Raw genomic sequence first — 224882 nt, forward strand, 5'->3', positions numbered from 1 at the left:
CTCGGAGACGACCGACTCGGTGAACCCGACGATCGCGTGCTTCGCCCCGCAGTACGCGGCCTGCAGCGGGATGCCCCGGAAGCCGAGCGCCGAACCGACCTGGATGACGTGACCGCGGTCGCGGGGGACCATGCGGGTCAGCGCGGCGCGGGTGCCGTTCACGAAGCCGAGGTAGGTCACGTCCAGGGCCCGCTCGAAGTCCTCGGGCGCGGTGTCGAGGAAGCGGCCGAAGACGCCCACCATGACCCCGTTGACCCACAGGTCGATCGGGCCGAGTTCGGCTTCGACGCGGTCGGCTGCACGCTCGACCGCCTCGCGGTCCGCCACGTCCACCGAGAGCGCGAGTCCGCGCTGCCCGGCGGCCACCACCTCGGCGGCCGCGGCGTCGACGCCCTCCTGGCCGCGGGCGATCACGGCCACGTCCCACCCCTTGGCGGCGAGTTCCCGCACCGTCGCTCGTCCGAGTCCTGCCGAACCACCGGTCACCACTGCCACACGTGTCATGACTCCAGTTGTACGCACGCCCGGGCGCCGTCACTCAGCGATGTCCCCCGGGCGCGCTCTCGTCAGCGACCGGCGCCGAACCGCGTCGTCACGCCGGGGGAGTACAGCACCGAGTCCGGCGCCAGCGACGTCAGCGCGAGCGGCAGTCCCGCAGCGCCGATCAGGTCGTCCCGCAGCGTCGCGACCGTCCCGCGGTGCAGCGCCCACGGCTCGTGCTCGTTCGGCCAGTAGCGCGTCGCCCCGGCTCGCCGCACGTGCATGCCCCAGCGCGCCGTCAGGAACGTCTCGAGCGTGCTCGGCTCCGCGATCGCCTCGCCCACCTCGACCTCCACCAGGGAGCGCAGGTGCGATCCGTGCCGCCGCATCGCGTACCCGACGCGGCCGTGGCCGGAGCGGTGCTCGGCGTTCGCCCACCAGTACGGCAGGCCCGTGGCCACGCGGGCCCCGATCGTCGGCAGGAGCTTCCCCGCGTCGAGCGACAGGAACACCACCCCGTGCTGCCCGCGCTCGTCCACGGTGTAGACGCGCACGTTGACCTCGACGAAGTCGCCGACGGAGCCCGTCCGACCCAGCGGTCCGAGTGGCGGGAAGCGGGTGTCCTCGAACCGGAACCCGATGAGGCCCACCCAGGTGGTCACGCCGTCGTCCACCCCGTCGACGCTCATCGTGTCGGGGCGGGTCCCGGCGGGCAACAGGGGCGCGACGGCGGAGACGTCGACGCGCCAGTGCACGAAGACGACGTCGAGCCAGTCCTGTGAGATCCAGGGACGGCCCGTCAGGCCGGGGGCTGCGGACTGGAGGCTCGGCTCGGCCCCCACGGGTCGGGTGGCGGTCACGGGGTGCTCGGGTCGTCACGGAGGTGGGTCACGGGAGCATCGTCCCACCCGGTCTGCGGCGTCGCACAGGTGCCTCGGAACACGTACTGCGACAGACGCTTCCGTTCGTTCGACACCCAGTCGATCGCGGGGCGCCGACGCTCGGGCGGCAGGTACCCGATCCGGTACACGGCCATCAGCTCGAGCTCCGGCGGGACCTCGAGCAGCTGTTCGACCTCGGTCCACGACTCCTCGATCTCCATCGGGAACGAGACGAACTGGATACCGAGGCCGAGCTCGGTCGTCGCGAGCCAGATGTTCTCCATCGCCGCTCCCATGCTGAACACCGAGTAGAACGCGTTCCGCGCCTCCTTCCGGTACTCGTCCCGGTCGAGCATCACGCCGAGCAGCAGCGGCGACCCGGCCACGAGCTTCCGGTTCTCCTCGCCGAGCGTCTGCGGCACCCGGAGCGTGTTCATCAGGAATTGTCCGCGCTTGGTGAACACCTGCCCGGTGAACGGCCGGAGCGGCTTCGGGAGCTTGTCGAAGAGCATGCCGTCACGGCGCTCGTCCATCTCCGCCTGGCTGAACCGGAAGTACGGCTTGTAGCGCTCGAAGAAGGTTCCCTCGGACATCGTGCGGGTCATCGCGCGCCCGCTGATCGCCGCGACCTGGTCGATCGTCGACCGTTCCTCGACCAGGACGAAGCGCCACGGTTGGCTGTTGAGCTGCGACGGAGCCCGGCCGGCCAGCTCGACGAGGAGCCGCTGGTGCTCCTCGGACACGGGGTCCGGCAGGAACGCACCGTTCGTCGTCCGTCGGCGTCGGATGGCCTCGATGAGCTCCACTGCTGTCCTCCCTGGCGTCAGCGTCGCCCGGCGAGCACCGCCCCCAGGTAGGACGGCGCGGCGGCGACCGCGACTTGCCAGTGTGCTCCGGAGCGGGGGTCGGTCCGTGGAGCAACGGACAGTGGGACGAGTGTCGGCAGCAGGAACAGGGCCGCGCGTGACCGGGTCCAGAGCGGTGTCGTGGCGGCCACGCCCGTCAGGGTCGCGGTCACCACGAACAGCCCGTGGTGCACGACCCGCAGGCGCTTCGTGCGGATGAGCCGGACGGCCACGGCGGTGCCCCACGCACAGTTCGCGACGTAGGCGAGCGCCGCTGCCGTGACCAGCCGCCGGGCCGGAATCCGGCCTGCCGGAGCTGCTCCGAGCCTCCTGGCCGTGCGGGACGCGGGGACCACGAGGCGGGCTACGCGGACTCGCGCGAGACCAGGCGGGACAGCACGATCGCGGATCGCGTGTGGTCGACCTGCGGTGCCAGCCGGACGCGGTCGAGCGCTTCCTCGAGTGCCGGCAGGTCCTTCGAGCGCATGTGCACCACGGCGTCGGCGCTGCCGGTGACGGTGCCGGCGTCGACGACCTCGGGCACGGAGTCGAGCAGCGTGCGGAGCTCGTCGGGGGAGACCGTGCCGCGGCAGTAGAGCTCCACCCAGGCCTCGGTGCCACGGTCCTCGACCGCGGGGTCGACCTTGATCGTGAACCCGCGGATGACCCCGTCGGCGACCAGACGGTCCACGCGGCGCTTGACGGCCGATGCCGAGAGCCCGACGACCGACCCGATGTCGCCGTATCCGGCGCGGGCGTTCTCCCGGAGCTGATCCAGGATGCGGTGGTCGAGCGAGTCCATCGGCGACCATCGTACGCGCAGTCGTTGCGAGGACGTCGGGGTGGACGCACGAAACGTGCGCGATCCGTGCTGTGGCGACGGACCCGCACTCCCTAGACTGATGCTCGGCGTCGACCTGGTCCGCCGCGGTACCGGCGAGTGAGCCTGCATCTCGCCGAGGTTGGTCCAGTGGTGGTTCCTGGCAGGCTCGGGCCCGAAGTCCCAGGAGGACTCCAGTGTCGAACCCCGAAACCAGCACCGTCTCCGCGCCCGCTCCGGTCCGCACCGCGACGAAGCGCACGATCCTCATGTGCAAGCCCGACTTCTACACGGTCAGCTACCGGATCAACCCGTGGATGCACCCCGAGGACCCGACCGACACCGCCAAGGCCGTCGCCCAGTGGCAGGAGCTGTACGACGTCTACCAGGGGCTCGGCTTCGAGATCCACCTGATCGACCCGATCGACGGCCTGCCGGACATGGTCTACGCGGCCAACGGCGGCTTCGTGCTCGACGGCGTGGCGTACGGCGCCAAGTTCCAGTACCCGGAGCGTCAGCCCGAGGGCCCGGCGTACATGGACTGGTTCCGCTCCGCCGGCCTGCAGGTCGCCGAGCCCGTCGAGACGAACGAGGGCGAGGGCGACTTCCTGCTCGTCGGCGACGTCATCCTCGCCGGCACCGGCTTCCGCTCGGACAGCACCTCGCACGAGGAGATCGCGCGGGTCTACGGGCGCGACGTCATCACCCTGAAGCTCATCAACCCGAGCTTCTACCACCTCGACACCGCCATCGCCGTGCTCGACCCGGAGCCCACCGCCGACGGCACCTCGAACATCGCGTACCTCGAGTCCGCGTTCGACGAGCCCTCGCTGGCGATCCTCCGCGAGCGCTTCCCGGACGCCATCATCGCGACCGAGGAGGACGCCGCCATCCTCGGCCTGAACTCCTACTCCGACGGCCACAACATCGTGATCGCCGCTCGTGCGACCACGTTCGCCGAGCAGCTGCGCGAGAAGGGCTACAACCCGATCGGCGTCGACCTGTCCGAGCTCCTCCTCGGCGGCGGCGGCGTCAAGTGCTGCACGCTCGACCTGCACCCGGTCCGCACCGGCAACTCCGTCGCGCGGTCCTGATGGACTCCGCACCGGACACCGCACCGGGCACCGCGACCGGCACCAACACCGCCGCGGCGCTCGCCGTCGAGGACCGGGCCCTCGCGCACAACTACAGCCCGCTGCCGGTCGTCATCGCCTCCGGTGACGGCGCCTGGGTCACGGACGTCGACGGCAAGCGCTACCTGGACGGCCTGGCCGCGTACTCGGCCGTGAACTTCGGGCACGGCAACCCGCGGCTGCTCGACGCAGCACGGGCGCAGCTCGACCGGGTCACCCTGACGAGCCGGGCGTTCGTGAACGACCGGCTCGGACCGTTCGCCGAGTCCCTCGCCGCGCTCACCGGCACCGACATGGTCCTGCCGATGAACACCGGTGCCGAGGCCGTCGAGTCCGCGATCAAGGTGTCGCGGGCCTGGGGCTACCGGGTGAAGGGCGTGCCGCAGGGGCAGGCCACGATCATCGTCGCCGGTGGGAACTTCCACGGCCGCACGACGACGATCATCTCGTTCTCCGACGACCCCGACGCCCGGAACGACTTCGGGCCGTACACGCCGGGGTTCCGCACCGTGCCGTACGGGGACGCCGCTGCGCTCCGCGAGGCCATGGACGAGACCGTCGTCGCCGTGCTGCTCGAGCCGATCCAGGGCGAGGGTGGCGTGGTCATCCCGCCCGCCGACTACCTGCCGGCCGTCCGCGAGGTCTGCGACGAGTTCGGCGCGCTGTTCATCGCCGACGAGATCCAGTCCGGCCTCGGTCGCACCGGGCACACCCTCGCGGTATCGCGCGTCGGCGTCCGACCCGACCTCATCACGCTCGGCAAGGCCCTGGGCGGCGGCATCGTCCCGGTGTCCGCGGTCGTCGGGTCGCGCGAGGTGCTCGGCGTCCTGCGTCCGGGCGAGCACGGCTCCACATTCGGCGGCAACCCGCTCGCCGCTGCCGTGGGTGCCGAGGTCGTCGCGATGCTCGACGAGGGGACGTTCCAGCAGCGGGCCCTCGCGGGCGAACCGGTCCTGCGCGGCCTGCTCGACGACCTCGTCGGCCACGGCGTCGTGTCGCACCGCGTCGCCGGGCTCTGGGCGGGCATCGACATCGACCCCGCCATCGGCACCGGCAAGGAGATCGCGAAGGCCATGGCCGCCCGCGGGGTCCTCGTGAAGGACACCCACGGGTCGACGATCCGCTTCGCCCCGCCGCTCGTCGTCACTGACGACGAGGTCGCCACGGCGATCGGCGCCCTGGCCGCGGTCCTGCGCGACCGCAGCTGACGCACCGGCCCTGCGCCGAGCCTCCCGGCTGGCCTGCTGGCTCGCAAGACACCGGTGTTCGTGGTCCGCGCCGCGATCTTCCGCGGCGTGACCCCGGAACACCGGTGTTTTGCAGCCAGCCCTGACCGGACGCAACCAGCCCTCGGCCAGCCCGCGTCAGACCGCCCAGCGCTCCGCGAGCTGGTCCATCAGCGCGTCGAGCCGCTCGTCGACGACCTGCTCCTCCGGGTGCGCCTCGTACCAGGCGAGCACCTCGCGCGCGCCCTGCCGGTAGGTCGTCCGCGGTCGGTACCACGGCACCAGCGACCGGATCTTGCTGTTGTCGAACACGGAGCTGTTGGCCTTGTCGCCGAGCAGCGCCGCGCCCCAGTCCTCGTCGACGGCCGCGACGGCGTCCGCGGGGACGTGCACGATCTTCAGGTCGTCGACCCCGGCTGCGGCCGCGAGCTCGGCCGCGATCGCGTTCCAGGTCGGGGCCTCGTCACTCGTGATGGTGAAGGCCTCGCCGATCGCCGAGGCGTTGTCGAGCAGCCCGGTGAAGCCCACCGCGAAGTCGCGGCTGTGCGTGAGGGTCCAGAGCGAGGTGCCGTCACCCGTGATGACGACCGGCTTGCCGGCGCGCATCCGCGCGATCGCGGTCCACCCGCCGGTCAGCGGGAGCTTCGTCTCGTCGTAGGTGTGCGACGGCCGGACGATCGTGACCGGGAAGTCCTGCTCCCGGTAGGCCTCCATGAGCAGCTCCTCGCACGCGATCTTGTCGCGCGAGTACTGCCAGAACGGGTTCTTCAGCGGTGTCGACTCCGTGATCGGCAGGTGCGTCGCCGGCGTCTGGTACGCCGAGGCCGAGCTGATGAACACGTACTGCCGGGTCCGCCCCGCGAAGAACTCCACGTCCGCCTGCACCTGGTCCGGCGTGAAGGCGATCCAGTTGACGACCGTGTCGAAGTGGCGGTCGCCCAGCACCTCCGCCAGGGCGGTGCGGTCCGACACGTCGGCCTGGAGGCGCGTCACGCTGTCCGGGATCGGCCTGCCTCCGGTGGTCCCACGGTTCAGGACCGTGACGTCGTACCCCTGCTGGGTGGCCTCCGTGACGCACGCGGCGCTGATGACGCCGCTCCCGCCGATGAACAGGACGCTCGCTCCGGTCATTGATGACTCCTTCGTCGTGGTGGTCGTGCGACTTCTCGCTCGAGACGCTAGTCCGGCCCGGCCGTCGGGGTACCCGGGTGGAGCGGACTACCGTCGGGGCGGACGCCGCGACGACGCGGCACGGGAGGAAACTGCACATGGAGTACCGCTACCTCGGCAACTCGGGCCTCAAGGTCTCCGAGATCACCTACGGCAACTGGCTGACCCACGCGTCCCAGGTCGAGAACGACGCCGCCATCGCCTGCGTCCGTGCCGCGCTCGACGTCGGCATCTCGACGTTCGACACCGCCGACGTCTACGCCAACACCGGCGCCGAGACCGTCCTCGGCGAAGCACTCAAGGGGGAGCGTCGCCAGTCGCTCGAGATCGCGACGAAGGTCTTCGGCCCGACCGGCCCGAAGCAGCACAACGACACCGGGCTGTCGCGCAAGCACATCCTCGAGTCGATCGACGGCTCGCTCGGCCGTCTGCAGACGGACTACGTCGACCTGTACCAGGCGCACCGCTACGACCACGAGACCCCCCTCGAAGAGACGATGCAGGCGTTCGCCGACATCGTCCGTCAGGGCAAGGTCCTCTACGTCGGCGTCTCCGAGTGGACCGCCGACCAGCTCCGTGCCGGTGCCGCACTGGCGAAGGAGCTCGGCTTCCAGCTCATCTCGAACCAGCCGCAGTACTCGGCGCTGTACCGGGTGATCGAGGCCGAGGTCGTCCCGACGTCGAAGGAACTCGGCATCTCGCAGATCGTCTGGTCGCCCATCGCCCAGGGCGTGCTCACCGGCAAGTACAAGCCGGGTCAGCCGCTGCCCGAGGGGTCCCGCGCGACCGACGACAAGGGCGGCGCGGACATGATCAAGCGCTTCATGCGCGACGAGGTCCTGTCGTCCGTGCAGGAGCTCGAGCCCGTCGCGAAGGAGCTGGACCTGTCGATGGCGCAGCTCGCCGTGGCGTGGGTGCTGCAGAACGAGAACGTCGCCTCGGCGATCATCGGCGCGTCGCGACCGGAGCAGGTGCACGACAACGCCGGCGCCGCTGGTGTGACGATCCCGGCCGAGCTGATGTCCCGCATCGACGACGCACTCAGTGGCGTCGTGGAGAGCGACCCGGCGAAGACGAACGACAGCAGCCCGAAGACCCGCGAGGCCTGAGGCTCGTCAGCCCGATCGGCGTGGTGCCGATCGGCGCCGAAGAACAGGAATCGGCTCGCACCACGGACTTCCGCGGTGCGAGCCGATTCGTGTTGTGCGAGTGCGATCCGCGCCACCGCGCACGATCCACCCCGGAACGAAGAAGAGCCCCTCGCTTCCGCGAGGGGCTCTTCACCATGTGGCTGGACGCGGCGTCGATCCGCGGACCTTTCGATTTTCAGTCGAACGCTCTACCAACTGAGCTACCCAGCCGTGGCGACCCTGACGGGACTTGAACCCGCGACCTCCGCCGTGACAGGGCGGCACGCTAACCAGCTGCGCTACAGGGCCATGTGGAATTACTTGATCGTACAGTCTTGCCTGGTGGTGCTGTCTTGCTCGGTGTTGCTTCGCACTACGTTACTTGCTCACTCCGGAGAGTGACCCCAACGGGATTCGAACCCGTGCTGCCGCCGTGAAAGGGCGGTGTCCTAGGCCACTAAACGATAGGGCCGCAAGCAGTGCATCGCGCTACCGATGGACAAGCATACGGATGCCTCGCCCCGATGCCAAATCGAACCCGTCCGCGCCGGTCCTCCCGGCGTGTCGCACTGTCGGGGTGGCTCCGCCGGTCTTCACTCACCGTGGAGCAATGCCTCCGATTCTGCGCTGTCGATGGTCGAGTGCGACCATCGTCGTCGGCCCCTGCCCCTCCTCCGAGGGGCTGCATCGGGCCGGCACCTGTTGTTACTGTTGCGTCTGTTAACAGTGTTACGTGCGTGAGCCTTGCCGCGCTGTTACGAAATCGAGATACATGTCGACCTCATTCCCGCAGTCCCGCCGCTTCCGCCGCCGCCTCGTCGCCGCCGCGTTCGCTGTCGTGCTCACCGCAGGGACGATCGCGGTGGTCGGACCCGTCGGGGCCGCGTCCGCCGTGTCGTACCCGAGCTGGGACGACGTGCAGTCCGCCAAGGCCTCGGCCTCCGCGCAGCAGGACAAGGTGACCGAGATCCGCGGGCTCATCGCGGGCCTGAAGTCCGACGCCTCGGCGAAGCAGAGGTCCGCCGCCGATGCCGGTACGGCGTACCAGACGGCGCAGACGGCCTTCGACGAGGCCACGCTCCAGCAGCAGAAGCTCCAGGGCCAGGCGGACGCCGCCGAGAAGACCGCTGCCCAGTCCGAGGAGCAGGCCGGTCAGCTGGCCGCCCAGCTCGGCCGCGCCAGCTCGAGCAACGTGACGACCGACCTGTTCACGCACCCGACGAAGTCCGGCGACCTGCTCTACGAACTCGGCGCGATGTCGAAGCTCAGCGAGCAGGCGGACGGCATCTACTCCCAGGCGTCGCAGGACCGCGGGACCGCCCAGGCCCTCGCCGACAAGTCCGAGGTCGCCAAGAAGGCCCTCGGCGAGCTGGCCGCCGCCGCGCAGCAGAAGATGCAGGCAGCGCAGTCCGCCGCCGAGTCCGCTCAGCGCGCCGTCGACGCCCAGAGCGCCAACCAGGAGCGGCTCGAGTCCCAGCTCACCCTGCTGACCAGCAACGCCAGCGACGTCGAGGCCAAGTACAAGAAGGGCGTGCAGGTCGAGAAGGCCCGTCAGGCTGCCCTCGCGAAGCAGCGGGCGCAGGCGGCAGCAGCCGCGGCCGCCGCGGCTGCGTCCGCAGCGCGCTCCGCCGGCACGCCCGTCGTCGTCGCCGGGGGCACGGCGAACTCGTCCGGGTGGGTCCGGCCCTCCGCCGGGTACCAGACGAGTCCGTTCGGCTACCGCGTCGACCCGTACACGCACGCGCACGCCCTGCACGCCGGCGTCGACCTGGCCCCGGCCTGCTACTCCCCGATCTACGCCGCGGCGTCCGGCACCGTGGTGTTCGCGGGCAACGGCGGCGGCTACGGCAACGAGGTCGTGCTCGACAACGGCGGCGGGATCTCCACCGCCTACGGGCACGTCGTCAACGGCGGCATCATGGTCGCGAGCGGCCAGCACGTCGAGGCAGGCCAGCAGATCGCCCAGGTCGGTTCGACCGGGTGGTCGACCGGCTGCCACCTCCACTTCGAGACCCGCGTCAACGGTGCTGCCGTCGACCCGGTCCCCTTCATGGCTGCGCGGGGGATCTCGGTATGACCGTGTGCGCGCCCGAGAGGCCCTGAGACCACATGAAGAAGCCTGCGCGTTCCCTCGCCTGCGGCATCGCCACCGTCACCCTGATCGGCATCGGGCTGTCGGTGTCGGTCGCCGGACCGGCCGAGGCGGCACCTTCGGCCCCGTCGTGGGCGGACGTGCAGGCAGCGAAGGCCGACCAGGCCGACACGCAGCAGACGGTCGACGAGCTCGCGTCGCGGCTGTCCTCGTTGCAGGACGCCGCGGACGCCGCCGGCGCCGTGGTGCAGCAGGCCGGCCAGACGTACTCGGCCGCCGCGTCCCGGCAGCAGGAGGCGCAGTCGACGCTCGACGACCTCAGCGCGCAGTCGAAGCGGGCGAAGGCGAAGGCCGACGACTCGGCGGCGCAGGTCGCTGCGCTCGTCGTCGAACTGTCCCGCTCGGGTGGCGGAGACCTCTCGACGAGCCTCCTCCTGGACGACGGCGACGCGAAGGACCTGCTCTACCAGGTCGGCACGATGTCGCACCTGTCCGAGCGGTCCGCGATGGTCCTCGCCCGCGCCGAGGCGGACCAGAACACCGTCGACGCCCTCGCCGCGCAGAAGTCGAAGGCCACAACGGCACTCGCTGCGGCCACCGAGACCACGAAGTCCGCGCTCGCCGACGCGAACGATGCGGCCGCCACGGCGAACGGGCGCCTCGAGAAGAGCCAGGCGCAGCAGGGTGAGGTGCTCGAGCAGCTCGCGTTCCTCAAGGGCACCACGGCCGCCGCCGAGAGCGCCTACGCCACGCAGCAGCGGGCGGAGCGGGCCGAGGCGCAGCTCGCCGCGCAGACGACGACGACCGGCAGCGGGTCCACCACGACGACCACGTCGTCCGGTGCGACGAGCACGGGCGGCAGCAAGCCGACCGGCAGCAAGCCGACCGGCAGCACGGCCGGGAACACGACCGGCACCACGTCCGGCGGCAACAAGCCCACCGGCACCACGTCCGGCGGCAGCAAGCCCTCCGGCAGCGGCTCCGTCGCCGCGCCCGCTCCGGCAGCGCCGGCGCCCGCCCCGGCCCCCGCTCCCGCGCCTGCCCCCAAGCCGGCTCCCGCTCCCGCCCCGAAGCCCGCTCCGGCACCGGCCCCCGCACCGAGCTCCCCGTCCAGGGCCGCCGGGGCCATCGGGTACGCCCGGGCCCAGATCGGCAAGCCGTACCAGTTCGGCGGCGAGGGCCCTGCCGCGTACGACTGCTCCGGCCTCGTGAAGATGGCCTACTCGAGCCAGGGCGTCGCCACGGGTGCCCACAACGTCGTCTCGCAGTACTACTACTTCCAGAGCGTCGGCCGGCTCGTCCCGATGTCGCAGCGCCAGCCGGGCGACATCTTGTTCTACTCGAACAACGGTGCCCCGTCCGGCGGCTACCACGACGCGATCTACACCGGCGGCGGCATCATGGTCGAGGCGGCGAACGTCCGTGTCGGCGTCGTCGAACGGGCGATCTGGTCGCCCGGCCAGCTCCTGCCCTACGTCGGCCGCCCGAGCGGCTCCCTGTAGGCCGTCCGTCTCGCCGGACACCCGCGCAGACGCGCCCCAGCGGCAACGCAGAACGGCCCGGCCCCACGAGGGGACCGGGCCGTTCCGTGTCAGCAGACGAGCGTCAGTGACCGGCGGGCACGTACGCGGCCTGGCCGGCCGTGACGATGGCCTCGGCCTCGGCGGCGTCGCCCCAGCCCTCCGCCTTGACCCACTTGTTCGGCTCGAGGTCCTTGTAGCGCTCGAAGAAGTGCGCGATCTCGGCCTTCGTCTGCTCGTCGACGTCCGAGATGTCCTGGATGTGCGCCCAGCGCGGGTCCTTCGCGGGGACCACGAGGACCTTGGCGTCGATGCCGGCCTCGTCGCTCATCTTGAAGACGCCGACGGGGCGGACCTTGACGCCCACGCCCGGGAAGGTCGGGTACTCGAGCAGCAGCAGGGCGTCCACGGGGTCACCGTCGTCCGCCAGGGTCTGCTCGAAGAAGCCGTAGTCCGTCGGGTAGACGAACGACGTGAACAGCACGCGGTCGAGGTAGACGCGACCGGTCTCGTGGTCCACCTCGTACTTGTTGCGGCTGCCCTTGGGGATCTCGACGACGACGTCGTACGCGGCCATTGGTTGCTCCTGGTCTGTCGGTTGCACGGGAAAGCGCGGCTAACGTTACCGGGTGAACTCTCCGCGTCCCCGGTTGGATCCCGCAGTCGCCGGCACACGCCGCGCGGTGCGCGAGCTCCTCGCCCGGGCGCGCACCGAGGGGATCGTCCGTGACGGCGACCTGGTCCTCGTCGCCCTGAGCGGCGGACCGGACTCCCTCGCCCTCGCCGCGGCCACCGCGTTCGAGGCCCCGAAGCAGGACCTCCGCGCCGGCGCGGTCATCGTCGACCACGCGCTCCAGGCGGGCTCCGAGGCGGTGGCGAGCCGAGCCTCCAGGCAGGCCGCCGAGCTGGGACTGGCACCGGTCACGGTCCGCAGGGTCACCGTCGGCTCCGACGGTGGTCCGGAGGGCGCCGCCCGGGAGGCCCGCCACGCGTCGATCGCCGAGGTCGCCACCGCCACCGGGTCACCCCTGGTGCTGTTCGGGCACACCCTGGACGACCAGGCCGAGACGGTGCTGCTCGGCCTGCTGCGCGGCAGCGGGCCGGACAGCCTGTCCGGCATGCCGCCGCTGGCGCGACGGACGGAGGGGCCGGCGTACGGCCGACCGCTCCTGGCCGTCCGACGGCCCACGACGCGGCAGGCCTGCGCCGCCGCCGGCCTGGCACCCTGGGACGACCCGCAGAACGACGACCCGGCGTACACGCGGGTGCGGGTCCGCACGACGCTGCTGCCCGCGCTCGAGCGGGAGCTGGGCGCCGACGTCGCCGAGGCACTCGCCCGCACGGCCGATCAGCTGCGGGAGGACTCCGCCGCGCTCGACCACTTCGCCGAGGAGATGGCCGAGGACCTCGCCGAGCACTCCGAGGCCGGCATCTCGCTGTCCGTGCGGGAGCTCGCGGCCAACCCGCCGGCGCTCCGGCAGCGGCTGGTGCGTCTCGCGGTCGAGAGCGAGTTCGGGGTGACGCTGTCCCGTGTCCAGACGCTCGAGGTGTGCCGACTCGTGACCGACTGGAGCGGGCAGGGGCCGATCGACCTGCCGGGGGTCCGCGCATCCCGCGACGGCGACCGCCTGTCCTTCAGCGCCGGGCACTGAGTCGCCCGGCACTGCGCAGCCGGGCCGTTAGGCTTGGCGCGTGGAACTCTCCGACGTGCAGGACGACCTCTCCGAAGTGCTCTTCACCCCCGAGCAGATCGACGACAAGATCGCCGAGCTGGCCGCGGCGGTCGACCGCGACTACGCCGGCCGGGACCCGTTGCTCGTCGGCGTCCTCAAGGGCGCGGTCATGGTGATGGCGGACTTCTCGCGCCACCTGACCCTGCAGGCGAAGATGGACTGGATGGCCGTGTCGTCGTACGGCTCCGGCACGAAGTCCTCCGGTGTCGTGCGGATCCTCAAGGACCTCGACACCGACCTGCACGGCCGCGACGTCATCATCGTCGAGGACATCATCGACTCCGGCCTGACGCTCTCCTGGCTCCAGCAGAACCTCGCGTCCCGCGGGGCGGCGAGCGTCGAGATCGTCGCCCTGCTGCGCAAGCCCGAGGCCGCCAAGGTCGAGGTCGACGTCCGCTACGTCGGCTTCGACATCCCGGACGCCTTCGTCGTCGGCTTCGGCCTGGACTACGACGAGCGCTACCGCAACCTGCGCGGCATCGGGGTCCTCGCCCCGCACGTCTACTCCTGACCGACGGTCCGGTCCCTCTGGCGAACCGTCCAGTTCGCCCGCAGAGGACACCCATTCTCGCCACAGAGTCGCAGCCGTATGCTGACCTGCACGCAACTTCGGCAGAGAAAGGTGTCGGGCACTCTGCCCGGATCACATGGACTTCAAGCGCATCTTCCGCGGACCGTACGTCTGGGTACTGCTCGCGCTCGTGGGGATCATCGTCGGGTGGCAGCTCCTGTCGTCGACCGGTACCTCCCAGATCGACACGCAGAAGGGGCTCGAGCAGATCGCTGACGGCAAGGTCTCCTCTGCCGTCGTGAACTCGACCGACCAGCGCGTCGACCTCATCCTCAAGGACGGCGGTGCCACGGAGCAGTTCTACTACTCCGAGCCGCGTGGGCCGGAGGTCGTCGACGCGATCGCGCAGGCCGACCTGCCGAAGGGCTACAACGACACCGTCCAGCAGTCGAACTGGTTCGTCACGCTCCTCGTGACGCTCCTGCCGTTCCTGCTCATCGGTGCGGTGTTCTGGTTCCTCCTCGCCAACGCCCAGGGCGGTGGCTCGAAGGTGATGCAGTTCGGCAAGTCCAAGGCGAAGATGAACAACAAGGAGAACCCGCAGGTCTCCTTCTCCGACGTCGCCGGCGCGGACGAGGCCATCGAGGAGCTCCACGAGATCAAGGAGTTCCTCAAGGAGCCCGCCAAGTTCCAGGCCGTCGGCGCCAAGATCCCGAAGGGCGTGCTGCTGTACGGCCCTCCCGGCACCGGCAAGACCCTGCTCGCACGTGCCGTCGCCGGCGAAGCGGGCGTGCCGTTCTACTCGATCTCCGGCTCGGACTTCGTCGAGATGTTCGTCGGTGTCGGTGCGAGCCGCGTCCGTGACCTCTTCGACCAGGCCAAGCAGAACTCCCCGGCCATCGTCTTCATCGACGAGATCGACGCCGTGGGTCGTCACCGCGGCGCCGGCATCGGTGGCGGCAACGACGAGCGCGAGCAGACGCTGAACCAGCTCCTCGTCGAGATGGACGGCTTCGACGGCAAGACGAACGTCATCCTGATCGCCGCGACGAACCGTCCCGACGTCCTCGACCCCGCACTCCTGCGTCCGGGCCGCTTCGACCGCCAGATCGGCGTCGACGCACCGGGCCTGCAGGGCCGCAAGCAGATCCTCGAGGTCCACGCGAAGGGCAAGCCCCTCGCCGCCGGTGTCGACCTCGAGCTGCTCGCCCGCAAGACGCCGGGCTTCACCGGTGCCGACCTGGCGAACGTGCTCAACGAGGCCGCGCTGCTGACCGCCCGGTCGAACGCGCAGCTCATCGACAACCGTGCCCTGGACGAGGCCGTCGACCGCGTGATGGCCGGCCCGCAGCGCCGCACGCGCATCATGTCCGACCAGGAACGCCTCATCACCGCGTACCACGAGGGCGGCCACGCCCTCGCGGCAGCGGCGATGCGCCACACCGACCCGGTCACGAAGATCACGATCCTGCCGCGCGGCCGTGCCCTGGGCTACACGATGGTGCTCCCGCTCGAGGACAAGTACTCCGTCACCCGCAACGAACTGCTCGACCAGCTCACGTACGCCATGGGTGGCCGCGTCGCCGAGGAGATCGTCTTCCACGACCCGACCACGGGAGCGTCGAACGACATCGAGAAGGCCACCGGCACCGCCCGCAAGATGGTCACCGAGTACGGCATGAGCCGTGCCGTCGGGTCGGTCAAGCTCGGCGCCGGGTCGAGCGAGCCGTTCGTCGGCCGCGACATGAGCGGTGGGACCGGGCGCGACTACTCGGAGAACATCGCCGAGACCGTCGACGCCGAGACCCGCGCGCTGCTCGAGGCCGCGCACGACGAGGCCTACCAGGTGCTCAACGACAACCGCGACCTGCTCGACCGCCTGGCCGGTGAGCTCCTCGAGAAGGAGACGCTGGACGCGCCGGAGCTCGTCGAGCTGTTCAAGGACGTCCGCAAGATCCCCGAGCGCCCGCAGTGGCTCTCGAGCGAGAAGCGTCCGGTCAGCGACCTGCCCGCCATCGCGGTCCCCGGCAAGGCAGCGAACACCGCCGCCGAGCAGGAGACCGAGGCGTCGAAGGCCCGTCGGGCCCGTCCGTTCGGCAACCCGGGCATCGCACCCGCGTAGCCGGCATGACCGACCTGCCGACGAGACGGGGTCGCCGCCCAGGTGGCCGTCCGTCCGTCGGAGGACGAACCCGCGTGATGGGGATCCTCAACGTCACGCCGGACTCGTTCTCCGACGGCGGGCTGCACCAGGCGTACGACAGTGCCCTCGCGCACGCCCGTGAGCTCGTCGCCACCGGCGCCGACATCGTCGACGTCGGCGGGGAGTCCACCCGGCCGGGGGCCGAGCGGGTCCCCGTGGACGTCGAACAGGAGCGGGTGCTCCCCGTCGTCCGGCAGCTCGTCGCCGAGGGCGTCCCGGTCAGCATCGACACGATGAACGCCAGCACCGCCGAACGTGCGGTCGAGCTCGGCGCCGTGATCGTGAACGACGTCTCCGGCGGCCTCGCCGACCCGGACATGGCCCGCGTGGTCGCCGCGACGGGCACCGGGTTCGTGGTGATGCACTGGCGCGGCCACAGCGACCGGATGTACCGCGACGCCGTCTACGCGCACGCGGTGGACGAGGTCCGTCGCGAGGTCGAGATGCGCGTCGCCGAGCTCATCGTGCTCGGCGTCCGTCAGGAGCAGGTCGTCATCGACCCGGGCCTCGGCTTCGCCAAGCAGGGCGCGCAGAACTGGGAGATCCTCGCCGGGTACGAGCGCTTCGCCTCGATCGGGCTGCCCGTGCTCGTCGCCGCCTCGCGGAAGCGCTTCCTCGAGGGCGTCGGCAGCGCCGAGGGTGCTCCGCCGAAGGACCGTGACCTCGCCACGGCGGCCATCAGCCTGTTGGCCGCCGAACGAGGCGCCTGGGGCGTGCGTGTGCACGACCCCGCACCGACCCGCGCCGTCCTGGACGTGTGGGAAGCCTGGAGGGCAGCTCGATCGTGAACGACACCATCCGCCTCACCGGGGTCCGTGCCCGTGGCAACCACGGCGTGTTCGACCACGAGCGCGCCGACGGCCAGGAGTTCGTCGTCGACGTCGCGGTCGAGGTCGACGCCCGGGCCGCCGCCGGCACCGACGACCTCGACCGCACCGTGCACTACGGGGTCCTCGCCGAGCAGGTCGTCGCCGAGATCGAGCGCGACCCGGTCGACCTCATCGAGACCCTCGCCGAGCGGATCGCCGCCGCCGTGCTCACCCACCGCGCCGCCCTGGCGACGGAGGTCACCGTCCACAAGCCGCAGGCACCGATCACCGTGCCGTTCACCGACGTGTCGATCACGATCCGCCGCGAGCGGACCGTCGAGCACGATGCCGCAGTGCACTCCGGCGCAGCCGGGTCCGGAGCCCGCGCGTGAGTCGTGCCGTCATCGCCCTCGGCGCCAACCTCGGCGACCGGGGCAGCACGCTCCGCGCCGCAGCGGCCGCCGTCGCCGCGGTCCCCGGCGTCCGACCGGTGGCGTCCAGCCACGAGGTCGAGTCCGTCGCCGTGACCCTCGACGGCCCGGACACGGCGAAGCCCCGGTACCGCAACGCCGTCGTCGTCGTGGACACCGACCTGGGGCCGCAGGAGCTCCTCGACGCCCTGCACGCCATCGAGGACGCCCACGGCCGCACCCGCGAGGTCCGGTGGGGCGACCGCACGCTCGACCTCGACGTCGTCGCGCTGCAGGACGACGACGGCACGGACGTCCTCGTCGACACCGCGACCCTGACCGTGCCGCACCCCCGCGCACACGAGCGCGCGTTCGTGCTCGCGCCGTGGCACGACGCCGACCCATCGGCCGTGCTGCCCGGTGCCGGGCCGGTGGCGGACCTGCTCGCCGCGGTCGGCGACGACACCGAGCGCGTCGACGAGCCGCGCCTCTTCGACGAGCCGACCCGAGCCTCCCGTCCGACCGACGCGACCGTCGCGACGGACGTGGCCGACGCGACCGCTGCGACGCCACCCGGAGCGGTCTCGTGAAGCCGACCCGCGCCTCCACCCTCGTCAGCGTCGCGGTCGTCGCGGCCGTGGCCGGCTTCGCCCTCGACGCCGCGCTCGCCTCGCGCCAGGTCCCGACGCTCATCCTCTCCGCCCCGCTCGGCCTGACGCTCGCGTTCATCGGCATCGCGCTGGTGGTCATGGCGCTGCCGATCCGGCGCCAGGTCCGCGGGCGGGCCGAGCGCCGTGTCGACCCGCACTACGCGACCCGCGTGGTGGTGCTCGCGAAGGCCTCGAGCATCTGCGGTGCCTTCTTCGGCGCGCTGGCGCTCGGACTGGTCGTGTACCTCCTGACCCGCTCGGTCCTGCCTTCGCTAGGCTCGACCCTGCCGAACGCCGTGGCCGTCGGTGGCGGGATCGTGCTCACCGTGTGCGCCCTCGTCGCCGAACGGATGTGCGTCGTCCCCCCGGACGACGACGACCACGACGACCCGCGCGGCGGCACGGCGGTGCACTGACCGACTGCCGTTCGACCACCGCGCGACGGCCGACCCACGCCACACCACAGGAGGCCGCGATGCCGCGCGAACGACTCGACGAGCCCGGCCTCGGCCTGACCGGTGTGGACTGGACCCGGGTGTCCTCGAAGCTCGTCTGGACCGAGCTCATCACGACCGTGCTGGCTGGGGTCGTCGTCACCGTCGGCTGCGTGCTCATCGGGGTCGTGAGCGGTGGACCGGGCGAGACGGCCGGCCTCGTGTGGACGCTGATCGGCGTCGCGATCGGGATCATCACGCTGGTCACGGCCGTGCTCACGCCGCGTCGGGTCCGTGCGATCGGGTACGCCCTCCGTGACGACGACTTCGTGCTCCGCAAGGGCCTGATGTGGCAGCGCTTCACCGCGGTGCCGTACGGCCGCCTGCAGCTCGTCGACGTGAACCGCGGACCGCTCGACCGGGTGCTCGGCATGAGCGAGCTGAAGTTCGTGACCGCTGCGGCGTCGACGAACGTGCGGATCCCGGGCATCCCCGCCGACCGCGCGGACGAGCTCCGCGACCGACTCGTCGAGCTCGCCGAGTCCCGTCGCGCCGGGCTGTAGGGGCCGACGTGACCTTCCGACCCGGGCCGCCGCCGCCCGCACCGCCCGCCCCGAACCGCCGGGGGAACGCCGCGGCCGCCGCGCCCCTGACCGACGGGGAGTGGCATCGACTGCACCCCCTCACACCGCTGCTGCGCGGCGGGATCTTCCTCGTCGTCGTGCTCGGCATCGTCGTGAACAACCTCCGCGACACCCTCTTCGAGACCTTCATCCCGGGCGGCGGGTCACGCGAGCAGGGCGACCCCGTCCGCTACGTCTGGGAGCACGGGGCGTTCGGCTGGGTGCTGCTCGGGATCGCGGTGTTCCTGGTCGTGCTGATCGGTCTGTTCTACCTGTCCTGGCGCATGCACGAGTTCCGCGTCACCGGCGAGATCGTCGAGGTGCGCTCCGGCGTGATGTTCCGCAACCACCGCAAGGCCCGGCTCGACCGGATCCAGGGCATCAACATCACCCGCCCGCTGATCCCGCGGCTGTTCGGCACGGCGAAGCTCGAGATCGCGCAGGCCGGCAACGACGCCAACGTGCAGCTCGCGTACCTCGGGGCGAAGGCCTCCGACGACCTGCGGCAGCGCATCCTGGTGCTCGCCTCCGGCGCCCGCGACGAGCCCGAGGAAGCGACACCCGGCCGTCAGTACAGCTCGGACGGGGTCGTCTCCGACCGCGTGTACGAGTTCCTGTCGCCCGAGCTCGACGCCGACGCGGTGCACGCCACCCGCATCGTGAAGGTCAAGCCCGGGCGCCTCATCGCCTCGATGCTGCTCTCCGGCACGACCGTGGTGATCCTGGCGCTGGTCGCCGCGATCATCGTCAGCATCGCGCTGACGGGGGAGTACTTCCTGCTCGTCACGCTGTTCCCCGCCGTCATCGGCAGTGGCGGGTACTACGTCCGCAAGTTCTCGAAGTCGCTGCAGTACACCATCGCCGACACCCGCGACGGCATCCGGATCGGCTTCGGCCTGGTCTCGACGACGAACGAGACCCTGCCGCCCGGCCGCATCCACGCGGTCAGCGTCGCGCAGCCCCTGCTCTGGCGTCCGTTCGGCTGGTGGGACGTCCGCATCAACCGTGCGACCAACGCCGGCAACGGGGCGTCGAGCAACCAGCAGGTGTCGTCCATCGTCCTCCCCGTGGGGACCGCGGCCGACGTCCGACAGGTGCTCGAGATCATCCTGCCGGCACTGGTCGGATCCGCGGTCGTCGGGCCCGAGGCCTCGAAGGACCGCCTCCGCGAGGGCTCCGCCGAAGCCGTCAGCGTGGTCGACGACAGCCTCACCACCACCGGGGACGCCGGTGGCTTCGTGCACTCGCCGCGTCGGGGCCGCTGGCTCCGCCCGCTCTCCGCACGCCGCAACGGCTACCGCTTCGTCGAGGGCGCCGTGCTCGTCCGCCTCGGGGCCGTCTGGCGGTCGCTCGTCGTCGTCCCGCTGCCCCGCGTGCAGAGCGTGCGCGTCGAGCAGGGACCGCTGGAGCGGCTGCTCCGCCTGGCCTCGGTGCACGTCCACACCGTCTCCGGTCCGGTCGCCGCGCGCGTCGGGGCGCTCGACGCCAGGGACGCCCAGCGCCTGTGGTCCGGCACCGCGGAGCGCGCCGTCGAGGCAGCGGCCACCGACACCTCCCACCGCTGGCGGTCCCGTGGACCAGCAGCAGCCGACGGCCAGGAGGCTCGCACCACCCCCGACCCGCACCCTGCGGTCCCGCAGGCGGCCCGCTCGGCGCTTGACGTGCCTCCCGGCTGGCAGGACGTCCCCGGGACGGGAGCCGTCCGATGAGGGCGGGACGGCTGGGCGTGGGCGTCGTCGGCGCCGGACGGGTCGGTCCGGTCCTCGGGGCGGCGCTGGCGAACGCGGAGCACGCGGTCGTCGGCATCACCGCGGTCTCGGCGTCGAGCGTCGACCGTGCCGAGGCCCTGCTGCCCGGCGTCCCCGTCCTCGCGACCCCGGAGCTGGTGGAGCGCAGTGAACTCGTGCTGCTCGCGGTGCCGGACGACCAGCTCGCGGAGCTCGTGCAGGGTCTGGCGGACGCCGGCATCTGGCAGCCGGGGCAGCTCGTCGTGCACACCAGTCCTGACCACGGCGTCGGCGTCCTGGCGCCCGCGATGGCCGCCGGGGCGATCCCGCTCGCGATCCACCCGGCGATGGCGTTCACCGGGACCAGCGTCGACCTGTCGCGGTTGCGCGATGCCTACTGCGCCGTGACCGCACCCGGCCCCGTGCTCCCCATCGCCCAGGCGCTCGTCGTCGAGATGGGGGCAGAGCCCTTCGTCGTCGCCGAGCAGGACCGGCCCGCGTACGCCGATGCCGTGCGCGCCGCCGTGAGCTTCTCGACGGCCATCGTGGACCAGTCCGCCGGCACGCTGTCCTCGATCGGGGTGGAGCGTCCTGGCCGGGTCCTCGGGGCGCTCGTGCGCTCGGCGGTCGACAACGCGCTGGCGGCCGCGGACGGGCAGTCGGCGCTGTGACGGACGGCCCGTTCCGCATCACCACGGCCCAGGCCAAGGTCGGGTACGTCGTGGCGGCGAGCGTCATCGGGATCCTGCTCACGCTGCTGCTCTTCGCGTTCGGGCTCCCGGACGTCGTCGTGCCCTTGGTCGCCGCGATCGGGTTCGTCCTGATGGTCGGCATCGGCGTGCGGGTGTTCCGCGGGGACGACGAACCCGTCGCGCCGCCGCGTGCGTGGTGGCGGATGACCGCGAGGCCGTTCGCCGGGTTCCTGCTGGCCGCGTACTTCGTCGCCGACGGACTGCTCGCGCGGCCGAGTGTCTCGAGCGGGTTCGACGTTGCCGGCACCGTCGTGATGCTCCTCGTCGCGGCGGCGTACGCCGGGTCGTCGGTGACCCTGCTCGTGCTGCGGGCGCAGGGCCGCGCGCCCGCAGGGGCCTTCGCCGCGGGCGGGACGCCGTCCCGCGGGTGACGGGCGGCGGGGCGCTGGCCGGTAGCATCGACGCGATCCCCCACGACCTCCGGAGCCGCACCCCATGACCGACGAGTCCGCCACCACCGACACCGCGATCGCCGACGCCGCCGCCCTGGCCGAACAGGAGACGAACGAGCAGCGTCAGGTCCGGCTCGACAAGCGCGCGCGGCTGCTCGAGGCCGGGATCGAGGCCTACCCCGCCGAGCTCCCGATCACCACGACGATCCCCGCGGTCCGGGCGCAGTACGCGCACCTCGAGACCGGCGAGGAGACCCAGGACGTCGTCGGGATCGCCGGCCGCATCGTGTTCTCGCGGAACACCGGCAAGCTCTGCTTCGCGTCCCTGCAGTCGGGCGACGGCCAGCGCATCCAGGCGATGGTGTCCCTGGCCGAGGTGGGCGAGGAATCCCTGGCGCGGTGGAAGGAGTACGTCGACCTCGGCGACCACGTGTTCGTGCACGGTCGCGTGATCTCGTCGCGTCGTGGCGAGCTGAGCATCATGGTCGACGACTGGGCGATCGCGGCGAAGGCGATCCTGCCGCTGCCGAACCTGCACAACGAGCTCAACGAGGAGACCCGGGTCCGTCAGCGGTACCTCGACCTCATCGTGCGCGACCAGGCCCGCGCGACCGTCCGTGCCCGTGCCGCCGTGATGGCGTCGCTCCGCCAGACGTTCACCGGCCACGAGTACCTCGAGGTCGAGACCCCGATGCTGCAGACCCAGCACGGTGGTGCCTCGGCCCGGCCCTTCGTCACGCACTCGAACGCCTTCGACACCGAGCTCTACCTGCGCATCGCGCCGGAGCTCTTCCTGAAGCGGGCCGTCGTCGGCGGGATCGACCGCGTGTTCGAGATCAACCGCAACTTCAGGAACGAGGGCGCCGACTCGTCGCACTCGCCCGAGTTCGCGATGGTCGAGGCCTACCAGGCGTACGGCAACTACGAGCAGATGGCCGACCTCACCCAGGAGCTCGTGCAGAACGCGACCCGCGCGGTCACCGGCGGGTCGCTCGAGGTCACGCTGCCCGACGGCACCGCGTACGACCTCGGTGGCGAGTGGCCCCGCATCGACATGTACGGCTCCCTGTCCGAGGCCGCCGGGCGCACGATCACGCCGGAGACCCCGCTCGCCGAGCTCCAGGAGCTCGCGGCCGCCGAGGGCGTCGAGGTCGCCCACGCCACGCACGGCAAGTACGTCGAGGAGCTCTGGGAGCACTTCGTCATCGACTCGCTCGACCGCCCGACGTTCGTGATGAACTTCCCGGTCGACACGTCACCGCTGACGCGCGAGCACCGCACCCGCCCGGGCATCGTCGAGAAGTGGGACCTGTACATCCGCGGGTTCGAGCTCGCGACGGCCTACTCGGAGCTCGTCGACCCCGTCGTCCAGCGTGAGCGCTTCGTCGAGCAGGCGAAGCTCGCCGCGGGCGGCGACCCCGAGGCGATGCGCGTCGACGAGGAGTTCCTGCGGGCCCTCGAGCACGCCATGCCGCCGTCCGGCGGCATGGGCATGGGCGTCGACCGCCTGCTCATGGCGATCACCGGTCTCGGCATCCGCGAGACGATCCTGTTCCCGCTCGTCAAGTGAGCCAGCCAGGAGGCTCGGTGCGCGTCCGACGCACACCGAGCCTCCCGACAGGGCGAGGTACGATGACCGCGTGCCGCATGGAGTCGTGACCGGGATCATCTTCGCGCTGACGCCGACCGTCGTGGTCGGCCTCGTGTTCTGGTTCGTCATGCGCGCGATCATGCGGGCGGACCGCAACGAACGGTCCGCGTACGCCAGGGTCGAGGCCGAGGAGCGCGCCCGCTTCGAGCGCGTCCACGGCACCGCTGCGCCCACGTCGACGCCCTCGGAGTAGTCCGACACGTCCCGGCCGTCCGGCGTTCACGCGGCCGTTGCCGGCCGGTGTGAGCATCATCCGCATGTCCATCATGCAGATGTTCCGTTCTCGCAGCCTCGTCGGCGACATCGAGAGCGAGTACGACGAGTACGACCGTGACGCCGACCTCGAGGTGTCGAAGCGCCGAGCGGGGTGGCTCGAGCCGTCCTGGTGACCCTCACGCACCTGCTCTTCGGGGTACGGCGGCCGGATCGCATCGATCCGGACCGACGTACCCCTTTTCGTTGTCCGGGAAGCGCTGTGCCCCGGGGTACACCCGCCGAAACGCGCCCGACACATGCCGACATCGGCGGAAACACGGCCTGATCCGCGCACTTCCGCGGAAGTCGAGGCGAAATGCTGTCGGCATCGTGTACCCCTCCCCATGGGGTACCGATGGTGAAGCACGGAGAACCCTGGGAATCGATCCGACGGGTTTGTGGGGTACACCTCCGGACCGCTTTACTCGGTCTCACCCGACGAGGGCCAACACCGTCGAATGCAGGGAGAGTCACATGACGATCGCAACGGCAACGCCGAGCACCACCTCACGCCGCACCAAGAAGGCAACCGCCAAGACCGACTCCGCCAAGGTCGAGAGCACGACGCTCGACGCCGCACCCGAGGTCGAGGCAGACGAGCAGCTCGCCGGTGTCCGTGGCGCATCCGTCGACCAGGTCGGTGACTACCTGCGCCACATCGGGCGTCTGGCACTCCTCACTGCCGAGGAAGAAGCCGACATCGCCCGCCGCATCGAGGTCGGCCTGTTCGCCGGTGAGAAGCTCGCGACCGAGCAGAACCTGCCCAAGGCGCTGCAGCGTGAGCTCAAGTGGCTCGTCCGCGACGGTGAGCGCGCCAAGGAGCGGATGATCACCTCGAACCTCCGCCTCGTCGTCAGCATCGCGAAGCGCTACTCCCAGCGCGGCCTGCCGTTCATGGACGTCATCCAGGAGGGCAACCTCGGGCTCGTCCGCGCGGTCGAGAAGTTCGACTTCACGCAGGGCTACAAGTTCTCCACGTACGCCACCTGGTGGATCCGTCAGGCGATCTCCCGCGGCCTCGCTGACAAGGCCCGCACGATCCGCATCCCGGTCCACACCGTCGAGCTGATCAACAAGATCTCGCGCACCGAGCGTGACCTCACCGTCGACCTCGGCCGCGCGCCGATGCCCGACGAGGTCGCCGCCGAGCTGAGCATGAGCGTCGAGGAACTCGTCGACCTCAAGGGCCGCTCGCACGAGCCGGTCTCGATCCACACCGTCGTCGGTGACTCGGACGACAGCGAGCTGGGCGACTTCATCGAGGACGAGGACGCTGCGTCCCCGAACGAGCTCACCGAGACGACGCTCCTGCACCGCGACATCCGCTCGATCGTCGCCGAGCTGCCGAGCGACGAGGCGAACGTGATCCGCATGCGCTACGGCCTCGACGACGACAAGCCGATGACGCTCGACGAGATCTCGAAGATCGTGCACACGACCCGCCAGGCGGTCAGCCGTGTGGAGTCCCGCGCCAAGCTCCGCCTGTTCGCCAAGGCGGTCTCGCAGGACATGCAGCTGTACCTGACCGAGTAGGTCGGGCAAGGACTTCGGCCGGTGCCACGAACGGTGCCGGTCGGGGGGAACCGGGTCGTTCCGTGGGAAGGCGATCCGGTGGGGTGACGGGAACGGCCCGTCCGAGCGATGCTCGGGCGGGCCTCTCGTGTGTCCGGCCTCCACGGCCAGTGCAGCCAGCATGTGATGTACGGTGTTCTGCATCGTCCCGAGGAGTCCCCGTGTCTGCTGCATCACCATCCGTCGCCCCGACGAGCACCGAACGGGTGCATGACGTCGACGGCACCTTCAACCTCCGCGACCTCGGCGGACTGTCGACCGTCGACGGACGGGCCATCGCACCCGGACGGTTCCTGCGCTCGGGCAGCCTCGCCGGCCTGACCAGTCGGGGTCGCGCGGAGCTGGACCGCCTCGGTGTCGTGCGGGTCGTCGATCTCCGGACGATCGTGGAACGCTCCGCTGCGCCCGACGCCCTGATCGGGTCGGCTGCTCGGTGCACGGCGGTCCCGCTGCTCACCGGGGCGCTGTCGTCGATGGCGTCCGTCCCCACACTCGGTGACCTCTACCTCGGCCTGCTCGACGACGAGGGCACGGGCATCGTCACGGCCGTGCAGGTCCTCCTCGAGCAGCCGGACACCGGCGGGGTGCTCGTCCACTGCTCCGCCGGCAAGGACCGGACAGGAGTGCTGGTCGCGCTGGTCCTGCTCGTGGTCGGGGTCGGTCGGGACGCCGTGCTCGACGACTACGCCCTGACCGAGCAGCTCCTGCCGACGTCGTTCGGTCCAGCGGCGCTCGCGATGGCCGAACAGGTCCGGGCGAGCGGCATGACCGTCGACGACGACGCGGTGCTGGCGCTCGCGACCCGGTCGCCACGTGCGGCCCTGGACGCAGCGATCGAGCACGTGGTCGACCAGTGGGGCTCAGCCGCCGGGTACCTGTGGGCGCACGGCCTGCCCGACGACGGCATCGACGCGCTCCGGGCACGCCTGCTCGTCTGAGTCGCGGCGGGCGTCAGTCCTCGACCTCGCGCCGGAGCTTCTGGCGCAGGTCGCTCGGGATGAGCTCCACGAGCTGGTCCGGGCGGACGGGGAGGTCGAGCAGGCTGAGCTTCACCCGGCCGGTCCGCCCGTGTCGCTCGGCGTCGAGCCGCACCACGCTGCCGGCGTCCTTCCGCAGGCGCATGTCGATCTGGGCACCGGTGGCCACCTCGCCCACGACGAGCCCGTCGACCTCGAGCGCCGCGCTCCTGGTGCCCTCGGCGATGTCGAAGCGGTAGCGCTCCCGCGCTGCCAGGACCACGGCGCGGTCGATGCCCGCCATCGGGGCGACCGGGGTCACGACGGACCCGGAGAGCGCGGGGGAGAGCACCGGCCCACCCGCTGCGTAGTTGTAGGCCGTCGACCCGGCGGGCGTCGCCGCGACGATGGCGTCGGCTCGGTAGTACCCGTAGCCGAGGCCGCCCACGCTGAGGTCGGCCGAGACCTGCCCGGAGCCCGGGCGTCGCACGATCGTCAGGTCGTTGAACGCCAGGTAGTCCGTCCGGGCGCCGCTCCAGGCCAGCCGGGCTTCGAGGGCGTGGTGCGGTTCGAGCTGGTACTCGCCGGCGGACAGCCGCTCCAGGGCCGCCTCGAGCTCGGGCGGCTCGATCTCCACGAGGAAACCGACGTTGCCGTAGTTGACGCCGAGCACGGGCACGGGCCGCTTCGCCACGAGCCGCATGGCGCCGAGCATGGTGCCGTCGCCGCCCAGGGCCACGACGAGGTCGACGGTGGCGGTGAAGTCGTCGTCCTCGACCACCTCGATCGTGTCGCCGATCCGGGCGGCGTCGATGCGTCGGGCGACCAGGCGCCCGAGGCCGGAGGAGTTCCAGCGCCGCAGGGTCGTGACGGACTCCTGCACGTTCTTGGTCGGGTGGACGACGAGGCCGACGACGGGCTGCTCCATGGCCGGATGCTACCGGGCGGACCTGCACCGAGCGGTGGACTCGAGCTGAACGGCTTCCATACACACACGAAACGCGATATTCTGTATGGATGCAGACTGCTGCGCTCTCCGTCGCCGTGCCCACCCTCCGCCACGGCCGCGAGATCGTGCTCCTCGCCGAACACGAGTCGCAGGACTCGGGCTTCGGCTTCGTCGACGCGGAGCACCTCCTCGTCGCGGCGGTCGTCCTGTGCGCCGGCATCCCGCGGCTGGCCTCGGTGCTCGACGCACACGGGGTCACGCCGGCGCGGGTGCGGGAGTCCATCCGGGTCTTCGTCGGCGCGGGCTCCGTCCCCTACCCCTCCGAGCCGGACCGGATCGTGTGCACGCCGGCCGGTGCGCGGGTGCTGGCGCGGGCGGCGCAGATCGCCGGTCCGGACGAGCGGGTCCGGCCGCACCACGTGGTCCTCGCCGTGCTCGACGGCATCGACGACCCGCTGATGGGCGCCGCCAACGACGTGCTCGAGCGTCTCGGGGTCGAACCCCGTCGCTTCCGCCGTGCGATCCGACGGGCAGCGCGCCGTTCCTGACGTCCGACAGTCGGTCCGTCACCGCTGAACGCACCCAGCCAACCCAGGTCACGCCCACGGCGAACAGGGGCAGCCCCGGGGCGGAGCGCTGGTTACTCTCGAAGTACTTGGCCGGACTCACACGAGACCGGCACAGCTGTCGGCTCCGATCGCAGGGGCCAAGGGAGAGCACATGTTCGAGAGATTCACCGACCGGGCCCGTCGTGTTGTCGTCCTCGCTCAAGAAGAAGCGAAGATGCTCAACCACAACTACATCGGGACCGAGCACATCCTCCTCGGCCTGATCCACGAGGGCGAGGGTGTCGCTGCCAAGGCGCTCGAGTCGCTCGGCATCTCGCTCGATGCCGTCCGTGAGCAGGTCCAGGACATCATCGGCCAGGGCCAGCAGCAGCCGACCGGGCACATCCCGTTCACGCCGCGCGCCAAGAAGGTGCTCGAGCTGTCCCTGCGCGAGGCGCTGCAGCTCGGCCACAACTACATCGGCACGGAGCACATCCTGCTCGGCCTGATCCGCGAGGGCGAGGGTGTCGCAGCCCAGGTCCTCGTGAAGCTCGGCGCCGACCTGAACCGGGTGCGCCAGCAGGTCATCCAGCTCCTGTCCGGCTACCAGGGCAAGGAAGCGGTCGCCGTCGGCGGCGAGCAGCAGCAGAACGCCCAGCAGGGTTCGCAGGTCCTCGACCAGTTCGGTCGGAACCTCACCCAGGCCGCGCGCGACGGCAAGCTCGACCCCGTCATCGGGCGCGAGAAGGAGATGGAGCGGGTCATGCAGATCCTCTCCCGCCGCTCCAAGAACAACCCCGTCCTGATCGGTGAGCCCGGCGTCGGCAAGACCGCCGTCGTCGAGGGCCTCGCCCAGGCGATCGTCAAGGGCGACGTGCCCGAGACGCTGAAGGACAAGCAGCTCTACTCGCTCGACCTCGGTTCGCTCATCGCCGGGTCCCGCTACCGCGGTGACTTCGAGGAGCGCCTGAAGAAGGTCACGAAGGAGATCCGCACCCGCGGCGACATCATCGTCTTCATCGACGAGATCCACACGCTCGTCGGTGCCGGTGCAGCCGAGGGCGCGATCGACGCGGCGTCGATCCTCAAGCCGCTCCTCGCTCGTGGCGAGCTCCAGACCATCGGTGCCACCACGCTCGACGAGTACCGCAAGCACTTCGAGAAGGACGCAGCACTCGAGCGTCGCTTCCAGTCCGTGCAGGTCAACGAGCCGTCGCTGCCCCACACGATCAACATCCTCAAGGGCCTCCGCGACAAGTACGAGGCGTTCCACAAGGTGTCCATCACCGACGGGGCGATCGTCTCCGCGGCGAACCTGGCGGACCGCTACGTGCAGGACCGCTTCCTGCCCGACAAGGCCATCGACCTGATCGACGAGGCCGGCGCCCGCCTGCGTCTGTCGATCCTGTCGGCGCCCCCGGAGCTCCGCGAGTTCGACGAGAAGATCTCGACGGTCCGCGGGTCGAAGGAAGCCGCCATCGAGGAGCAGGACTTCGAGAAGGCCGCATCGCTCCGTGACGAGGAGAAGAAGCTCCTCGGCGAGCGTCTCCGCCTCGAGAAGCAGTGGCGCGCCGGTGACGTGGCCGCATCCGGCACCGTCGACGAGGGCATCATCGCCGAGGTCCTGGCGCAGGCCACGGGCATCCCGGTGTTCAAGCTCACGGAAGAGGAGACCTCGCGTCTCGTCTTCATGGAGAAGGCCCTGCACCAGCGCGTCATCGGTCAGGAGGAGGCCATCTCGGCCCTGTCCAAGACCATCCGGCGCACGCGTGCCGGCCTCAAGGACCCGAACCGCCCCTCGGGCTCGTTCATCTTCGCCGGCCCCACGGGCGTCGGCAAGACCGAGCTCGCCAAGGCGCTCGCGGAGTTCCTGTTCGACGACGAGGGCGCACTGATCTCCCTCGACATGTCGGAGTTCGGCGAGAAGCACACCGTCTCGCGCCTGTTCGGTGCCCCTCCCGGGTTCGTCGGGTTCGAGGAGGGCGGCCAGCTCACCGAGAAGGTGCGCCGCAAGCCGTTCTCCGTGGTCCTCTTCGACGAGATCGAGAAGGCCCACCCGGACATCTTCAACTCGCTGCTGCAGGTCCTCGAAGAGGGTCGTCTGACCGATGGTCAGGGCCGCGTGGTCGACTTCAAGAACACCGTCATCATCATGACCACGAACCTCGGTTCGCAGGGCATCGCCGGTGGCCCGGTGGGCTTCCAGGTCGAGGGTGACTCGGGCGTCGGCTACGACCGCATGCGCTCGAAGGTGAACGAGGAGCTGAAGAAGCACTTCAAGCCGGAGTTCCTGAACCGCGTCGACGACACGATCGTGTTCCCGCAGCTGTCGCAGCCCGAGCTGCTGCAGATCGTGGACCTGTTCGTGAAGCGCCTGTCGGACCGCATGCTGGACCGCGACATGACCGTCGAGCTGACGGTCCCCGCCAAGGAGCAGCTCATCAAGGTCGGGTTCGACCCCGCCCTCGGTGCTCGCCCCCTGCGTCGCGCCATGCAGCACGAGGTCGAGGACCAGCTGTCCGAGCACATCCTGCAGGGTGAGCTCACCGCTGGTGACCACGTGAAGGTCGACTTCCGCGAGGGCAAGTTCGAATTCGAGACCGGGCGTCAGCCGGGCCGCGAAGAGGTCCTCGCCGGTGCGGCGGCCGTCGAGGCCGGCACCGACGCGCCCCAGGGCGAGATCGAGTCCTAGGAGTCACATCAGACAGACGGGAGGCCCGGTGCCAGCTGGCACCGGGCCTCCCGTCTGTCTGCGCTCACGTCATGCGACGTGAGCCGGCCTGATCAGGCCTGGACGTCGCCGCGCCAGCCGTCGGCCGTGGGGGCCGCTTCGACGCGCTCCTTGTAGTTCTGCAGGTCCTTCTTGACGGCGTGGCCGCCGACGCCGACCGCGGAGCCGAGCTTCTCGAGGATGCCCGAGGGCTGCCAGTCGATCTGCACGGTGACACGGGTCTCGGCGTCACCCAGCTTGTGGAACGTGACGACGCCGGCGTGGTCGGTCTCGCCGTCCTTCACGGTCCAGGCGACACGCTCGTCCGGGTGCTGCTCGGTGATGACCGCGCGGAACTGACGCTCCTGGCCCGCGACCTTGACGGTCCAGTCGGTGGTGGTGTCGTCGACCTGGACGATCTTCTCCACCTCGTCGAGGAAGGTGGGGAACTCCTCGAAGCGAGTCCACTGGTCGTAGGCGGCGCGAACGGGGACGTTGACGTCGACGGTCTCGATGATCTGGGGCATTGGAACTCCTTGAGCTTCTTGTCTCGTCGTCTTGCCCTGCCGAACGTAGGCCGATGCCCTGGACGCGGGCCTCGACGCTGTCCCCCGGGCGCACCCGCGGGCTGGTCGGAGGGGCCTCGTTGCTGTCCGCCCGGCCTGCCGCCCCGCCGTAGGGTGGTGTGGATGACTCACCACGGGAAGCACGCGTTCGACGAGCGAGACGACCACGGCATCCTGGTGCGGCCCGCGCTCGCGTCGGACGTGCCGCACATCCAGCGGCTCATCGCCCCCTACGTGGACCGCCGGATCCTGCTCGGCAAGGAGAACGTCGCCCTGTACGGCTCGATCCAGCAGTTCCGGATCGCCGAGGCCCCCGACGGGACGCCCATCGGGTGTGGCGCTCTCGCCGTGTTCTGGGACGACATCGCCGAGGTCCGGACGCTCGCCCTCGACGGGGACTGGATCCACAAGCGCGTGGGGCACCGGATGCTCGAGGCGCTCGAGCACGACGCGCGCGAGCTGGGCGTCGCACGCATCTTCTGCCTGACGTTCGAGGTCGAGTTCTTCGCGAAGCACGGGTACCTCGAGATCGGGGAGCAGGTCGTCGACCCCGATGTGTACGCCGAGCTCGTGCGGTCGTCGGACGAGGGCGTCGCGGAGTTCCTCGACCTGGCCCGGGTGAAGCCGAACACGCTCGGCAACACCCGCATGCTGAAGATCCTCTGACGGGTTCTCCCGGTGCGCGGCGGGGTTCCGCCGTGGGGTGCGTGCGGTTGTCTAGCCTGTGCGCATGTCGTCGCTCCGTCACCCCGTCGGCCCCGAGAAGCCGGTCGTCTACTGGCGCCGTCGTCTGGCGGTCATCGCTGCGATCGTGATCGTGGTGGTCGTCATCGTGCTCATCGTCGTGGGGCGCGGGACCGGGGCTCCGGCGGCTGGTCCGTCGGCGTCTGCCTCGTCGTCCGCGGACGCGGCCGCTTCGTCGGACGCGGGTTCTGGGTCTGGTGCTTCCGGGTCTGGTTCGTCTGGGGCCGGCGCTGCCGAGACCCCTGCGCCGTCCGCCAGCGCCGCTGCTGACGGTGCCGCGTGCGCCGACGACCAGATCACGCTGACGCCGGTCCTCGACAAGAGCACCTACGGGCCGACCGAGGACCCGAAGATCGCGATGTCGATCGAGAACACGGGCTCGAACGCGTGCAGCATGGACCTCGGGTCAGCCCAGCAGGTCCTGACGATCAGCTCCGGGCAGGAGCAGTACTGGTCGTCGAAGGACTGCCAGACCGGCGGGACGAACCAGGACGTCACCATCACGGCCGGGCAGACGCTGACCACGCCAGCCATCGCGTGGGACCGCACCCGGTCCGCGAAGGACACCTGCGACGCCGCACGCCCGGCCGTGACCGCGGGGGGCGCCAGCTACCACCTGGAGGTCGCGGTGGGGGAGCTGCAGGCGAAGGCGTCGAAGCAGTTCATCCTCAACTGAGGGATGGGCGCGGGGCGCGGGGGTGGGGCTACCCGAACGCCGGGGTCTGGACGCGGCACCGCACCGGCTTGCCCGCGGAACCGTGCTCCTCGGCGATGACCTTCTGGCCGTCGAGCAGGATGCGGCAGGTGGCGCTCCGGCCTGCCGGGGGCGTCGCCCGGACAGCGGCCGGGTCCTTCGCGAGGACGATGGACTCGTGGGTCCAGGTGGCCGTACCGCCGTTGCCAGCGCCGGGGCGGGTGGCGGCCTTCGCGATCGTGCGCATGGTCGCTGCGTCGCCGCGCTGCTCGGCACCGAGGTAGCGGACGTCGTTCAGGGTACTGGCGTTCGGGGCGTCAACGCTGACTTCGTAGGTGACCGCCCAGGCGTCGCCGACCTGCTGGTGGAGCTGCGCGCAGCCCGTCAGTGTGAGGGTGACCGCGGCGAGGGCGGCGACTGCTGCAAGAGTTTTGTGCATGAAAACACAATCGCGGCCGGCCGATCGAACTTCGTCATGACGAAGTATCGATCGAGTCCGACCGCGGTCGTGTTCGAGGTCAGCCGACCGGATGACGGTCAGCGTTCCTCAGGGGTTCAGCCGATGACGGTGATGTTCTCCGCCTGCGGGCCCTTGCGGCCCTCGGTGATCTCGAACTCCACCTTCTGGTTCTCCTCGAGGCCGCGGTAGCCGCTGCCCGAGATCGCCGAGAAGTGCGCGAAGACGTCGGCGCTCTGGTCGTCCGGGGCGATGAACCCGAAGCCCTTTTCGTTGTTAAACCACTTGACGGTTCCAGTTGCCATGATGGCGTTTCCTTAACTGTTCTTGCTTTCCATCGCGGTATGACACGCAGACGGAGCCTCGTCGTATGTCGACGAGGGTGATGCGCCACGCGGGCAGGTGCCGGCGGGACGGGTTCGGGGTCAGACCCGGAGGCCAGTGACCCGTGAGTCCGGTTGAGGGGCATTGCACCTCGTCCAGACGTTGGGCGCCGCCGAAGCGGTTCCACCAACCTAGCGCGTCTGGAGCGCCAGGACCAGACGAAGTCGCCGGGATCGAACAAAATCTGGTGAACTTGGTGGTGATGGCAGACAAGGAACAGCGCTTCCGGAGCGAACAGCTCGAGGAGGCCCTCGCACAGCAGGACGTCGCCGCGGTTGCGTTCGCACTGCGGAACGACATCGTGATCGTCCCCAGGCTCGTCACCGGCAAGAAGGACATGCAGGTGCGGGTCTTCGGCCGGGAAGGCTCCGAGAAGCGCATCCTGCTGCTGTTCTCGTCGGCCGACGCCTACACCGCGATGGTCCCGGACGAGAAGGTCCGGCAGGTCATGGTCTACGACGCCGAGCGGCTCGAGGAGTTCCTCGCCGCCCATCTCGACTCACTCGAGGGCGTCTTCTTCGACATCGCCGGCCCGAACACGATGCAGTCGGACCCCGCCGACCTGCTGGCCGCATTGCGCGCCTGACGGTCGTGCTCGCCTGGTCGCACCGGCGGACACCGAGGACGCAGGATCGCTAGCGTCGCTTCATGGAGTCCATCCGACCGGGGATCATCGCGTTCGTCGTCGGCGCGTTCCTCGCGGTCGCGGCGCTGGTCCCGTTCGCCGCGTACGAGTACCGGCGGCACGGTCGCCTCGGGTTCCGTCGCAGCGTGCTGGCCTTCGCCACGCTGGTCTACGCCCTCGCGCTCGTGACCTACACGCTCCTGCCGCTGCCCGAGAGTGCTGCTGCTGCCTGTCGTGTGTCGGGTCCGCCGCAGTTGCAGGCCTTCGCGTTCCTCGGGGACATCCAGCGCGAAGGCGGCGTCTCGGGACCCCGCTCCCTGCTCACGAACCCTGCCGCGGTGCAGGTTGCCTTCAACGTCCTGCTCTTCATCCCCCTCGGGGCGCTCGTGCGGCACGCGGTCCTGCGGCACCGGGTGGTCAGCGGACTCCTCGTCGGAGCCGCCGCCGGCGTCGTCGTCTCGCTGGTCATCGAGCTCACGCAGCTGACCGGTGACTGGTTCCTCTACCCGTGCTCGTACCGGCTGTTCGACGTCGACGACCTGATCGCGAACACCGCCGGCGCCGCGCTGGGCACGTTCGCCGCACCACTCCTCGCCCTGATCGTCGGCTCGGACCGCCGCTCAGATGCCGACGCCCCGCGTCGGGTCACCGCCCTGCGGCGGTTCTTCGGGATGCTGGCCGACGTCCTCGCGATCACCTTCACGACCGGGGTGCTGACCGTGGGGACCGCACTCGTCCTGACGATCCTCGGCGTCGACGACCGCTCCAAGCTGACTGCGGTCCTGCTCGCCGCGGTCGCGTTCGTGGCACCCGCTGTGCAGCTCGTCATCGTGCTCGCCTCCGGACGGACCCTCGGGGAGCACGTCACCCGGGTCCGTCCGCTGCCCTCGCCGAACGTCGGACAGCGGTTCGTGCGCTGGGGGCTCGGTTCCGGCGGGTGGGCGGCGCTGTCGGCGAGTTCGCTGCCGTTCTCGGACGTCCTGGCGTTCCTGCTCGCCGTGGCAGCCGTCGTCGGCGTGTGGGCGACGCGAGACCGCCGCGGCTTCGCCTCGGCGGTGGCGCGGCTCGGCATCGTGGACGACCGCCAGCCGCCCGGTGTCGCTGCTGACGGCCTGGAGGCTCGGCACGACTGACGGGGCTCGTCACCGATGCGGGTGGTCGGTCCGCAGGGCTCCCGTGGTTCAGAAGGCGGCGTCGAGCTCGCGTTCGCGCACGGACTTCGTCATCGAGAACGCGACGCGGAGTGCTTCACGCAGGTGTTCGGCGTCCGCGCCGAGGACGGTCGTGAAACCCAGACGTCGGGCTTCGCTGGCACGCTGCTTCGCTCCGGTGGCCTGACGGATCTCGCCGGCGAGGCTGATCTCGCCGATCGCCGCGAGGGTGTGCGGGTAGGGGCGGTCCCGCGCAGCACTGGCGAGCGCGAGCACGATGGCCAGGTCGGCGCCGGGCTCGGTGATCTTGATGCCGCCGACGGTGGAGACGTACACGTCGGCGTCCGAGAGCTTGATCCCAGCGCGGCGTTCGAGGACTGCGAGCAGCATCGCCACGCGGGACGAGTCCACCCCGTTCACGACCCGGCGGGGCTGCGGCGCCGAACTGGGGACGACGAGGGCCTGGATCTCGACGGGGAGCGCACGACGGCCCTCCATCGCGACCGTGATGCACGTGCCCGACACGGGAGCACCGTTGCGGGACATGAACAGGCCGCTCGGGTCGGGGACCTCGTGGATGCCGTCGCCGGCCATGTCGAAGCAGCCGACCTCGTCCGTGGGGCCGAAGCGGTTCTTCAGGGCCCGGACGAAGCGGAGGGCGGTCTGGCGGTCGCCCTCGAAGTGGCAGACGACGTCGACCAGGTGCTCGAGCAGGCGGGGGCCCGCGATGCTGCCGTCCTTGGTGACGTGGCCGACGATGAGCACCGGCAGGTTGCGCTGCTTGGCTTCGCGGATCAGCGTCGAGGCGACTTCGCGCACCTGCGAGGTGCCACCCGCGATGCCGTCGATCGAGGCCGACGAGATCGTCTGCACCGAGTCCGCGATGAGCAGGTCGGGTTGTACTTGGTCGATCTGCCCGAGGATGACGCCGAGGTCGACTTCGCTCGCCAGGTAGAGGTCGTCGTGCATCGCCCCGGTGCGCTCGGCGCGGAGCCGGACCTGGTCGACCGATTCCTCAGCGCTGACGTAGAGGACGCGCTTGCCCATCGCCGCCGCACGCGAGGCGACCTCGAGCAGGAGCGTCGACTTGCCCACGCCCGGCTCGCCGCTCAGCAGGACGGCCGCGCCGGGGACGATCCCGCCGCCGAGCACGCGGTCGAACTCGCCGATGCCGGTCTGCCACCGGGGGACGGACCCGACGCGGGCCTGGGTGATCGGCTGTGCGATGCGGGTCCCGGTGACCGCGATGGCGTTCGTGCCGCGGGCACTGGCGGTGGTGGCGGAGGTGTCCTCAACCGTTCCCCACGACTGGCACTCACCGCAGCGACCGACCCACTTGATCGTGGTCCACCCGCACTCGGAGCAGCGGAACGTGGACTGGGGGCGGGCCATGCGACGAGGTTAGGCCCGGCCGCCGACATCACCCGACTGCTCCGACGGGGCGTCGGGGGCGTCGGCGTCAGTCTGTTCGGAAGCGCTGCCGGCCGGTTCGTCGGGCTCCTGCTGCGCGGGGACCGACCCCGTCATCCGCTGCCGGAGGCGCTCGACAGGGCCAGCCTGGCGGGTGTGGTCGAGGTCGTCAGCTCCATCGGTGTCCTGCTCCGCGCGGGCGTTCGCCACGGCGCCGGCTTCACGCCCGAGCTCCTCGGCTTCGCGTGCGGAGAGGTAGTGCCGGATCGCGGCGACGGTGTCCACACGGGCGTCGATCGCCGGCTCGAAGGCGCTGGCCCAGACCTCGTACCCGCGGTCGTTCGGGTGGAACAGGTCGCCGTAGGTGTTGAAGAACGTGCGACGGATCCCCACGCGCTTGGTGATCGCGTGCAGCGGTGCGACGGTCAGGCCGAGTTCGTCGGCGACGCGGTGGATGATCTCGTTCGCGACTGCGACCTTGCGCTCGCGGTCCGGCGAGAACATGCACGGCAGCTCGGCCACCACCGCGTGGGACGGGACGGCACCGTAGATCGCCCGGATGTTGCGCTCGAACTTGTCCGGGTGGAAGTCGGCGATGTCGTTCGCGCCGATCGACACCGTGCAGACGTCCGGGGTGAAGTGCTGCAGCTTCGGGAGCTGGTCCCGCTTCGCACCCCACGTCGTGGCCCCGGACACGCTGAGGTTGACGACCCGGACCGTCATGCGTGAGCGGTGTCGGACCCGTCGAGCGAGCAGGCCGACGTACCCGCGGGACGGGACCGTCGCGCCGACGCCCTGCGCCGCGGAGTCGCCGATCGCCAGGTACGTGATCTGCCCCTCGTGGTGGAGTCGTTCGCGCCACCAGTCCGCGTGGATGGGCAGCATCTCGACCACCCGTTGTGAGGCCGCCTTCTGGCCCTTGACCCCGGCCCGGGCGCCCATGGCGGCGCCACCGGCGACCACGAGGCCGCCGCCGACGGAGGAGATCAGTGCGATGAGGGTGCGCGTCTTCATGTCGAGGACGCTACGCCCGCGGGACTCGTCGGATCAGCGGGGACGCTGGGTGTGTGGACAGACCGTGCAGCCAGCCGCCTGTGGAGGGTGAGCCGACCTGCGGTGTCGCGGGGGGCCTCCGGGATCGTGTAAACTCTTTCCCGGTACCGTGTCCGAGCGGCCGAAGGATCATGTCTCGAAAACATGTGTGGGGGCAACTCCACCGTGGGTTCAAATCCCACCGGTACCGCCACAACTCGAAGCCCCGGATCCCCGTCAATACAGGGATTCGGGGCTTCTTTTGTTTGCAATCGTGCACGCGCCAGTAACCGAGCGGTAACGGGCCAACCGCGAGGTTCTGTGAGCAACTGCCGGACTCGGCTGCCGATCGGTCGATTCGTCGGGCACGGCGCCAGCCACGAACCATGAGTCTGCTGTGGTGTGACCTAGGGGCCCGATTCGGCGGCTTTGCCTTCGCGCGCCTCCCCGTGCCGCGCTGTCTCCCCGCCTGCGCCCGGTGCAGCGGTATCGTCTGAGATACCCCGTCTATTCAGTTGTGCCGCGCTTCAACGCGCGAAGGAGACTCCACCCGCATGGCTAAATCACTACTCGAGCAACTGCCCAGCATCGTCGCTGCCGGCAAGCGACAGGCTGCACAGATTCTCGAGCTACTGTGACCTCCGCGGCAGATCCGCGCGGGTCCGTGTGGCGGCGCTGGGATCCTCACATCCACGCGCCAGGGACGGCGCTTAACAATCACTTCAGTCCTGACGACTGGGATGAGTACCTGAAGCTCATTGAGCAATCCGAGCCTCGTATTGAGGCGCTCGGCGTTACGGACTACTACGACATTTCCGACTATGAGAAAGTCGTCGCATACAAAGCGGATGGCCGCCTTCCCGACGTTGGGGTCGTTTTCGCGAACGTCGAAATGCGATTGCCGACGGCTACCGCGACTAACCCGGTCAACATTCATCTCCTCATCTCGCCGGAGGACCCGGATCACGTCGAGGAGGCGAAGCGGTTCCTGAATACGCTCAGCTTCCAGTTCGGCGGCGAGATATATGCATGTAACCCGGCGGATCTATCCCGCCTAGGGAAAAAGTCCAACGCAAAGATTGTCGATCAGGGGGCGGCGCGTACCGCGGGTGCGAATCTCTTCAAGGTCACGATGGAGAACCTGAAAAAGTCCTTCTCCGAGAGCGCGTGGGCGCAACAGCACGTCATTGTCGCAGTCGCTGGCAGTTCTACCGATGGCACCGCCGGTATTCGCGATGAGAGCGCTTCACTCGCCGCCGTCCGAACAGAGATTGAACGCGTCGCGCGGGTCATCTTCGCGAGCTCCCCAAAGCAGCGGACGTTCTGGATCGGCGACGGGGCCGATTCGGTTGAAACGCTGAACGAAAAGTACGATGGCGTCAAAGTGTGTCTCCATGGCAGCGACGCTCATAGCCTGACCGCGGTCGGCAAGCCCGCTGAGAACCGGTACTCGTGGGTCAAGGGTGATGCGACCTTCGAATCGCTCCGTCAAGCATGCCTGGAGCCACGGGAACGGGCGATCGTCGCAGACACGCCTCCGTCCGGGGCGCTGCCGCACCGTGTCATCGAGACGATCTCAATGAGCGGCGCGCCGTGGTTCAGCAACGGAAACGTCCCGCTTTCGCCCGGCCTGGTTGCGATCATCGGCGCGCGCGGCTCGGGGAAGACCGCCCTGGCCGATCTGATCGCGGCCGGCGCAGGAGCGGCGAGCGACGATACGACCGACAAGACCTTCCTCCAACGTGCCAAGCGCCATGTTAAGGGTGCCGACGTCGAGCTGACGTGGGCCGACGGTCGCACGACCGGCGCGGAGCTTCCTCCAGTGATGGACCCGGATGCGACGCCTGCAGTGCAGTACTTGTCGCAGCAATTCGTCGAGCGGCTCTGCTCGTCTGAGGGCATAACGGATGAACTGCTCGACGAGATAGAGCGGGTCATCTTCGAAGCTCATCCGTACGAGGAACGTCTCGGCGCGTCGACCTTCCGAGAGCTTCTCGATATTCGAGCGAGTCACGGGCGAGGACTTCGCAATTACGCGAAACAGGAGATTGATGAACTCTCCGACGAGATCGATACCGAGCGTGCAGCCCTTGACCAACATCCCACCTTCAAGGCCGAGCAAGCCCAGCTGGCGAAGGTCTTGGCAGAAGACAAGGGTGCGCGCAGCAAACTCGTGATCGTTGGAGGCGAGGAGCGGTCGCACAGGCTTGATCAAATCAACGCGGAGCTCGCGAGCCGACAGGCTACGATCGATGGGCTTCGTCGACGCGAACAGGCGCTAGGGGAACTGCGCGCCGCGACCCTTGACCTAAAGGACCGTCGCCTGCCCAGTGTCACCGCAGGTCTCCGACGCACGCATGAAGCTGCGGGCCTCAGCGCGGACGAATGGAACACCTTCCAGCTTGCGTTCGTTGGCGATCCCATTGCAATCGTCGACTCGAGGCTGGCCACAGTCAGGAGAGCGATCGCAGGGCTCAGCGGCGAGATGCCGGCGCGTCCCGACGTACCCCCGGTCGATATCCCCTCGTTTATCAGCGACGAATCAGATCTGGCGAAAGAGACGCTGAGTGCGCTTCGAGCTGAGGCCTGGCGCTTGGGACAGCTCACTGGTCTGGACAGCGGGAAACAGAAGCAACTTGAGGCGCTAAATACTCGAATTTCTCGGAACGAGTCCCTCCTCACCGCGGTGGAGAAGAAGATCGCGAATGTTTCGGGCGCGAGCGACCGGATGAAGGCGCTGCAACTTAGGCGGAAGCAGGCGTACTCGTCGCTATTCGACGGTTTTGCCTCCGAGCAGGCCCAGCTAACGGAGATGTACTCGCCGCTCAGAAAGATGCTTGAGACGGAGCTTGGCACGCTCGGCAAGCTGAGCTTCAGCGTGCGACGCCTCGTCGACCTTGAAGCCTGGGCTTCGCGCGGCGAAACCCTACTCGACCTTCGAACTGGAGAGTTCCGCGGACATGGCGAATTGCTCCGTGTCGCGAGGGACACGTTGCTGGCGGCTTGGGAGAACGGCGCGAGCGCTGCAGTCGCGGAGGCGATGAACACCTTCCGATCCGACCATGACCAGCACATCATCGCACAAGCAAAGGCGCCTCGCTCAGACATAAAGGGCTTCCGGGCCTGGGGCAAGGAGGTTTCCGCATGGCTGAACAGTACAGATCACATCACGGTGAGCTACGGGGTGCAGTACGACGGTGTCGACATCGAGCAGCTCTCTCCAGGTACGCGCGGCATTGTTCTGTTGCTGCTCTACTTGGCAGTCGATAAGTCCGACGATCGGCCTCTTATTATTGACCAGCCGGAAGAGAACCTCGACCCCAAGTCGATCTTCGATGAACTTGTCGGACGGTTCGTCGCGACGCGTCGCCGTCGGCAAATCATCATCGTTACCCACAACGCGAACCTAGTTGTAAACACGGATGCGGATCAGGTCATCATTGCGAACGCGGGCGCTCATGTGTCGGGTGGTCTCCCGACGTTGGCATACGTGAGCGGTGGACTTGAGAATCCGCTTGTTCGCTACGAGGTGTGCGAGATACTCGAGGGCGGGAAACCAGCCTTCGAGGAGCGAGCGAGGCGGCTACGCATTCGTCTGGCATGATCCGCGACCGGGCGGTCTGTGCGGTACCGGGCGTGATTGTTCAAGCCCGTCCCACGATCTGTTCGACGCCTACGTCGCGATCGACGAAGGCGAGATCCCGCCCGGCAGGTCCGAACGGCAGATCGCCGGCGCGCTCAGCGCCACCCCTCGGACTGCCCGATGACGCCGATGCCGGACCGGCGGAGCGAGAGCTGACGGTGACGATCGGTTTTCCAGTGCTGGCGGGGGAGCCACTGGCGCCCCAAACAGGTACCGAGACCACGACGCGGCCGAGCTGGCTCCGACGGCCGTTCGGGCGCGACTGAGAAGGAGAGTGACTGATGACGACGTACACACCGCGGGAGCTGTCAGCCGAGCTCGGGTACACGAACGAGTCCCGACCGGGGCAGGCGGTGCGGGTCTACCTGCGCGGGAAGTACCCGGAGCACCCGAAGCACGGTCGCTGGGTACTCGACGAGGCACAAGCCGACGACGTGCGAGCGAACGTGCAGCGGTCGTCGTGACGAGCGTCAGGCTCCGAGGAGCCTGGTGATCCGTTCCCGGATGCGGGTGTCGAGGTCCTCGAACTCGTCGAGTACGTCCATCGCGGCGTACGCGCGGCCGCGGACTCGCTCGGTGACGGCTTCGACGACGCCGGCCTCCTCGAGGGCCTGCACGCCGCGGTAGACGCTTCGCTCCGGGACGTCGCTGAGCGCTTCGACGAGCTGCTCGATGGTGAACACCGGCAGCGACAGGAGGACCGGCAGGATGCGGTCGGCGGCGCTGCCTGCGCGCGGGCCGGCTTGCTCGCGCCAGGCGGCTTCGTACTGCGCGAAGGCTCGGGCCGTGCCGCGAGCCTCTCTGGCCGCCGTCTCGACGCAGAGCGCCAGGTCGGTTACGAGCGGCGAGGCGTCACCGGTGCGGTACGCGGTGAGGAGCGAGAAGTAGTGGCCCGTGTCCGCGGCGAGGGCGCTGGCGACCGGCAGCACCGTGTGCGGCGTGACGCCCCGGCGGCGCAGGATCGCACCGATGAGCGCTCGGCCGATGCGGCCGTTGCCGTCGGTGAACGGGTGGATGCTCTCGAACTGGGCGTGCGCGATCGCGGCCTGGGTGACCGGCTCGACGTCATCCCGGTTGGAGAACTCGATCAGGTCGTTCAGGAGCGCCGGGACCTCCTCCGGCGGTGGCGGGACGTAGAGCGCGCCGCGGGGCGAGTGCTGGGACCCGCCGATCCAGTTCTGCACGTCGCGGATGCGGCCGGCGTACGAGCGCTCGGTGACGTCCGGGTCGTCCTGCATGAGCGCCTTGTGCGCGGCGAGGATCTCGTCGAGCGTGATCGTCGTGCTCGAGGCGTCGATGAGCTTCGTGATCGCCGTGCCGGCGGCCACCATCGACATCGCGGAGGCGTTCTCCTTTAGCCCGCCGATGGCGCGTGCGAACGCGACCGGCGTCGCTTCGACGTGCTCGATGCGGCTGGAGGCGACCGACTCCATGCGGATGAGGAAGCGCGCGAGGGGGCTGAGCACGCCGTCTGCGACGCGCTCGAGGTCGGCGGCCTCGTAGCGGGCCCGGAAGAGCTCGCGCTCGGGGATGACGGGAACGTGGGTTCCGGCGATCATCGGGGGAATGGACACGGTCACTTCGGTGAGCATTCGGTCCTCGCGGGTGCCGCGTCGGCTCGTGCTCGTCCACGGGACGACGCGCGTCGTGTGTGCTGGCCAGTTCGTCATCGCACGTCCTCCCGTCAATAGCTAAGTTGATTATGTCACTTATTTGACAGAAGCGGCAATAGCGGCGTGGATTCCGCCACGGAAGACCCGCGAAATCCGCGCGCCCTATGGCAGTCGGGCAGCTCGCGCGACGGCTGGCGCCAAAGCGCTTCGCACGGTCGCCTCCGACGATGAGCTTCTCCGTGCGGGCATGGACCGGGCCACGCTCGACCTGAAGTCGCGGCCGCTTGTCGTGCTTGTGCTTGGGGTCGACGACCCAGACCCGGCTCGGGTGGTCGCGATGCGGTCGTTGTTCGCTCGGGGAGCGGGAGCGGGAGCGAGAGCGGCACGTGCGGCTGCTGGCGTTCCGCTCTCACGTCCGCGGAGGTACCGGTTGTACCAGTACCGGACCGCATGCCGTTGTTGTGTGGCTCAGCGATCTAGCGGAAGAACGTGCACGGTTGTGTGTGCTTGGGTGGCTCTCCCGATGGGATCGCCGCGCGCCCGCACTTTGAGGACTTGAGTGTCGTCGCGAGGTTGTGCACGAGCGAGGAGGCAGGCGTAGTCGCTACTGGTGTAGCGCCAGCCATCGCGCTCTCCTCTGGCCGTGCACAACCTCGCGACCGAGTTGTGTGCACGGGTGCATTGACGAGGCTGGTCTCGGCGCAGCGGTCGTACTCGTGCGTCATCGTGGTACGCACTCGTCGGATCGGAACGCAGCGTTTGACGGCATCAGCGGCACCCGCAACCGGGCCGCTCCGCACTGTCGGAACGGCCCGGTTGCTCGGACCTGCCTTGCGATCTATTGCCGCGGTTCTTCAACGGAGTGCGGATGCGCAACGATTCCGTGGCTGCGTCGCTTGCGCGCTTGTCAAGCTCGCTCTGCATCCTTCTGTTCGAACTGACGTACCTGCTTCGCGAAGTTCCCGCGGACGTTGAGGCTTCGATAGGCCCCGGTTTTCCAGGCGAACAGATTGTGGCCACGCCATCGGCGCACGACGTATAGCCGGAAGTAGCCCCTGGCGTGATATTGCTCGCGCGAGCTCACGCCTTCGGGACGCCGCGACGGAACCCCCTTCGTGTCGGGCAAGAGATGGGTAAATAACTCACAGAACGTCGGTCCTTTTCCGTGTGCGTCCGTGTACTCCGCGATGAAGAGTGCGGCTGCAAGCGCCCACTCTCGCGAACGGTCGGGAGCGAGAAAGTCTTCAACGACATACGCCCAGCTCGCTGGCGGAGGGGTCGTCCGGTTGGGCCACCACCCCGCTCGGCGCCTACTCAACGTTGGCCTGCACTCCCGCCAGATGCAGCGCCGGACCGTACGCCTCGATCTGCGCGATGAACACGAGCTCGACCCAGCCCGTGATGTTGCTTCGTTCCTCACGGCTGAGGTTCTCCCAAGTCCTGTAGCCGGAGGAAGGTGACTCGCTCAATCGATTGGCGACGATGCGCGCGGTCTCGCGGTGCAGGATTTGACGGAAGGCGTCTGCTTCGATCGTCGGATCGGATCCCGTGCCGGTGTCTTCGCTCACGATCCATTTCCTTTGCTGACGAGGGCGATCGCTGGCGCTGCGTCGCACGTGGTTTGCGGCGCGGCGTTGATTGGGTCCTGAGACTCTCTTGGTGGGTTCACCGTCAGGAGACTAGGGCCCGGCGCGCATAGGTTCGTGACCGGCCTAAGCGATTTTTGTCAAATCTGCTCGTCTATCAATCGAATCGAATCTTGGCCTTCTTCGGCTTTCTCTGACGGGTCGGGCGCGTCGCTGCGCCTTCGTTGACTAGCGGCGACCGCTGGCCGCGCTCGCGTCGGTGAGGAGCCGATGCCCCTGTTGCAGTCCGTGGTCGCTTACCGGCTGCAGTCGCAATCGTTCCGGAAGTCGGGACAAGCCGAGCCGAAGTCGCTGTGATCAGCTACGAGCTGGTGGACGTTCGTCGTACCAGTGCACTCGCTGCTGTGCTGAAGGCTTTGGTCCAGCACTTCATCGCGCTGGGGCTTGGAGCGCTCACGGAATCTTGGAGATTTCTGGGTCTGTGATCACGAAACTCGTTGATGCCGTTGCGTACGGCACCAACGGCGCACCGGTGCCGGTAGCGGCGCCGGACCGCATCCCCCCTTGCAGTTCGGCGTCGCTGCTGGCGACGAGATCGTTGCGGGCGCATGGCGTCCGCGATCGGTAGCGTCGAATTCCCCCAACGAAGAAAGACCTAATGCGTATCGGATCGAGCATCGCTCTTGTCGTGATCGGCGCGATCGTCGCGTTCGCGGTCGACTTGAAGTAGCTGGTCTCAACCTCAACTTGATCGGCTACATCCTGATGGCAGCTGGTGCCGTCCTGCTCATCATCAGTGTCGCGGTCGCGTTCGGTGGCCGGCGCACGACGACCATGACTCGTGCCGGCATCGATCCGGTTTCTGGGGAACAGATCACGCGGCAGGATCGCGGCGACGGCACCTACTGATCGAAGTCGACGCGATCTGGCTCTCTCTCGATACCATTCACGGCACTACAAGCTCCTCGGTCGAGATCGAAAGAGTTACACTCCCGTGATGTGGCGGCTTATGAGGCTCTGTCGGTCCGGTCAGCATCCGATTGACTCCCTCCAGTGGTAGGGGGAGCAAATGTCTCGTTCAGGCGTCTGCAGCAGACGGTCGCCTCGACCTTTCCGGTGGCCGACTTGTCTTTCCCGTCTTCGCTGCACTGGCTGAGTTGGAGCGGGGCTCTCCGAGAGGGCACTCACGCCCGCCTAGCGCCCCCTCGTGCAAGGGCCGACCGCTGGCAGGCCTCCGCGCTACCGTGAGGGTATCGACCGCACCCCGTCATTTGCTATCTGATTCGTTGCCACCAGCCCGGCTGATCGACGGACGGGAAGCTCGGCGCTGGCGGACACCGAGCCTCCGGTGGCGTTAGGCCGCCATCGCGCCGAGCCGCTTGTGCCCCTTCACGTCGAACCGGTCGAGCATCATGACCTTGTGCCACACGCGGACGAAGTCGGCGACGAAACGCTGCTGGCCGTCGCTGCCTGCGTAGGCGTCGACGACCGCCCGCAGTTGCGCGTTCGATCCGAACACCAGATCGCTGCGGGTGGCGGTCCACCGGTGCGCACCGGTCACTTGCTCCGTCCCTGTGAAGGTCATCTCGGAGTCGTCGGTTTTCGTCCAGATGAGCGTCGTGTCCGTCAGGTGCACGAAGAAGTCGTTGGTCAGCACTCCGACGCGGTTCGTGAACACGCCGGTGTCAGAGCTGTCCCAATTCGCGCCGAGCACACGCAGGCCGCCGGTCAGCGCGGTCCACTCCGGAGCCGTCAGTGTCAGCAGGTTCGCCTTGTCCAGGAACACCTGCTCGGGTGCGACGCCGGGGGCGAAGTCGGCGAAACGGTCGGACGTGTAGTTCCGGAAGCCGTCGGCCACCGGGCGGAGCCACTCGAACATCTCGATGTCGGTGAGCTCCTGCGTGGTGTCGACGCGTCCGGGCGTGAACGGCACGGACATCTCCGAGCCCGCCGCGCGCGCTGCCTGCTCGACGCCGACGCAACCGGCCAGCACGACGAGGTCCGCGAGGGAGACCCGCTTGCCGCCTGATGTTCGAGCGAAGTCGGCTTGCACGCCGCGCAGGGCCTGGACCACGGGGACGGTCCGCCGGTTGACGGCCCAGTCCTTCTGCGGCGAGAGCGCGATCCGTCCGCCGTTCGCGCCGCCACGCTTGTCGCTGTCGCGGAAGGTTGACGCAGCGGAGAATGCTGTAAACACCAGGTCGGACACGGATTGCCCGGTCGCCAGGACCGCCTGCTTGAGCGTGGTGACGTCCGCGTCGTCCAGGGATGCACCGTCGGAGTCGGGTAGCGGGTCCTGCCAGAGCAGGTCGTCGGAGATGGTCACCTCCGGACCCAGGTACCGGTGCTTCGGTCCCATGTCACGGTGGGTCAGCTTGTACCAGGCCTTCGAGAACGCGGTGGTGAACAGGTCGAAGTCGGCCAGGAACCGCTCGCAGACCTCTCGGTACGCGGGGTCGACCTTGAGGGCGATGTCCGACGTCATCATCATGAGCGGGTTCATCTGCCCGGGCACGTGCGCGTCCGGCGTCTTCGGCGCATCGGGGTCCGTCGGCGTCCACTGCAGTGCGCCCGCGGGACTCTTCGTCTGCTCGAAGTCGTACGCGAACAGGTTCTCGAGGTAGGCGTTATCCCATGTGGTCGGATTCGGCGTCCAGCTGCCCTCGATGCCGTTCGTGGACGTGTACTCGCCATTGCCGGTTCCGACGGGGTTGTGCCAGCCGAGGCCCATCGACTCGATCGGCGCGGTCTCCGGAGATGGACCGATGTCCGAGGCTGGGACCTGTCCGTGGCTCTTGCCGAACGCGTGACCACCGGCGATCAGCGCGACGGTCTCCTCGTCGTTCATCGCCATCCGTGAGAACGTGATCCGGATGTCGCGCGCCGAGCCCATCGGGTCGCCGTTCGCGTACGGGCCTTCGGGGTTGACGTAGATGAGCGCCTGGTGCGACGCGGCGAGCGGGCTCTGCAAGTCGTAGTCCGCGTCACCGTTCTTCCCCTGCCACCGCTCGTCGCGCGTGACCATGTCGTCGCCCTGGTGCGCCTGGTGCGGGTTCCACACCTCGGGTCCCCACCAGGTGCCGTCGTCAGGCTCCCAGGCGTCGAGCCGACCTCCACCGAACCCGTACGTCGGCAATCCCATCAGCTCCAGCGAGCAGTTACCGGTCAGGACCATCAGATCAGCCCAGCTGAGTGCGTTGCCGTACTTGTGCTTGATCGGCTGCAGCAGACGGCGGGACTTGTCGGTGTTGCCGTTGTCCCACCAGCTCCCGATCGGCGCGAATCGCTGCATCGCGGTCCCAGCGCCACCGCGCCCGTCGGCGATGCGATAGGTGCCAGCTGCGTGCCAGGCCATCCGGATCATCTGCGGGCCGTAGTTGCCGTAGTCGGCGGGCCACCAGTTGACCGAGGTGGTCAGCAGGTGTTTGATGTCGGCCTTCAGCCCGTCGAGGTCGATCGTTGCGAAGGCGGCCGCGTAGTCGAAGTCTGCGCCGAGCGGATCCGCGTCGATCCCGTTCCGGTGCAGCAGCTCCACACGGAGTCGCTGCGGGTACCAGCCGGACAGGGTCGGGGACTGCCCGAACGTGCCGCCCTGGTGGTCACCGCCCGCGGGCAGTGCACCCCCCATGTGGAAGCTGCAGGTGTTCGTCCCGTCCGGGTCGGTCGTGGCACCGGGGGAGCCTCCGGTGGAGGTCCCGTCGGTCTCGGCGGTGCGGTGATTGGTCACGGCTGCTCCTCGTCGTGCGGCGTGGACGCGTCAGGCGCCCCGGGGCGACGCATCCGGGCCTCACGCTTCGCCGTTGCCCTGGGAGATACGAGCCGGGAATGCGTATCGAGACTCGAATGCTCGAATGAAGTCGTCACTCATCATTCGTCACTCGTCACTCGACGGCGACGTCGCGGCGCACGTCTCCTCGTCCTCCGATAGGACGACCGACCGAGCGCCGGGAGTCGCCCACACCGTTCCGTCCGCGCCGAACGCGAGCACGTCGATGCCGGTGTCGCTCGTGAGCCGTCGGAGGTCGTCCGCGTCGCCCGCGATGATCGCGGTGGCGAGCACATCGGCGGTGACGATGTCGTCGGCGATGACGGACGCCTGGACGAAGGTCGGATCGGCACGTCGCCAAATGTGCTCGCCGCGCTCGGCTGTTCCAGAGGTCGCGACCGCCCGACGGGGAACGTCGAGCCGGACGACGCCGACGACAGTGTCACGGCGGGCCGGGTCGACGATCCCGACGCTCCATGGGTCGTCTTCCCCGTGGTTCCCGCGGACCAGTACGTCGCCGCCTGCGCTGACCATCCAGTTTCCGGTCGGGCCGCCAGCGGTAGCGGCACCGTCTGCCGTGGCTCCGACGTCGAGCACTGCTCCCGCGTCACGGACTGCGAGCCCCTTGACGATGCCGGAGAGGTCGATGACGCCGTCCGGCCGGTGCGGGGTGAACGCTCCTCCAGTCCGGTCCCGCCACTCGAGCGCGAGCGCGTACGCGTCACGCACCTCAGTTGGCGTGTCAGCGAGCCGGAGCGATCCAGCGGCGACTCGGCTCATGACGGATGTGGGGTCGTAGAGGCTGTAACAGCAGTCGTAGCTCGCGAACACGGCGCGGACCGCAGCCGCGTCCGCCGCGGTCGCACCACGAACGCTCACGACGGTGCCCATTGTCTCGAACGTGAGGACTCGACTCACAGTCCAGCCTTGTCGATGGCTGACTGCAGGGAAGTCGTGTAGCCCTCGCTGGTGAAGGTCGCACCACTGACCGACTGGATCTGTGCAGACTGCGCCTGGAGAGCCTCCTGGCGGAGAATCGGGGCGGCCTCCTGACTGATCTGCACCGACCGGCCTCCCTGATCGGTGAGCTGGAGTGCGGTGACGTCGGCGATCTTCCCGTTGGCGACGGTGACCTGCACCTGCACGGGGCCGTACTGGGTCTGGGTCGTGTCGCCGGCGAACGTGCCGGATACCCCGGTCCCTCCGCTGGAGCTCGTCCCAGCACCAGTGCTGCTGGTGCCGCCACCAGTCGTGCCGCTACCGGTGCCGGTGCCGCCGGTTGCCCCGGTGCCCGATGTCGTGCTCTGCTGCACTGGGGCGGTGGCCGCTGGCTCGCCACCGAGTTGCCACCCGATGACGAGGACCGCGACCGACGAGACGACTCCGCCGGCGATTGCGCGTGCTCTCATGACTCAAACCGTTCTTGATGGATCTGGTGCTCGGGGATACCGGCAAGCCGTGCTTCGTGGACGACCAGGTCAGACCAGGCCTTCGGACCGCACACGTACAGGTCGGACTCGAGCAGTTGTGGGAACACTGACCGAAGAGTCACCCCTCGTCGGACGTCCTCCTCTGTCATCCAGCTCTCGCGGGACCAGGCGCGGGGTCCGACCATCGTGTACAGCCGGCTGTCGGTGGCCTGGGCAAGCTCCGCCGTCTCGTCCCAGAGGTACTGCTGGTCGGTGTCGGTTCCGCGAAGGAGCACGGTGGCTTCGGCTGGGCGGAGGTCGGTGTCCTCAAGTAGCGATCGGACGGGTGTGATTCCGATTCCGGATGCGACGAGAGCCAGGTACGGGGCCGTGCGTGCCCGGCTCGTGAAGAGCCCGTACGGTCCCTCAAGGGAGACGAAGGCTCCCGGAGTGATGCGTCCAAGTCGCGCGGATCCGGCGCCGAGGTCGCGAACTGTGATCCGAGCATGATTCTGTCCCGGTATTGCGGAGAACGACACCGGGTGGGCGTGCCACCAGGTTCGCGTGGTCCAGAAGCGCCATATCCCGTACTGGCCACCCTGGGCGCCGAGTCGGTCGAGGTCACGTCCGGCGAGGTGGATCGACACCACGCCAGGCGCGATGCTCTGGACGTCGACGACGCGAATGCGGTGCCGGAGCGTCACCACGACCGGCACCGCGAACCGGTACACGGCTATGAGTCCGAGTGACACGACGTACAGCGCGATCCAGTAGACGCGCTGCCAGGTGCCGTACGCGAGCACACTGCCGACGCTGAGCATGTGCGGCAGCGCAACGAGCACCGCGGCGTAGCTGAGCAGGTGGATGACATGCCATGCCTCGTACGGCAGCCGCCGCCGAACGGCGATCAGCGACGAGACAACCACCGCGACGAACAGCCCGAGCGCGAGGTACGCGAGGGGCATGTCTGGCGTTGAGAACAGCGCGATCGTCTCGGCGATCGGCCCGGTTCCCGCGGATGCGCCGTAGCCCAGGGTGAGCAGCGCACCATGTGCAAGCAGCAGGTACAGGACCGGCTTGCCGAGTGAGCGGTGGACTGCGATGGCGGTGTCCTGACCGAAGGTGCGGTCGATGAGCGGCACCCGTGCCGCGAGGATCAGCATGACGAGGACGAGGTCCGTCGCGATGAGCCCCGCGACGATCCCAGCATCGGTGAGCCATCCGCCGATTCCGATGACCGTGTGCGAGCTGGACGACGCGAGCCAGAGAGTGACGGCAAATGCGGCCGAGAACCAAGCGAGGATCCCGAGCAGATCGGTCGTCGCTCGGCGGCGGCGGCCGGCTCGACGCCGACGGCGGGCCGCGACGTCCAGGGTCTCGGCTGGCGGCACGGTGCCGCGCAAGCGGCCTTGACCGCGGTGGCTCGGAAGCGGGCGGGCGGGGCGAGCGGTGTCGATCATGACTCGTTCCTCTCCAGCATGTGATCGGGTGACTCACAGCATCGGATTCGGCCCTATGGAGGGGCCTGGAACTGTGCGTGCGTATCGCTCGAGACTTCGAGTGATCAAGGACATCTGCGCAGTGGTCAGATCGGCGGGACGACGACGGTGGCGATCGCGCCGCCATGCTCGCCATTCCTCAGCGACGCTGTCCCGCCGGCCCGCTCAGCAATTCCGCGAACGAGGGCGAGACCGAGCCCGCTCCCACCGAGGGTCGCTCGCCGGGCGCTGTCGGCGCGGGCGAACCGTTCGAACGCTTTTGGAAGGAACTCGTGCGGGACGCCGTCACCGTCATCCGCGACCTGCAGTTCGAGAACACGCGAGGTGTCCTGCTCGAGCGTCACGCTGATCACTCCACCGTCGTCCCCGGCTGCGACGGCGTTCGCGACGAGGTTGTCCACGATCCGGGCGAACGCGACGGGTTCGAGCGCGTATCGCTCGTCCGGGGCATCGAGCGTCACAGTGAAGTCGATGTCTCGCGCCCCGGCGCCGCTGATCGCGCGAGCCCGGTCGATCGCATCCATCAGCTCGGTCACCAACTCGGAACCGGCGGTGGAGAGCGCCGGACTCGCCTCATCTAGCCGGTTGAGTTCGAGCAGCGTATTCGCGAGCGCGACGAGACGCGCAGCATCACCTTCAGCGGCCCGCAGCTCGCGTTCGAGCGCCTCGGCATCGCCGGCGGACCGGTGTGCGAGCTCGAGCCTGGCGGTCAGCGCAGCGAGTGGTGTCCGCAGTTCGTGACTGGCATCGGAAACCATCCGCCGTTCCCGCTCGGCGTTCTCGCGCTGCCGGTCGATGAAGGCGTTGAGTGTCCGAGCGAGCGCGGCGAGTTCATCATCCGACTGTCCGACGGGCAGGTGCCCGGCAACCGTCCCTGCGCTGAGCTCCTCCGCGGTCCGCCGCATCCGGGCGACCGGCCGAAGCGCGAGGGTCGAAAGCAGCCAGGCCGTGGCTGCGAAAGCGAGAAGCGCTAGGGCAGCCCCGACGACGAGGGAGCGGTCGACACGGGCGACGGTCTCCTCACCCGCGCGGGCGTCTTGGGCCGCCCAGACGACGTCTGAGTTGGCATCGTTCGTGACGGGGATCCCGACAACCGTGACGCGTCGGTGCCCAGCGTGCAGGCGGAGTGTGACGTCATCGTCGGGTACTGCGGAGGGTAACGATGCACGAACGTTGCGGGGGAGCGAGTCCAGAACCCACTTCCCTGTCGAAGACCGGATCCCGACCATGACGCCCTCGGCGGGGCGGTCCGAGGCCTCGTCCGGGTTGTGCCGGAGGTCGGACACGAACGGTGCAGCATCAGCGGAGGCGAGTGACTCGTCCGTCGCGCGAGTGGCTTGCTCGATCTGGACGTGCAACCCGACCGCGACCCCGGAGAGTGCCACCGCCCCCACGGCCAGGCTCCCGAGGGTGATGCGGGCACGGATGGAGAGGTGGCGCAGGATCCTCATGCCGACGGCACGACCTGCAGGGCATACCCGACGCCCCGCACAGTCCGGATCACCACGTCAGCCTCGGCGGCGTGCAGCTTCTTCCGGACGTAGCTGACGTACTGGTCGACGATCGTCGGGTCGAAGTGCTCGGCGCTGCCCCAGACCTCCGCGAGCACCTCACTCCGGGTACGCGGTGTGGGCGAACCTTGGATGAGGAACCGCAGCAACGAGAACTCCTTGACGCTGAGTGGCAGGTTGCGGCCGCGCACGGAGGCTCGAACGGCGACGGTGTCGAGTCGAACTGTCCCAGCTTCGATGATCGTGGTGGCCCCTGCCGCCCGACGTCGCAGGTGTGCACGAATTCGCGCGTTGAGCTCGGCGATGGCGAAGGGTTTTGTCAGGTAGTCGTCGGCACCCGAGTCCAGACCGAACACGCGGTCGTCGACCGCGTCGCGTGCTGTGACGAGGATGACCGGAAAATCCTGACCCATTTCGCGGAGCCGTCGGCACACCTCGAAACCGGTCATCTCGGGGAGCATGACGTCGATCGCGGCTGCGTCGAACGCCTGCGTGTTCGCCTGGACCAGCGCGGCAACACCGTCGGTGACAACGGTCACCGCGTGGCCCTCGCCACTGAGTCCCCGTTCGACGAGCTCCCCCATCTGCGGGTCGTCCTCGACCACCAGGATGTTGGCCACGTCACACCACCCCGCTCGTACCGAGGAGGGACCCGATTGCGAATGTCGCTGCGAGGGCGAGTGCACCCCCTACGACGACGCGGATGGTTGCTCTCTGAGTTGAATCGCCGCCAATCCGCGCACTGGTCGCTCCAGTCACCGCAAGGGCGACCAGCACAACGACAAAGGTCACCGGGACACGGAGCGACTGGGGCGGCAGCAGGATCGCGAGCAACGGCAGGATCGCTCCAATCGCGAACGCAGCCGCCGAGGCGAACGCAGCGTGCCATGGGCTGACGACCTCATCCTCGTCGATCCCCAGTTCCGTGGTGAGATGCGCTCGGAGGGCGTTCCGTTCCGTCAGCTCGGACGCGACCGACTCCGCGGTCGCCCGCCGTAGCCCGCGTTCCTCCCACAGCTGCGTGAGTTCCTCCAGCTCGGCCGCTGGGTCGTCTTGAAGTTCGCGGCGTTCCTTCTCGATCAGTGCTTGCTGACTGTCCTTCTGGCTGCTCACCGAGACGTACTCCCCAAGTGCCATCGAGATCGCGCCGCCGACGAGCGCGGCAAGGCCAGCGGTCGCGATGGCGGGCACCGAGGTCGATGCCCCAGCGACACCGACGACAATCGAGGCAGTGGACACGATGCCATCATTCGCGCCGAGCACCCCGGCGCGTAACCAGTTCAGACGAGCGGCGAGGCCACCGTTATGGGCTTCGCCGGGGTGAGGCTCAGGAGTGGTCATGTGCCCAGCGAACCAGGTGACGGCTGCCCCGTTCGTAGGAGATTTCGAGTACTTTCCTGACGCGGCACGCGGATGACAACCGTGACGTGGGAGACGGCATCCTGTTGTCTGAGCTGACTGCGTAGGCGCTGATCTGCGCACAAACAGGAAAGGCCAACATGGACTGGCAGTTCGGTGGGATTCCACTGCACCCTCTCTTCATCCACCTCACCTCCGTCGCGGTCCCGATTGCGGCTCTCACCGCGATCGTCGTCGCCGTGTGGCCAGCAGCACGGCGATGGCTCGCCGTTGGTGCGCCAGTCATCGGTCTGGTCGCGCTGGTATCTGTCCCGCTGGCCACCTCGTCGGGTGAGTGGCTGGAACACCGTGAGAAGGAGACCGCCCTGCTTGAGCGGCACACGGAGCTCGCCGATGGCATGCTCCCGTGGTCGATCGCCGTGTTCGTGCTCCTTGTGCTTTGGTGGGGGTGGCACCGTTTCGGTACCGCCCGCGTGGTGAATCACGGTGCGGTGCGCGCCATCAGCATCGTTGGCTCAGTACTGCTCATCGCAGTGGCCGTCGTCTCGATCATCGAGGTCGTCATCATCGGCCATGCGGGAGCCGAATCTGTCTGGAAGGGCTAGCCAGACAGCTCCGAGTCTCGCGTCTCTGGTTGACAGCGTGCGCTCCTCCTGGTGCTGGGGGGCCTTGAAGTTCTTCGTCGTTTCTTGGACGGCACTCGCTGAGGTCATGGGGTGTCCTCCGATCATCCGTATGACCACCCGTCGATCTTCACTCGCCCGGCCGCCCCTCGACGTATTTACGAGCGTGCCGGTGTCTCAATCGTGCTGCTCCTCTTGGCGGGGCTGTTGTTGCGGTTCCACCCCGTGGATCGAGAGCTCGCGTCAGCGTTGAACTCCTGGCACGTGGGCACGGTCGGGGTGCTTGGTGATGTGGTCTATGTCCTCTTCGAACCGGTGACGGCGATCGCGCTGACCGTCGTCGTCACAGCCGTGGTCTGGCTGGGAATGAGGCAATGGTCGGTCGCGGTGGCGTTCGCCGGGGTCGTGGCGTTGACGTGGATCCCCTCGGATGTGGTGAAGCTCATCGTGCACCGGCCCCGACCTGATGGTGCATGGCTCTCACACCCGTTCTCGCCGGCGCAGGTCGACCCCTCCTTCCCGAGCGGGCACATGGTGTTCGTCACGTCGTTGGTACTGGGGCTGCTGATGGTTCTTCGCGGTACCCGATGGCGGTACCTGGTGGCGGCGGCTGGCCTGATCGTCGTCGCCGTCGTTGCGTTCGCCTTGTGTGTCGATGCGGTGCACTGGCCGAGTGATGTCGCAGCATCGATTCTCTGGTCGGTAGCGGTTGCACCGGCGGCTCGCATCATCTGGGTCGACGTCGTTCTCGGACGGGTCCTCCGGCGGGTGGAGCACACTAGGCGGCATCGTGTAGCCGACGGAGAGGACCTGTTGTGAAGCGGTGGGTGTCCGCAAGTGTGGCGGCGGTCCGCGGCCTTCGTGACCGTGATCCCGATCGTCGCGCGTACCGGCGATCGGCTGTGCGAATCGGGCTTCGCGTGGCGTTCGTCTCCGCAGCACTGGTGTTCTCAGTGATAGTGCTCGTGGTGGCGTACCTGGTGTGGCAGTTGACACCGGCACAGCAGCACGAACCGCACGGGCCGGAGGACATCCACGTGTACCTCGACACGGTTGACCTCCTCATCGCCGTCATCGGAGTCGGCGTCATCGCGGTGCTGATGGCTGGCGCTGCTACATGGGTCATCGCCCGACGGGCGGTGCGGCCACTCGCCGAGGCGTACCGGCTGCAGCGCACGTTCGTTGCTGACGCAAGCCACGAACTGCGGACGCCGCTGACGGTGTTGAGCGCCCGGGTGCAGGAGCTCCAGTCGCTGCTCCCGCCCGGTACCGGGCCGCGCGTGGTGGCCGATGAGCTGCGGACGGACACGAAAGCCTTGGTCGACGTGGTAGACGATCTTCTCGCGACCGCTGCTGGCCGACTGGACGAGCATGCCGTCGCGTCGCTTGAGGATGCGTTGCACGGGGCGGCGGCCGACCTGCAGGTCTTGGCGCAGGAGCGCGACGTTCAACTGTTCGTCGCTCCAGGAACGGCGCTCGTGCACGTGACTCCGACGCAATTGCGTCGGTGCTTGGTTGCGCTGATTGACAACGCCATCGGGCACAGCCGAACCGGTGGTGCGGTCTGGGTGGAGAACGAGCGCAGCGGCGACGACGTTGACAGGGGCACCCTCATCATCGAGGGCGGCAACCTCCTCGCCGCGAGCCCCGATGAACTCACCCAGATCGGCTTCCTAACCCCAGAAAGAACCGTCGCCGACGTTGCCCCAGGAGTCGACCTGCACCTACCAGTCGGCTTTACCACAGTCGCCGAAATCGGCATGGTCACGATCGACGCCTTCGCGCACGCAACCGAACCACCCCTTCCCGACGGAGCCTGGACCGATGTCGTCGACGTCACATTCGACGTTGACGGCATCGACTCCGGGCTCACCGTTGTCAGCCTCTTCGACGGCCCCGACTTCGACACGCCCCCACTCACCCCAGCCCCGGGCCTCTACCGCCTCCGCATCATCGGTCGCGGCCGCGAACGCGTCTGGATCGACACGGTTCACGAGCAGTACCGCTTCGACGCCTGGCCGATCGCCGCCCCCATATCTCCCACGATCCATCGCGCACACAACAACCCAGCCTGACTCTCGCATCGAGGATCTCGACCGCGATGACCGGCATCGACATGGACGGTTACGCGAACTCAACGCCCTGTGCCCCGGCCGGCTGCCAGCTATGACAGCGGAGCCGCACCGCTGAAGCAACCGGTCTCGAGCGTGTTGGCCGCACGGTATCTCGGTAGGCGATGGCCTACCGGGCGCGGTTCAGCTCACTGGTGAGTTTCGAACGTGGACCGTTCGGAGGGCTTGTAGTGCCTCTTCTCGCCAGGCTCTGGCGGAGGCCATGACTTTCGTGAAGGCGCTGGAGCCGTGGATGTGCCCGAGTTGTAGGGAGAACGTGGCGGGCACTCCGGCGCCGGTGAGGCGTTCGGCGTAGCGTGCGCCGTCGTCGGCGATGGGGTCGTATTCCGCGGACATGATGTGCGCGGGTGGCAAGTCGCTGAGGTTCTCGGCAAGCAGCGGTGATGCGTAGGGGTTTGTTGCATCTGTTTCTGACCTGAGGTACAGGCGTCGGCACGAGTGCAAGGTCTGCTCGGTGAGTCCGTAGCCGGTGCCCTTCGAGCGGATGGATGGGCTGCTGAAGGTGAAGTCGAGCGCGGGGATTTCCAGCAGCTGGAAGGCGATTGCGGGGCCGTTGTCGTCTCGGGCTTTCAAGCAGAGAGCGGCGGCGAGATTGGCGCCCGCCGATCCTCCGCCGACGGTGATCACGTCGGCGCGGGCGCCGAGGGCCTGGACATTCTCGGCGACCCAGAGCAGCGCGGCGTAGCCGTCGTTGAGGGCGGCGGGGAAAGGGTGTTCGGGAGCTTTGCGGTACTCGACGGCGACGACGATGCAGTCAGCTCCGGCGGCGCGTTCCTGGCACAGGACGTCGATGAGGGCCGAGTGGATGGTGCCGCCGATCCATCCGCCGCCGTGGAAGTAGAGGTGCACGGGGTGGGGGCCGTGGCTGTCGGGGTGAAAGACATTGAGGGTGATGACCCCGTCGTGGACGGGGATGGTTACGGTTCGCTTGCTGCGGACGGGTGGGGCCGGCTCGAGCAGCTGCTGGGCGAGGGCGGCGGCGCCTGCGTTCTCCTGCGCGCGGAAGAGGGCGATGTCCTCGATCTCGGCGGGGACGGTTGGCAGGGTCTCGAGCAGTGGAACGAGGAACGGGTCGAGCGGCATCGGGTCTTCTCCTTCGAAGAAAAGGTGAGGTGTCAGAGGCTGTCGCGCAGTGCGCGGCAGAGCGCTTCGGCGCGGTCGTCGGGGTAGCCGCCGGGGCGGATGGTGGTGTATCCGAAGGAGACACCGGATTCGGGGTGCGCGAACCCGAGCTGGCCGCCGGCTCCGTCGTGGCCGAAGCTGCCGGGGCCGGCCATGCGTCGGGGGATGGAGTCGAGCATGAATCCTGTGCCCCAGCGCAGACCCGCGTCGGGGCCGAAGAACGGTGCGCCGACCGATTGAGGGAGGCGGGCGTTTCGGGTGGTGTCGGGCTCGAGCAAGCGGATCCCGTCGACCTCGCCGATGGTCGCTGCGTAGAGGCGGGCGATGTCGTGGGCGGTGCCGACGATGTTCGCGGCGGGAATCTCGAAGCCGAGGAGGTCGGGGGTGTTCGCGGAGGCGAACAGGTTGAGGCCGTCGATGGCTCCGTTCATCCCCATCACGCGTGCCATCATGTCCAGGTTCGGGCTCTTCCACGGCGGTGCGGCGGTGTCCGGGAGTGGCTGCTCCTGCAGCGCGAAGTTCGAGTCGGTGTCGGGGTCGGTCCCGAAGGTGAGTCCGAGGCCGAGCGGGCCGGCTATGTGCTCGTGGAGCCAGTCCGCGGGGCGCAGTCCGGTGGCGCGGCGGAGGACCTCGCCGGCGAGCCAGCCGAAGGTGAGCGCATGGTACGAGTGCGCGGTCCCAGGTTCCCAGAGCGGGCTTTGCGAGGCGAGGGCATCGGTGACCGGATGCCACGCGCGCAGGTCCTCCACGGTGAGGGGCTCGTCGGGGGCGATGAGTCCGGCGCGGTGGGCGAGGAGCTGCCGGACGGTCAATGCGCTCTTGCCGCGGTCGGCGAACGCCGGCCAGTAGGTGGCGACGGGCTCGTCGAGGGCGAGATGGCCGGCTTCGACGGCCATGAGCAGGCAGATGGTGGTGACACCCTTGCTGACCGAGAAGAGGATGCTGCGGGTGTCGGCCGTCCACGAGCCATTGCGGAAGTCGCCGCCGTGGAGGTCGACGACGGGGACGCCGTGGAGGTAGACGGTGCAGGCGGCCCCGGTGTCGCCACGTTCGGCGAAGTTCTGCGTGAACGCGTCGGCGACGCGTTGGAATCCGGGCTCGACGTGTCCGTCGATGGTGGGGGCGAGGATGCTCATGGCTGGTGTGGAGGCTTTCTGGGTGGAGGCGGTCACGATGCTGAGGACGCGGTGGTGGCGGTGATGTCGATGCTTTCGGTCTCGTGGTGGAACTCGTTGATGAGGCGTCCGCTGCGGACCCCCCACCAGCCGACGGCGATCCCGGCAGCGGCGAGGACGGAGAGCGCGATCAGGAAGCCGTTGATCGAGTTCGCGAGAAGGACCGGCACCGGGGCCAGGAGCAGTGCAGGCACCAGGCGGGCGATGGCGAAGATGACGCCTTGACCGGTGGAGCGGAGCATGGTCGGGAACGCTTCGTTCACCCAGACGCGGAAGATGGGCTCTCCGCAGAAGACGGTGCCCATGCCGGATACGAGCACCGTGGTGACGAGTGTGGCGAGGTTCATCCCGAAGACGACAGGAACGAGGTACGCCGTGACGTACAGGATTCCACCGAGGATGAAGAAGGTGAGGCGGAAGCGGGTGTCGACCGCCCGCATGAAGATGACCTGCACGATGATCGCGAGCGGTACGAGGAACAGCACGAACACCGAGAATTTGGACACGGGCGTGCCGGTGAAGTTCGCTCCGATGTAGGCCGCGTAGGAGCCGAACACCGTGATCGGGATGCTCACCAGGGTGAAGAACCCAACGAGGATGAGGAACGGGAAGCGCAGCGGCGGCGTGATCAGGTCTCGCAGCTTCGAGCGGTCAGCGCGCACGGTGTGCACACCCTGTGTCTGTTCCAGCCGGGCAGCGCGCCAGCTCGTGGACTCGGGGATCGTGAGCCGCAGCGCAAGCACAATGACCGCGACGACGGCGATGAGGCCGAAGATCGCCTGCGCGGCGAAGATCCCGGTTCCGCCGGTGAGGGTGGCGACGAGAACGACTGCGCCGATGCCGACTCCAGCGAGGAGGTTGGACATCACGAGGATCTTGCCGCGGTTCTGATCGGTCGCCGCTTCTGAGATCGTCGCGAGGGAGACGGGAATGTCGGCCCCGATCGCTACACCGAGCACACCCAGACCCAGCAGCAGCAGCAGGAACCCGGTGGCGAAGATCGAGACCGATGCGCCGAGGGCGATGAAGACCATCGTGACCACAAACACCCGCCGTCGCCCGAACCGGTCGCCGAGGCGACCGCCGACCAGAGCGCCGACCGCCACCCCGAAGGTGAGCGCGCTGGTGAGCACCCCGATCTGGCCGGGGGTGAGCCCGATCGTCTGCTGGAGGATCACCAACGCGAAACCGACACCGTTCAAGGCTGCTCCATCCACGAAGGACGCCATGCCGGCCACGGTCCCCACCCACCAGGCGTTCACCGTGCGAGGGGGCACCGGATTCGCTTCGGTCATGACCTTCTCCTTCGAAGACGTCGAGGCCCGGCCTCGTCGTGGGTGCCGGCGGACCCGGCTGCGGCCGACAGTAGGTCAAACTTGTCCACCATGGCAAGGATTCGCAGAGAAAACCTTCGGATTGGCAAAAATTCGTGCGAAGATGAGGTGTCAGGCGTGGGGATCGAAGGAGAGCCGATGACGGTGGAGACGACGGAGCAGCAAGCGTCGGTAAAGCGGCGTGGTCGGTACGCGAACGGTCGGCAGCGGCGAGACGAATTCATCGACCGCGCGTTCGAGATCTTCGCGACGCACGGCTTCCAGCGCCTGTCGTTGCGGAAGATCGCGGAGGAGCTCGGGGTCAGCCACGCCGCCCTCAGCTACCACTTCCCCTCGAAGGAGGATCTGTTGCAGGCCGTCTTCGATCGCCAGGCGGAGCAGGATCGACCCCTACTGGAGCAGTCGCTCTCCGAGCGGGGGTTGCTGGCAGCACTCCCTGAGCTTGTACGACAGAACGAGGTTTTCCCGGGGCTGGTCCAACTCGACGCCACGATGCAGGCGGAGGCAATTCGCAAGGACCATCCGGGGCACGAGTTCACCCACCGCCGGATCGATCTGTTCAATGCCGACGTTCGTCGGGAGCTCGAGCGCGAGCAGGAAAAGGGTCGTCTGCGCGCAGACCTGGACCTCGACCTCACCGCGCGTCAACTCACTGCCATGGCGCGAGGGCTTCAGATGCAGTGGCTCTACGACCCTACGGTCGACGTCGCCGCGCACCTCGATGGATTCCTGGAATTCCTGCGCGCCTGAGCGAGCGATCGGCCCGAGGGCGGGGCGAGCTGTCATCAGTCCGATGAATGGCTGCTTCGCCTGACCGCGTCGACGGCGCCAGAGAGGGCATCGTGAATGAGTACCAGGGTCTCTTCGTCCTCGCGGTGTGATCCGAACAGCAGCTCAACGCGCACGACGATCCCCGCGACGATGCCCAGCGCGATCTGCACCCCCGGGTGATCCGGCGGGATGTCGAGGTCTTCCGCGATCGCGTCCGCCGCGATGGCGAGGAGGGGAGGGGAGTCCTCCGGTCCGGACCCCTGCAGCACCGGATTCCGCTCGAGCATCGCAGCTCTCAGTCGCCACTCCTCCTCGGGAACGAAAGCCGGTTCTTCGCGGAGCCACTGCACGACCCGATCGACGACCGACTCACCCTCGTCGCGTGAGCGCAACGCGAGGATCAGGCGATCAGCCGCAGCGGACGAGGATGCCGTGGCGATGTGGAGTTTCGTCGGGAAGTACGCCGAGACGGAGCGGGTCGACACCTCCGCCTCCTCAGCGATCTGCGCCACTGTCGTCACGTCATAGCCCTGTTCGGCGAACAGCCGCATGCCAGCGAGGAGAACGGCTCGGTACCGGCGCTCCTTTGAGCGCTCTCGAAGCGAAGTTGCTGCCATACAGCAAGCTTACCTCTTCTGCATGTCTGCGTCGCAGTGTATTGTTGCAGTCAACCGCAACTTTGGAGGACTCATGGTCGACCCGACCCCCACCCGATTCGAACGCCCACGATGGACGCGCTGGGCGCTGCTCGTCGTCGGTCTCTACGTGCTCCTCGTTGCCTGGGCCGAGCCGTTCTTCGTGCGCTACCCCGCGGCGGGATCCTTCCTGCTCGTGGGCCTGCTCGCCGCAGGCGTGGCCTGGCGCCGCCCGCGGGGTAGTAAGGCGGCGTGGGTGACGATCCTCTCGGTGATCATCAGCGCCGGCGCGCAGCTCGCGTGGCTCGTGACCGCTTGGTACCCCGCGTGGGCGCTGGCCCTGGGGTTTGCACTGGTGGTTGCCTTCTCCTGCTTCGCCGGTTTCTGGACGCTGAGCAGGACGCGTCGCCGCGTCCTGAGGCAGGAGCATTTGACTTCGTCTGGCCGACCGCCCCTTCTCAGCATCCTGCGGAGCGTCGCGAACAGCCTCCTCGTCGTCATCGCCGTGGTGACCTCCGCTGTCGTGCTCCTGGTCGCCGCGGTCCCCGCGGCGGTGGCCATCCCGATCCAAGCCGCCGCCGGTCAGACACCGTCATTCCAGCCCCGAGGACCCGAGGGAGCTGTCAAAGTGACAGCGAACGGCGATCGGCTCACGAGCGACGTCCGATACGGGGACAAGTACCCCAGCAGCTATCTCGACATCTACATTGCCGATGACGACGCATCGGTCACCCGACCCACCTACATCTACATCCACGGTGGAGGCTGGATCGGCGGGACCAAATCCGATGGTGATCCGAACGCACCCGGCGGGGGTTTCGCCGTCACCACAGACCCGGTCCTGGACGGTGGATTCAACTTTGTCAGTCTCGACTACGGCCTCGCCCCGACCGTCAAGTACCCCACGCAGGTGAGACAAGTCTCGCAGGCAGTCTCCTTCCTTCGGCAGAATGCCAAGCAGTACGGCCTCGACATGTCCGACGTCGTCATCGCAGGAGGAAGCGCCGGCGGACAGCTCGCCGGCCAGTTCGCCAACATCCAGACCAACCCGACTTACGCGGCGCAGATCGGAGTGAAACCGGTCATAGGTGACGCTCTGCGAGCAGTCGTGCTCGACAGCCCTGCGCTCGAGCTGGAGAAGACCGGCGAGACGCAGTCGCCGCAAGCGCTCAAGGACCTCATCTTCGGACTGTCTGCACGCAGCTACGTCGGCACCTCCGTGGCCCTAAACAAGGAGGCATCCGTCACCAACCACGTGACCGCAGATTTCCCGGCAACGTTCGTCGCGGACGGGAACACCGGCACGTTCCCGGATCAGGCCGAGAGCCTGCACAAACGCCTCGACCAGCTCGGAGTGACGAACGCCGTCGACGTCCCGCCCGCGAGCTCCGCTATCCTGGGCCACGGGTATATGGCGATGCCGGGCACATGAACCGACGCCTACAACGAGAAGAAGCTCGCGTTCTTGTCAGCACTCGGCCTTTGACCACTCACCCCGCACCGTCGTGCACCAGAATGCGCCCATGTGGGATACCCCGGTCCGATGACCAGGGCTTCCCACATGGGGGTCCGTCATTGCGGAGTCACGATGCCGGAGTTCCGCCAGCATCCGAGCTCGCTCCAGGCGCGCGGTCAGACCTGGCCTGAAACTCATGCACCAGCACGAAGACAGCGGCCGGGATGATGATCCACAACGCCAAGCCGACGAACGCACTTGCGACGCCATCATTTTCGAAGTACGCACCACCGCGCAGTGCGCGCACCGCGATGCCAACGGGCAGCACATGGGTGAACGGCTCGAGCCAATCCGGCAAGAACTGTGCCGGCAGGACACCTGTGCTCGTAGCGTTACCCAAAGCCAGCAGGGCGATCGACGCCACGAATGTTCCGGCGCCGCCGAACACCCGCAGCAGTGTGGCGGTCGACACCGCAATCGCGAGTCCGAGCATGGCGATGATGCTGGCCGCCAGCAGGAACGGCGCGGGAAGGGCGCCGAAAACGGTGTCCACCAACCACGCCACGACGAGCCCGGCAAGCACCGCGAACGCCACCGCACTCGCTGCGCGCCAGGCGTGGGGCAGTTCGCGGCCGACGCCCATGATCGTCAACCCGAATAGGAACGCACCTAGCACGATACCGAATGCAGCGTAGAAGACCGACAGGCCCCGGGTGTCGCCGGCGGGTAGCGGCTTCAGGTCTGTCGTTGAGAGTTCGGTGTGCAGCGCCGTCGCCACGGGGGTGAGCGCGCCGACCAAGGTCTGCGTTACCGCGGGGCCGTTTGCACCGGCGACGAACAGGTGCGCCCGTCCATCGTCAACGATGAGTGCACCGTCGACGGTGTGATCGGTGACCCCGTCGCGTGCATCGCGCTCGGTGGGGAACGTCGTGACCGCGAATACGTCGCCATGATCAGCGGAGTGCTGCTCGATTGAAGTGACCACCTGCTCAGGCGCGACCACGCCGATCGGCAAGTGGTGCGGAACCGGTGCATGGAACGCAGCGAGGTACAGCGCGACGAAGACCGGACCGATTACCAGACCGACCACCAGCGGAATGAAGGCCCCGGGGAGATGACGCCGGTGCCCCCGACGGGGTAGTTGCTGCGGGACGTGGCGGCCATGGTGGCGCTCGCGTGGTGTCTGCTCGCCCGATGTGGCGGACGAGTCGGGTACGCTGCTCAAATCATCCTCAATCTGTGATCATGTCAGGTGACTGATAAAATGTACCATGAGCTTCCCGACCCGACCGGTCGTTTCGGCTACCTGCTGTGGCAGGCGGCGCACCTTGTGGGGCGCGTGATGGTCGAGGCACTGCAGCCCGTCGAGTTGACGGTCGCGCAGCTCGGCGTACTGTCGTACACCGCCCAGGAACCCGGTATCTCCTCCGCGGAACTCGCCCGGCGGCTGTTCATCACACCGCAGTCGGTGCACACCGCGGTGAAGCCCCTGGTAGAACGCGCGCTACTGGAGCGCCGCCCCCATCCGGTGAACAGAAAGGTCATCGGCGTTTTCCTCACCCCTGACGGCATTGACGTCGCGGATCAAGCGACCGAGTTGCTCGACATTGCCAACAAACAGCTGCTCGCAGACTTCACGCCCGATGCCGCGGCGGACCTCCGGCAGGCGCTTCGCCGCGTGATGGTCACGGCGAACCCGACTGCGCTCGACCGCAGCTCCGTGCGTTCCGTGCCCGCGGCGCCGATCGAACGCTGAACCCCAATTCGAGTGAAGCCGCCCCGCGGTCAGTATGGGGATCGGCGAACGGACTCACCGAAGCGTGTGCCGAGCACGCAGCTAACGACGATCGTCGCAGCAGGAGTTTGGGCGCGATGGCGCGAACAGAAGGTACCGAATTCGTTCCAAGCGCCTTACGCTCATGCCGACGGAGGGCGAACACCATGACGAAGCTGGCTGATTGGGAAGCCGAGGGCGCTCGGGCGCGACCCAGCACACCAAGGGACCACATGCAAGCACCGCTCACGCTCCGTGTAGCGACCTGGGTTGGCACGGTCCTGCTCGTCGCCGCAGCCATCGTGTTGATGAGCACGACGATGATCAGTCAACACCCCGACGAATCGGCAACGCACGCCCTACTGCGCGCCCTGATCCTGGTCGTGATCGGCGCCGCCATCGCGGTCATTGGTGCGGTCACCCTCATGCTCCGTTTCATCGCGAACACACTGTTCCCGAGCTCCTAACGCCCGGATCAAACGCCCTACGCGTTTGAGTTCGTTTCGATAGCCGATCCCTCACCGAGACACGGGCGCTGACCCCGGTCCGCAAATCGGTGGGTCGGTGGTTCAGTTCACGTTGGGAGTGCGCCGGCGGTCTGAGTTGCGACGTCGTAGTACTCGGCCTGGTAGTCGATGATGCGGACGTTCTTGAGGACAGCACTGGCGGCTTCGAGGAAGCGCTCGTCGGTCATGTGCGCGTCGATGGCATCTTGGTCACGCCAGCCCTCGGTGAGGTGGATGGTGTTTGGGTCGGTGAGGTCTTCGGCGAAGACGTAGTAGGTGCATCCGTCTTGCTGCGCGGTGGTGCTCAGGTGAGGGATCACGGCGTCGTTGAACGTCTGGCGGTCCTCCGGATGGACCGTGTAGTACGCGCTGATGACCTTGCTGGTGGGGGTGTGCTTGGTGTGCGGAATCATGTCGTTTCCTTCTCGGGTGATGGTCTGTTCCTGTGGGAGCGAAGATGCAACGGATAGGTGCGTCCAGCAGTAACCGAGCAGTAACAGAGAAGCTGCGGAGAGGTGTGAGCAGGTGCGAGGAACCGCATCGTAGATCTGTTCAAATCCGGGGCGGTCCGCCGCGAAGTACTGGTCGTGCCGCGACGCAGGTGGGTTCAAATCCCACCGGTACCGCCATGGAAAACCCCCGTTGACGCGGGGGTTTTCTTCTTTCTGCGAGTTCGTCTGCGTCGGTGCTCCCGGCACCGTCGTCCAGCCAACGCGGAGTCGGCGCGTCGCGAAGCGCGAGTGGAGAGCCGTCTTATGATGCGCTTGACCCGGGGAGGGGCCATGGACAGAGCGTCGCTCCACACCGACATCCCGACCCTCCGTGCACCCGACATGCGCTCCGTCGTCCTGACGCGCGGGCCCCGGGGCGCGCTCGTGTCGAAGGGGAACGACCAGCTCGCAGCGCGGCTCGGCGCGGGCGACACCCTGCTCGAGGCTGCCCGTCAGGCCGTCCGGTCCGGAACGTTCGCCGTGCAGTCCGCCGGGACGCAGCCGTCGTGCCGGACGATCTCCGAGGTCCTGCCGGAGATCGCGCCAGACGGCGTCACCACCACGACGGGAGTCGCTGCATGAAGAAGACAGGCATCCTCAACGCGGAGCTCAATGCCGGGCTCAGCCGACTCGGGCACGGCGACCTCGTGGTCGTCGCTGACTGTGGACTGCCGATCCCGCCCGGGGTCCAGGTCGTCGACCTCGCGCTCGTGCACGGGGTTCCGCGGTTCGTCGACGTGCTCGATGCCCTGCTCGGCGACGCAGTGTTCCAGGAGTGCGTCGTCGCGACCGAGGCGGATGGCACCGACGCCGGTGCGTGGCTCGCGGAGCGGTTCCCCGAGCGACGTGCCGTGTCGCACGAGGCACTCAAGGCGATGTCCGCCGACGCCCGGCTGTTCGTGCGGACGGGAGAAGCGACGGCCTTCGCCAACGCGGTGTTGGTGTGCGGCGTGCCGTTCTGAGGGGTCAGCGGCGGGAGCTTGCCGTCGCGGGATGACCATGCCCGAGCCTCCGCCGGCGACGAGCCGTGCATGGGTACCCGGCGGCTGGTGCCTTCCACATCGCCGACGATGGCCTGAAGGAGGAGCCGACTGGACGGGAAGTCCGGTGGGAGCACGGATGCCTGAGATCGTCAGCTCCCACCAAGCTCGATGACCGAGCTGGCATCCGGAGGCTCCCGAACGAACGGCCCCCAGTGTCACTGCGAACGCTTCCCATCGCCGACGTCCAGTTGATCGAGCAGGCGGAGGGTGCGTACTTCCGCCGCTTCCTCGCCGGAGCATCGGCGCCGGACCGTGAGGTGCTCGGCATCCGCACGACGACGTTCGGCGGCGGCATGGCCGCAGCGATGGCCGACGACCCGTCGGGCTACTGGAGCAAGAGCCTCGGCGTCGGTTTCGACGTCCCGCTCGACCGCGCCGGTGTGGGCGAGGTGGTCTCGTTCTTCCGCGCGTCCGGTGTGGAGTCCGCGCTCATCGCGGTCGCGCCCCAGGTGATCCCGGACGACTGGGACGCCATCTGCGCGGACGACGGTCTGACGGCGACCTCGGCGTGGGCGAAGTTCGCGTGTCCCGTCGACGACTTCGTGTCGGGCGGGACGGACCTCGACGTGCGGGAGCTGACGGAGCGGGACACGTCGGCGTGGGCGCGGATCATCCGGGAGGCCTTCGGGATGACGGAGCCCGATCTCACGCCGATGCTCCGTGGGGTGTTCGACGACCCGGAGGCACGGGTGTTCGGTGCGTGGGACGGAGACGAGCTCGTGGGGGCCGGCGCCGTGCACGTCGTCGGCGAGGTCGCTTCGATCAACACCGGCGGCACGCTGCCGTCCCACCGGAACCGCGGCGTGCAGTCCGCGATCCTCACTGCTCGCCACGAGGCCGCCGCGAGCGCCGGATGTCGTCTCCTGACCGCGGAGACCGGTCTGTCCACCAGCAGCCCGTCGTACCGCAACCTCGTCCGTGCCGGCTTCGCACACCACTACGACCGGGTCAACTGGCTCTGGACGGCATGACCGCCCGGCCCCGTGGAGGGCCGGGCGGTCAGCCGCGCACCAGGCGGACGTGCCGACCGTGCGTCAGCGGTCCGCGGTCGCCGCACGGCCACGAGCAGGCGTGGCCGAGCGCAGGCTGAGCACGACGAGGGTGGCAGTGCCGAGCAGCGCGATGACCGCGGCGAGCTGGAAGTCGACGGCGATGCCGGAAGCGGCCACGGCGATGCCGCCGATGCTGGAGCCGATGGCGAGGGCGACCTGGATCGTGGTGACGAACATCGCCAGTCCCGCCTCGGCACCCTGTGGTGTCGCCTGCACCATCCAGGTCTGCAGGCCGAGCGGGAGCCCGCCCCACACGAGCCCCCACACGACCAGGAGCACGAAGACGGCCACGGGGAGGTGTGCGACCAGCGGCAGCAGGGCCACGGCGGCGGCGAGGGCGACGCCGAGGGCCGTGAGGGTGCCGAGGACGGACCGGTCGAGGGCCGCGCTCGTGGCGAAGTTCCCGATGATGCCGGAGACGCCGAACACCAGCAGCGCGACCGAGACGACGTCCGGGCTGACCTTCGCGACGTCCTGCAGGAACGGACTGACGTAGGTGTAGGCGGCGAACTGCGCGGCGAAGAGGAACGCGGCGACGAGCAGCCCGATGCGGGCACGTGGCACGCGGAACAGGCCCATGAGCTCGGTCGGACGCACTCGCTGCTGTGCGGGGATCGCGGGGAGGGTGAGCAGTTGCAGGACGAGGGCGACGGCGCCGATCACCGCGCCGATGACGAATGCGAGCCGCCATGTCGAGGTCGCTGCGACGAACGCTCCGAGGGGGAGGCTGACGACCGTCGCGATCGAGATCCCGGCAGTGATCAGTGAGGTCGCGCGGATCGCCTGGGACTCCTCGACGAGGCGGCCTGCGATGCCGGCACCGATTGCCCAGAACCCGCCGAGCGCGACGCCGAGGAGGAGCCGCGCGACCAGGAGCACCGCGAACGCGGCTGCGGTGGCGGCGACGACGTCCGAGACGACGAGGACGGCGCTGAGGCCGATGAGGACGACCCGCCGGTCGAGTCGGGAGGTCGCGACGGTGACCGCGGGTGCCGCGACCGCGGCTGCGAGCCCGGTGACGACGACCATGAGACCGGCGGTCGCGACCCGGACGCCGAGGTCCGAGGAGATCGACGGGAGGAGCCCGATGGGGAGGAACTCCGAGAGGACGGTTCCGAACGACCCGACCGCGACGGCCGAGACGCTGAGCCAACCGTTGTGTTGCAAGCGTGACATGGTCTTCCACTTCTCTCTCTTGCGATGGCGGCGAGGGCCCCGTCGTCGATGTGTGCGCGGAGTCGGCAGGCCGCACTGCCGCCGTTGTCGGCGAGCAGCGCGACCTGACGCTCAGCTCAGCCGTCCACCACCGTCGACGTGGAGGGTGGTGCCGGTGATGAAGGTGTTGTCGACGGCGAGGAGCACCGCCCCGACGACGTCGGCCGGGGTGCCGACGCGCCGTGCGGGGTTCGCGGCGGCCGTCGACGAGAAGAAGTCGCGCTTGCCGTCCTCGCCCATGAAGTCCCACAGGCCGGAGTCGATGATGCCGGGCGACACCGCGACCGCTCGGACCGGGGCGAGCTCCACCGCGAGGGCCTCCGCCATGAACGACACGGCGCCGTTGACGGTCGCCATCACGCTCATGCTCGGGGCGGGCTTCCACGCGGCGACGCCGGAGAAGAACACGAACGCTCCGCCGGGACGCATCGAGGCCGCGAGGTGCTTCGCGAGCAGCATCGGACCGATCACCTTGGCGTCGAACGCGGCGTGGATCACCGCCCGGTCGAACTCGGCTGCCGGCCCGTTCGCCGAGGCAGCGGCGAGCGAGACGACCGCGTCGAAGGGCCCCGACGCCGTGAGCGCCCCGATGGTGCCCTCGTCGGCGAGGTCTGCGTGGAGCACCGGCACGTCGCGGAGCGGTGCCGGGAGGGTCGACACCGTGCGCTCCGGGTCGCGTGCACCGATGACGGGCTGGTCGCCGCGTTCGAGCAGGGCCGAAGCGATGGCCTGGCCGATGCCGGAGCCGCCACCGATGAGGAGGATGCGCTTCATGATGAGTTCCCTTCGTGGGCGTCGGTGCTCAGACGAGCGTGCTGCCGCCGTCGACGGCGAGTTCGCTGCCGGTCATGCCCGAGCTCTCGTCCGAGACCAGGAACAGCACGGCCGCGGCGACCTCCTCGGGGAGCAGGACGCGGCCGAAGGGGAGCTTGCTGGCGATCGCGGCCAGGAGCGCGTCCGGGTCATGCGGCGCGAGGCCCTTGAGCCCGGGGGTCTCGGTGGGGCCGGGCACGACGGTGTTGATCCGGATGCCCCGCGGCGCGAGTTCGGCCGCCCAGGTCCGGGTGAGGGTGGCGACGGCGGCCTTCGAGGCGCCGTACAGGCCGAACGCCGGTTCGGTCCCGGACGCCGACGACGAGCCCGTCACGACGATCGCCGACCCCGTGCCGAGGAACGGCAGCGCGCCCTGGACCGTCAGGGTGGTGGCGCGGACGTTCGTGCCGAAGGTCTCGTCGATGTCCTCTGCCGTGACCTCGGCGAGCGGCTTGAACTCGCCGATGCCCGCGTTGACGTGCACCGCGTCCAGGCCGGCACCGCGCGCTGCGACGGCCCTGAACACGGTCTCGATGCCCGCGGGCTCCGTCGCGTCGGCCTGCACCGGCGTGACGTCGTCGCCGAACTCCTCGCGGAGGGCGTCGAGTGCCTGCTGGCGTCGTCCGGTGACGAAGACGTGCGCTCCCTCGGCGACGAACCGACGGACGACCGCGAGACCGATCCCCGAGGTGCCGCCCGAGACGAGTGCGGTCTTGCCGTTCAATGTTCCGACCATGATGTGCTTCCGTTTCCTCGTTGTTGACTGCTTGGTCCAGAACGGTAGGGCATAATGGACACTTCAGTCAAGAACCGGTTCGAGGAGGATCGCGAATGCCACGACCACGCATGTTCGACGAGGCAGAGGTCATCGACCGCGCACGGCGCACCTTCGCCGAGACAGGCTTCGCCGGCACGTCCCTCGACGACCTGCTCGAAGCGACGGGCCTCGCACGCCAGAGCCTCTACAACGCCTTCGGCGGCAAGAAGGAGCTCTTCATGCGCGCCTTCCTCAGCGACACCACCGAGGCCGTGGACGCGGTCAGGGCGAGCCTGCAGAGCGCGGAACACCCGATCGTCCGCATCCGGACGGTGCTGGTGTCCGCCGCGGTCGAGCACGGCGCGGGCCAGGCACCGCCCTCCCTGTTCCTGCGTGCGGCGGTCGAGCTCTCCAGCCGCGAGGTCGAGGTCGCCGCGGCCGTCGCGAGCGCGTTCGACGCCATCCGGGCCGACTACGTCGCGTGCATCGTCGACGCGCAGGCCGCGGGCGAGATCGAGGCCGACGCCGATGCCGAGGCCCTGGGGATCTACTTCTGCGCGGTCATCGAGGGCATGTCCACGCTCGGCCGCGTCGGCGTCTCACGTGCGACGCTGCTCCAGATCGGCCTCACCAGTCTCGCGACGGTCCCGATCACGACCGTCGGACGTGAGCACCTGGGTACCGACGACGGCGACTGGACCTGACCGTCGGCTCGCCGACGGACAGCACCGCTGACAGCCGGAACCGCTGACGGACGGGAGGCGCGGGGCGGGCCCGCACCGCGCCTCCCGTCCGTCACCCCCTCGGTTCAGACTCGGGTCCTCGGCTCAGAGGAGTCCGAGATGCTCGAGCTCGGGGTACGCCTGTCCGAGCGGCAGCGCCAGCGTCTGCCGGACCGTGTGACTGCGTTCGTCGGCGAGCACCTCGAGTGCGCCCGCTTCGATCTGGTCGTACGCCGACCGGACCACGTCGACGGCCTCGCCCATCGGCGGCATCGGGACGTCGTACTTCGTGAGCATCGGCGTGCGGGTGAACCCGAGGTGCAACCCGACCACGCGGACGCCGCTCGGCGCGAGTTCCAGACGCAGGACGTTCGTCGCCGCCCAGAGCGCGGCCTTCGACACGCTGTACGCCCCCAGCCGGTGCGCCCAGCTCGCCGCCGACAGCACGTTGACGAGTGTGCCGCCGCCGTTCGTCGCCATCACCGGTGCGAATGCCCGCGCGACGCCGAGGGCACCCCACAGGTTGGTCTCGACGACCCGGCGCAGCACGTCGACGTCCCCCGTCGCCAGGGGTTCCAGGGAAGCGATCCCCGCGTTGTTCACGGTGATCGTGACGTCGTGCGCCACGTCGGCGGCTCGTTCGACGGCCCGGGGGTCGTCGACGTCGAGCTCGATCGGCACGACACGGTCGTCGTCCCAGTCACGGTGCGTGCGTGTGGTCGCGTAGACCCGCTCCGCACCGCGCGCGAGCGCCTGGTCGACGAACTCGACCCCGAGTCCGCCGTTTGCTCCGGTCACCAGGATCCGGGAGCCGTCGATGCGAGGCAGGTCCATCGGTCTTCCTCTCCGGCGCTCCACCACCGGAGTGCCTTCCGAGGGCATCGTCGCGCGCCCGCTCCGGCTGGGCATCGGTGGTCACACGGGTCGTCGGTGTGTGTCGAACTCGGTGAGAGCACGGAGGTGACACCGGCAACCGACCGCGCACACTGTCACCGTCCTCACCCCGACCACGGACTGGAGCCTCCTGTGCCCGCATCCCCAGCTGCCGTCACGAGCCTCGACCTCGGCGGCATCACCCTCACGTACGTCCCGGACGGCGAGTTCCGTGCCGAACCCGCGCTCGCCTACCCCCGTGGGCACGACGCCGTGCTGTCCGACGGCCTCGACGTGCTCGACGACGACGGGATGCTCGTCCTGAGCGTCGGCGCGATCCTCATCTCGACGCAGGGACGGAGCATCCTCGTCGACGCGGGCATCGGCAGGCGGACCATCCCGCTCGTCCGACCCGGGACGACGCGCGACGCCTTCATGCGCGGCGGCCAGCTCCTCGACAACCTCCGCACGATCGGCGTCGAACCCGGCGACGTCGACACGGTCCTGCTGACGCACCTGCACGCCGACCACGTCGGGTGGATCGGGGACGAGGACGTCGACGGGGTCCACACCTTCCCAGAGGCGGAGTACTGGCTCGACGACGCCGAGTGGGCGTTCTGGAACCGACCTGAGCACCGCTCCGACGCAGTCGCCCCGCGACCGAACGAGCTGGCCCTGATCGACGAGCGTCGGCACCGCCTCACCGAGGGCGCCCGACCTGTCGAGGGCGTCACCGCCGTCGCGACGGCCGGGCACACCCCGGGCCATCACGCGTTCGCCGTGCAGGGGAGCCGCTCGAGCGCCTTCATCGTCGGCGATGCGGTGCACTGCCCGGGAGAGGTGCTGCACCCCGACCTGGTCTGGGTCGGCGACCACGACGCCGAGGAAGCCGTCCGGACGCGCCGGGCCATCGCGCGTCGTGTCGGCGACCAGGACGTGGTCCTCGTCGGCCCGCACTTCCCGGACGCGGTGTTCCGCCGGTTCGACCCGGACGCCGCACGACCGGTCACCGACGCGCTGCGGTAGCGGACGGGGCGGGGCCGGTGTCCGGCCACGGTCACGGTGCGTTCGCGCGCGGTCGTCGAGCGCTGCGACCAGCGAACGGCCCCCTCCGCGTCGGCGGAAGCCGTCCGTGACGGGCGATGCCGAGGGGCTGCGACCGGTGGCGCTGTGTCACGGGGACTCCGTTCGGTCGTCATGCCGACCGGTGTCCCGGTTCCGCCCCGGGGCGGAACCGGAGCCGGAGCCAGGGCCTCGGCCACGACCAGGGTCGTCCTGGCCGAGGTCGTTCAGGGCGAGTGCGAGCTGGGTGCGCGTGCGGACGCCCATCTTGCGGTAGGCGTTGCCGAGGTGCGTCTCGACCGTCCTGACGCTCACGAACAGCTGGGCTGCGATCTCACGGTTCGTCCGTCCGGCGGCCGCCGACTGCGCGACCCGGGTCTCGGCGGCTGTCAGCAGCGCTCGACCATCGACGGTGTCAGCCGCCTCGGTCAGACGCAGGGTCCGGGCCGCGATCCGCGGGTCGTCGGCGTGGATCCGGCTCGCCGCGACGTCGGCGAGCACCTGCCGTGCCCGTCCGCTGCGGCCGGCGTCCAGGAGGAGCTGCGCGCGGTCGAGTTGTGCGCGCGCCGCCTCGGGTGCGAAGCCGCCGCGGCGGAGTTCCTCCACGGCGTCCTCGGCGAGCCGGAGCGACTCCTCCTGCTGGCCCCGCTGCATCGCGACCATCGCCCTGATCCTGAGCGACTGGCCGTGGGCATGGGGTCGCCGGTGCGACTCGTCGAGTGCGGCGAGTCGCCGGGCGAGGTGTTCGGCGCCGTCGAGGTCGCCGAGGTGGACACGCGCACGGGCGAGCTCGATGTCGATCCACAGCCGTCGTCCCGGCTCGACGATGCCCTTCGCCTCGGCCAGCTCCAGGGCCAGCTCGAGCTCGGTCCGCGCCTCCGTCCAGTTCTCGGACCAGGCCGCGTCGATCCCGGCGAGTCCGTGGACGAGCAGGCTGCCGCGGATCGTCGCCGCCGGACTCGACCAACCGGTCAGGATCTCCTCGAGCGTCTCGCGGTCGTTCCGGGTGAGTGCGAAGAGGCCGCGGGCGCGGGTGAGCGGAGCCGGCGGGTCGACCAGGCGGAGCGCGTGCTGTTCGGCCTCGTGGAGGAGCGACGCCGCCTGGACGACGCGTCCGGCGAGGACCTCGACGATGGCCGCGTGCGCGAGTGCACGGGTGGTGGTGGGGTGCGCACCGAGCAGTTCCGCGGTCCGGACGAAGGCGGTGAGTGCGGGACGCGAACGCCCGAGGTCGTCTGCCTGGTAGGCGCCCGTCGCCTCGATGGAGGCCGCGCTCAAGGTCAGGTCCAGCGTGCCGCTGGCAGACTCGACGGCCCGTGACCTCGCGATGATCTCCGACGAGAGCCCTTCACCCGCGTCGAGGAGCCGGAACGCGAGGTCCTCCAGCGCTGCTCGCAACGTGTTCGGAGCGACCTCGGGCGGGAGTTCGGCGGCGCGGTCTTCGAGCTCCCGCGCGACGTCGCTCGCCCCACCGGAGGACCAGAGGATCCGGAGCACGTCGATGATCGACGCGCGCACGTCTGCCGACTCGAACGACCGTCTCGCGTTCGCGAGGCGACGGTCGAGTGCATCGACGCCGAGGTCCTGCGCGATCGCCTCGGCGCTGACGACGGCGATCCGGTCGAACTGCTCCGGCGCCAGGACGGCGGGGTCGAGGGTCGCCGACAACCGCCTGACGAGCGCGGCATCGCCGTGCGCTCCCGCGAGTTCCGCGGCGTGCAGGACGCGGTCCACGTGCGCGTCGGAGCGTCCGTCGGAGCGCGCCACCGAGCGCATCGCCAGACGAAGCGCGTTCGAGGTCGTCCCGATCCGGCGGGCGCGGCCCGAGGCGGCCCGCAGCTCCTCCGCGAGGTCCGGTCGCGGCCCCGGCAGGACGGCATCGTCGCGGTGCTCGAGTCGCCGTTCAGCGGGCAGGGGGGACTCGGCGAGCCCGGCGTGCAGCGTTCGCCGCTCCTGGGCGGACAGCATCGCGGACATCGCGGCACGCAGGAGCGGCGTCCGCACCGCGACCTCGTGCCCCTTGACGCTGAGGACGCCGAGGGCGACGCCCTCGGCGAGTGCGTCCTCAGCGTGACCGACCACGTGGAAGAGCGCCTCGACGGTGCCCCCACGCATCAACGCCGTGACCGCGAGGACTTCTCGGACGGCCGGGGGGAGTCGCTCGATCCGACGGATCGTCGACGCGACGGCACGTGACGCCGACGCGGCCGTCCGGTCGTCCCCGGAGAGCCGCGTGATCGCCAGGTCGATCGCCCACGACGGGTTGCCGCCGCTCTCCGTCGCGATCTCGTTGAGGTCCGTCGCGGAGAGGCCCCCGAGCTCGGAGTCCTTCAGGACGCCGGCGACCGCGGCGGGGCTGAGGGGCGCCAGGAAGGCGAGCTGCGACGCCGTGAACACGACCTTCCACGAGGTGATCGGGCCACCGGCGTCCAGCTCCCGCGCGACGATCAGGACCGTCCCGGCGGCCTCGTGCGGCGGCCGGAACATCGGAGCCATCAGGTCGACGGACTCCCGGTCCGCCAGGTGCGCGTCGTCCAGGATCAGCACCGTGTGCGCCGCAGCGAGGACGTTGCAGAGGTACCGCAACGCCGCTTCGAGCATCCGGTGGTCGGCGAACCCGGGGGGAGCGGTCTGGAGCACCTGCTCCAGAACCGCCCGGTAGCCGACGGGCAGGGTGCGGAAGACGCGGTCGGGAACGAGTCGCAGGAGGGCCCTGACGGCCGCGTACGGGCCCGTCGTCCCCTCGTCGAAGCGCAGCATCAGCACGATGCGGTCCTGGGCCAGGCGACCGGCGAGCGCCTCGAGCATGGTGGTCTTCCCAACGCCGGGTTCCCCGACGACGGCCAGGCGGCCGCCGCGTTCGCCGGCGACGCGGACCATGCGCTCCAAGAGGTCTCGACGCTCGAGCGGGATGCGGTTGTGCGACGGCTGCTCCTCGCGTTGTCGGGGCATCAGGAGCGACCCCCGAACAGTGCGTCGGTGTGGGCGAGCGCCGACTTGGTCGGCGAGAGCGCCGTGTGCCGCGCGCCGACGGCGACGTCGCGGACCGTCCGCGCGAGCGGGTGCCCGGTGTGCAGTGCCGCCGCTCCGGTCCCGCTCACGAGGAGTGGAAGCGCATGCTCGGCCGCGGCGAGTGCCTGGACGGCGAGGTCGGCCGAGGTGGCACGTGCCACGGCGGACAGCGCGTCCACCTCGTCGCGGGTCCCGAGGGCGGCCGATGCAGCGGCGTGCAGACCCGCTGCACGGGCCACTTCCCGGGCGGCCGCACCGACCGCTGCCCGCACGTCGGGCCGGGCGGACCGTTCCCCGTGGCCCCCGACGTCGTCGAGGACCCGGTCGAGCGCGGACTCGACGGCGCCGATCAACGGGGATGCGAAGAAGATCGTGGCGAAGAACGTCAGCGGAGCCGCCGACGGCGCCGGAGCGAGGGTCCGGGTCCTCCGAGCGGGCACGACGACGTCGTCGAGGTGCGCGGTGTCACCACCGGAGCCCTGCAGACCCGTGGCGTCCCAGGTCGTCTCCACGCGGACGTCCGCCACGGGGACGAGGACCCGCACCAGCGCCCCGGAGTCGACGTCGCGGACGGTCGCCATGACCCAGTCCGCCCAGGGCAGCCCGCTCGCCGGTGTCGAGACCGCGCGCACGTGGAACGCGCCGTCGGTCCAGGTGCCGGTGCCCTGTGGGGCGAGGGTGCCGGCCACGAGCGTGTCGCCGTCCGGCCCCCAGACCTCGAGCAGCGTCTCGCCGGGGAACTCCGCCACCGCGAGGTTCGTCACCGCGGCGACGGCGCCGATCCACCCGAGGTCGGCGTCCGCCGCGCCGAGGTGGCGCAGGCGATCGGCGATGTCGGCGACGGTCCACGGGGCCGGACGCCCGCGGTCAGGGCGCCAGGCGTCGAGCACCCCCGAGCGCGCGAGGTGCTCGCGGACCGCGTCGCGGTCGTGCTGGTCGGTCGGCTTCGAGATGGAGGGGGACATGGGCATCGGGCATCCTCAGGGCGATCGGTCGGTGCGGACGGCTCGCGGGGAGCCGGCACCGGGGGTTCATCATCGGTCGGCGGTGTCGACGTCGTGTCGACGTCGCGTCACCGGACGGGTCAGGAGCACCAGGTCCGCCTGCCTCGGGGTCTGACGACCGGTACTGGACCGATCGGTCTCGAACTGTACGCTTCGTGGATCGAACGGTCAATAATCGTGGCCAGAGGGTGCTCGATCTGGGCGGATCCTCAGGGCGGCCACTGGTCGGGATGGCCGGGAGATGCCTACTCTACATAGGTCGATCAAATCCCCCGAGCGGCCGACCAGTCCGTCGCGGCCGCTCCGGAGGTCGGCGTCCCGCGCAGGGCCATCGGGCTCGGGATGACCACGATCGCTGCCTTCCACCGCTCCGCCCACCCCCGACCAGGAGGTTCGATGAACCCGTCCCGTCCCGCGCTCGCTCGCTCCGCCCGGCTCCTCATCGCTGCCGCCGTCCTGTCCGTCGTCGCAGCGTCCGTCCTCGACCAGACGGTGTTCTTCGTCGTGTCCAGCACCGCGCAGCACCGCGTGGGCGAGGCGTTCGACGTCGTCCTCGGCTTCCTCGTCCCGCTGGCCCTGGTGCTCGTCGCACTGTCCCGCGTGACCACGAGCCGCCGACGGTGGGCCGCGGCCGCGGTCACGGCAGCCGGTGGCTCCTGCGCGGTCGCGGTCGGCCTGGTCCTCGGTGGAGCGGTCTGGTCCGTCGCCGCGAGCATCGGGTTCGCCGCTCTGCTGGCCGCGTGGTTCCTCGCGAACGCCGTGCGGCCTCGCGCCTGGTTCCTCGTCGTGTCGCCGGCCGTGGTGCTCGTCGGCATCGGCCTGGCCGCCGTCGTCGCTCGTGCCGCAGTCGACGCGTCGACGTCGACCCGCCCGGTGCTGTGGCAGGTGGAGGGCGTGGTCACGCTCGCGGCTCCGCTCGCCGTCTCCGTCGTCGTCGCCGTGCTGCTGCCGCTCCGGACCGTCGACCGCACCGTCGGACGGCAGACGACCGCCTGACGCGACCGCGCACCCGCGCCACGACATCGCGGTCCTGCCCGGCGAACGCGGCCCGACACGCTGCTGTTCGAGGACGACTGGGACGCCATCTGCGCGGACGACGGTCTGACGCCGCTCGTGCGGTCGTCAGGCCACGCGCTCCCGCACCGGCTGCCGTCGCGCGAACGCGCGGACCAGGGCGAAGAAGCCGTACCGCCCGCCGGGCTCGGCGACGATCAGGTGCGCGTCGAGCAGGTCCTCGACCACCGCCCGCGTCGACTTCGTGTCGCGGCGGAGCGCCCGTGCCGCCTCCTCCACGGAGAACGGCCCTCCCGGCAGGTGCGACAGCCGGTGGAAGGCATCGCGCTGGTCCTCGCGCAGCCCGGCGGACGCACGTCGGAACGGCGCGTCGACGATCCGGCAGTCGGCGTGCATCACGACCGGCTGGTCGAGGTCGTCGTAGAGCTGCTGCTCGATCTCCGCGACGGTCCAGGTCGGCCGGTCCGCCAGACGGGCAGCCGCGACGCGGACGGCGAGGGGTTGGTGGGAGCAGGCAGCCGCGAGCCGGGCCGTCGGGCCCGGCTCGGCCGCGAGCCGCTCGTGACCGACCAGTCGACCCATCAGGTCCGTCGACTCCTCCGGCGCGAGGGGGAGCAGGGTCGTCCACCGCGTACCCGGCAGGTCGACGAACCGTCGGACCGACGTCAGGAGGGTCAGCGAGCCCGGCCCGGACGGCAGCAGCGGACGCACCTGGGCGCTGCTCGCCGCGTCGTCGAGGACGAGCAGCACCCGACGGTCGGCGACCAGGGACCGCCACGTCGTGGAGCGTTCCTCCACACCGTCCGGGATCGTCGACCGTGGCACGCCGGCGCTCCGGAGCAGCACCAGCAGGGCGTCCGAGGCGGTCAGCGGGTGCCCGCCGCCGGCGCGGAGGTCGACGAAGAACTGCCCGTCCGGGAAGGCCGTGCGTACCCGGTGGGCCGCGTGCACCGCGAACGCCGTCTTGCCCATGCCGCCGAGTCCGGTGATCCCGAGGACGCCGCCGGACGAGTCCTCGGCGACGACGCGTCGGACGCGCTGGAGCTCGTCGGCACGGCCGACGAAGTCGGCGAGGTCCGGGGGCAGCTGAGCAGGTGCCGCGGCTGCGGGCGGTCGGACCGGCGGGCCGGGAGGCACGGTGACGGACGCTGGGGGCGCCTCCAGTCCGACGGTCGGTTCCGTGACGTCGTCCTGCAGCAACCGTTGGTGCACCTGCCGCAGCGCGCTGCCGGGGGAGACCCCGAGCTGGTCGGCGAGCCGGTGCCGGAAGTCGTCGTACGTGCCGAGCGCCTCGTTGCGGAGGCCGAGCGCGAGGAGCGTCTCGAGCAGGAGCGCCGCGACGCGCTCGTCGAGCGGACGGTCCTCGGCCACACGTCGGAGCTCCGGCAGGGCTTCCTCGTACCGACCGAGCCGGACCTCGAGCGTCGCGCGCCCGAGAGCCACCTCGTCGTGGAGCTCGCCGAGCCGGAAGCGCTGGGCATCGGCCCACGAGCCGGGCAGCCCTCCCAGTGCGGTCCCGGTCCAGCGGGCGGCTGCGGCCGCGAGCTCGTCGGCGGCTCCGGCGACGTCGCCGGTACGGACCAGCTCGCGGGCGCGACGCCGGGCCGTCTCGACGACCGCGACGTCGAACTCGGCCGAGCCACGGTCGAGGTGGTACGCCCCGCCGTCCGTCCCGATCGCCAGCCCGGTGGCCTCCGCATGGGGCGCGAGGACCCGCCGCAGGCGGTACACGTACGTGCGCAGGACGCTGGCGGCGCTCCGGGGTGGGGTGTCGCCCCAGATCCGGTCCACGACCGTGTCGACGTCCACCGGGTGTCCCTCGGCCAGCAGCAGCATCGCCAGCACGGCTCGCTGCTGTGGCGACCCGATGTCGAGGTCGACGCCGTGCGCGACGGCGGTGACCGGCCCGAGGACGGCGAACCGGACGATGGGGGGCGCGGATGGGCGCATGGGCATGCTTCCTGTGCAGTTCGGTCCCGTTGACCGGGACACGAGCGCCCGCGTCAGGACGACGTGAGCGCGGTGGTGGTGGCGGAGCACCCGGTCGGCAGCACCGTGAGCGTCACGATCGCGATGGTCGGCGGGAAGAGCCGTGCACGGGCAGCCGTCATCGTCTCAGCGTGCGACTCCTGGAGGGTCCGGGCCACGGCTGTCAGGATGACCCGCATCACCCTGGAGGATGACTGTTCCGGGTCGGTACCACCGGACCGGACGAGGTCGGTGGTTGTACGGATGCAGGCGCGCCCGGTCGCGACGACCCTTGCCCCATGCCGGAACCCGAAGTCATGGCCGCTCGCCCCACGACCCGTCAGTGGATCAGCGGTGCCCGGCCGCGCACGCTGCCGCTGAGCATCGTCTCGGTGCTGCTCGGGACGGGCGTCGCCGTCGCCGGCACGGACGGCGGCGCGGCAGCGTGGGCCGGTCACGGTCCGCACGTCGGCATCGCAGTGCTCTGCCTCGTCGTCGCCCTCAGCCTGCAGATCGGTGTCAACTACAGCAACGACTACTCGGACGGTGTGCGCGGTACGGACCGCTTCCGCCGTGGTCCGGCGCGGCTGACCGGCGCCGGCACCGCGACGCCACGGGCCGTCCTCCGCGTCGGTCTGACGTTCTTCGGGATCGCGGCGGTGGCCGGACTGGTCATCGTGCTGCTCACCGGACTCTGGTGGATGCTCGTCGTCGGGGCGGTGACGATCGTCGCCGCCTGGTACTACACGGGCGGCAGACGACCGTACGGGTACCGGGCGCTCGGCGAGGTCTCGGTGTTCGTGTTCTTCGGGCTCGTCGCCGTCCTCGGCACCCAGGTCGCGCAACTCGGGCACGTCACCGGGCAGGGGTGGGCAGCGGGCACCGCCGCCGGGCTGTTCGCCTGCGGCGTCCTCATGGTCAACAACATCCGTGACCTGGAGGTCGACCGGCTCGCAGAGAAGCGCACCCTCGCGGTCGTCGTCGGCGAGCGGGGCGCGCGCTCGCTGTACGCGCTCTTCATGCTCGCGCCCTTCCTCGTCCTGCTGGTCTTCGTCGTCGCCGCTCCGCTGACCCTCGTCGCGGCTGCGGCGCTCGCCCTGGCCCTCCCGGCGTTGGCCATCGGCTCCCGGCCGGCGGAGGCGCCCCGGCTCATCGCGGCGCTCCAGCTGTCGTCGTTCGCCTCGTTGGCGTTCGGCGTGCTCCTCACGGCGGCGCTGGTCGCCAGCGCCGCCTGAACGACGCCCCCACTCTCGTAGTCCCACCCAGACGGAGGTCCACCATGCGCATCGCCTTCACCGCCAACCCGCTCCCGGGGCACATCGTGCCGATGGTCCCGCTGATGCGTGCCGCCCTCGCGGCCGGCCACCGCGTCGCCGTCGTCACCGGTGCCGACGCGGCGGACTTCGTGCGCGCACAGGGCAGCCCCGACATCGAGGTCCTGCCCGCCGGCCCGCCCACCCTCGTCGCGATGGCCGAGATGCAGCGGGAGACCGGGACCAGCCCGGCGACCGCGCCGCGGCCCGACACCGTCGCCGAGTACTTCGCCGTCCGACGGGTCGCAGCGGCGGTCGACGACGCCGTCGAGGCGGCACGGGCCTGGCACCCGGACGTCGTCATCAGCGAGAGCCTCGACCACGTCGGGCCGTACGTCGCCGCGGCGCTGGACGTGCCGTTCCTCCGGCACGGCTTCGGCCCGGAGCGCCCGGAGCCCGTCCTCTCCGCGATGACCGCTGCGTCCGCGCGCTCCGCCGGGGCGCGCGGTGTCCAGCTGCCGCCGGTGGCGGCGTGGATCGACGTCTACCCGGCGTTCCTCGAGGCCGCCGGGACGGTCCGCGAGGGTCGTCGCATCGCCCTGCGCCCGTCGGCGCACGGAGCCGTCGGTGCGTCGGACGCCCCGGTGCCGGCACCGCCTCGGACCCGTCCGCGGGTGCTCGTGACGATGGGCACCGTGTTCACCGACCAGGCGCTCCTGGACCGCGCTGTGACATCGACGGAGCGGGAGGGACTCGCGGTCGACCTCGTCACGACCGCCGTCAACGGCGTGCAGGCCCGTGTGGGTTCTCCCGACTCCTCCGTGCGGGTCGTCAACGTCCCGTTCCGTCCGCTCGCCGAGCTGCTCGCCGACGTCGACGCGGTCGTCACCGTCGGTGGTGCCGGTACCGTGCTCGGGGCGCTCGTCGCCGGGGTCCCGCTCGTGGTGATGCCCCTGGGTGCCGACCACTCCGTGAACGCCCTGCGAGCGACGGCAGCCGGTGCCGCCGTGACCGTCGACTCCCCGGAGGCCGTCGGTCCGGCACTCCGCCGCGTCCTCGAGGACGCGGACCTACGGCGATCGGCCAGGGACGTCGCAGACCGGGTCCGTGCGTTGCCGTCGGTGGAGTCCGCGCTCGCCGAGGTCGAGCAGGTCGTGGCGGCGGCGACCCGGGAGCGCGTGTGACCGCCGACCAGCCGGTCGCGGACGGTCGGGCTCCCGCGTTGGTGCCGATGCCCGCGCTGACCCTCGCCGTGACCTCCGGCAGGAGCGCCGGGTTCCGCCCGGCCGCGACGCACCGACGTGCCGACGAACTCCTCGGGGACCTCGTCTCGGAGCTCGCCGACCAGGGCGTCAGCAGCACGGGCTGTGCGTCGATGACGGTCGTCGCGGCGGACGACGCCGGGATCGGCATCGAGGTCGGTGTGGTCGTGCACGGGCCCGTCGTCCCGACCGAGACGATCCGGGTCGTCGAGCGTCCGAGCCACGAGGCCGTGACCATCCTGGTCCCGGGGGACCAGACCGACCGTGACTGGGGCCGGTTGCGGGTGTTCCTCGCCGAACTCGACGTCGTGGCGCACCGACGGTCCTACGTCTCGTTCCACCACCCACCAGGCGCCGACCGGGCATCGCGCTCCACGCTGCTCGTGCAACCGGTCGTGCCCCGCCACGACTGACCCAGCGGCACGCTGCCGGACGGGCGTCGACGGCGCGTCGACCCGACGTCGACGCTGCACTGGTGTGCTCGATCCCGACCAGCCCCGTGCGGGGCATGACCCCTCCTGGAGGACCCCGTGTCCCAGACCATCCCAGACGACACCATCGACCACGGCGCGCACGCCGCGTTCCGCGAGGCAGTGGAGACACTCGACGCGACCCTCGACGGTGCCGCGCTCACCCCGGAGGACGCCGGCTACCCGGCCGCGTGCGCCGGGTACAACCTCGCCGGCCAGCGACACCCGGACGTCGTGGTGACCGCGCACAGCGCGAGCGACGTCGTCGAGGCAGTGTCCTTCGCCGCCGCGCACGGCCTGCCCGTCGCCGTCGTCGCGACCGGCCACCACGGCACACGCCCGCTCCGGGGCGGACTGCTCGTCGCGACCGCGGCGATGAACGAGGTGCACGTCGACGCTGCCGCTCGACGAGCCGTGGTCGCCGCCGGCGCACGGTGGAGCGACGTCGTGTCCCGCACTGCGGCGCACCACCTCGCGCCGGTCCACGGCTCGTCCGGGCAGGTGGGCGCGGTCGGCTTCACGTTGGGCGGCGGGCTGAGCCCCGTGCTGGGGCGCAAGTACGGGTGGGGGTCCGACCACGTCGTCTCGCTCGACGTCGTGACGGCCTCGGGCGAGCTGGTGCGCGCGTCTGCCGAGGACGACGCGGACCTGTTCTGGGCCCTGCGCGGTGGACGGAGCAACCTCGGCATCGTCACGTCGATGGAGATCGAGCTGTTCCCGGTCGAGCGGTTCATCGGCGGCGGCCTCTTCTACGACGGCGAGCACGCCGCTGCGGTCCTGGACGCCTTCGCCACGGCGACGGCGACCGCCCCGGACGACCTCACACTGTCGCTCGCGTTCCTCCGCCTGCCTCCGGTGCCCGGGATCCCACCGCTGCTCGCCGGGCGCTTCGTCCTCCACCTGCGGGTGGCGCACCTCGGGGACGCCGCCGGTGCCGACGCACTGCTCGCGCCGCTCCGTGCCGCCGCTCCGGTCCTCCTCGACACGGTCGAGGAGACCAGGGTCGAGGACTTCGAACGGATCCACAACGACCCGGTCGATCCGGCCCCGTTCTCGGAGGAGACGGCGATGCTCGCCGACCTCGACCCATCCGCGCAGCGCACGCTGCTGGACGTCGTCGGACCGTCGACCGACACCGGTCTCCACATCGTCGAGCTGCGGCACCTCGGCGGAGCCTTCGACGTCACCCGCCCCGGTGCCGGCGCGATCGTCGCACCGTCCGCCTCCTACGTGCTCTGGGCGCTCTCGATCGGCATGCCCGAGTCCGACGCACAGGGGATCGCGCAGGCCCGGGCGCTCGTCGAGGCCATGCGGCCGTCCAGCACCGGGACGCGGTACCTGAACTTCGCGCCCGACGACGGGCACCCCGAGCGGTCGTTCTCCGACGGCGACTGGGACCGGTTGCTCAGCGTGAAGGCGGCCGTCGACCCCCGGAACCTCTTCCGCACGCAGCAGCCGCTCATCGAGTCCTGACCATCCGACCCGGGCTCGGGTGCCCGCGTGCGCTCGAGCTCAGCGCGCCCGCGTGCAGACCACGAGGCGGAGTGCGGACGTTCCGAGGGCGGCGAGCAGGACGGTGACGGCGCCCAGCTGACGAGCCAGCCCACGCATCCGTGGTCCCCGTGACCCGTCCGACGCGATCGCCCGGATCGCCTGCCCGACCTCGGCCGCCGATCGCACCACGACACCGGCGCCGACGGAGGCGAGTGCCTCGCCGACAGCGACCTGTGCGTCACTCGCGGGGAAGACCACGACGGGGACCCGGTGCTGTGCGGCAGCGAGGGCGGTGAGCGCGTCGCCGGACACGACGGCGACGTCCACGCCCTCGAGCAGTTCCGGGAGCGCCTCGTCCACCGCGTAGACGAGGTTCCGCGACGGCTCGGTCGCCGGTGTCCTCGAGCCCGCACTGAGTTGGACCACGGTGTTCGCCTGCGATGCCCCGACGGAGGCGAGCACGGCGTCGAGCATCGCCGGATGACAGTCGGGGAGCGCCACGAGCACGTTCCACCGGTACTCCCAACCGTCGGTCAGCGGGTTCGTCCAGCGGTGCCGGCCCTCGTTCCCACTCGCGTGCTGCGCATGCATCGCACCATGCTGCGGATCGGGGTCCACGGGGCGCGTCCGTGCAACCACTGAACGGACCGCGCACCCGCGGGACCCGTGACGACCCGGAAGTACCGCGATGGAACGATCAACCTGCGGGGGGACCGGCGTCATCCGCACGGCCGTCGAACCTGTCCGGCCGCGAGCGCACGCTGGTCTCGACGGACGCCGCGGGGCGTCCGACGTCACCGAAGGAGACACCATGTCCACGCTCGACCAGCACACCGCAGCCCCGACCCCCACCGATCGCCTCAACACCCTGTCGATCGTCGGGTTCGTGCTGGCGTTCGTCGCGAACATCGTCGGCCTGGTGGTGTCGGTCATCGCGCTCGTCCAGATCGGCCGCACCGGCGAGCGGGGCCGAGGCCTGGCGATCGCGGGCATCGTCGTCGGCGGGTTCTGGTTCGTGGTCTTCGGTGGTGCGCTCCTGCTGCACGCGATCGTCGTGAGCACGCACGGCGCGTGAGGCGCGGGGATCGGCGGGGCGGAGGGGTCTCGTCGACCCGGGTACGCCCGGGAGGATGACGTCCTACGACAGGTCGAGGAGCCGCAGGACGTACCCGTCGGGGACGGTGCCGCTGTCGCCGATGTAGTGGAAGAAGAGGTCGGTGGCCTCGTCGGCGTCGAACACCTCTGCCGGGTGCACGGCGTGGTCGGTGCCGGCGACGTTGACGGCCTCGGTGAGGGGCTCGCCGAGGTCGTGCGGGCGCCCCACGACGTAGTGGCGCAGCTCGCCGTCCTCGACGCGCTGCAGCTCCACGCTCATGCGCTCGGCGCTGCCGCCGGCCTGCAGGTAGCGGCTGTTCCAGTCCTCGTTCGAGTACCCCGGACCGTCGGGCCAGCCAGCCTCGTCGGGGACGAACCAGAGCTGGTAGGCGAAGCGGCCGTCGCTCGTGCCGTCGAGCAGGCCGAGCATGCGCCGGATCTGGTCGCGGTGGGAGCGGAACGCGTTCGACAGCTTCGAGGTGCTGGCGCTGTTCACCGTGTGGACGAACACGAGACGGCCGACCCGAGTCCTACGACAGGTCGAGGAGCCGCAGGACGTACCCGTCGGGGACGGTGCCGCTGTCGCCGACGTAGTGGAAGAAGAGGTCGGTCGCTTCGTCGGCGTCGAACACCTCTGCCGGGTGGACGAGGTGGTCGGTACCCGCGACGTTGACGGCCTCGGTGAGGGGCTCGCCGAGGTCGTGCGGGCGCCCGACGACCCAGTGGCGCAGCTCGCCGTCCTCGACGCGCTGCAGCTCCACGCTCATGCGCTCGGCGCTGCCGCCGGCCTGCAGGTACCGGCTGTTCCAGTCCTCGTCGTCGTAGCCGGGCGCGTCGGGCCACCCGGCGCTGTCCGGGACGAACCAGAGCTGGTACGACCAGTCCTCGTCGTTGTCGAGCTGCCCGAGGTTGAAGCGGATCTGGTCGCGGAACGGCCGGATGCTGTCGATGAGCGGCATGCTCGACTCGGCGTTGGTGGTCATGATGAACATCGGTGTCAGGGTACTTTCCGCTCGATGAACTCGGTGATCTTGATGACCTTGCCGTTGAGCGTGGCGGAGGCCGGGTTCTCGGGGCTGATGGCCGCGTCGAACTCCCGCTGCGCAGGGGAGCGGACGGCGGTGCCGCTCTTGATCTCGACGCCGATGTAGGTGCCGTCGGCCTTCTGCACCAAGCCGTCGTAGATGCGACCGTTCGGCACGCCGTCGACGGTGGCCTTGACCTTGGTGGTGTCGACCGTGGTCCCGAGCTGCTTCTCGACCTGCTTCAGGCCGTCGGCTTCCTTCTGCGCGGCGTCGACGCGGGCGGAGTCGTTGTTCTCCGACCGGTACGTCCCGTCGTTGTTCCGCCCCGGGTGCTGCTCGTTCGGCTCCTTGGCGTTCCTGGCGCGTTCGGCGTTGTCCGTCCGGTACGGGGTGCTCCGGTCGTCGGTCGCCGCGTGCACGCCGAGCCCGATGGCACCGGTGCCGGCGAGGGCGGCGCCGGCGGCGATGACGCCCGCACCGGAGACGTTCAGCGCGACACCCGCAGGGGCACCGACGACGGTCAGGTCGAGGGCGACCCCGCCGCCCTCCATCGCGGTCCCGAGGGCCATGGTCGCCAGGCCGCCGAGGAGCTCGAGGACCTCGTCGGGGTGGTTCACCATCGCGTTCCCGAGGGAGGCGAAGACGTTGCCGGCGGTGGCTGCGGCGTCCTGCAGGTACGGGAGCCCGGCGGTGGCCTGCGCGCCCGCGATCGTGACACCGAGCTCGGTGACGGTCTTGACCGTGTGCCAGGCGTCCTCGAACCAGTTGTCGTCGCCGCCACCGACCTGCGTGCTGGCGGCCGACGCGGTGGTGCTGACGGCGTGGGCGTCGACCGTCGACGGCGTGATCCCGTCGAGCTCGGTCGCGACGGCGTCGAGGGTCGCGGTGACGTCGTCGTTGTGGGCCTGCACGCGCATCCGCAGCCCGAGTTCCTCGGTGACCAGCGCGGGGACCTGCTGCCAGTTGCTGACGACGGCCCCGACCGCGCCGAGGAGGTCCCCGGAGGACGCAGCCTTCGCGGCTTCGGCGGCGACCTGCCCGGGGGCCGAGGCGTGGAAGGCGTCGATCTGCCGCACGAGTGCGTCGTGGGCCAGGCCGAGTTCCTCGATGCGGCTGGCGGCGCGGGTCGCGACCCGGAGGAACGCGTCCCCGGCGCTCTGCAGGTGCCTGGCCTTGTCGACCGCTGGCGCCATCAGCGGCGTCAGCGCCGGCTGCAGGGCGTCCGAGGTGAAGACGGCGGGGAGCCCGGACCAGGACCGCGACGCGGCGGTCGCGGCGGACAGGACGCCGTCGGTGGCGGTGGCGAACCGCTGGGCGGCCGAACGGAGCGCGGCGGCGTCGTCGGTGACGTCCGTGACGTCGGCGGCGGTCAGCGCGCCGGCGAGGACGCTCACCGGCCCATGCCGCTGACGTCGGCAGCGAGGTGGCTGTCGGTCGCGGTGATCGCGTCGTGCGCCGTGGTGAGCGACGCCGCGAGGCTCGTCATGCGGACACCGATGTCGTCGCTGCGCCCACGGAAGCGGCCGGCGAGCCGTCCGAGGGCACCGCTCAGCTGTGGCGAGGTGGCGGCGGCGACAGCCGTGCTCAGCGCGGCGTCGGCGGCGGCCGCCTGCTGCCCGGCACTCCCGCCGTGGACGTTCAGGTCGCCGACCAGCGACGACAGCCCGCTCGCATCGACCCGTAGTTCCCCAGCCATGGTCCCCCCGATGATCCCCGACAGCGTGGTGCAGCAGCCACCCTAGGGCGGCTGCGGCCGTCGCGCACCTCCGGCGTCGCCGGTGGCGGTGGTCAGCACTGCCGGACGGGAGGCTCGGTGGCGGTCGCGGGGCGAGCCTCCCGTCCGGTGGGTGGTGGCGTCAGAACGACGCGAGCGCGCTCGTGCTGAGCTGGTGGACCGCCGGCGCAGCGCAGGACTCGAACAGCGCCCCGGTGGCGGGCACGAAGAGCGACTGGCGCGACCCCGGCGGGATCACGCGGAAGCCGTCGGTCACGCGCGGGTGGCACGTGGCGGAGTCCCAGTCGCCGGCGTCCCTGACGGTCACGACCGCCTGGACCTCACCGGACGGGCGGAGGGTGAGGGTCTGGTGCGGCGTCGAGCGGTCGAGTGTCGCCGCGTTGCCGATCTGGGTTCCGTTGCCGCCCCCGACGAAGGAGACGCCGGGCCAGCCCTGCAGGGTGCAGGACCGCGCGCCGGTGTTGCGCAGGATGATCGCGACCCTTGTGGCGCCCGCGCTGCTGCCACCGCCGTCCGCGACCGACCCGGTGAGCTGGGAGGTGGCGCACCGTGTGCTCGCCGTGTCGCCGGAGGTGGTGCTGGCGGGTGCGGGAGCGGCGGCCGTCCCGGAGCCGCGGGAGGGCGCCGGGGCCGCGGCTCCGGCAGCGGTGGACGGCGTCGCGGCGGCGGGCGTGGACCTGCTCGGAGCGGTGGTGGGGCCGGTGGTGGGACTGGCGGACGTCGAGGTGCCGGTCGAGGCCCCGGTCGACGGGTGGGCGGCGGTCGCGGCTCCGGTGCCGCCGCCGGAGCAGGCGGTCAGCAGGAGCGCCATCGCGGTGACGCCGATGATCGGCAGGATGGTCCGTACGCGTGCTGTGGTCATGGGACCAGCGTGCGTCCGGGACGTGGCTCGGCTGCGGCAGGCGTGTGTCAGTCCGGTGACAGGGCGCGGTCGAAGGCCAGGCTCGCGCTCGCGCCCCGGTCGGTGTTGCGGAGCACGAGCCGCGCTCCCGTGGCGTCGGCGTGGTGCAGGGCGATCGCGAGGCCGATCCCGGTGCCGCCGGCGGTGCCGAGCGCGCCGAACCGCCGAGGTCCCTCCGCGAGGAGCGCCTCGGGGAACCCCGGCCCGCGGTCGGTGACGCGGACCTCGGTGCCGTCGACGACCACCTCGACGTCGCCGTCGCCGTGGCGCTCCGCGTTGCCGACCAGGTTCGTCAGGGCACGTGCCAGTCGGTCGGGGTCGAGCCCGACGGTGGCGTCCGCGAGCACTCGGACCGGGACGTGGCTCGACGGGGAGTCGGCGAGCACCCGTTCGACGGACCGCGCGAGGGACCGTGGCCGGACGTCGGAGGCCGGGGCGTCGTGCTGCGCGCGGGCGAGCCGGAGGAGGTCGTCGACCAGGTCGCGCAGCCGCCGCACGAGTCGTCGGATGCGGTCGGCGTCCTCGTCGTCCCCGAGCAGCGCGGCTGCGCTGCTGAGCGCCGTGAGGGGGGTCTTCAGGTCGTGGGCGACGTCGGCGCTGACGGCGCGCTCCTGTTCGAGCCGGACGGCGAGCGCGGCTGCGGTGTCCGCGATGCCGCGGGACAGCACGCCCACCTCGTCGTCCTCGGCGGTCGGGCGGTCCGCCTGCCGACCCGCGATGGCGTCGTTGACGGTGCTGGCGGTGACGCGGAGACGACGGGTGAGCCGTCCGGCGACGAACCAGGACACCAGCGCGGCGATCAGCGCGGCACCGGCGCCGCTCACCGCGAAGGTGCGGACCAGGTCGGCCCACTGCTGTCGGACCGGTGCGCCGGAGACGCGCGTCGCGAGCAGGTCGGCGCCCTCGCCCCGGGCGGCCCACATCGAGGTGCCGTCGTCGTACGTCACGACGGCACGTGCGTCCAACGCCCCGCGGAGCTCCGCGGGCAGTGCGGCGGGGTCGCGGGTGGCGCGCGACGGCAGGGTGCCGCCGAACGCGTCGGTCGCGGCGATCTCGCGGAGCTGGGCGGTGGCCTGCGTGCGGAGCTGGTCGCGGGCACCCGTGATGGACGTGTGCGCGAAGACCGCCCCGGCGGCGAGGACGAGGGTGAGGGCGAGCAGGGCCATGGCGGCGGCGGTCCTGACCCGGAGCGAGCGGTGCCAGGGCACGTGCGTGGTGATGACCGGGCGCGGGGCCGTCGTCCCCGGCGTCGAGCTCCAGGTCGTCACGGGCCGGCCGCCGCGACCCGGTAGCCGAAGCCGCGGACCGTCTCGACGACGTCGACCCCGAGCTTCCGGCGGAGGCGCTGCACGTTCGTGTCCACGATCCGCGGGTCCTGCCACGTGGAGCCCCACACGATCGCGACCACCTGCTCGCGTGACAGCACGGCACCGCGGTTCGCGAGGAGGGCCTGCAGGACGCGGAACTCCGTCGCGCTGAGCGTGATCGGGGTCGCACCGCGCAGCACCCGCTTGGCGTCGTGCTCGACGACCAGGGCGCCGAGCCGTTCCGTCCGTGCCGGTCGTGCGCCGGTGCGACGGAGGACGGCGGTGAGCCGGGCCGCGAGGACGTCGGGGTCGAACGGCTTCGTGACGTAGTCGTCCGCGCCGGCGTGCAGACCGCCGGCGATGTCGGTGGGCAGGTCCCTGGCCGTGAGGAACACCACGGGGACGGCCAGCTCGGCGAGTTCCCGGGCGAGCGCGATGCCGTCCATCCGCGGCATGGCGACGTCGACCAGGGCGATGTCGGGCAGGGCGGCCCGGGCGAGGTCCAGTGCGACGACGCCGTCACGGGCCTCCTGCACGCGGAACCCCCGTCGGAGGAGCAGCAGGCGCGTGGTCTCGCGGACGTCGTCGTCGTCCTCGGCGAGGAGCACCATCGCGCCGCCGTCGCCCGGGTCGGTCACGAGAGCACCTGGTCGGTGACGAACCCCTGGTCGCTCCAGCGGAACGACATCGTCGGACGGCTGGCCCACGCGGGGCGGCCGTTCGCGAAGGTGATCCGGAGGCGCTCGTACCGGGTGGTGCCGGCGACGTCGACCCGGTCGTGGAAGGCGACCGCGACCGCGTACCGGTGCAGCTCCCCGCTCGCGCAGTCGCAGGGGTTGTCGACGAAGCTGCCGACGCCGCGGGACGTCTGCCCGCCCCACGAGGACCAGGTGAGGTCCTGCAGCACCTGGTCGGTCGACGCGCACCAGATCGGGATCGTGAGCGGCGAGGAGACGGCCTCGCGCCCACACCCGGCGAAGTACGCACTGGTGGCGGTCGTGGTCGTCGACACGGGCGTGCCGTCCTGGAGCGGGGCGCCGAGCGCGCTCATGCTCAGCGACGCTGCCACACAGGTCACGATCGCGGTGGCGACGGCAGCGGCGGTCGCGGTGATCCCGGTGCGGCGGGGGAGTCGGGCGGTTCTCAGCATGGGGTCCTCCTGGTCCGGATGTCCATGAGTCTCCGGCGTCGGCGTGGCTCGACCGCGGCAGGCGTGTGACAGTCCGGTGACAGCGTGAGCCGCGCGGGGCCGCGGGCGTCCGTGCCGTCGGTGCCATCCTGCCGGTACGACCGTCACGTCGTCGACACCGTGGCTCCGTAGGTTCGCCGACATCGGGAGCGGACACCCAGTCGTGCCCCACCAGGAGGAGGACCCCATGGAACGGACGAGGACCACGGCGGGGGCCGTCGTCGCGGCGGTGCTGGTCGTGTCCGGCCTGCTCGCGGGCTGCGCGCAGTCGCCGGTCGAGACCGAGCCGGCGACGGGAGCCGGTGGCGCGGGGCCGTCTCGCACGGCCTCGTCGAGCGCGGAGCCGTCGTCGAGCACGGGGTCGTCATCGAGCACGGCGCCGTCCTCGACCTCGGCCACGGGCTCGGCGTCGCCCGCGGTCTTCCCGCCGGGACAACCGCCACGACCCGGCGAGCAGAGCCCGCTGCCGTGGACGGACACCGTCCCCGGGCTCACCGAGGCCGTCCGCGCCGCCGACCACCCGGGGCTGCAGATCTGCGGCGACGACGTCAGGTCCGTGGTCATCAGCGCGAGTGACCTGCGCGGCATCGGGACGACACAGTGGCTCGTCGACAGCACCTGCGACGGTGCGACGGCGACCTCACCCGACGAGGTGTCGATCTACGAGACGAGGGGGGCCGAGATCGTCAGGACGGACGTCGTCTACGAGTTCACCGCCAACCGGCCCCGGCTCACCGCGTCGCCGTACCTGTTCGGCCCGCACACGGTCGTGCTGACGTTCGACGGGGGCGCGTCCTACCGCCTCGTCGCGATCCAGCCGCACGCCGTCGTGCCCGGTCTCGTTGCGCGGTTCTCGTGAACGGGGACGGGTGGACCGGCCAGGTCGGACCGTACGGCGCTCGTCGGGCCGGCGAGGTCGACGCGGACGAGGTGCCGCAGGACGACGTCGTCGTCGCGGTGATCTGCAGCGCGATGGCGTTGACGATGTCCGGGCTCGTCGTGCTGCTGTTCCTCTGGCGCTGACGGCAGCTGCCCTCAGCGCTCGATGTCGACGACCCGCGTCGCCCGGTCGAGGAACGCGTCGTCCGACGTGGTGACCACCGCGGCGAGCCCGGTGTCGTGCACGAGGCCGGCGACCAGGTCGACGATCCCCGCGGCGGTCGCGCTGTCCAGCTGTGCCGTCGGTTCGTCGGCGAGCAGGAGTCCCGGTCGACCGACGACCGCTCGGGCGATGCCGACCCGCTGCTGCTGACCGCCGGAGAGCTCCTCGGGGCGCTGGTGCTCGTGTCCGGTCAGGCCGACGAGCGCGAGCGCCTCGGCCACCATCGCGTCCCGCTCGGCCGGCTCGGTGCGCCGGATGCGGAGCGGCACCTCGACGTTCTCGGCCGCGGTCAGCACGGGCAGGAGCGAGAAGTCCTGGAAGACGATCGCCAGGCGGTCGCGGCGGAGTGCGCGGAGCTCGTCCTCGCTCCGGTCGGCCAGGGTCGTCCCGTCGACGGCGACCGTGCCGCGGTCCGGACGCTCGAGGCCGGCGAGCAGCCGCAGCAGCGAGGTCTTGCCGGACCCCGAGGCGCCGCGGACGACCACGAGTTCGCCGCGGTCCGCCCGCAGGTCCACGTCGTGCACGACCCGGAGCGGGCCGGCCGCGGTGGTCACGTCCCATCCGAGCCCGGAGGCCTCGAGCACGGGGCCGCTCACCGGTCCACCTCGTCGTCGCCGCGGCGCAGGACGACGTGGTCGTCCTGCAGGCTGAGCCGGACGCGGTCGCGCAGCCCGAGCGCCAGCTGGAAGGACTCGGGCAGCTGCAGGCGCCCCGCCTCGTCGATCACGGCGAACTCCTCTCCCGGGCTGTTCCCGAGGTCGTCGCGGATGGTCTCGGTCGAGGTGCGTCCGTCCCGGATCCGGACCGTCCGTCGCACCTGTTCGGCGACGGTCTGGTCGTGGGTGACGATGAGGACGGTGACGCCCTCGTGCTCGTTCACCGCCCGCATCGTCGCGAGCACGGCCCGGGCGGCGGCACGGTCGAGCGCACCCGTCGGCTCGTCGGCGAGCAGGACCCGCGGGCGGTTGGCCAGGGCCACGGCGATCGCGGCGAGCTGCTGCACACCACCGGGCAACGCCCCGGGCAGCTCGTGACCGTGGTCGCCGATGCCCACGAGGTCGAGCACCTCGCGGACCCGTTCGTCACGCTGACGGCCGCGCACGCCCGCGACCGTGAGGACCGCTGCGACGTTCTCGCTGACCGTGAGGTACGGCACGAGGTTGCGCGCGGTCTGCTGCCAGACGAAGCCGACGCTGTGACGGTGGAAGCGGGTGCGACCGCGACGGTCGAGTGACCCGAGGTCGACGTCCGCCACGACGGCCTGCCCGGCCGAGGGGGCGTCGAGCCCGGAGAGGATCCCGAGCAGCGTCGACTTGCCGCTGCCCGAGGCACCGACGAGCGCGACCATCTCGCCCGCTCGGACCGTCAGGGTCAGGCCCTGGAGCGCCTGCACCTCGACGTCGCGGGACCGGTAGATCCGCACGAGGTCGCGGCAGACGATGTCGGGGGTGGTGCTCATCGGTTCCTCCTGGTCGGGCGGTGGTGCGCGGGGGCGCCGGCGCGGACGGTCAGGACGAGGACGCCCGTGAGCGCCACGAGCAGTCCACCGGCCACCCCGGCGAGCAGCCCGGGGTCGACCGAGACCACCGGTCGGACGACGGCTCCGGTGAACGAGCGCAGGTCAGCCGAGGGCAGCGTGGTCGCGACGACCCCGACGGCCACGGCGGTCCCCGTGACCAGTGCGGCCACGAGGAGCGGGAGCGTCTCGGCCACGACGACGGCCCGCGCGTCACCCGGGGTCGTGCCGAACACCCCGAGCAGGCGGGTCCGAGCCCGACGCGACGACCCCGCCGTCACCCCCGCGACGACCAGCGTGCCGAGGCCGAGCGCACCACCGAGCACTGCTGCCGAGACCGCGACCGCACGTGTGCCCGGGACGCGCGGGTCGGCGTCGATGGACCGAGCCACCCCGACGGCCGTGTCGACGTCCCCGGACGGCACCAGGCGTCGCACGGCCGCGGCGACGCGGTCGGGTGATGCGCCGTCGGCCGTCCGGACGAGCACCCGGTCGACGCTGCCGGTCTCGGTGAGGGCCTCTGCGGTGCGGGTGTCGACGAGCACCCAGCGCTTCGCGAGGGTGAACGGGACCGCGTCCGGGGCGGTCGCCACCACGCGCGTGTCCGTCCCGAGGACGCTGGAGTCCCGCCCGGTGGCCTCGGCGAGCGACCGCGACGCGACGAGGGGCACACGCTCGCCCCGGGTCGTCCGGAGTGCCGCCGGTGCGGGGAGCGCTCCTGGGACGTCCCGCTGCACGGCGGCGAGTCGGTCCGCGTCGGCGACGAGGACCACGGCCTGGACGGCGCCGTCCGGGGTGTCGAAGGACACCTCGTCCGTGGTGGAGACACCGACCGCGGCAGCGACGCCGGGGACGCGGGCGACGCGGGCGACCTGGTCGGGGTCGAGGGCCACCGACGACACGGCGACGTCCGCCGCGACGCTCCGGCGGGCCGCCTGGGCGACCCCGTCCTCGAGCGTGCTGCCGACGACGGTCGCGAACAGGGCCACGGCGATGCCGATCACGGCGACGACGAGCGGGACGGCCTGCGCGACGGCGGAGCGCGCGGCGGTCACGACCCCGACGAGCATCGCGACGCCACGGCGACGTCGGGCGACGGCGACGAGCCGTCCGAGCACGACGGGCAGCAGGCGCAGGACGACCACGACGCCGGACCCGGCGAGCAGCAGCGGCAGCACCGCGGCCAGGGGGTCCACCGAGCCGCCGGGCGCGCTCGTCGTGACGCCGCTCCTGGTCGTGACGACGACCGCCGCCACGGTCGCGACGAGCACGGCGGCCTCGACGACCGGTCGGACGGCGCGACGACGTGCTCCGACCTGCACCGTGCGCGCGAGGACCGCCGCCGCGGCGCACGGCACGACGGCGGCGAGCAGCGCAGCGACCATGGCCTGCAGCGGGGCGGGCACCGACCCACCCAGCGGCGTCAGCTGCACGAGGACCGCGAGGACCCCGCCCGCAGCGGCACCCGGGACCGCGGCGACGGCGACGAGCCCGGCGGCGACCGAGCGGACCACACGGTCGGAGGCGCCGCGCGCTCCCAGCAGCCGCAGGCCGGCCTCGGCACGGTCGAGCACGAGTCGGGCGAGCAGTGCACCGAGTGCGACGAGCGCACCGGCCGGCCCGGAGCCGAGTGCCGCCGCGAGCGTGCCGACCGTGGCGTCGCGGGCCACGGAGGCGTCGAGCAGCCCCGGCAGGCCCGTCGAGAAGGCCACCGACCCGGCCGCCGTGCTCGGCAGGGGCTGTCGGGTGGCGAGGAACCGACCGACGGCGTCCACCAGGCCCGGGCGTCCGGACGCGGTGACGGTGTCCGTGCGGACCGGGAACCACGCGTGGCCCTGGGTGGTGCGGCCGTCGTCGGCGACGTGGCCGAAGGACCCCGCCGCGGCGAACGCCGTGGCCGACACCGTCGTGCCGCCGTCACCGGTCCCCGCGGTCGCCGGCCGGAGCGTCGTGGGCACGTGTCCCCACGTCGGGTCGTGCCGGTCGAGCGGCCGGTAGACACCCACGAGCTCGAGCGACAGTTCGCCGGCGACGGTCCGGACCTGGCCCACCCGCCACCCGACGGCCGCGGCGACGGCGGGGGAGACGGCGACCTCGACCGTGGCGGAGTCCCGCGCCGGTCGTGGCGCCCGGCCCTCGGTGAAGCGCACCACGTCGGCGAACGCGGGGTCGGTCGCGACGGACACCGACGCCGGGACCTTCGACGGCAGTGCGTCGAGCCCCAGGTACCCGGTGGCCGCGTACCAGCCCGCTCGTCCGGTGGCGGTGCGCAGTGCTCCGGGCATCGACCGGTGCACCGCGTCGAGGTCGTCGCCGAGCCCGTCGAACACGGTCTGCGCCGTCGCGGGTGGTTCGGCGTCCCCGGCGACGACGGCGAAGGTCGCCTGCAGGTCCCGGTCGGTCGCGGTCGCCCGGTCGAGGTCGGCTCGGGTGCCGGCCGTCGCCAGCGCGCCGAGGACCGACAGCACGGACCCGGCCAGCAGTGCGGCGAGCAGGGTCACGACCGCGATGGCCACGAGGGGTGCGCGGTGCTCCGCGACGATTCTCCCGAGGGGGGCGCCAGGACGTCGACGGGTGTGCCGGCCGCTCATCGGTGTCCTCCCTCGGCCACGGCTCTGCGGGTCCGGCGGCCGGCGACGGCTGCCAGCAGGCCGGCCCCCGCCAGGACGACGACGGGCACGAGGAAGGTGCCGGCGGAGACCACGACGGGATCGGCCGTGACCAGGCCGGTCGCACCGGGGACGGCGGCGATCGCGAACGGTGCGGCGACCGTCGCGACCGTCACGCCCCCGCCGACGAGCCCGCCGAGCGTGGCAGCGACGACCGGGGCGACGAGCTCCGCGACGCGGGCCCGTCCGGCTGCAGCGGGGGAGACGCCGAGCGCTCGGGAGGTCGCGGAGCGCTGCGGGTCGGCACTGCTGACGACACCCCCGACGAACGCCAGGAGCGCCAGCAGGGTGCCGAACGCCGCCACCCCCGCGAGGGCCCCCACCGCCGGGGCGAGCACGGGCGTCGACGACACGGCGGCCCGGGTGCTCACGGACCCGGACACCGTCAGGTGCCGAGCGGCCTGCGCGGCGAGCGTCGTCGGGTCGGGGCCGGCGATCCAGGTCTCGTCGGCCCGCGGGACCGCGCCCGCCGTGCCGTCCACCGCCGGGCCGCCGAGGACGGACGCGTCGACGAGTGCCGGCAGGTCGGCGGCGACGGCGGTCGTGGAGGCGCTGCCCGGTACCCGCTCGACCACACCGGTGACCCGGGTGTGCAGGGTGCGCGCCGTCGACGCCGCGTCGAGGTCGAGCGGCGACCCGGGCCGCAGTCCGAGTTCCGCCGCGAGCGCGGTGGTGACCACGACGGGCAGCGTCCGCCCCGACGCCGCCGCTCCGAGGGGGATCCGGGTGGGACCACCGAGGTCTTCGAGCACGCGGTCCCCAGCCGCTGCCGGCACGTCGGCCACGGCGACGCCGACCGTCACCCGGAGCCGCGCGGGTGCGATCCCTGCGTCGACGTCGGCGGGACGGCTGCTGAAGGTCAGGGTGGGGTCGACGGCGAGCAGTCGCCACGTCGTCCCCCGTGCCCCGGCGGCGGTGGGGAGCACCGCGTGCAGGCGGCCGGTCTCCCCGAGCGCCACGTCGGCGCCGTCGTCGGCGGTGAGCGGCAGCTCGGCGGCCACCCCGTCCTGGTCCACCACCCAGAGCGCGGACCGGACCGCGCCGCGTGCGTCGGACCTGGGCGTGCCGTCGAGCGTGGCCTGCCCGACGCGCACGGTGACCTCGACACGGCGGGTGCCGGCGGGCAGCGCGGTGCCCGCTCGGCCCGGCACGTCGACGTCCCGGAACGCTGCGGCACCCGCGCGTCCGAGCACGCCCGTCGCCGCGGCCGCCGGCATGGCCACGAGGGGGACGCGGCGGTCACCCGCGGTCACCTCGTCGGTGAGCACGGGCGTCGAGACGGTGTCCCGCCCGGAGACCCCTGCCGTCGGCGCGACGACCGTGGCCCCGTCCTCCACGGCGTCGTCACCGTCGGCGGTCACCCGCACCGCGGGTCCGACGACGGCGGAGGCGGTCGCGCCGTCCACGGCCGAGGTCGTCGCCGCGAGTCCGGCCGCGAGCCCGCCCACCGCGACCGCCATCGCGACGAGCACGACTACCGGGGCCGTCGACGCCCAGGTCCTGGCGAGCCGGCGCACGACGAGACCGGGCAGGAAACCGCGCCACCGCGGGACGGCGCGGGCGACGAGCGCAGCGACCACGCCCACGAGGACGACCGTGACCAGCGCACTCGCGAACACCGTCACGACCGGTGACACGGCGGCGATCGGGTCGGTCTCCACCTGTCCGCGGACGCGGGAGACCGGCACGCCGACGGTGAAGAGCCGCCAGGTCGCGAACGCCGCTGCCGCCACCACGGCGACGGTCAGCACGACCGCGACCCAGGTGCCGGTGGCTCCGACGGACGACGTCCGCCGCGCGGCGACGACACCGGCGGTGGCCACCGCGACGACGACCGCGATGACGGGTGTCAGGACGCCGACCCACACGGTCGGTGTGGCTCCGTGCCCGAGGAGACCGGCGAGGACGACCGCCACGACGGCGCCGACCACGGCTCCGGCACCTGCCACCACCAGGGTCTCCAGGCAGGTCCAGCGGACGAGCTGGGCGCGGGTCGCGCCGCGTGCGGTGAAGAGCGCGTCCTCGCGGGACCGCGCGTCGCGCAGGAGCACGAACAGCACGCTGACGGCGACGACGCCGAGGACCGCGGCGACCGCGACGCCGATCCGGACGAGGGCGCGGGCGGTCGCGATGCCGACATCGATCCGCGCCAGCGTCGCGGGGAGGGTGCCGGACACGTCCGCGCCCGCCAGCGCACCGGTGTCGCCGGAGGTCGCCGCGGTGACCGCGCTCAGTCCTCGACGCAGCCCGTCCGGCGCGACGAGTCGCCCCCGGTCGGTGGTCGGCGTGGTGGTCCAGGTCGCCGTGGCCGTGCCCGGGACGTCCGCGATCGACCGCGCGGGCACGACGAAGGGGCCGGCCACGCCGTCGTCCGTGCCCGACCCGATGTCCGAGGCACCCGACCAGACCGCAGCGCCGGCGTCGTGCGCCCGCCACGTCGCCGCGACGCGGAGCACCAGGGCCGAGCGGGGGCCGACGGCGACCGTGTCGCCGACCCGGAGACCGAGTCGCTGCGCTGCGTCCGCCTGGACGGCGGTGGGCACCGGACCGCTCGTGGTGGGCTCGGCCGGCCACGTGCCCGAGACGACGTGGGCGACGGACGGGAGGCTCGGGACGGCGGCGATCCGGGCCTCCTGTCCGGCGCTCCCCGCGTCGACGGCCGTGGTCACCGACGCGGACCAGGTCACGTCCGCGCTGTCGGCGGGCAGCCGGTCCGCGATGGCTGCGCGCACCCGGCGGGCCTGAGTGGTGGGCGCGTCGCCGAGCTGTTCGGTGACGACGGTGGCCGCGGCGCGCGCCGGCTGGGCGGCGAGGACGGTGGCGGCGCCCGACTCGGCTCCCGCGTCACCGAGCCCGATCGCCAGGAGCGGCAGCGCGACGGCCGCTGCGACGACGGACGCGACCGGCACCAGGAGCGCGAGCCGCGCACGAGCACGCGCGACGAGCAGCCGTGGTCGCGTCACGAGCCCCCCGATCCCCGTCAGCGTGCGTGGTCCCTCACAGATCATGCAGCATCCGGGCCGGTGTCCGTCGCTGGCTGGGCAGGGCGTGACCGATGACCCGTGGTTCCACGGATGACGGCGCGGTCGGTCCCGGCGACGCTCCGGTGGTGCCGACAGCCTCCTGGCCACCTGACCGCGTTGACGAGTCGTCGATCGCGTGTCGACGGGACGTCGACACGCAGCTGGTGTGCTCGTCCACATCCGCCCCAGCAGGGGCGCCACCACCACCACACGACCGGAGGAACACCACCGTGAGCAGCACCATGAGCAGCACCGAGACCACCACGCCCCTGCCGTTCGAGACCGAGTGGGAGCTCGGGCGTCTGCCGCTCCTCTGGGCCCGGGCGCTGGACACCGCCGACGCCGCCGTGCTCGACGGGCTCCTCACCGAGGACGTCGTCGTCGACATGACGCCGGCCACGACGAAGATCGGCCTGGAGTTCCCCGTCCTGCGCCGCCGCGAGACGGTCATCCCGACGATGATCGGCGCCGTCGGCCCGCTCGACACGATGCACGCGGTCAGCAACGTCACCGCCCGCGGTCTCGGCGACGGGTACCTCGTCGAGGCCTACGCCCTCGCGCAGCACCACCTGCCCGGCGAAGGTCCGGACACGACGTCGACCCGCCACGCCCTGATGGGCAACACCTGGACCTTCCACGTCCGCGTCACGCCCGAGGGGCCGCGCGTGGCTCGGTTCACGATGGACTGCCGCTGGATGGAGGGCGACCCGACGGTGCTGCTCGCGGCGATCAGCTGAGGGCGCGAGGGTGCGGTCAGTCCGCGCGTCCGACCAGGCGCCGGAGGAACTTCCCGACCGCGGTGCGCCGTGGCCGCCACCCGTGGGAGCGGAGCACCTCGTTCACCGGCTTCGAGATCCACAGGGAGTTGAACGCGTACGAGCCGGTCGAGCTCGACGACGTCCTGGTCGTCGACGTCGTCAGCCGCGTGTACTCGGCCGTCTCGGGCAGCAGCCGCACGGTGTACCGGTAGGTGAACCGCTCGCGGCCGGTTGCTCCTCCCCAGCCGGCGACGACGACACCGTCCTCGTCGACGACTGAGAAGGGGTGCTTCGTCGCGTGGTCCAGGGCCAGCAGCGCGGCGCGCACCTCGGCCTCGGAGGACGGTCGGTCGGCAGGCAGCGTCGTCATGGGGGCACGCTACCAAGGGCCGGTGCCGGGTCTCCGGACGGCCGGAAAGCGCGTTCCCCTCATTCTGGGGCTGGCTCGTCCGCGGTCCTGAGCGGTGGGATCGGTGTATGCACACGCACGAACTTGACGCCCCCGCCGACGACACGGAGTCGATGCGATCGCGCATCGTCGCCGGGATGATGCAGTCGCTGCGCACCCGACCGCTGCACGAGGTCACCGTCGAGAGCGTCGCGCGCGAGGCCGACACCACCGCTGCGACCGTCGAGGCCGTGTTCCCGAGCTGGGACGGCCTGCTCCTCGCCACGATCGACCAGTGGAACGAGCAGCGCACCGGCCCGCTCATGGGGATCGCCGAGCAGCACGGCACGATCCGGTTCCTGCGCGCCATCGTGACGTCGAACATCGCCGACCCGTCGCTGATGCGCTTCCTGACGTCGACGCTCAACATCGCCGCCGCGCCCGACCACCCGCTCGCGCCGATGCTGCACATGCGGTGGCGTCGGTTCCACGCGTTCGTGCAGCGTGCCCTCGAGCGTGACGTCCAGCTCGGCCGGGAGCCCGGCACGATGGAGCCGGCCCGCGGTTCCGAGCAGCTCCTCGCCACGTACGAAGGACTGCAGCTGCAGTCGATGGTCCGGCCGGAGATGGACCTGCTCGAGGCCTACGACCGCGCCGTCACCCGCCTGCGCGAGGGCTGGGCCCGCGAGTACGTCGCTCCCGTCTGGGACCTCGAGCTCGCGAGCTGAGCCCGCCGGCGTCGACCAGCTCAGCTCAGCTCTGGTCGATGTCGAACACGACCACGTGCTGGCTGCCGGCCCCGATGAACTGTCCGACGGGCTGGTGCGACGGGTGCGGCAGGTAGGCCGCCAGGGACTCCCGGTCACGGAACTCGACCACGAGCATCCAGTCGAAGTCGCCCTCCTTGCCCTCGGTGCTCACGCTCGACCCCGACTGCACGGAGAGCACCCCCTCGATCTTCGTCAGGTGTTCCCGTGCGAGGGAGTCGGCCTCGGCGGACCGGTCCCCGTCGGCGTTCCACTGGACCAGGACCACGTGCGTCACTCCGGACATCGAGTTCTCCTCCACCGGCCGTCCGCCCTGGACGACGTGTTCGCAGCATGCCACTGCCACCGGTGGCGCCTGCCAGGGAGAATGAGCGAGCCTCGTCCGACCGACCCTGGAGTCCCCGTGCACATCGCCGCCGTCGCCCTCTCGCTGCTGCTCGCCGTCGCCATGCTCGGGTCCGGGGTGATGAAGCTCCTCGGCACCGCGCAGATGACCGAGAACATGCGCGTGGTCAACGTGTCCGTGCCCCAGATGCGCGTCCTCGGCGTGCTCGAGCTCCTCGCCACGATCGGACTGGTCGTCGGCCTGTGGGTCCCCGCGATCGGCATCGCCGCCGCGATCGGCGCGGTCGTCTACTTCGCCGGCGCGGTCGTCGCGCACGTGCGGGCACACGAGAAGAACGTGCAGCCCGCAGCGGTCCTGTTCGTGTTCGCGGTCGCGACCCTTGTCGTCCTGCTCCTCGCGCTCTGAACGGGACAGCCCGGCATCCGTGTCAGGATCAATCAGTGAGCACCAGGGAGAACGACGCGGCTGCAGGACCGACAGGCCCGAGCCTCCCGTCGGTCGTGGTGATCGCCGCCATGGCCGAGGAAGCCGCGGCGTTCGGCGCCTTCGCCACCGATCCTCCTGCGGAGCCGGTCGGCGGCGCGCCCTGGTTCGTCACCGTCAACGGGGCCCGCGTCGCCCTGGTGCGGAGCGGGATCGGGTTCACGAACGCGACGATCGCCGCCGCCCGCTGCTTCCACCTGTTCGGGGCGGCGGTCCCGATGATCAGCATCGGTTCCGCCGGCGGCCTCGCCACGGACGTGGAGCTCGGTGACGTCGTCGTCGGTCGGGACTACGTGAACCTCAACGCGGACGCCACGGTCTTCGGCTACCGGATCGGGCAGGTGCCCGGGATGCCCGAGCGCTACGCGGCCGACCCGCGGTTGGTCGAGCACGCCCTCGCCGCCGTGGTCCCGTTCCGCGTCCGCCCACACGTCATCGGCTCGAGCGAGGTCTTCGTGGCGGACCAGCGCGCTCGGGCCCTCCGGGAGGTCTTCCCGGACGTCGGCGCCGTCGACATGGAGTCGGCGGCGATCGCCCAGTTCGCGCACGTCCACGACGTCCCGTTCGTGTCGGTGCGGGGCATCAGCGACCTCTGCGCGCCGACGGGGGAGCAGTTCCGGGCCCACCTGGACGATGCGTCCGACCGGGCGGCACGCGTGGCGGTCAGTCTTGTGACCGCACGACACCGAGCGCTCGGGGCGTCCGTCAGCTAGACGACCGGCGTCGATGCCGTCGGCGTCGGGTCCCCGACCTCGGCGTCGGCGACCTGCGGCACGGCACTCGACCGCCGCAGGCCCAGCCCGACCAGCACGACCGCACCCACCACGGCGATGCCGGCCGACAGCCAGAAGTCCCCGGCGATGCCGACGGTGCTGACGGCCACGCCGCCCAGGACCGATCCCGCGGCGATGGCGAGCTGGATCGTCGTGACGAACAGGGCGAGCCCGGTCTCGGAGCCGCCGGGGGACGCCGTCGACATCCACGTCTGCATCCCGAGCGGGAGCGCTCCCCAGACCAGGCCCCACACGACCAGCAGGGCGAAGACGCCGACGACCGAGTGCGCCAGGAGCGGGAGCGCGACGACGGCGGCGGCGAGGACGAACTTCGACGCCCCGATCGTCCCGAGCACGCTGCGGTTCAGGGTGAACCCCGCGGCGAAGTTGCCGACGATCCCGGCGACACCGAACACCAGCAGCGCGAGGGTCACCGTGTCCGGGCCGACCCCGACGAGCTCCTGGAGGAACGGTGCGACGTACGTGTAGGCGGCGAACTGCGCGGCGAAGACGAACGCGGCGGCGATGAGTCCCACGCGGGCCCGAGGGACCCGCAGCAGTGCGCCGAGCGTGCTGAAACGCACCCGCTGCACGGCCGGGATGCTCGGCAGCATCACCAGCTGCAGCACGAGGGCGATCAGGCCGAGCACCCCGCCGATGACGAACCCGAGACGCCAGCTGCCGATCGACGACACGAACGCGCCGAGCGGCAGGCTCACCACGGTGGCGACCGAGACGCCGGCGGTGATGAAGGACGTCGCGCGGATCGTGGCGGAGGGCTTGACGAGCCTCCCGGCGATGCCCGCGCCGATCGCCCAGAAGCCGCCGATGCCGACACCGAGGAGCATGCGTGCGACCAACAGGATGCCGAAGGACGGGGCGATGGCCGCCAGGCCGTCGGCGACCACGAGCAGCACGGTGAGGGCGACCAGGACGACCCGGCGGTCGAGCTGCGACGTGGCGACGGTGACGACCGGGGCGGCGACGGCGCCGACCAGTCCGGTCGCGACCACCATGAGGCCAGCCGTGCCGATCGGCACGTCGAGGTCGGTGGCGATGGCAGGCAGGAGCCCGATGGGCAGGAACTCGGAGAGCACCAGGACGAAGGACCCGAGTGCGACGGAGACCACGCTGAGCCACCCCCGGCGCTCTGCTGACGATGTCATGGCCAGTGCAAAGCCGAGGGCGTCTCGTCCATTCCCACGTGTCGGCGGTGTCCTCCGGGACCGGTTCTCCGGGACGTGGGAGTTCGGATCTCGCCGTGACGGATCTGGTTCACGGTCCTCGGGTTCCGCCGACCGGATCCGTCAGCGCCCGTTTCGAATTCGGCCCGGGGGGGGGGCGTGCGCCTGGGAGCCGTCCGGTGCGGATCAGTGCCGCACCGCGTACCGCAGCGCCACCGCCCTCGTGCGGAACGTCCGCGTCGACAGCAGCTCGAGACCCACCTGGCGCTCGCCGCGGGGGAAGAACGGCCGGCCGCCGCCCACCAGCACCGGGCACACCCGCAGGCGGTACTCGTCGACCAGGTCGTGCTCCGCCGCCGAGGCCGCCAGGTCCGCGCCGCCGACGGCGATCTCGCCGTCGCCGGGCTCGGCGCGGAGGCGTGCGACCTCCTCGGGGACACCGTCCGTGGCCAGCCGCGTGTTCGTTCCGGTCACGCTCGACAGGGTCCGCGAGAACACGACCTTCGGCAGCTGCCTCCAGCGCTCGGCCCACTCCTGCTCGGCGGCGTCCCACGAGTCAGCCTGGTCCGGGTCCTCCCAGGAGGACATGGTCTCGTACAGCCGTCGGCCGAGCAGGTGCACGTCGACGCCGCGGAGCTCGTCGAGGAAGGCGCCGAACTCCTCCTCGTCCGGCGGTGCCCAGTCGAAGCCGCCGTCGGGCCCGACGATGAACCCGTCGAGCGAGACGCTCATGGAGACCGTCACCCGTTTCATGGGGCGCAACCTACGCCCGCAGCGCTCCCGGCGCATTCCTGAGCCGGCACGCACCGCCGCTGCCTACCGTTCCGGGCGTACCACCGACGAGAGGAAGCACCACCATGGCAACTGGAGTTGCAGCAGTCTGGGTCCCGGTCACCGACATGGAGCGCGCGGTCGCGTTCTACCGCGACACCCTCGGTCTCACCGTCACCGACCAGTCCGAGGACTGGAGCGAGATCGACGCCAACGGCCTGCGCATCGGCCTGAACGCGCGCGAGTCCGCCGGCCCCTCGAAGGACGGCGGCGCGGTCGTGTCCTTCCAGCCGGACGGCAGCATCGAGGACGAGGTCGCCTCGCTCCGCGAGAAGGGCGCCGACATCCAGGGCGAGATCAGCGAGCACCCGTGGGGCAAGATCGTCCCCTTCAAGGACAGCGAGGGCAACGACCTGCAGCTGTACGCACCGCCGGCCAACTGAGCAGGTGACGGACGGGAGGCGCGGGGCCAGCTGGCACCGCGCCTCCCGTCTGCGGTCGGACGCGTCCGCGCCCTGTCGGCGACCGCTCGGTCGCCCTCGCCGCCGGACCAGTACGAGATCTGCGGGCGCGACGGGGCAGCCGCTACCGTTGTCGGCATGACGAGCGCGGGGGCGACGAGCGAGGACTGGTCCCGCCTGCCCGTCGGGCCTCGCGAACACCGGCAGGACGTGGTGCTCGCCCTCGTGCTGGCAGCGGGCATCGCGATCTCGACGGTGCTGTACGGCTCGTCCGGCATGTTCGACGACCCGGCGCCGTGGTGGGTGTGCGCCCTCATGGTCGTCGCGAACGCGGGGCCGATCGCGTTCCGTCGCCGGTACCCCATGACCGTGGCGGTGCTCGTCGCGCTGGCGTTCGCGGGCACGCAGCTCCTCCGCGTGCCCGAGGGGCTGTTCATCAACTTCACGCTGTTCATCGGGCTGTACACGGTCGGTGCGTGGTGCTCCGACCGGGTGCGCGCGGAAGCGGTGCGGTGGATCGTCATCGTGGGCATGTTCGCGTGGGTGTTCCTGGCGATCGTGTTCCGCTGGTCCGTCCCCTCGGCGGTGTCCGGGGACAGCGACACCCTGATCCCGTCGTACGTCGCGAGCTCGCTCCTGTCGATCATCATCAACCTCGTCTACTTCGGCGCCGCCTGGTACTCGGGCAACCGTGCGTGGGCGTCGGCGGTCGCCAAGGACGCCCTCGACCAGCGGACGCTCGAGCTCGCGGTCGAACGCGAGCGCACCGCTGCGCAGGCCGTCACGCTCGAGCGGGTCCGCATCGCGCGCGAGCTCCACGACGTCGTCGCGCACCACGTGTCGCTGATGGGCGTCCAGGCCGGTGCTGCTCGACGCGTGCTCGAGCGCGACCCCGCCCAGGCCGCGGCGTCGCTCGGCGTGGTCGAGGAGAACGCCCGCACCGCCGTGGAGGAGCTCCGGCGGATGCTCGGCACGCTGCGCGAGAACGACGGCGACGGCACCCGCGCGCCCCTCGACGACGCCCCGAGCACCGAGGGCATCAGCCGTCTCGCCGAACTCGTGGACGCCGCGACGACCGCCGGGCACCCGTCGCGGTACTCGGTCGTCGGCGAGGAGCGCCCGGTCCCGCCGACCGTCGCCACGGTGGCCTACCGGATCGCGCAGGAGGCCGTGACGAACGTGCTCAAGCACGCCGGGCCGGACGCCCGTGCGGACCTGCGCCTGCGCTACCTGCCTGACGCGGTCGAGGTCGAGGTGACGGACACCGGGAACGGGGGCCGAGCCTCCCGGCCGTCCAGCGGGGACGAGGACGACCGCAGCCGGGGCAGCGGACTCGGCCACGTCGGGATGCGGGAACGGGTGGCCGCCGTCGGCGGGACCGTGGAGATCGGGCCGCGCGCCCGGGGAGGGTACCTGGTGCGCGCATGGCTGCCGACACCGTGAACGTCCGTGTGGTCCTGGCCGACGACCAGGTCCTGGTGCGGGCGGGGTTCCGGGTCATCCTCGAGTCGGAACCCGGTATCTCCGTCGTCGGTGAAGCGGCGGACGGGGCCGCTGCGGTCGACGCCGTGTTGACGCACCGGCCGGACGTGGTGTGCCTCGACGTGCAGATGCCGGGCGTCGACGGGATCGAGGCCGCCCGTCGGATCGCTGCACTGGAGGACCCACCGGCCGTCCTCGTCCTGACGACGTTCGACAACGACGACACGCTGTTCCAGGCCCTCGATGCCGGCGCGAGCGGGTTCCTGCTGAAGAACGCGTCGCCGGAGCAGCTCGTGGACGCCGTGCTGACCGTCGCGGCCGGGGACGCGTTGCTCGCACCGGACGTCACCAGGCGGGTCATCAGCCGCGCGACGGCGGGGGCGAGCGCCGGGTCCACGGCCGGGGCAGCGGCTGCGGCTGCGGCTGCGGCTGCGTCGTCCGCGTCCGCGTCCGCGTCCGTGTCTCCTGCGGCGTCCGCGCCGGACGTCGCCGAGCCGTGCGTGGTGCCGGGGCTGACCGAGCGCGAGACCGAGGTGCTCCAGCTGCTCGGTCGGGGCCTGAGCAACGCCGAGATCGCCGGACTGCTCTTCGTCGGTGACGCCACGGTGAAGACGCACGTGTCGAACGTGCTGCAGAAGCTCCAGCTCCGCGACCGGGTGCAGGCCGTCGTGTGGGCGTACGAGCACGGGGTGGTCCGCTCGCGCGGTTGACGCCGCTCGCGCGGCTGACCGGTCTCCTCCCAGCGGGGGAGGGCCAGGACCCGCCCCGGGAGGGAGGCGCGGTGTGGGCCCGCTCCGTAGCGTCGGACGTGCAGTGGGGGACCCCACCGCAGGAGGGGAAGACGCGATGCTCAGTGTCGACGGGGTCACGAAGCAGTTCGGTGACCGCCGCGTGCTCGACGACGTGACGTTCACGGTCGGCCGAGGACGGCTCACCGGGTTCGTCGGCGGCAACGGCGCCGGCAAGACGACCACCATGCGGATCATGCTCGGGGTGCTCGCCGCCGACAGCGGGACCGTGTCGATCGACGGCCAGGCCGTCGGGCCCACCGACCGTCGGCGCTTCGGCTACATGCCCGAGGAACGCGGGCTCTACCCGAAGATGCCCGTCGCCGAGCAGGTCACCTACCTGGCCCGACTGCACGGCGTCGAGCGCCGGACCGCAGCCGCCCGCACCGCGGAGCTGCTCGACCGGTTGGAGCTCGGCAAGCACGCCGGTGACCCGGTCGAGAAGCTGTCGCTCGGCAACCAGCAGCGCGTGCAGGTCGCCGCGGCGCTGGCGCACCGGCCCGAGGTGCTCGTGCTCGACGAACCGTTCTCCGGCCTCGACCCGATGGCCGTCGAGACCGTGCTCGGGGTGCTCCGCGAGACCGCGGCCGAGGGCGTCCCGGTGCTGTTCTCCAGCCACCAGCTCGACGTCGTCGAGCGGCTCTGCGACGACGTCGTGGTCATCGCCGACGGTCGCATCCGCGCCTCCGGCCCGCAGGAGGAACTCCGTCGCAGCGCCGGCCCGGCGGCGTGGGAGCTGCTGGTCGACGGCGACGCCGCGTGGATCCGCGACGAGCCCGGCGTGCACGTGCGCGACTTCGACGGCGGGTACGCCGTGTTCGAAGCCGACGACGCCGTCGCGCAACGCGTGCTCCAGCGCGCGGTCACCACGGGGACGGTGGGGTCGTTCGGCCGCCGCGTGCCCCGTCTCAGCGAGGTCTTCCGGGAGGTCGTCAAGTGAACAGCTCCAGCCAGGCGGTGCGGCTCGTCTCCGTCCGCGAGATCCAGGCGCGGCTCCGCAGCAAGGCCTTCGTCGTGTCGGCCGCCATCCTGCTCGTGATGGTCGTCGCCTCGATCGTCGTCGGTGGCCTCGTCGGGAAGGCCAGCTCCGACGACACCACCCCGGTCGCGGTCGTCGACGGTGTCTCGCTGCCCTCCACCGGCGGCCTCGACGTGACGCGCGTCGACGACCGTGCCGCCGCCGAGCAGCTGGTCCGCAGCGGTGACGTCGACGCCGCGATCGTGCCCGAGTCGGGTCCGCTCGGCTTCGGCGTGGTCGGCCTCGACCAGGCGCCGACGGACGTGGTGCAGGCGCTCGCCGTGTCGCCGCGCGTCGAGCTCCTCGACCCGGACGCCCTGCCGCCCGGGCTCGTGTCGCTCGTCGGGGTCGCGTTCGGGGTCGTGTTCTTCGCCGCCGCGGTCACGTTCGGGCAGTCAATCGCGCAGAGCGTGGTCGAGGAGAAGTCGACCAGGGTCGTCGAGATCCTGATGGCCGCGATCCCCGCCCGTGCACTGTTGGCGGGGAAGGTGCTCGGCAACAGCGTGATGGCGCTCGGGCAGATCGTCGCGATCGCGATCGCCGCGGCGGTGACGCTCGCCGTGACCGGGCAGGACAACCTGTTCACGCTGCTCGGGCCGAGCATGCTCTGGTTCGTGGTGTTCTTCGCGATCGGGTTCGTGCTCATCGCGGCGCTGTTCGCGGCGTCGGCAGCGCTGGTGTCCCGCCAGGAGGACGTCGGGAGCGTGACGACCCCGGTGATGATGCTCGTGATGATCCCGTACTTCCTGATCATCTTCGCCGCGGACGACCCCACGGTGCTCGGGATCATGTCCTACGTGCCGTTCAGCGCCCCGATCGGGATGCCGATGCGGATCTTCCTGGGGACCGCGGAGTGGTGGGAGCCGGTCGTGTCGCTGCTCGTCGTCATCGCGTCGGCCGCGCTCGTCGTGGTCATCGGCGCCCGGGTCTACGAGAACGCCCTGCTCCGGACGGGCGGTCGGGTCAAGCTGACCGAGGCACTGCAGCGCTGACGCGTCGGCGCTGCCGCGGGGCGTCGGCGACTCACTCGCTGACCGCGACCGTCCGCCCCGTCCGCGCCGACTCCTGCGCTGCGAGCACGATCGACAGCGTCCGCAGCCCCACCCGCACGTCGGGCTGGGGCTGCACGCCGGTGCGGACCGCGTCGAGGAACGTGCGGAGCATCACGGCGTCGAGGTCGGCGCCGTAGCGTGCCTCGATCGGCAGCCCGGTCGCGGCCACGATCCCGTGCGCGGCCGGCCCGAAGACGTCGAGCGACACCGTGCCACCGGTCCCCGCGACGTCGAGCGTCAGACCGCCCCACACCGCCGACGTGTCCGGCATGCTCCACGAGCAGTCGATCGCTGCGATGAGGCCGTCCGCGTACGTGATCGTGACGAGCCCACCGGTCTCGGCGCTGGGCGGAGCGCCGCCCGCCGGATCGGCGCTGGCCCCACCGCCCACCCGCTCCGCGTGCAGCACCCGGTTGGTCACCGCCGTCACCGTCCGCGGCGCCGACCCCGTCAGCGCCTCGAGCAGGTCGGCGATGTGCACGACGTGGTCGGCCAGCGCACCGCCGCCCGACAGCGCCGGGTCGGTGAACCAGTCGCGGCTGAGCGGCAGCATCCCGTTGTTGGCTCCGCGCACGGAGAACAGCTGGCCGAGTGCCCCGGCCTCGTGCGTGGCCCGCAGCGTCGCGAACGCCGAGGCGAACCGCACGGGGAACGCCACCATGAGCAGCACGCCGGCACGCTCGACGGCGTCGCGGATGGCCAGGCCGTCCTCCCACGTGGTGGCGAGCGGCTTCTCGCAGAGGACGTGCACACCGGCCGCCGCCGCGCGCTCCACCAGCTCCCGGTGTCGGGCGTTCTCGCTCGTGACGACGACCGCGTCCGGGCCCCAGGCGAAGAGGTCGGCGTACGAGTCCGCGTACTCGACCCCGAGCGCCTCGGCCAGCTCGCGTCCCCGCAGCTCGTCCCTCGTCGTCCCGGTGCTGACGCCGTCGGGGTCGGAGCCGATGACGTCGACGTCCGGCATCGCCCGCAGCGCCGACAGGTACCCGAGGGCGTGCGTGTGCGCGAAGGACAGCACCCCGATCCGCAACGCGGTCACGACAGCACCTCCGGTTGTCCGCTCGCGATCGAGCGCAGCGCGGCGTTGGCGATCCGCACGGCGGCTGCCCCGTCCTCGGCCGTGACCCGGGGAGCGGGACCGGTGCCGGCGATCGCCCCCACGAAGTCGGCGAGCTCCAGCCCGTACGGGTCCTCGGCCGGGTCGACCTGCGGCAGGAACCCGTCGACGGCCTCGGGCACCGCGAGGTCCGCGACGGAGTCGAGTTCGTCACGCGACCGGTGGGACAGGCTGCCGAGGGTCCCGGTCACCGAGTACTCGGTCGTGAACGCCAGGTGCTGCGGCCCCCAGACCCCGGCGACGTGGCTGATCGCGCCGGATGCGTGCGTGAGCAGCACGTGCGCCGCGGCGACCGGCTCGGCCGCCGTCCCGGAGCGCACCGCGATGGCGGAGACGGTGGTGACCTCGCCGGCGATCCACCGCGCGATGTCGAGGTCGTGGATCATCTGGTCCATCACGATCCCGCCCGACAGTTCCGTGTCCGCGAACCACGCGGTCCGGATCGGGAAGGCGCCGGACCGCACGAACCGCAGGACCGCGAGATCGCCCAGGAGGCCCGTGGCCACGGCCTCCTGCAGGCGCGCGTACGCGGGGAACCAGCGCACCACCTGGGCCGGGTACAGCGCTCGGCCTGCGTCCCGAGCGCGCTGCACCAGGTCCGCCGCGTCCGCGTCGGTCCGCGCGAGCGGCTTCTCGGAGATGACGTCCTTGCCGGCGTCGAGGGCTGCGCGGACGACTTCCGCGTGGGCGAACGTCGGCGTCACGACGTCGACCACGTCGACGACGTCGAGCAGGGCCGCGAGCGAGTCGACCACCGTGATCGACGACCCGGTGGCGAGAGCGGTCTCCGCGAACGCTGCCGCGAGGTCCTCGGCGCCGTCCCGGGCGAAGACGACCACCGGCCCGAGGCGCAGCAGCCCGGGCATGTGGGCGTGGGCGATGCCGCCGGCCCCGACGAGGCCGATCCGGAGCGGTGTCGCGGGCATCGGGCTCCTTGCGGGTGGGTCGACGGTGACGGTGCTGCCCATGCTAGCCAGCTGCCCGCGCCGGCCGTGCTGGCCGCGGGTCAGTCCACCTGGTCGGCCTCGACCGCCGCGCTCAGGCGCTCGAGGACGTCCGGCACCGCCGACCGCACCCGGCTCCAGCTCGGGATGAACGGCTTGTCGTTCGGCCTCGCGGTGAACGCGCTGCCGGCGTCGAGGACGGCCTGCGTGAAGAGCTCGACCGCGGCCTCCTCGGCGTGCTGGTCGAACGCCAGACCGTTCATCACGGCCTCGTGCCGGTAGACCTCGACGATGTCGAGCGCGTTCCGGTAGTAGGTCGCCTTGAGCACCCGGAAGGAGTCCGACGTCAGCGGGACCCCCATCGTGGCGAGCTTCCGGAACAGCGACTGCACGATGTCGTTGCCCATCCGTGCGAGTCCGCCGGTGCCGTCGGCCTCGGCGAGCGGCTGGTGCTTGTGGTCGTAGTCGTGGGCGATCTCGACCTGACAGACCTGCCGCGTCGCGTAGTCGCGGTACACCTCGGACAGCATCCCGATCTCGAGCCCCCAGCCGCCCGGGATCTTCAGGCCGTTCAGCACGTGCGCGCGCATCGCGAACTCGCCGGACAGCGGGTAGCGGAAGCTCGCGAGGTACTCCAGGTACTCGGACTCCCCGTACACCTGGCGGAGCGACCGGAGCAGCGGCCCGACGAGCAGCCGTCCGACCCGTCCGTTGATGCGACCGTCGGCGACGCGGGCGTAGTAGCCCTTCGAGAACTCGTAGTCGAACGCCGGGTTCGCGAGCGGGTACAGCAGCCGCGCGAGCATGCCCCGCTCGTACGTCGTGATGTCGCTGTCGTGCAGGGCGATGCACTCGGCCCGCTCCGACGCCAGGGCGTACCCGGTGCAGTACCAGACGTTGCGGCCCTTGCCCGGCTCACCAGGTGCCAGGCCGGCGCGGTCGAGCTCGGCGTCGAGGGCACGGAGCCGCGGCCCGTCGTTCCACAGGATCCGGTGCCGCTGCGGCAGGCGCGAGAAGAACTCCCGGGCGTGCTCGAACTGTGCGCGGTCGGCCCGGTCGAGCCCGATGACGATCTCGCTGAGCCAGTCCGCCTCGGCCAGCTCGTCGACGATCCGCTCGAGGGCCGGTCGTTCGAGCTCCGAGTACAGCGCCGGCAGGATCAGGCTCATCGGGCGCTTCTCGGCGAAGCCCCGGAGCTCGTCCTCGATGCTCGCGGTGCTGCGTCGGGTCAGGTCGTGGAACGTCGTGATGACGCCGTTCTGGTGGAAGTCGCTCATCGGTCGCCCCTCAGGAAGTGGTTCAGTCCCTCGGCCCACCCCTGCGGGGCCGTGGTGGTCGTGCGGTGGACCCGCTCGGCGCGGTCGTCGGCGAGTGGCCCCGGTGCCGGTCCGACGCCGCGGACGACGACGGCCAGGTCGACGGCGTCGAGCATCGCGGTGTCGTTCGGTCCGTCGCCGAGGCCGATGGTCCGCGGTACGGACCCGGTCCGTCGTTCGTGGTCGGCGACCAGTGTCCGGACGGCGGCGCCCTTGTCAGCTCCGGCCGGCAGCACGTGCCAGAAGCGGCCGCCGCGGACCAGGTCGAAGCCGGCCTCGGTCAGTGCCGACCGGACGGCTTCGGCGCGGTGGTCGTCGCGCGGGTCCCAGCGCAGGACCTCGGAGGCGGTGCGGCACCGGGCAGCGCGCGCCCCGGCGAGGTCGAGGCCCGTCCAGGCCGCGACCTCCACGTCCGACGCGCCGGAGAACGTCGCGAGCTGCAGGCCCAGCGCGCGTCGGACCCGCTCGAGTGCGGCGTGGAGTCGACCGAGGTCGCCGTCCGCGGGCCCGGTCAGCTGCCTGCCGTCCACGCCGACGACGACCGCGCCGTTCTCGGCGACGAACGGCTGCCCAGTGAGGCCAGTCCGTGCCTGCAGCGCCGTGATCTCGACCGCGGTCTTGCTGCTGCAGAACACCACGGGGACACTCGCTCGCCGCAGCCGGTCGAGCATCGGCAGCGCCGCGTCGAACGTGTAGTCGTGGTGGTCGAGCAGGGTGCCGTCGAGGTCGGTGACGACCATCAGGTCGGGTTCTGGCATCGGTCTCCACTCGCGGCTGGCTGGGCTGCGGGCGGCGATGCCCGCCGACCAGCCTGCCACCTGCGGTGGACGCGCGGGTGAACAGACGGGAGGCTCCCCACCGGACCGGTGGGGAGCCTCCCGTCCGGTGGCCCGCCCGTCCGTCACGCCGCCTGTTCCAGCACCGCCTCGGCGCGCTCCGCGCTGCCCGCGTCGAGCCCGCGGTCGATGCGGCCCCGCGCCGCGAGCCAGATCACGACGCCGGCCAGGAAGACCAGGACCTCGGTGATCGTCAGCGCCCAGATGATGCCGGCGAGCCTGAACCACAGGTTGCCGAGCAGGACGATCGGGATGAACAGCACGCCCTGCGCCAGGGACATCGCGATCGCCGGGGTCGCGAGTCCCGCCGCCTGGAACAGCGACGTGAACAACCCCGTGAACCCGTTCACCACCGTCGCGACGAGCTGCGCGACCAGGATCGTCAGGCCGATCGCCAGCACCGAGTGGTCCGAGGAGAAGACGGTGAAGACCTGCTCCCGGAAGACGAACACCGTGCCGGAGAACACCAGCACGATCGCACCGACCGTCAGCGCCGAGGCCCGCAGCGCCGAGCGGAGGCGCTCCCGGTCGCCCTTGCCGTACGCGTAGGCCAGCAGCGGCAGGACCCCGATCGTGACGCCCATCACCAGGAACTCCGGCACCTGGGCGATCCGGACGGCCACGCCCATCGCGGCCAGGGGGTCGTCGCCGTACTGCGCGGCCAGGTTGTTGAGCACGAGGGTCGTGACGATGAGGAACCCGGCCTGCAGCAGCTCGCTGACGCCGATGCCGAACACCGGACCGAGCACCGAGCGGCGGAGTGTGAACCAGCGCAGCGACAGGCTGACGTTCTCGCTGTGCGTGCCGAGCCACCGCACCCAGTAGACGATGCTCACGAGGTTCGCGAGCCCCACCGCGAGCGCAGCGCCCGCGACGCCCCAGTGCAGCACCAGGATGAACAGCACGTCGAACACCAGGTTCCCGACGGTCGACAGGATCAACCCGACCATCGCCTGGCGGGCGGCTCCCTCGGCGCGGATCATCTGCTCCAGGCAGAACGCCGCGGCGAGCACCGGCACGAAGGCGAGCATCACGCCGACGTAGGCGCTGGTCGCCGGCACCGCCGCGGCGTCCGCCCCGAGCAGCCCGACCAGGGGCCGCAGGAACAGCAGCCCGAGGCCGCCGAGCACGATGCCCGTCACGACCGAGCCCCAGACGGCGAAGGACGCGACGTGCTTGATCTCGCCCGCCGTGGCGGGGTCGTGCTCGGAGGCACCGAGCAACCGCGACATGAGCGAGCTGCCCCCGACGCCGAACACGCCGCCGACCGCCATCACCAGCCCGAGCAGCGGCGTGCCGAAGGTGATCGCCGCGAGCAGCGAGGTGTCGTGCTGCGCGCCGATGAAGCCCGCGTTGATGACGTTGTACAGGGCGCTGACGACCATCGCCGCGGCCATCGGCACACACAGGTGCACGAGGGCTCGGGCGATGGGGGCGGCGGAGAGGTACCAGCGGTTCTTCTCCGCTGCGGTGGTGATGGTGGTGCTCATGGCTGTCCCCTTCCGGGCAGGGCTGAGCGCGCGCCGACGAGGGCCGGCACGGCATGGCTGACGGCGCGACGGCAGGGGCCGTCACGTGGCGCGGTGGTCCCTTCGGCGGGACCGCACGCGTCGTGCGATGTCCCGGCCCGGCGGGACCGTCGGGTGGGCAGGCTGGCGCCTCCGGCGGACGGCCGGGAGGCTCTGCTGCGGTTACCGGGTGGGTTCCGGCAGCTCGGCGGTCACCGTGAGCAGGAGGTCGCGGAGCGTGGCGCGCTCGTCCGGACTGAGCGGGGCGAGCAGGCGGTCGTCGAGGGCGAGCATCGCGTCCTCGAACCCGGCGATCAGGTCGATGCCGGTGGGGGTGGCGTACACGAGCTTCGTCCGGGCGTTGCCGGCGTCGGCTCGTCGTTCGATGAGGCCCCGTTTCTCGAGCCCCTGCAGGAGGCTCGACACGCTGGCCGCACTGGTCCGGGTCATCTCGGCGATGTCGCGCTGGATGGCGCCCGGGTTCTGCTGCAGGTAGCCGAGCACGAAGCTCTGCTCGTGCGAGAGCTCGCGCTCCCGCACCCACTCGTCCGCGGCCTTGCGCTGGGCCCACCCGATCCAGCGCATGAGCTGGAGTGGTGTGTCGAAGTGCGGTGCCTGCATGATCAGAACTCTAAGTGTTCGACCTCTAACTGTCAACCGAGGGGGTGTCGCGGCGGTCCTTGCGCGAGACACCGGTGTCTTGGAGCGAGACGCCGGTGTCTTCCCGAGGCGCCGCCGTTTTCCGCGGCGTCTCAGCGCAACACCGGTGTCGTGCGGGTGGGGGTGGGGGTGGGGTGCGGGCGGGGTGAGGCCGGAGTCAGTGCGACGCCGGCGTCTGGGTGTGGGACGCCGGTGTCTCGCGGGCGGGACGCAGGCGTCGGATGCCGGTGAGGACGAGCACGACGACGGCGCCGAGCACGAGACCGAACACGGCAGAGGATGCGGTGTCCGCGAACCACTCCACGACGGGCCCGGCGGGCTCCACCGCGTGCGTGATGACGTGCAGCAGGTCGTACGGTCCGTGCCAGAACGTCTCGGCGAGGTTGGCGATCACGAGGTGCCCACCGACCCAGAGCATGGCGACGGTCCCGACGATGCCGATCGTGCGGAACACGGCGGGCATCGAGCGCACGATGCCGTCACCGAACCGCCGCAGCCCTTCGGAGGGGTGCTCCATCAGCCGCAGGCCGACGTCGTCGATCTTCACCAGGAGTGCCACCGCGCCGTAGACGAGCGCGGTCATGCCGAGGGCGATGAGCGCCAGCGCGCCGAGGGTCAGCCAGAAGCCCATGTCGGGGTCGAGGCTGGCGAGCGCGATGAGCATGATCTCGGTGCTGAGGATCAGGTCGGTCCGGATGGCGCCGAACACGAGCTTGCGTTCGTCGCGGGAGTCGTCCTCGGCGGAGACGTGGTGGTGGCCGAACCACTCGGCGACCTTCTCCGCGCCCTCGAAGCAGAGGTAGGTGCCACCGATGACGAGCAGCCACGGCAGCACCCACGGCGCGAACGACGACAGCAGCAGCGCCACCGGGATGATGATGACGAACTTGTTGAACAGGCTGCCGAGCGCGATCCGCCCGACGACGGGGAGTTCCCTGGCGGGCGCGAGTCCCTGCACGTACTGCGGGGTGACGGCCGCGTCGTCGATGACGACCCCGGCGGTCTTCGCGCTGGCCTTGAGTGCGGCGGAGAGGATGTCGTCGACGACGGCGAGCAGTCCAACGGACATGTGCGGTTCCCGGTCTCAGGCCGCGCTGGCGGCGCGGTGGACGTCGTCGGCGGTGGGACGGGAGGGAGCTGCCTGCATGAGGAGAACCCTATTCGTTCACTCAGGCAGAGGCGCTGAGTGCTGCCCGCGCTGCCCGCACCACGTCACTGTCGGTCACGAAGTGCGCGGAACCGTCGTCCGCCCCGCCCATCGGCACGCCCGCGTGCGCGCTGTCGGCGGCCGGACGCTTCGCGGAGAGGTGCACGGCGGCCGCTCCGGTGGCGACGAGGGCCGGCACGTCCGCGGGGATGACCCCGGCGCCGGCCATGACCTGCACGGGCCCGGCAGCCGACACCATGCGGGCGATCGTCGCCGCGCCGGTGAGGGCGGTGGGGGCGGCGCCCGAGGTCAGCACGCGGGTGAACCCGAGGTCGGCGAGCAGTGCGACGGCGGCGACGGGGTCCGCCGCGTGGTCGATCGCCCGGTGCAGGGTCACCTCGACGTCGTCACGGAGTGCGCGGGCGGTGCCGACGAAGCGCCGCAGGACGTCGTGGTCGAGCGACCCGTCCGCCCCGAGTGCACCGACGACGACACCGGCGACGCCCGAGCGCACGATGGCCTCGAGTTCGCGGTCCATCAGCTCGACCTCGTCCGCGTCGTACACGAACCCGCCCGGGCGGCACCGGACCAGGGCGTGCACGGGGATGCCCGTCGCGACCGCGGCCTCGACGAGCCCCTGCGACGGGGTCAGTCCGCCGAGTTCGAGCCCGACGCAGAGCTCGACCCGGTCGGCGCCGCCGTCTCGAGCGACGACCGCACCCGCGGGCGACGTGACGGCGATCTCGAGGGAGACCGGGGAGTCGGGAGTGGCAGAGGTCACGCGATGGCTCCGAGCGGTTCGTTCGAGGGCGGGATGATCCGGGCACCGAGGTCCGGCGCCGACGGGAACACCCGATCGTACGGGAACATCGGCCGCGCGATCCGGTGGTGCCCGAGGCGCTCGAGGTCCTGGTCGACCCCGCCCGGCGTCAGTGCGAGCATCCAGTCGGCGGCCATGTCGAACAGCTCCGGCTCGAGGTACCCGATCTTCACGATGACGACGTCGGCCTGGCGCGGAGCGAGGTCGAGGTCCGTGAAGTCGTGCTCGTGGTGGTACGGCTTCCGGTACGTCGTGAGGACGGCGTACACGCTGCCGACCTGCAGCACGACCTCGGTCTCGGCGTCGCGGTCCCCGTGCTTGACCGCGTGCACCCGCCCGGTCATGGTGATCGGTCCGGCGTGGACGTCGTCGACCGCGGCACCCGCCGTCACGGTCACGGTCGCACCGACGCCCGCGGCGACCGCGGTGGCGACGGCCTCGGGGCCGGGGACGCTCGCGTAGATGACCGTCGGGCCGTCCGCGGACCGGAACTCCGGCCGTGCCAGCACCTCCGTCAGCCCCCAGGTCATGTCGCCGGACCCGCCGGCGGTCGGGTTGTCGCCCGAGTCCGAGACGAAGTACGGCCGTGCGGCGCCGGGAGCGAGCGCGGCGTCGAGGCACTCGGCGAACGAGCCCGTCGGCGCGACGAACACGAAGTCCTCGCGCACCTCCCAGAACGCGCGGGCCAGTCGTTCGGCCCCGGCGGCCACGGCGTCCTGGTCCCACCCGGTGACGACGGTGACGGCACGGTCGCGCGGCTGGTCGGCCCACGCGTACCCGACCCAGATCGCGGCGTCGAGCACGCCGTCCTCGGCCTCGACGGCGGGCACCTGGGCGTAGAGCGACGCGGCGGGTTCGATGCGCGTCGAGGTCTGCTCGCCGGGCAGCAGCACCGGGATCGGCACCCACGCCTTGACCGGACGCTGCGACCCGACCGGGCGGGTGGTGAGCACGTCGACCAGGTTCCGGACGGCGCGCTCCTTCGTCTCCATGGCGTCCTCGTGCGGGGCCATCCGGTAGCAGGTGACCAGGTCGACCTGGTGGGCGAGCTCCGCGGTGACGTTGCCGTGCAGGTCCATCGACGCCGACACGATGACGTCGAGACCGATCACCGCGCGGATGCGTCCGAGCAGGTCGGACTCGGCGTCGTCCAGGCCCTCGACCACCATCGCGCCGTGGATGTCGTACCAGAGGCCGTCCACGGTCGTCGACGACACCAGGGACTGCAGCCGGTCCACGATCTCGGACGCGAGCGACTCGTACGCGTCCCGCGTCACCATCCCGCCGGGCAGCGCGTGCCCGATCAGCGCGCCGCGGAAGTCGGCGGCGTCGGACAGCCCGGCGAGGAAGTCGTAGCGGGCCACGACCTCGTCCCCACGGTCCGGGTGGAAGGCCTCTGCCTGGGTCCTGGTCGGCGTGAACGTCGACGTCTCGATGGCCAACCCGGCGATGGCGATGACCGGCCGCCGAGCCGGAGAACCGGCCGGAGACGGGGCGGGGGTGCTGCTGGGCACGGTGTCAGACACGGACACTCCTGTTCCTGGTGGTCGACTGGGGGATCGGCGCAGACAGCTCCTGCAACGACGCCGCGAGGCCGCGCTGCAGGGCGAACTGCCCGGCACCGACGAGACCCGCGTCCGCACCGAGCGACGCGCGCTCGATGACGAGGTGCTGCGTCACGAGCGGGTGGCAGCTCTCGTAGAGCTGGCTCCGCACCGCGGCGACGAACGGGTCGAGGGTGGAGAGGATGCCGCCGAGGTAGACGGCGTCCGGGTTGAAGAAGTTCACGTTGGCGGCGAGCACCTCGCCGAGGTACCGACCGGCCAGGCGCACGGCCCTGGTGGCCTCGGGGTCGGCGTCCGATGCGAGCCGGCCGACCTCGGCGGTCGAGGACACCGGCACGCCGGCCGCGCTGAGGATCCGCACGAGGGCGGCCCCGGACGCCACGGTCTCCAGGCACCCGGTGTTGCCGCACGAGCACGGGGTGTCCCCGGCCGCGTCGATGCGCACGTGCGTGATGTCGCCGGCGGCCCCGGTCGAGCCGCGGTAGAGCCGGCCGTCGATGACGATCCCGGCACCGATCGCCGAACCGGCCTTGATCGTGATGGCCTGTCGTCGTGACGACGGCTGCACGGTCTGCTCGCCCGCGGCCATGCAGTTCGCGTCGTTGTCGACGGCCGCCGGGACGCCGAAGTGCTCCTCGAGCCACGCCGCCACGGGGAAGCCGTTCCACCCGGGCATGCGGCTCGGCAGGTCGACGACCCCGGCCTCGACGTCGACCGGGCCGGGCAGGCTCAGCCCGACGCCGCGCAGGCCCTCCGCGCCACGGGTCGCGATCAGCGAGTCCAGCAGCTCCGCCAGTCGGGCCAGCCCGGCGGTCGGGCCGTCGGAGAGCGCGAACGGGACGTTCGAGACGGACTCGAGCGAGCCTCCCGCCAGGACGATGCCGACCCGAGCGTGTCCGCCACCGACGTCCGCGGCGACCGCGTACTCGTCCACCCCGCCGATCCGGAGCACCTTGCGGGGGCGACCGCCCGTGGAGACGTCGGTGCCCTCCTCGGCGAGGATCCCGTGGTCGAGCAGCTGGGCGACGACGTGCGAGACGGTCGACGGCGCGGCGCCGAGGAGCTGCGCGATCTCGGTGCGGCTCGACGCCTGCCCCGACGCGACGAGTTCCAGCACCCGCGAACTGAGGTCCGGCACGACTTTCTCCAATCCGGCACGAAGACCAGCACAAGGGCCGACGACGGCCGGGAAACCGCCGTCGTTCCGGGAGCCTAGCGGCCTCGTCGAGACCGGAGCCCTTTCGCCCGATCCGCAGAAACGAAGTATTTACACGAGAACGTTTGTTTTTCCAACGGCTTTTGCCATTGACTGTGCCCCACCCCGACCACCAGAACCACTCGCACTAGGAGTCCGCATGACCAAGCCCCGTCGCTGGGCCCTCCTCACCGGAGCCGCGCTCGCGGTGAGCGCACTGCTCGCCGGGTGTTCCGGAGGCGGTTCCGCCACCACGAACGCGAAGTCCGACGAGATCAACTACGCGCTGCCGGCGAACTTCACGCCGAACTGGATCCTGCCGATCGGCACCGCCGCGCACCTCAACACGAACAACGGCTCCATCGCGCAGTCCCTGTACGAGCCACTGGTGGCGTACGACGGCTCCACCGGCAAGATCGCCTGGAACAAGCAGGGCTCGATCGCCACGGCCGCCGACTTCGCGAGCGACGGCAAGAGCGTCACGGTGACCCTGGGCGACCGCACGTGGTCGGACGGCAAGCCGATCACGAGCCGCGACGTCGAGTTCTGGTACAACCTCATCAAGGCCAACAAGGCGCAGTGGGGCTCCTACTCCGAGGGCAAGGTCCCGGACAACTGGACGTCGTTCAAGGCCGTCGACGACACCCACTTCACGATCACGTTCGACAAGGCCTACAACTCCGACTGGATGCTCGCCAACCAGCTCAGCCTGGTCGTCCCGCTCCCGCAGCACGCCTGGGACAAGACCGGTGCCGACGCGACGGTGACCGACGCCGACGAGACCCCCGCCGGCGCCAAGCAGGTGTGGAAGTACATCAACACCGCCGCCGGCAAGATCGCGGACTACGACTCCGACCCGCTGTGGAAGACCATCTCCGGCCCGTACGGCGTCAAGTCGTTCACCACCGCCGGCAAGGTCCAGCTCGTCGCCAACGCGAAGTACGACGGCGGCCAGAAGGCCCAGATCAACACCGTCAACCTGCTGCCGTTCACGACGTCGGACGCCGAGACGAACGCGGTCCGCTCCGGCGAGGTCGACTACGGCTACATCCAGGCCACGGACATGGACCAGAAGGACTCGTTCACGGGCAAGGGCTACGACGTCAAGCCGTGGACCGGCTGGGCGATCACGTACATGCCGTACAACTTCAACAACCCGACCATGGGTGCCGTCTTCAAGCAGCTCTACGCCCGCCAGGCCGTGCAGATGTCGGTCGACCAGGCCAGCCTGTCGAAGGTCGTCTTCAACGGCACCGCGACCCCGACCTACGGGCCCGTCCCGCAGGCGCAGGCATCCGACTACGTCTCCGAGGCGCAGAAGGACAACCCGTACCCGTTCAGCACGAAGAAGGCCGCGGCACTGCTCACGAGCCACGGCTGGACGAAGCAGGGCGGCACGATGGTCTGCACCGACCCGGGCAGCGGCGACAGCCAGTGCGGCGAGGGTGTCGCGAAGGGCACGAAGTTCACCATGCAGGTGCTGTCGCAGTCCGGCTCGTCCGTGACCGACAACATGATGAGCGCGATCCAGTCCTCGCTCGCCAAGACCGGCATCGGCTTCACCATCAAGACCGCGCCGGTGTCGAGCGTCCTCTCGCAGACCCCGACGTGCACCAGCGACGAGGACAGCTGCAAGTGGGACCTGTCCTTCTTCGGCACCGCCGGTAGCTGGTACTTCCCGGCGTACCCGACCGGTGAGGCGCTGTTCTCCACCGGCGGCTCGGCCAACTTCGGCAGCTACTCCAACACGTCCGTCGACGACCTGGTCAGCGCGACCACGACCTCGACCGACTCGGCCGCGGTGCAGGACTACAGCGAAGCGGTCGCCAAGGACCTGCCCGTGATCTGGCTGCCGAGCCCGGACTACCAGATCTCGGTCGTCAAGAAGGGTCTGACCGGGTTCGAGCAGGACTCGCTGGCCAACTTCCACCCGTCCCAGTGGAAGTGGAGCAAGTAGCCACCTGACCGATCGGGAGGCGCGGTGCGGGTCCGACCCACACCGCGCCTCCGTCCCGGCTCGCGAACGCCATCCACCAACGGAAGCCGCATGACCACAGTCCTCTACCTCACCCGGCGGGTGCTCCAAGCGCTCGTGGTGATCCTCATCGTCACGATCGTCGTGTTCTGCCTGCTGCACGCCCTGCCGGGCGGTCCCGCCCGCGGCGTCCTCGGCGTCTCCGCGACGCCGGTGCAGATCGCAGCGTTCAACCAGGCGCAGGGCCTCGACCAGCCGCTGCCCGTGCAGTACGTCCGGTTCCTCGGGCGCCTGCTGACCGGCGACCTCGGCACGTCGTACACGCTCAACGAGCCGGTCTCGCAGCTCATCCAGGAACGGCTCCCGAAGACCCTCGTGCTGACCGGCCTGTCCGCGGTCCTCGGGCTCGTCGTCGCGATCCCGATCGGGATGTGGCAGGCGGCCCGCCGCAACGGTGCGGTGGACTACACGGTCACGGCGCTGGCGTTCGTCTTCTACTCGACGCCGGCGTTCTTCCTCGGCCTCGTGCTCATCGTCGTGTTCAGCCAGCAGCTGCCGTGGCTGCCGTCGCAGGCACCGAGCGGCACCACCCTCGCCGAGGTCTTCCAGGACCCGGCCGGTCTCGTGCTCCCCGTGCTGACCGGTGCGCTCGCGATGATCGCCGTGTTCAGCCGGTACATGCGGGCCTCGACGCTGGAGAACCTGCAGGAGGACTACGTCCGCACCGCCCGTGCCGGCGGGGCCTCCACCGCCACGATCCTCCGGCGGCACGTGTTCCGGAACTCGCTGACGCCCGTCGTCGCGATGCTCGGCTACTACCTGCCCGTCCTGTTCGGCGGCGCGCTCGTCACCGAGCAGCTGTTCAACTACCCCGGCATGGGCCTGCTGTTCTGGAACGCGGCGCAGTCCTCGGACTACCCGACGCTGCTCGGCTGCGTCCTCGTCATCTCGATCGCGACCGTCGTCGGCACCCTGGTGGCCGACGTCGCGCAGTCGCTCATCGATCCTCGTGTGAAGGCGGACCGCGCATGACCAAGACGTCGCTCATCGACACGTCCCGTCCCCAGGCAGTGACGGGGGTGCGCGCATGACCGTCCAACTGGCCCCTGAAGCCCCGGGCGCCCCCGTCACGGTCGCCGCGACCGGGTTCCGCCTGGCCGCCCGCCGGTTCTCGCACAACACCCTCGCGGTCATCGGCCTCGTCGTGATCGTCGTGATCGTGCTGTTCTGCTTCGTCGGTCCCTTCCTCTACCCGACCGACCAGACGCACACGCTCCTCGAGCAGGCCAACCAGCGCCCGAGCGGCTCGCACTGGCTCGGCACCGACGCCGTCGGGCACGACGTCCTCGGCCGACTGATGTACGGCGGCAAGGTCTCGCTCCTGGTCGGCATCGCCGCCGGGGTCCTGGCGACAGTCGTCGGCACGCTGTGGGGCTCGATCGCCGGGTACGTCGGCGGCTGGGTCGACGCCGTGATGATGCGCGTGGTGGACGCCGGCATCGCGATCCCCGCGCTGTTCATCCTGCTCGTCATCTCCGCGATCACGACGCCGGGGGTCGCCGGGCTCATCCTCATCCTCGGCCTGGTGTCGTGGCTGGTGCCGTCCCGCTTGATCCGCGCCGAGACCCTGACGCTGAAGAACCGCGACTACGTCCTCACCCTGCGCGCGATCGGCGGCTCCCACGCCCGCGCCATCGGCAAGCACCTGCTGCCGAACTCGGTCTCCACGATCGTGGTCGCCGCCACGTTCCAGGTCGCCGACGCGATCCTCCTCGTCGCCTACGTCTCGTACCTCGGCCTGGGCGTCCAGCCGCCGGCGACGGACTGGGGCGGCATGCTCTCGGCGGGCCTCACCGCCGCCTACTCGGGACGCTGGTGGCTGATCGTGCCACCGGGTCTCGCCGTGATCCTCGTCGTCTGCGCGTTCAACGCCGTGGGCGACGGACTGCGGGACGCCTTCGACGTGAGGGGCCGCGGATGACCGCCGACCAGATCCTCCGGATGACCGACCTCGGGGTCTCCTTCAGCACCGAGTCCGGCACGGTCGACGCCGTCCGCGGTGTCTCGCTGACCGTCGCCCCCGGCGAGACGCTCGCGCTCGTCGGCGAGTCGGGATCGGGCAAGTCCACCGTGGCGCTCGCCGCGATGGGGCTGCTCTCCGGCAACGCCACGGCCCACGGCAGCGCCGTCGTCGCCGGGCACGAGGTCGTCGGCGCCGCTGAGCCCGCCCTGCGCGGGCTGCGCGGACAGACCGTCTCGATGGTCTTCCAGGAGCCCGCCACCGCGCTCGACCCCCTCACCCGGGTCGGCGCGCAGATCGCCGAGGTCGTCCGGAACCACCGCTCGGTCTCCGCGTCCGAGGCAGCAGCAGCAGCCGTCGACCTGCTGGACCGCGTCGGCATCCCCGACCCGGCCGAGCGCGCGAAGGCGTTCCCGTTCCAGCTCTCCGGTGGGCAGCGCCAGCGCGTCGTGATCGCCATGGCCATCGCGAACAGCCCCGCGCTGCTCATCGCCGACGAGCCCACGACCGCACTCGACGTCACGGTGCAGGCCGAGATCCTCGAGCTGCTCCGCGCGCTCGCCGTGGACAGCGGCACCGGCGTGCTGCTCGTCACCCACAACATGGGCGTCGTCGCGGACTTCGCCGACCGGGTCGCCGTGATGCTCCAGGGCGAGATCGTCGAGACCGGCAGCGTCGAGGACGTCCTGCTCCGCCCGCAGCACGAGTACACGAAGCGTCTGCTCGCCGCGGTGCCCCGGCTGGACACCGTCGAGTCCGTGACCGCACGCGACCGTGCGGCGGCTCCCGTCGCACCCGTGGTCGCGTCCGACCCGGACGGGAGGCCCGACACCGCCCCGGTGGTCGACCTGCGGGACGTCTCGGTGACGTTCGGGCGCGGGGCGCGGGCGGTCCACGCCCTGAGCGGGATCGACATCGCCGTGCACGCCGGTGAGACCGTCGGCCTGGTCGGCGAGTCCGGCTCCGGCAAGTCCACGGCGGCGCGCGTCGCCCTCGGGCTCGTCAAGCCGAGCGGCGGGGAGGTCCGCCTGTTCGGGCAGGACCTCCGCCGGATCCCGCGGCGCGACCGACGCTCGCTGCGGTCGGGGATCGGCGTCGTGCTGCAGGACCCCGTGGCCTCGCTCGACGCCCGGATGTCCGTGGCCGAGTGCATCGCCGAACCGCTCGCCGTGCACCGCCGGGGGACCTCCTCCGCGGACCGACGGAAGCGCGTGGACGAGGTCCTCGACGCCGTGCGGCTGCCCAGGGCGCTGGCGTCCCGTGCGCCGCGTGAGCTCTCCGGTGGGCAGCGGCAGCGCGTCAGCCTGGCGCGGGCCCTGGTGCTCGAGCCCCGGCTGCTCGTCGCCGACGAGCCCACCTCGGCACTCGACGTCAGCGTGCAGGAAGCCGTGCTCGACGTCCTCACCGAGCTGCAGGCCGAGTTCGGGTTCGCGTGCCTGTTCGTCTCGCACGACCTCGCCGTCGTGCAGCACTTCGCCGAGCGGGTCGTCGTGATGCGCCGCGGTGTCGTCGAGGAGCAGGGCACCACCGGCACGACGCTGCTGCACCCGACGACCGACTACACCAGGCGGTTGTTGGCGGCCGTCCCCGTGCCGGACCCCGTGCTGCAACGGCAGCGTCGGGCCGAGCGGCTCGCCACCCTCGCGGCGGTGACCTCGTGACCCCGGTGCTCGCCGGCATCGACGTCGGCGGGACGAACACCAAGGTGGTCCTGGCGACCACCGAGCTCGAGGTGATCGACCGACGCGACCTGCCGACGCCCGCGCACGCGGGCGGCGGGGCGATCGTGGACGCGGCGCTCGGGGTGGTGACGGACCTGCTGGAGACGCACCGAGCCTCCTTGGCGGGTGTCGGGGTGGGCGCGGCCGGCGTGGTCGACGCGACCACCGGGACCGTGCTCGTCACCGGCAACTCGTTCACCGGGTGGGCCGGGCACGGCGTGACCGCGCACGTGTCCGAGCGGCTCGGTGTCCCCGCGACGCTCGACAACGACGTCAATGCGTTCCTGCTCGGCGAGGTCGCCGCCGGCGCCGTCGTGGGGGAGCGCGACGTGCTCGGGATGACTCTCGGCACCGGGGTCGGCGGGGCCCTCGTGCTCGGGGGCTCGCTGTTCGCCGGGCCGCGCGGTGCCGCCGGGGAGATCGGCCACGTGCCGGGCTTCGGCGACGGGCTCTGCACGTGCGGGCAGCACGGACACCTCGAGACGATCGCGGCGGCGCGGGGCATGGCCGCCCGCTACGAGGCCGCGACCGGACGACGCCTGCCGGTGCACACGATCGCCGACGCCGCGCGCGCCGGGGACCCGGACGCACTCGACGTCTTCCGGACCGCCGGGTGGGGGATCGCCCGGGGCATCCTGCTCACGGCGGGGATCCTCGACGTGACGACGGTCGTCATCGGGGGCGGGGTCGCCCGGGCCTGGGACCTGCTGTCGCCGGCGATCGAGGCGGCCATCGCTGCCGAGCCGCCCGTCAGCGGGGCGTCGATCCGGGTCGAGCCGTCGACGCTCGGCTCCGACGCGGTCGCCCTCGGGGCGGCGGCGCAGGTGCGGGCGCGGGTGCTGGCGGCCGTCGCGTAGGCAGGCGGGCGCTGGTGCGTCCGTTGGCGATCACGCTGAGCCGAGTCTCGGCGTCCCGGACACAACGCGCGGCCGGTGGCGCGAGTCGTGTCCGCGGAGACGAGACTCGGACTCGGGTCAGCCGGCCGTCGGGGGTGCCAGGGGGATCGCGTCGCTCGTCGAGCGGAGCGACTCCTGGCGCAGTTCGAGCTGCGAGACCGCCAGCGCCGCCAGGTCGCGGAGGTTCGCCAGGTCGGCCTCGGTCGCCGTGCGCGGACGGGTGTCGAGCACGGCCAGGGTGCCGATCGCGGTGCCGTCGTGGCGGACGAGCGGCACGCTGACGTAGAACCGGATCCCGAGGGGGCCGGTGACGAGCGGGCTGTTCCGCATCTCCGGGTGCGCCGACCCGTCGGGGATCACCACCGGGACCGGGACCGGGGCGAAGCCGTTCCGGAAGCTGATGTGCCGTGCGGAATCGTCGATGCCCTCGGCCAGGTACGACTGCGACCACTCGCGGTCCTCATCGAGCACCTCGACCAGGGCGATCGGGGCGTCGAACAGGCGTGCCGCCATGGCCGTGGTCCGCTGCAGCGCCTCCTCGGGCAGCAGGTCGAGCGTCGCCGGGTGCGACCCCGTGGCGGGGCGTTGACCGGTGGCGGTGCGCGTGCCGGTGCCGGTGCTCGGTCCGGCGCTGCGCGTCGTCTCCGTCTCCGTCGCGCGGGTCGCGGTGCCGGGCGCGTCCGTGTCGACCACGCGGTCCTCGGCCGTGGTGTCCGCGATGACGACGTCGCGGAGCAGGCCGACCAGGGCCTCCCCGGTCGGCCGCTGTGCCGGGTCCCTGGCCGTCATCGCGGTCAGGGCGCGCTGCCAGTGCGTCGGAAGCGGGTCCGGCACGACGGGGTCGCGCGACAGCCGAGCGACCGCGGACTCGACGAGCGACCCGGGGAACTCCCGCCGGCGGGTGAAGCACTGCAGCAGCACCAGGCCGAGCGAGTAGACGTCGCTCGCCGGGCCGACGTCACCGCCGCGGGCCTGCTCCGGGCTGAGGTAGGCGGCCGTCCCCGTCGTCACGCCGTCGGCGGTGAGCCGTTCGACGCCGTCGGCCAGCGCGATGCCGAAGTCCGTCAGCCGAGCCCGGGCACGGTCGGCCCGGTTGCCGTAGTCGACGAGCAGGATGTTCGACGGCTTGATGTCGCGGTGCACGACGCCGCGGTCGTGGATGTAGTGGAGCGCCTCGGCCATGTCGTAGCCGACCTCGGCGATGTGCCGCGAGGCCAGCGGCCCGAGCCCCAGCCGCTCCTCGAGGTCCTGCCCGTGCACGAGCGCCATCACGATGAACCGCTGCGGGGTGCCGTGCTCGTCCTCGACGACGCCGGCGTCGAGCAGGCTGACCAGGTTGTGGTGGTCGAGCGATGCCAGGACGCCCTGCTCGGCCTCCTCTCGCGCGATGTCGACCAGGCCCGGGTGGAAGACCTTCACGGCGACGGGCCGGTCGAGGCTCTCGTCGAGGGCGTCGTACACGACCGACATCCCACCGCGGCCGATGACCGTCCGGAGCCGGTAGCGCCCGCCGAGGAGCGCGTGTGGCGCCTCCTGACCTTCCGTCATCATGCGTGCATCATCCCATCCGGCCGCGGTCCGGGCGCGCGTTGATCCCGAGCACGCGCCGCTCCGGTCGCGCTGCTCCGGTCGAGCTGCGCCGGTCGTGCTGCTCCGCTGGACACCGGCGTTCAGTCGTCGCGCCGCGACCATCCGCGGCGCGACCCGCGAACACCGGTGTCCCGCGCCCGGACAGCCGTAGCATCGAGGACGTGGCCACCAGCGCAGCACCTGTCGTCCTCCTGACCGCGTTCGAGCCGTTCGGGGGTGCCGAGCGGAACCCCTCGTGGGACGCCGTCCGGGCCGTCGCCGAGTCGTGGGACGGCCCCGGCACCGTCGTCGTGGCGCAGCTGCCCGTCGTCTTCGCCGAGGTCCGCGCGGCCCTCGTCGCCGCGATCACCGAGCACCGCCCCGACCTGGTCATCGCCACCGGTGTCGCCGAGGGACGCGACGCCGTCACCCCCGAGCGCGTCGCGGTCAACGTCGACGACGCCCGCATCCCGGACAACTCCGGCGCGCAGCCGATCGACGAACCGATCGACCAGCGCGGGCCGGACGGCTTCCTGACGACCCTGCCGATCAAGCGCATCGTCCGAGCGGCGACCGAGGCCGGGGTCGCCGCATCCGTGTCGAACACGGCGGGCACCTTCACCTGCAACCACGCCTTCTACGAGCTGATGTCGATCGCGGCGAACGAGGCCTTCCGCGCCGGCTTCGTGCACGTCCCCGCCACGCCGGAGTCGGCGACCGGGGACGTCCCGACGCTGCCGCTGGCCGACATCGTCACGGCACTCGAGGTCGCCGTCCGCGAGAGCCTCGACCCCGCGGCCGACGCGGTGCTGGTCGGCGGCGCCGAGCACTAGTCGTCCCGCCCTGGCCAGTCGCCGCGAGCCCTGCCAGGATGCACTCGTGCTCGACGATGCAGACCGGGACCTCATGCGTGCCTTCGCACGCTTCCTCGACCACGCGAACGACCTCGCGGCGACGGAGCAGCGTGCCACGCTGACCCCGATCGGCGAGCGGCTCCGCGACCACCTCGGCGCGGACCCGCAGACCATCCCCGTGGTGACCGAGGAGTTCGCCGACCACCGGCTCGTCGACGCCGACATCGCGCTCGACGAACTCACGGGCCCCGACCCGGACGCGCTCGTCGGCATCGCCGGGGACGACGGCCGCTTCCACAGCTCGATCAGCGAGTTCGTCGCGCACGCCCACACGCGGTGGTCGCTCGGCCCCGTGAGCTACGCCACCCGTGCCACCGGCCCGGACACGACCCGTCGGGTGGTGTCGTTCGGGCTGCGCCTCATCACCTTCGAGGGCGCGCCCCTCGTCGTCCTGCAGCGCAGCGCGAAGCCCGAGTACGGCCGGTCGAGCGCCACGCTCGAGGTGCTCGCCGTCGACCAGGACCTCGCGACGACCTTCCTCACCCGGGTCCGCGCGCTGATGATCGAGCGCAGCGTGCTGCGCGGCCAGGTGCTCTCGTTCGTCCAGTCGCAGTACGGCGCCGACGCCGGTGCGACGTTCCTGCGGCGGCCGGAGACGACCGCGGACGACGTCGTCCTGGCCGACGGGGTGCTCGACGAGGTCGTCGCGCACGTCGTCGGGATCGGCGAGCAGCGCCAGGCGCTCCTGGCCGCCGGGCAGCACCTGAAGCGCGGGGTCCTGCTCTACGGCCCGCCCGGCACCGGCAAGACCCTGACGATCCGGCACCTGCTGCACCGGACCGAGGGCGTCACCGCGGTGCTGCTGACCGGGTCGAGCATCGCCGCGATCGGTGCCGCGGCCGAGGTCGCCCGCACCTTCCAGCCGTCCATCGTCGTGCTCGAGGACATCGACCTCGTCGCCATGGAGCGTGACATGACGCCTCAGCCCCTGCTGTTCGAGGTGCTCGACGCGCTCGATGGCCTGGACGGAGACGCCGACGTGGCCTTCGTGATGACGACGAACCGGGTGTCGGTGCTCGAACGGGCGCTCGCCGACCGGCCCGGACGTGTGGACCTCGCCGTCGAAGTGCCGCTGCCCGGCCTGCCCGAGCGGACGCGGCTGTTCCGTCGCTACGCGGGCGCGCTGCCGTTCTCCGACGCGGTCCTCGCGCAGGCGGCCGAGCGCGCCGACGGCACGACGGGCTCCTTCGCGAAGGAGCTCATGCGGCGGAGCGTCCTCGGTGCGGCGATGCGCGGCGGCGAGCCTTCGGACGCCGACCTGCTCGACGCGCTCGAGTCCCTGCTCACGGCGCGCTCGGCGCTGACCCGCAAGCTGCTCGGCACCCGCGGCGACGAGGACGCCGACGCCGACGGCATCGAACCCGAGGACGTGGTGGACTTCGCGTTCGTCGCCGGCCAGGGCGAGCCCGGCTTCCCGGTCATCGTGCCGTCGGTCGCGGACGAGCACGGGCGCGCCGATGACCTGGGACTCGGGACGACTGCGGACGATCGGCCTCCTTCCGACCAGTGAGCAGCGGTCGCCCGCCGCCAGCGCCGTGGTACCTCAGCGCGCGACGGCGGTCGACGACTGCGCTGTTCGTCGGAACTGCGCGGACCAGGCCACCGCCACGGCGATCACGATCAGCAGGACGGCACTGACCAGCCCCGTGCCGACGGCGAGACCGCCCCGCGCGTGCGGGACCGCGACCCAGTCCGCGAAGGACGCCCCCACCGGCCGGGTGAGCACGTACGCCGTCCAGAACGACAGGACCGGGCCGAGGACGCCGCCCAAGCGACCGAGGACGACGACGGCCATGGCGGCGACGAAGACCATCCCACCGGCGAAGTACCCGAGGTGGAAGGTGCTGGCGAGCAGGTCGCCGGCAGCGGTGCCCATCGCGAACGTGGCGATGACTGCGGCCCAGTAGAAGCACTGTCGGCGCAGGCTGGTGATGGTGTGCACGTCGAGGCTTCCCTCGGTGCGGCGCCACACCACGAACACGGCCACGAGGCCGACCAGGAACACCGGGGCGGAGACCAGGTAGGGGACGCCGAGAGCGACGTGGGTGACGTCGGCGATCATCGTGCCGAACACCCCGACCATCGACACGGCCGCCCAGTACCTCCAGGGCGCGTACCGGGTCGCGGCGAGCTGCACGACGAGGACGACCGCGAAGAGCACGGCCGTGACCAGGACCGTCGGGACGGGATCGAACCGTGTGACGAGGAAGTCGGAGAGTGCCTCGCCCATCGCCGTGGTGACCACCTTGATGACCCAGAACGACGTCGTCGGGTCGGGCACACGGTTCGGTGCGTCGGGCGTCGTCGCGGTCATCCTCGTCGGTCCCGACCGGCCGCGGCTGGCTGGTCGGACGGATCGCCGTGCGTTCCTGACCGGCGGCCGGCCCGACGGCGGAGCGCCCCGATCACGATCGGGAGCACCGAGACCAGGACGATCACGATCATGAGGACGTCGATGTTGTGTGCCACGAACGGGATCCCGCCGAGCAGCACCCCGACAGCGGTCAGGCCTGCAGCCCATGCGATCGCCCCGATGAGGTTGAACAGCAGGAACCGGCGGTAGTGCATCCCGGCGGTGCCGGCCGCGAGGGGGACGTACGTCCGGACGACGGGGACGAACCGGCCGAGGACGAGTGAGAGCCCGCCCCACCGGGTGAAGAACGCCTCTGCCTCGTTGAGTCGAGCGGTGGTGAGCAGACGCGCGTCGTCCCGGAACCAGCGACGCCCGAAGCGCTTGCCGAGCCAGTACCCGACCTGGTCACCGGCGATCGCCGCGAGGGACGCGACGAGCGCGACCTGCCACGGCGTGACGCCCAGGGCGCTGCTGATGATCGCGGCGGTGACGAGCAGGGAGTCACCGGGCAGGAACGGGAACAGCACCCCGGACTCGATGAAGATGAGCACGGCGATGCCCACGAGGACGTACGGACCGAAGGCGTGCAGCACGGATGCTGCGTCGAGGAGGTGCACGGCGAGGGGGACGGTGGCGGTCACGAGGAGACACCCAGCTGCGCCTGCGGAGCGGTGGCATCGCGACGGAGACGGATCGAGAGCCAGCTGATGACCGCGGCGATGAGGACCAGGAACACGACGCTGGTGGTGATGGTGCCGATGCCGAGGCCGCCGTCCTCGACCGGCGACGAGAGCAGGTCGCCGGTGGAGGCACCGAGCGGTCGGGTGAGGACGTACGCGATCCAGAAGCACACGACCGGGCCGCGGTGCCCGATGAACCAGACGGCCGCGGTCAGGGCGATCGCCCCGGCGAACAACAGCAGCGACGGGAAGTACCCGAGTCCGGTCTGCTCCGCGATCAGGTCACCGGCGGCGGTGCCGAGGGCGAACGTGAACAGGATCGCCAGCCAGTAGAACGCTTCCCGGCGGACCGCGTCGATGCTGTGGATCGAGATGGTCCCCTCGGATCGGTACCAGATGACGAAGACGGCTGCCAGCGCCACGGCGAAGACGGTCGTGCTGAGGGCCAGCGGGACGCCGAGCCCGTCCGTCAGGTTGTCCGTGATGCACGTGCCGACGATGCTGATCAGGACCACGGTGATCCAGTACAGCGGCGGCCGGTAGGAGCGGGTCCGGAACTGCAGGACCAGGAACACGACGAGCGCGACGGCCATGACCAGGGTCGTCAGCGGCAGGCCGAGCCCGACCGTGTCGCTGAGGAGGTCCGCTGCGGTCTCACCGACGGTTGTGGCGAGGATCTTGATGACCCAGAACGACACGGTCGGGTCCGGCACCTTGTTCGAGCGGACGCGGGTCCGCAGCCGGGCTGCTGGCGCGTGGGACATGACGTTCTCCTCGTCGGGACGGACCGGACCGCAGATGCGGGAGCGGCGATGCATCGACGCTAGGAACGCGGGGCCAAGACTTCACCAAGAAACGAGATCGGTCTCGGCGTGCGGCAGGATCGGTGCCGATGCACCGACGTCGGAACACCTCCGTGTCCCGGTGCCGGTGCCGTGGAGGGAGCACAGGTGAGGTCACCGTGGTGGTCATCGATCGCTGACGCGGCGGTCACGTGGTCGTTCCGTTCCGGACAGGAGCGTGACCCGGACCGGTTGGCGTACCGCCGGTCCGTGGTCGGCATCGCGTTCCAGGTCGCCGTCGTGTCCGCGGCGCTGGTCGCCGCGATCATCGCCCTGGTGGTCGGGTACGTCCTCTGGCAGCTCACCCCGGGACAACTGCACGAGGCTCCGGCGGCGAGCGACGTCCGCATCTCCCTCGACACCGTCGACCTGAGCATCGCGGTGGTCGGGGTCGGCGGGTTCTCGATCGTCCTCGCCGGCCTCGCCGCGTGGAGGATCGCACGCCGTGCGGTGCGTCCCATCGCCGACGCCGCCCGTGTCCAGCGCACGTTCGTCGCCGACGCCAGCCACGAGCTCCGGACGCCGCTGGCGGTGCTCCACGCCCGTGTACAACGGCTGCACATGATGACGCCGGCGGACGACCCGCGGCACGCCGTCGTGGACGAGCTCCGAGGCGACACCCGTGTCCTGATCGACATCGTCAACGACCTCCTGGACGCTGCTGCGGGGAACAGCGGAGCGAGCGGGACGGCCGACCTCGCCGATGCCCTGGCGACCCTGCGGCGGGACATGACCGTCCTCGCGGTGGAGCGGGAGGTGCACCTCGACGTCAGGCCGGTCGACGCGGCACTCGCGGGGGCCACCCTGGCGGTGTCGGAGACGCAGCTGCACCGGTGCCTGGTCGCCCTGACGGACAACGCGATCGGTCACACGCGCGCCGGTGGCCACGTCCGGGTCTCGACGAGCGCGGGCGGTGCCTCCGCCGTGATCCGTGTCACGGACGACGGACCCGGCATCACCGGGATCCCTCCCGCCCGCGTCTTCGACCGGTTCGCCCACGGCACGCCGACGGGGCCGGCGGGCGCTGCCGCTCCGCGCACCGGGTACGGCATCGGGCTCGCGCTGGTGCGCGACGTCGCCGTCCGCGCCGGCGGCGACGTCACCGTGGAACGCACCGGTGCGGACGGCACCGTGTTCGCGCTCCGGCTGCCGGTACGACCCGACGGACCACCTGACGACCGGGAGGGCCGCCCGTGACGCTCCGACTCCTGCTCGTCGAGGACGACCCACGACTCGGCCCCCTGGTCGCCGAGGTCCTGGGTGACGAATGGGACGTGACACTCCGCGCCGACGGGGAGAGCGCACTGGAGGTCGCCGCCCAGCAGTACTTCGACGTGATGGTCGTCGACCGACGGCTGCCCGGCATCGACGGCACCGAGGTGATCGCCACCCTGCGGGAGCGCCGCATCAGCACGCCGGTGCTCATGCTGACGGCGCTCGGGGCGGTCAGGGACCGCGTGTCGGGCCTCGACGCCGGCGCGAACGACTACCTGGTGAAGCCGTTCGACTTCGACGAGCTCACCGCACGACTCCGAGCGCTGACTCGTGACTACTCCGGCACGGGGGCCACGATCGAGATCGGCGGATGGGCCTTCCACCCCGACGACCAGAGCATCACGTCCCCGTACTCGGGCAGGGTGATGCTGACGGAGAAGGAGACCGCGATGCTCCGCCTGCTCGCGAGTGAACCAGCGCGCGCCTTCACTCGCCAGCACCTGCTCTCCGCGGTCTTCGAGCGCGGCGAGCAGGTCGGCACCGTCGACACCTACGTGCACTACATCCGGCGCAAGACCGACCGCGACCTGATCACCACCATCCGCGGCGTCGGCTACCGACTCGGCACCCCGGCCTGAACACGACCCGCTGACACCTCCCGTCCGTCGAAGTGCGGACTGGTGCCCTCCGTCGTCCAGGGTCAGGATGCAACCAGTTGCACACTGCAACGACCCTGCTTCGTCCGACAGAGGAGTCGTCATGAAGAAGTCCATCGCAGCCGCGTTCGCCGCGGTCGTCGTCGTCGCCGGTGGCGTGTTCGCCGCCGCCCCCGCCTCGGCCCTGACCGCCAGCCCCCAGGTCGTCGGCGGGGAGAAGGCCCCCTCCACCGCCTGGGCCGTCCAGCTCCAGGCCTCCGGCGGCTCCATCCCCTCCGGCTACGTCAGCACCTGCACCGGCGAACAGGTCTCCGGTTCCTGGGTGCTCACCGCCCGCCACTGCATCGACGGCATCGGCGCGATGAACGTCTACCACTCCAACTCCACGGTCAACCGGGGGACGCCCGTCGCCGTAGACCGGGTCAGCGCGGCCCCGACCGGCGACATCGCCCTGGTGCACCTGCGGAGCGCGTACGCCCTGTCCTCGTACGCGCCGCTCGACCTGGCAGCGACCGCGAAGTCGACCGGCACGGGCACGATCCAGGGCTACGGCCTGCGCGCGAACGCGGTCCAGTCCGACGGCCTGTACCAGGCGAGCGTCGCCCTCACCGGTGCCAGCACCGACGCCTTCGGCGGTCGCGCGCAGCACGCCTCGGGCGTGACCGGCGCCTCGAACCACGGGGACTCCGGCGGGCCGCTGCTGGTCGGCGGCAAGGTCGTCGCGGTCTGCTCGACCGGCGACAGCGCCGACCCCGGCGCGAACACGTCGGCCGGCTCCAACTACGCGCTGCTCTCGCAGTCCGCCTCCTGGATCCGGTCCACGGCCGGCATCTGAACCACCTGACGGACTGGAGGCTCCCCACCGGTCACGGCCGTCCCGCCGCTGGCGCGTCGGTCCGGAACCGGCCGGCGTGGGCCCAGGTGCCAGCTGGCACCGAGCCTCCAGTCCGTCGTCTGGTCGCGTCCAGGCTGGCTGAACGGGTCCCCCGGCGCGCTGAGCACACTGGGCCCATGAGCCAGTACGACAAGCGTGACCCGAACAGCCTCTACCCCGCCCCGCCGTTCCCGAAGCAGGAGCAGTCGCTCCCGGGTGCTGCCTGGAAGATGGACCCGAAGCCGGACCACGGCGAGGAGAGCTACGTCGGCCGCGAGCGGCTGACCGGCTTCCGCGGCATCGTCACCGGCGCCGACTCGGGCATCGGCCGTGCCGCCGCGATCGCGATGTCGCGTGAGGGTGCCGACCTGGTGCTGTCCTACCTCCCCGACGAGCAGGAGGACGCCGAACAGGTCCGCGACCTGCTCGAGGGCGAAGGCCGTCGTGCGGTGCTCGTGCCCGGAGACATCTCCGACGAGCAGTACTGCAAGGACCTCGTCCAGAAGGCCGTCGACGAGCTCGGTGGCCTCGACACCCTCGTGATGGTCGCCGGTCGCATGGAGAGCAACGAGGACATCCTGACGCTCGACACCGAGATGTTCGACTCGACCTTCAAGACGAACATCTACTCCCTGTTCTGGCTGACGAAGGCCGCCGTGCCGCACCTCGAGCCCGGCTCGACGATCGTCACGACCGGATCGATCCAGGCGTCGTCGCCGACGCCGGACAAGATCGACTACGCCGTGTCCAAGGGTGCGATCAAGCTCTTCACCGAGGCCGTCGCCCAGCAGCTCGCGCCGAAGGGCATCCGCGTGAACTCGATCGCGCCCGGCCCCGTGTGGACGCCGTTGCAGCCGGGTTCTGACGACGCCGAGAAGGTGTCGCAGTTCGGCGGGGACTCGCCGTTCGGTCGCCCCGGCCAGCCGGCAGAGCTCGGCGCCGCGTACGTGCACCTGGTCAGCCCGGAGTCGAGCTACCAGTCGGGGTCGACCATCACGATCGCCGGCGGCACGCCCGCCTTCTGATCGACCACCTGCGACGCGGGGCCGACGACGGCCCCGCGTCGCAGCGATGACGACCGGTCACCCGGTGCGGACGCCCTCCACTCCCAGCACGCCGAGGAGTGCGAGGGCGTCGGCATCTGGTGACCCGGCCGGTGCCGTGTAGAGCACGAGCCACTGGCCGCGGTCGACCAGGGCGAGGCTGTCGCAGTCGACCGTGACCGGGCCGACCACGGGGTGGTCGAACGTCTTGGACAGCACGGTCGTCGTCGGGACGTCGTGACGGTCCCAGAGCCGCGCGAACTCCGCGTTGTCCGCTCGGAGCTCCTCGACGAGCCCGACCACGGACGGGTCCTCCGGGTACTGCGCGCGGACGGCGCGGAGCTGCCGGACGACGTGCTGGCGGAACTCGGCACCGTCGGAGATGCCGTAGGGCGGCACCGTGTCGGCGGGGTGCGCCCCAGGCGGGAACGCCTGTCGGGCGAGGTTCCGCTCGGCCGGGAGCCGCTCGCCGAAGTCCTCCATGAGCGCGGCCGCGAGCGGGTTCCACGCGAGGACCTCGAACGTGGCGGAGAGCACGATCGCCGCCGTCTGCGGCAGGCGCTCGACGAGGGCGACGATGCTCGGTCGGACGTCGCGGCGCACCCGTCCGTGGTGGAGCGGCGCCGTGCCCGCCAGGGTGTGCAGGTGCGTGGACTCGACGGCGGAGAGGCGGAGCGACTCGGCGATGCCGGCGAGCACCTCGGCGGACGGCCGTGGCGCGCGGCCCTGTTCGAGCCGCACGTAGTACTCGGTCGAGATGTGGGCCAGGACGGCCACCTCTTCACGCCGCAGTCCGGGCGTCCTCCGTCGCGAGCCCGTCACCAGGCCGACGTCCGAGGGCTGCAACCGCTCCCGCCGTGAACGGAGGAACGCCGCCAACTCCTGCTTGTCCATGCCAGGAGTCTGCGCCCCGTGCGCCGCTGGTGTCGTGGTACCGGTCGTACCTGGTTCCGCCGGTCCACGGCGGTGACGCTGACGCCATGACCGAGAACAGCATCCAGTCCACCTCCGACACGTCCACCACCGCTCCCACCGGCCTGCTCACCGGGAAGGTCGTCTTCATCACCGGCGCCAGCCGCGGCATCGGAGCCGCAGCAGCACGGCTCTTCGCCCGGGAGGGCGCGGCCGTCGTGCTCGCCGCCCGGAGCACCGCCGCGCTCGAGACCGTCGTGGACCAGGTCCGCGCGGCCGGCGGGGTCGCTGACGCCGTCCCGCTCGACCTGGCCGACCCGGCGAGCATCCGCGCTGCCGTCGCGCGCGTCGACGAGCTGCACGGACGGCTCGACGGGGCGTTCAACAACGGTGCGACGATCCAGCACCCCGGGCCGCTCGACACCACGAGCGACGAGGACATCGACGCGCAGTTCGCCGTGAACTTCCGCGGGCACTGGGTCGCGATGACCGCGGAGGCCGCCCTGATGCGCCGGACGGGTGCCGGGGCCATCGTGAACACCTCGAGCATCGGCAGCCGACGCGCGAACCCGGCACTCCCCGCGTACGGCGCCATGAAGCGGGCGCTCAACAGCATCACCGAGACCGCGGCCGTGACCTGGGCGTCCGACCGCATCCGGGTGAACGGGATCACCCCGGGCGGCACCGCCACGGAGATGATCGACGCCTGGGAGGCGGCGACCCCGGGCATCGTCGAGCAGGTCAATGCCTCGATCCCACTCGGACGGATGGCGGAGCCCGAGGAGGTCGCCGAGGTCGCCGCATGGCTCCTGAGCGACCGTGCCGCGATGGTGACCGGCGCGATGATCCCCGTCGACGGCGGTGCCGGCGCCTGACCCGTCCGCCTGGGGCTGGGTCTCCAGCCCCAGGCCCGCGTCAGATGAACTGCCGGAAGTTGGTCGACGCCAGGTCGAGCAGCTCGTCGCCGCGGCCGCTCAGGACCGTGCGGATGGCGTAGAGCGTGAAGCCCTTCGCCTGCTCCAGGGTGACCGCCGGCGGCATCGACAGCTCCTGCCGGTTCGCCTTGACGGAGACCAGGGCCGGCCCGTCATGGGCGAGGGCGGCGGCGAGCGCATCCTCCAACTGGTCGGATTCGTCGACCCGGAAGCCCTTCAGCCCGATGGCCTCGGCCACGGCCGCGAAGTCGGGGTTCGTCAACTCGGTGCCGAAGTTCACGAAGCCGGCGGCCTTCATCTCGAGCTCGACGAAGTTCAGTGACGAGTTGTCGAACACGACGATCTTCACCGGCAGCTTGTTCTGCACGATCGTCACGAGCTCACCGAGGAGCATCGTCAGACCGCCGTCCCCGGCCATCGCGATCACCTGCCGATCGGGGAACGCGGTCTGCGCGCCGATCGCCTGCGGCATGGCGTTCGCCATCGAGCCGTGCCAGAACGACCCGATCAGCCGTCGCTTGCCGTTCATCGTCAGGTAGCGGGACGCCCACACGACGGGGGAGCCGACGTCCGGGATGAACACGGCGTCGTCGTCGGCGAGCTGGTCGAGGACCCTGGCGACGTACTGCGGGTGCAGGGGCTTGTGCTTGCCGGCGGGCACGGCCAGGTCGTCGAGCTTCTCCCGCGTCTTCCGGTAGTGCTTGCGGGCGTCCTGCAGGTGGTGTGCCGGCTTCGAGGCGGTCAGCAGGGGCAGGAGTCCGAGGGCGGTGTCCTTGACGGTGCCGACCAGGCCGATGTCGACCGGGTGCCGCTTGCCGAGCTGTTCCCCCCGGATGTCGACCTGCACGTGCTTCGCCTTCGCGGGGAAGAACTGGGGGTAGGGGAAGTCCGTGCCGAGCATGAGGACGACGTCGGCGTCCTCCATCGCGCGGTAGCCCGACGCGAACCCGAGCAGGCCGGTCATCCCCACGTCGTAGGGGTTGTCCCACTCGATGTGCTCCTTGCCGCGCAGGGCGTGCACGATCGGGGCCTGCAGGCGTTCCGCGAGGGCGACGACCTCGTCGTGGGCACCCGCGACCCCGGCACCGGCGAGGATCGTCACCTTGTCGGCGCCGTTCAGCAGGTCGGCCGTGCGCTGGAGCTCGGCGTCGGAGGGGATGATGCGCGGTTCTGCCCGGCCGATGCGGACTGCACGGTCGTCCCTCGCCTCGGCGAGCAGGACGTCGCCGGGGATGACGAGCACGGCGACGCCGCGCTTCTCGACGGCTTCGCGGATCGCGATCTCGAGCAGGCGCGGCATCTGGACCGGGTCGGCGACGTACTCGACGTAGACGGAGCACTCGCGGAAGAGTTCCTGCGGGTGGGTCTCCTGGAAGTACCCGGTGCCGATCTCCGCCGTCGGGATGTGCGCGGCGATCGCGAGGACGGGCACGCGGGAGCGGTTCGCGTCGTACAGGCCGTTGATCAGGTGCAGGTTGCCCGGTCCGCAGCTGCCGGCGCACACCGCGAGGTCTCCGGTCAGGTCGGCTTCTGCTGCCGCGGCGAACGCAGCCGCCTCCTCGTGGCGGACGTGCTCCCAGCTGATCGTGCCGTCCTTCCGGATGGCGTCGGTGAAGCCGTTGAGCGAGTCCCCGGGCAGGCCGTAGACGCGGTGGACGTCGTTCTCGCGGAGTGTGGCGACGATGGTCTCGGCGACGGTCGGCATGCGGTTCCTCTCGTGGTGGACGTCTCCCGGTCTAGTCGGTGCCGTCGTCCTGTGTGTTCTCTGATGGGACCGAGCCGTGACTTCGCCCGTCGGACTGGGACGATGGGCGGATGATCGACGACGCGCCGCCGCTCCGCCCCCGCCGACGAGAGCCCGACGCGAACGGCATCCTCGTCCGGTCCGCGTACCCGCTGTCGACGCTCGTGATCGGCATCGCGGCGGTGCTCGTCCTGACCGTCGTCGGGTTCTTCCTGGGCACGGTGGACATCGGTCTCGCGAAGGCCCTCAACGAGCTGCACACCGGCGCACTCCGGAGCTTCACCGACGGCGTCTACCACGCGATCAGCCCCGTGCCGGCGATCATCGTCACCGTCGTCGTCACCGGGGTGATCTGGGCGGTGCAGCGGAACATCCGGCCGGCGGCGGCCTTCGCCGGGGTGGTCGCGATCACGTGGGTGCCGTCGGCGATCGTCAAGGAGCTCGTGCACCGCGCCCGGCCCGACGTCAGTGTGCTGCCGCACCCGTTCCCCGTGCAGCCGGACCCGGGCTACCCGAGCGGGCACACGGTCTTCATGGTGGCGTTCACCATCGCGCTCTGCTGGGTGTTGCGCGACACCCGGTGGCACGGAGTCGCAGTCGTCGTGGGGACCGTGGCCGTCGTCGTCGTGTGGTTCTCGGTGACGATCGACGCCGTGCACTACCCGACCGACGCACTGGCCTCGGTGGCGTGGGCGCTCGCGGTGGCCCCTGCCGCCCGGCTGGTCTGGGTCGACTGGCTGATGCCGCGGCTGCCGGTGCTGCGTCCGGCGCGGCCCGTCGCACGCTGACGGAGGCGCTGACGCGGGCGAGACGGCAAGACACCGGCGTTCCTCGTCCACGCCGCGGATGTCCGCGGCGCGACTGACGAACACCGGTGTCTCGCGGGAGCTCAGGCCGCGCGGACGGTCCTGCCACGTGCGGCCAGCAGCGCGATCACCGCGACGACCGCCGCGGCGAGCATCACGATCGCCAGGGGAGCGGCCGTCGTGGACCCGCCGATGCTCACCAGCGGGGACACCAGCGCGGCGAGGCCGAACTGCAGCGCGCCGAGCACCGCCGACGCGCTGCCGGCGGCGGACGGCACGGCTCCCAGTGCCAGTGCCGTCGCGTTGCCGAGCACCAGGCCGAGGCTGCCGACCGCGGTGAACAGCGGCACGGCCAGGGCGATGACCGGAGCACTGGTGGCGACGAGCACGGCGAAGGCCACCGTCGACGCGAGCACGAGCACGATGCCGAGCGACAGCACGCCCCGCACGGAGTGGCGTTCCGTGAGCTTGGCGGACAGGATGCTGACGCCCATCAGCGCCAGGGCGTTGATGCCGAACGCGATCCCGTACTCGACCGTGCCGAAGCCGATCATCTCCTGGTACAGGAACGGCGACGCCGAGATGTACGCCATCATCACCGCGAACGCGAAGCCGAACACCGCGGTGTAGCCGAGGAACGTGCGCGAGCGCAGGGCGCGCAACGGGGACCCCGTCGCCTGGCGTTCGGCGCGGAGCTCGTCACGGCGGGAACGCAGGTGGGTCTCGCGGATCACGGCCAGCACCGCGACGAGCATGACGACCGACAGCCCGAGGACGATCGTGAGCAGCCCGCGCCAGCCGATCGGGCCGGTGAGCAGCCCACCGAGCAGCGGTGCGACGACCGGGGCGACGCCACCGACGATCATCATGAGCGAGAACGCCCGGGCGGCGGGCTTGCCGGTGGCCAGGTCGGAGATGACCGCGCGGCTGATGACCATGCCGGCCGCACCGCCGAGCCCCTGCAGCAGCCGAGCCGCCACGAGCACACCGACGGTCGGCGCGAGCACCGCTGCCGCGCTCGCGAGCACGCACAGCGCCGCCCCGGCGACGAGCGGGGGAACTCGGCCGAACCGGTCCGACAGCGGCCCGAAGACGAGCTGTCCGACGGTGACGCCGACCAGGAACGCGGTCAGGGTGAGCTGCACGGTGGTCGCCGAGGTCTGCAGCTCGGTCGTCATCTCGGGGAAGGCCGGCAGGTACAGGTCGGTGGCGAAGGGTGCCACGGCGCTGAGCAGGCCGAGCACGAGCAGCAGGGCGGTGGTGATGCCCTGTTGCCGGGTCGTGGGCGTCGCGATGTCCGCGCGGATGGTGCCGGTGTCCGTCGTCATGATGATGAAACCATAACGCACTGAGTTATGAATGCATAACCGCTTGCTATCGGCGCTACAGTGCAGGGATGGACGCAACGGTGACCGACGAGGCGCTGGCCGACCTCGCGGACCTCGTGCTCCGGGTCTCGCGCGAGATCGACCCGAACGGCAGCTCGGCCCTCGACGTCGTCCCGCTCACCGGCACCGAGGTCCTCGTCCTGCGATGGGTGGACATGCACCCGGGGACGTCACCGAGCGCCACGGCCGAGGCGACGGCACTGCAGCGGAGCAACCTCAGCGCCGCACTCCGGTCGCTCGTCGCGAAGGGCATGGTCGACCGATGTGTCGACCCCCGCGATGCCCGGCTCGTGCAGCTGTTCGCCACCGAGCAGGCGGCGGCGAACATCCGCGTGCTCCGCGCGCACTGGGCAGGGAAGCTCCGGGCGGCGCTGGGTGACATCGCGGATGACGACCTCGACCGCGTGACGGACGCCGTCGCCCTGCTGACGCGGTTCGACGACGGGCTCCGACCGGCCGGCTCCTAGGCTGCCCCCGCTGCGCCCGCTGCGCCCGCTGCGCCTGCTGCGCCCGCTGCGCCTGCTGCGCCCGCTGCGCCTGCTGCGCCCGCGTCGTCCTCGATCGGCAGCAGCCGGCGAGCACCGTGCCCCTCGGAGCTGAGCGCGTCCCCGGGGTTGACGAGCAGGCAGGCGTTGAGCGAGACGCACCCGCACCCGATGCACCTCGTCATCTCCTCCTGCAACCGGGCGAGCTCGAGCTGGCGGGCACGGAGTCGCGCCCGCCATCGCTCGTTCAGTCGGTTCCAGTCCCGCAGCGACGGCATCCGGTCCTGGGGCAGGGCCGCGAACTGGTCGGCGACCTCGCTCAGGGGGATGCCGAGCCGCTTGGCGACCTGGATGATGGCGATCCGCCGCTCCATGTGCCGCGGGTACAGCCGCGTGCCACCGTCGGTCCGTTCGGGGCGGATCAGGCCCTTGCGCTCGTAGAAGTGCAGCGCCGACGCAGCGACGCCCGTCCGCGCGACGACCTCGCCGATCGTCAGCAGGTCCGTCGGACGCGGCCCGGAGATCTCGACCATGGTGGAGATCCTAGCGAGCGGCGACAGCGGCGATCGCGGCCGCCACCGGCGACCGCGGCCACCACCGGCGACCGCGGCCGCCACCGGCGTCACCGCTGCTGGAACGACTCCCAGAGCAGGAACCCGGTGAAGGCCACGAACGGCAGGAACGCCACCAGGTTCAACCACCGGTGCTCGACGATGACGGCGATGAACTCCCGCAGGAACGCGCTCGGCACGTAGTACGGAGCCGTCGGCGACCCGATCACCTGGGCCGGCAGGTCGAGCTGGCGCGCCAGCACCGCGGCCCGGAGCACGTGGTAGTTGTTCGTCACGACGACGACGTGGCCGTCCCGCCCCGCTTCGGTCTGCACCGCTCGCGAGAAGCGGAGGTTCTCACGCGTGGACCGCGACGCCGTCTCGGGCAGGACGTCCGCGGCCTCGGCGCCGTTCGCGAGCAGGTACTCGGCCATCGCGGTGCCCTCGGCCCGCGGTTCGTCGGCGCCCTGGCCGCCGGACGGGACCAGCACCGGACGCCGTCCCGCTGCGACCTCGCTGCGGTACAGCGCGAGTGCCCGGTCGAGTCGACTCCGGAGCAGGGGCGGGACCTCGCCGCGGACGAGCCCGGAGCCGAGCACCACGATCGCGTCCGGCGCCTCGCGGAACCGCATCCGCCCGTACACGACCGAGTACACCGCGAACGCGACGAAGGCGAGTGCCACGTACACGCAGAGGAACACGAGCAGCACGACGGCCGACACGGCCAGGGTGTCCGGCACGTCCTGCTCGCCGTCGGTCGCGATCGCGAACACCACGACGGCGACGGTCGGCAGCACGAACACGAGCACGCCGGCGACGAGCGAGAGCAGGTTGCCGAGGCTGCGGCCCTCACGCCGGAGCATCTGCACGCCGTTCACGATCAGGGCGAGACCGAGGGCGACGACGGCGAGGGGGACGAGCAGCACCACCAGCCCGACGACGATCCCGAACCCCGGGACGACGGCGGTCAGGATCGACACGACCGCAGCCGCACCGAACAGGACCGCGGCGGTGAGGAACACCCCGTTCCGCAGCATCCGCCGGTCATGGCGACGGCACAGGACGTAGAGCAGCAGGAAGACCAGCGCGGGGACGAGTCCCGCGGCAGCAGCGATCACGGGGTGGCCGTTCGGAGCGCGGTCATCCCAGCACGCTACCGGCTCACCCGACCGCCCGACGGATGAGCTCGGCCACCGTTGCCTCGTCGTCGGTCGAGAACTCCGGGGTGACTGCCCACGACGTCGGCCAGAAGGTGCCGTCGTCGAGCCGCGCAGGGTCCTGGAAGCCGAGCGTCGAGTAGCGGGCCGTGAACTTGGCGGCGTCCTGGAAGAAGAACACCACCGTGCCGTCCTTCGTGTAGGCGGGCATGCCGTACCAGAGCTTCGGCAGGAGGTCGGGTGCGACCTCGAGCGCGATCCGGTGGATGCGTCCGGCCAGCCCCCGGTCGGGCTCGGGCATCTCGGCGATCTTCGCCAGGAGGGCCTCGAGGTCCGCTGCAGCCTTCTCGGCCTTGGACCCGCCGCGTCTCCTGGAGGCCTTCACCTCGGCCGCGCGCTCCTGCATCGCCGCGCGTTCCTCGTCGGTGAACGGGGCCTCATCCGTCGTCCGTGCCATGGCGTTCCTCTCGGTTGCGCCCAGTGTCCTCCTGAGACCGCCCGGGTGCCACGTGCCAGGCTCGGAGCATGACCTACATCGCCAGCGACGACCGCTACGACTCGATGACGTACCGCCGGACAGGCCACTCCGGCCTCGACCTGCCGCTGCTCTCCCTGGGCTACTGGCACAACTTCGGGGACGACATGCCCTTCGAGGACCAGCGGGCGATCAGCCGTCGCGCGTTCGACCTCGGCATCACGCACCACGACCTCGCGAACAACTACGGGCCGCCCTACGGCGCCGCGGAGGTCAACTTCGGCCGGCTCATGCGCGAGGACTTCCGCCCGTACCGGGACGAGATGGTCGTCTCGACGAAGGCTGGCTGGGACATGTGGCCCGGCCCGTACGGCCAGGGCGGCGGGTCGCGCAAGTACGTCCTCGCCTCGCTCGACCAGTCCCTGACCCGGATGGGACTCGACTACGTCGACGTCTTCTACTCCCACCGCCTCGACTCGTCGACGCCGCTCGAGGAGACCATGGGCGCGCTGCACACCGCCGTGCAGCAGGGCAAGGCGCTGTACGTCGGCATCTCCTCCTACGACGCGGCCCGCAGCCGCGAGGCCGTCGAGATCCTCCGTGACCTCGGCACCCCGCTCCTGATCCACCAGCCCTCGTACTCGATGCTGAACCGCTGGATCGAGACCGAGGGGCTCCTCGACGCTGCCAGCGAGCTCGGCTTCGGTGTCATCGGCTTCACCGCGCTGGCCCAGGGCCTGCTGACCGGACGCTACCTCGACGGCGTGCCCGCGGACTCCCGTGCGGCCGCCGGCAAGACGCTCGACCCGTCGTCGATCACGCCCGAGGTCGTCCAGCACCTCAACGCGCTCAACGCCGTCGCCGAGGCGCGCGGCCAGTCCCTGGCGCAGCTCGCCCTCGCCTGGGCGCTCCGCGACGAGCGCGTCACCTCGCTCGTCATCGGGGCGTCGCGGGTCTCCCAGCTCGAGGACAACGTCGCCGCCCTGTCGAACCTGTCCTTCACCGACGAGGAGCTCCGCACCATCGACGAGCACTCCGTGGGCATCACCGACGTCGACCTGTGGGCGGGTGCGCGCTCCGGCGCCGTCTCCTGACGCACCGCCTGACGGACTGGAGGTCCGGTGCCAGCTGGTACCGGGCCTCCAGTCCGTCCCGGCGCACGTTCTGGCCCATCGCGTCCGCGATCGCACGTCGTTCCGCGCGTGACGCCGACGAGAAGATCGACGCCGCGGAGCTCCGGACCATCGCGCTGCAGTCGACTGTGGTCGAGGTCGCCCTCCGCGCCACACGACCCTGTTCGAGGTCGGTGGAGCCAGCGCGACGGACCGGGACCGCGCCCTCGACCGGCACTGGCGGAACGCCAGGACCCTGTCGTCGCACAACCCGGTCGTGTTCCAGCAGCGGGTCGTCGGCGACCACCTGGTGAACGGCGCTCCCCTGACGTACTTCTGGGCCACGGGCGAGGCCCGGTGACATCTCAGAACCCTGCGCACCACGGAGGCGATCTGTCACACGATCACCGCCCCAGCTACACTTAGTACCGTAAGTGTCGAGAACCTCCCGCCGCAGCGACAGATCGGAGCACCGTGGACTGGCCCGCGATCTCGTCCGAAGAGCTCTGGTTCGAGTCGAAGTACGCGGGGTTCGGTGTCGCGGCGAGCCGCCGCACCGCCCTCGGGCATCCGTACCGTGCGGCCGTGCCACCGCTCATCGCGGATCTCGACCCTCGTGTGAGCTCGTCCGTCGCGGCGCTCGTGGACGATGCGGTCGAGGCGCTGGTCCGATTCGACGCGCAGCTCGGCGGTGAGATCGCACCGTTCGCAGCGCTCCTGCTTCGCTCCGAGGCAGCAGCGTCCTCGCAGATCGAGAACCTCACCGCCAGCGCACGGGCGATCTACACAGCAGAACTCGGTGACGACTCACGGCAGAACGCCGCGCAGATCGTCGCGAACACCCGGGCGATGCAGAGCGCGCTCGAGCTCGCTGACGACCTCACCCCCGCCTCCGTCCTCGCGATGCACGCGGCGCTGCTCGACGGCGACACCCATCACGACGCCGGTGTCTGGCGGACCGAACCCGTCTGGATCGGTCGGAGCGCTGACAGTCCAGCCGGAGCCGACTTCGTCGCGCCCGCGTCCGAGCGCGTCCCGGCCCTGGTCGACGACGTCATGGTGTTCTCGCGGCGGGCCGACCTGCCGCGGCTCGTGCAGATCGCCGTTGCCCACGCACAGTTCGAGACGATCCACCCGTTCACGGACGGCAACGGTCGCACGGGCCGCGCGCTGATGCAGGCGATGTTCCGGGGGACCGGGCTGACCAGGAACGTCACCATTCCGGTGTCTGCCGGCCTGCTCACGGACACCGCCGGGTACCACGCAGCACTCGACGCGTACCGCACGGGCGAGGTCGAACCGATCGTGGTCGCCACGGCCGAAGCGGCCTTCCGCGCGGTGAACAACGCCCACGAGTTGGTGGACGACATCCACGCGGTCCAGGCCGCGTGGCGTGCGACCGTCACGGCGCGTGCGGACTCGGCGGTGTGGCGCGTCCTCGAGGTGGTTGCTCGTCAGCCCGTCCTCACCGGGGCGTCGCTCTCGGCGCAGCTCGGGCCGTCGGTCAACGTCTACCGTGCACTCGACGCGCTCGCGGCGGCCGGGGTGCTCGTGGGGAAGTCGGAGCACAAGCTCCGTGCCAAGGTCTGGCGGAGCGATGACGTCCTGCAGGCGCTCGACGCCTTCGCGCGCCGGGCCGGACGTCGGGGCTGACGACCCCGCTGGTACCCTCGGGACCGCAAGTGTGTATCTACCGGTCGCCGCACCTCGGCGGACAGCGGCGGCACCCGATGGGTCCGCAGCTCCACGGCGGGCCGAGAAGGCACACCACGACATGCTCCAGGCGCGCTCCGCAGACGCTTCCCTGATCGCCCACGCCGGGCGCTCCTACTTCCCGATCGCGTTCATCGCCAGGCTGCCCTTCGCGATGATGGTGGTCGGCGTCCTGACGCTCGTCGTCGCCTCCCGTGACTCGGTCGCGCTCGGGGGCATCAACTCCGCGTTCGTCGGCATCGGCTCGGCGATCGTCGGTCCGATGGTCGGCGCAGCAGCAGACCGGTTCGGGCAGCGGACGGTCCTGGTGCCCGTCGGCCTGGCGAATGCCGCGCTGCTCGGGGTCTTCGTGCTCGTCGTGCAGAGCACCGCCCCGGACCTCGCCGTCCTGGCGCTGTCGTTCTTCGTCGGAGCCAGTGCGCCGCAGGTCGCCCCGATGTCCCGTACCCGGCTGGTCGCCATCATCCGGCAGCGCATGGCGCCGGTCCGGCAGGAGAAGGTCCTCAGCGGGACGATGGCGTACGAGTCCGCGGCCGACGAGACGGTGTTCATCATCGGGCCGTTCCTGGTCGGGCTGCTGGCGAGCGCCATCGCGCCGTGGGTCGCCGTGGCCGGCGCGTCGGCGCTGACGTTCGTCTTCGTCACGGCCTTCGCCCTGCACCCGACGGGCCGTCTGGCCGTGGGTCAGCAGGCGGAGGTCGCGCAGGCACCCGCCCGGCAGCTGCTCCGACCGCGCCTGGTCGTGGTCGTCGTCGGCATCCTCGGGATCGGGTTCTTCTTCGGCTCGACGCTCACGTCCCTGACGGCGTTCATGGAGACCCACGGCGAGTCCTCGCAGGCGGGACTGCTCTACGGCCTGATGGGCATCGGCTCGGCGGGCCTCGCGCTCGGGTCTGCGGCGTTCCCGCGGGCGTTCGGCATCGGCTGGCGCTGGCTGGTCTTCGGCGTCGTGCTGCTCGGCGGGGCGATCGCCTTCGCGTCGGCGGACTCGGTCCTCACGGTCGGGATCGTCCTGGCGGTCATGGGCATCGGCATCGGCCCGACCCTCGTCGCGCAGTACAGCCTCGGCTCGGACCGCTCCCCGGTCGGCCGGTCCGCGACGACGATGACGATCCTCGGGTCCGCGGTCATCGTCGGGCAGTCGCTCACCTCGGCCGTGGTGGGTGAGGTGGCTGAGTCCTCGGGCGCGCAGACGGCGATGCTGTTCCCCGCGATTTCGGCCGGCATCGTCGTGCTCGCCGCGGTGGTCAACCTCGTGCTGTCCCGCCGCGGCTGAACCGTCCCCTGATGCCCGCGATGGGAAGCGGGAACGCGCGTTGTCAGTCGGAAGGAACGACCTCCGACGCGCGATTCGACCCCCCTGCGCGCGGAACGACCCACCACGCGCGGAACGACCCACCACGCGCGGAACGACCCGAGGCGCGAAAGAGCTCCGCGTCACGACTCCGTGTCGTCGACCAGCAGGTCCTCGTGGCGGTAGTCGTTCGAGCGCAGCCCTGCGCGGGCGATCATGTGCGTCGACACCGGCACCAGGAACAGCTGGAACACCATGATCGGCAGCACCACGAAGAACGCCGTCCACGTCCACACCGCCACCACGATCGCGGCGAGGGCGAAGGCCAGCCCGAGCACCTGCGGCTTGGACATGGCGTGCAGGCGGACGAGCGGGTCGGGGAAGCGGACGATCCCCACGCCCGCGCCGAGCGACAGCAGCGACCCGACGATCAGCAGCCCGAGGGCGATCCACGCGCGGACGCCGGCACCGTCGATGAAGGACTCGATGACCTCGATCACGATCCCTCCGCTCGTCGTTCGGGGGTGGTGGCGTCGGTGCCCTCGTCGGACGGGTCGGACGACGGGGTCACGGCGCGGGCGACGGCGATCGTGGCGAAGACGCTCGTCGCCGCGATGACCACGAGCACCGGGATGCCGGCGAGGTCCTGCCGGACCACCATCGCCGCGGCGATCACGACGAGCACGGTGGTGAGCACCATGTCGGAGCCGATCATCCGGTCGAGGATGGTCGGACCGCGGACGATCCGGAAGACCGCCATCGCGAGGGTCGCCCCGAGCAGGGCGAGGACCAGTGCGATGCCGATCCCCATGACGACGACTGCTGCGCTCATCGGGTCACCTCCGGCGGCGGGTCGGACAGCTCGGACACGTCCTGCTTCGAGCCGACCGCCCGGATCACGAGGGCGTCGATCCCGAGGGCCTCGCGCCTGGCGGCCTCGACCTGCTCGACGCGTTCGGTGTCGAGCACGTGCAGCAGCAGCCGACGGCGCTTCAGGTCGACGTCGGCGACGTACGACCCGGGCACGAGCGACACGGCGAGGGTCGCCAGCGTGAAGGTCATCTCCGACGTCGTGTGCAGCTGCACGAGCACGATCGAGCTGCGGCGGACGCCCCGCGGTCGGACGGCCACCCAGGCGACGCGGAACGACGCACGGAACACCAGCCCGGACCAGACGACGAGGAACCACAGGAACCGCAGCGGCGAGAACCGCGTGGACAGCGGCACCGGGGGCAGGGGCAGCAGCTGTGTCACGAGCAGCGCCACGACGATGCCGCAGAGCAGCGTCAGCGGGCTCCACGACCCCCAGAGCAGCGCCCACAGGACGGTCAGCCCGGCGGCGAGCGGCACGTCGTAGCGCCACGCGACGACGATGCGTCGGGCGTTCGCGATGCGGCGGGTGTCGTCCCTCATGGGCGCTCCCCGAGGACGGCCTGCACGTACTGCACCGGGGACTCGAGCGACTGGGCAGCGCGGGTCGCGTAGCCGTAGAGGGGGCCGGCGACGACGGTCAGCGCCACGGAGCCGAGCACCGCGACGGTGGTCACGCCGACCATCATGCGGGGCAGGCGCGCCTTCTCGCCGGTTCCGGGCGACGGACGGGAGGCCCGCCCAGCGCTGGCAGCGTCAGTGACGGTCACCGAGCCTCCCGTCAGCACTGAGCCGTCGGTCTCCGAGATCGTGACCGGCGCGGGTTCGGGCGCACGGAGCGTCTCGTGCGGCTCTGCGACGGCCGCGTGCGGGGCCGCGGGCTCGGCGGCGGGCTTCGGCCGCCAGAAGGCGGCGTCCCAGACGCGCATCAGCGCGTAGAGCGTCAGGAGCGAGGTGACGACGCCGGCGCCGATCGTCACGTACGCCAGGGGGCTGCCGTCGATGGCCGCGGCGCGGAACAGGCCGAGCTTGCCGATGAAGCCGGAGAACGGGGGGATGCCCCCGAGGTTGAACGCCGGGATGAGGTAGAGCGCCGCCAGCAGGGGCGCGGCCTTGAGCAGGCCGCCGAGCGACCGCGTGGACGTCGTGCCGCCGATGCGCTCCATCAGGCCCGAGACCAGGAACAGGGTGGTCTGCACGACGATGTGGTGCACCGTGTAGAACACCGCGGCGGCCGTGCCCGCGACGGATCCCAGGCCGACGCCCATCACCATGAACCCGATGTGGCTGATGAGCGTGAAGGACAGCAGACGTTTGACGTCCGTCTGCGACACCGCGCCGAGCACGCCGACCACCATCGTCAGGGCGGCGACGACGAGCAGCACCTCGTTGAGTTGTGGCCGCGGGAAGATGACCGTCTCGAGCCGGATGATCGCGTAGATGCCGACCTTCGTCAGCAGACCGGCGAACACCGCGGTGACCGGGGCCGGGGCGGTCGGGTAGGAGTCGGGCAGCCAGAACGCCAGCGGGAACACGGCGGCCTTGATGCCGAAGCCGATGAGCAGCATCGTGTGCAGGAGCAGCTGCACGTGGTCGGGCAGCCCCGCGACGCGCTCGCTGATCTGGGCGATGTTGACCGTGCCGGTGGCGCCGTAGACCAGTCCGATGGCGGAGAGGAAGATCGCCGAGGCGATGAGGCTCGTCACGATGTACGTCGTGCCGGCCCGGACGCGCTGCTCGCTCCCGCCGAGGGTGATCAGCACGTAGCTGGCCACCAGGAGCATCTCGAACGCGACGTAGAGGTTGAAGAGGTCGCCGGCGATGAAGGAGTCGAGCACGCCGGCGGCGAGCACGAGGTACGTCGGGTAGAAGATCGTGACCGGGGCCTCGCTGTCGTCCGCGGCCAGGCCCTGCCCGATGGAGAACAGCAGGACGACGAGCAGCACGCTCGCGGACACGGTCAGGAGCAGGGCGCTCAGGCGGTCCACGACGAGCGAGATGCCGTACGGGGCGTCCCATCCGCCGACCTGCACCACGATCGTGCCGTGCTGGTCGACGAGCACCATGAGCGTGGCGGCGACGGCCAGGGCGACGACGAGCACGGCGACCGTGATCGCGCGCTGGATGCGCTGGTGCCGGAGGAGTCCGAGGGCCACCGCCGCGCCGAGCAGCGGGACGAGGACGAGGAGCGGGACGAGGAAGGTCATCGGGATCCCTCACGCTCGTCGGTCGGTGCTTCGTGGTGGCGCTCGTGGCCGTCGTCGGGTGTCCCACCGGTGTCCGTGTCGGTGTCGACCTCGGTGTCGTCCTCGTCCGTCGACTCGCCGCGGGCGCTCCGGATGGCGACGTCGGCTTCGTCGACCTCGACCTCGTCCGCACGGGACAGCGTCCACGAGCGGTGGATCAGGGCGAGCAGGAAGGCGCTGACGGCGAAGGTGATCACGATCGCGGTGAGGGCGAAGGCCTGGGGGAGCGGGTCGGTGATGCCCTCGGAGGACTTCCCGATCGGCGGGTCACCGGCGGCGCCGGACATCACGAGCAGCAGCAGGTTGAGCGCGTTCCCGAGGAGCAGGAACCCGAGCAGCATCCGCGTGAGCGAGCGTTCGAGCAGCAGGTACACGCCGCAGGCGAAGAGCACGGCCATCGCGATGACGAGGACGAGTGTGACGGTCATGCGGAGACCTCCTCGGGGTCGCGGCCGGCTTCGATGGTGTCGCGGGTGGAGGTGCGCGAGTCCTCGAGGCGCTGCCGGTCGACCTCGGCGCCGAGGCTGCGCAGCACGTCGAGCACCAGGCCGACGACCACCAGGTAGACACCGATGTCGAAGAACGTCGCCGTGACGAACTCGACGTGCCCGAGGACGGGGACCGTGGCCTCGAAGAACTCCGAGTACAGGGCTTCCTTGCCGAAGAACATCGGGACGATCGCCGTGATCGCGGCCGTCGCGACCCCGAGCCCCAGGAGTCGGCCGGCCCGGACGGGCGCGGCGGCACCGAGTTCGGCGGGGCCCCCGGCGAGGTACCGGGCCGCGAGTGCGATGCCCGCGACGAGTCCGCCCGCGAAGCCACCGCCCGCGGCGTTGTGTCCGGCGAACAGCAGGTACACGGACAGCACGACCAGGCCGTGGAACAGCAGGCGGACGACGACGTCGAGCAGCGCGCTCCGCCCGGTCGGCAGCGCGGCGCTCGTCGGCAGCCAGGCGCGGGGCTCCCCGTCGCGACGCTCGTCGGCGGACTCGGGCCGGTCGCGCAGACGGGGCAGGGTGTCCTCGCGCGAGTTCACGAAGATCAGGCTCGCAACACCGGTGGCCGCTGCGACGACGACCGTCAGCTCGCCGAGGGTGTCCCAGCCGCGCAGGTCCACGAGGGCGACGTTCACGACGTTGAGGCCGTGGCCGAACGAGCTCGTCAGCGCGGGCAGGTCCGGCCAGATCGGCGTCGCGGTGCGGGCCGAGGCCGCGACGACGACGACGATCGCCAGGGTCAGCCCGGCCAGTCCGGCGAACAGGGCGCGCAGCACCCGGAAGCGCGAGGGGTTCGCGGTCGCGATGCGCGGGGGGAGCCGGCGGAGGACGAGCACGAAGGCGATGAGCGTCACCGTCTCGACGACGAGCTGGGTCAGCGCGAGGTCCACGGCGCCGTGCAGGACGAAGAGCACGGACATGCCGTACCCGGTCACCCCGACCAGGACCGCCGCGGCGAACCGGGTCTTCGCCGTCAGCACCGAGATCGCGGCGATCGACATCACGATCATGACCGGCACCTGGCCCCACGAGTCGGCGAACCGGACGTGGAACTCCCAGGGACCGCCGAGCACCAGGTTGGCGAGGGCGCCGGCGACGAAGACGGAGAGGATGACCGTCAGGTAGTAGGGGAGCGAACCGCGCTGCAGGAACGCGGTCAGACCCGTCGCGCCGTGGTCGAGCCCGCGCATGACCCGTCGGTACGTGCCCGCGGCGCTCGGGGACCCGGCCAGCCGGTGCTGCAGGGCCTCGACGCGGGTGCGGGCGAGGAAGAGCGCGACGCCGCCGAGGAGCGTCAGGGCGGAGATGCCGAGCGCGGGCTCGAGACCGTGCCACAGCGCCAGGTGCGGCACGGGTTCGCCGGAGTGCGACGCGGCCTCCGCCGCCGGCTCGAGCCCGTGGGCGACGACCGGCGTGAGCAGCCCGAGCGCGAGCCCGGCGAGACCGAGCACCGACGGCACGACACCGAGTCCGTGCAGCGCGTGCGGCTCCGTCTGCTCGACCCCGGGCTTGCGGCCGAAGGTGCCCCAGAGGAAGCGGAGCGAGTACGCGACGGTCAGGACCGAGCCGATCGTGACGCCGACGAGCGCCACCCACGCCCAGGCCGCACCGGGACCGTGCAGGGCCTCGACGACGCCGGTGAGCACCGCCTCCTTCGCGACGAACCCGATCGTCGGGGGGATGCCGGCCATCGACACGAGGGCGAGCACCGCGACCGTCGCGAGCCACGGCATCCGCCGGCCGAGCCCGCTCAGCCGGTTCAGCTCGCGGGTGCCCGTGACGTGGTCGACGGTGCCGACGACCAGGAACAGCGTGGACTTGAACGTGGCGTGCGCGACGAGCAGCGCCACCCCGCCGAGGGCGATCGCGGGGGTGCCCCAGCCGGCGGCGAGCACGAGGAACCCGAGCTGCGCGACGGTGCCGTAGGCGAGCAGGAGCTTGAGGTCGGTCTGGCGGAGCGCCCGGTACCCGCCGACCAGCATCCCGAGCACGCCGAGCACCGTGATGGTCTCCCGCCAGCCCCCGAGCATCGCGAACGCCGGGGCGAGGCGCGCGACGAGGTAGATCCCGGCCTTCACCATCGCGGCCGCGTGCAGGTAGGCGCTGACCGGGGTCGGCGCGGCCATCGCGGCGGGCAGCCAGAAGTGGAACGGGACGATCGCGGACTTGGTCAGTGCCCCGAGGAGGACCAGCACCACGGCGACCGTGACGAGGGTGCCCGACGGGGCCTGCTCGACGATCGCGGAGAGCTGCGTGGTGCCGGTGCGCACCGACAGCATGACCAGCCCCGCGAGCATCGCCAGGCCGCCGGCCGTGGTGACGACGAGGGCCTGCATCGCGGCCGCCCGGCTCGCCCGCTTGACCGAGTCGTGGCCGATGAGCAGGTACGAGAAGACGGTGGTGGCTTCCCACAGGATGAACAGCACGATGACGTCGTCGGCGATCACCAGGCCGTACATCGACCCGGCGAACGCCGTCAGGACGCCCGCGAACCGTCCGAGCCCGGGCTCCTTCGGCCCGAAGTACGACGCGCAGTAGACGAGCACGAGGGCTCCGACGACCGAGACGACCAGTGCGAGCACCCAGGACAGGGCGTCGACACGCAGGGCGAGGGCGAGGTCGAGCTCGGGTACCCAGGTGGCGCGCTCGGTGACCCCGCCGTGCAGGGCCCGGTCCGTCTGCGTGACGGTGAGCACCGCGGCGGCGGCGGGTGGCAGGGCCGCGAGGTAGAAGACGCGGCGGCCGAGGAGCGGCGTGAGCGCCGGCACCAGCAGGGCGACGACGGCGAACGCGACGAGGACGGTGACCATGGGGCGCCTCCTCGGGGTCGGGCGTGACAGTCCGGCTCTGGGTGGCTCACAGGCTACCGAGAGCCGGGTGAGCAGAACCTGTGCGGCCGGACAGGAAGCACAGGCCGTGCGCCGGGCTGCGAGTGCTGGCTACCGCCCGTACGCCCGCGCCGGGATCTGCGTCGCGAGCTTGCCGCCCGACACGTCGAGCAGCGTCCCCGTGATGTACGACGACGCGTCGCTCGCCAGGAACACGAGCAGGTCGGCCACGTCGTCGGCCGTCTCCCACCGCCGCAGCGACAGCGTGTCGAGGAGCCGGTCCTGCGCCTCGGCCGGCATCGTCGCGAAGCCGTTCATCGCCGTCGGCACCATGCCCGGCGCGTACGCGTTCACGGTGATCCCCCACGGCCCGAGCTCCGACGCGAGCACCCGGGTGAACGCCACGACGGCCGACTTCGACGCGGCGTAGGCGGCGCTCCCGACGCTCGGCACGATGGCCGCGAACGACGCCGCGTTGATGATCCGCCCGCGTCCCGCCGCCTGCATCACCGGCGCGACCGCCTGGCTCATCAGGAACGTGCCGCCGAGGTTGACGTCCACGCACCGCTGCCAGGCGTCCCACCGCAGGTCGGCCACGAGTCCGTCGACGTTCACGCCGGCGTTGTTCACGAGCACGTCGATCGTCCCGTGGGTCTCGACGACGGACGCGATCGCCTGCTGGACGGACGCGGGGTCGGCGACGTTGCAGACCACGTGCTCGAGCGGGAAGTCCGGGTCGAACGCCAGGTCGAGCGCGACGACGCGGGCGTCCTCGGCGACGAAGCGGTCGGCGAGCGTCCGGCCGATGCCGCGCGCCGCCCCGGTGATGACGACCACGCGGTCGCGGAGGTCGAGGTGCATGGGGTGCTCCTTCTCAGCCGACGGTCGTCGTCGACACCACCAGCCATACCATTGCGGGATGACGAGCGCGGGCGCGGCGAGCACGGACACCGGGACGACGAACACGACCACCGGACGCGTCCTCTGGGTCACCGGCGGCGGCAGCGGCATGGGCGCAGCGGCTGCCCGCACCGCGGCGGCGACCGGTTGGACCGTCGTGCTCAGCGGGCGCCGTGCCGACCGCCTGGAGCAGGTCGCCGCCGAGGTCCGGGCAGCGGGCGGTGCGGCAGACGTCCTGCCGCTCGACGCCGGCGACCCGGACGCCGTCATGGCTGCCGCCGCCGCGATCGTCGAGCGGCACGGCCGCCTCGACGGGCTCGTCCTCGCCGCGGGGCTGAACACCCCGGCCCGACGCTGGGACGACCAGTCCATGGCCGACGTCCGCGCGGTCCTCGACACGAACCTCACCGCGGTGCTCTCGGTGGTCGACGCCGCACTGCCGGCCCTCCGCACGAGCGCGACGGGCGGCGTCGTGGTCGTCGTGTCCTCGTACGCCGGGTGGTCGTTCCAGCCCGGGGCGGGTGTCGCCTACTCGGCGTCGAAGACCGCGCTCGGCTCCGTCGTCCGTGGTCTGAACCAGCAGGAGGCGCCGCACGGCGTCCGCGCCACGCACCTCTGCCCGGGCGACGTCGCCACGGACTTCCTCGACCAGCGCCCGCAGGTCCCGGACGCCGCCGCCCGCGCCGTGATGCTCACCGCCGAGGACATCGGCCGCACCATCGGCTTCGTGCTCGACGCCCCCGCGCACGTGCGCGTGGACGAGCTCGTGATCAGCCCCGTCGCCCAGCGGTGACCGTCGGGGACCCGGCCACCTGACGGCCGGCCGGGTGTCTGCCGGACAGGTGCCGAGCCTCCCGTCCGTCCCCTGGCCGCCCGCGTACCGTCCGCGACATGCGCACCCGGACCGCAGCACCCCTCGCATCGCTCGCCCTGCTCGTCCTGACGCTCGCCGGCTGTTCCGCCGGGCCCGACGCAGAGGACGACCGCTCGTCACGGGGCAGTGCGACCGCTCCGCCGGCGCCCAGCGACCTGGCGAGCGGCGAGGTCGTCCCGACGGGAGCCGTGACGGACGTCGCGACCGACCTCGAGGCACCGTGGTCCGTCGTGCTCGTCGACGACACCCCGCTCGTGAGCCTCCGCGACTCCGGTGACGTGCTCGAGCTCGCCGAGGACGGCAGCCCGCGCACCGTGGGCACGATCGAGGGCATCCGGCACGGCGGCGAGGGCGGACTGCTCGGCCTCGCGGTGCACGACGACGACGAGCTCTACGTCTACTCGACCGGCGAGGACGGCAACCGGGTCGAGCGCTACCCGCTGACCGGCGACGCCGGGTCCTACGGGCTCGGCGACCCGACGACTGTCGTCGAGGACCTGCCCGCGAACAGCTTCCACAACGGCGGCCGGATCGCCTTCGGCCCGGACGACATGCTCTACGTGACCGTCGGCGACGCCGGCGACCGGTCCGAGGCCCAGGACCGCGACTCGCTCGCCGGCAAGATCCTGCGCGTGACCCCGACCGGCGACGTGCCGTCCGACAACCCGTTCGACGGCTCCCCGGTGTGGTCCACCGGGCACCGCAACGTGCAGGGGCTCGGGTGGGCGGACGACGGCACGATGTTCGCGTCGGAGTTCGGGGAGAACGCCTTCGACGAGCTCAACGTCATCGAGCCCGGCAGCGACTACGGCTGGCCCGAGGTCGAGGGCACGGGGGGCACCGACCAGGGGTTCGTCGACCCGGTGCAGCAGTGGTCGACGGACGAGGCCAGCCCGAGCGGCCTCGCCGTCGTCGACGACACCGTCTTCATCGCCAACCTGCAGGGCCGGGTGCTCCGCTCGGTGCCCGTGTCCGGCCCGTCGACCTCGCGCGAGTGGTTCGCCGACGACTACGGCCGCATCCGCACCGTGCTCGAGGGTCCCGACGACACGCTCTGGTTCGTCACGAACAACACCGACGGCCGCGGGTCCCCGGGCGACGGCGACGACCGGGTGCTCTCCGTGCGCCTGTCCGACTGACCCGGGCGTACTGTCCGGGGCATGCCCGCTCTCACCGACACCTTCGCCCTGTCCAACGGACTCCACATCCCCCAGATCGGCTTCGGCACCTGGCAGATCCCCTCGGGGTCTGAGGCCTACGACGCCACCCGAGTCGCACTCGACGCCGGGTACCGTCACATCGACACCGCGCTCGCCTACGGCAACGAGGCCAGCGTCGGCGAGGCCGTCCGCGACAGCGGCGTCCCGCGTGACGAGGTCTTCATCACCACGAAGCTGCCGGCGGAGATCAAGACCGCGTCCGGCGCGCGCGAGGCCTTCGCGGAGTCGGCGGGCAACCTCGACCTCGGCGTCGTCGACCTGTACCTGATCCACGCGCCGTGGCCCTGGAGCGACATGGGCAGCGACCACCGCGAGGGCAACGTCGAGGTGTGGAAGGTCTTCGAGGAGCTCTACGACGCCGGCAAGACCAAGTCCATCGGTGTCTCCAACTTCGCCGTCCCGGACCTCGAGCACCTGCTCGGACAGACGGACGTCGTGCCGCACGCCAACCAGATCCGCTGGTTCATCGGCAACACCCAGGACGAGACCACGGCGTTCTGCGCGGAGCAGGACATCCTCGTCGAGGGCTACTCGCCGCTCGCGACCGGCGGCCTGCTGTCGAACACGGCCATCGCGGACATCGCCGCCAAGTACGACAAGACCGTCGCCCAGGTCGCGATCCGGTACCTGCTCGAGAAGGACGTGCTCCCGCTGCCGAAGTCGACCACGCCGTCGCGCATCGCCGAGAACGCCGACGTCGACTTCGTGCTGGCGTCCGAGGACGTCGCAGCGCTCGACGCCCTGCAGGACACGACCGACTGACCTGCGACGGCGTTGCGGGGAACCGCATGACATGTCAGATGTCATTGCACGGACGGCCGCTGCCGGGCAGGATGTATTCCACATACTTCCTGACCCGAGGAGCACCGTGAACACCGCAGCCTGCATCGTCGTCCGCCGCCCCGACCTGGAACGGCTCCTCGAGACCGTCCGGTCCATCGCAACCCAGGTCGACACGGTCGTCGTGGTGGTCGACGCCGGCTCGGACATGCTGGCGGCAGCGCGGGCCCTCCGGGGCATCGCCCTGGTGGTGGCCGTCCCGCGCGGGACGGGGGCGGGCGCGGCGGCGAACCACGGCGTGCGACTGCTCGTCGAGCACGGTGCCGAGGTCGTTGTCCGCCTCGACCCCGACCACGTCGCACCCGCCGACATGGTGGCGGAGCTCGTCCGCCGGTTCGAGGACCCCCGCGTCGCCGTCGCCGCCGGTGTCCTCGGGCCGGTCGGCGCGGCGCGTCCCGTCACGGCCGGCCGTCACGGTGGACCGCGCGGTGTCGACGCCTGTGCGACCTCCGGATCGGCGCTCCGCACGGACGTCTGGCGGGAGATCGGCGGATGGGACGAGGAGCTCGCGACCGACCACCTCGAGTTCGACCTCTGCCTCCGTGTCCGCCAGTCCGGGTACGTCGTCCTGCAGGACCCGGACGTCGTCGTCGGCCGTCCGGTGCGTCGGGCAGCGGCGTCGGCACCGCTCCACGACCTCGGCGCCCTCGCTGACCGGGCGCACGACTCGGTGTGGTTCGCCCGCAAGCACCGGGGCGTGCCGCTGTCCGTCCGGGTCGCCGGTCGGAGCCGCTCGGGGACCGCCGCGGCGATCGCGGTACAGGTCGTCCGGGCCGCCCTCGGAAGCCGCGACGACGCCCGCGGGCGCACCCACGCCCCCGCGCGCACCCACGCCCATGACCACGTCCCGGTGCACGGGCGTGCCGCCATGGTCGCCGCCCTGCTCCGCGGTGCGCTCGCCGGGGCTGCCGTCCGCCGCAGCCCGGAACGGTCCGCTGCCCCGGCGCCGCTCACGGCCATCCGGCACGACCGGAGCCGCAGCGCGGCCTGACCGTGCCCCGGAGCCGCAGCGCGGCCTGACCGTGCCCCGGAGCCGCAGCGCCGCCTGACCGTGCCCAGAGCGGACCGGCGTCTACGCTCGTGGTGTTCGAAGGAGAACCCATGGCGTCGATCACCGACCTCGTCCCCGACCCCGCCGCGCTCGAGCGCATCGCGACCGGCAGCACCTGGGCCGAGGGGCCGTGCTGGATCCCGACGTCGCGGACGCTCCGCTGGTCCGACATCCCGGGCGACCGCATCCTGCAGTGGCACGCCGACACGCGCGAGGTCGACGCGTACGCCGAGGGCGTCGAGTTCACGAACGGCCGCACGCTCGACCTCGACGGCAGCGTCGTGCAGTGCTCCCACGGCAACCGCCGGGTCGAGCGCGACCGGGACGGCGTCGTGACGACGGTCGTCGACGGGTGGAACGGCGTCCGGCTGAACTCGCCGAACGACGTCGTCGTCACCACCGACGGCGCGATCTGGTTCACCGACCCCGCCTACGGCATCACGCAGCCGCGGGAGGGCCACCTCGGGGAGCGCGAGTACGGCGACCACTGGGTGTTCCGCTGCGCGCCCGACGGATCGGACCTGCGCCCCGTGGTGCTCGACGCCGACGAGCCGAACGGCCTGGCGTTCGACCCGTCCGAGCGGGTGCTGTACCTGGCGAGCTCGGACGGGGAGCGCCCGGTCATCCGGGCCTACGACGTCGACGGCGCCCGGGTGAAGAACGGCCGGGTGTTCGCCACCCTGGAGCCCGGGGAGGGCGTGCCCGACGGCATCCGCGTGGACGTCGACGGCAACGTCTGGTCCTCCTCCGGCCGGGGCGTCGTCGTGTTCGCGCCGGACGGCTCCCGCCTCGGGGAGGTCCCGGTGCCGGAGACGGTCTCGAACCTCTGCTTCGGCGGCGACGACGGCACGACGCTCTTCCTGACCGCGACGACCTCGGTGTACCGCGTCGCCACGACCACCCGGGACACCGCCGCCCGCTGACGACGGGCCCCCGCTGCCGTATCCTGACTCGGCCATGCAGTGCGACTACTTCGACCGCGGGGTGTGCCACTCGTGCACGCTCATGGGGCAGCCGTACGCCGACCAGGTCCTCGACAAGGAACTCCGCACGCGCGAGCTCCTGCACGACGCCGTCGAGGCAGCGGGCGGCCCGGGCTCCGTCACCTGGTCGCCGGCGATCACCAGCCCCGAGTCCGCCTACCGCAACCGCGCGAAGATGGTCGTGGGCGGATCGGCCGAGCACTCCACGATCGGCATCCTCGACCACCGGCAGCGCGGGGTCGACATCCGGCACTGCGGCATCTGCACGCCCGGCATCCAGCGGGCGCTCCCCGTCCTCGCCGACTTCGTCACCTCCGCCGGGCTCATCCCGTACGACGTCGTGGCCCGCCGCGGCGAGCTGAAGTACGTGCTCGTGACGGAGTCCCCCGACGGCGAGCTCATGGTGCGCTTCGTGCTCCGCTCCGAGGGCCAGCTCGCCCGCCTGCGCTCCCGGCTCGGGGACCTGCTCCTGGCGCTGCCGACCGCCGTCGTCGTGACCGCGAACCTGCTGCCCGAGCACAAGGCCGTCACCGAGGGCGAGCGCGAGGTCGTCCTCACCGAGCAGGAGACCCTGCCGATGCGCGTCGGGTCCGTGACGATGCACCTCCGTCCGCAGAGCTTCTTCCAGACGAACACCACCGTCGCCGCTGCCCTCTACAACCAGGCGTCGGCGTGGATCGACGAGGTGGACCCCGCGTCCATGTGGGACCTCTACTGCGGTGTCGGCGGGTTCGCCCTGCACGCCGCCCGTCCCGGTCGCGCGGTCACGGGGATCGAGACGAGCGCCGAGGCCATCCGCTCCGCCAAGCAGTCCGCGCGCGAGGCCGGCCTCGTCGACCTGCGGTTCGCGGCCGACGACGCGACCGAGCACGCCCTGCGGTCCCGTCCCGAGCAGACCCCGGAGCTCGTGGTCGTCAACCCACCGCGGCGGGGCATCGGGCCGGCGCTCGCCGACTGGCTCGAGGCCTCCGACGTCCAGCACGTCGTCTACTCCAGTTGCAACCCGGTGACGCTCGCGAAGGACCTGGCGCGGATGCCGTCGCTGCGGCTGCGCCGAGCGCGCGTCCTCGACATGTTCCCGCAGACGGGCCACCTCGAAGCCGTGACCCTCCTGACGCGCGTCTGACCGCTCGCTGACCGCGCCCTGGTCGCGACCCCGGTACGGCCTGGAGGCGCGTTCCGGCGCCGTCCCGCGCCTCCAGTGCGCCTGAGGGCCACCGGGTCGCATTGCCAGCCAATTCGCATGATCGCGTACCCGGGTACACGCGATCGGCGCGCCCATGGGGATCAGCGCTTACCGGAAATCGGCGGGGTACGCATCATCCTGGGGTGGAACGCTTGGTCTCAGTTTGATAACGGCCTGGATCTTCCTATGGTTGCCGACCGTGACACCGGCGCGTACCACTGCCCCCGGTGACACCTCAACAGACCGCGATCGGTCGGGGTGGGCAGTGGGCGTCGTGATCCGACGAGCGGCCCCGGTGGAGCAACAGATGAAGAAGCAAACCCGTACCCGTGCCGTCCTCGGTGGACTCGCCTTCGCTGGGATCGCTGCGGCGGGCGTCGGGCTCTCGGCCCCCGCGAACGCCGCCGCCGGTTCCACGTGGGACGCCCTCGCTCAGTGCGAGTCCGGTGGCAACTGGGCCATCAACACCGGCAACGGCTACTCCGGCGGCCTGCAGTTCACGCAGGGCACCTGGGCCGCGAACGGCGGCGTCGGCAGCCCGGCGAACGCCAGCCGCGAGACCCAGATCGCCGTCGCCGAGCACGTCCTCGCGTCGCAGGGCTGGGGCGCATGGCCCGCCTGCTCCGCGAAGCTCGGGCTGAGCGGCACCACCGGTGCTGCCCCGGCGGCGATCCCGCAGCAGGCCGCACCCGCACCGGCGCCCGCACCGGCTGCTGCCGCACCGGCCGCTCCGGCAGCCCCTGCTCCGGCACCGGCGAAGCAGGTCGCCCCGAGGGCGACCGCCCCGGCACCGACGGCTGCTCCGGCAGGCCCGTCGAAGCCCGCCGCGGTGAAGACCAGCGGCACGACCTACACGGTGGTGTCCGGCGACACGCTCGACACCATCGCGACGAAGCTCGGTGTCGACGGTGGCTGGATGCAGCTCTGGGCCGCCAACACGACGACGATCGACGACGCGAACCTGATCTACGCGGGGCAGACGCTGCAGCTCCCGGCCTGATCCAGGTCCATCGGCAGCCCGCAGCGGCTGCGAGACACCGGTGTTCGTGCTCCACGCCGCGCAGAGTCGCGGCAGGACGCACGGACACCGGTGTCTTGCGTTGTGCGTGCGCCGGGTCAGTCGTGCGGGTTCTGCGCGAGCCAGCGCCCGAGGTCGTCGGACCGCAGGGATGCGCCCAGTGTCTGCACGGCGCCGGCGTTGACCGCGACGTAGGACTGGCCGTCGGGCGAGGTCCCGCCGCCAGCGGTCGGCATCGTGAACGTGTGCAGGTCGTCGGCGCGGACGTCCCGCAGTGACCAGCCGAGATCGACCAGGGTGCGGAACGTCAGGCCGGGGTCGACCGCGAGGTACTTGCTCGTCGCACTGACGAAGTCCTGGATCCGGCCCGGGTCCGTCGCGGTGTCCTTCGACAGGAGCCCGCCGACGATCCCGCGCATGAACGCCTGCTGGTTGCGCACGCGGGTGTGGTCGGCGTCGGCGAAGGCGTACCGCGTCCGGACGAACGCCAGCGCTTCCTCGCCGTCGAGGTGGTTCGGGCCGGCGACGATCCGGTGCTTCTCGATGCCGCTGGTCCTGAAGGCCTGCGGGGAGTCGACGGTGACGCCCCCGAGTGCGTCGGTCATGCCGGTGAACCCGGCGAAGTCGATCTCGGCGACGTGGTCGACCCGGATGTCGAGGAGCTGCTCGACGGTCTGCACCGTGAGCGGGACGCCGCCCCAGGCAGAGGCCGCGTTGATCTTCGCGGTCCCGTAGCCGGGGACGTCGACCCACGAGTCGCGCATGATCGACATCAGGTACACGGCCTTCCGGTCCGCCGGCACGTGGGCGAGCATCAGCGTGTCGGCACGCTCCCCGCGGAAGCCGTCGTCGACGTCGGAGCCGGCGCGGGAGTCGGACCCGATCAGCAGGATGTCCTCCGCGCCGGCGGTGGCGGCCGGACGAGCGCCGCCGGGGAAGGCGTCCGCGATGGTCTCGGTCTCGCGGTCGTAGTTCCGGGCGAGGCCGCCGCTGAAGATGCTCGCGACGACGGCGATGACGCCAGCGATCCCGACGAGGGACCCCACCGTGGCGACGAGCGCGACGAGGAACGGGCGGCGACGGCGGGGTCGTGGAGAGCGGCGCGGTCGTGCAGAGCGGCGGGGTCGTGCGGAACGGCGGCCGGACATGCGGGCTCCTGGGATCAGGCCGACGAGGCGCCGACTCGGTCCAGTCTATCGCATGTGGTATTTCAGAGGTGATGTGGTCAGGACCTGTGGAGGATCCGACCAAGGGCTGCGCGGAGCTGCGGGTCGTCGGGCAGGACCTCGCGCTCGATGTGCCTGGCGGTGTCCCACATCGCCCGGCCGTGGTCCGTGACGGTGACGACCCGCCGGCGCCGGTCGTCCGGGTGCTCGGTGCGTTCGACCATCCCGTCGCGCTCGAGTCGCTCGAGGGTGCGCGACATCGTCTGGGGCTGGACCCGCGCCGCGCGGGCGAGGGTGTCCGCGCCGGTGGGGCCGGTCCTGATCAGGATGTCGATCGCGATGAGCGCCGCGTGCTGCAGGCCGATCGCGCGGAGTCGTTCGTCCCAGTCCCGTTCCACGGCCCGGGCCGCCGCAGCGAGGAGTCGCCCGAGGGGCCACTCGGCGGGGGCGTCGTCCATGGAGCAAGTCTACGGTCGGGTCACCGGCGTCCTCCCTGGACCGCAAAGCAGTCAGCATGCTGACGATCGGTGTACGCTCGCCGACGTGTCCCGCTTCCTGCGCATCGTGGTCCCCGCCGTCGTCATCGTCGTCTGGCTCGTCGTGGCCGCGATCGGCGGCCCCTTCTTCGGCCGCGTCTCCGAGGTCTCCACGAACGACCAGACCTCGTTCCTGCCGGCGTCGGCCGACGCGACGACGGTGCAGGACCGCGCCGCGGCCTTCCGCGACGAGACCGGTGCCCCCGCCGTCATCGTGCTCGAGCGCGACGGCGGCCTGCGGGACGCCGACTCCGCCGCCGCGGCGACCCTGGTGGACCGGCTCGCCGACCGCTCCGACGTCGACGCGGTCAGCCCGCCGATCCCGAGCGCGGACGGGGACGCCGTCGAGATCGTCGCCACGCTGACGAGCGCCGCCGACACCGGGACCGCGGTCGCGGCGATCCGGACGGACGTGGACGACGCGCTGCCCGACGGCGTGCACGGGTACGTCACCGGGCCGGCCGGGTTCACCGCCGACCTCACCGAGGCCTTCGCCGGCATCGACGGCATCCTGCTCGGGGTCGCCCTGGCCGCGGTGTTCGTCATCCTGGTCGTCGTCTACCGCTCGCCGCTCCTGCCCTTCCTGGTGCTCGGGACGGCGACGTTCGCCCTGACCGCCTCGATCCTCGTCGTGTGGGCGCTCGCGAAGGCCGGCGTCGTCACGGTCAACGGGCAGGTGCAGGGCATCCTGTCGATCCTCGTCATCGGTGCGGCGACCGACTACGCGCTCCTCTACACGTCCAGGTACCGGGAGGCGCTCCGTGACCACCGCACCGGGTGGGACGCGACGCGGGCCGCACTCCGCGGCAGCCTCGAGCCGATCCTGGCGTCGGGGGGCACCGTGATCGTCGGCGTGCTCTGCCTGCTGCTCTCCGACCTCAACTCGAACAAGGCGCTCGGACCGGTCGCCGCGATCGGCGTCGCGTTCAGCGTGCTCGCCGCGTTGACGCTGCTGCCGGCACTGCTGCTCGCGTTCCGCAGGGCCGCGTTCTGGCCGCTGCGACCGGCGTACGGCAGCGCCCACCCCGTCGTCACCGGGCCGGACGCCCGCGGGCTCTGGGCGCGGGTCGCCCGCCTCGTCGCACGGCGGTCGCGGGTCGTCTGGATCGTCTGCACCGTCGGGTTGCTGGCCATGGGCGCCGGCCTGTTCGGACTCCGGGCCGACGGGGTCCCGCAGAGCGACCTGGTGATCGGGCAGTCCCAGGCCCGTGACGGTCAGGCCGTGCTCGCGGACCACTTCCCCGCCGGGTCCGGCAGCCCGGCGCAGGTCCTGGGCGACGCGGACCGGCTCGACGAGCTCGCCGCGGCCGTCACCGGCGTGCGCGGTGTCGACGACGTGGTCGCGGTCGCGAAGGACTCGCCGACGGGCACGGTGCCGGTGCGTGCCGAGGCCCAGCGTGACGCGACCCAGGGCGGCGCGGTACCGGGTGCCGATGCCCGGCCGACCGTGTCCGACGGGCAGGTGCTCCTGCAGGCGACGCTGACGGACGCTGCGGACTCCCCGGCCGCCGAGCGGACCGTCCGGGACCTCCGCACCGCCGTCGAACGGGCGGACCCGGGAGCGCTCGTCGGGGGCGTGACGGCGACGGCGATCGACACGAACGACACCGGCATCCGTGACCGCACGCTGATCATCCCCGTCGTCCTGGTCGTGATCCTGCTCATCCTGATGCTGCTGCTCCGGAGCGTGGTGGCTCCGCTCGTGCTCATCGGCAGCGTGATCGTGTCCTTCGCCGCCGCACTCGGGGTCGGGGCGCTCGTGTTCGACCACGTCTTCCACTTCCCGGGGGCCGACCCCGCGGTGCCGCTGTTCTCGTTCGTGTTCCTGGTGGCGCTCGGGGTGGACTACAACATCTTCCTCATGACCCGGGTCCGCGAGGAGTCCCTGCGCTCCGGCCCGCGCGAGGGCGTCCTGCGCGGGCTCGGCGTCACCGGTGGGGTCATCACCTCGGCCGGGGTGGTGCTCGCCGCCACGTTCGCCGCCCTCGGGGTGATCCCGATCCTGTTCCTCGTGCAGATCGCGTTCGTGGTCGCGTTCGGTGTGCTGCTCGACACGGTCGTGGTCCGCTCGCTGCTCGTGCCGGCGATCGTGCACGACCTCGGTCGGCACGCCTGGTGGCCATCGCGCCTCTCGCGCCGACCGGGTGACATGTGACACGCTGAGACCATGCCAGTTCCCTCGACGCAGCCAGCAGCCGAGCGCAAGCTCCTCCGAGACACCGTGCAGGACAAGATCCGGGACGCGATCATGGACGGCACGCTCGAGCCGGGGGAGCGGCTGAACGACGACGACCTGATCGCCTGGCTCGGCGTCTCCCGCACCCCGATCCGCGAAGCGCTCGCCGAGCTGGCGCGCGCCGGTCTGATCGAGATGGCACCGAACCGCTACACGCGGGTGGCTGCGCCCACGTCGGCGGAACTGCTCGACGCCTACCGCACGCTCGGCGTGATCTACGGCGGCGTGGTCCGCCTGGCGGTCCCGCGGTTCACCGACGCCGAGCGGAAGAAGATCGTCAAGGTGCTCGACGACGCCACGGCGCGGATCGGCCGGGACGAGATCGGTGCGGTCGCCCAGAACGGCACGGACATCTACGCGATGTGGGCCGACGCCTGCGGCAACCCGTCGCTCGCGCAGCTCTGCCGCTCCACGACGGACGGACTCGCGTTCAAGCTCCGCGTGCCCGAGCTCGCCGAACTCGTGCCGGCAGCGGTCATCCTGCCCGAGCTGGCGAAGCTCACAGCCGCAGTGCGCGCGAAGGACCCGATCGCGGCGGAGCTCGCCATGGAGGCCGTGCACCTGCTCCCGACGCGCGACTGAGCCCCCGCGCAGGGCCGGCCAGAGGAGCGGTTCGCAGGCGGATCCCACACTCGCCACACGGTCACCGGTTATCGTGCTGCAGTGAGCAGCGAACCCCGAGAGACGAGCCTGCGCCGCCGTGGTGGCGCCGTGCCGCCCCGCCACGGCCGCCAGAAGCGTGGCGTCGGTGTGGTCTTCCCCGCCGTCGCAGGCGTGCTGACCATGGCGTTGCTGCTCAGCGGCGGCTACGCGGCGTACGCCTACAGTCGGCTGTCGGGCGGCGTGACCCGCATCGACGCGATCGCCGGGAACACGCCCGCCAAGGACGACGTGGACGGCACCGCGCAGAACATCCTGCTCGTCGGTGACGACCACCGGCCCGACAACGCGACGCCGGAGCAGATGGCGGAGCTCAGCACGGAGTCGGACGGTGGCGCGACCAACACCGACACGATGATCGTGCTGCACCTCAACGCCGACGGCACGCAGGCGACGATGATGTCGTTCCCGCGTGACTCGTGGGTCGACATCCCGGGCGTCGGCAAGGGCAAGCTCAACAGTGCGTTCCACTACGGCACGCTGAACGGCGGCGGCGACACCGGCGGGGCGAAGCTGCTCATCCAGACGATCCAGGACCTCAGCGGCCTGACGATCGACCACTACGTGCGGGTCTCGCTGCTCGGCTTTTACCAGGTGGTCAAGGAGCTCGGCCCCGTCCAGGTCTGCCTCAACCAGGCGGCGAAGGACAAGGACTCCGGCGTCGACCTGCCCCAGGGGGTGTCGACGCTCGACGCCAAGCAGGCGCTGTCGTTCGTCCGGCAGCGCAAGGGCCTGCCGAACGGCGACCTCGACCGGAGCGTGCGCCAGCAGTACTTCCTGTCCCAGGAGGCCCGCAAGGTCCTCTCCGCCGGCACGCTGCTCAACCCGGTGAAGATGGGGAACATCCTCGGCGCCGTCGGCGGGTCCATCCAGACCGACACCGACCTCATCTCGCTCGCGTCGAAGCTGCGGAACCTGCGGCCGGCGGCCATCCAGTCCGCCACGATCCCGACGCTCGGCACCCCGACCATCTACCCGAACGGCTACGCGGTCTCCATCGTCGAGGTCGACACCGTCGGGCTCCCCGCGTTCGTGCAAGGCCTCATCGGTGAGCCGGAGGCCTACACGAAGGCGACCGCCGCACAGCCCGCCGCCACGACGGTCACCGTGCTGAACGGCAGCGGGATCACGGGCGCGGCGACGAACGCCGGGGGCGTGTTGAGCGCTCGCGGCTTCCAGGTGGGGGCACCGGGTTCGTCGGACACCACGAAGACGACCCTGGTGCGGTACCCGTCGGGCATGGAGGCACAGGCGAAGGCCGTCGCCGCGGTCGTGCCCGGGGCGGTCGCCGTGCGGTCCACGACGGTCACCGGCGTGCAGCTCGTCCTCGGCACGGACGGCAAGACGGCCCAGCCGGTCGCGGCGGCACCCGCACCCGCGGAGAGCTCGGCCCCGGCCGCGGAACCGGCGCCGACCGAGTCGGAGTCCTCCGAGCCCGCGCCGTCGTCGACGGACGTCAAGAGCTACGGCAAGGACGGCGTCTGCATCAACTGACGGGTACGGTCGACGGGTGGACAACGCAGCCCGTCCGATCACCCTGATGACCTACAACGTGAAGAACCCCGACCCGGCGCGCAACTGGCCGGCCCGGGTCCCCGTCCTGCTGGACATCGTCCGTCGCAACGACCCCGACCTCCTCTGCGTGCAGGAGGCCTTCGACCACCAGATGGACGACCTGCGGCAGGGACTGCCCGGGTACACCGCGATCGGCCAGGGCCGTGAGGGCGGCACGGCGGGCGAGCACGCGGCCGTCTTCTTCCGCACGAGCCGGTTCCGCCCGGACGAGGACGGCTCCTTCTGGCTCTCCGACACCCCGGACGAGCCCGCGTCGAACACCTGGGGCAGCGTCTACCCGCGCATCGCCAACCACGTGCGCTTCCTCGACGTCGAGGGGCCGACGTTCACGCTCCTGACGACGCACCTCGACCACGAGCCGAACGCGCACGGCGACGAGGTCCGCGGACGCAGCGCCGCCCTCATCGTCGAGCGTCTGGCCGGCACCGGCGGGCCCGTCGTCGTCGCGGGCGACTGTAACGAGCCGGCCGGGACGGGGAGCGCGTCCCGCGTCTTCGCCGAGGCCGGGTACACGGACGCCTGGACGGTGGCCGGTGACCCCGACGACCGGACGGCGACGTACAACGACTGGGAGCCGCCGGTCGACTCCGGGGAGCGCATCGACTGGGTCCTCACGAAGGACGTCACCGGCGTCGACCGCGTGCGCATCGACCACGACGGGCCGGAGACCTGGTTCGCGAGCGACCACTTCCCGGTCATCGCGACCCTGCGCATGTGACCCTCGGGTCGCAGGGCGGCGGGCTCAGCAGCCCCGCGTCGCGTGCACGGGCATCGGCGACCCGATCACCGTGACCGTGGTGCCGTCGGTGAGCGCGGAGACGCCGTTCCTGCCGGCACCGCGATGGTCGGAGGACCAGCCGTCCTCGAGCAGGACCTGCCAGGCCTCGGCGTCCTCGGATCCGAGTGACTCGCGGTCATCGGCATCGGCGTGACGGATGCGGTCCTCGACGTCGTCGCCGACCTGGACGCCGTGCGGGCCCTGCAGCTCGACGAGGTCACCGGCACGGGTGCGGACCTCGTCGCGGAGGACCCGGACCTCCACCGAGTTGCCGAGCGCCGACGGCGTGGCCAGCGCGGCGACACGGACCGCGCCGCCCCACGTGGAGGTCGTGGTGGCGGGGTAGCAGCGACCACCGGAGCCCTCGGGGGTCTGCGACCGGGACGGCGACCCGAGGAGCCGTGTGAGCAGTCGGACGGTGGTGCCGGCGTCCCGCATGGAGGCGACGGCCACGGTCCGACGGCCGTCGCGGAGCGTGATGGCCTCGGCGTCGAGCTCGATGGTGTCCACCCGCTTGAGCTTGCCGCTCGGCACCCACGTGGCGCTCGGCGACGGGGTGAGCTCGGCGGCGACGGCACGGTCGTCGGGCAGCGACCCACGCGCGAGGTCGGCCGACGTCACGCCCGCCAGGACGGCGAGCGCGGCGGTGCCGAGCACGAGCAGGGTCCGGGGAGTCACTCGTCGACGGTACGACCACGACCCCGGATGTGCGACGGGTGTTACCGAATCGGAGCCGGGCCGTCACCGGACCGTGATGTTCGTGACGGAGGCGGGGCGAGCCTCCCGGCCCTTCGTGAACCGGCTGTTCCTGGACTGGACAGGTCTTGTACATGTACCGTTCCTGCCATGCCCGTCTCATCGAAGCGACGCCTCGTCGCCGACGCCCTGCGCGACGCCATCGGGACGGGCCGCTACGGCCACGGTGAGCGACTGCCGGGCGAGCACGAGCTGGCGGAGCGGTTCTCGGTCAGCCGCGGCACCGTCCGCGCGGCGCTCGCCGACCTGGCCGATGACGAGTACATCGCGACCCACGGCGGCATCGGGTCCGTCGTGACCTTCGACGGCGCCGCCCTCGACCCGCGGGCCGGCTGGGCGCGGTCGATCGCCGGCAGCGGCGCCGAGGTCCGGGCGGTCACGCTCCGGATCGAGCGGGTCGTGGACCCCGAGCTCGCCAGCGTCGTCGGGGCCGATCCCGAGCTGGTCGCGGTCGACCGCGTGCGCTCGGTCGTCGACGGACCGGCGGTCTCCTACGAGCGGAGCCTCGTCCCCCGCGTCGGCCGACTGGACCGATCCGTCGAGGACGGCCTGGTCGACGGGTCCCTCAGCGCCACCATCGCGGCGGCCGGCCTGGTCCCCGCCCGGGCCGAGCAGTGGATCGACGTCCGCCCGCTCGACGAGTCCGAGGCGCTCGTGCTGGGTCGTCCCGCCGGTACGCCCTTCCTGCACAGCCGACGGGTCTCCCGGTCCGCGGGGGGAGCGTTCGTCGAGGCCGTCGACAGCCTGCTCGACCCCGACCGGTTCCGGATCCACATGCGGTTCGGTCAGCCGTCCGCAGAGCTGACGACCCCGGCGTCGACGACCCCGAACCGGACCCACGACCGCTCCACACGACAGGACACCGCCCGATGACCCCCCACGACCACGCGCTCGCCGCCCTCCAGGGCCTCGCGATCGGCGACGCGCTCGGCATGCCCACGCAGTCGATGTCCCTCGCCGAGATCCGCGCCGACCACGGGCGCATCACGGGCTTCGTCGACGCCGGCCCCCGGCAGCGGATCGCGCACGGCATGCCCGCCGCGAGCGTCACCGACGACACCGAGCAGGCGGTCCTCGTCGCCCGGCTGCTCGTCGAGGGCGACGGGCGGCTCGACCCGACCCGGTTCGCCGAGGCCCTGATCGCCTGGGAGCGGGCGATGGCGGCGAAGGGGTCGCTCGACCTGCTCGGCCCCAGCACGAAGACCGCCGTGCAGCGCATCCTCGACGGTGTCCCCGTGTCCGAGGCCGGCTCCACCGGGACCACGAACGGCGCGGCGATGCGGATCAGCCCGGTCGGGATCACCACGCGGGCCGACGACCTCGAAGCGCTGGTCGACGCCGTGCAGGACGCCTGCCGGGTCACCCACGACACGGGGCTCGGCATCGCCGGTGCCGCCGCGGTCGCCGCCGCGGTGAGCGCCGGGATCGACGGGGCCTCCCGGGCCGAGGCCCTCGACGTCGCGGTCGCCGCGGCGCGGATCGGGGAGCGCCGCGGCCACTGGGTCGCCGGTGCCTCGATCGCGGCGAAGACGCGCTGGGCGCGCGGGTTCCTGCCGACGATCCCGGCCGACGAGCGCATCGCCACCGTCGACGGCGTGATCGGCACCAGCGTCGCGAGCCAGGAGTCCGTCGTGGCGGCACTCGCTCTCGTGTCCCTCGACCTCGACCCGTGGGAGACGCTCTGCACCGCCGCGAGCCTCGGCGGCGACACCGACACGATCGCGGCGATGGCCGGCGCAGTGCTCGGCGCCGTGCACGGACCGTCGGCGTGGCCGGACGGCGCCGCCGAGCAGGTCGAGCGCGTCAACGACCTGCGGTTCGCCGACGTCGTGACGCCGCTCCTCGCGCTGCGCCCCACCGCGTAGCCCCCCGAGCCCCCGGTCGGTGGCGTCCCCCCAGCGCCATCGACCGGGCCCTTCCCCGCTCCCACCCCCCCCCGAAGCCCTTCCGACGACGTAAGAGGAATGATGTCCGACACCGCTCCCCACTCCAGCGGCACGCTCACCAGCATCGAACAGCGCGGGATCGAGCCCGTCCCCGCCGCCGAGCGCACCGGGAACGCCGGCGCGCTGTTCTGGGTCTGGTTCGCCGCGAACATCTCGATCCTCGGGCTGCCGCTCGGGGCGACCCTGGTGGCCTTCCAGCACCTGAACATCTGGCAGGCGCTGCTCGTCGCCGTGATCGGCGCCGCCGGGTCGTTCGCCGTCGTCGGCGTGATCTCGGTCGCGGGTCGTCGGGGCGGTGCACCCGGTCTGACCCTGAGCCGCGCGGTGTTCGGCGTGCGCGGCAACATCGGCCCGACGTTCGTGTCGCTGCTCTCCCGGCTGGGCTGGGAGACGGTGAACACGACGACGGCCGCGTTCGTGCTGCTGTCGCTCTTCACGATCCTGTTCGGTACGGACGGCGACGCCAAGCACGCCCCGCTGCTGACGATCGTCGCGATCCTGGTGTTCGTCGTCGCGACCGTGCTCATCTCCGGCCTCGGCCACGCGTTCATCGTCGCCGTGCAGAAGTGGGCGACGTGGGTGTTCGGTGCGCTGAACGTGTTCGTCGCCGTGTTCCTGGTGCTCCGCGTCGACTGGCACGTCGTCGGCAGCGCCCCCGCCGGGCCGTTCGCCGCGATGGCGATCGGCATCGGCACGATCGCCGCCGGCACCGGCATCGGCTGGGCCACCGCCGGCGCGGACATCGCGCGGTACTCCAAGCGCAGCGTCCGCGCGTCCAAGCTCGTCGCCGCGAGCGCCGCCGGTGCCGGCATCCCGCTCGTGCTGCTCGTGGGGCTCGGCGCGCTCGTGTCCGCCGGTGACCCGACGCTCGCCCAGGCCGGTGACCCCGTCGCCGCGATCCGCGAGCTGCTGCCCGGCTGGATGGCCGTGCCGTACCTGATCGCCGCGTTCGGAGGGCTGCTGCTCTCGAACCACCTGTCCGTCTACTCGGCGAGCCTCACCACGCTGACCCTCGGCATCAAGGTGCCCCGGGTGTGGGCCGTGGCCGTCGACGTCGTCGTGACGACGCTCGGCGCGATGTACTTCATGCTCGTGGCCGACGGCTTCTACGCGCCGTTCATCACGTTCATCTCGGTGCTGGCCGTCCCGATCACCGCCTGGCTCGGCGTCTTCATCGCCGACATCGTCCGACGCACCTGGTACGACCCCGAGGCCCTGCTCGACCTCCGTGCGGGCGGCCGCTACTGGTACTCCGGCGGCATCGCCTGGCGTGCCGTCATCGCCTGGGGCGTGGCGATCGTCGTCGGGTTCCTGTTCACGAACGTGCAGGTCGGTGACGCGGACCCGGTCTTCGTCGGGGCGTTCTCCTCGACGTGGATCGGTGCGAACGGCCTCGGCTGGATCGTCACGTTCATCGTCGCCGCCGCGATCTACGCGCTCAGCGGTGGCCCGAGGGGCGTCCTGCACGAACCCGCGGACGAGTCCGCCCCGATGCCGGTCCGCGAGCGCGCCTGATGTCCCGGCTGGTCTCGGTCGGCAACGTGGTCGTCGACATCGTGATGCGGATCGGCACCATGCCCGAGCCCGGCGGCGACGTCATCGCGTCGTCGTCGGAGATCACGGCCGGCGGCGGGCTCAACACGATGGTCGCCGCGCGCCGCGACGGCATGGAGGTCGTGTTCGCCGGGCAGTACGGTACCGGCCCGTTCGGCGACGTCGTCCGCCGAGCCCTCGTCGACGCTGACGTCGAGGTCCTGCAGCCCGGCCTCGACGACGTCGACAGCGGCTACTGCGTCGCGCTCGTGGACGCCTCGACCGAGCGCACCTTCGTCACGAGCGTCGGCGCCGAGGGCCGGCTCGGTGCCGAGGAGCTCGCCCGCGTCACGCTGCACGACGACGACACGCTGTTCGTCTCCGGCTACGGCCTGGCGCACCCCGTGAACGGCCGCGCGATCGCGGCCTGGCTCGGGTCCGTCCCTGCCGGTGTGCGGGTCGTCTTCGACCCGTCGCCGCTCGTCGACACGCTCGACCCGGCGGTGCTCGGCCCCGTCATGGCGCGTGCGGACGTGCTGTCCACGAACGCCCGGGAGGCTCGGCTCCTGTCCCCGGGGTCGGCCGACCTCCGACAGGCGGTCACCGCCATCGCCGCCGGAGCGCCCGGCACGGTGCTGGTGCGCGACGGCGGGGCCGGGTGCTGGGTGGCCGATCCGTCGCTGCCCGACGGGCCCGTCCTGATGCCGGGCTTCCCGGTGACGGCCGTCGACACGAACGGCGCCGGGGACGCACACGGCGGCGTGCTCGTCGCGGCGCTCTCCCGTGGTGAGGGGATCCTCGCCGCGGTCCGGCGCGCGAACGCGGCCGCGGCGATCGCGGTCACCCGGCCGGGGCCGGCGACGGCGCCCACCCGGGCCGAGACGGACGCGTTCCTCGCCCCGCACCGGACAGCGGCCGAACGCCGGGGGTGACCACGGCCTCCCGTGCGTGACCGCTGCTCGGCCGGTCAGCGCCCCGGCAGGGTGGCGAGCGACTGCGACCGCTGCTCGAGCAGCGCGGCGTAGGTGCCGTCGCGCTCGGCCCACCGCAGCGCCTGCGCGCGCTCGACGACGACCTCGTCCGGGGTCGGTGTCCGCGTGAGCAGCCCGACGACCTCGTCGAGGTAGGCATCGAGCGGCAGCGCGTTCGGGTTCACCTGCTCCTGCCCCGCGGTGGCGACCGCGGGCGGGACGAGCTCGGTGACGCCGACGCCCGTGCCGACGAGCTGCGCGCGGAGGGCCTCGCTGTAGGCGTGGACCGCGGCCTTCGAGGCACCGTAGGACGCCATCAGCGGGAACGGCATGAACGCGATGCCGGAGGTCACGGTCATGAAGTCCCCGTGGCCCTGTGCGACGAGGTGCGGCGTGAACGCGTCGAGCACGCGGATCGTGCCGAGCAGGTTGACGTCGATCGTGGTCGCCGAGGACGCGAAGTGCGCCGGGTCGCGGAGGTCCTCGAGCAGCATCACGCCGGACATCGTCACGACGAGGTCGAGGTCGGGGTGCGCCGCCAGCACGGTGTCGCGGGCGCGGAGGACCGACTCCGGGTCGGTGACGTCGACGGAGACGGTCTCGAGGTCGTCGACCCGGCTGGTGTCGCGCCCGCCGACGACGACGGTGGAGCCGGCGTCGGCGAACCGGCGGGCGAGTCCGCGGCCGATGCCGGACGTGCCGCCGACGACGAGGACGGTGCGGTCGTGGATGTCCATGGTGGTGCTCTTCCCTGGTGCGTGGAGTGGGTGGTGGGGACGAGACGATGCTGCGCGCGTCGCCCCGACCGCGGGAGGTCCCCCGTGGTCCAGGGGAGTGACAGGGCACCCCGCCGACCCGGGCCGCTCGGTAGCGTGAGCGGCATGGACGGACCCACGGCGAACCGGCTCGGCGAGTACCTGCTCGCACGGCGCGGTCTCGTCACGCCGGAGCAGGTCGGACTCGCCCCCGGTGGGAACCGGCGGGTCACGGGACTCCGGCGCGAGGAGGTGGCGCTGCTCGCCGGGATCAGCCTCGACTACTACCTGCGACTCGAACGCGGGCGGGACAGCAACCCGTCGGCGCAGGTGCTCGAGTCCCTGGCACGGGTGCTGCAGCTCGACGACGTGGAGACCGAGTTCCTCCTCGGTCTCGGAGCGAGCCGCCCGTCGCCACGGCGTCGCCGCCCGGCCGAACGCGTGCCGGCACGGCTGCACCAGCTGCTCGACACGCTCGAGCTGCCGGCGTTCGTCGAGGGACGCCACTTCGACGTGCTGGCCGCGAACGCGATCGCGACGGCGTTCTCGCCGCGCCTGACCCCGGGGGAGAACCGGTTGCGGTCGCTGCTCCTCGACGCCGAGGAACGCGAGTTCCACGACGACTGGGAGACCGCGACGGCCGACGCGGTCGCGTCCTTCCGGCACACGGTCGGCGACGACGTCACCGACACCCGGGCGGTCGAGGTCGTCGGGGAGCTGTCGATGGCCAGTGCGCGGTTCCGGGCACTCTGGGCCCGGCAGGACGTCCGCCGTCTCGCCGGGAACTCGACCGTCGTCCACCACCCGTCGCTCGGGACCATGCGGATGCACCGCGAGAAGTTCCCGGTGGACGGACTGCTGTTCGTCCTCTACCACCCGGACGCGGACGGCGAGAGCGCCGACAAGGTCCGCCTCCTGGCGGCGATGGCGTCGGGCCACGGCAGCGCCGGGGACGTCACCGACGGGTCCGCCGGAGGACGCGCGGTGCTCGGCGACCGGTCGTGACGGCGCGCGCCTGACGGACCGTGGCCGGTGTGCGCAACCGGGGGACAGCCTCCTGGGCGGTGCGGTGACCCCGCTGCGTACCGTGAGGGACATGACGGACCAGCAGATCGACCAGTACACGATGCAGGACCCGACGAAGCTCTACGCCGACAAGACGCCCGACGAGCAGTACCTCAAGGGTGCCGGCACGGACGCGGAGATGGCGCAGAACGTCCCGGCCGACCACGGCGAGGACACCTACCGCGGCTCGGGCCGACTCGAGGGCCGCAAGGCGCTCATCACCGGCGGTGACTCCGGCATCGGCGCCGCCGTCGCGATCGCCTACGCCCGCGAGGGTGCCGACGTGGCCATCGGCTACCTGCCCGAGGAGCAGGAGGACGCCGACCGCATCGTCTCGCTCATCGAGGCAGCCGGCCGCAAGGCCGTCGCGATCCCGGGTGACATCACGTCCCTCGAGTTCTGCGAGCAGCTCGTCGCGACCGCCGTGCAGGAGCTCGGTGGGCTCGACATCCTGGTGAACAACGCCGGCAAGCAGCAGAACGTCGACGACATCACGAAGATCTCGGACGACGAGTTCGACGAGACCTTCAAGACGAACGTCTACGGCACCTTCCGCATCACGAAGGCCGCCGTCCCGCACCTCAAGCCGGGTTCGACGATCATCAACACGACCTCGATCCAGGCCTACGCGCCGTCGCCGCACCTGGTGCACTACGCGGCCACGAAGGCCACCGTGAACAACCTCGCGAAGGGCCTCGCCGCGCAGCTCGCGCCGAAGGGCATCCGCGTGAACGCCGTCGCACCGGGCCCGATCTGGACGCCGCTGCAGCCGGCCGGTGGTCAGCCGCCGGAGGCGCTGCCGTCCGCGGGTGAGCAGACCTACCTCGGCCGTTGGGGCCAGCCCGCCGAGCTCGCGCCGGCCTACGTGTTCCTGGCGAGCGGCGAGTCGTCGTACGTCGTCGGGGAGACGCTCCACGTCGACGGCGGCATGCCGACGCCGTAGCGGCTGCGCTCCGGCGGCCTGAGGCCTGCCGCAGCGGCTGTCGTCGGATGGTGCGGGGTTCCGCTCGCCGTGCTGGGTCCTGTGCCCGCACGGTGAGGGGAACCTCGCACCATCCGCGTTCCGGGCCAGCGGGCGCGGCGCGGGCGCGGACGCGGCGCGGGCGCGGCGCGCTGGTGCCGCGGCGCTCAGCGGGGCGTGCGGACCAGCAGCCAGATGAAGTACGGCGTGCCGATGACGGCGGTGAGGATCCCCGCGCCGAGCTGCGCCGGTGCGATGACGGTCCGCCCGACGACGTCGCCGACGCAGACGAGCACCGCCCCGAGCAGCACGGCCACCGGCACCACCGCGGCGTGCTTCCGACCGACGAGGGCCCGGGCGGCGTGCGGTGCGACGAGTCCCACGAAGCCGATCGTCCCGACCGCGGCGATCGCCGTCGCGGTGAGCAGCACCGACACCGCGAGGAAGCCGGCCCGGGTGCGCGAGAGCCGGACGCCGAGCAGGCGCGGGGTGTCCTCGTCGAGGGAGACGAGGTCGAGTTCGCGGCGTCGGGCGACGACCACCGCGAGCGACACCACCAGGACGACGGCGACCGGCAGACAGTCCGTCCACGTGCGGCCGTAGGTCGAACCGGAGAGCCACGTCAACGCCTTCGTGGCGTTGAACGGGTCGGTCAGGACGATCACCAGGCTGATCATCGCGGTGAGCCCGGACGAGACGCCGATGCCGACGAGCACGAGGCGGTCCTGGCGGAAGCCACCGCGGGCAGCGAGACCGAACACGATCGCGGCGGCGACGGCTGCGCCGAGGAACGCCCCGCCCGCCGTGGTCCAGGTCCCGACGACGGGCACCGCGGTCACGACGACGACGGCGCCGAGGCCCGCGCCGCTCGAGACCCCGAGGACGCCGGGGTCGGCCAACGGGTTCCGTGTGACGGCCTGCACGACCGTGCCGGCCAGCGCGAGGGCCGCTCCGGCGAGCAGTGCGGCCAGCACCCGCGGGACCCGGGTGTCGAGGATGAACGCGATGGCCTGGTTCGCCCGGCCGGTGAGCCAGTTCGTCACGTCGCCGAGGAGCAGCTTCGCGTCGCCGAGCAGCACCGACGCCACGACCACCCCGACCAGGACCACGACGAGCGAGCCGATCACCACGGGCACGGTCCACCGACCCGGCGTGCGGGCCCCCTCGAGCTGCCCGGACTGGCCGGCGTCGCGCGTGCGGAGGGCCATCACGACCAGGAACACCGCGCCGACGACGCTCGTCACGACACCGGTCGGCACCGCGGTCGCCGCGTCTCCGCGCACCACCGCGCGGAGCAGGACGTCGGACGCGAGCACGATGCCGGCGCCGACGAGCCCGGCGACCGGGAACGCCGCCCACGACCGGTGCAGGGTCGGGAAGCGTCGGGCGAGGGGCCGGACGAGCGCGGGGGCGGAGAGGCCGACGAAGCCGATCGGGCCGGCGATGGTGACGGCCGCTGCCGACAGCACCACGGCGAGCACGATCGCGACGACCCGGGTGCCGTGCACGGGGACGCCGAGGCCACGGGCGGTGTCGTCGCCGAGCGCCAGGGCGTCGACCCGGCGGGACACGACGACGAACCCGGCGACGCCGACCGCCAGGAACGGCAGCATCGGCACGAGGCCGCCGAAGCCGTTCTGCGCGATGCCGCCCTGGCTCCACGCGTACATCCCCTGCGTCTCCTGGGGGAACAGCAGGACCAGGGCGTTGGTCACCGCACCGAGGCCGAGAGCGAGGGCCGACCCGGCGAGCACCAGCCGGACGGTCCCGCTGCCGAGGCCCGAGAGCGCGAGCACGACCGCCGCGGCACCGAGACCGCCGAGGAACGCGAGGCCCGACTGTGCCAGGACCCCGAACCCGATGCCGGAGACGGACCCCAGCCCGAGCGCGAGGTAGGCACCGGCGTTGACGGCCAGCGTGTCCGGCGACGCGAGCACGTTCCTGGTGACGGCCTGCATCGCGGCGCCGGCGACGCCGAGGGCCACCCCGACCAGGAGCCCGGCGACCATCCGCGGCAGGCGGGAGGCGACGACCACCGAGGCGTCAGCGCGGTCGGCGTTGCCCGTGACGGCCTTCCACAGCGCACCGGCCCCGACGTCCGCCGTGCCCTGCGTGACCTCGATCGCGGCGAGGAGCGCGACCACGACGAGTCCACCGAGCAGCAGCGCGACGCCGAGGGAGACGCGTCGTGTCCGAGCACGTGCCGGACGACCGGCGCGGACCCGCGCCGCGGTGTCGACCACCCGCTACTTCGTGATCGCGGCGACGGCGGCGTCGACGTACGCCTCCATCGAACCGGGGCCGCCGAACATCCAGATGCCGTCGTCCAGACGGTGGACGGCGCCTCGCTCGACGAACGGCAGCGACTTCCACACGTCGTTCGACGCCAGGGTCTCCGCGAAGACGTCGTCGCCGTCCACGTCGTTGCCGATGTACAGGAACGTGGTGTCGTCGGGCAGCGCGGTGAGGCCCTCGACATCGGTCGAGCCGAGGCCGTACGCCGGGTCGCCGGTGATCGTCCACGCGTTCTCGAGGCCGAGGGCGGTGTTCACGGCGCCGATCGCCGAGGTCTTCGTGAACGGGCGGATCGTCACCTGGTTCGAGAGCACGTACGCGTCGGCGAAGGCCACCTTCGTCCCGGCCTTGCCCGCGTCGTCGAGCTCCTGCTTCGCGTCCGCGAGCTTCGACTCGAAGCCCTTCCACACCGTCGTCGCCTTCGCGGTGGTGCCGGTCGCCGTCGCGATGAGGTCGAGCGTCTTCCGCATGTTCGCGAGCTGGTCGGTGCCCTCGGCGGACTCCACCACGAGGGTCGGCGCGATCTTCCGCAGCTGCGTGATGACCGAGGACTTGAGCGAGGTCGTCGCCACGATGAGGTCGGGCGCGATCGAGGCGATGGTGTCCGTGCTCGGCTCACCGCGCGTGCCGATGTCCTTCGGGTCGCCCGTGAGCGGCACGGCGGAGTCCCACGCCGAGTAGCCCTTGACGTCGGCCACCCCGGCCGGTGCGACACCGAGGGTCTCGAGGTCCTCGACCACGTTCCACTCGGTCCCCACGACCTTCTCCGCGGGGCCGTCGAGCGTCACCTTCGTGCCCGTGGCGTCGGTGACGGTGATCCTCGACGCCGAGGAGGTGGTGTCGGTCGCCGACTGGGTCGTGCCGCAGGCGGTCAGGCCGACCGCGAGGGTGACGGCGACGGCGGTGGCGGTGAGGAGGCGCTTCATGAGCTGCTGTGGAGCCTTTCGGTGCGGGTGTGGTGTCGGCCGACGGCGCGGGTGCGCAGGCGTCCGGTGGAGGGGTCGTGGTCGACGTCGATCCGGATGCCGTACACGGCCGAGAGTCCGTCGGAGGTGAAGACCTCGGTGGGGGTGCCGTCCGCGACGACGACCCCGGCCTCGAGCAGGACGACGCGGTCGGCGACGGCTGCGGCCTGGTCGAGGTCGTGCAGGACCACGCCGACGGCGATGTGCCGTTCGTCGGCCAGGTCGCGGACCAGGTCGAGGAGCTCCACCTGGTAGCGGAGGTCGAGGTAGGTGGTCGGCTCGTCGAGCAGCAGCACGCCGGTCTCCTGCGCCAGGCAGCTCGCCAGCCAGACACGCTGCAGCTGCCCACCGGAGAGCTGGTCGACGTGCCGGTCGGCGAGGTCGCGCAGGCCGGTGACGTCGAGGGCGTGCTCGACGACCGCCGCGCCGTCGGGGTCGGACCCGCCGAAGCGTGAGCGGTACGGGTGGCGGCCGAACGCGACCACGTCGCGGATGCGGAGGCCCCCGGGGGTCGGTCGGCCCTGGGTGAGGAGTGCGACGCGCTGGGCGAAGGCCTTCGGCGAGAGCGCGAGGCCGTCGACGGGCGCCTCGGTCGTCCCGTCGTGCAGGGCCACCGAGCCGCTCCGCGCTGCCTGCAGTCGTGCGATCGTCCGCAGCAGCGTGGACTTCCCCGAACCGTTCGGTCCGACGAGGGCCGTCACGCGGCCGGCGACGAGCTCCAGCGACGCCCCGTGCACGACCGGGTCACCCTGGTAGGCCACGGTGACGGCATCAGCTCGGAGATCGACCACGCAGTAAGGGTAGCCTAACCTTCCTGCCGTCCCGCAAGTGGGGTCCGACGGTGCGTGACCGGCTCAGCCCGAGACGCCGCAGCTCCTCGCCATGGCCTCGAGCAGTTCGCGGGCCGACATCGCGGCGGCCAGCTCGATCTCGACGGGGTTGATCCCGAACGCCCGCTCGAGTTCCCGGCGGCGTGCCTGGTCGGCGACGGGCACCTCGGGCCGCTGTGGCAGCACGGCGATCGCGTGTGCGGCGGCGTCGAACGCGCCGTGCGGCCGGCCGAGCTGCTCCCACATGGTGCGGACGTCGTGCGCGACCTGGTCGGTGTCGCCGCCGAACTCGAAGCCGGCGGACGCCATGGTGGCCAGTCCCTGGGCGATGGGGTCGTTCGGGGTCATGGCGGCATGGTCACACAACCGGCCGGGGACCCGCCAGGACCGCGACGGGGGCGTGTACGGCACTGTCCCCCTTCCGCACGCCCCCCGGACCGGGGATGCTGCTCGGCGCCGGAACGCGGTTGACTTGCCCAGCCGCCCGTCCTGGGACGGCCATGCGGACAGGACGTCCGCGGATCGGACACGCGCCACGACGACGTCGGCTCGGCGTCCCGGATCGACGGAGGGCACGATGCTCGAAGACACCAGCGCGGACACCGCGGCAGCAGCCGCCGCGGCCGCGACCCTGCACCTGCGGATCACGATCGTGGGTGCCACCGTCGACCTGCTCCGGGACGTGCCCTTCCACGAGGCCCGTCCCGAGGACGTGGCCGACCGGCTCGCGATCAGCGTGTACGAGCTGCACCAGCACTTCCCGTCGTGGGACGGCCTGGTCCTCGCCGCGCTCGACCGCTGGAACGGCACGCGGATGGACGACGTCACCCAGGACGTCGGACGCAACGGCACGACCGTCGAGCTCCTCCGCGCCATCGTCGCCTCGAACGCCGAGGACCCGGCACTCATGCGCCTGCTCGTGGCGCTGCTCTCGGTCGCCGGCAACCCCGCGCACCCGATGTCCACGTACCTCCGCTCCCGCTACCAGCTCTTCTTCCTGCAGATCAAGCGCGGGCTCGAGCACGACATCGCCGTCGGGCGTGCACCGCACACGATGGACCCGCGCCGCGGGGCGGAACAGCTCATCGCGCTGTACGAGGGGCTGCAGCTGCAGGCCCTGCTGCGCGCCGACCTCGACCTGGTGCCGGCGTTCGACCGCTCGGTGGCGCGGCTCGAGCGCGGGTGGATGGAACGGTACGAGCCCCAGGCCGCCCGCCGCCTGTCGACCTGGGCCGACGACGGCTGGGACATCTGACCCGAGGCCACTGGCCGCGGCACGTGTCACTGGCCGGAGGACGCGCTGCTGGCAGCGTGACGAGGGTGCGCCGGGTACGACGGGACCTCCAACGGAAGGAGCCGTCATGGCAGCACCGAACCCGATCCAGGTCCAGAAGTTCCTGAGCGGTATCGACTACCCGGCGTCGAAGGACGACATCGTCACGACGGCCGAGGAGGAGGGCGCGGACGACAACGTCCTCGACGCCCTCAAGCAGATCCCGGACCAGGAGTACGACGGCCCGACGGCAGTGTCGAAGGCCGTGTCCGAGACGGACTGACGCCGAGCGTCACCCCACGGCCGGTCCTCCGTCGGTCCCGTCGTCCGCTGTCAGGGCGTCCGGGACCCCCGGGGGACCGTCCCGTTCCCGGGGTCGTAGCCCGTGTCCCGGAGCACCCGGATCGCCGTGGTGTCGCTGTGCACCGACTGCACGTGCACCCGCCGCGACCGCCGCAGTGCCCGCCGTGCGCCCGGCGTGGCGAAGAGCGACCCGAGCACGAGGCCGGCGCCGATGCCGAGCGCGACGGACACCGCCGCGACGAAGTCGAGCGCGGCGCTCGACGTGCCGGACATGAAGTTCAGCAGGGCGTTGGACACGGCGACACCGGGCAGCAGCGCCCCGCAGAACGCCGGCACGGAGATCGCGGAGACGGCCGTCCGCATCCGGACCGCCGCGTACGTCGACAGCACGCCGAGCAGGACCGCGGCAACGAAGGTCGCTCCGAGCAGCGGCAGCCCGAGCTGGCGGAGCCCCCACAGCGCCGCGGCTGCCGCCACCGAGAAGACCACGGCGACCGGGATCACCCGCGCGCTCGCCTGCTGCACGAAGCAGTTCGCCGCGGCCGACACGACGGTCAGCGACAGTGACGCCCACAGCGGCAGGGTCTGCGTGACGATGCCCGACGGGTCCACCTCGAGGTGCAGCCACTTCGTCATCGCGATGCCCGCCGGCACCCCCACGACGATCGCGGCGATGACCAGCCCGATGTAGAACGCGCGGGCGACGGCCATCGCCCGGAAGCCGGAGATCGCGTCCTGCGCCCAGGTCACGAGCGACACGTGCGGCAGCAGGAGCACCACGAGCGCCGCGACCATCGTGGCGGCACCCGTCGGCTGCAGGACCCCGGCGCCGATCGCGAGCGTGCCGATCACCGACGCGACCGCGCCCTGTGCCCCGGACACGAAGAACTGCGGGTATCCCCGGCCCGTCAGCCACCGCCCGGAGACGATGATGCCGAGCATCAGGACGAACGCCCCCACGCCGGCGCGCCAGCCACCACCGGCCTGCATCGCGATCGAGGTCCCGAGGATCGACAGCCCCACGTCCGCGATCCACGTGGGCCACCGGGAGGGCATCCGCAGCACGGCGACGAGCGCGCTCACGGCCGAGGTCATGTCGCGCTCGTCGTGGATGACGTCGTCCACGATCTGGTTCGCCCACGCCAGCCGGTTCAGGTCGGAGCCGTCGGAGCGCACGGTGCGCATCTTGACGAGCACCGGGCCGTCGGACGGTGCGTACTGGATCGTCACGGAGCTGCCGGTGAAGTCGAGCTCCAGCGGCGCGAGGTTCCACTTCGTCGCGACGGCGACCAGCGCGATCTCGACGCTCCTGGTGTCGGCGCCGGACGCCAGCATCACCTCGGCGACGTCGAGGCAGAAGTCGACGATCTGCACGGCCGTGTACTGCGCTGCGGCCTGGCGGTCCGGTTCGACGTGCTCGTAGATCGAGCCACGGAGCCGGGCACGGATGTCGCGGAGGTCGTGCTGCGCGACGCTCCTGGCACGGGGGCGGTGCGGAGGACGCGGAGGGCGGCCCGTCCGGGGAGCAGGGTGGAGCGGGTCGGGCATCACGCCATTGTGCCTGGCCGACGGACGCGAGTCCGCACGTCCGCTGGACGCGCTGCGGTGTCCGGTCGCGTCAGCGTCGCCGGCGGACGCTGAGTCGGCCGGCCGCGAAGGCGGCGACGACCGCGCCGAGGACGGCGATGGCCACCCCGATCACGACCTGCCAGTTGGTCGGCGGGAGGATCGCGGCGTGGGCCAGTGGCGCGGAGGCGAACCACCCGGTCTGCGGCCGGCGGCCGGTGACGGCCACGACGGTCCCGACGACCGCGGTCACCAGGCCGAGCCACAGTGCGACGAGTGTCCAGGTCTGCCGCGGTCCGCTCACGGACAGGAGCGTAGCCGCCGGGACCGGCCCGTGACAGACGGGAGGCCCGGTGCCGGCTGGCACCGAGCCTCCCGTCTGCAGGGGTGGTGACGACTACTGCTCGAGCGTCGCGTTCAGCGTGATCTCGACGCCGGTGAGGGCCTTGCTGACGGGGCAGGTCGCCTTGGCGTCCTGCGCTGCCTTCTGGAAGGTGGCCTCGTCGACCCCGGAGATCTCGCCGTTGACCGTCAGGACGATCCCGGTGAGCTTGAACCCGCCGGCGCTGTCCGGGCCGAGCGAGACGTCGGCCTTGACGTCGAGGGCCTCGACGGTGCCGCCGACCTCGCCGAGGACGGCCGAGAACTGCATCGCGTAGCAGGCGGAGTGTGCTGCGGCGATGAGCTCCTCGGGGCTGGTGGTGCCGTCGGCGTCCTCGGCGGCGCGCTTCGGGAAGGAGACGTCGTAGGTGCCGACCTTGGAGCTGGAGAGTTCGACCTGGCCGGAGCCGTCGTTCAGTCCGCCGTTCCAGGCGGTGCGAGCGGTGCGCGTGGGCATGCCAGTCCTTTCGTCGTGGGGGAGGGACCGAACGGACCCGCCAGAGCCGAGTCAATCGGAGAACGCACGTTCTCGCAACCCGCTCTCGGTGAAGACGCAGACTCCGTTCGTGGTGCGCGCCGTCGGTGTGGCACGCTCGACAGCACGTGTCGCCCACGAGGGACAGCCCCCGCCCTGGGGGCTGTACCTCGGGCGTCGAGCTTGCGACCATCGTTCGGCGGCTCTCAGGGTGGGTCGCGTTCGGCTCGCACTCGGCGGGTCGTCGACAGGGGACACATGCGCAGCAGCACCACCACGACCAGGACCACCATCCGGACCAGGCTCGCGGCGATCACCGTGGCCACGGCCGTCGTGATGGCGGGCATCGTCGGACTCGCGGCTCCGGCCAGCGCCACGACGTACAAGGACACCATCAAGGCCGGCAGCACGCTGCAGGTCAACGACAGCATCACCTCGCGCAACGGGCAGTTCCGCCTGGTGATGCAGGGCGACGGCAACCTGGTCGAGTACGGCATCGGGAACCGCGTGCTGTGGGCGTCGAACACGGCGAACCAGCCCGGCGCGGTCGCGGTCGTGCAGAAGGACGGCCTGCTCTCCATCGTGCGCAGTGGACGCCTGATCGCGCAGTGGGGGTCCGGCAGCGGGGTCACGAAGGACTTCGGCGTCCGCCCCGACGGCGAGCTCCGGATGCGGAACACCTCGATGGGGATGATCTGGCGGATCGCGACGTACCAGGACCGCATCCTGCCGGGCACGGTCATCGCGCCCGGCACCGTCCTCCGTGCCGGAGCCGGTCGCCAGCAGACGCTGACGATGCAGGCCGACGGCAACCTGGTGCAGTACGTCAACGGTGCGGCCGTCTGGTCCTCGCAGACCTTCGGTCGGCCGGGTGCGTACGCGGCGCTGCAGCCCGACGGCAACCTCGTGGTCTACGCGGCCGACGGTCGCTCGGCGCTCTGGTCGTCACGCACGTCCGGCAAGGGTGCCGGCCAGCTCATGGTCCAGGTGGACTCGAACGTGGTGCTCTACGGCGGGTCCGACACCCGCACCTGGTCGACGCGAGCGGTCACCGGCCTGCTCTGGCCGGTCAACGGCACGGCGATCAGCGGCAAGTACGGCGACGACCGCGGCGCCGGCCACACCCCGCGCTACCACCAGGGGACCGACGCGCCCGTGAAGGTGGGCACCCCGGTGTACTCCTCCGGCAAGGGCACCGTGACGACCGTCGTCCGCGGGAACGCGAGCTACGGCAACTACATCGTCGTCACCTACGGGCTGACCACCGTCCTCACGGCGCACCTCAGCGAGATCGAGGTGACGAAGGGGCAGGTCGTGTCCGTCGGCAAGGAGATCGGCAAGTCCGGCAACACCGGGCAGTCGACGGGCCCGCACGTGCACGTCGAGACCCGTGTGAACGGCACGCTCAAGGACCCGCTGGGGATCCTGCACTTCCGGTGACGACCGCGCTGGCCCGGTCCGACGACCGGGCCGCGTAGCCGACGCGGCTCTGCCGGACGTGCGACGCCATCATGGCCGCTGCGGCGTCCACGTCCCCGGCGTCGATCGCGGACAGCGTCCGTCGGTGCTCGGGCCAGAGCCGCGCGCCGCGCAGGTCACGCACGGCGAGCAGGGGGTCACCGGGGGCGGCCGGGAGGCTCGGCTCGCGTCCGTCGGTCGTCGTCCGGTCGGTCATCGGTGCGTCAGCGTCCCGTGGCATGTCCCTGGGCTCCTCTCGGGTTGGCGGCGGCGCCGAGGACGCCGGTGGAGGGGTCCCGCGTCACGCAGGACAGGCGGCCGAGCGACCAGTCACCGGCGCGGGTGACGACGTGGCCGAGCGCCTCGAGGCCGGCGATCACCTCGTCGCCGAGGCGGTCCTCGACCACCAGCCCGCCGGGCGTCCACGTGCGCGGCCAGAACGAGCCCGGGAACGACGTCGTGTGCAGCGCGGGGGCGTCGATGGCCTGCTGCGGGCTGTACCCGCCGACGACGGTGCGGAGCAGGAACAGCAGCTGCCACTGGTCCTGTTGGTCGCCACCCGGGGAGCCGAGCGCCATGACGGGTGCGCCGTCGCGGAGCACCAGGGTCGGCGTGAGGGTCGTCCGCGGACGCTGGCCGGGGCGCAGCGTCGACGCGGTGCCCTCCTCGAGCCAGACCATCTGCAGGCGGGTGCCGAGGCAGAAGCCGAGCTCCGGGACCGTCGGCGAGGACTGCAGCCAGCCGCCGGACGGGGTGGCACTGACGATGTTGCCCCAGCGGTCGACGACGTCGATGTGGACCGTGTCGCCGCGCGTCTCGCCCGTCTCCATCACGATCGGCTCGCCGCGGTCCTCGGTCAGGGGGTCGTCCTCCGCGGGGGCAGCGACCGCGGTCCCACGGGCACCCGGCACGGTCGGCTCTCCGACGCCGGCGACGGGTTCGCCCCTCGGTGTGTACGTCTCGCGGAGCGGCGGGAGCGCCCCGGCGGCGACGGACACCGACCCCGGACGGAGCTCGTGCGAGGCGCGCTCGCCGATGAGGGCGCGGCGCTCGTCCGAGTACGCGTCGGAGAGCAGCTCGGCCATCGGGACGTCGCCGTCGCCGTAGTACGCCTCGCGGTCGGCGATGGCGAGCTTCTGCGCCTCGACGATCGTGTGCGCACCGGCGACGGTGGACGGGTCGAGCAGGGCGTCGTCGAGCGGGTCGAGCAGCCGCAGCGTCTGGAGCAGCGCCGGCCCCTGTCCCCACGGTCCGGTCTTCGCGATCGTGCAGCCGCGGAACTCGGCCGTCGTCGCCGGTTCGAACGAGGCCCGGAACGCGGCGAGGTCGTCGGCGCGGATGACCCCGGCGTGGTCGGTGCCCGAGGCGTGACGGTGTGGGGTCCGCACGAAGCGGTCGATCGCCTCGGCCACGAACCCGGTCGCCCACGCGTCCCGGGCGGCGTCGATGCGGCGGACTCGGCCGTCGTCGCGACCGGCGTCGTCATGACCGGTACCGGCGTCGACGAGGCGGTCGAGGACGCTCGCCCACGTCTCGTTCCGGACGACGTCCCCGGCGACCGGCAACGAGCCTCCCGGCATCCACCGGTCGGCGGAGGACGGCCAGTGGTCGCGGAACAGGCTCTGCACCGTCGCGATCGTCGCGGCCACGCGCGGCGCGACCGGGTGGCCGTCGCGGGCGTAGCCGACGGCCGGCGCGAGGACGTCGGCGAGCTCCCACGTGCCGTGGTCGCGGAGCAGCAGGAGCCAGGCGTCGACGGCGCCCGGGACGGCCGCGGCGAGTGCCCCGGCGCCGGGGACCAGGTCGAGGCCCTCGGCGCGGAAGTGCTCCGGGGTCGCGCCGGCGGGTGCCGGACCCTGACCGGACAGGACAATGGGTGTCGGGTCGCCCGCGGTCGCGAAGACCGCCGTCATGTCGCCCCCGGGGCCGTTCAGGTGCGGTTCCACGACGTGCAGGACGAACGCGCCGGCGACGGCGGCGTCGAAGGCGTTGCCGCCGCGCTCCAGGACGGACTGTGCGGTGGCGGTCGCGATCCAGTGCGTCGACGCGGCCATCCCGAACGTGCCCAGCAGGTCCGGCCGGGTCGTGTCGGCGCTCGGTGCGACGAACGCGGGGTTGTGGCTCATGACGCTGCTTTCCGGTGCTCGGGGGCGGGGCTCCTTGCATACAACCACGGCCGGTCGTCGCACCCGCGTGCACGGCATCGCACTGTGGACGGTCGGCGCTCTCCACAGCTCGCCGGTCGGGCGGCTCGCGGGTCAGTCGGCGTCCGAGCATGGCGGGATGCCCTGCCTCCCGCCATCACGGCCGCGTCCGAACGCGGTCGTGTACGTCGACGGGTTCAACCTGTTCCGTCGGGCGTTGCAGGGCCATGACGACCGCAAGTGGCTCGACCTCGAACAGCTCTGCCGACGACTGCTCCCGACGTTCGACGTGCGGCAGATCCGGTACTTCACCGCACGGGTACGCCACGTCGAGGGGAAGGACCCGCGAGCCCCGCAGAACCAGGAGGCCTACCTCCGGGCACTCGGCACCCTCCAGACGGTGTCGTTGCACTTCGGCACGTTCCGCGCGGACAAGCGCTGGATGGCCGTGTCGCCGCTCGAGTTCGACGAAACGGGCGAGCCGAAGCGCGTCCGCGTGCGCAAGATCGAGGAGAAGGGGACGGACGTGAGCCTGGCGGCGCACATGGTCTGCGATGCGATGGACGGCATCGCGACGTGTACTTCCTGCTGTCGAACGACTCGGACTTCGTGGACGCGCTGCGGCTCGTCCGGGAGCGGGCTGGTGCGGAGATCGGGCTCATCGTCCCGACGAGCGCTCCGGCGGCTCGGAGCCTGCTCGACCTCCGACCGGAGCACGTCCGTCACATCCGACCTGGTGCGGTCGTCGCCAGCCAGTTCCCGCGGCGTCTGGCTGACGGCGCCGGCGGGTTCTCATGTCCGGCGAAGTGGAGACGTACAGAAGCCCCTCTCCGAGGAGAGGGGCTTCGCGCCGGTTAGCCACCAGGGCACCCCGGGGGGTGGCTCGACGGTAGCGCATCGAGCGGGACCGGTCAACTGACATGTCACCGCGCGGCCATTGCGACGTCGAGCCTCCTGACCGATCAGGTGAAGCCCGAGCGCATCGCCCACCGCGACCAGAAGTCGTACTTCGCCGTCCTGCTCGACGACGACAACCGCAAGCCCATCGCGCGCCTGTGGTTCAACGGCAAGAAGCAGAAGTACCTCGGGCTCTTCGACGACGACGAGGTCGAGACCAAGCACGCGATCGAGTCCCTGGACGGCATCGACGAGCACGCGGAGGCGGTCCGCGGCGCCGTCGCCCGCTCCGTCGCCTGAGGTGGAGACGGCCTCTCGGCGCCGACCGTAAGCTCGACACGATGACCTCCCGCGCCACCGCCGAGGACGTCCTGGTCGCCTTCGCGCGGACCGAGGGGGACGCCGCCGCTGCACGTCGTGTCGCCCGGCGGTTCGCCGACCTCGACGAGGGTGAGCGCTCCGCACTGCTCTGGAGCGAGGACACCGGCGCACGCCTGCTCGCGGTCGTGCTGCTCGTGCAGGCGATGCGGGAGCGGCCGGACCCGGAGCTGACGGACGAGTACCTGGCGGCGGCACGGGCGGAACGGCTCGACCGCGCGGACCTGGTCGACATCGCCGCCGAGGAGCTCGTGGGCGCGCCGTTGGTCGGCGGGTCGACCGGGCCGCTGTTCGCGCTCGTGAAGTCCGACGTTGCCTGGGTCCGGCGGATCGCGGTCGTGGCGACCCTGGCGTTCGTCAAGCAGGGCGACGCCGAGGTGCCGCTCGCGATCGCCGGCCGGGTCGTCCGGGAACGTGGCGAGACCGTGCAGAGCGCCCTCGGCTGGGTGCTCCGCGAGGTCGGGAAGCGGGCGTCGGAGCCGGCGCTCGTGGTGTTCCTCGAGCAGCAGGGGCGTTCCCTGACCCGGGGCGCCCTGGAGACGGCGACCGAGCACCTGCCGCCGCCCACCCGCGACCGGCTGCGCGAGGGCCGCGCGAGCTGAGCCGTCGGGTCGGACCGCCGGGCTGGGGTGCTCCGGCTGACCTACGAGGACTGGCCCTCGGCGAGGATCGTCGTCAGCGTGACGATGCGGCCGTCACGGACCTCGATCACGTCGACGCCGCGCGCCACCGGGTCGCCGACGGGACCGAACCCCCACGACAGCGCACCGTGCGTGGCCGAGACGTAGCGGCGTCCCTCCTCCGCGAACTGGAACGCGCCGGGCGTCGGGTCGAGGAGCCCGGCGGCCTTGGCCTCGAGGGCGTCCCACCCCGTGACGGACCCCTCGGGGTCGATGAAGACGACGTCGGGCGCGTAGGTGCGCTCGATGGCGGCCCGGCGGGCAGCGACGTCCCGGTTGCCGAAGACGTCGTGCAGGTTCGCGGTGAGGAGCTCAGCGGTGGTCGACATGCTCGGAGCCTAGGCGCAGGCGGTGTCCACGAGGAGGATGAGGGCATGCAGCACACCGACGTGCCCGACCGACCGACGATCGACGCCGCCCTCGTCGAGCGCCTCGTCGCGGAGCAGTTCCCCGCCTGGTCGGGGCTGCCCGTCCACGAGGTCGACGTGCAGGGCTGGGACAACCGCACGTACCGGCTCGGCGACGAGCTGAGCGTCCGCCTGCCGAGCGCCGCCGCGTACGTGCCGGCGGTGGAGAAGGAGCAGCGGATGCTGCCGTACCTCGCGCCGCTGCTCGACGTCGCGGTGCCCGAACCGGTCGCGCTCGGTGGTCCTGGCGGCGGCTACCCGTTCCCGTGGTCCGTCCGGCGGTGGCTCGCGGGGACCGTCGCCGCGCAGGTGGACGTCGACCGGTCCGCGCTCGCGGCGGACGTCGGGCAGGCGCTCCGACAGCTCCGCGCGGTGCCGCCCGGAGACGGTCCGGCGCCGGGGCCGCACTCCTTCGACCGTGGAGCGCACCCGTCCGTGTACGCGGACGAGGTCGAGCGCGCCCTCACGGCCCTCGGCGACGCGGTCGACCAGCGGGCGTGCCGCCAGGTCTGGGAAGCGGCGTGCGCCTCGACCTGGCAGGGACCCGGTGTCTGGTTCCACGGCGACGTCGCGGCGACGAACCTGCTGGTCGACGGCGGCGGCCGGCTGTCGGCACTCATCGACTTCGGCACGTGCGGCGTCGGTGACCCCGCCTGCGACCTGGTGCTCGCCTGGACGTTCCTCGACCACACGGGCCGCCGGGTGTTCCGCGACGCGGTCCGACTCGACACCGACACGTGGGCGCGCGGCCGCGGGTGGTCGCTCTGGAAGGCACTGGTCATGCTGGCCGGCAGCGCCGGCCCGGGGGACACCGCGACGTGGCAGGCGGTGCTGGCCGCCACGCTCGCCGACCCGGTCGTCTGACTCCCGGACTGGCGCGGCCCGCACAGCAGTGACGCGCCAGCGGCACGCGGGCCGCGCCGACCGAGCCTGCGAGGGAGGGGGGCGGCGCCGCCGCGAGCCGGCAGTCCGGAACGGGGCTGGGAGGGCACCACGGGACGGGCGCGTACCCAGGAGGGGGACGTCAGCCGTGCCTCCCACTCGGCTCGACCCCCGCGACGAGAGGAGCGCTCATGCGCGCACTGACCTGGCAGGGCACCGAGAAGGTGTCCGTCGAGACCGTTCCCGACCCGACCATCCAGGAGCCGACCGACGCGATCGTGCGGATCACCTCCACGGCGATCTGCGGCTCCGACCTGCACCTGTACCGCGTGCTCGGCCCGTACATCGACAAGGGCGACGTCCTGGGCCACGAGCCGATGGGCATCGTCGAGGAGGTCGGCTCCGCCGTCACGAACCTCAAGGTCGGCGACCGCGTCGTCGTCCCCTTCAACATCTCCTGCGGGCACTGCTACATGTGCAAGCGCGGGCTGCAGTCGCAGTGCGAGACCACCCAGGTCACGGAGTACGGCAGCGGTGCCGCGCTCTTCGGGTACACGAAGATGTACGGCCAGGTCCCCGGTGGCCAGGCCGAGTACCTCCGAGTGCCGCACGCCGACTACGGCCCCATCGTGATCCCGGACGACGGCACCCCCGACGACCGCTGGCTCTTCATGAGCGACATCCTGCCGACCGCCTGGCAGGCCGTGCAGTACGCCGACGTGCCCGAGGGTGGCACGCTCGCGGTGCTCGGCCTCGGCCCGGTCGGGCAGTTCGCCGCCCGCATCGGCAAGCACCTGGGCTACCGCGTGCTCGCCGTCGAGCCGGAGCAGGTCCGTCGTGACCTCGCGGCGAAGTACGGCATCGAGACCTTCGACATGTCGAAGGACCTGGTCTCCGAGCTCGTCGACCTGACCGACGGCCGCGGCCCCGACGCCGTCGTCGACGGCGTCGGCATGGAGGCGCACGGCAACCCCGTCGCCGGGTTCGCCCAGCGCGCCGCCGGCCTGCTGCCCGACAAGCTCGCGCAGAAGGCCATCGAGACCGCCGGTGTCGACCGGCTCGACGCCGTGCACACCGCGATCGACCTGGTCCGCCGCGGCGGCACCGTCTCGCTCAGCGGCGTCTACGGCGGCATGGCCGACCCGATGCCGATGATGACGCTGTTCGACAAGCAGATCACCATCCGCGAGGGCCAGTGCAACGTGAAGCGCTGGATCGACGACATCATGCCGCTCGTCTCCGACCCGTCGGACCCGCTCGGCACGCTCGACCTGACGTCGCACCGCGTGTCGCTCGAGGACGCCCCGCACATGTACGAGGTCTTCCAGAAGAAGCAGGACAACTGCGTGAAGGTCGTCCTCGACCCCGCCATGGCCGCGGCGTGACCCGCGTCGTCGTCGTCGGTGCGACGGGCAACGTCGGGACCGCCGTGCTCCGTCGCCTGTCGGCGGAGTCGGGCGTCCAGGTCGTCGGGGTCGCCCGACGCCTGCCCGACGTGCACACCGCACCGTACGGCGACGCCGTCTGGCACGCCGTGGACGTCGGGGCCCCGGACGCGGTCGATCAGCTGGTCGCCCTGTTCCGGGGCGCTGACGCCGTCGTCAACCTGGCGTGGGCGCTGCAGCCCACGCACGACATCCCCGCGCAGCACCGGACGAACGTCGTCGGCACGGCGAACGTGCTCGAGGCCGTCGCCCGCGCCGAGGTGCCGCAGGTCGTCGTGGCGTCCTCGGTCGGTGCGTACCGCGGCGTCGACGTCGAGGGCAAGCGCCACCGCGTCGACGAGACCTTCCCGACCGACGGCATCCCCACCGCCACGTACGCCATCCACAAGGCGGAGAACGAGCGGGCGATGGACGCCTTCGCCCTCGCGCACCCCGAGGTGGTCCTCACCCGGTTGCGCCCCGGACTGATCTTCCAGCGGGCAGCCGCCGCCGAGATCCGCGGCCTGTTCCTCGGCCAACTGGTCCCGATGCGGGCCGTCCGGTGGATCCAGTGGGCCGTGCTGCCCCTGCCGTACCCGTTCGTGTTCCAGGCCGTGCACGCGGACGACGTCGCCGACGCCTACTGGCGCACGATCGACCGTCGAGCGGGCGGCGCGTTCAACATCGCCGCCGAGCCGGTGCTCACGCCGCCCCGCATCGCGCGGGTCCTGCGGATGCGCGGTGCCGTCCGCATCCCGCTCGGCCTGCTCCGCGGGATCGTCACCCTGACCTGGCGCCTGCGGCTCCAGCCGACGGATGCCGGGTGGATCGACATCGCCGCGTCCGTCCCGGTCATGTCGACCGAGCGTGCGCGCACGGAACTCGGGTGGGAGGCCCGCCACACCGCCACGGACGCGCTCCGTGACCTGGTGGCCGGCTTCGCGACCGAGACGAACGTCCCGGGATCGGCGCCCCTCAGCGGCTAGCGCCGTGGCGGCCGGGGGATCAGCGCCTGGGGCCGCGGGCATCGTCGGCGGCGACCGGCAGACTGGTCCCATGGCCCGACCCTCCGCGAAGTCCTCCGGCACCGACGCCCCGCGCATCACGCTGACCGTGCCGTCCGACCTCACCGACTGGGTCGCAGGACCGGGCGACGTGCTCACCGGCGACCGCATCGACGGGCGTCGGATCGCGTCGCTCGACCTGAGCGGCGAACGGCTGCCCGACCTGGAGATCGAGGAGTGCGTCATCGGCGTCCTGCGAGCCGACGACGCCGACCTGCGCGGGCTGCGGGTGCACGACAGCGTGCTCGAGACCGTCGACACCCCGGTGTTCCGGGCATCGAGCAGCTCGTGGCGGGAGGTCCTGGTCTCCGGCGGCCGCATCGGCTCCGCCGAGCTCTACGACTCGGGGCTGAACGGCGTCGAGTTCGTCGGCATGAAGCTCGGGTTCGTGAACCTCCGCGGCGCCACGGTGACCGACGTGGTGTTCCGCGACTGCGTCATCGACGAGCTCGACATCGCCGACGCCCGACTGCTGCGCGTGTCCTTCGAGGGCACCAGGATCCGCGCCGCCGAGGGGTCGAACACCCGCATCGAGCACGTGGACCTGCGGGGCGCCGACCTCGACCGGGTCGAGCGGCTCGAGGGCTTCCGCGGTGCGACGATCGGCGCGGACCAGCTGTACACGCTGGCGCCGCTGCTGGCCGCGCAGGCGGGCTACCGCGTGGCCTGAGCTGTTCACCGCGCGGTGTCGACCGACGCCAGCGCCGCCGCCAGGTCCGCCTGCACGAGGTCCCCGTGCACGGCGGCGCCCGCCATCGTCCCGGCAGCGGCGGACGCGATGACGGTGGCCATCGGCGACGCCACGTTGCCGGCGGCCCACACCCCGGGGACGTCGGTCGCCCCCGTCGGTCCGACCGGAACGGCGCTGGCGATGCGGTGGTCACCCATGAACTGGTCGACCGCGACGAGCCCGAGGCCCTCGAGCCCCTCGACCCGGGCCTCGGCCGTGCTCGCCGTCGCCAGGGCATCGAGCTCCACCACGGAGCCGTCGTCGAGCTCGACGCCGGACAGACGACCGTCGGCCGTGAGGACCCGGGTCACACGGGCGTCCACGACCCTGATCCCTCGGGCTGCGAAACCGGCTCGGGCGGTGTCGTCGGCGAACGCGGGATCGATGACGAACGCGGTCACGTCGTCGCTCAGCGCGCGGAACATCAGCGCGTGGTGCGCGCCGAACGGGGTCCCGACCAGGACGCCGATCCGCCGGTCGCGGATCTCCCACCCGTGGCAGAAGGGGCAGTGCACCACCCCGCGGCCCCACTGCTCCGCGAGGCCGGGCACGTCCGGCAGGACGTCCACGGCGCCGGAGGCGACGACCATGCGTCGGGCAGACGCCTGTTCGCCGGAGTCGAGGGTGACGGTGAAGCCGACCGGGTCGCCGTCCGTCACAGGGCCGGCGGTCGCGGCCACGAGCCTCCCGGCCATGACGGTGACGCCGTACCGGGCGACCTCCTCGCGGCCGGTGCGGAGCAGGTCGGTGGGTGAGGTGCCCTCCTGCCCGAGGTAGTTGTGCACGCCCTCGGCACGGGCGTTGCGGGGTTCGCCGGCGTCGACGACCAGGACGGACCGGCGCGACCGGCCCAGGATGAGTGCTGCGGCGAGGCCGGCGGCTCCGCCGCCGATGACGATGACGTCGTGGGTGTTGGACATGCGCACATGGTGCGACGTTGGTCGCGCGACTGGCAAGCTTCATTGCTGCTCTGGCAACATGGGGGCCATGGGACACGACCAGGAGGCGCAGCGCGAGTCGCGGACGACGGCACAGGTGGTCGACGGGGTCGGCCCGCGCCTGCGCACGCTCCGGCAGCGACAGGACGTGACGTTGGCGGCGCTCGCGGAGCGGACGGGCATCTCGGTGAGCACGCTCTCACGGCTCGAGTCCGGGCAGCGGAAGCCGACGCTGGAGCTCCTGCTGCCGCTCGCGCAGGCGTACCAGGTGCCGCTCGACGACCTCGTGGGGGCGCCGCGGACCGGGGACCCGCGGGTGCACCTGAAGCCCGAGCGGCACGGCGACCGGGTGGTGGTGCCGCTCACCCGACGGACCGGCGGCGTGCGCTCGTTCAAGCAGCTGTTCCCGCCGAACTCGCCGGGCGGGGAGCCCTCGCTCAGGGCCCATGAGGGCTACGAGTGGCTCTACGTCCTGTCCGGGCGGCTGCGGCTGCTGCTCGGCGAGCACGACCTCGACCTCGGACCCGGCGAGGTCGCCGAGTTCGACACCCACACGCCGCACTGGATCGGCAACGTGACGGACGAGGTGACCGAGGTGCTCTGCCTGTACGGACCGCAGGGGGAACGGGCCCACGTGCGGTCCCGTCCGGTGTCCTGAGCACGCCCGGCTCATCCGCTGGACGCGGTTCCGAGACCTTCCTGTGACCGTGAGCAGCACGCGGCGACCACCTTGTGACGCACGCCGCTGGTGCAGTGCCCGCGGCGGACGACCGGAAGGCTCATCATGACCACGAACCCACCCGGGAACGACTCCGGGACCCCGATCCACGACCGCACGGCTGCTGCCGACGGGCACGAGATCCACCCCGGTGTGACCGTGCCCGCCTGGGCGGACACCACCCCGCTCGAGGACGGGCGCGATGCCGACCTCCTCGGCCTCGGCGACGACTCGACCTCCTCGGCGGTCCCCGCGAGCGAGCAGCTCCCTGCGACCCCGTCGGCCGCCGGCCTCAGCGGTGCCGGTGCCCCCGGCTCGGCGACCGGCTCGATCGCGGACCACGACCTCCTGCCCGACTCGGGCAGCACCGCCGGCATCTCCGGCGGCCCCTCCTCCGGTGGCTCGTCCTCCGGCGGCTCCGGCTCTGACGCCAAGGCCAAGGCCGACGCGGCCAAGGGTGCAGCACAGGACGTCGCTGGTGACGCCAAGGAGAAGGCCGCGAACGTCGCCGGCACCGCCAAGGAGCAGGCCGCCAACGTGGCCTCCGAGGCGACCGACCACGCCAAGCAGCTCTACGGGCAGGCGTCCGAGAACCTCAAGCAGCAGGCCGGCGAGCAGCAGCAGCGTGCCGCCAGCGGGCTGAAGAGCCTCGGCGAGCAGCTCGGCCGCATGGCGGACAACGACGAGGAGCAGGGTGTCGCCTCGCGCGTCGTCCGCGACCTGTCGGGCCGCGCGTCCTCGGCCGCCGGGTTCCTCGAGAACCGCGACCCGGGCTCCCTCCTCGACGAGGTCAAGTCCTTCGCCGCCAAGCGTCCCGGTGCGTTCATCGCCCTGGCCGCCGGCGCGGGCATCCTCGCGGGCCGTCTGACCAAGGCGATCACCACCGAGGTCAAGCACGAGAAGGAAGCCGACGCCACGGGCACCGGCTCGACCCACACGCCCGGCACCACCGGCACCACCGGGACGGGGGCCGGCGTATGAGCCATTCCGCCCCCGGTGCCCCCGGGATCGGCGAACCGACTCCCGAGGAACGCGCCGCGACCACTCCGCTCGGTGAACTCCTCACCGACGTCTCGCGCGACATCTCCACCCTGTTCCGGCAGGAGGTGGCGCTGGCGAAGGCCGAGCTCACCGAGTCAGCGAAGAAGGCGGGAAAGGGTGCCGGCATGTTCGGCGGCGCCGGCCTGACCGCACTGTTCGCCCTGTTGTTCCTGTCGATCGCCGCCTGGTGGGGTCTCGGCTACCTCATCGGCAACGCGTGGTCGGCAGTCGTGATCGCGGTCGTCTACGCGATCGTCGCCGGCATCCTCGCGCTGCAGGGACGCAAGCAGATGAAGCAGATCAAGGGCGCTCCCCAGACCGTGGAGACGGCCAAGGAGATCCCCGACGCACTGAAGCCCAACTCCGGGAGGAACGCATGAGCACGCCAGACGAGATCCGCGCAGAGATCGAGCAGACACGGGGGACCCTCGGGTCCGACGTGGACGCCCTCGCCGACAAGGTGAGCCCGTCATCGATCGCACACCGTCAGACCGAGAAGGTCAAGAGCCGCTTCCAGGGCGTCCGCGACTCCGTCATGGGCGCAGCCGACTCGGCTCGTTCCAGCGCCTCGGGCTCCGCCTCCGGTGCGACCGACCAGGCCAAGGACGCCGCCCAGCGCGGTGTCGAGAAGGCCAAGGGCAACCCGCTCGCCGTGGGGCTCATCGCCTTCGGTGCCGGGTGGCTCGCGTCCTCGCTCATCCCGACCTCGTCGAAGGAGGAGGAGCTGGCCGGTGAGCTCAAGGACCGCGCAGCGCCCCTCGTCGACCAGGTCAAGGAGACCGCGAAGGACGTCGGCTCGCAGCTCGGCGACTCCGCCAAGGAGCACGCGCAGGACCTGAAGGGCACCGCGCAGGACGCGGCCCAGACGGTGAAGGACGAGGCGCAGGGCGCCGCGTCCGACGTCAAGGACAACGCGCAGTCGTCCGCACAGGACGTGCGCGGGGCCTGAGACCCAGCCACACGACGGACGGGAGGCACAGTGCCAGCTGGCACCGTGCCTCCCGTCGGTCGTCCCGCTCGCTGGGTCGGCGGTGATGCTTCCGGGAGTTCGCTGGACGGATGACCGACGCTCCCTCGACCGCAGTCCTGTTCGACATCGACGGCACGCTCGTCGACTCCAACTACGCGCACGTGGACGCGTGGTGGCGTGCCTTCCGGGCGACCGGGCAGTCGGTCGACGCCTGGCGGATCCACCGACTGATCGGGATGGACGCCTCGCGCCTGCTCGAGGAGCTCGTGCCGGACATGTCGGACGAAGACCGCGACACCGCCAAGCAGTACCAGGCCGCCTACTTCGCCGAGCACATGCCGCGCCTGCGCCTGCTGCCGGGTGCACGCGAGCTCCTCGAGGCCGTCGCGGCCCGCGGACACGCGGTCGTGCTCGCGACGAGCGCCCCGGAGAACGAACTCGTCCGGCTGCGCGAACTGCTCGACGCCGAGCAGTGGATCAGCGTCGTGACGAGCGGCGAGGACGTCGAGGAAGCCAAGCCCGCGCCGGACATCGTGCAGGTGGCCCTCCACCGTGCCGGCGTCGACCCGTCGAACGCGATCATGATCGGCGACGCTATGTGGGACGTCGAGACCTCGGCGAAGGTGGGGGTGTCCTGCATCGCGGTGATGACGGGTGGCGTCGGGGGCGACGAACTGCGGAACGCCGGGGCCGCCGCCGTGTACGACGACGCGGCCGCGGTGCTCGCCGACCTCGAGGACGGGCCGATCGGCGCACTCGGCCGCTGAGTCGGGTGGCGTCGCTCGGTGGTGTCGACCGGCGTCGCTCGGTGTCGTACCTGCGTGGAAAGATGGTCGATCGTGATCACGATCGAACGCGTCCTCTGGGACGACCCCCGCGCCGTCGTCCTCCGGGCCCGCATGGACGAGGAGATGCACGAGCGGTACGGCTCCGCGAACGCGGACGAGGACCCCGCCGTCACGGCCGAGCGTGACCGTGCCCTGTCGGTGGACCCGTCGTCGGTGATCAGCTCGGTGCTCGCCGTCGACGAGTCCGGTGAGGCCGTCGGGCACATCGCGATCCGTCGAGTGCGTGACGAGGTCGAACTGAAGCGCCTCATCGTGCTGTCCTCGGCGCGTGGCAAGGGTGCGGCGACGAAACTGCTCGACGAGTGCGAGCAGATCGGCCGCGAGCAGGGGGCCGAGCGGTTGATCCTGCAGACCGGCGACCGGCAGCCCGACGCCGTGGCGCTGTACGAGAAGACCGGGTGGCGCGCGATCCCCGTCTACGAGCCGTACCTCGCGACGATGCCGTGGTCGTTCTGCTTCGACAAGGCGCTCTAGAACTCTGGTTCCCTGGGACGTTGCCGGGCGTGAATTGCACTCTGGCGTCCCGAGTGCAATTCTTGTGCGGTGAACACCGCTGAGCGCACCCGAGTGCTTCGTCGACGCATGGTCGCCGAAGCCCGTCGCGCGACCGTCGAGCACGGACTCACGGGGTTCACGATCGAGCAGCTGTGCGAGTCCGTCGGGGTCTCCCGCCGGACGTTCTTCAACCACTTCGCGTCGAAGGAGGACGTCGTCCTCGGCATCGAGCTGAACGCCGACGTCGAGACGCTGACGGCCTACGCCGCGGGCCAGCTCGTGCCGGTCTCGCTCGACCCGCTCGCCTCGATCGTCGCGCTGGCGATCGAGCAGCTGCGGATCGTCGGGCTGAACCGCGCCGACGAGGTCCTGGTGCGCAAGGTCTTCGACCGCGAGCCGGCCCTGGTCGCACGGTTCCTGTCGGCCACGGACGTCCAGCTCGCGAAGGTGACCGCCGCCGTGCGGGAGCGCTTCGGCTGGACCGTGTCGGACGACCCCCGCGCCCGGCTCGTCACCGAGGCAGCGGCAGGGCTGCTCCGCGTGACCGCCGAGCACTACTTCGACGACGACTTCGACGAGGCCACCGGGCCGACCTTCGACGCGCTGCTCACCACCAACCTCCGCCTCATGCGAGCGGCCATCACCACCGGACCGACCGTGTCCGCGTCCGTCGACCAGGAGAACACCCCATGAGCACCACCGCCTCGCGCACGAAGCGCACCCGTCCCGGCACCGGGGGCGGCGACGGGCCACTCCTGCTGACGCAGCGGCGCATCTGGATCATCTTCTCCGCGCTCATCGCGGGCATGCTGCTCTCGAGCCTCGACCAGACCATCGTGTCCACCGCGATGCCGACGATCGTGGGCGACCTCGGTGGCGTGGCGCACCAGGCCTGGATCACGACCGGGTACCTGCTCGCCTCGACCATCGTGATGCCGATCTACGGCAAGTTCGGTGACCTCATCGGCCGGCGCAACCTGTTCCTCGTGGCGATCGCCCTGTTCACGCTGGCGTCCCTCGGGTGCGCGATGTCGACCGACTTCTGGCAGTTCGTGGTGTTCCGCGCACTGCAGGGCCTCGGCGGTGGCGGTCTGATGATCCTGTCGCAGGCGATCATCGCGGACATCGTCCCCGCCTCGCAGCGCGGCAAGTACCTCGGCCCGCTCGGCGCGATCTTCGGGCTGTCGGCCGTCGGCGGTCCGCTGCTCGGCGGGTTCTTCGTCGACCACATGACCTGGCACTGGGCGTTCTGGATCAACATCCCGGTCGGCATCGCGGCGTTCGCCGTCGCGTGGTTCGCCCTGACGCTGCCGAGCAAGAAGGCCACGAAGCGGATCGACGTCCTCGGGGTCGCGCTGCTCTCGGCCACCACGGCCTGCCTGGTCTTCTTCACCGAGTTCGGCGGCAACCGCCAGCACGGCTGGGATGCGCCGGAGACCTGGGCCTGGGGCGCTGGTTTCCTCGTCGCCGCAGCGCTCTTCGTGTACGTCGAGTCGCGGGCGCAGGACCCGATCATCCCGCTCTCGTTCTTCCGCAACCGCACCTTCGTCACCGCGACGGCGATCGGCTTCGTGCTCGGCCTCGGCATGTTCGCCGCGATCGGCTTCGTCCCGACGTTCCTGCAGATGGCGTCCGGCACTTCGGCCGCCGTCTCCGGTCTGCTGATGCTGCCGATGATGGTCGGGCTGATCGGCACGTCCATCGTGTCCGGCACGCTCATCACCAAGACCGGGCGGTACCGCGCGTTCCCGGTCATCGGCACGATCGTCGTCGGCATCGCGATGCTCGGCATGACGACCCTCGCCGCGAGCACCCCGATCTGGCTGATCTGCGTGTACCTGTTCGTGTTCGGCGCCGGGCTCGGCCTCATCATGCAGGTCGTGGTCCTCGTGGCGCAGAACGCCGTCCCGCCGGAGCAGGTCGGCACCGCCACCTCGACGAACAACTACTTCCGCGAGGTCGGGGCCTCCCTCGGCGTGGCCGTGTTCGGCGCGCTCTTCACCTCGCGCCTGACCGACTCGCTGACCGACGTCTTCCGTGGCGCCGGTGGCAGTGCGTCGCAGGCGGCCTCCGCCAGCGCGAGCATCGACCCGACGCAGCTCGCGAAGCTGCCCCAGGCCGTGCAGGACGGCATCGTCAACGCGTACGCCGACTCCCTGTCGCCGGTGTTCTGGTACCTGCTGCCGTTCATCGCCGTGGCGTTCGTGCTCGCGCTGTTCATCCCGCAGATGCAGCTGGCGGACGTGGCCGGCATGGTCGCCCGCGGCGAGGCCGTCGGCGGGACCGAGGCCGACGAGCTCGAGCGGTCCCGCCGTGCTGGCGCGGGCGTTGGCGCTGCGCCCGCCGAGGCCGCGGAGTCGCGGCGCGACGAGTAGTCGCGAGCACGCTCGGACGGGAGGCCCGGTGCCAGCTGGCACCGGGCCTCCCGTCCGTCGTCGGTGCGGGCGCGCGCTCCAGCGCCCGTACCTCCCCGCTCCCCGCGCCCGTACCTCCCCGCTCCCCGCGCTCCCATCCGCCCGACTCGGAACGACAGTGTCGACGTCGTACGACAGCGATGTTGTCGTTCGACGTCGGGGCGTGGCCTGACTCTGCGGGTGCGCGACATCGTCGATGTCGTACGACAGCGATGTTGTCGCCCGGAACCGCGCCGCACGGGGAACGCAGGCGCGGGGCCGTCAGGCGCCGGTGCTCGCGCGGGGGACCAGCCGCGTGGGGAGGGCGGGGTCGGGCGCCTCGGTCCCGTCGAGCATCGCGAGGAGCCGGAGCGCCGCTGCCCGGCCGAGTTCGGCGCCCGGGAGTGCGACGCTCGTCAGGGCCGGTGCGGTGACGGACGACGACGGCAGGTCGTCGAACCCGGCGACCGCCAGGGTCCCCGGCACGGCGACGCCCCGTTCGGCGGCCACGCGGAGCACCCCGTACGCCAGGGTGTCGGCCGCACCGACGACGGCCGTGACGCCCTCGGCGAGCCAGGTGTCGACGACTGCACCCGCGGCGGTCGCGGCGGCGTCGATCGTCAGGTCGGCCTGGGCCACGACGGACGACACGGTGATGCCCGCCGCAGCGCAGACCTCGTCGAACAGGGATCGGCGCACGGCGAAGGTCGTCGCGCGCGAGGTCCCGTCGAGGTACCCGACACGATGGTGTCCGGCGGCGGCGAGGTGCGCGACGAGGGCGTCGACGCCGGAGGACAGGTCGTAGTTGACGGCCCCGGGGCCTCCCGGAGCGTCGAGCAGCACCACGGGGACGCCGGCGGACATCGACTCGCCGGCGGCCGGTGCGTCCACCAGGATCCCCGCGGGTCGGAGTCGTTCGAACCGGCGGACGTCCGCGTCGACGGGCTGTTCGCCGCGCTCGGTGACCGACAGCACGAGCTGGAACCGGTCACCGACGGTGTCCCGGACGCCGCGGATGACCTCGGCGAAGAACGGGTTCGACAGGTCGGGCGCGATGAGGACCACGAGGTCGCCGCTGCCCCGCGCGAGGGAGCTGGCGGCGTGGTCGACGACGTACCCGAGCTCGTCGACGGCATCGCGGACCCGGGTCGCGATCGGCACGGAGACACGGCCGCGGTCCTTGCCGTTCACCACGAGGGAGACCGTCGCGATGCTCGTCCCGGCTCGTTCTGCGACCATCGCCGCGGTCACGCGTCCGGACACGGCGGAGCGACTTCGCGGGGACGGGGGCACGGCGTCGATGCTACCGAGCGGGGCACTGCACTCGGGTGCCGGGACCCCGCTCGACTTGACGTCAAGCGCTTGATGCTGTGTGATGTCAAGCGCTTGACGCGGCGTGCATGGCGCGTCAGGCCCTGACCAACAACCGGGCCCTCGCCCGGACCGCACTCGGGCCCGCCCGGACCGCACCCGGGCCGAACGCCCGTATCCCCGACGAAGTGGAGCACCACCGTGACCGACGCCCCCCGCCAGCCCGAGAAGATCATCCTCGACTGCGACCCCGGTCACGACGACGCCGTCGCGATGCTGCTCGCCCACGGCAACCCCGACATCGAGCTCCTCGCCGTCACCACCGTCGTCGGCAACCAGACGCTGCCGAAGGTGACGCGGAACGCCCTGGCCGTGGCCCGCATCGCGGGGATCACCGGCGTGCCGTTCGCCGCGGGTGCCGCGCGTCCGATCCTCCGCCCGATCGAGGTCGCCCCGGCGATCCACGGCGAGAGCGGCCTCGACGGACCGGTCCTGCCCGAGCCGTCGTTCGAGCTCGACGACCGGCACGCGGTGGACCTGATCATCGACACCGTGATGGCGCACCAGCCCGGCACCGTGACCCTCGTGCCGACCGGCGGCCTGACGAACATCGCGCTCGCGGCCCGCAAGGAGCCCCGCATCGTCGACCGCGTGAAGCAGGTCGTCCTGATGGGCGGCGGCGTGCACGTGGGCAACTGGAGCCCGGTCGCCGAGTTCAACATCGTCATCGACCCCGAGGCCGCGTCGATCGTCTTCGACGCCGGCTGGGACGTCGTCATGGTCGGGCTCGACCTGACGCACCAGGCCCTCGCCACCCCCGAGGTCGCCGCGCGGATCGCCGCCGTCGGCACCGGCCCCGCCGCCTTCGTCGGCGAGCTCCTCGACTTCTTCGGCCAGACCTACCGCGACGCGCAGGGCTTCGACGCCCCGCCCGTCCACGACCCCTGCGCCGTCGCGTACGTGATCGACCCGACGATCGTCCGCGCGGTGAAGGTCCCGATCCGCATCGAGACCCAGGGCGCGCTGACCCTCGGCATGACCGTCGCCGACTTCCGCGCGCCCGCGCCGGAGGACTGCCGCACGAGCGCCGCGCTCGAGCTCGACCACGGCCGGTTCTGGGACCTCGTCGTGGACGCCCTCGAGCGCATCGGCGAGACGCCCGACACCGGCTGGACGCCCCGCGCCGCCGCCGACGCCGTCGAGGCCGGCCTGACCACGCAGCCGAGCACGACCCGACCCACCATCACGACCACGGAGATCTGACCCACCATGAGCACCCCCTCGACGACGAAGTCGAACACGTCGAAGAAGTCCATCGGCGCGCTGACCGCGGCACTCCTCGCCGCCTGCATCGCATTCCAGCTCAACGCCAGCATGCTCAGCCCCGCGCTGGTCACGATGGCTCGCGAGCTCAACACGGACGACGCGACGATCGGGCTCTCGCAGACCCTGTACTTCACGCTCGCCGCGCTGTTCTCCCTGTTCCTGCCCCGCCTGTCGGACATCGTCGGGCGGAAGCGCGTGCTCGTCGGCATGCTCGCGGTGATGCTCGTCGGCAGCGTGGTCGCGGCCCTCGCGGTGAACGTGCCGATGCTCTTCGCCGGCCGCATCATCCAGGGCGTCACGGGCCCGGTCGTGCCGATCTGCCTGCTCGTCCTGCGCAACGAGATCACCGACCCGAAGCGCTACGGCGCCGCCCTCGGCCTGCTCACCGCGGTGAACGGCGGCATCGCCGGGATCGACGCCCTGGCCAGCGGCTGTATCGCGACGAACTTCGGCTTCCGGGGCATCTTCTGGGTGATCGCGGTCGTCACGGTCGTCGCCCTGACGCTCGTCACCGTCTGGGGTGTCGAGTCGCGCCCGTCCGCGGGCACCCGGATGGACTGGGTCGGCGTCGTCCCGCTGGTCATCTCGGTGGGTGCGCTGCTGACGGCGTTCAACGAGGCCGGCAAGCTCGGCGCCGCGAACCCGGTGCTCGTGGTCGGCGGGATCGTCGTCGCCCTCGCGGCCTTCGCCGTGTTCTGGGCGGTCGAGTCCCGCGTCCGCGAGCCCCTCGTCGAGACCCGGTTCCTCAAGCGCCGGGGCACGTGGGCACTCCTCGCCACGACGTTCCTCACGGTGACCGGTGTCTTCGCGGTCGTGAACGGCCTGGTCACGTCGCTCGCCCAGAACGGCGACGCCGGCTTCGGAATGGAGGCCGACCTCGCCTCCCTGGTGTTCCTCACGCCGTACGCGTTGGTCGGCTGGATCGTCGGACCGTTCGCGGGTCGGCTCGCCCCGACGCTCGGCTACCGCGCGGTGCTGCGGGTGGGGCTCGTCGGCAGCATCGTCGCCACCGTCCTGATGGCCCTCGTCGGCGTGCACTCGCTGCCGGTCCTCATCGCCACCACCGTGCTCATCGGCATCACGTACGCCGGCATCGCCAACATCATCCTGAACGGCCTGGGCATCGTGCTCTCCCCGGAGTCGAACCCCGGGTTCCTGCCTGGTCTGAACGCCGGCGCGTTCAACCTCGGTGCGGGCGTCAGCTTCGCCGTGCTGCCGGCGCTGCAGATCGCGCTCGGGGTCGGCGGGTCCTCGGGCACGGCCGGCTACTCCGGTGGGATGCTGCTCGGAGCCGTCATCACGACCGCCGCCCTGGCGATCTCGTTCCTCATCCCCCGACCGGAGGATGCCGAGACCCCCGCCATCGTCCAGCAGAAGGAGAGCGTCCGATGACCGAGACCATCGTGATCGTCGGGTCGTTGAACGCGGACCTGGTCGTCCGGACGGACCGCTTCCCGAAGCCCGGCGAGACCCTGCACGGATCCGACCTCGCGATCCTGCCGGGGGGCAAGTCCGCCAACCAGGCCGTCGCCGCCGGGAGGCTCGGGGGCACGGTGCGCATGATCGGTGCGGTCGGCGACGACGGGAACGGTGCGCTGCTCCGCGACTCCGTCGCGGCCGCCGGCGCGGACACGACGCACGTCGCCGTCCGGCAGGGGACGGCGACCGGCACCGCCGTCATCACCGTCGACGCCCACGGCGAGAACACCATCGTGATCTCCGGCGGCGCGAACGCCACCCTGACGCCGGACGACCTGCCCGCCGAGGCCTTCCGGGACGCCGCCGTCCTCGGCCTGTGCCTCGAGGTGTCGATCGACGTGGTGCTCGCCGCCGCCCGTGCCGCACACGAGGCCGGTGTCACGGTCCTGACGAACCTGTCCCCGTTCGGCGACGTCCCGCGCGAGCTGCTCGACCTGACCGACGTGCTCCTCGTCAACGAGCACGAGGCCGCCGCACTCGGTGACCACGGCGTCGCCCGGTCGATCGTGACCCGAGGTGGCGACGGCTCGGTCGTCCACGACGGCGACGCCGCGCCCGTCGAGGTGTCCGCGGTGCCCGTCGAGGCCGTCGACACCACGGGGTGCGGCGACGCGTTCATGGGGGCCGTGGCGCTCCGACTCGCTGCGGGCGACACGCTCCTCGAGGCCGCACGGTTCGCCGCCGGTGTCGGGGCGTACGCCGCGACCGGGGCGGGGGCGCAGGCGTCCTATCCGACCACGACGCAGCTCGAGGCGTTCCTGCGGGCGTAGGACGAGCCTCCAGGAGGTCCCTGCGGTCTCAACGACCTCGCTGCGGCCGCTAGCGTTGCGGCATGCGCGTGGGAGTCCTCGACATCGGGTCCAACACCGGTCACCTGCTGGTGGTCGACGCCCACGGCGGCGCCGCGCCGCTGCCGGCGTCCTCCTTCAAGCAGGCGCTCCGACTCGCCGAGCACCTCGACGAGCGGGGCGCGGTGACGCAGGCCGGCATCGACGCCCTCACCGGGTTCGTCGCGGAGTCGGTCCGGGTCGCGGAGGACCGCGGCTGCGAGGACATGCTCGGGTTCGCCACCTCGGCCGTGCGTGACGCGGTGAACTCCGAGGCGGTCCTGGCGCACGTGCAGGACCGGACCGGGGTCGAGCTCGCCGTGCTCTCCGGGTCGGACGAGGCCCGGCTGACGTTCCTGGCCGTGCGGCGCTGGTTCGGCTGGTCCGCCGGACGGCTGGCCGTGTTCGACATCGGCGGTGGGTCGCTCGAGATCGCCGGCGGGGCGGACGAGGCGCCGGACGTCGCGTGGTCGATGCCGATCGGCGCCGCGCGGCTGGCGCGGTCGTTCTTCGCCGACGGGACGCCGACCGAGGACGACGTCCGCCGCCTCCGGCACGACATCCGCGTCGAGATCGCCCGGGATGCGGGCAAACTCCTCCGATCGGGGGTACCGGACCGGGCCGTGGCGACCTCCAAGACGTTCCGGTCGATCGCCCGCATCTGCGGGGCGGCGCCGTCGGCCGCCGGGCCGCTCGTCGCACGCTCGCTGGACGGCGACGTCCTGCGGGCGACGCTGCCGTCGCTGCTGCAGATGTCCGTCACCGAGCTCGCGGCGCTGCCCGGGGTCTCGGCGAGCCGTGCACACCAGGTCGTGCCGGGAGCGCTCGTCGCCGAGGCGTGCCTGGACATCTTCGACCTGCCCGCGCTGGAGATCTGCCCGTGGGCGCTCCGCGAGGGCGTCATCCTCGAGCGGCTCGACCAGCTGTCGGTGTTGGTCTGACGCGGCTCGGCCGCGTACCCGGACGCTTTCACCGCTCCGGAGTCGCCTCGTCCTGACGAGGGGCTGACGCAATTCGCTGGTCCCTCGGCTCCGGTTGACGTGAAGTACGAACGGTAATATGTTTGCGGTCAAGAACTGGAGTGACCGGTTCCGTGGCTGAGGGAAATCATCATGACGCAAACGTCAATCATCGAACTGCCGGATCTCGACTTCAGCGGTCTTGAGGTCTTGTCCGTCCGCGAAGCGGTCGCCGTACCCGAGACCGGGGCGACGAGTGGGAGCAGTAGCTGCACGTCGACATCCTGCTGTGGGAGCAGCTCGTGCTGCTCATCGGGGTCCTGCGGCTGATCCGGCATGCGGGGCTGTCATCTACGTGACGGCCCCGCATCGATCAGATCACCGACGATCCAGCAACCAGACGGGACCGATCAATGGCCGCCATCACAGCCGATGGGCTGACCAAGAGCTACCGTGGGGTCGAGGTGCTCAGGGCACTCGACGTCGTCGTGGAAGACGGCAGCGTCGCCGCTTTCCTCGGACCGAACGGCGCAGGCAAGACCACGCTTGTCGAGATCCTCGAAGGGCACCGGGGGCGCGACTCCGGATCGCTGTCAGTCTTCGGGTACGACCCCGGACACGTCGTGGACTTCCGACGGCTCAGGACGGTCATCGGCGTCGTCATGCAGCAGACGCTCCTCGAGCCCGCGCTGACGCCGCGCGACCTGCTCCTCCGGCAGGCCAGCTACTACTCGGACCCCGTGCCGCTCGCAGAATCAGTGAGCCGGTTCGGCCTCGATGAGTTTGCGCGGAAGCCGGTCCGGTCTCTGTCTGGCGGGATGCGTCGTCGTCTCGACCTTGCGTTGGCGTTCGTCGGTCGCCCGCGGATCCTGTTCCTCGACGAACCGTCGACCGGCCTCGACCCGATCTCACGACACTCGATCCGCGAACTCGTTGCCGACGCGAACCGGGCCGGGGTGACCGTGGTGCTCACGTCCCACGACCTCGACGAGGTCCAGCAGCTGGCCGACGCCGTCCACATCCTCCGTGACGGCCGCTTCGCCGCGAGCGGCAGCCCGCGGGACATCGTGAAGCGGTCAGCCGCTCCTGGACGGGTCGAGTTCGATCTCCCCGCAGGCGAACGCGAGCTGCTCCCAGCCGGAGCCGTCCGAGTCGGCAAGCGTCTCCGGTACTCCACTCCGTCCCACAGCGAACTCCTCGAACAGCTGCGATCGTGGGAGGCCTCGACGGGACACAACCTCGGTGAGCTGACCATCGCCGCACCCACCCTCGACGATGCGTACGTCAAGCTCGTCGGTGAACCGGAGGTCTCCGCGTGACGATCGCATCAACCGCTGGACGGCGACACGACTTTGCCAAGAGTTTCCTCTTGCACACGCGATCAGAATTCGTCGACTTCTGGATGTCGGTCATTTCTCTCGCGTTCATCGTGCTCATGCCCGTCATGTTCTACGTCGTGTTCGGAGTCGCATTCCTGAGCGCTGCGGACAGCATCCGTTCCGTGAACGGTGCGGAGATCCGACAGGCCGATCTCAGTTACGCGGGCGTGCTCACGTTCGCGTCGATGTCGGTGACCTTCGCGAACGTCGCGATCGGCTTGGCGATCCGCCGCGAACACGGACTGTTCCGTCGGTTCCGGACGACACCGGTACCGCCGTGGGTCGTCATGGGTGCGTTCCTCGTGAACATCTTCGTCACCCTGGTCATCGTGCTCGCGGTGGTCTCCGCAATCGGGTTCCTCGGTCTTCGAGTCACTATGGACCCCGACCGCGTCGTGCCGCTCCTCGTGACGGCAGTGCTCGGCTTCATCGCCCTGTCGCCCATCGGTGTGGCGCTCTCGCTGCTCCCGCCGAACGCCGACGCGGCAGTCCCGATCGTCAACGGGATCTTCTTCCCGCTCGCGTTCCTGTCGGGCGCGTTCATCACGGTGCCGCTCGGTGCCTTCGTCGACGCCATCGTCCCCTACCTCCCCGGCGCACCACTCTTCCAGCTCTTCGCTGCGGTCTTCTCGGAGGGCGCGTTCGTCTGGGACGGTCGACAAGTGCTGATCCTGCTCGGCTGGGCCGTCATCGGGATCGTCCTGTCCGGGGCTTTTTTCCGGTGGGCATCCGAGCGCGAGCCTCGGGGCTTCACCCGCAGGAAGTCAGCCGAGTAAGCCATGTTCACAGGGAGACAGGCGGTGCGGGTCGATCTCACACCGCGATGGATGGTGCGCGAGAACACCTACCGGTACCGAGTGCTCCGGCACGAGGGGGGCGTGGAACTCGACCGTCGTCTGGCTGAGATCCACGAACGATCCGCTCAGCGCGAGGCACTGCGCGAAGCGACGATCCGCGAACTCGAACGACTCATCCCGCTGCTGGACGGGGTGAGTAGACGGCAGGCACTCGCGGCGAAGCGTGCGGTCCACAATGCTGCGACGACGATCCCGCCGATGGGGCCGGAGCTGTTCGACGCGGCTCCGCTGACGTCCGCGTGGTCGCGGAACACGCAGCGCATGGCAGAGGCGGGGGGCGCCGTCGACGAGCTCGAGGAGCGCGACCTGGCGTCCGAACGCGCGGTTCTCTCGGCCTGGGCCCAGGACGAGCGCGTCCAGCAGAGCGTTGCGATGACCAGCACCGTGCTCCTACACGCCCTGCGTGGCAGCGCTCGTGGGGGCAGCCCGGACAAGCGGGGGCGCAAGTCCGAACCGGCATTGGTGCAGTACTTCTCACGATCGACGCTGCGCGTGAGTCCCTTCTCGCGCTACACAGCGGTCGACGTCCGTGTGCTCGGAGACCTGCCCTCCGACGACGACCATGGAATCCGGAGTGCCGTGGCGGTGAAGCGACTGCTCACACGGCACGCGGTACGGAGAGCGACATCCGACCCGGTCAACATCGATCACGTCGTCTGGACCACACCCCCCGGTGCGGAACTGGAGGGTGGCACCTTGACGTTTCGCCGTCGCAGCTGGGTCGCACTTGCTCCGGGTGCTCGCCTCGACGCGTTCCGGGAGGTCGACGTCTCGTGGCCCGTGCCGGAGGCCTGGCGGTCGACCGTCGCTGTGCTCCTGGCGACCCCGCCGGGGTCCCTGCGTGACCTCGCTGCGCGGACCAGCAGTGATGCCCCGCATCACTTCGAGACCGTGCACGCAGGCCTCGCGCAGCTCGCCTCCAGAGGGCTCCTCTACCCTGTCGATCCGGTCTCGGAACAGGACCCGGACTTCGAGGGCTCCTTGCTCGATGCGCTTCGCGCATGGCCGGGCGTCGGCGCGCAGGACCTAGTGGCTGCCCTGCGGTTGACGCACCAGCTGACCATGGGGTTCGGCAAGCTCGGGGGTGCGGAACGAACAGCGCGCCTCGAGATCCTGGAACGCGCCTGGTCCACCGCGGTCGGCGCCGCTGTCACGGCGCCGATCGTCGAGGACTCTTACGTCACGACTTCCGCGTCCGTCCCGTCCCCGGACGGATGGCGCGATCCCATCCGCGGCCTCTCACCGTTGCTCACCGCACTCGACGATCAGCGCCTGTTGTCGACGGCGCTCGAGGCCACGTTCGTAGCCGAGTACGGAGAGGGCGGCGTCTGCACCGACATCAGGCGCTTCGCCGCGAAGACCGCCGGCGCGTTCCCGCTCGCGCAACAGCTCCTGGCTGGTGACACCGACGGCGCGCCCTCGACAGCTGTCCTTGGGCTGCTCAACGCGAGAGCGATGGCGGCTCGGCACCTGAACGAGCTGTCGCGAGTCGATGCGGTAGAGGTCTCCGTCGATCAGGCGGTTCTCGACACGCTGACGAGCACCCTCCCGGACGCCGAGATCGCCCGACGCCGCACCGTGGCCGTATTCGGGCAGGTCGCCGGGAACCGCTTCGTCGTCAACCACCTCTATGGCGGACGACTGCGGTACTTCAGCCGGTACCTGCGCCAGCTCGACCCCGAGCACACGGAGGCGCTCCGGAGTCACCTCCGCTCCCAGACCGGCGGAGCGCTCAGCTTGCAGCTGCGCCCCACCCTCGGGTTCAACGCCAACCTCTCACCGTTGCTCACGGAGGCCGAACTCGTCCTCGACGACGACGTCCCCCACGGCACCGACACCCGACGGATCGAAGACCTCGCCATCGTGCACGGACCCACGGGCCTCGCGGTCGTCGAACGGGCTACGGGCCGCGCGGTCGAGATGGTCTACACCGGGTTCCTGGTGCCGCACGCGCTTCCGGCGACCGAGATGCTGCTCGCGATGCTCGCCGAGGCGCCCTTCTACGGGTTCGGGGACGTCAGCATGGACCTGCACCGCCGCGGACCGGCCGCTCGAGCTCCTCGGATCGTGCACGAGGGCTTGGTCCTGTTCCGTCGCCGGTGGGCAATCGAACCGAGGACGCTGCTCAAGCGAGTTGACGAGTCATCCGCGCAGCACTTCCGACGTCTCGACACCGACCGGCGAGCTGCGCAGATGCCGTCACAGGTGTTCTTCCGTGCCCTGCGTGGCGGATACGCCACACCGATGGAGCGAGTCATGAGCCCTAAGCCGCAGCACCACGACTTCCTCAGCAGGCTCCACACTTCGACGATCCGCCGCCGCCTGGGGGACCTCGGGCCGATGGTGATGGCGGAGGAACTCCTCCCCGAGCCGACAGTGGGCACTGCCGCATCTGAGACCTTCTTCGAAGCCACGATCACCGGGGACCGACCATGACGACCACCACCATCCGGGTCGACCACCGTGCCGAACCCTCACAATTGATCAGCGATGGGATCCTCGCCTTCCTGCCGCAGCTCCGCGACGTCGAGGTCTGGTTGCAGGTGCACTGGCTCTTCGGTCCGCACATCCTCGTCAACATCAGCGGCGGCCAGTCAGCGGTGGACGAAGCGCGGGCCCGCTTGGTCGCGCACGTGTCGGCGTGGTTGGCCGAGACGCCGTCCAGCGTGGACTTCGATGAGGCGGCATACGTCGAACGCTCCCGGGACCTCGGACGCCTCGAGCTTGTTCCGGGGCCGCATGCGCCGCTCCGACCGGATAACCACGTCGAAGTCGTGGACCGGCGGCTCGACACCTTCATCCGTGACGAAGCGTTGTTCGAGGCGAAGGGGAGGGTCCTGGCGCGTGCGATGCGCGACCCGCGCTTCGTGCACATGACGAAGCGGCCCGCCGAACAGAACGCTGACTCGGTCTACACGTCGATGTGCATCCTCGCGACGTCGTACCCGAAGTGGGGTCTCGTCTCCGGGTACCAGGCCTTCCTGTCGCACTGGAAGGAGCAGCTTCACTGGTCGGACCCGTCCGGCCGTGCTGAGTCGGTCTTGCGCGCGTCGTTCCAGCGACAGCAGGAGGACCTCGTGCGACGCCTGCAGCAGGTCTACAGCGGCGTGTCACCGACCGGCGGGGACAGCGCGTTCTGGGCGGAGTGGCAAGCAGCCGCGAGCGAGGAAGCGCATCGACTGGCCGCCCGCGAGCAGGTCCTCCCGTACCCGCTGCCGGAACGGCACGACCGCGCAGTGTCGATTGACGACGACACAGGGCGCCGCTGGTCCGGTTCGGACGAGCGCACCTACAGCGATTTCCACGCGCAGTTCCGACGACTCGACTTCACGAAGCTCGGCAACGGCACGGACTTCGCCGCGTACCGCTACCTGATCAACTGCTTCTTCGACCTCTTGCCGCTCATGGGCGTGACGCCGGCGCAGCGGTACACGCTCGCCTTCTACCTGACGGAGGCGGCGCAGATCGTGGTCGGTGAGACGTGGCAGGGAACGATCGATCGGGCCATCGACAGGCAAGAACGCCTGGCGGATGCGGCGCCGACGTTGCCGTGGAAGGGCTGACGACATGGACGGGCAACTCGGATCGGTGGCCACGACCAGTGTTCGGCTCCGTGCCACGGTGTCGAGCCGTGACATGGAGGGGCGCGGCGTGGCGATCAGCGCCGGCGGATCGGCGGTGGTCATCAACGGCCTGCACGGTGTGACGCTGTGGCATGCCGTCGAACCACACCTGCGGCGCGGTGTCGCTCCCGCTGACTTCGTGGCGACGCTCCCCTCCAGTGCGCGGTCGACGATGCGTTCGCTGATGGACGAGCTCGAGCACCACGGGCTCCTGGTGCGGCACGAGGCCGAGGACGACGCCGCTGCGGCGCACCCGGCGATCGACTTCTTCCAACGCGTCTCACACGCACCGTTGGCCGCCGCACGCCGGGCCGCGTCGACGTCACTCACGATCACCGGCGCGACGGACGACCTCGCGAACGCGCTCGCCGCGCAGCTCGCGCTCTGCGGCTTCGCGGGCGTCGAGTTCGAGGGCACCGACGACCGACTCGGGCGTCTCCCGGTCGTGATCCGCGGGGCGGACGATCATGGCCGGCGCACGCTCGTCCTGATCGGCGCACGCGCAGGATACTGTGCCGTCGGACCGATCGACGGGCTCGTCGACGACACCGCAGGAGCTGACTTCCAACGCTGGGCGGCTGAGGCGCCGTCCTCGATCGGTCCGAACTGGGCGGCGTTGGTCGCCGGTCAGGCAGCACTCGCCGCGCTGCGGGCCATGGACACCACGTCTGGCGCTTCGACGGGGAACACGTACGTCACCTCGACGGCAGAGCTCATTGCCGAAGCTCGGCCGTTCACCGCGTTCGCCGACCGTGTGGAACCCGAGGCGCTCCGTGTCGCCGACCTCGACGTCGCTTCCGGAACGGGTACGTCCGTGCCCGACACGCTGGCGTCCATGGAAGCGTTGTGGGACCCGGTGTTCGGCGTCGTCTCCGGTGCCGTTCCGGCCGAGCTGCCGCAACAGCCCGTGGGTCTCGCCGTCTCCGGGGACGCAAGTGTGATCGGCATCGGTACGTCGACTGCGGAGGCGCGGCTCGACGCCGTCGCCGAGGAGCTCGGGAGCGCGTGGCGTTCCCGTACGCTGCCGAGTGATCCGCTCGGCCACCTTGGTGTCGGGCCGACGACGACCGACGCTGCTGCGACGGCTCTCGTCGCACTGCTCGAAGCGGACTCGGATGCCCAGCGGGGCATCGACACGACGTCCCGTGGCGCCGTGATCACGAGCACCGCCCGCTGGCTCGCATCGGCGGCGGTCTTGATCCTCGGCCGCGAAGTTTCGGTCGAGTCGACCTGGCTCGCCGGAAGGTGGTCGGGGATCGTTCGCGTGGTCGCGGACCTCGGCGACGGTGCTCGGGGCGTTGCGTACGGACTACGCGAGGAGCGTGCCGCCGAAGGGGCGCTGCTCCGAGCCGTCGGGCGGGCGCAGTGCGGTGACACCGCGCGGACGTCGCCGATCGGTGCCCTCTGGTCGGGCAACCGCGAGTTGCTCAGGTGGCCCGGGCTCGAGGGCGCTGTGCGGTTCTCGCGTCTGCACGCCGGCGGCTGGGACGAGCTCGGCGCGCTGGCCGTGACGGCGGAGGCTGTCTCGTGAGCGGGGTAGCGGTGGCCGAGCCCGTCGGCAAACCCGTCCGACGGTTCGCTGACCTGCTGATCATCGGCCCGGACCCCGCACCGGACGAGGCAGGGTGCGGCGAATGCGCCGAACGCTGGGCTCTCGACGTGCGTCCGCAGGCCGTGCCGACATCCGGGGCGCGGTCCGCGGGACTGCTCGAGCAGCTGATTGCTCGTCTGGTTCGCCTGCCGTTGCCGTCCGGCCACGTCATGGTCCTCGACACGTCGAACGGCTCGTCGTCGTTGCACAAGATCACGCCGCACAGCGCGTGCTCCCGGTGCGCGCCCCTCATTCGAGCATCGGCACCGTCGCGGTGGGACCTCCGTTCGCCGCAGCCGCCCCTCGCCGGAAGCGTCCGGACGCGGGCGCTGGACGGACAGCACCTGCGAGACGAACTCGTCGACTGGCGGTTCGGGCCGATCGCGCACGTGTACCGAGACGAGGAATCGCCGTTCCCGCTCGTGACCGCAGAGACCATCGCACCCGGGTTCGCCCACCGCGAGGGCGGCTACGGGCGGGCCAGCAGCTTCGCGAAGAGCGAGGTGCCCGCGTTGCTCGAGGGCGTGGAGCGAGTGCTCGGCGGGCATCGACAGCCGTCTGCTCGAACCGTGCGGGCCTCCTGGGAATCGCTCGGGGACCGGGCGCTGGACCCACGGTCGCTGGCGGAGCACACGCCGGAGACGTACGAGCGGGCGGACTCCCCGTTCCGGCGGTTCGACCCGACCGAGGAGATGGACTGGGTCGAGGGCTGGTGGCTTTCGTACGACCGACCGGTCCTCGTGCCGGCGCAGCTCGTCTACTGGCACGAGAACGCTGGGGCCGATGCGCTGCTGTACGAATCGTCGAACGGCTGTGCCGTCGGTGGTTCGGTCGAGGAAGCAGCCCTGCACGGGTACTTCGAGATCGTGGAACGCGACGCCTTCCTCCTGACCTGGTACGGGCGCTTGCGTCTCCGGGAGATCGACATCAGCGCGGAGTCCGCGTTCGCGGACACCCTGCTCCGCCTCGCACGCGACGGGCTTCGGCTCCGGGTCCTCGACGCGACGAGCGACCTCGGGATCCCGGTGGCGATCGCCATCGTCACGGCACCGGACGAGCTCGTCCGCTCCGGGTGTGCTCCGGCGTTCTCGCTGGCTGCGGGAGCGCATCCGTCGGGCAACCGAGCGATAGCTGCGGCGATCGAGGAGTGCGTGACCAACGCGCTCATGTACCCGAAGTGGGTCACGATGCGCGAGTCCGTCCGTGTGGACCACTACCGACCGATGCTCCACGACCACGAGCTCGTGCACGTTCTCGAGGACCACACCGGCATGCACGGGCTCTCGGAGGCACGCGGACTCTGGGGCTTCCTCGATGATCCGTGTGGTCGGGTGTCACTCGACGAGTTCCTCGCGCGCGGGCGGCCCGCTCCTGAGGACGTCGTTGCCGAGTTGCGGCACCACGTCGACGTGGCAGCCTGCGTCGGCGTGACAGTCCTCGCGGTCGACCAGAGCGCCCCGCACCTCCGAGACATGGGAGTGTTCGCCGTGAAGGTGATGGCTCCGGGGACCATGCCCATGACCTTCGGGCACCTGAACCGTCGTGTCGACAACGTGCCTCGGCTGGCGCGAGCAGCGTCCGTCATCCACGGAGCGGTCCCGGCAGGAACCTGGGGGGAAACTCCGCCCCCTCACCCGTTCCCGTGAACCGGCTGGCATGGGAGAGCGCCGGCCAGGCGCTCTGGGACGCGGGGCCTGGTCGCGACGTGGGGACGGTGCGGACGCTCTTCGAGACCGATCGACACGTCGCCGGCCTGTTGGCCGAGGACGGATTCGACGAAACGCTCGCGGGTGCGGTGCAATGGCTCCAGCGCAGTACCGAGTCGTCGCACGAGCCCGGTGCCGACTGGCGGACATCCGTCCTGGCGGCCGTCTGGGAGGCGCACAGGATCCGGCGCGTCGCGCCGGATGACCGGTACGTCGCCCACCGCGCCTACCCCGCGCCGCGAGGGATCTTCGCCGCGGACGCGGTCCTCGAGGTGGAGGGCCCCATCGGCGCCCGTCAGGTCCGGTTCGGTCCGCTCGGCGCCGGTCAGCCGTCGCCGCCCGGGTGTCCGTGGGTGTCGGCGCACCTCGGGTTCGACGTGTACCCGGCGCGCTACCCCACCCCGTACGGAGGGCTCCGGACGACCCTCGCCGACCTCGAGTCGGGGCACCTCGCAGCGACGGTCGCTCTCTGCGCGCGCCGCGCTGGCATCACCACTGCGCTTCAACGCTGCACCGGCAGCGACGCGCACGCTTCGTTCCGACTCCGTTTCCTCCCCGAGGGACCGTCGGACCCGTTGCTCGACAAGTGTGTCGACACGGCGGCGGCGGGCTCGGCGAGCGACTTGCGAACGTGGCTTGACCGGCGGTCGAGCGGCCGATCGAGTGAGAACCTCGTCACCAGCGGTCCCGTCACGGACGAGCAGGCCGAGGCGGTGCACCGAGCGCTGCAGGCCGGACTCGAGCTCGTGGGCGAGCACGTACCGGACGGTGGGATCCGACTCCTGGCCCACGGCGCCGAACCCGGGGGCCTCGACACCGTGCGGGTCGTCGACCTGGGGGCCTCGGACAGCGGACGCACCCTTCGCAGTCGTCCCCGCATGACGTCGTCCCGCGGGATCACATTCGTGGTCGAACCGCGGCTCCTCGCGGGGCTGCACGGCTCGGAGACGCACCGTGTCGTCCCGTTTCTGCTGGGGTGGATCGCGCAGTGGGGGTGTCTGGCGGCGGCGGGGATCGGCATCGCATCGCGTCCGGCCCGGAACCACGACGAGGTCGAGTGGGCGGATGCACTCGGCGCCGATCCGAACGCGGTGATCGGGTACCAGTTGTGGCTCCGGACAGTGCCGATCGAGGCCCAGGACGTTCCGTGGTCGACGAGAGGGATCAGGCTGTGAACACGGCGTGGCGCACTGCGCACATCTACCTGCACAACTCGACGGCGACCCTGTCGGAGTTCATCGCCGACACCGTCGTCCCGTCGGTTCGCGGAATCGCGCCCACGGACTGGCACTTCGTCCGGTACTGGTGGGGAGGACCCCACCTGCGTGTCAGGATGCGCGGGGTCGGGGCGGCCGCCCACGCAGAATGGGTTTGCGGCATGCGCGCCGCCCTGCCGCCCGCTGAGCTGCACCTCGACGAAGCCTCTTTCAGTACCGAGTTCACGAGCACCTCGCCGGTCGGGTGGCAGGAGCACGGCCAGATCGTGATCGACGTGCCCTACGAAGCCGAACTCGCGCGGTACGGCGGGGCGGCGGCGATGGCGTCGTCGGAGCGAGCGTTCACGCAGGCGAGCCAGATTGCGGGAGCGCTGCTCGGTGCCCGCCCGCGCAGCCCCGAGCTGCGACTGATCGCGAGTGACACGATGACGCTCGCGATGCATGCGCTCGGGCTGGACGGTCATGGCGGTGCCCGCTCAGCGCACCGGTACTTCGGTTCGTGGGACTTCGTGGGGGAACAGCAGACCAGCGGCCCCGAAGCCCGGCGCGCAGCCGAGGCGACCTTCGAGGTCGATCCGGATCGGTGGCTGCAGCGGAAGGACGCCGTCATCCGATCGGCCGGAGACGGGTCCGACACCTGGAGAGCGTCCCTGTTCCAGCTCTTCTCCAGCCTCGTCACCGACCTGGAGGCGCTTCGTGCTCGTGGCGACGAACTGGAGAACAGCGTGGCCGGCGTGCTCTGGAGCCAGGTCCACATGTTCTGCAACCGACTCGGGGTACCCGTCTCCGATGAACGCGTCGCCGCATGGCTCACTGCATCGCAGTGGCGGGGACCGGTTGACCGTCGGTACTTCAACGACGACTCCGCCGCGCCCGACAGGCAATACCTCCGAGCAAGCGGTTACCGCCGGGCACGGATGGGCTCGGACCAGATGCCACGCTTCGACGTCCGCGTCACCGCGCCGGACCTCGTCCGACACCAGGTCACCCCGCTGCCGGAGTCGCAGGGCGGCCCCACGCTCGGAGCGGCCCTCACGCGCAGACGGAGCACCTACGGGTCGTACGGCACGACGCTGGCGGCGTCGGTCCTCGGCGGTCTCCTGCGATCCGCGATCGGCGAGGTGCCGACCGGACCGGCGGTGCCCGTACGACCGCAGACAGCACGGCGGGCGTACCCGAGCCCGAGCGCGGCGTACGCCGTCGACGCGTTCGTGATCGTCCGCGACGTCGAGGGTGTCGAGGCGGGCTGTTACCGGTACGACGCCGCGCGACACGCTCTCGAACGATGGACGGACGTGCCCACCGACGACGAACTCGCGCGGTGGTCGCCCTCGTTCAGCGACACCGCAGGTACACCGCTCGCGGTCGAGCACGAGACCGTCCCGGTGATCTTCGCCTTGGCGCCGAGGCTCGACGACCTGCGTGTGAAGTACGGGCAGCGGGCGCTGCGGCTGACCCTGCTCGAAGCGGGACACATGAGCCAGAACCTCATCCTGGTGTCCACCGCGCTCGACATGCCGAGCGTGCCGTTGTCCGCGTACGACGACGACGCCGTCAACGAGTGCCTACACCTCGATGGTGTCGGATCGTTCACCGCCGCGATCATCCCGATCGGGGCGCCGAGGAAGACCACAGCGATCGGAGGGGACGCCGCCCATGAATGACGACGAGAAGAACCTGCGGTGCGCGAGCACCGAAATCTCGTCGGCGGGCTTCGCCGTGGCGAGTCTGGCGCTCGGGATGATCCTGGGGTGCCCGGGCATCGGCGCCGTGCGGGGAACAGCGGTCGGGTTGTTCGGGCGGCCCCGGGCGCTCACCTCCTGGACCTACTCGTGAAGCTCGTCCCACGCGGATTGGCCGTCGCACGCGAGGCCTTCGCCCGACTGCACGCGTGGCCTGAACCAGCAGGGAACGAGGTGGTGTCGAGCGCCGTCGTCGCTCATCTCTGTCGCGACATCGGAGCGATGGTGACGACCGGGGTCGGCGGCCACGGAGTGGTCGCCCGTATCGGGACCGGGAAGCCAGTCGTCGCCCTGCGTGCGGAACTCGACGCGCTGGCGACGAGCGACGGTGCCGAGCACCTGTGCGGGCACGACATGCACTCGGCAGCGGTCGTCGGAGCTCTCGCCGCACTGCAAGCAGGGGAGGCACCGCGAACGGGTACGGTGCTCGCGATCTTCCAACCGGCCGAGGAAACGGGGACAGGGGCGGCTGCCATGGTGGCTGCCGGGATCGACCAGCTCGTTCCTACGCCGGCGGTGCTGCTGGCGCAGCACTCGTCGCCGCTTCCACACGACGTGGTGGCGTTCAGGCCCGGTCCGATCACATCGTGGGACGAGACGGCGTCCATCGACCTGACTGCTCCCGGAGGGCATCCGGGGCTCATCGGTAGCGAGCGGCACGCGTTGACTGTCGCGTTCAGTCGACTCGTCCATGCCGTTGATCCGCGGATCGGCCAGGTGACCCGGGCGCGGCTCGGCGGGTCTGCGAACAACGCGCTCCCGAACAGTGCCACGGTGACGGTTGACCTCCGTGCGGCGGACGAACCGTCTCTCACCTCTCTTCGGCAGGCGCTCGGACGCCTGCTCGACGATGTCGTCGTCGAAGGTGTCGCGTACTCCACGGCGGCAACGCGGACCTTCGACGGGGCCAACAACGACCCGGAT

The 224882-nt window shown here is 71.3% G+C and carries 223 protein-coding genes and 4 tRNA genes (2 of these 227 only partly in view); 128 read left to right on the plus strand and 99 right to left on the minus strand.

Going from position 1 to position 224882, the window contains the following annotated elements:
• The 5 genes from ITJ68_RS02000 to ITJ68_RS02020 all read right to left on the minus strand — a co-directional run.
• On the minus strand, positions 1-504 hold the 5' portion of the coding sequence (locus ITJ68_RS02000) for an SDR family oxidoreductase (RefSeq protein ID WP_194659669.1). It extends 492 nt beyond the left edge of the window; the window shows 504 of its 996 coding nt (coding positions 1-504); it begins with the start codon at positions 502-504; its stop codon lies off the left edge, out of view.
• 62 nt (positions 505-566) lie between these two features.
• Complete coding sequence (locus tag ITJ68_RS02005; RefSeq protein WP_194659670.1) at positions 567-1340, minus strand: YqjF family protein; 774 nt, start codon at positions 1338-1340, stop codon at positions 567-569.
• Positions 1337-2167, minus strand: a complete 831-nt coding sequence (locus ITJ68_RS02010; protein WP_194659671.1) for a nitroreductase family protein — start codon at positions 2165-2167, stop codon at positions 1337-1339. Before ITJ68_RS02010 ends, ITJ68_RS02005 begins: the two co-directional genes overlap by 4 nt.
• 17 nt (positions 2168-2184) lie before the next feature.
• On the minus strand, positions 2185-2562 hold the full coding sequence (locus ITJ68_RS02015; RefSeq protein ID WP_194659672.1) for a hypothetical protein: 378 nt from the start codon (positions 2560-2562) through the stop codon (positions 2185-2187).
• 8 nt (positions 2563-2570) lie between these two features.
• The gene (locus ITJ68_RS02020) at positions 2571-3008 is read right to left on the minus strand and encodes an Lrp/AsnC family transcriptional regulator (protein WP_194626951.1); all 438 of its coding nucleotides are present in this window, start codon (positions 3006-3008) and stop codon (positions 2571-2573) included.
• Between the two features lie 287 nt (positions 3009-3295).
• Here ITJ68_RS02020 and ddaH point away from each other — a divergent pair, with 287 nt between their 5' ends.
• Together ddaH and rocD are read left to right on the plus strand one after the other, a co-directional pair.
• The gene (ddaH, locus tag ITJ68_RS02025) at positions 3296-4120 is read left to right on the plus strand and encodes a dimethylargininase (RefSeq protein ID WP_194660159.1); all 825 of its coding nucleotides are present in this window, start codon (positions 3296-3298) and stop codon (positions 4118-4120) included.
• Complete coding sequence (gene rocD / locus ITJ68_RS02030; RefSeq protein WP_194659673.1) at positions 4120-5367, plus strand: ornithine--oxo-acid transaminase; 1248 nt, start codon at positions 4120-4122, stop codon at positions 5365-5367. Before ddaH ends, rocD begins: the two co-directional genes overlap by 1 nt.
• 156 nt (positions 5368-5523) lie before the next feature.
• On the opposite strand, the gene ITJ68_RS02035 is transcribed toward rocD, so the two are convergent.
• Positions 5524-6516 carry an NAD-dependent epimerase/dehydratase family protein gene (locus ITJ68_RS02035; RefSeq protein ID WP_194659674.1) on the minus strand — a complete coding sequence of 331 codons (993 nt, stop codon included), beginning with the start codon at positions 6514-6516 and terminating at the stop codon, positions 5524-5526.
• Positions 6517-6653: 137 nt separating this feature from the next.
• Between ITJ68_RS02035 and ITJ68_RS02040 the strand changes: the two genes are divergently transcribed.
• The gene (locus ITJ68_RS02040; RefSeq protein ID WP_194659675.1) at positions 6654-7664 is read left to right on the plus strand and encodes an aldo/keto reductase family protein; all 1011 of its coding nucleotides are present in this window, start codon (positions 6654-6656) and stop codon (positions 7662-7664) included.
• A gap of 179 nt (positions 7665-7843) precedes the next feature.
• Here ITJ68_RS02040 and ITJ68_RS02045 read toward each other — a convergent pair.
• From ITJ68_RS02045 to ITJ68_RS02055, 3 genes are all read right to left on the minus strand, one after another.
• Positions 7844-7916, minus strand: a tRNA-Phe gene (locus tag ITJ68_RS02045).
• A gap of 1 nt (position 7917) precedes the next feature.
• A tRNA-Asp gene (locus ITJ68_RS02050) sits at positions 7918-7994 on the minus strand.
• Between the two features lie 90 nt (positions 7995-8084).
• Positions 8085-8157, minus strand: a tRNA-Glu gene (locus ITJ68_RS02055).
• Between the two features lie 300 nt (positions 8158-8457).
• Here ITJ68_RS02055 and ITJ68_RS02060 point away from each other — a divergent pair.
• Positions 8458-9762 carry a M23 family metallopeptidase gene (locus tag ITJ68_RS02060; protein ID WP_194659676.1) on the plus strand — a complete coding sequence of 435 codons (1305 nt, stop codon included), beginning with the start codon at positions 8458-8460 and terminating at the stop codon, positions 9760-9762.
• A gap of 32 nt (positions 9763-9794) precedes the next feature.
• Positions 9795-11279, plus strand: a complete 1485-nt coding sequence (locus ITJ68_RS02065) for an NlpC/P60 family protein (protein WP_194659677.1) — start codon at positions 9795-9797, stop codon at positions 11277-11279.
• A gap of 103 nt (positions 11280-11382) precedes the next feature.
• Here the strand turns inward: ITJ68_RS02065 and ITJ68_RS02070 are convergent, their stop codons facing one another.
• On the minus strand, positions 11383-11874 hold the full coding sequence (locus ITJ68_RS02070; RefSeq protein WP_071278809.1) for an inorganic diphosphatase: 492 nt from the start codon (positions 11872-11874) through the stop codon (positions 11383-11385).
• 52 nt (positions 11875-11926) lie between these two features.
• Between ITJ68_RS02070 and tilS the strand changes: the two genes are divergently transcribed.
• The 16 genes from tilS to ITJ68_RS02145 all read left to right on the plus strand — a co-directional run bounded on the left by tilS (position 11927) and on the right by ITJ68_RS02145 (position 25957).
• Positions 11927-12949, plus strand: coding sequence for a tRNA lysidine(34) synthetase TilS (tilS, locus tag ITJ68_RS02075; protein ID WP_194659678.1), 1023 nt, complete (start codon positions 11927-11929; stop codon positions 12947-12949).
• Between the two features lie 40 nt (positions 12950-12989).
• Positions 12990-13541, plus strand: coding sequence for a hypoxanthine phosphoribosyltransferase (hpt, locus tag ITJ68_RS02080; protein ID WP_194659679.1), 552 nt, complete (start codon positions 12990-12992; stop codon positions 13539-13541).
• Positions 13542-13677: 136 nt separating this feature from the next.
• Positions 13678-15663: an ATP-dependent zinc metalloprotease FtsH gene (gene ftsH, locus ITJ68_RS02085; RefSeq protein ID WP_194659680.1), complete on the plus strand. Its 1986-nt coding sequence runs from the start codon at positions 13678-13680 to the stop codon at positions 15661-15663.
• 77 nt (positions 15664-15740) lie between these two features.
• Positions 15741-16532 (plus strand): dihydropteroate synthase, encoded by a 792-nt coding sequence (gene folP / locus ITJ68_RS02090; protein WP_267238437.1) that lies wholly within the window; start codon positions 15741-15743, stop codon positions 16530-16532.
• Complete coding sequence (folB, locus tag ITJ68_RS02095; protein ID WP_194659682.1) at positions 16529-16945, plus strand: dihydroneopterin aldolase; 417 nt, start codon at positions 16529-16531, stop codon at positions 16943-16945. Before folP ends, folB begins: the two co-directional genes overlap by 4 nt.
• Positions 16942-17553, plus strand: a complete 612-nt coding sequence (folK, locus tag ITJ68_RS02100; protein ID WP_194659683.1) for a 2-amino-4-hydroxy-6-hydroxymethyldihydropteridine diphosphokinase — start codon at positions 16942-16944, stop codon at positions 17551-17553. Before folB ends, folK begins: the two co-directional genes overlap by 4 nt.
• Positions 17550-18029 (plus strand): DUF3180 domain-containing protein, encoded by a 480-nt coding sequence (locus ITJ68_RS02105; protein ID WP_194659684.1) that lies wholly within the window; start codon positions 17550-17552, stop codon positions 18027-18029. Before folK ends, ITJ68_RS02105 begins: the two co-directional genes overlap by 4 nt.
• A 59-nt stretch (positions 18030-18088) precedes the next feature.
• Complete coding sequence (locus ITJ68_RS02110) at positions 18089-18610, plus strand: PH domain-containing protein (RefSeq protein ID WP_194659685.1); 522 nt, start codon at positions 18089-18091, stop codon at positions 18608-18610.
• Between the two features lie 8 nt (positions 18611-18618).
• Positions 18619-20379, plus strand: a complete 1761-nt coding sequence (locus tag ITJ68_RS02115) for a PH domain-containing protein (protein ID WP_194659686.1) — start codon at positions 18619-18621, stop codon at positions 20377-20379.
• Positions 20376-21068 (plus strand): Rossmann-like and DUF2520 domain-containing protein, encoded by a 693-nt coding sequence (locus tag ITJ68_RS02120; protein WP_194659687.1) that lies wholly within the window; start codon positions 20376-20378, stop codon positions 21066-21068. The genes ITJ68_RS02115 and ITJ68_RS02120 overlap by 4 nt, the downstream gene beginning before the upstream one ends.
• Positions 21065-21520, plus strand: a complete 456-nt coding sequence (locus tag ITJ68_RS02125; protein WP_194659688.1) for a hypothetical protein — start codon at positions 21065-21067, stop codon at positions 21518-21520. The genes ITJ68_RS02120 and ITJ68_RS02125 overlap by 4 nt, the downstream gene beginning before the upstream one ends.
• Positions 21521-21584: 64 nt before the next feature.
• Positions 21585-23111 carry a lysine--tRNA ligase gene (gene lysS, locus ITJ68_RS02130; protein WP_194659689.1) on the plus strand — a complete coding sequence of 509 codons (1527 nt, stop codon included), beginning with the start codon at positions 21585-21587 and terminating at the stop codon, positions 23109-23111.
• A 70-nt stretch (positions 23112-23181) separates the two neighbouring features.
• Complete coding sequence (locus tag ITJ68_RS02135) at positions 23182-23385, plus strand: hypothetical protein (protein ID WP_194659690.1); 204 nt, start codon at positions 23182-23184, stop codon at positions 23383-23385.
• A 64-nt stretch (positions 23386-23449) separates the two neighbouring features.
• Positions 23450-23581 carry a hypothetical protein gene (locus tag ITJ68_RS19305; protein ID WP_267238438.1) on the plus strand — a complete coding sequence of 44 codons (132 nt, stop codon included), beginning with the start codon at positions 23450-23452 and terminating at the stop codon, positions 23579-23581.
• Positions 23582-23921: 340 nt separating this feature from the next.
• Positions 23922-24980 carry a sigma-70 family RNA polymerase sigma factor gene (locus tag ITJ68_RS02140; protein WP_194659691.1) on the plus strand — a complete coding sequence of 353 codons (1059 nt, stop codon included), beginning with the start codon at positions 23922-23924 and terminating at the stop codon, positions 24978-24980.
• A gap of 245 nt (positions 24981-25225) precedes the next feature.
• Entirely contained in the window at positions 25226-25957 is a 732-nt protein-coding gene (locus ITJ68_RS02145) for a tyrosine-protein phosphatase (protein WP_194659692.1), read from the plus strand.
• A 13-nt stretch (positions 25958-25970) separates the two neighbouring features.
• Here the strand turns inward: ITJ68_RS02145 and ITJ68_RS02150 are convergent, their stop codons facing one another.
• Positions 25971-26903: an NAD(+)/NADH kinase gene (locus ITJ68_RS02150; RefSeq protein ID WP_194626987.1), complete on the minus strand. Its 933-nt coding sequence runs from the start codon at positions 26901-26903 to the stop codon at positions 25971-25973.
• 89 nt (positions 26904-26992) lie between these two features.
• Between ITJ68_RS02150 and ITJ68_RS02155 the strand changes: the two genes are divergently transcribed.
• A complete protein-coding gene (locus tag ITJ68_RS02155; RefSeq protein ID WP_194659693.1) occupies positions 26993-27472 on the plus strand; it encodes a Clp protease N-terminal domain-containing protein in 480 nt (159 codons plus the stop codon).
• A 172-nt stretch (positions 27473-27644) separates the two neighbouring features.
• Positions 27645-30164, plus strand: a complete 2520-nt coding sequence (locus tag ITJ68_RS02160) for an ATP-dependent Clp protease ATP-binding subunit (protein WP_194659694.1) — start codon at positions 27645-27647, stop codon at positions 30162-30164.
• A 92-nt stretch (positions 30165-30256) separates the two neighbouring features.
• On the opposite strand, the gene ITJ68_RS02165 is transcribed toward ITJ68_RS02160, so the two are convergent.
• Positions 30257-30709, minus strand: coding sequence for an SRPBCC family protein (locus ITJ68_RS02165; RefSeq protein ID WP_194659695.1), 453 nt, complete (start codon positions 30707-30709; stop codon positions 30257-30259).
• Positions 30710-30871: 162 nt separating this feature from the next.
• Between ITJ68_RS02165 and ITJ68_RS02170 the strand changes: the two genes are divergently transcribed.
• Positions 30872-31414, plus strand: coding sequence for an amino-acid N-acetyltransferase (locus tag ITJ68_RS02170; protein WP_194659696.1), 543 nt, complete (start codon positions 30872-30874; stop codon positions 31412-31414).
• Between the two features lie 64 nt (positions 31415-31478).
• Positions 31479-32168, plus strand: a complete 690-nt coding sequence (locus ITJ68_RS02175) for a hypothetical protein (protein ID WP_194659697.1) — start codon at positions 31479-31481, stop codon at positions 32166-32168.
• Positions 32169-32196: 28 nt separating this feature from the next.
• On the opposite strand, the gene ITJ68_RS02180 is transcribed toward ITJ68_RS02175, so the two are convergent.
• Positions 32197-32625 carry a hypothetical protein gene (locus ITJ68_RS02180; RefSeq protein ID WP_194659698.1) on the minus strand — a complete coding sequence of 143 codons (429 nt, stop codon included), beginning with the start codon at positions 32623-32625 and terminating at the stop codon, positions 32197-32199.
• A 116-nt stretch (positions 32626-32741) separates the two neighbouring features.
• Positions 32742-32948, minus strand: a complete 207-nt coding sequence (locus ITJ68_RS02185; RefSeq protein WP_071278847.1) for a cold-shock protein — start codon at positions 32946-32948, stop codon at positions 32742-32744.
• A 281-nt stretch (positions 32949-33229) separates the two neighbouring features.
• Here ITJ68_RS02185 and ITJ68_RS02190 point away from each other — a divergent pair, with 281 nt between their 5' ends.
• Complete coding sequence (locus tag ITJ68_RS02190; RefSeq protein ID WP_071278849.1) at positions 33230-33613, plus strand: SseB family protein; 384 nt, start codon at positions 33230-33232, stop codon at positions 33611-33613.
• 62 nt (positions 33614-33675) lie between these two features.
• Positions 33676-34785, plus strand: a complete 1110-nt coding sequence (locus ITJ68_RS02195) for a VanZ family protein (RefSeq protein WP_194659699.1) — start codon at positions 33676-33678, stop codon at positions 34783-34785.
• Between the two features lie 48 nt (positions 34786-34833).
• Here the strand turns inward: ITJ68_RS02195 and radA are convergent, their stop codons facing one another.
• Positions 34834-36195, minus strand: coding sequence for a DNA repair protein RadA (gene radA / locus ITJ68_RS02200; protein ID WP_194659700.1), 1362 nt, complete (start codon positions 36193-36195; stop codon positions 34834-34836).
• 9 nt (positions 36196-36204) lie between these two features.
• Complete coding sequence (locus ITJ68_RS02205) at positions 36205-37227, minus strand: SGNH/GDSL hydrolase family protein (RefSeq protein WP_194659701.1); 1023 nt, start codon at positions 37225-37227, stop codon at positions 36205-36207.
• A 142-nt stretch (positions 37228-37369) separates the two neighbouring features.
• Between ITJ68_RS02205 and ITJ68_RS02210 the strand changes: the two genes are divergently transcribed.
• From ITJ68_RS02210 to ITJ68_RS02220, 3 genes are all read left to right on the plus strand, one after another.
• Positions 37370-37459: transfer RNA gene (locus tag ITJ68_RS02210), tRNA-Ser, on the plus strand.
• Positions 37460-37879: 420 nt separating this feature from the next.
• Positions 37880-40849, plus strand: a complete 2970-nt coding sequence (locus ITJ68_RS19455) for a TrlF family AAA-like ATPase (RefSeq protein WP_194659702.1) — start codon at positions 37880-37882, stop codon at positions 40847-40849.
• Between the two features lie 320 nt (positions 40850-41169).
• Positions 41170-41352 carry a hypothetical protein gene (locus tag ITJ68_RS02220; RefSeq protein ID WP_194659703.1) on the plus strand — a complete coding sequence of 61 codons (183 nt, stop codon included), beginning with the start codon at positions 41170-41172 and terminating at the stop codon, positions 41350-41352.
• A 6-nt stretch (positions 41353-41358) separates the two neighbouring features.
• Here the strand turns inward: ITJ68_RS02220 and ITJ68_RS02225 are convergent, their stop codons facing one another.
• Together ITJ68_RS02225 and ITJ68_RS02230 are read right to left on the minus strand one after the other, a co-directional pair.
• Positions 41359-42558 carry a Fic family protein gene (locus tag ITJ68_RS02225; RefSeq protein WP_194659704.1) on the minus strand — a complete coding sequence of 400 codons (1200 nt, stop codon included), beginning with the start codon at positions 42556-42558 and terminating at the stop codon, positions 41359-41361.
• A 1253-nt stretch (positions 42559-43811) separates the two neighbouring features.
• A complete protein-coding gene (locus tag ITJ68_RS02230) occupies positions 43812-44069 on the minus strand; it encodes a hypothetical protein (RefSeq protein WP_194659705.1) in 258 nt (85 codons plus the stop codon).
• Positions 44070-44651: 582 nt separating this feature from the next.
• On the opposite strand from ITJ68_RS02230, the gene ITJ68_RS02235 reads away from it, so the two are divergent.
• Positions 44652-44996, plus strand: coding sequence for a hypothetical protein (locus tag ITJ68_RS02235; RefSeq protein WP_323743188.1), 345 nt, complete (start codon positions 44652-44654; stop codon positions 44994-44996).
• A gap of 445 nt (positions 44997-45441) precedes the next feature.
• Here ITJ68_RS02235 and katG read toward each other — a convergent pair whose 3' ends face one another.
• The 7 genes from katG to ITJ68_RS02270 form a co-directional block, all read right to left on the minus strand.
• Positions 45442-47814 (minus strand): catalase/peroxidase HPI, encoded by a 2373-nt coding sequence (gene katG, locus ITJ68_RS02240; protein ID WP_323743189.1) that lies wholly within the window; start codon positions 47812-47814, stop codon positions 45442-45444.
• Between the two features lie 147 nt (positions 47815-47961).
• Entirely contained in the window at positions 47962-48771 is an 810-nt protein-coding gene (locus ITJ68_RS02245; RefSeq protein WP_323743190.1) for an FAD:protein FMN transferase, read from the minus strand.
• Entirely contained in the window at positions 48768-49262 is a 495-nt protein-coding gene (locus ITJ68_RS02250) for an FMN-binding protein (protein WP_194659706.1), read from the minus strand. Before ITJ68_RS02250 ends, ITJ68_RS02245 begins: the two co-directional genes overlap by 4 nt.
• Entirely contained in the window at positions 49259-50722 is a 1464-nt protein-coding gene (locus tag ITJ68_RS02255) for a ferric reductase-like transmembrane domain-containing protein (RefSeq protein WP_194659707.1), read from the minus strand. Before ITJ68_RS02255 ends, ITJ68_RS02250 begins: the two co-directional genes overlap by 4 nt.
• Before the next feature lie 125 nt (positions 50723-50847).
• The gene (locus ITJ68_RS02260) at positions 50848-52146 is read right to left on the minus strand and encodes a sensor histidine kinase (RefSeq protein ID WP_194659708.1); all 1299 of its coding nucleotides are present in this window, start codon (positions 52144-52146) and stop codon (positions 50848-50850) included.
• Between the two features lie 62 nt (positions 52147-52208).
• On the minus strand, positions 52209-52892 hold the full coding sequence (locus ITJ68_RS02265) for a response regulator transcription factor (RefSeq protein WP_194659709.1): 684 nt from the start codon (positions 52890-52892) through the stop codon (positions 52209-52211).
• Position 52893: 1 nt separating this feature from the next.
• Positions 52894-53613, minus strand: a complete 720-nt coding sequence (locus ITJ68_RS02270) for a VIT1/CCC1 transporter family protein (RefSeq protein ID WP_194659710.1) — start codon at positions 53611-53613, stop codon at positions 52894-52896.
• A gap of 158 nt (positions 53614-53771) precedes the next feature.
• Between ITJ68_RS02270 and ITJ68_RS02275 the strand changes: the two genes are divergently transcribed.
• The 3 genes from ITJ68_RS02275 (at position 53772) to ITJ68_RS02285 (ending at position 56329) form a co-directional block, all read left to right on the plus strand.
• Positions 53772-54236, plus strand: coding sequence for a DUF2231 domain-containing protein (locus ITJ68_RS02275; RefSeq protein ID WP_194659711.1), 465 nt, complete (start codon positions 53772-53774; stop codon positions 54234-54236).
• Positions 54237-54347: 111 nt separating this feature from the next.
• Positions 54348-55073, plus strand: a complete 726-nt coding sequence (locus ITJ68_RS19460; protein ID WP_194659712.1) for a phosphatase PAP2 family protein — start codon at positions 54348-54350, stop codon at positions 55071-55073.
• Positions 55074-55174: 101 nt separating this feature from the next.
• Positions 55175-56329: a sensor histidine kinase gene (locus tag ITJ68_RS02285; RefSeq protein WP_194659713.1), complete on the plus strand. Its 1155-nt coding sequence runs from the start codon at positions 55175-55177 to the stop codon at positions 56327-56329.
• 180 nt (positions 56330-56509) lie between these two features.
• Here ITJ68_RS02285 and ITJ68_RS02290 read toward each other — a convergent pair whose 3' ends face one another.
• The 3 genes from ITJ68_RS02290 to ITJ68_RS02300 are packed head-to-tail and all read right to left on the minus strand — an operon-like array spanning position 56510 to position 59978.
• Complete coding sequence (locus ITJ68_RS02290) at positions 56510-57469, minus strand: alpha/beta hydrolase (protein WP_194659714.1); 960 nt, start codon at positions 57467-57469, stop codon at positions 56510-56512.
• A gap of 32 nt (positions 57470-57501) precedes the next feature.
• Positions 57502-58644: a serine hydrolase domain-containing protein gene (locus ITJ68_RS02295; protein WP_194659715.1), complete on the minus strand. Its 1143-nt coding sequence runs from the start codon at positions 58642-58644 to the stop codon at positions 57502-57504.
• Positions 58645-58676: 32 nt separating this feature from the next.
• Positions 58677-59978 (minus strand): MFS transporter, encoded by a 1302-nt coding sequence (locus ITJ68_RS02300; protein ID WP_194659716.1) that lies wholly within the window; start codon positions 59976-59978, stop codon positions 58677-58679.
• 177 nt (positions 59979-60155) lie between these two features.
• On the opposite strand from ITJ68_RS02300, the gene ITJ68_RS02305 reads away from it, so the two are divergent.
• The gene (locus ITJ68_RS02305; protein ID WP_194659717.1) at positions 60156-60767 is read left to right on the plus strand and encodes a TetR/AcrR family transcriptional regulator; all 612 of its coding nucleotides are present in this window, start codon (positions 60156-60158) and stop codon (positions 60765-60767) included.
• Between the two features lie 35 nt (positions 60768-60802).
• On the opposite strand, the gene ITJ68_RS02310 is transcribed toward ITJ68_RS02305, so the two are convergent.
• A complete protein-coding gene (locus tag ITJ68_RS02310) occupies positions 60803-61339 on the minus strand; it encodes a TetR/AcrR family transcriptional regulator (RefSeq protein ID WP_267238439.1) in 537 nt (178 codons plus the stop codon).
• A 139-nt stretch (positions 61340-61478) separates the two neighbouring features.
• On the opposite strand from ITJ68_RS02310, the gene ITJ68_RS02315 reads away from it, so the two are divergent.
• Positions 61479-62855 (plus strand): alpha/beta hydrolase, encoded by a 1377-nt coding sequence (locus ITJ68_RS02315; RefSeq protein ID WP_194659719.1) that lies wholly within the window; start codon positions 61479-61481, stop codon positions 62853-62855.
• A 151-nt stretch (positions 62856-63006) separates the two neighbouring features.
• On the opposite strand, the gene ITJ68_RS02320 is transcribed toward ITJ68_RS02315, so the two are convergent.
• A complete protein-coding gene (locus tag ITJ68_RS02320; RefSeq protein WP_194659720.1) occupies positions 63007-63969 on the minus strand; it encodes an ABC transporter permease in 963 nt (320 codons plus the stop codon).
• 174 nt (positions 63970-64143) lie between these two features.
• Between ITJ68_RS02320 and ITJ68_RS02325 the strand changes: the two genes are divergently transcribed.
• Positions 64144-64635, plus strand: coding sequence for a MarR family winged helix-turn-helix transcriptional regulator (locus ITJ68_RS02325; RefSeq protein ID WP_194659721.1), 492 nt, complete (start codon positions 64144-64146; stop codon positions 64633-64635).
• Between the two features lie 185 nt (positions 64636-64820).
• Entirely contained in the window at positions 64821-65120 is a 300-nt protein-coding gene (locus ITJ68_RS02330) for a hypothetical protein (protein ID WP_194659722.1), read from the plus strand.
• Between the two features lie 107 nt (positions 65121-65227).
• On the opposite strand, the gene ITJ68_RS02335 is transcribed toward ITJ68_RS02330, so the two are convergent.
• Entirely contained in the window at positions 65228-65572 is a 345-nt protein-coding gene (locus ITJ68_RS02335) for a putative quinol monooxygenase (protein ID WP_194659723.1), read from the minus strand.
• A 369-nt stretch (positions 65573-65941) separates the two neighbouring features.
• On the opposite strand from ITJ68_RS02335, the gene ITJ68_RS02340 reads away from it, so the two are divergent.
• The 3 genes from ITJ68_RS02340 (at position 65942) to ITJ68_RS02350 (ending at position 67664) form a co-directional block, all read left to right on the plus strand.
• A complete protein-coding gene (locus tag ITJ68_RS02340) occupies positions 65942-66232 on the plus strand; it encodes a hypothetical protein (protein WP_194659724.1) in 291 nt (96 codons plus the stop codon).
• Complete coding sequence (gene rbsD, locus ITJ68_RS02345; RefSeq protein ID WP_194659725.1) at positions 66229-66612, plus strand: D-ribose pyranase; 384 nt, start codon at positions 66229-66231, stop codon at positions 66610-66612. Before ITJ68_RS02340 ends, rbsD begins: the two co-directional genes overlap by 4 nt.
• Positions 66613-66845: 233 nt before the next feature.
• A complete protein-coding gene (locus ITJ68_RS02350) occupies positions 66846-67664 on the plus strand; it encodes a GNAT family N-acetyltransferase (protein ID WP_194659726.1) in 819 nt (272 codons plus the stop codon).
• A 63-nt stretch (positions 67665-67727) separates the two neighbouring features.
• On the opposite strand, the gene ITJ68_RS02355 is transcribed toward ITJ68_RS02350, so the two are convergent.
• The 3 genes from ITJ68_RS02355 to ITJ68_RS02365 form a co-directional block, all read right to left on the minus strand.
• The gene (locus tag ITJ68_RS02355) at positions 67728-68921 is read right to left on the minus strand and encodes an MFS transporter (RefSeq protein WP_194659727.1); all 1194 of its coding nucleotides are present in this window, start codon (positions 68919-68921) and stop codon (positions 67728-67730) included.
• A gap of 111 nt (positions 68922-69032) precedes the next feature.
• Complete coding sequence (locus ITJ68_RS02360; protein ID WP_194659728.1) at positions 69033-69734, minus strand: SDR family oxidoreductase; 702 nt, start codon at positions 69732-69734, stop codon at positions 69033-69035.
• Between the two features lie 28 nt (positions 69735-69762).
• A complete protein-coding gene (locus ITJ68_RS02365; protein WP_194659729.1) occupies positions 69763-70509 on the minus strand; it encodes an SDR family NAD(P)-dependent oxidoreductase in 747 nt (248 codons plus the stop codon).
• Between the two features lie 95 nt (positions 70510-70604).
• On the opposite strand from ITJ68_RS02365, the gene ITJ68_RS02370 reads away from it, so the two are divergent.
• Positions 70605-71234, plus strand: coding sequence for a TetR/AcrR family transcriptional regulator (locus ITJ68_RS02370; protein ID WP_194659730.1), 630 nt, complete (start codon positions 70605-70607; stop codon positions 71232-71234).
• 123 nt (positions 71235-71357) lie between these two features.
• Here the strand turns inward: ITJ68_RS02370 and ITJ68_RS02375 are convergent, their stop codons facing one another.
• Positions 71358-72086, minus strand: coding sequence for an SDR family oxidoreductase (locus ITJ68_RS02375; RefSeq protein ID WP_194659731.1), 729 nt, complete (start codon positions 72084-72086; stop codon positions 71358-71360).
• A gap of 192 nt (positions 72087-72278) precedes the next feature.
• Here ITJ68_RS02375 and ITJ68_RS02380 point away from each other — a divergent pair, with 192 nt between their 5' ends.
• Positions 72279-73151 carry an MBL fold metallo-hydrolase gene (locus ITJ68_RS02380; RefSeq protein WP_194659732.1) on the plus strand — a complete coding sequence of 291 codons (873 nt, stop codon included), beginning with the start codon at positions 72279-72281 and terminating at the stop codon, positions 73149-73151.
• A gap of 147 nt (positions 73152-73298) precedes the next feature.
• Here ITJ68_RS02380 and ITJ68_RS02385 read toward each other — a convergent pair whose 3' ends face one another.
• On the minus strand, positions 73299-76139 hold the full coding sequence (locus ITJ68_RS02385) for a helix-turn-helix transcriptional regulator (protein WP_194659733.1): 2841 nt from the start codon (positions 76137-76139) through the stop codon (positions 73299-73301).
• Positions 76139-77170 carry a hypothetical protein gene (locus ITJ68_RS02390; protein WP_194659734.1) on the minus strand — a complete coding sequence of 344 codons (1032 nt, stop codon included), beginning with the start codon at positions 77168-77170 and terminating at the stop codon, positions 76139-76141. The genes ITJ68_RS02385 and ITJ68_RS02390 overlap by 1 nt, the downstream gene beginning before the upstream one ends.
• 375 nt (positions 77171-77545) lie before the next feature.
• Here ITJ68_RS02390 and ITJ68_RS02395 point away from each other — a divergent pair, with 375 nt between their 5' ends.
• Complete coding sequence (locus tag ITJ68_RS02395) at positions 77546-78199, plus strand: hypothetical protein (RefSeq protein ID WP_228504438.1); 654 nt, start codon at positions 77546-77548, stop codon at positions 78197-78199.
• A 126-nt stretch (positions 78200-78325) separates the two neighbouring features.
• Here ITJ68_RS02395 and ITJ68_RS02400 read toward each other — a convergent pair whose 3' ends face one another.
• Positions 78326-80167, minus strand: a complete 1842-nt coding sequence (locus ITJ68_RS02400) for an AfsR/SARP family transcriptional regulator (protein ID WP_194659736.1) — start codon at positions 80165-80167, stop codon at positions 78326-78328.
• Between the two features lie 53 nt (positions 80168-80220).
• A complete protein-coding gene (locus ITJ68_RS02405; RefSeq protein WP_194659737.1) occupies positions 80221-80364 on the minus strand; it encodes a hypothetical protein in 144 nt (47 codons plus the stop codon).
• 120 nt (positions 80365-80484) lie between these two features.
• On the opposite strand from ITJ68_RS02405, the gene ITJ68_RS02410 reads away from it, so the two are divergent.
• The 4 genes from ITJ68_RS02410 to ITJ68_RS02425 all read left to right on the plus strand — a co-directional run bounded on the left by ITJ68_RS02410 (position 80485) and on the right by ITJ68_RS02425 (position 84643).
• Positions 80485-81420, plus strand: a complete 936-nt coding sequence (locus ITJ68_RS02410) for a 1,4-dihydroxy-2-naphthoate polyprenyltransferase (RefSeq protein WP_228504439.1) — start codon at positions 80485-80487, stop codon at positions 81418-81420.
• A 44-nt stretch (positions 81421-81464) separates the two neighbouring features.
• Entirely contained in the window at positions 81465-82622 is a 1158-nt protein-coding gene (locus ITJ68_RS02415) for a glycosyltransferase (RefSeq protein ID WP_194659738.1), read from the plus strand.
• Positions 82619-83113, plus strand: a complete 495-nt coding sequence (locus ITJ68_RS02420) for a hypothetical protein (protein WP_194659739.1) — start codon at positions 82619-82621, stop codon at positions 83111-83113. Before ITJ68_RS02415 ends, ITJ68_RS02420 begins: the two co-directional genes overlap by 4 nt.
• A gap of 117 nt (positions 83114-83230) precedes the next feature.
• On the plus strand, positions 83231-84643 hold the full coding sequence (locus ITJ68_RS02425) for an FAD-binding oxidoreductase (protein WP_194659740.1): 1413 nt from the start codon (positions 83231-83233) through the stop codon (positions 84641-84643).
• Between the two features lie 39 nt (positions 84644-84682).
• Here the strand turns inward: ITJ68_RS02425 and ITJ68_RS02430 are convergent, their stop codons facing one another.
• Positions 84683-85255, minus strand: coding sequence for a hypothetical protein (locus ITJ68_RS02430; RefSeq protein ID WP_194659741.1), 573 nt, complete (start codon positions 85253-85255; stop codon positions 84683-84685).
• Positions 85256-85475: 220 nt separating this feature from the next.
• Here ITJ68_RS02430 and ITJ68_RS02435 point away from each other — a divergent pair, with 220 nt between their 5' ends.
• On the plus strand, positions 85476-85739 hold the full coding sequence (locus ITJ68_RS02435; protein WP_228504440.1) for a DUF4190 domain-containing protein: 264 nt from the start codon (positions 85476-85478) through the stop codon (positions 85737-85739).
• A 63-nt stretch (positions 85740-85802) separates the two neighbouring features.
• Here ITJ68_RS02435 and ITJ68_RS02440 read toward each other — a convergent pair whose 3' ends face one another.
• The 8 genes from ITJ68_RS02440 to ITJ68_RS02475 all read right to left on the minus strand — a co-directional run bounded on the left by ITJ68_RS02440 (position 85803) and on the right by ITJ68_RS02475 (position 91877).
• Positions 85803-86270 carry a hypothetical protein gene (locus ITJ68_RS02440; protein WP_194659743.1) on the minus strand — a complete coding sequence of 156 codons (468 nt, stop codon included), beginning with the start codon at positions 86268-86270 and terminating at the stop codon, positions 85803-85805.
• A 19-nt stretch (positions 86271-86289) separates the two neighbouring features.
• Positions 86290-86751, minus strand: a complete 462-nt coding sequence (locus tag ITJ68_RS02445) for a hypothetical protein (RefSeq protein WP_194659744.1) — start codon at positions 86749-86751, stop codon at positions 86290-86292.
• A 5-nt stretch (positions 86752-86756) separates the two neighbouring features.
• Positions 86757-88178, minus strand: coding sequence for a hypothetical protein (locus ITJ68_RS02450; protein ID WP_194659745.1), 1422 nt, complete (start codon positions 88176-88178; stop codon positions 86757-86759).
• Complete coding sequence (locus ITJ68_RS02455; RefSeq protein WP_194659746.1) at positions 88175-88480, minus strand: hypothetical protein; 306 nt, start codon at positions 88478-88480, stop codon at positions 88175-88177. The genes ITJ68_RS02450 and ITJ68_RS02455 overlap by 4 nt, the downstream gene beginning before the upstream one ends.
• A gap of 160 nt (positions 88481-88640) precedes the next feature.
• Positions 88641-89381 (minus strand): DUF4232 domain-containing protein, encoded by a 741-nt coding sequence (locus ITJ68_RS02460; protein ID WP_194659747.1) that lies wholly within the window; start codon positions 89379-89381, stop codon positions 88641-88643.
• Positions 89382-89428: 47 nt separating this feature from the next.
• Entirely contained in the window at positions 89429-90688 is a 1260-nt protein-coding gene (locus tag ITJ68_RS02465; RefSeq protein ID WP_194659748.1) for a sensor histidine kinase, read from the minus strand.
• Complete coding sequence (locus tag ITJ68_RS02470; protein WP_267419583.1) at positions 90685-91365, minus strand: response regulator transcription factor; 681 nt, start codon at positions 91363-91365, stop codon at positions 90685-90687. Before ITJ68_RS02470 ends, ITJ68_RS02465 begins: the two co-directional genes overlap by 4 nt.
• Positions 91362-91877: a hypothetical protein gene (locus ITJ68_RS02475; protein ID WP_194659749.1), complete on the minus strand. Its 516-nt coding sequence runs from the start codon at positions 91875-91877 to the stop codon at positions 91362-91364. The genes ITJ68_RS02470 and ITJ68_RS02475 overlap by 4 nt, the downstream gene beginning before the upstream one ends.
• Before the next feature lie 226 nt (positions 91878-92103).
• On the opposite strand from ITJ68_RS02475, the gene ITJ68_RS02480 reads away from it, so the two are divergent.
• Both ITJ68_RS02480 and ITJ68_RS02485 read left to right on the plus strand, forming a co-directional pair.
• Positions 92104-92775, plus strand: a complete 672-nt coding sequence (locus ITJ68_RS02480; protein WP_194659750.1) for a hypothetical protein — start codon at positions 92104-92106, stop codon at positions 92773-92775.
• Complete coding sequence (locus tag ITJ68_RS02485) at positions 92772-92939, plus strand: hypothetical protein (protein WP_194659751.1); 168 nt, start codon at positions 92772-92774, stop codon at positions 92937-92939. The genes ITJ68_RS02480 and ITJ68_RS02485 overlap by 4 nt, the downstream gene beginning before the upstream one ends.
• Before the next feature lie 12 nt (positions 92940-92951).
• Here ITJ68_RS02485 and ITJ68_RS02490 read toward each other — a convergent pair whose 3' ends face one another.
• From ITJ68_RS02490 to ITJ68_RS02505, 4 genes are read right to left on the minus strand one after another with little or no spacing between them, the layout of a single operon-like run.
• On the minus strand, positions 92952-93614 hold the full coding sequence (locus tag ITJ68_RS02490; RefSeq protein WP_323743191.1) for an ABC transporter ATP-binding protein: 663 nt from the start codon (positions 93612-93614) through the stop codon (positions 92952-92954).
• Complete coding sequence (locus ITJ68_RS02495) at positions 93611-94477, minus strand: ABC transporter ATP-binding protein (protein ID WP_194659752.1); 867 nt, start codon at positions 94475-94477, stop codon at positions 93611-93613. Before ITJ68_RS02495 ends, ITJ68_RS02490 begins: the two co-directional genes overlap by 4 nt.
• A complete protein-coding gene (locus ITJ68_RS02500) occupies positions 94474-97125 on the minus strand; it encodes a hypothetical protein (RefSeq protein ID WP_194659753.1) in 2652 nt (883 codons plus the stop codon). The genes ITJ68_RS02495 and ITJ68_RS02500 overlap by 4 nt, the downstream gene beginning before the upstream one ends.
• Complete coding sequence (locus ITJ68_RS02505) at positions 97122-100166, minus strand: FtsX-like permease family protein (RefSeq protein WP_194659754.1); 3045 nt, start codon at positions 100164-100166, stop codon at positions 97122-97124. The genes ITJ68_RS02500 and ITJ68_RS02505 overlap by 4 nt, the downstream gene beginning before the upstream one ends.
• Before the next feature lie 290 nt (positions 100167-100456).
• Between ITJ68_RS02505 and ITJ68_RS02510 the strand changes: the two genes are divergently transcribed.
• Entirely contained in the window at positions 100457-100963 is a 507-nt protein-coding gene (locus ITJ68_RS02510; protein ID WP_194659755.1) for a nuclear transport factor 2 family protein, read from the plus strand.
• Between the two features lie 16 nt (positions 100964-100979).
• Here ITJ68_RS02510 and ITJ68_RS02515 read toward each other — a convergent pair whose 3' ends face one another.
• The gene (locus ITJ68_RS02515) at positions 100980-101354 is read right to left on the minus strand and encodes a hypothetical protein (RefSeq protein WP_194659756.1); all 375 of its coding nucleotides are present in this window, start codon (positions 101352-101354) and stop codon (positions 100980-100982) included.
• A 107-nt stretch (positions 101355-101461) separates the two neighbouring features.
• Between ITJ68_RS02515 and ITJ68_RS02520 the strand changes: the two genes are divergently transcribed.
• Entirely contained in the window at positions 101462-102100 is a 639-nt protein-coding gene (locus tag ITJ68_RS02520) for a TetR/AcrR family transcriptional regulator (protein WP_194659757.1), read from the plus strand.
• 25 nt (positions 102101-102125) lie between these two features.
• Here ITJ68_RS02520 and ITJ68_RS02525 read toward each other — a convergent pair whose 3' ends face one another.
• Positions 102126-102425, minus strand: coding sequence for a Dabb family protein (locus ITJ68_RS02525; protein WP_194659758.1), 300 nt, complete (start codon positions 102423-102425; stop codon positions 102126-102128).
• Positions 102426-102542: 117 nt separating this feature from the next.
• Between ITJ68_RS02525 and ITJ68_RS02530 the strand changes: the two genes are divergently transcribed.
• Positions 102543-102890, plus strand: a complete 348-nt coding sequence (locus ITJ68_RS02530) for a DoxX family protein (RefSeq protein WP_194659759.1) — start codon at positions 102543-102545, stop codon at positions 102888-102890.
• Positions 102891-102925: 35 nt separating this feature from the next.
• Complete coding sequence (gene mtnN, locus ITJ68_RS02535) at positions 102926-103681, plus strand: 5'-methylthioadenosine/S-adenosylhomocysteine nucleosidase (protein ID WP_323743192.1); 756 nt, start codon at positions 102926-102928, stop codon at positions 103679-103681.
• Here mtnN and ITJ68_RS02540 read toward each other — a convergent pair.
• Together ITJ68_RS02540 and ITJ68_RS02545 are read right to left on the minus strand one after the other, a co-directional pair.
• Complete coding sequence (locus ITJ68_RS02540) at positions 103678-104907, minus strand: MFS transporter (protein ID WP_194659760.1); 1230 nt, start codon at positions 104905-104907, stop codon at positions 103678-103680. The genes mtnN and ITJ68_RS02540 overlap by 4 nt on opposite strands.
• A 204-nt stretch (positions 104908-105111) precedes the next feature.
• Entirely contained in the window at positions 105112-105678 is a 567-nt protein-coding gene (locus ITJ68_RS02545) for a dihydrofolate reductase family protein (protein ID WP_194659761.1), read from the minus strand.
• 104 nt (positions 105679-105782) lie between these two features.
• On the opposite strand from ITJ68_RS02545, the gene ITJ68_RS02550 reads away from it, so the two are divergent.
• The 5 genes from ITJ68_RS02550 (at position 105783) to ITJ68_RS02570 (ending at position 110437) form a co-directional block, all read left to right on the plus strand.
• Positions 105783-106139: a VOC family protein gene (locus ITJ68_RS02550; RefSeq protein WP_194659762.1), complete on the plus strand. Its 357-nt coding sequence runs from the start codon at positions 105783-105785 to the stop codon at positions 106137-106139.
• A 156-nt stretch (positions 106140-106295) separates the two neighbouring features.
• Positions 106296-107600 (plus strand): sensor histidine kinase, encoded by a 1305-nt coding sequence (locus ITJ68_RS02555; protein ID WP_194659763.1) that lies wholly within the window; start codon positions 106296-106298, stop codon positions 107598-107600.
• Positions 107582-108349 carry a response regulator transcription factor gene (locus ITJ68_RS02560; protein ID WP_194659764.1) on the plus strand — a complete coding sequence of 256 codons (768 nt, stop codon included), beginning with the start codon at positions 107582-107584 and terminating at the stop codon, positions 108347-108349. Before ITJ68_RS02555 ends, ITJ68_RS02560 begins: the two co-directional genes overlap by 19 nt.
• A 136-nt stretch (positions 108350-108485) precedes the next feature.
• Positions 108486-109367 (plus strand): ABC transporter ATP-binding protein, encoded by an 882-nt coding sequence (locus tag ITJ68_RS02565; protein WP_194659765.1) that lies wholly within the window; start codon positions 108486-108488, stop codon positions 109365-109367.
• Positions 109364-110437 carry an ABC transporter permease gene (locus tag ITJ68_RS02570; RefSeq protein ID WP_194659766.1) on the plus strand — a complete coding sequence of 358 codons (1074 nt, stop codon included), beginning with the start codon at positions 109364-109366 and terminating at the stop codon, positions 110435-110437. The genes ITJ68_RS02565 and ITJ68_RS02570 overlap by 4 nt, the downstream gene beginning before the upstream one ends.
• A 31-nt stretch (positions 110438-110468) precedes the next feature.
• Here ITJ68_RS02570 and ITJ68_RS02575 read toward each other — a convergent pair whose 3' ends face one another.
• From ITJ68_RS02575 to ITJ68_RS02620, 10 genes are all read right to left on the minus strand, one after another.
• Positions 110469-111536: a Gfo/Idh/MocA family oxidoreductase gene (locus tag ITJ68_RS02575; RefSeq protein ID WP_323743193.1), complete on the minus strand. Its 1068-nt coding sequence runs from the start codon at positions 111534-111536 to the stop codon at positions 110469-110471.
• Complete coding sequence (locus ITJ68_RS02580; RefSeq protein ID WP_194659767.1) at positions 111533-112540, minus strand: Gfo/Idh/MocA family protein; 1008 nt, start codon at positions 112538-112540, stop codon at positions 111533-111535. The genes ITJ68_RS02575 and ITJ68_RS02580 overlap by 4 nt, the downstream gene beginning before the upstream one ends.
• An 80-nt stretch (positions 112541-112620) precedes the next feature.
• On the minus strand, positions 112621-113835 hold the full coding sequence (locus ITJ68_RS02585; protein ID WP_194659768.1) for a glycosyl transferase: 1215 nt from the start codon (positions 113833-113835) through the stop codon (positions 112621-112623).
• Positions 113832-114632 carry an HAD-IIB family hydrolase gene (locus ITJ68_RS02590; RefSeq protein WP_194659769.1) on the minus strand — a complete coding sequence of 267 codons (801 nt, stop codon included), beginning with the start codon at positions 114630-114632 and terminating at the stop codon, positions 113832-113834. The genes ITJ68_RS02585 and ITJ68_RS02590 overlap by 4 nt, the downstream gene beginning before the upstream one ends.
• Before the next feature lie 143 nt (positions 114633-114775).
• A complete protein-coding gene (locus ITJ68_RS02595) occupies positions 114776-116200 on the minus strand; it encodes an MATE family efflux transporter (protein ID WP_194659770.1) in 1425 nt (474 codons plus the stop codon).
• 201 nt (positions 116201-116401) lie between these two features.
• A complete protein-coding gene (locus ITJ68_RS02600) occupies positions 116402-116839 on the minus strand; it encodes a MarR family winged helix-turn-helix transcriptional regulator (RefSeq protein WP_228504442.1) in 438 nt (145 codons plus the stop codon).
• 196 nt (positions 116840-117035) lie between these two features.
• The gene (locus ITJ68_RS02605; RefSeq protein WP_194659771.1) at positions 117036-117947 is read right to left on the minus strand and encodes a DUF808 domain-containing protein; all 912 of its coding nucleotides are present in this window, start codon (positions 117945-117947) and stop codon (positions 117036-117038) included.
• Between the two features lie 100 nt (positions 117948-118047).
• A complete protein-coding gene (locus tag ITJ68_RS02610; RefSeq protein ID WP_194659772.1) occupies positions 118048-118806 on the minus strand; it encodes a copper homeostasis protein CutC in 759 nt (252 codons plus the stop codon).
• A complete protein-coding gene (locus ITJ68_RS02615; RefSeq protein ID WP_323743194.1) occupies positions 118803-120371 on the minus strand; it encodes a M81 family metallopeptidase in 1569 nt (522 codons plus the stop codon). Before ITJ68_RS02615 ends, ITJ68_RS02610 begins: the two co-directional genes overlap by 4 nt.
• Positions 120364-121548 (minus strand): ROK family protein, encoded by a 1185-nt coding sequence (locus ITJ68_RS02620; RefSeq protein ID WP_194659773.1) that lies wholly within the window; start codon positions 121546-121548, stop codon positions 120364-120366. The genes ITJ68_RS02615 and ITJ68_RS02620 overlap by 8 nt, the downstream gene beginning before the upstream one ends.
• Positions 121549-121765: 217 nt before the next feature.
• Between ITJ68_RS02620 and ITJ68_RS02625 the strand changes: the two genes are divergently transcribed.
• The 5 genes from ITJ68_RS02625 to ITJ68_RS02645 all read left to right on the plus strand — a co-directional run bounded on the left by ITJ68_RS02625 (position 121766) and on the right by ITJ68_RS02645 (position 128178).
• The gene (locus ITJ68_RS02625; RefSeq protein WP_194659774.1) at positions 121766-123562 is read left to right on the plus strand and encodes a peptide ABC transporter substrate-binding protein; all 1797 of its coding nucleotides are present in this window, start codon (positions 121766-121768) and stop codon (positions 123560-123562) included.
• A 90-nt stretch (positions 123563-123652) separates the two neighbouring features.
• A complete protein-coding gene (locus ITJ68_RS02630) occupies positions 123653-124612 on the plus strand; it encodes an ABC transporter permease (protein WP_071278938.1) in 960 nt (319 codons plus the stop codon).
• 55 nt (positions 124613-124667) lie between these two features.
• Entirely contained in the window at positions 124668-125561 is an 894-nt protein-coding gene (locus ITJ68_RS02635; protein ID WP_194659775.1) for an ABC transporter permease, read from the plus strand.
• Complete coding sequence (locus tag ITJ68_RS02640; protein ID WP_194659776.1) at positions 125558-127261, plus strand: dipeptide ABC transporter ATP-binding protein; 1704 nt, start codon at positions 125558-125560, stop codon at positions 127259-127261. Before ITJ68_RS02635 ends, ITJ68_RS02640 begins: the two co-directional genes overlap by 4 nt.
• Complete coding sequence (locus ITJ68_RS02645; RefSeq protein WP_323743195.1) at positions 127258-128178, plus strand: ROK family protein; 921 nt, start codon at positions 127258-127260, stop codon at positions 128176-128178. Before ITJ68_RS02640 ends, ITJ68_RS02645 begins: the two co-directional genes overlap by 4 nt.
• A 117-nt stretch (positions 128179-128295) precedes the next feature.
• Here ITJ68_RS02645 and ITJ68_RS02650 read toward each other — a convergent pair whose 3' ends face one another.
• Positions 128296-129768: a protein kinase domain-containing protein gene (locus tag ITJ68_RS02650; RefSeq protein ID WP_194659777.1), complete on the minus strand. Its 1473-nt coding sequence runs from the start codon at positions 129766-129768 to the stop codon at positions 128296-128298.
• Between the two features lie 200 nt (positions 129769-129968).
• Here ITJ68_RS02650 and pcp point away from each other — a divergent pair, with 200 nt between their 5' ends.
• Positions 129969-130619 (plus strand): pyroglutamyl-peptidase I, encoded by a 651-nt coding sequence (pcp, locus tag ITJ68_RS02655; RefSeq protein ID WP_194659778.1) that lies wholly within the window; start codon positions 129969-129971, stop codon positions 130617-130619.
• 46 nt (positions 130620-130665) lie between these two features.
• Positions 130666-132210: an AAA family ATPase gene (locus ITJ68_RS02660; RefSeq protein ID WP_194659779.1), complete on the plus strand. Its 1545-nt coding sequence runs from the start codon at positions 130666-130668 to the stop codon at positions 132208-132210.
• A gap of 33 nt (positions 132211-132243) precedes the next feature.
• On the opposite strand, the gene ITJ68_RS02665 is transcribed toward ITJ68_RS02660, so the two are convergent.
• The 3 genes from ITJ68_RS02665 to ITJ68_RS02675 are packed head-to-tail and all read right to left on the minus strand — an operon-like array spanning position 132244 to position 134497.
• On the minus strand, positions 132244-133014 hold the full coding sequence (locus ITJ68_RS02665) for a hypothetical protein (RefSeq protein ID WP_194659780.1): 771 nt from the start codon (positions 133012-133014) through the stop codon (positions 132244-132246).
• Entirely contained in the window at positions 133011-133694 is a 684-nt protein-coding gene (locus ITJ68_RS02670) for a DedA family protein (protein WP_194659781.1), read from the minus strand. Before ITJ68_RS02670 ends, ITJ68_RS02665 begins: the two co-directional genes overlap by 4 nt.
• A complete protein-coding gene (locus ITJ68_RS02675; RefSeq protein WP_194659782.1) occupies positions 133691-134497 on the minus strand; it encodes a hypothetical protein in 807 nt (268 codons plus the stop codon). The genes ITJ68_RS02670 and ITJ68_RS02675 overlap by 4 nt, the downstream gene beginning before the upstream one ends.
• A 186-nt stretch (positions 134498-134683) precedes the next feature.
• Between ITJ68_RS02675 and ITJ68_RS02680 the strand changes: the two genes are divergently transcribed.
• The 4 genes from ITJ68_RS02680 (at position 134684) to ITJ68_RS02695 (ending at position 138345) form a co-directional block, all read left to right on the plus strand.
• The gene (locus tag ITJ68_RS02680) at positions 134684-135772 is read left to right on the plus strand and encodes a sensor histidine kinase (protein ID WP_194659783.1); all 1089 of its coding nucleotides are present in this window, start codon (positions 134684-134686) and stop codon (positions 135770-135772) included.
• Entirely contained in the window at positions 135769-136428 is a 660-nt protein-coding gene (locus tag ITJ68_RS02685) for a response regulator transcription factor (RefSeq protein ID WP_194659784.1), read from the plus strand. The genes ITJ68_RS02680 and ITJ68_RS02685 overlap by 4 nt, the downstream gene beginning before the upstream one ends.
• A gap of 121 nt (positions 136429-136549) precedes the next feature.
• A complete protein-coding gene (locus ITJ68_RS02690) occupies positions 136550-137281 on the plus strand; it encodes a S1 family peptidase (RefSeq protein ID WP_194659785.1) in 732 nt (243 codons plus the stop codon).
• 176 nt (positions 137282-137457) lie between these two features.
• Complete coding sequence (locus ITJ68_RS02695; RefSeq protein WP_071278961.1) at positions 137458-138345, plus strand: SDR family oxidoreductase; 888 nt, start codon at positions 137458-137460, stop codon at positions 138343-138345.
• A gap of 57 nt (positions 138346-138402) precedes the next feature.
• Here the strand turns inward: ITJ68_RS02695 and ITJ68_RS02700 are convergent, their stop codons facing one another.
• Positions 138403-139257 carry a helix-turn-helix transcriptional regulator gene (locus ITJ68_RS02700; protein ID WP_194659786.1) on the minus strand — a complete coding sequence of 285 codons (855 nt, stop codon included), beginning with the start codon at positions 139255-139257 and terminating at the stop codon, positions 138403-138405.
• Between the two features lie 86 nt (positions 139258-139343).
• Between ITJ68_RS02700 and ITJ68_RS02705 the strand changes: the two genes are divergently transcribed.
• A complete protein-coding gene (locus ITJ68_RS02705; RefSeq protein WP_194659787.1) occupies positions 139344-140150 on the plus strand; it encodes an SDR family NAD(P)-dependent oxidoreductase in 807 nt (268 codons plus the stop codon).
• A 40-nt stretch (positions 140151-140190) separates the two neighbouring features.
• Here ITJ68_RS02705 and poxB read toward each other — a convergent pair whose 3' ends face one another.
• Positions 140191-141915 (minus strand): ubiquinone-dependent pyruvate dehydrogenase, encoded by a 1725-nt coding sequence (poxB, locus tag ITJ68_RS02710; protein ID WP_194659788.1) that lies wholly within the window; start codon positions 141913-141915, stop codon positions 140191-140193.
• A gap of 110 nt (positions 141916-142025) precedes the next feature.
• Here poxB and ITJ68_RS02715 point away from each other — a divergent pair, with 110 nt between their 5' ends.
• On the plus strand, positions 142026-142742 hold the full coding sequence (locus ITJ68_RS02715) for a phosphatase PAP2 family protein (RefSeq protein ID WP_194659789.1): 717 nt from the start codon (positions 142026-142028) through the stop codon (positions 142740-142742).
• 101 nt (positions 142743-142843) lie between these two features.
• On the opposite strand, the gene ITJ68_RS02720 is transcribed toward ITJ68_RS02715, so the two are convergent.
• Positions 142844-144088 carry a multidrug effflux MFS transporter gene (locus ITJ68_RS02720; RefSeq protein WP_194659790.1) on the minus strand — a complete coding sequence of 415 codons (1245 nt, stop codon included), beginning with the start codon at positions 144086-144088 and terminating at the stop codon, positions 142844-142846.
• A gap of 68 nt (positions 144089-144156) precedes the next feature.
• Between ITJ68_RS02720 and ITJ68_RS02725 the strand changes: the two genes are divergently transcribed.
• Positions 144157-144615 (plus strand): MarR family winged helix-turn-helix transcriptional regulator, encoded by a 459-nt coding sequence (locus ITJ68_RS02725; RefSeq protein ID WP_228504443.1) that lies wholly within the window; start codon positions 144157-144159, stop codon positions 144613-144615.
• Here ITJ68_RS02725 and soxR read toward each other — a convergent pair.
• From soxR to ITJ68_RS02740, 3 genes are all read right to left on the minus strand, one after another.
• Positions 144612-145166, minus strand: a complete 555-nt coding sequence (soxR, locus tag ITJ68_RS02730) for a redox-sensitive transcriptional activator SoxR (protein ID WP_194659791.1) — start codon at positions 145164-145166, stop codon at positions 144612-144614. The genes ITJ68_RS02725 and soxR overlap by 4 nt on opposite strands.
• A gap of 89 nt (positions 145167-145255) precedes the next feature.
• Positions 145256-146302, minus strand: coding sequence for a YdcF family protein (locus tag ITJ68_RS02735; protein WP_323743197.1), 1047 nt, complete (start codon positions 146300-146302; stop codon positions 145256-145258).
• A gap of 43 nt (positions 146303-146345) precedes the next feature.
• On the minus strand, positions 146346-146798 hold the full coding sequence (locus ITJ68_RS02740) for an iron chaperone (RefSeq protein ID WP_194659792.1): 453 nt from the start codon (positions 146796-146798) through the stop codon (positions 146346-146348).
• 68 nt (positions 146799-146866) lie between these two features.
• Here ITJ68_RS02740 and mgrA point away from each other — a divergent pair, with 68 nt between their 5' ends.
• The 4 genes from mgrA to ITJ68_RS02760 all read left to right on the plus strand — a co-directional run bounded on the left by mgrA (position 146867) and on the right by ITJ68_RS02760 (position 150917).
• Complete coding sequence (gene mgrA, locus ITJ68_RS02745) at positions 146867-147910, plus strand: L-glyceraldehyde 3-phosphate reductase (RefSeq protein WP_194659793.1); 1044 nt, start codon at positions 146867-146869, stop codon at positions 147908-147910.
• Positions 147911-148109: 199 nt separating this feature from the next.
• Positions 148110-148289, plus strand: a complete 180-nt coding sequence (locus tag ITJ68_RS02750; RefSeq protein ID WP_194660172.1) for a hypothetical protein — start codon at positions 148110-148112, stop codon at positions 148287-148289.
• A 113-nt stretch (positions 148290-148402) separates the two neighbouring features.
• Positions 148403-149581, plus strand: coding sequence for a Fic family protein (locus ITJ68_RS02755; protein WP_194659794.1), 1179 nt, complete (start codon positions 148403-148405; stop codon positions 149579-149581).
• A 121-nt stretch (positions 149582-149702) separates the two neighbouring features.
• The gene (locus ITJ68_RS02760; protein WP_194659795.1) at positions 149703-150917 is read left to right on the plus strand and encodes an MFS transporter; all 1215 of its coding nucleotides are present in this window, start codon (positions 149703-149705) and stop codon (positions 150915-150917) included.
• Between the two features lie 161 nt (positions 150918-151078).
• Here the strand turns inward: ITJ68_RS02760 and mnhG are convergent, their stop codons facing one another.
• The 7 genes from mnhG to ITJ68_RS02795 form a co-directional block, all read right to left on the minus strand.
• On the minus strand, positions 151079-151435 hold the full coding sequence (gene mnhG, locus ITJ68_RS02765; protein ID WP_194659796.1) for a monovalent cation/H(+) antiporter subunit G: 357 nt from the start codon (positions 151433-151435) through the stop codon (positions 151079-151081).
• A complete protein-coding gene (locus ITJ68_RS02770) occupies positions 151432-151767 on the minus strand; it encodes a sodium:proton antiporter (RefSeq protein WP_194659797.1) in 336 nt (111 codons plus the stop codon). The genes mnhG and ITJ68_RS02770 overlap by 4 nt, the downstream gene beginning before the upstream one ends.
• Positions 151764-152348 (minus strand): Na+/H+ antiporter subunit E, encoded by a 585-nt coding sequence (locus ITJ68_RS02775; RefSeq protein WP_194659798.1) that lies wholly within the window; start codon positions 152346-152348, stop codon positions 151764-151766. Before ITJ68_RS02775 ends, ITJ68_RS02770 begins: the two co-directional genes overlap by 4 nt.
• On the minus strand, positions 152345-154012 hold the full coding sequence (locus ITJ68_RS02780) for a Na+/H+ antiporter subunit D (RefSeq protein ID WP_194659799.1): 1668 nt from the start codon (positions 154010-154012) through the stop codon (positions 152345-152347). Before ITJ68_RS02780 ends, ITJ68_RS02775 begins: the two co-directional genes overlap by 4 nt.
• Positions 154009-154479: a Na(+)/H(+) antiporter subunit C gene (locus ITJ68_RS02785; protein ID WP_194659800.1), complete on the minus strand. Its 471-nt coding sequence runs from the start codon at positions 154477-154479 to the stop codon at positions 154009-154011. Before ITJ68_RS02785 ends, ITJ68_RS02780 begins: the two co-directional genes overlap by 4 nt.
• Positions 154476-157358 carry a Na+/H+ antiporter subunit A gene (locus ITJ68_RS02790; RefSeq protein ID WP_194659801.1) on the minus strand — a complete coding sequence of 961 codons (2883 nt, stop codon included), beginning with the start codon at positions 157356-157358 and terminating at the stop codon, positions 154476-154478. Before ITJ68_RS02790 ends, ITJ68_RS02785 begins: the two co-directional genes overlap by 4 nt.
• Positions 157359-157487: 129 nt before the next feature.
• Entirely contained in the window at positions 157488-158237 is a 750-nt protein-coding gene (locus ITJ68_RS02795) for an SDR family NAD(P)-dependent oxidoreductase (protein ID WP_194659802.1), read from the minus strand.
• A 58-nt stretch (positions 158238-158295) separates the two neighbouring features.
• Here ITJ68_RS02795 and ITJ68_RS02800 point away from each other — a divergent pair, with 58 nt between their 5' ends.
• From ITJ68_RS02800 to ITJ68_RS02830, 7 genes are all read left to right on the plus strand, one after another.
• Positions 158296-159069 carry an SDR family oxidoreductase gene (locus ITJ68_RS02800; RefSeq protein ID WP_194659803.1) on the plus strand — a complete coding sequence of 258 codons (774 nt, stop codon included), beginning with the start codon at positions 158296-158298 and terminating at the stop codon, positions 159067-159069.
• Positions 159070-159167: 98 nt separating this feature from the next.
• Positions 159168-160289 carry a PQQ-dependent sugar dehydrogenase gene (locus tag ITJ68_RS02805; RefSeq protein ID WP_194659804.1) on the plus strand — a complete coding sequence of 374 codons (1122 nt, stop codon included), beginning with the start codon at positions 159168-159170 and terminating at the stop codon, positions 160287-160289.
• A 21-nt stretch (positions 160290-160310) separates the two neighbouring features.
• Positions 160311-161132, plus strand: a complete 822-nt coding sequence (locus ITJ68_RS02810; protein WP_194659805.1) for an aldo/keto reductase — start codon at positions 160311-160313, stop codon at positions 161130-161132.
• 106 nt (positions 161133-161238) lie between these two features.
• Positions 161239-162201: a glycosyltransferase gene (locus tag ITJ68_RS02815; RefSeq protein WP_194659806.1), complete on the plus strand. Its 963-nt coding sequence runs from the start codon at positions 161239-161241 to the stop codon at positions 162199-162201.
• A gap of 110 nt (positions 162202-162311) precedes the next feature.
• A complete protein-coding gene (locus ITJ68_RS02820; protein ID WP_194659807.1) occupies positions 162312-163184 on the plus strand; it encodes an SMP-30/gluconolactonase/LRE family protein in 873 nt (290 codons plus the stop codon).
• A 34-nt stretch (positions 163185-163218) separates the two neighbouring features.
• On the plus strand, positions 163219-164370 hold the full coding sequence (gene rlmC, locus ITJ68_RS02825; RefSeq protein ID WP_194659808.1) for a 23S rRNA (uracil(747)-C(5))-methyltransferase RlmC: 1152 nt from the start codon (positions 163219-163221) through the stop codon (positions 164368-164370).
• Between the two features lie 367 nt (positions 164371-164737).
• A complete protein-coding gene (locus ITJ68_RS02830) occupies positions 164738-165430 on the plus strand; it encodes a transglycosylase family protein (protein WP_194659809.1) in 693 nt (230 codons plus the stop codon).
• Between the two features lie 116 nt (positions 165431-165546).
• Here ITJ68_RS02830 and ITJ68_RS02835 read toward each other — a convergent pair whose 3' ends face one another.
• Both ITJ68_RS02835 and ITJ68_RS02840 read right to left on the minus strand, forming a co-directional pair.
• Positions 165547-166596, minus strand: a complete 1050-nt coding sequence (locus ITJ68_RS02835) for an LCP family protein (RefSeq protein ID WP_194659810.1) — start codon at positions 166594-166596, stop codon at positions 165547-165549.
• Between the two features lie 77 nt (positions 166597-166673).
• Complete coding sequence (locus ITJ68_RS02840; RefSeq protein WP_194659811.1) at positions 166674-167072, minus strand: MarR family winged helix-turn-helix transcriptional regulator; 399 nt, start codon at positions 167070-167072, stop codon at positions 166674-166676.
• A gap of 85 nt (positions 167073-167157) precedes the next feature.
• Here ITJ68_RS02840 and ITJ68_RS02845 point away from each other — a divergent pair, with 85 nt between their 5' ends.
• The 4 genes from ITJ68_RS02845 to ITJ68_RS02860 all read left to right on the plus strand — a co-directional run bounded on the left by ITJ68_RS02845 (position 167158) and on the right by ITJ68_RS02860 (position 172339).
• Positions 167158-169305, plus strand: a complete 2148-nt coding sequence (locus ITJ68_RS02845) for an MMPL family transporter (protein WP_323743198.1) — start codon at positions 167158-167160, stop codon at positions 169303-169305.
• A gap of 12 nt (positions 169306-169317) precedes the next feature.
• A complete protein-coding gene (locus ITJ68_RS02850) occupies positions 169318-169968 on the plus strand; it encodes a GntR family transcriptional regulator (protein WP_194659813.1) in 651 nt (216 codons plus the stop codon).
• Positions 169969-170049: 81 nt separating this feature from the next.
• Positions 170050-171540, plus strand: a complete 1491-nt coding sequence (locus ITJ68_RS02855; RefSeq protein ID WP_194659814.1) for an LCP family protein — start codon at positions 170050-170052, stop codon at positions 171538-171540.
• A gap of 16 nt (positions 171541-171556) precedes the next feature.
• On the plus strand, positions 171557-172339 hold the full coding sequence (locus tag ITJ68_RS02860; protein WP_194659815.1) for an endonuclease/exonuclease/phosphatase family protein: 783 nt from the start codon (positions 171557-171559) through the stop codon (positions 172337-172339).
• Positions 172340-172363: 24 nt separating this feature from the next.
• Here ITJ68_RS02860 and ITJ68_RS02865 read toward each other — a convergent pair whose 3' ends face one another.
• Positions 172364-173077 carry a hypothetical protein gene (locus ITJ68_RS02865; protein ID WP_194659816.1) on the minus strand — a complete coding sequence of 238 codons (714 nt, stop codon included), beginning with the start codon at positions 173075-173077 and terminating at the stop codon, positions 172364-172366.
• Positions 173078-173245: 168 nt separating this feature from the next.
• Between ITJ68_RS02865 and ITJ68_RS02870 the strand changes: the two genes are divergently transcribed.
• The 4 genes from ITJ68_RS02870 to ITJ68_RS02885 all read left to right on the plus strand — a co-directional run bounded on the left by ITJ68_RS02870 (position 173246) and on the right by ITJ68_RS02885 (position 177566).
• Positions 173246-174028 carry a GntR family transcriptional regulator gene (locus ITJ68_RS02870; protein WP_194659817.1) on the plus strand — a complete coding sequence of 261 codons (783 nt, stop codon included), beginning with the start codon at positions 173246-173248 and terminating at the stop codon, positions 174026-174028.
• Positions 174025-175020, plus strand: a complete 996-nt coding sequence (locus ITJ68_RS02875; RefSeq protein WP_194659818.1) for an ADP-ribosylglycohydrolase family protein — start codon at positions 174025-174027, stop codon at positions 175018-175020. Before ITJ68_RS02870 ends, ITJ68_RS02875 begins: the two co-directional genes overlap by 4 nt.
• 102 nt (positions 175021-175122) lie before the next feature.
• Entirely contained in the window at positions 175123-176616 is a 1494-nt protein-coding gene (locus ITJ68_RS02880) for a purine-cytosine permease family protein (protein WP_228504445.1), read from the plus strand.
• Positions 176616-177566, plus strand: a complete 951-nt coding sequence (locus tag ITJ68_RS02885) for a PfkB family carbohydrate kinase (RefSeq protein ID WP_194659820.1) — start codon at positions 176616-176618, stop codon at positions 177564-177566. Before ITJ68_RS02880 ends, ITJ68_RS02885 begins: the two co-directional genes overlap by 1 nt.
• A gap of 35 nt (positions 177567-177601) precedes the next feature.
• On the opposite strand, the gene ITJ68_RS02890 is transcribed toward ITJ68_RS02885, so the two are convergent.
• Positions 177602-178342: an SDR family oxidoreductase gene (locus tag ITJ68_RS02890; RefSeq protein ID WP_194659821.1), complete on the minus strand. Its 741-nt coding sequence runs from the start codon at positions 178340-178342 to the stop codon at positions 177602-177604.
• Positions 178343-178486: 144 nt separating this feature from the next.
• Here ITJ68_RS02890 and ITJ68_RS02895 point away from each other — a divergent pair, with 144 nt between their 5' ends.
• Positions 178487-179365 (plus strand): helix-turn-helix domain-containing protein, encoded by an 879-nt coding sequence (locus ITJ68_RS02895; RefSeq protein WP_194659822.1) that lies wholly within the window; start codon positions 178487-178489, stop codon positions 179363-179365.
• 91 nt (positions 179366-179456) lie between these two features.
• Positions 179457-180368 (plus strand): SDR family oxidoreductase, encoded by a 912-nt coding sequence (locus ITJ68_RS02900; RefSeq protein ID WP_194659823.1) that lies wholly within the window; start codon positions 179457-179459, stop codon positions 180366-180368.
• Positions 180369-180553: 185 nt separating this feature from the next.
• On the opposite strand, the gene ITJ68_RS02905 is transcribed toward ITJ68_RS02900, so the two are convergent.
• The 4 genes from ITJ68_RS02905 to ITJ68_RS02920 all read right to left on the minus strand — a co-directional run bounded on the left by ITJ68_RS02905 (position 180554) and on the right by ITJ68_RS02920 (position 184824).
• Positions 180554-182629: an iron ABC transporter permease gene (locus tag ITJ68_RS02905; RefSeq protein WP_194659824.1), complete on the minus strand. Its 2076-nt coding sequence runs from the start codon at positions 182627-182629 to the stop codon at positions 180554-180556.
• A gap of 3 nt (positions 182630-182632) precedes the next feature.
• On the minus strand, positions 182633-183607 hold the full coding sequence (locus ITJ68_RS02910; protein ID WP_194659825.1) for an iron-siderophore ABC transporter substrate-binding protein: 975 nt from the start codon (positions 183605-183607) through the stop codon (positions 182633-182635).
• On the minus strand, positions 183604-184437 hold the full coding sequence (locus ITJ68_RS02915; protein ID WP_194659826.1) for an ABC transporter ATP-binding protein: 834 nt from the start codon (positions 184435-184437) through the stop codon (positions 183604-183606). Before ITJ68_RS02915 ends, ITJ68_RS02910 begins: the two co-directional genes overlap by 4 nt.
• A gap of 63 nt (positions 184438-184500) precedes the next feature.
• On the minus strand, positions 184501-184824 hold the full coding sequence (locus tag ITJ68_RS02920) for a hypothetical protein (protein WP_071279059.1): 324 nt from the start codon (positions 184822-184824) through the stop codon (positions 184501-184503).
• 229 nt (positions 184825-185053) lie between these two features.
• On the opposite strand from ITJ68_RS02920, the gene ITJ68_RS02925 reads away from it, so the two are divergent.
• Together ITJ68_RS02925 and ITJ68_RS02930 are read left to right on the plus strand one after the other, a co-directional pair.
• On the plus strand, positions 185054-185731 hold the full coding sequence (locus tag ITJ68_RS02925; protein WP_194659827.1) for a hypothetical protein: 678 nt from the start codon (positions 185054-185056) through the stop codon (positions 185729-185731).
• A 106-nt stretch (positions 185732-185837) separates the two neighbouring features.
• Complete coding sequence (locus ITJ68_RS02930) at positions 185838-186032, plus strand: DUF2795 domain-containing protein (protein ID WP_194659828.1); 195 nt, start codon at positions 185838-185840, stop codon at positions 186030-186032.
• A 50-nt stretch (positions 186033-186082) separates the two neighbouring features.
• Here ITJ68_RS02930 and ITJ68_RS02935 read toward each other — a convergent pair whose 3' ends face one another.
• From ITJ68_RS02935 to ITJ68_RS02945, 3 genes are all read right to left on the minus strand, one after another.
• Positions 186083-187600 carry a threonine/serine ThrE exporter family protein gene (locus ITJ68_RS02935; protein WP_194629775.1) on the minus strand — a complete coding sequence of 506 codons (1518 nt, stop codon included), beginning with the start codon at positions 187598-187600 and terminating at the stop codon, positions 186083-186085.
• Positions 187601-187670: 70 nt separating this feature from the next.
• Positions 187671-187922: a hypothetical protein gene (locus ITJ68_RS02940; protein WP_194659829.1), complete on the minus strand. Its 252-nt coding sequence runs from the start codon at positions 187920-187922 to the stop codon at positions 187671-187673.
• Positions 187923-188015: 93 nt separating this feature from the next.
• Entirely contained in the window at positions 188016-188456 is a 441-nt protein-coding gene (locus ITJ68_RS02945; RefSeq protein WP_194659830.1) for an OsmC family peroxiredoxin, read from the minus strand.
• A gap of 276 nt (positions 188457-188732) precedes the next feature.
• Here ITJ68_RS02945 and ITJ68_RS02950 point away from each other — a divergent pair, with 276 nt between their 5' ends.
• Complete coding sequence (locus tag ITJ68_RS02950; protein ID WP_194659831.1) at positions 188733-189914, plus strand: peptidoglycan DD-metalloendopeptidase family protein; 1182 nt, start codon at positions 188733-188735, stop codon at positions 189912-189914.
• Here the strand turns inward: ITJ68_RS02950 and ITJ68_RS02955 are convergent.
• Both ITJ68_RS02955 and ITJ68_RS02960 read right to left on the minus strand, forming a co-directional pair.
• On the minus strand, positions 189880-190173 hold the full coding sequence (locus tag ITJ68_RS02955) for an FCD domain-containing protein (protein WP_194659832.1): 294 nt from the start codon (positions 190171-190173) through the stop codon (positions 189880-189882). The two genes, ITJ68_RS02950 and ITJ68_RS02955, sit on opposite strands and share 35 nt — an antisense overlap.
• Positions 190157-192058, minus strand: a complete 1902-nt coding sequence (locus ITJ68_RS02960; RefSeq protein ID WP_228504446.1) for a gamma-glutamyltransferase family protein — start codon at positions 192056-192058, stop codon at positions 190157-190159. Before ITJ68_RS02960 ends, ITJ68_RS02955 begins: the two co-directional genes overlap by 17 nt.
• 157 nt (positions 192059-192215) lie before the next feature.
• On the opposite strand from ITJ68_RS02960, the gene ITJ68_RS02965 reads away from it, so the two are divergent.
• Genes ITJ68_RS02965 through ITJ68_RS02975 form a run of 3 tightly spaced genes read left to right on the plus strand, consistent with a single transcriptional unit; the run spans position 192216 to position 193953 of the window.
• Positions 192216-192995, plus strand: a complete 780-nt coding sequence (locus ITJ68_RS02965) for a hypothetical protein (protein ID WP_194659833.1) — start codon at positions 192216-192218, stop codon at positions 192993-192995.
• A 47-nt stretch (positions 192996-193042) separates the two neighbouring features.
• Entirely contained in the window at positions 193043-193273 is a 231-nt protein-coding gene (locus tag ITJ68_RS02970) for a hypothetical protein (protein ID WP_194659834.1), read from the plus strand.
• A 41-nt stretch (positions 193274-193314) separates the two neighbouring features.
• Positions 193315-193953 (plus strand): DNA alkylation repair protein, encoded by a 639-nt coding sequence (locus ITJ68_RS02975; RefSeq protein ID WP_194659835.1) that lies wholly within the window; start codon positions 193315-193317, stop codon positions 193951-193953.
• 41 nt (positions 193954-193994) lie between these two features.
• Here the strand turns inward: ITJ68_RS02975 and ITJ68_RS02980 are convergent, their stop codons facing one another.
• A complete protein-coding gene (locus ITJ68_RS02980) occupies positions 193995-194360 on the minus strand; it encodes a nuclear transport factor 2 family protein (RefSeq protein WP_194659836.1) in 366 nt (121 codons plus the stop codon).
• A gap of 45 nt (positions 194361-194405) precedes the next feature.
• On the opposite strand from ITJ68_RS02980, the gene ITJ68_RS02985 reads away from it, so the two are divergent.
• From ITJ68_RS02985 to ITJ68_RS03000, 4 genes are all read left to right on the plus strand, one after another.
• On the plus strand, positions 194406-195302 hold the full coding sequence (locus ITJ68_RS02985; RefSeq protein WP_194659837.1) for an aminoglycoside phosphotransferase family protein: 897 nt from the start codon (positions 194406-194408) through the stop codon (positions 195300-195302).
• Positions 195303-195511: 209 nt separating this feature from the next.
• The gene (locus ITJ68_RS02990; protein ID WP_194629794.1) at positions 195512-196705 is read left to right on the plus strand and encodes a zinc-dependent alcohol dehydrogenase; all 1194 of its coding nucleotides are present in this window, start codon (positions 195512-195514) and stop codon (positions 196703-196705) included.
• Positions 196702-197730 (plus strand): NAD-dependent epimerase/dehydratase family protein, encoded by a 1029-nt coding sequence (locus ITJ68_RS02995; protein WP_194659838.1) that lies wholly within the window; start codon positions 196702-196704, stop codon positions 197728-197730. The genes ITJ68_RS02990 and ITJ68_RS02995 overlap by 4 nt, the downstream gene beginning before the upstream one ends.
• A 70-nt stretch (positions 197731-197800) precedes the next feature.
• Complete coding sequence (locus ITJ68_RS03000) at positions 197801-198478, plus strand: pentapeptide repeat-containing protein (RefSeq protein ID WP_194659839.1); 678 nt, start codon at positions 197801-197803, stop codon at positions 198476-198478.
• A gap of 5 nt (positions 198479-198483) precedes the next feature.
• On the opposite strand, the gene ITJ68_RS03005 is transcribed toward ITJ68_RS03000, so the two are convergent.
• Positions 198484-199458, minus strand: a complete 975-nt coding sequence (locus ITJ68_RS03005) for an NAD(P)/FAD-dependent oxidoreductase (protein WP_194659840.1) — start codon at positions 199456-199458, stop codon at positions 198484-198486.
• Positions 199459-199516: 58 nt separating this feature from the next.
• On the opposite strand from ITJ68_RS03005, the gene ITJ68_RS03010 reads away from it, so the two are divergent.
• The 8 genes from ITJ68_RS03010 to ITJ68_RS03045 all read left to right on the plus strand — a co-directional run bounded on the left by ITJ68_RS03010 (position 199517) and on the right by ITJ68_RS03045 (position 205923).
• Positions 199517-200134, plus strand: a complete 618-nt coding sequence (locus tag ITJ68_RS03010; protein WP_416354629.1) for a helix-turn-helix domain-containing protein — start codon at positions 199517-199519, stop codon at positions 200132-200134.
• Between the two features lie 126 nt (positions 200135-200260).
• Positions 200261-201175, plus strand: coding sequence for a hypothetical protein (locus ITJ68_RS03015; RefSeq protein WP_194659842.1), 915 nt, complete (start codon positions 200261-200263; stop codon positions 201173-201175).
• Positions 201172-201615, plus strand: coding sequence for a phage holin family protein (locus ITJ68_RS03020; protein ID WP_194659843.1), 444 nt, complete (start codon positions 201172-201174; stop codon positions 201613-201615). Before ITJ68_RS03015 ends, ITJ68_RS03020 begins: the two co-directional genes overlap by 4 nt.
• The gene (locus tag ITJ68_RS03025) at positions 201612-202184 is read left to right on the plus strand and encodes a DUF3618 domain-containing protein (protein ID WP_194659844.1); all 573 of its coding nucleotides are present in this window, start codon (positions 201612-201614) and stop codon (positions 202182-202184) included. The genes ITJ68_RS03020 and ITJ68_RS03025 overlap by 4 nt, the downstream gene beginning before the upstream one ends.
• 110 nt (positions 202185-202294) lie before the next feature.
• Entirely contained in the window at positions 202295-202972 is a 678-nt protein-coding gene (locus ITJ68_RS03030; protein ID WP_194659845.1) for an HAD family hydrolase, read from the plus strand.
• A 72-nt stretch (positions 202973-203044) separates the two neighbouring features.
• Positions 203045-203527 carry a GNAT family N-acetyltransferase gene (locus ITJ68_RS03035; protein ID WP_323743199.1) on the plus strand — a complete coding sequence of 161 codons (483 nt, stop codon included), beginning with the start codon at positions 203045-203047 and terminating at the stop codon, positions 203525-203527.
• A 69-nt stretch (positions 203528-203596) separates the two neighbouring features.
• Positions 203597-204241, plus strand: coding sequence for a TetR/AcrR family transcriptional regulator (locus ITJ68_RS03040; protein ID WP_194659846.1), 645 nt, complete (start codon positions 203597-203599; stop codon positions 204239-204241).
• On the plus strand, positions 204238-205923 hold the full coding sequence (locus ITJ68_RS03045) for an MDR family MFS transporter (RefSeq protein WP_194659847.1): 1686 nt from the start codon (positions 204238-204240) through the stop codon (positions 205921-205923). The genes ITJ68_RS03040 and ITJ68_RS03045 overlap by 4 nt, the downstream gene beginning before the upstream one ends.
• A 300-nt stretch (positions 205924-206223) precedes the next feature.
• On the opposite strand, the gene ITJ68_RS03050 is transcribed toward ITJ68_RS03045, so the two are convergent.
• The gene (locus tag ITJ68_RS03050) at positions 206224-207234 is read right to left on the minus strand and encodes a LacI family DNA-binding transcriptional regulator (RefSeq protein ID WP_323743200.1); all 1011 of its coding nucleotides are present in this window, start codon (positions 207232-207234) and stop codon (positions 206224-206226) included.
• A gap of 291 nt (positions 207235-207525) precedes the next feature.
• Here ITJ68_RS03050 and ITJ68_RS03055 point away from each other — a divergent pair, with 291 nt between their 5' ends.
• The 15 genes from ITJ68_RS03055 to ITJ68_RS03125 all read left to right on the plus strand — a co-directional run.
• Positions 207526-208515 carry a nucleoside hydrolase gene (locus ITJ68_RS03055; protein ID WP_228504653.1) on the plus strand — a complete coding sequence of 330 codons (990 nt, stop codon included), beginning with the start codon at positions 207526-207528 and terminating at the stop codon, positions 208513-208515.
• A gap of 6 nt (positions 208516-208521) precedes the next feature.
• Positions 208522-209970, plus strand: a complete 1449-nt coding sequence (locus ITJ68_RS03060; protein WP_194659849.1) for an MFS transporter — start codon at positions 208522-208524, stop codon at positions 209968-209970.
• Entirely contained in the window at positions 209967-210827 is an 861-nt protein-coding gene (locus tag ITJ68_RS03065; RefSeq protein WP_194659850.1) for a ribokinase, read from the plus strand. The genes ITJ68_RS03060 and ITJ68_RS03065 overlap by 4 nt, the downstream gene beginning before the upstream one ends.
• A 62-nt stretch (positions 210828-210889) precedes the next feature.
• Complete coding sequence (locus tag ITJ68_RS03070; RefSeq protein ID WP_194659851.1) at positions 210890-211825, plus strand: Ppx/GppA phosphatase family protein; 936 nt, start codon at positions 210890-210892, stop codon at positions 211823-211825.
• Positions 211826-211996: 171 nt separating this feature from the next.
• Positions 211997-212173 (plus strand): thiazolylpeptide-type bacteriocin, encoded by a 177-nt coding sequence (locus ITJ68_RS19695; protein WP_194659852.1) that lies wholly within the window; start codon positions 211997-211999, stop codon positions 212171-212173.
• Between the two features lie 83 nt (positions 212174-212256).
• Positions 212257-213162, plus strand: a complete 906-nt coding sequence (locus tag ITJ68_RS03080; RefSeq protein ID WP_194659853.1) for an ABC transporter ATP-binding protein — start codon at positions 212257-212259, stop codon at positions 213160-213162.
• Positions 213159-213998, plus strand: coding sequence for an ABC transporter permease (locus ITJ68_RS03085; protein WP_323743201.1), 840 nt, complete (start codon positions 213159-213161; stop codon positions 213996-213998). The genes ITJ68_RS03080 and ITJ68_RS03085 overlap by 4 nt, the downstream gene beginning before the upstream one ends.
• Positions 213999-214100: 102 nt before the next feature.
• Positions 214101-216515 carry a lantibiotic dehydratase gene (locus ITJ68_RS03090; protein ID WP_194659855.1) on the plus strand — a complete coding sequence of 805 codons (2415 nt, stop codon included), beginning with the start codon at positions 214101-214103 and terminating at the stop codon, positions 216513-216515.
• A complete protein-coding gene (locus tag ITJ68_RS03095; RefSeq protein WP_194659856.1) occupies positions 216512-217642 on the plus strand; it encodes a lantibiotic dehydratase C-terminal domain-containing protein in 1131 nt (376 codons plus the stop codon). Before ITJ68_RS03090 ends, ITJ68_RS03095 begins: the two co-directional genes overlap by 4 nt.
• A gap of 4 nt (positions 217643-217646) precedes the next feature.
• Positions 217647-219233 (plus strand): hypothetical protein, encoded by a 1587-nt coding sequence (locus ITJ68_RS03100; protein WP_194659857.1) that lies wholly within the window; start codon positions 217647-217649, stop codon positions 219231-219233.
• Entirely contained in the window at positions 219230-220939 is a 1710-nt protein-coding gene (locus ITJ68_RS03105; RefSeq protein ID WP_194659858.1) for a YcaO-like family protein, read from the plus strand. Before ITJ68_RS03100 ends, ITJ68_RS03105 begins: the two co-directional genes overlap by 4 nt.
• Positions 220936-222174 carry a hypothetical protein gene (locus tag ITJ68_RS03110; RefSeq protein WP_194659859.1) on the plus strand — a complete coding sequence of 413 codons (1239 nt, stop codon included), beginning with the start codon at positions 220936-220938 and terminating at the stop codon, positions 222172-222174. The genes ITJ68_RS03105 and ITJ68_RS03110 overlap by 4 nt, the downstream gene beginning before the upstream one ends.
• Entirely contained in the window at positions 222171-223880 is a 1710-nt protein-coding gene (locus tag ITJ68_RS19465) for a lantibiotic dehydratase C-terminal domain-containing protein (protein ID WP_194659860.1), read from the plus strand. The genes ITJ68_RS03110 and ITJ68_RS19465 overlap by 4 nt, the downstream gene beginning before the upstream one ends.
• Positions 223873-224052: a hypothetical protein gene (locus ITJ68_RS03120; RefSeq protein WP_194659861.1), complete on the plus strand. Its 180-nt coding sequence runs from the start codon at positions 223873-223875 to the stop codon at positions 224050-224052. Before ITJ68_RS19465 ends, ITJ68_RS03120 begins: the two co-directional genes overlap by 8 nt.
• A protein-coding gene (locus ITJ68_RS03125) for a M20/M25/M40 family metallo-hydrolase (RefSeq protein WP_194659862.1) crosses the window boundary here: on the plus strand, positions 224049-224882 show its 5' portion. 408 nt of this gene lie beyond the right edge of the window; only the first 834 of its 1242 coding nucleotides appear in the window; the start codon lies at positions 224049-224051; the stop codon falls past the right edge of the window. The genes ITJ68_RS03120 and ITJ68_RS03125 overlap by 4 nt, the downstream gene beginning before the upstream one ends.

This window comes from Curtobacterium sp. VKM Ac-1395 (assembly GCF_015350975.1).
Taxonomy (GTDB): Bacteria; Actinomycetota; Actinomycetes; order Actinomycetales; family Microbacteriaceae; genus Curtobacterium.

What these genes read in the sequence shown, in the direction of transcription:
- ITJ68_RS02445 (WP_194659744.1), bottom strand. Translation starts at nt 86,751, where the DNA reads ATGTTCATCATGACCACCAACGCCGAGTCGAGCATGCCGCTCATCGAC.
- ITJ68_RS02550 (WP_194659762.1), top strand. Translation starts at nt 105,783, where the DNA reads ATGGCAACTGGAGTTGCAGCAGTCTGGGTCCCGGTCACCGACATGGAG.
- ITJ68_RS02525 (WP_194659758.1), bottom strand. Translation starts at nt 102,425, where the DNA reads ATGTCCGGAGTGACGCACGTGGTCCTGGTCCAGTGGAACGCCGACGGG.
- ITJ68_RS02800 (WP_194659803.1), top strand. Translation starts at nt 158,296, where the DNA reads ATGACGAGCGCGGGCGCGGCGAGCACGGACACCGGGACGACGAACACG.
- ITJ68_RS03060 (WP_194659849.1), top strand. Translation starts at nt 208,522, where the DNA reads ATGAGCACCCCCTCGACGACGAAGTCGAACACGTCGAAGAAGTCCATC.
- ITJ68_RS02890 (WP_194659821.1), bottom strand. Translation starts at nt 178,342, where the DNA reads ATGGACATCCACGACCGCACCGTCCTCGTCGTCGGCGGCACGTCCGGC.
- ITJ68_RS02355 (WP_194659727.1), bottom strand. Translation starts at nt 68,921, where the DNA reads ATGTCACGCTTGCAACACAACGGTTGGCTCAGCGTCTCGGCCGTCGCG.
- ITJ68_RS02155 (WP_194659693.1), top strand. Translation starts at nt 26,993, where the DNA reads ATGCAGACTGCTGCGCTCTCCGTCGCCGTGCCCACCCTCCGCCACGGC.
- ITJ68_RS02880 (WP_228504445.1), top strand. Translation starts at nt 175,123, where the DNA reads ATGTCCGACACCGCTCCCCACTCCAGCGGCACGCTCACCAGCATCGAA.
- ITJ68_RS02300 (WP_194659716.1), bottom strand. Translation starts at nt 59,978, where the DNA reads ATGACCGAAGCGAATCCGGTGCCCCCTCGCACGGTGAACGCCTGGTGG.
- folP (WP_267238437.1), top strand. Translation starts at nt 15,741, where the DNA reads ATGGGGATCCTCAACGTCACGCCGGACTCGTTCTCCGACGGCGGGCTG.
- ITJ68_RS02385 (WP_194659733.1), bottom strand. Translation starts at nt 76,139, where the DNA reads ATGCCCCGACAACGCGAGGAGCAGCCGTCGCACAACCGCATCCCGCTC.
- ITJ68_RS02930 (WP_194659828.1), top strand. Translation starts at nt 185,838, where the DNA reads ATGGCAGCACCGAACCCGATCCAGGTCCAGAAGTTCCTGAGCGGTATC.
- ITJ68_RS02340 (WP_194659724.1), top strand. Translation starts at nt 65,942, where the DNA reads ATGGACAGAGCGTCGCTCCACACCGACATCCCGACCCTCCGTGCACCC.
- ITJ68_RS02180 (WP_194659698.1), bottom strand. Translation starts at nt 32,625, where the DNA reads ATGCACAAAACTCTTGCAGCAGTCGCCGCCCTCGCCGCGGTCACCCTC.
- ITJ68_RS02520 (WP_194659757.1), top strand. Translation starts at nt 101,462, where the DNA reads ATGCACACGCACGAACTTGACGCCCCCGCCGACGACACGGAGTCGATG.
- ITJ68_RS02365 (WP_194659729.1), bottom strand. Translation starts at nt 70,509, where the DNA reads ATGGTCGGAACATTGAACGGCAAGACCGCACTCGTCTCGGGCGGCACC.
- ITJ68_RS02460 (WP_194659747.1), bottom strand. Translation starts at nt 89,381, where the DNA reads ATGACCACAGCACGCGTACGGACCATCCTGCCGATCATCGGCGTCACC.
- ITJ68_RS02290 (WP_194659714.1), bottom strand. Translation starts at nt 57,469, where the DNA reads ATGCCGCTCGACCCGTTCCTCGTTCCACTGCTCGAGACCCTGCCAACC.
- ITJ68_RS02310 (WP_267238439.1), bottom strand. Translation starts at nt 61,339, where the DNA reads ATGCGGCTGTTCGCCGAACAGGGCTATGACGTGACGACAGTGGCGCAG.
- ITJ68_RS02635 (WP_194659775.1), top strand. Translation starts at nt 124,668, where the DNA reads ATGACCGTCCAACTGGCCCCTGAAGCCCCGGGCGCCCCCGTCACGGTC.
- ITJ68_RS02560 (WP_194659764.1), top strand. Translation starts at nt 107,582, where the DNA reads ATGGCTGCCGACACCGTGAACGTCCGTGTGGTCCTGGCCGACGACCAG.
- ITJ68_RS02715 (WP_194659789.1), top strand. Translation starts at nt 142,026, where the DNA reads ATGATCGACGACGCGCCGCCGCTCCGCCCCCGCCGACGAGAGCCCGAC.
- ITJ68_RS02925 (WP_194659827.1), top strand. Translation starts at nt 185,054, where the DNA reads ATGCTCGAAGACACCAGCGCGGACACCGCGGCAGCAGCCGCCGCGGCC.
- ITJ68_RS02255 (WP_194659707.1), bottom strand. Translation starts at nt 50,722, where the DNA reads ATGATCGACACCGCTCGCCCCGCCCGCCCGCTTCCGAGCCACCGCGGT.
- ITJ68_RS02020 (WP_194626951.1), bottom strand. Translation starts at nt 3,008, where the DNA reads ATGGACTCGCTCGACCACCGCATCCTGGATCAGCTCCGGGAGAACGCC.
- ITJ68_RS02760 (WP_194659795.1), top strand. Translation starts at nt 149,703, where the DNA reads ATGCTCCAGGCGCGCTCCGCAGACGCTTCCCTGATCGCCCACGCCGGG.
- ITJ68_RS02950 (WP_194659831.1), top strand. Translation starts at nt 188,733, where the DNA reads ATGCGCAGCAGCACCACCACGACCAGGACCACCATCCGGACCAGGCTC.
- ITJ68_RS02035 (WP_194659674.1), bottom strand. Translation starts at nt 6,516, where the DNA reads ATGACCGGAGCGAGCGTCCTGTTCATCGGCGGGAGCGGCGTCATCAGC.
- ITJ68_RS02650 (WP_194659777.1), bottom strand. Translation starts at nt 129,768, where the DNA reads ATGATGACGGAAGGTCAGGAGGCGCCACACGCGCTCCTCGGCGGGCGC.
- ITJ68_RS02990 (WP_194629794.1), top strand. Translation starts at nt 195,512, where the DNA reads ATGCGCGCACTGACCTGGCAGGGCACCGAGAAGGTGTCCGTCGAGACC.
- ITJ68_RS03000 (WP_194659839.1), top strand. Translation starts at nt 197,801, where the DNA reads ATGGCCCGACCCTCCGCGAAGTCCTCCGGCACCGACGCCCCGCGCATC.
- ITJ68_RS02885 (WP_194659820.1), top strand. Translation starts at nt 176,616, where the DNA reads ATGTCCCGGCTGGTCTCGGTCGGCAACGTGGTCGTCGACATCGTGATG.
- ftsH (WP_194659680.1), top strand. Translation starts at nt 13,678, where the DNA reads ATGGACTTCAAGCGCATCTTCCGCGGACCGTACGTCTGGGTACTGCTC.
- ITJ68_RS02595 (WP_194659770.1), bottom strand. Translation starts at nt 116,200, where the DNA reads ATGAGCACCACCATCACCACCGCAGCGGAGAAGAACCGCTGGTACCTC.
- ITJ68_RS02900 (WP_194659823.1), top strand. Translation starts at nt 179,457, where the DNA reads ATGACGGACCAGCAGATCGACCAGTACACGATGCAGGACCCGACGAAG.
- ITJ68_RS02250 (WP_194659706.1), bottom strand. Translation starts at nt 49,262, where the DNA reads ATGAGAGCACGCGCAATCGCCGGCGGAGTCGTCTCGTCGGTCGCGGTC.
- ITJ68_RS19695 (WP_194659852.1), top strand. Translation starts at nt 211,997, where the DNA reads ATGACGCAAACGTCAATCATCGAACTGCCGGATCTCGACTTCAGCGGT.
- ITJ68_RS02140 (WP_194659691.1), top strand. Translation starts at nt 23,922, where the DNA reads ATGACGATCGCAACGGCAACGCCGAGCACCACCTCACGCCGCACCAAG.
- ITJ68_RS02375 (WP_194659731.1), bottom strand. Translation starts at nt 72,086, where the DNA reads ATGGACCTGCCTCGCATCGACGGCTCCCGGATCCTGGTGACCGGAGCA.
- ITJ68_RS02945 (WP_194659830.1), bottom strand. Translation starts at nt 188,456, where the DNA reads ATGCCCACGCGCACCGCTCGCACCGCCTGGAACGGCGGACTGAACGAC.
- ITJ68_RS02295 (WP_194659715.1), bottom strand. Translation starts at nt 58,644, where the DNA reads ATGAGCATCCTCGCCCCCACCATCGACGGACACGTCGAGCCCGGATTC.
- ITJ68_RS02740 (WP_194659792.1), bottom strand. Translation starts at nt 146,798, where the DNA reads ATGGCACGGACGACGGATGAGGCCCCGTTCACCGACGAGGAACGCGCG.
- ITJ68_RS02840 (WP_194659811.1), bottom strand. Translation starts at nt 167,072, where the DNA reads ATGGACGACGCCCCCGCCGAGTGGCCCCTCGGGCGACTCCTCGCTGCG.
- ITJ68_RS02780 (WP_194659799.1), bottom strand. Translation starts at nt 154,012, where the DNA reads ATGACCTTCCTCGTCCCGCTCCTCGTCCTCGTCCCGCTGCTCGGCGCG.
- ITJ68_RS02120 (WP_194659687.1), top strand. Translation starts at nt 20,376, where the DNA reads ATGAGGGCGGGACGGCTGGGCGTGGGCGTCGTCGGCGCCGGACGGGTC.
- ITJ68_RS02835 (WP_194659810.1), bottom strand. Translation starts at nt 166,596, where the DNA reads ATGTCCGGCCGCCGTTCCGCACGACCCCGCCGCTCTGCACGACCGCGC.
- ITJ68_RS02965 (WP_194659833.1), top strand. Translation starts at nt 192,216, where the DNA reads ATGCCCTGCCTCCCGCCATCACGGCCGCGTCCGAACGCGGTCGTGTAC.
- ITJ68_RS02805 (WP_194659804.1), top strand. Translation starts at nt 159,168, where the DNA reads ATGCGCACCCGGACCGCAGCACCCCTCGCATCGCTCGCCCTGCTCGTC.
- ITJ68_RS02150 (WP_194626987.1), bottom strand. Translation starts at nt 26,903, where the DNA reads ATGGAGCAGCCCGTCGTCGGCCTCGTCGTCCACCCGACCAAGAACGTG.
- ITJ68_RS02390 (WP_194659734.1), bottom strand. Translation starts at nt 77,170, where the DNA reads ATGCCCATGTCCCCCTCCATCTCGAAGCCGACCGACCAGCACGACCGC.
- ITJ68_RS02895 (WP_194659822.1), top strand. Translation starts at nt 178,487, where the DNA reads ATGGACGGACCCACGGCGAACCGGCTCGGCGAGTACCTGCTCGCACGG.
- ITJ68_RS02605 (WP_194659771.1), bottom strand. Translation starts at nt 117,947, where the DNA reads ATGTCCGTTGGACTGCTCGCCGTCGTCGACGACATCCTCTCCGCCGCA.
- rlmC (WP_194659808.1), top strand. Translation starts at nt 163,219, where the DNA reads ATGCAGTGCGACTACTTCGACCGCGGGGTGTGCCACTCGTGCACGCTC.
- radA (WP_194659700.1), bottom strand. Translation starts at nt 36,195, where the DNA reads ATGGCCCGCCCCCAGTCCACGTTCCGCTGCTCCGAGTGCGGGTGGACC.
- ITJ68_RS02330 (WP_194659722.1), top strand. Translation starts at nt 64,821, where the DNA reads ATGACGAAGCTGGCTGATTGGGAAGCCGAGGGCGCTCGGGCGCGACCC.
- ITJ68_RS03020 (WP_194659843.1), top strand. Translation starts at nt 201,172, where the DNA reads ATGAGCCATTCCGCCCCCGGTGCCCCCGGGATCGGCGAACCGACTCCC.
- ITJ68_RS03045 (WP_194659847.1), top strand. Translation starts at nt 204,238, where the DNA reads ATGAGCACCACCGCCTCGCGCACGAAGCGCACCCGTCCCGGCACCGGG.
- ITJ68_RS02270 (WP_194659710.1), bottom strand. Translation starts at nt 53,613, where the DNA reads ATGACCACTCCTGAGCCTCACCCCGGCGAAGCCCATAACGGTGGCCTC.
- ITJ68_RS02190 (WP_071278849.1), top strand. Translation starts at nt 33,230, where the DNA reads ATGGCAGACAAGGAACAGCGCTTCCGGAGCGAACAGCTCGAGGAGGCC.
- ddaH (WP_194660159.1), top strand. Translation starts at nt 3,296, where the DNA reads ATGTGCAAGCCCGACTTCTACACGGTCAGCTACCGGATCAACCCGTGG.
- ITJ68_RS03025 (WP_194659844.1), top strand. Translation starts at nt 201,612, where the DNA reads ATGAGCACGCCAGACGAGATCCGCGCAGAGATCGAGCAGACACGGGGG.
- ITJ68_RS02980 (WP_194659836.1), bottom strand. Translation starts at nt 194,360, where the DNA reads ATGTCGACCACCGCTGAGCTCCTCACCGCGAACCTGCACGACGTCTTC.
- ITJ68_RS02195 (WP_194659699.1), top strand. Translation starts at nt 33,676, where the DNA reads ATGGAGTCCATCCGACCGGGGATCATCGCGTTCGTCGTCGGCGCGTTC.
- ITJ68_RS02480 (WP_194659750.1), top strand. Translation starts at nt 92,104, where the DNA reads ATGGAACGGACGAGGACCACGGCGGGGGCCGTCGTCGCGGCGGTGCTG.
- ITJ68_RS02785 (WP_194659800.1), bottom strand. Translation starts at nt 154,479, where the DNA reads ATGACCGTCACACTCGTCCTCGTCATCGCGATGGCCGTGCTCTTCGCC.
- ITJ68_RS02040 (WP_194659675.1), top strand. Translation starts at nt 6,654, where the DNA reads ATGGAGTACCGCTACCTCGGCAACTCGGGCCTCAAGGTCTCCGAGATC.
- ITJ68_RS02775 (WP_194659798.1), bottom strand. Translation starts at nt 152,348, where the DNA reads ATGAGGGACGACACCCGCCGCATCGCGAACGCCCGACGCATCGTCGTC.
- ITJ68_RS02935 (WP_194629775.1), bottom strand. Translation starts at nt 187,600, where the DNA reads ATGCCCGACCCGCTCCACCCTGCTCCCCGGACGGGCCGCCCTCCGCGT.
- ITJ68_RS02545 (WP_194659761.1), bottom strand. Translation starts at nt 105,678, where the DNA reads ATGAAACGGGTGACGGTCTCCATGAGCGTCTCGCTCGACGGGTTCATC.
- rbsD (WP_194659725.1), top strand. Translation starts at nt 66,229, where the DNA reads ATGAAGAAGACAGGCATCCTCAACGCGGAGCTCAATGCCGGGCTCAGC.
- ITJ68_RS02630 (WP_071278938.1), top strand. Translation starts at nt 123,653, where the DNA reads ATGACCACAGTCCTCTACCTCACCCGGCGGGTGCTCCAAGCGCTCGTG.
- ITJ68_RS02225 (WP_194659704.1), bottom strand. Translation starts at nt 42,558, where the DNA reads ATGACGAACTGGCCAGCACACACGACGCGCGTCGTCCCGTGGACGAGC.
- ITJ68_RS02370 (WP_194659730.1), top strand. Translation starts at nt 70,605, where the DNA reads ATGCCACGACCACGCATGTTCGACGAGGCAGAGGTCATCGACCGCGCA.
- ITJ68_RS02110 (WP_194659685.1), top strand. Translation starts at nt 18,089, where the DNA reads ATGCCGCGCGAACGACTCGACGAGCCCGGCCTCGGCCTGACCGGTGTG.
- soxR (WP_194659791.1), bottom strand. Translation starts at nt 145,166, where the DNA reads ATGGTCGAGATCTCCGGGCCGCGTCCGACGGACCTGCTGACGATCGGC.
- ITJ68_RS03080 (WP_194659853.1), top strand. Translation starts at nt 212,257, where the DNA reads ATGGCCGCCATCACAGCCGATGGGCTGACCAAGAGCTACCGTGGGGTC.
- ITJ68_RS02325 (WP_194659721.1), top strand. Translation starts at nt 64,144, where the DNA reads ATGTACCATGAGCTTCCCGACCCGACCGGTCGTTTCGGCTACCTGCTG.
- ITJ68_RS02720 (WP_194659790.1), bottom strand. Translation starts at nt 144,088, where the DNA reads ATGACGACGGACACCGGCACCATCCGCGCGGACATCGCGACGCCCACG.
- ITJ68_RS02185 (WP_071278847.1), bottom strand. Translation starts at nt 32,948, where the DNA reads ATGGCAACTGGAACCGTCAAGTGGTTTAACAACGAAAAGGGCTTCGGG.
- ITJ68_RS02960 (WP_228504446.1), bottom strand. Translation starts at nt 192,058, where the DNA reads ATGAGCCACAACCCCGCGTTCGTCGCACCGAGCGCCGACACGACCCGG.
- ITJ68_RS02770 (WP_194659797.1), bottom strand. Translation starts at nt 151,767, where the DNA reads ATGAGCGCAGCAGTCGTCGTCATGGGGATCGGCATCGCACTGGTCCTC.
- ITJ68_RS02955 (WP_194659832.1), bottom strand. Translation starts at nt 190,173, where the DNA reads ATGCCACGGGACGCTGACGCACCGATGACCGACCGGACGACGACCGAC.
- ITJ68_RS02665 (WP_194659780.1), bottom strand. Translation starts at nt 133,014, where the DNA reads ATGACCGCGACGACGCCCGACGCACCGAACCGTGTGCCCGACCCGACG.
- ITJ68_RS02585 (WP_194659768.1), bottom strand. Translation starts at nt 113,835, where the DNA reads ATGAGCGACTTCCACCAGAACGGCGTCATCACGACGTTCCACGACCTG.
- ITJ68_RS02220 (WP_194659703.1), top strand. Translation starts at nt 41,170, where the DNA reads ATGACGACGTACACACCGCGGGAGCTGTCAGCCGAGCTCGGGTACACG.
- ITJ68_RS03055 (WP_228504653.1), top strand. Translation starts at nt 207,526, where the DNA reads ATGCTGCTCGCCCACGGCAACCCCGACATCGAGCTCCTCGCCGTCACC.
- ITJ68_RS02475 (WP_194659749.1), bottom strand. Translation starts at nt 91,877, where the DNA reads ATGCTGAGAACCGCCCGACTCCCCCGCCGCACCGGGATCACCGCGACC.
- ITJ68_RS02500 (WP_194659753.1), bottom strand. Translation starts at nt 97,125, where the DNA reads ATGAGCGGCCGGCACACCCGTCGACGTCCTGGCGCCCCCCTCGGGAGA.
- ITJ68_RS03065 (WP_194659850.1), top strand. Translation starts at nt 209,967, where the DNA reads ATGACCGAGACCATCGTGATCGTCGGGTCGTTGAACGCGGACCTGGTC.
- ITJ68_RS02395 (WP_228504438.1), top strand. Translation starts at nt 77,546, where the DNA reads ATGACCACGATCGCTGCCTTCCACCGCTCCGCCCACCCCCGACCAGGA.
- ITJ68_RS02830 (WP_194659809.1), top strand. Translation starts at nt 164,738, where the DNA reads ATGAAGAAGCAAACCCGTACCCGTGCCGTCCTCGGTGGACTCGCCTTC.
- ITJ68_RS02580 (WP_194659767.1), bottom strand. Translation starts at nt 112,540, where the DNA reads ATGCCCGCGACACCGCTCCGGATCGGCCTCGTCGGGGCCGGCGGCATC.
- ITJ68_RS02790 (WP_194659801.1), bottom strand. Translation starts at nt 157,358, where the DNA reads ATGGTCACCGTCCTCGTCGCGTTCGCCGTCGTCGCCCTGCTGGTGCCG.
- ITJ68_RS02600 (WP_228504442.1), bottom strand. Translation starts at nt 116,839, where the DNA reads ATGCAGGCACCGCACTTCGACACACCACTCCAGCTCATGCGCTGGATC.
- ITJ68_RS02870 (WP_194659817.1), top strand. Translation starts at nt 173,246, where the DNA reads ATGCCCGTCTCATCGAAGCGACGCCTCGTCGCCGACGCCCTGCGCGAC.
- ITJ68_RS02275 (WP_194659711.1), top strand. Translation starts at nt 53,772, where the DNA reads ATGGACTGGCAGTTCGGTGGGATTCCACTGCACCCTCTCTTCATCCAC.
- ITJ68_RS19305 (WP_267238438.1), top strand. Translation starts at nt 23,450, where the DNA reads ATGTCCATCATGCAGATGTTCCGTTCTCGCAGCCTCGTCGGCGACATC.
- ITJ68_RS03015 (WP_194659842.1), top strand. Translation starts at nt 200,261, where the DNA reads ATGACCACGAACCCACCCGGGAACGACTCCGGGACCCCGATCCACGAC.
- ITJ68_RS02315 (WP_194659719.1), top strand. Translation starts at nt 61,479, where the DNA reads ATGGTCGACCCGACCCCCACCCGATTCGAACGCCCACGATGGACGCGC.
- ITJ68_RS02335 (WP_194659723.1), bottom strand. Translation starts at nt 65,572, where the DNA reads ATGATTCCGCACACCAAGCACACCCCCACCAGCAAGGTCATCAGCGCG.
- ITJ68_RS02820 (WP_194659807.1), top strand. Translation starts at nt 162,312, where the DNA reads ATGGCGTCGATCACCGACCTCGTCCCCGACCCCGCCGCGCTCGAGCGC.
- ITJ68_RS02160 (WP_194659694.1), top strand. Translation starts at nt 27,645, where the DNA reads ATGTTCGAGAGATTCACCGACCGGGCCCGTCGTGTTGTCGTCCTCGCT.
- ITJ68_RS02515 (WP_194659756.1), bottom strand. Translation starts at nt 101,354, where the DNA reads ATGACGACGCTGCCTGCCGACCGACCGTCCTCCGAGGCCGAGGTGCGC.
- ITJ68_RS02165 (WP_194659695.1), bottom strand. Translation starts at nt 30,709, where the DNA reads ATGCCCCAGATCATCGAGACCGTCGACGTCAACGTCCCCGTTCGCGCC.
- ITJ68_RS02430 (WP_194659741.1), bottom strand. Translation starts at nt 85,255, where the DNA reads ATGCATGCGCAGCACGCGAGTGGGAACGAGGGCCGGCACCGCTGGACG.
- ITJ68_RS03010 (WP_416354629.1), top strand. Translation starts at nt 199,517, where the DNA reads ATGGGGGCCATGGGACACGACCAGGAGGCGCAGCGCGAGTCGCGGACG.
- ITJ68_RS02795 (WP_194659802.1), bottom strand. Translation starts at nt 158,237, where the DNA reads ATGCACCTCGACCTCCGCGACCGCGTGGTCGTCATCACCGGGGCGGCG.
- ITJ68_RS02205 (WP_194659701.1), bottom strand. Translation starts at nt 37,227, where the DNA reads ATGAAGACGCGCACCCTCATCGCACTGATCTCCTCCGTCGGCGGCGGC.
- ITJ68_RS03070 (WP_194659851.1), top strand. Translation starts at nt 210,890, where the DNA reads ATGCGCGTGGGAGTCCTCGACATCGGGTCCAACACCGGTCACCTGCTG.
- ITJ68_RS03100 (WP_194659857.1), top strand. Translation starts at nt 217,647, where the DNA reads ATGGACGGGCAACTCGGATCGGTGGCCACGACCAGTGTTCGGCTCCGT.
- ITJ68_RS03030 (WP_194659845.1), top strand. Translation starts at nt 202,295, where the DNA reads ATGACCGACGCTCCCTCGACCGCAGTCCTGTTCGACATCGACGGCACG.
- ITJ68_RS02590 (WP_194659769.1), bottom strand. Translation starts at nt 114,632, where the DNA reads ATGCCAGAACCCGACCTGATGGTCGTCACCGACCTCGACGGCACCCTG.
- ITJ68_RS02435 (WP_228504440.1), top strand. Translation starts at nt 85,476, where the DNA reads ATGTCCACGCTCGACCAGCACACCGCAGCCCCGACCCCCACCGATCGC.
- ITJ68_RS02070 (WP_071278809.1), bottom strand. Translation starts at nt 11,874, where the DNA reads ATGGCCGCGTACGACGTCGTCGTCGAGATCCCCAAGGGCAGCCGCAAC.
- ITJ68_RS02675 (WP_194659782.1), bottom strand. Translation starts at nt 134,497, where the DNA reads ATGTCCCACGCGCCAGCAGCCCGGCTGCGGACCCGCGTCCGCTCGAAC.
- poxB (WP_194659788.1), bottom strand. Translation starts at nt 141,915, where the DNA reads ATGCCGACCGTCGCCGAGACCATCGTCGCCACACTCCGCGAGAACGAC.
- lysS (WP_194659689.1), top strand. Translation starts at nt 21,585, where the DNA reads ATGACCGACGAGTCCGCCACCACCGACACCGCGATCGCCGACGCCGCC.
- ITJ68_RS02555 (WP_194659763.1), top strand. Translation starts at nt 106,296, where the DNA reads ATGACGAGCGCGGGGGCGACGAGCGAGGACTGGTCCCGCCTGCCCGTC.
- ITJ68_RS02875 (WP_194659818.1), top strand. Translation starts at nt 174,025, where the DNA reads ATGACCCCCCACGACCACGCGCTCGCCGCCCTCCAGGGCCTCGCGATC.
- ITJ68_RS03005 (WP_194659840.1), bottom strand. Translation starts at nt 199,458, where the DNA reads ATGTCCAACACCCACGACGTCATCGTCATCGGCGGCGGAGCCGCCGGC.
- ITJ68_RS02910 (WP_194659825.1), bottom strand. Translation starts at nt 183,607, where the DNA reads ATGAAGCGCCTCCTCACCGCCACCGCCGTCGCCGTCACCCTCGCGGTC.
- ITJ68_RS02690 (WP_194659785.1), top strand. Translation starts at nt 136,550, where the DNA reads ATGAAGAAGTCCATCGCAGCCGCGTTCGCCGCGGTCGTCGTCGTCGCC.
- ITJ68_RS03095 (WP_194659856.1), top strand. Translation starts at nt 216,512, where the DNA reads ATGACGACCACCACCATCCGGGTCGACCACCGTGCCGAACCCTCACAA.
- ITJ68_RS02985 (WP_194659837.1), top strand. Translation starts at nt 194,406, where the DNA reads ATGCAGCACACCGACGTGCCCGACCGACCGACGATCGACGCCGCCCTC.
- ITJ68_RS02305 (WP_194659717.1), top strand. Translation starts at nt 60,156, where the DNA reads ATGACGGTGGAGACGACGGAGCAGCAAGCGTCGGTAAAGCGGCGTGGT.
- ITJ68_RS02455 (WP_194659746.1), bottom strand. Translation starts at nt 88,480, where the DNA reads ATGGCTGGGGAACTACGGGTCGATGCGAGCGGGCTGTCGTCGCTGGTC.
- ITJ68_RS02170 (WP_194659696.1), top strand. Translation starts at nt 30,872, where the DNA reads ATGACTCACCACGGGAAGCACGCGTTCGACGAGCGAGACGACCACGGC.
- ITJ68_RS02540 (WP_194659760.1), bottom strand. Translation starts at nt 104,907, where the DNA reads ATGACATCGTCAGCAGAGCGCCGGGGGTGGCTCAGCGTGGTCTCCGTC.
- ITJ68_RS02700 (WP_194659786.1), bottom strand. Translation starts at nt 139,257, where the DNA reads ATGGACAAGCAGGAGTTGGCGGCGTTCCTCCGTTCACGGCGGGAGCGG.
- ITJ68_RS02640 (WP_194659776.1), top strand. Translation starts at nt 125,558, where the DNA reads ATGACCGCCGACCAGATCCTCCGGATGACCGACCTCGGGGTCTCCTTC.
- ITJ68_RS03120 (WP_194659861.1), top strand. Translation starts at nt 223,873, where the DNA reads ATGAATGACGACGAGAAGAACCTGCGGTGCGCGAGCACCGAAATCTCG.
- ITJ68_RS02625 (WP_194659774.1), top strand. Translation starts at nt 121,766, where the DNA reads ATGACCAAGCCCCGTCGCTGGGCCCTCCTCACCGGAGCCGCGCTCGCG.
- ITJ68_RS02725 (WP_228504443.1), top strand. Translation starts at nt 144,157, where the DNA reads ATGGACGCAACGGTGACCGACGAGGCGCTGGCCGACCTCGCGGACCTC.
- ITJ68_RS02975 (WP_194659835.1), top strand. Translation starts at nt 193,315, where the DNA reads ATGACCTCCCGCGCCACCGCCGAGGACGTCCTGGTCGCCTTCGCGCGG.
- ITJ68_RS02565 (WP_194659765.1), top strand. Translation starts at nt 108,486, where the DNA reads ATGCTCAGTGTCGACGGGGTCACGAAGCAGTTCGGTGACCGCCGCGTG.
- ITJ68_RS02410 (WP_228504439.1), top strand. Translation starts at nt 80,485, where the DNA reads ATGCCGGAACCCGAAGTCATGGCCGCTCGCCCCACGACCCGTCAGTGG.
- ITJ68_RS02495 (WP_194659752.1), bottom strand. Translation starts at nt 94,477, where the DNA reads ATGAGCACCACCCCCGACATCGTCTGCCGCGACCTCGTGCGGATCTAC.
- ITJ68_RS02705 (WP_194659787.1), top strand. Translation starts at nt 139,344, where the DNA reads ATGACCGAGAACAGCATCCAGTCCACCTCCGACACGTCCACCACCGCT.
- ITJ68_RS02920 (WP_071279059.1), bottom strand. Translation starts at nt 184,824, where the DNA reads ATGACCCCGAACGACCCCATCGCCCAGGGACTGGCCACCATGGCGTCC.
- ITJ68_RS02400 (WP_194659736.1), bottom strand. Translation starts at nt 80,167, where the DNA reads ATGCGCCCATCCGCGCCCCCCATCGTCCGGTTCGCCGTCCTCGGGCCG.
- ITJ68_RS02810 (WP_194659805.1), top strand. Translation starts at nt 160,311, where the DNA reads ATGCCCGCTCTCACCGACACCTTCGCCCTGTCCAACGGACTCCACATC.
- ITJ68_RS02695 (WP_071278961.1), top strand. Translation starts at nt 137,458, where the DNA reads ATGAGCCAGTACGACAAGCGTGACCCGAACAGCCTCTACCCCGCCCCG.
- ITJ68_RS02415 (WP_194659738.1), top strand. Translation starts at nt 81,465, where the DNA reads ATGCGCATCGCCTTCACCGCCAACCCGCTCCCGGGGCACATCGTGCCG.
- ITJ68_RS02850 (WP_194659813.1), top strand. Translation starts at nt 169,318, where the DNA reads ATGCCAGTTCCCTCGACGCAGCCAGCAGCCGAGCGCAAGCTCCTCCGA.
- ITJ68_RS02175 (WP_194659697.1), top strand. Translation starts at nt 31,479, where the DNA reads ATGTCGTCGCTCCGTCACCCCGTCGGCCCCGAGAAGCCGGTCGTCTAC.
- ITJ68_RS02065 (WP_194659677.1), top strand. Translation starts at nt 9,795, where the DNA reads ATGAAGAAGCCTGCGCGTTCCCTCGCCTGCGGCATCGCCACCGTCACC.
- rocD (WP_194659673.1), top strand. Translation starts at nt 4,120, where the DNA reads ATGGACTCCGCACCGGACACCGCACCGGGCACCGCGACCGGCACCAAC.
- ITJ68_RS02060 (WP_194659676.1), top strand. Translation starts at nt 8,458, where the DNA reads ATGTCGACCTCATTCCCGCAGTCCCGCCGCTTCCGCCGCCGCCTCGTC.
- mgrA (WP_194659793.1), top strand. Translation starts at nt 146,867, where the DNA reads ATGACCTACATCGCCAGCGACGACCGCTACGACTCGATGACGTACCGC.
- ITJ68_RS02360 (WP_194659728.1), bottom strand. Translation starts at nt 69,734, where the DNA reads ATGAAGCGCATCCTCCTCATCGGTGGCGGCTCCGGCATCGGCCAGGCC.